Consider the following 196,036-nt stretch of genomic DNA (forward strand, 5'->3'; position numbering starts at 1 on the left):
CCGCCTAAACATCAATTCCCAGACGAGGCCCAAGCTCCGCTAATTTACGCAGCTAGGTGTGCCAAATGTTCTGACGACGGACACAGCTCAAACATTTACCACGAGATAGCCAATGTTCTGGAGAAAGCCTCGGGACGCTTCCCCTATCCATATCAGGTCGTCAAACTGTATCCGGTCCTGCCCGGGTGGTCGGCGCTGTGTCCAGGTGCTTGCACTAAGGGTGCCGGCGGTTGTTTCCAAGCGACTTCTCAACGCCCGGGCAGGGCTATCCATTGAGCAGCGGAGTCTTCGGCGATACAGTCAGGGCATCTGCCGACAGGACAACTATGCGCGTCGACCTCGATCATCTTCCCGAAGTACAACAAGCAGAACTTGCACGCGTCCGCGAGACGTTGATGACCGAATTCTCGCGGGCGATTTCCGGCGCGACCCAGCCGTGGAAGCGCAATGGGCGTATCCTCAAGATCATCTTGTTCGGCAGCTATGCACGCGACGACTGGGTCGATGAGCCGGACAATGGGTATCAGTCGGATTTCGATTTGCTGATCATCGTCAATCACGAAAGCCTGACCGACATCGCCGACTATTGGTACATCGCCGAGGACAAAATACTGCATGACCCGACGGTCGGTCGCCCGGTCAATATAATCGTACACACGCTGCAGGAGGTTAATCAGGCGCTCGAACGCGGTGAGTATTTTTGGGTCGATATCGTCCGCGACGGAATAGTGGTTTATGAACTGCCGAACCACGCCCTGACTGCGCCCCAGCCACTAGCACCAACCGATGCGTATGAGATGGCGAAACGGTATTTTGACGAAAAAATTGTTTCGTTGGGCGAATGGATCGAACTGGCTGAAATGGCTTTTAGCAAAGGGGCATCGGGCTCATGGCAAAACAAAGCTGCCTTCAATTTTCATCAGGCTACGGAAACGGCCTACGCATGCTTTCTATTGGTCCGCACACTCTACTTCCCCCGCTCGCACAATATTAAATTCCTGCGTTCTCTGGCGGAGGACAAGGAGCCCCGGCTGATCGAGGCGTGGTCGCGTGGATCGAGGGCTGACCGCAGACGGTTCGAGCTTTTGAAACGCGCCTATGTCGAAGCACGTTATTCGGCGAGTTACGAAATAGGTGCCGAGGATCTTGAGGCTATCTCCGCATCGGTGAGACAGCTTCGTGAAATCGTCGAAGCGGTCTGCCGCGATCACCTCGACCTGCTGCGGCGCGACGCCCAACATTGAGTCGGCGGTGGACAATCCGCCAAAGCCCAACGGAGCGCAGCATCGCTCACGCCGTCGTTCCCGTTAACCGCTCCTGCGCTCGCTCTGACTGAAAGGCGAAACAGCAGTTATCACTCAACTGGCGCGAGAGACCTTTTATTCGCTGCACTTCAATTTGTAGCAACCGCTCCGCAGTTTACTTCACTTTTTATCTGAATTGATTGTCACAGCTTGAACTATGGCAAAGTCGGTATAGTCTAGCGACGCGCCGCAATTAGGGCGGCGCCGAGGCGTGAGAACCTCGCTTGGGACAAGTCACCGGTTGCTTTCTGCGGCCGGGTGGTCGGCGTGCATGTCCAGGTCGTGCGCGGCTAAAGGCGTCGGCGCGTGTTTTCCCAAGCACGTTCTCATCACCCGGCTTTTTAAAGGCCGAGCCTCGCCTGCGGAGGCCGGTCGATGGATAAAGCTGCAATTTTTGATGATCGGGAGGGACGGCGTTGCCGTCCAAACCTGACATGCGGATGAACCCGGCCGAGACCAAGCGTCTTGACGCGCCGGAAGCGGACGCCAGTGGCAAGGAGGCTCGGCAGAAGCCGGATGCGGCAACGCTTTATGCCACCGAAGCGCCGCGCCTACATCGTTTTTTCCGGCGACGCACCGCCTGCCCCGACGAAGCGCAGGACCTCGTACAGGAGACCTTCACCCGAGTAATTGGACATGACGTACCAACAACGCTCCGTAATCCCAGCGGTTATCTGACCCGCATCGCCCAGAATCTTTTGCGTGACCGGGCAAAAGTCGCGCGGCGGCGTTCAGCCGATCTACACTTCTCCTACGAAGGCGACCTTCCCTCCGGCACCGACCCGGTTCATCTGCTCGAGGTGCGGAACATGCTTGACTGGCTCGAGGCCGCCATGCTGGAGCTTCCTGTCACCACACGGGAGGTTTTCATGGCGCACCGCCTCGAGGGGCTTACCTATGCCGAGATCGCCGGCCGCAGCGGCCTAACCATCAAGCAGGTCGAGAAGGCGATCGCCCGTGCCCTGGTCGTACTCGACCGCGCACTGGGCCCGCGCTGATGCCACCGCAACAGCCGAAATCTGGGCCGGGCGATGACGTGCGCCTGGCGGCCGCAGAATGGTTTGCGCGCATGCGAGGGCCCGATGCGGAACGTCATCGCGCCGAATTCGAGACCTGGTACCGCGCCCATTCCGCTCATGCAGCCGCCTATGACCGAATGGGACTGCGCTGGGATCAAAGCGGACTTGTCGGCCACACCCCATCAGGCCGGGCGCGACAAGGCTTGCCCGAAGCGCCACAGCGGCGCTTTCCGGTCCGTGCACTCGCTCTCGTGGCCTCGGCCGCCGCGATCATAGTCGTCGTTACATTGCTTCTTTCAGCGCGCGGCAACGTCCCCATGCAAGACCCTGGCCCCCAAGTTACAAACAACAACACGTCGGTCGAAACTCCCAGAGGGGATATCCGACGCATGAGGCTTCCCGATGGCTCGGTCGTCACGCTTGATAGCGACAGCCGCATTGTCGTCGCCTTCACATCTGGCGAACGGCGCCTTCGCCTAGTTGCCGGGCGCGCCCGGTTTGAAGTCGCGCATGAGGCCGACCGGCCTTTTATCGTCGCAGTGGGTGGCGGCGAGGTTGTTGCGACCGGCACCCGGTTCGACGTCTCGGTGATCGGGGGCAAGCCAAGCGTACGGCTGATCGAAGGATCGATCGAGGTTAGAAGACCAGCAACCTCGGCAGCGGCCGATACAGGGGCTTCCATGGTCCGGTTAAAGCCGGGACAGATGGCGCTGGTCGATACTCCTGCACCGGCCGAGCTTGCCCCGACGGCGGGTGAGCGCTGGGTGTCGGGAACACTCAGCTTCGAGAATGCACCCCTTGCGGACGTGCTCGCCGAAGCCAATCGTTACGCTACCCGCCAGGTTCGGCTCGGTGATCCCTCGCTCGGTTCGCTGCGCTTTACCGGCGGCTTTCGTGCCGGCAATCCCGACCAGCTGGCCAAGGCGCTGGCCTCCGGCTTTGAACTGCGTATTGACCGGGGCCCGGACGGCGATCTGGTGCTTGCCAGGCCCTAAGGCACAACGGCTCTCCAAAAAAAAAATTCGCGCACTCCGGGGGAAAGCCGCGCCGCTGTCGTCAGACACCCCAAGCGATCCGCATGGTGCGGGCGCTGGGGAGACAGCAGCATGGGACGTGGCGGATATCAACTGGTTCAGATGGGCGTTTCGGCGGTCGCGTTGTGCATGGCGATGCCAGCCTGCGCACAGAGCAGCGAGCAGCAACACTATAACCTGCCCGCGCAGGATCTTTCGCGCTCGGTGCGCGCCGTCGTCGATCAGTCGGGCGCGACGATCGTTGCGCCAGCCGATCTGCTTGCGGGCCTGCGCGCACCCGCACTGCGCGGTGAGTTCACGCCTGAACAGGCGCTGGTTCGGCTGATCTCAGGGACGTCCCTGCGGATCGAACACGTCGGAAATGCCCTTGTGCTTCAGCGTGACCCGGCTGACGTCGGTCAGGACACGGCGGCATCCAATGCCGCTGACAATGAAATTCTCGTCACCGGAACGCGCATTCGCGGGCGCGCACCGGCGGGCGCTGCCGTCACCACGATCGATCGCAGCGATATCGAGCAGAGCGGCTATGCGACAACCCAAGAAATCCTGCAGGCGCTTCCACAGAATTTCGGCGGCGGCCCGAATGAGACCACCATCGAGACCAATCGCGGCAATGCCTCGCTCAATCAGAATTATGGGTCCGGGGTCAATCTCCGCGGTCTCGGCACCGGCTCAACGCTTGTCCTGCTCAATGGAGAACGCCCTCCCATGGCGGGTTTCGCAGGCGTCTTTACCGATCTATCGATGATTCCCACGATCGCTATCCAGCGCATCGAAGTCCTGCCTGACGGCGCCTCGGCGCTATACGGATCCGATGCGGTAGCGGGCGTTGTCAACATCATTCCGCGAAGTCAGTTCGAAGGGATTGAGACCACCGCGCGCTACGGACTTGCCGATGGCTTTGATGAAATTCAGGCAGGTGCCATCGGCGGCAAGCGCTGGGACACTGGCAGTATCGTACTTGCCTATGATTACTACCGGCGCAGCCGCCTCGCGGTCGCAGACCGACCCTATATCAGCGAAGATTTGCGCCGCTTCGGCGGCGGCGATTATCGGGCCAACTATGCCAATCCGGGCACGATCGTTGCCGGCGGCCAGACCTTTGCAATTCCGGCGGGGCAGGATGGTAGCAATCTCTCGGCCTCCGATCTCGTGGCGGGAACGCAAAACGTACAGGACCAATGGCTTGGCGCAGACGCGCTGCCGTTTCAGGAGCGTCATGCGCTGTTCGCCGCCGCGCGCCAGGAACTCATGCCAGGCGTGGAATTTTATGCGCAGGCATTATTCGGCAGCCGGCGATTTGACAGGCATCTGCGTGCCTCAAGCAATAATGCACTACGCACCGTACCGATTACCAACCCATTCTATGTCGACCCGGTTGGCACGAACCTGCCGATCCAGGTGCGCTACAATTTCGTAGAGGATCTCGGACCAGAATCGCTTCGCGGAAAGTCGGAAGCGCTCGGCGCCAGTTCGGGGCTTCGGCTCGATGTAGGACAATGGTCGTTTGATGCGCATGCGACCTATGGCACGCAACGCGAAAACTCGGTGTTCTATAATCGGGTCAATACGGCGCGCCTCGCCGCGGCCCTCGCGGACACGGATCCTGCGACAGCCTATAACCTGCTTGGAGACGGAGCGAACACCGACCCGGCAACGATTGAATCGATCCGAGGCAGCACCAGCGACAGCGGGCGCTACACCATGCTATCGGGACTTGCGCGCGCCGATGGCCCTCTATTCCAGCTGCCAGGCGGCGATGCCCGGCTCGCGCTGGGAGGCGAATATCGGTACGAACGATTTCGGGACAGACCCGCAATCAGCGATACAACGACGCTGACCCCCGTCGAACTTGCACCGACGCCGATGCCTGATCCGCGGAGGGTCACCGCCGGCTATGCCGAGCTTCTGCTGCCGCTGGCGGCTCCGGAACTCGGCCTTGCGGGATTACACCGGCTCGATCTGTCGGCGGCGGTTCGTTACGAGCACTACAGCGACTTCGGCGATACGACCAATCCCAAACTGGGGCTTTCCTGGCAGCCCTTTGAAAGCCTGACATTGCGCGGAACCTGGGGCACCTCGTTTCGGGCGCCGACCTTCAATGACCTGCGCCCCGATCTTGCAACACCGCTCCAGTTCGCAATCGGTCTCACTGACCCGGCATCCGACACCGGGCTGACCTATGCTCTGATCCTGCGGGGGACGGTGCCCGATCTGGGTCCGGAACGCGCAACCAGCTGGACCGCAGGATTTGATCTGGAACCAGATTTCATGCCCGGCCTGACTGCGCGGTTGACCTATTTCGACATCGATTATCGCGACAGGATCGCGAGCCCCGCTTCCGAAACGCTCAACTTTCTCATCAACCGGGCGACCTATGCCTCGATCATTGATGCGCCCGCAGACCCGGCGATAGTCGCGGCCTATTTCTCGGGACCGGGCTACGTCGCGTTGTACCCGATTACCGCCTCCCAGGTCACGACGATCATCGATTCGCGTACGCAGAACCTCGCAAGCCAGCATCTCAACGGCTTTGATTTCGATCTCGCCTATCAGGGCAAGTTTTACGACGGTGCGTTTGAAGTGGGCGTAGGCGGCAGTTGGCTGATCGGATTCCGCCAGGCGCTGACCGACGACGCACCGGAAGTCGACATTCTGGATACGCTCGGCAACCCTGTCGATCTGCGTCTCCGCGGCCGCGCGAGCTATTCCGGCCCGCAATTCGGCGCGTCACTGTTCGTGAACTATGTCGATGGCTATGAGAACCGTACAGGCGCGGAGCCGCAACAGGTCGATGCCTGGGTCACCGTGGACGCTCGGATCAGCTACCGGCTTGCTGCAGAAAAAGGCCCGCTTGCCGGGACGGCCATTGCCCTGAGCGCGAGCAATCTGTTTGACAATGATCCACCGTTCACGGTCAATAATCTCGGGCTGACGACGATCGGCTACGATCCGGAGAATGCCAGCCCTCAAGGACGGGTCGTCGCGCTACAGGTGACCAAATCATGGTGATGCTGGGAGCCCTTCTTTGGGCAACGGCAAGCCAGTTCGTACCGCCGGCCATGTCCTGCCGCGAGCGATTACAGCCACCAAACGGTGTAGAGACGCCCACGCCACGCGCAGTGACGGCGGACGACATCATCGAATTGCGCGACTTCGGGGATCCCTGGCAGAATCCGTCGATGGACAGCCCTTTCGCGCTTTCGCCGGACGGGCGCCACATTGCCATTGCGCTGCGCCGCGCCAACGTCGCGGGTAATGACTATTGCTATGGCATCATGCTTATTTCGCTCGAAGATGACACATGGCAGCTCCTCGACGCAGGCGGCGAACCGATAATCATGAGCAGCGATTATTTCGGACGAGCCGACAAAGTAAACGGGACCGTGACCAGTCCGCCGCTTGCCTGGTCGCCCGATGGCAAGTGGATCGCCTATTTGCGGCGCGATCATGGAAGCACCCAAGTCTGGCGGGTGGGGGTGCAGGAAAAGTCAGCGCAACAGGTTACGCATGCGGCAGTCGATGTCCGTCGCTTCGCCTGGTCATCCGACGGTACTGCCATCCGCTTCACGACCCGTCCCGGCATATTGGACGCGGAAGCCGCCATCATGGCGGAAGGCCGAAGCGGCTATCTCTTTGATGATCGCTTCTGGCCGCTAAGCGCGGACCGACCTCTTCCGCGGGAAACTGTGCCGTATGTCGAGCAAACCATCGACCTCGCAACGGGAGTGGTGAGCAAGGCTCAGCCTTCGTCCACGCGCCCTGCGGGCAAGGACAATGCCATTGCCCGGCCCGGCGATCCGGACACGCTGGCCTGGCTCGAGCCCGAAGAGACAACGGCATTTCTGACTTCCAAACGCCTCCACGCCAGTTTGCAAGGGCGCGAGGAGGTCTGTTCGGCAGCGGTCTGCACCGATGTTGCCGGTTTTTGGTGGGACCGCGACGGCAGTATTCTTTTCCTTCATGACGAAAATTATGCCGGTGGCGGGCGGGTGACCCTCTACCGATGGAAACCCGGCCAATCGCCGCCAGTGCGGTTATGGCAGACCGATGCGCTCCTGATCGGCTGCGCACTTCTCCAGTCTTCACTGGTTTGCGCCGAGGAAGCTGCCGACCAGCCACGGAGGCTCGTGCGGGTTGCAGTCAGCGACGGCATGATAACCCCGGTATTTGATCCAAATCCCGAATGGACCACCATCCGCACCGGGCGGGTCGAAATGCTCAATGTCAAATCGGCTGACGGCGCGCCCGGCTTCGCCCGTCTCGTCCTGCCGCCCGGGCATCGGACCGACGAACGCCATCCGCTGGTCATCGTTCAATACACCAGCCGTGGATTTCTGCGTGGCGGGACGGGCGATGAATATCCGATACATTTGCTTGCAGAACGCGGCTATGCCGTGCTGAGCTTCCATAAGCCGCCGCAACCGGGGACGGAGCCGCCCTCACCCGATCTCGATAGCTTCGTGCGCCGCAACCTTGCCGGGCTTGCCGAGCGGCGCCGCAATTTCACCGCGCTGGAAGCCGCGATCGATGCCGCCATTTCGCGCGGCGTAATCGATCCCGAGCGCATCGCGATCACTGGCCTAAGCGACGGCGCAAGTACGGTTGCATATGCGCTCCTCCACAGCCAGCGATATGCAGCGGCGATCCTCAGCACCTGCTGTGATGAACCGAGTTTCACCCAGTATCTGTCGGGGCCCGCTTATGCGGCAGTCACCGAGAAATGGGGATATCCGGGCTATGGTGAGGTAGGCTTCTGGCCCGACTATTCGCTGGCGCAAGACGCGGCGAAAGCTGAACCCCCGCCCATCCTCATTCAGGCTTCCGATGAAGAATATCGCATGGCGTTACAGACTGTAGCAGCGCTTCGCGCCGCGCGGCGACCGGTCGACATGTATGTCTTTCCCGACGAAATGCATGTGAAATGGCAGCCCGAACATCGCGCGGCGATCTATGCAAGGGGTATCGACTGGCTCGACTACTGGTTGCGCGGCAAAATGGATGACGACCCTGCCAAGAAAGAACAGTATCGCCGCTGGCATGCGCTTGCGGCCAGCGGTAGCGGCCGCAGCCCGGTTTCAGCTCGACCATGAGCGCGCCCAGGCTTCAGCATCGACAAGACCGAGAATGCGGCCCGCGCCACGCCCCGAGACCGGCGATGCCGGAGCAAGTTGCTGCTCGATCGCCTTGCAATCGACCAGCCTGTATTGGGCCAGCAAACCGCCGAGCAGCATCGTGCGGACCTGATCTCTGCGCAATTCGAGGATACGTGAAATCATTCCCACAAAGCTTCCCTTGCTTTGCCGCTCAAGAATGTCGCCGGGGAGATGATCCGCGAAGGCGGCCCGGGCAACCGCGCGATTTTGGCCGCCCGCGCACCACTGCCAGCTTGGAATCGACAGGCAGGTTTCGATGACGGGTTGCGAGAGCAGAGGTGCGATGAGCGGTGCATATGCGAGCCGTGTATGTCCTTCAAGGTAATTTTGAATGCGCAGGATTGCAGCCACATGCGCGCGGCTTCCCGGCGCGGCTTGTTCGCAAGCCGCAAGCCAAGGATGCGCAGGCGGCCGACACGCTCCTGCAACCACCTCATTGGCGAGAAAGTCGGGGGTCCAGTGCCACTCCTCCCCTGCCGACCGCCGAAACCCCCGCCGTACGGTTTTGGCGAGAACCTCCCACCGTCCAACCTCGCAAACCTGTGCGACATCCGCCGCGGTTCGCCAGCTTCCCGCGATGTCGCACGTTCGCAGGCGGTCGCGTACCGGTGCAATCGAGGACAAGAAGCAAAAGACATTGTCGCCGCCATTGCCGGTAAAAAAGACATCGGCTCCGATGCGCCTTGCAGCCTCGTGGCTCAGACGATCGGTTTCCTGAATGAAGCTCCTCGCAAGGGGGCGTGGCAGATGTGCTGCAGCCGACACGTCGAGCCGCACCGCGCTTGCATCCGGACGCACCTTGTCGAGCGATGCGCCCAGATGATCGGCGACACAGCGCGCATAGTCAGTTTCGTCGAGGTCCGCGCCCGACGCCTGGTAACTGAGGCAACGAAACTGGCTACCGGCCGTCGCAAGTCCTGCAGCAACGATGCTCGAATCCAGCCCTCCGGACAGTTCGAGTAGCGGTCGTTCGAATTGCTGCGCCCATGCCTGGATCGTCGCGAGAATAGTGTCGCGAAGCTTTTGCGATGCGTCGTCAAACGCGTCGATTTTTGCCGCAATATACCGCGCAGGTGTCCATATCGTCCTGACGCTCAAGCCCTCGGCGCCTATCGTGGCCATCGTCCCGGGCAACAATTCGCGAACGGCACTCAGACACGTGTGCTCGGGGCGCGATTCTCGATAGAGCAACAGACTGCCGAGAGCGTGCCAATCGATTGCGAAGCTCCACCCAGTGATCTGTGAAAGCAGTCTAGCATCGGGCGCAAAGCCCCAGCCATCTTCAAGCGGCGTGAAATAGCAGGGATTAGGACCGGATACGCCGCGAAGGACGGAGCAACCCTCCGGAGCCTGCGCGAAGCCAATATAGCCTCCCCAGACATTGGCAGGAAGTTCATCCACGGCTGCGATCCGGGCGGCGGCGGTCCTGCCGTCTTCAAAGGAGCGGGTAAAGATTTCACCGAGGATGACGCCAGACATTTCCGCAAGGAAGGTCACCTGGACATCTGGGTCTGCAATTACCGTAAGCCAGGGCAACTGATACACGCATGTCATTCCCACTTCCGCACCGGCGGCGATCGCCCTGTCGATCGCCGAAGGCGGGGCGCCGATCAATGCGACGTAGCGGCGGGACATTGTGCAAGGATCGGGGTGTATCGGACGACATGATCGAGCACGTCATTGAGAAGCGTCGCACCCGTCTGGACCCAGCAATGTGCGCCGAACGGCTGCGCAGTGACCCCGAAAACGAGTGTCGTCGCGTGACCATACCGAGCGAGAAAGGTCTTCAATGCCAGAGAGTCGGGCAGGCACGATATCTGATGCTTGGGAAACCAGTTACGAACGCGCCCAAATTCAAGCGCCAAATCATTGACGGACAATCGCCGCAGCGCCCGATCTCCAATGTCATCGCCAAATGATAATGTCGCTTCGGCAACGAGTTGCTGTAACGGCCGGGTTCGGACGCGGCGACGCATACGCATCAACAGCGAGGCCGCTTCACAGTTCCGCGACCATCGCGATCCGCCCGTCGGGTTCAGCTGGGTGGCAACCTTGGTGGGAGCTGCGAATGTGCAAGGCAGCACAGAAGGCATTTGATCCAGTTGTGCAGACACCACCAGATTATGGCGAACAAGGACATCGGGCATCGCAAGCGCGGGGTCACGCTGCTCTGACCATCGGCAGAACGCCTTGTTCACGCCGCGGGGGAGCGCAAAATAGCGATCACGCGACAGGTCCAGAAAGATGGCCTGGCCCTCGACCCAACAGAAGCTGACATGATCAGCGAGACGCCACATGAAATAGCCTTACGCAAAGGCTGGCGCGCCATAGGGCGCGCCAGCGATATCGGGTTCGTCAATCTTCGCCGATGCCGGCGACGCGCTGCAGGCCGCCAATATCGAACGGATCGAGACCATCACCCTGCGTCTCGACGCTTGCGACGCCGAGATCGACCAGTTCGTCGTGAAGTTCATGCGTGTCCATGATCATCTCCTTTGTTCCACCGCGATCAGTCGCGGCAGTCCAAGTGTCCGGACCTCGCCTCCAAATCCCAAGTTTATATGGCGCGTATTTGAAGGAAGTTCAGGGGCAATATCTCAGCCATTCGCGCGATAGCGCAGGCGCAGAAGGTCGGGCACCGCAGCAATTCGCCGCCGATGATAGCGCCCGAGCAGCACCCGGCGGTTTTCGGCCTGCGCCAAGGCGGCGAGTTCTTCATCGCAATCACCGAACCAGATTTCTTCACCGATCCGCACCGCATGCAACCGGTCGTTGAGCGCAGTAACAGCAGCGAGTTGTTCGCAATTCCCTGACAGCCGCGCCATTCCAGCAAAGAGCGCTTCGGCGCGCTCGGCGACCGTACTCGTCGGAGTCTCCTCACTTTGCGGCACCGGCAGATCGACAAGACGCGGGGCGGCGAGCAGCAGTTGCAGGTTCCAGGCATAAAGATCGCGAAGGTCAGGTTCAGTAAGCAAGGGCACCTGGAAGCCCTCGCCCGCTGCATCAACCATGCGCTCGCCGGTGAGCCGGTAGAGCGCATCGCGTACCGGGGTGATGCTGGCAGCGAGCTCGTCGGCAAGCGCGGCGGGATCGAGACGGGCGCCGGGTGATCTGCGGCCTTCCCGCAGCATCTGCTTCAGGCCTCCATAGACCCGATCGAACACCGGCGCCGCATTCATCACAAAGCGCTCAGCCCCCGCCGTTTGCGCGACCGAGGCTGCGGCGGAACGCGCCGACCATTTCCGCCTGGTCGGGCCGTAACGCGTCGACCGCGCCGATCCTGTCGGGAAGGCCCTCGCCCAGCAGAACCGAAGGGCACAGGCCTTCCCAATTGCCGAGATTGGGGCGATGCTGGCGATAACCCACCAGCGCAGCGAGCTCGGGCGGGAAGCGCCGTGCGACGTCAGGTGGATAGGCGAGCCACTGATTTTCATAGGGCTTGAGCCACCCGAGGGCATAAGAGACGATCATCCCCCGGCGGATCGCTTCGCTGCTATTGCCGCCGGCACCGTGCAAGGTCGATCCCAGAAAGATCAGGGCCGAGCCTGGCACCATCTCGACAGTGACGCTCATATCCGGTTCGCTGGGATCAAGTGCGCGTGCGCCATGACTGCCCGGATAGACGAGCGTCGCGCCATTCTCCTGCGTATAGGGCGTGAATGGCCACATTACATTGAGCAGATATTCCGTCTCGCCCTTCACCCCTTCCCACATATCCTGGTCACGATGCGGCATTTGCTGCGGGGCGCCGGGGTGAATTTCTATGGCCTGGGTAAGGTTGAGCTGGATCGTATCGCACCACGCACCAAGCGCACGTTCGACAAGCTCGATGATGAGCGGATGCTGGACGAACGCGGCGGCGTGCTCCGAGCGTGTCAGCAACCGGCCAAAGCGTTTGGTATGCTCGCCGTAAAAGTCCCCGCGACAGAAATCGGTCTCCTCGAATTGCGGCGCGAGATCGGCGTCGAGCGCCGCCACCTGCGCGGGCGGGACGAGATCGGGCACGGCGCAATAGCCGTGCAATAGGAGCTGCACCTCCCAGTGATCGGCGGGGGAGAGCGGGAGTTGCATCTGCGTTGCCATAGTCCTCACCCTCAGGCTGCGTGGCGGATAGTGTGCGGCGTGGCAACCGGCTCCGCAACAAGCCCGGCACTGGCGAGCAGCATCGGCGTTTCATGAGTGATCGCGATCCGCAGCGCCCCGAGAAGGCTCGCGCCTTTCTCGCGCGGCAATCCGAGCGGTTCGCAGTCCCAGCCAAAGGCAAGTATCTGCTGCAGCCATGCGATCTCGGCGACGCCGGTATAGGCCTCGACGCCACTTGCCAGCGCATGATTGGTCAGTGCGCAGACCAGTGTGTCGCGGACCCGGCGGCGCTGGCGGGCATTCTGGCGTGGGTCCAGGGCAAAACGGGTGATCTCCCGGGTCGTCGGCCCTTTTGGCACCGCGTCCTCGCAAAGATCGGGAAAAAGCGTATCGAGGATATGCGGGCGCTCGGTTTCAAGCAGCCGTGCCGACCCGAGATGCTTGCCGCACTCATCGGAGAGGATGAGATATATAGCGCGCGGATCATCGAACTGATCGATTTCGTAGCGCCCGGCGAGCACCGGGACGTCCCAGCCGAGCATGTCGACGAAGATACGCTTGCGCGCCTCGAACATTGCAGCGAGAAGGCCGTCGGGCACACCCTGCGTGCCATTAAGGGTCGTCAAATACATGATGGTCGCTCCCGTCTGATGGACGGGTGACCCTCACCCCGGCGGTGATTTTCGCCTATCCCCAGTTCTGGGGATAGTGCGTTCTAGCGTCGGAAGATGTCGCTGAAAGAAATCAGTCCGTCGAACAAGGCGCGCACTGCCAGCACAGAACGCTTAGGCACGTCGTAGCGTTCACGCGCCTGTTTGAGATGCTGAGTGACCGTTTCCTGGCTCAGGCCCAGAATCCGTGCAATCTCCCAGTCGGTCTTGCCGCGCGCCATCCACAGGACGCAGTCGCGTTGGCGTTCAGTAAGTGTCGGCGTGTGGACATCGAAATTTCTCGAGCCGTTGATCCGGCGCGCCGCTTCAAACGCGAAGGCGCCGGCCAATTGCGCCAGCGGCAAATTGTCGACCGGCATGGATCGCCCGGGTGCCACTGCGAATGAGCAGGATCCGGTTGCTTCTCCCGGGACATGGGCAGGGACCGTGAAACCGTCGCCAATCCCGCTTGTGCGCGCATGTTCGAGTACAGTGAGGTCGGTTTTGGTGAGGCGGATGAGATCGGGCACCCGCTGCCAGGTGAAACCGATACTCGTTGCCTGGCTGGCGCGATGCACGGGATCGCTCACTCCCAGACGCCGCGCGTCGAACCAGGCGACCCAGTCGTCCGGATAGTTATGGAGCCGCATCCCCGCTTGTTCCGCTGACGCAAAGTCGACATGATGCGTCAGCGCGAAGTAATCGAAATCCATGCTGGTTGAAATACAGGCCAGCGCTTGCACGAGATCGGCGTTCGTCGACGCCTGTTTTGCCAGGCCGAAAAACTCCCTGGCTATTCCCAATCCGCTCATCGTCCGCATCGATCGAGGGGGCGTTTCCCAATTCGCCGGATCCCGCAAATCGCCTTTTATGGGCCGGGCGGCCTCGGTCTCATGTCGCGCCCCCGAACCTGCTGTACCGCCTCCTTCCGGGCATCCCGTTTCAACCGCTCTCCAATCGACGGGAAAGCGCCGCGCTCCCATGCAGCTTGTGCTTGTGGCATCCTATTGGAGATGCCGAACAACTATTTGGCTTCAGCCCATTCCAAAATGCAAATTTTTGAGAATTACTCGCGGCAATTTTTCAACTCCCATGATTGCTGCTCCGTGTTCGGATCCGTGGAACATCGCCAGTAGGGGCCGCTCTTCATGCCGAAGTTCGGACCGCGCGCATGAGCACATCGTTCCAGTCGTCCCCGGCTCGCTCTGGCCGCCGGGTAATAATCCGCCGACCTTCGCAGGCATACGCCTCGCGAGCTCGCACTTCGGCAAGGCGCCCGCCCGCATCATTGTCGACAAAGAGATACAGCTGCCGCACCGATTCCGGGATTGTGGCCAGGCCGAAGCGTTCATTGCCAAGCGTTGCCCAGCAGGGAATGTTAAACAGCTGCATCGCTGAGAGAGTCGTTTCGTTTCCTTCTGCGAGGCCGAGGCGTCCTCCATCCGGACTTGCGAAACGAACTGCACCAGAACCGGGGCTGCCCAGCGCGCGTTTGGGCTGGGCAAATGATGCCAGGCGGTGCTTGCCAATATCGATGAAGGACCGGTGCAGCGCCATTATACCGGCATCATTGCGGACAGCCGCCACCATCGCGGGCAGAAAGCGGACAGCATCCTTTGGCCCCAATGGCATGCGTGGATGGAAGCGCAGCTCTGGCGACGATATGCTGATACCTCTGGACGCGAGATAGTCCTCCGCGGGGCTCCCGGCCAGGGAAGATGCCTCGAGCCAAAGCCTGAGAGCATTGCGATTGGCGACCTCCCGTCGTGGCTCGGCCACGATCGGATCACCTGTGCCATCGAACAGATCCGCAATCCGTATCCCAACCGCGGCCATGGCTTCGATAACCGCCTCGTTCGTGCAGCCGGCAAAGCAATGGACAAGGATGGCCCGTTTGCCGAGCGTGATGCTGAGCGAAGGAGTACGATCGGCATGCGCCGGGCAGCAGCACATGCCACGCGACCGAGACCATCTGCCACCCAGTTGTTCGACGATGTTGCGGGCGCTGGTTTCCAGTCGTGCGCCTTGGACTTTGGGTGACCGGTCTTGTTGCACGGGGGCATCTCCATCGTAACATGCCTTCACCCGCGCAGCCTCCGCTCTGCGTCGCTTGGGATTCAATTTTCCTACAATGATCGTTCTATATATGTTCCATATCGATTCGGCTATTGAGGAAATCGGTCAATGACACGGAAATGGGCAGTGGCCGCTGCAGCAGCGACCGGAATTGGGCTCACCGTGACTGCTCACGCGCAGGAACAGCAGTCCTCTGACGGGCTTGCCGCGATGGAACGCACAACCGCCGGGTTCCGCGTCACGGAAGGGTCAGCCGGCTTTCTGCTTGTCGAGCATGACATTTGGCCCACGCAGCCAGCGACCGCAGCAGAGATGCCGGTTGCCGACACAGTACCAACCGATTTGCTCTATAGACAACGACACCGCCAAGGCAGCACGCCGTCCGGCTTCCGCCGCGCAAGCTACCTCCCCCATGTTCACGCTGCAGAGGCCCGATACGCACTGCCACGCGGTCTTCTCGATGCGCTTGTTTGGACAGAGTCCCGCTACAATCCATTGGCCGTCAGCAAAGCGGGCGCTGCCGGGCTAGGACAATTGATGCCCGGGACGGCGCGCGACCTTGGTGTATCCAACCGCTTCGATCCAGTTGCCAACGTCTTCGGCGCGGCTAAATACCTTCGACAGATGCTCGACAAGTTTGGCGTAGTTCCGCTAGCGCTCGCCGCTTACAATGCAGGTCCGGGCGCCGTTGATCGCGCGGGTGGCATTCCGCGCAATGGCGAGACGCCAGCCTATGTGCGCGAAGTGCTGCGCCAATGGCGCTTTTGAACAAGGGGGTAGTAGTGAGCGCCGGTCGAATACGCATCTCGGGAACGCTGAGCCGCGGGAAGCGCGGAATGATCCTGACAACAACAGACGATGCCTGGATCATCGAATGCGACGAGATCAAGGACGACCTTATCGGCGCTAACGTCACCGTTGAGGGCGTTGTCGCAGGCATGAACCGTATCCATGCAGACTGGATTGGCGAAGAATCGCGGTCATCCTGATTCAAACAGTTGTGTCTTAGCGAATGGGAAGGGTCGCTCCATTCCCAATGCCAGTACGAAACTTGCATGGCTCCCCGCGTAAATGAGACTTCAAACGAAACTTCCGCGGGTCAGTGCCGATCGTCACCGGAAGCCCGATCCGAACGATCGATCCACTTCCGATAAGGGTAGGACCGGCTATCTTGAAGGATATTCCAATAGCTTCTGCGGCGATGGAAAAATGCCGAATATCATTCGCGCCCATTCGTCGGCTATCTCTCGCCGACGGTCGAGAAATGCCGCTCGATTGTAAACGCCTTCGGAGTCCGAAACGCCTTCGGGTAAATGCGCCAGCATGAGATCGATCACCAGTCGATCACTCGGAGTACCGTTTCGTTCGGCCCATTCGTTCATAATTGTTGAGAATGATGCTCGCCAGCCATGCGGGACATGCCTGCCCTGGTATCCACAGCGATTGTAGAAATAGCTCAAGGTATTCTCGCTCATTGGAATGCGGGCATTCCTGTTGCTGGGAAAGACCAGTGGTCCACGGCCGGTAAGCTGCTTTACGGCTCGCAGGACCGCGACCGCCTCAGGCGCTAGCGGCACAAGATGTTCGAAAGTATCTTCTCGTTTCAGCTCACTCGTAAGCTTCATATGACCGGGAGGAATTCGCCAGATCGCAGAGGTGGAGGGTTCTGAGCCTTCCCAATCGATGCCCTCCAGTTCGGTCCACGACATCGACCGCACGGCCCCAAGACGCTGGGCCGTCATCGCAACAAATCTCGAAGCAAGCTTGGTGAGCGGTGAGGCAAATTCGATCTCCGTTTTACGGATCATATCCTGCAAGCCTTCCACGCTGAGAATGGCGGGGCGCTTGCGGCTACGCGGTACCGGCTTGAGGGCTTTTCCAACGACGGCTGCTGGATCTCTGCCTGATCGACCCTCGGCAATTGCGTGCACAAAGACGGCAGACATCCTCTGCCGGACGCGATGGGCGGTCTCAATTGCGCCACGACGCTCAATTTTTCGAAGCACCGAAAGAACCACCGGCTCATCGATTTCTGTCACTGGCAGCGCACCGATCCACGGGAATATTTCCTTCTCGAGGCTAGTGATCACATCCCTCGCATGGACGGCAGACCAACGCTCCTCCTGCAGAGCAAACCAGTCCCTGGCCACAATCTCGAAAGTATTTGTTTTAGCCAAAGTCCGAGCAATGGCAGCCTTCTTGGCTTCGATGCCGGGATCTTTCCCATCTGCCAACAGCCTGCGCGCCTCTAGCTTACGCTCGCGAGCCTCCTGCAAGGAAAGTTCGGGATAGGTCCCCAAAATGAGCCTACGCTCCTTTCCCGCAAACCGATATTTCAACCGCCAACTGCGACGACCGGATTTAGCGACAAATAGGTACAGCCCCTCGAAATCAGCGAGTTTGTAATCCTTCTCTTTCGCCTTCGCCTTCCGCACTGCAAGTTCGCTGAGCATCTGTGCCCCCAATTTTGCAATTCGATGCCCCCAAATGTGCCCCCAAATGTGGCGGATCCCTATGGAAAAATCGAAACAAATAGAGAACACAAACTAGCCGAAAATGGCCAAAAATCAAGGAAAACCGTGGGTTTCCGGACGCTTGAGGAAGGGTGACTGGCGGAGAGGGTGGGATTCGAACCCACGGTACGGTTGCCCGTACACTGCATTTCGAGTGCAGCGCATTCGACCTCTCTGCCACCTCTCCGCATCCGAGGTTCGTGCATCGCCTTTCGGCAACGGGTCGAACGAAGGCGGGCGGTTAACCGATGCGCCGCCCTTTGCCAAGAGGGCATTCGCAATTTATTCGCGTTTTCCTACATGCGCGAAATGGCGCTCGCTTGTTTCGATCCCGCCATGCGCCTATATTGGCGGCATGAGCATCAATTTCGGTTCCAATGAGATCGACACGGACGCGGGCAGGAAACGCTCCACGTTCTATTCCCCGCAGGCCGGACGGGCGGTCAGCGCCCCTGCGGTGACGAGCGCGCGATTCGCCATCGGCGACGTCGTCCGCCACCGCAAGCACGATTTCCGCGGCGTTATCTTCGATATCGACCCCGTCTTCGCCAATAGCGAGGAGTGGTACGAATCCATTCCCAAGGAACTGCGCCCGCGGCGCGAACAACCCTATTACCACCTGTTCGCGGAAAACGACGAAAGCAGCTATGTCGCCTATGTCAGTCAGCAGAACCTGACCGAGGACGGCATTTCAGGGCCGGTCGATCACCCCTCGATCGAGATGATCTTCGGCGAATTCACCGACGGCCGCTACCCGCTGCACCGCTCGCTCAGCCATTGATCGGTCAGCTGCGGATCTTCCATCCCGACCGCAGCACCGCATAGACGATGAGCGCGAGCACGAGGTTGAGCACGCCGAGCCCGATGGCCCCGTGAAGGACCGCCATGTTCGTATCGCCGATGTCGCTGCGCCCCAGAAAGCCGAAGCGAAAGCCTGAAATCACGTAGAAGAACGGGTTCAGCCGGCTGATCGACTGAAAGAACGGGGCGAGATTGTCGATGACATAGAACGTGCCCGACAGCAGCGCGAGCGGTGCCACCACGAAATTCGTGACCGCCGCGTTATGGTCGAACTTTTCCGCCCAGATCGACGTCAGCATGCCGAGGAACGCCAGCATCGCGGTTCCCATCAAACCGAACCACACGATCGCCCACGGGTGCGGCGCGGCAAGGTCGACACCGGGATAGAGCGCCATCGCGAGCGCCACGGCCAGCCCGACCAGCACGCCGCGCGTTATCGCCGCGCCGACGATGGCGATCATCAGCTCCGCATTGGACAAGGGCGGCATGAGATAGTCGATGATCGTGCCCTGTATCTTCCCGCCAAGCAGGCTGAAGCTGGAATTGGCGAAGGCATTCTGCATCATGCCCATCACGATGAGGCCAGGCGCGACGAAAGTGGCGAAATTCACGCCGAGGATTTCGCGCCCCGACCGGCCCAGCGCGACCGAGAAGATGACGAGGAACAGGAGCGTCGTGATCGCCGGCGCCCAGATTGTCTGCGTCTGCACCTTGAAGAAACGGCGGACCTCTTTCATATAGAGCGTCCACAGCCCGAGTCCGTTGACACGGCCGATAACAGGCTCACCCGGCGCGCGAAAGCGCGAGACATGTTGCTTTATCGGGGCGGGCGTGATTTTCGGATCGTTCATACAGTCGGTGCGGTTACCGGTATGCGAAAGGGATGGCAAGCAGCCCCGCCGCCTTCCACGCCGCGTCCGCACCCTGTCGGGCGAAAAGTTTTTGAACGGAGTATCCATGAGCTGGACCGAGGAACGCATCGCCACGCTGACAAAGCTGTGGGAGGGCGGATCGACCGCATCGCAGATCGCAGAGGAACTGGGCGGTGTGAGCCGCAACGCGGTCATTGGCAAAGCGCATCGGCTGGGCCTGAAATCGCGGCCTTCGCCCGTGAAATCCGGCGAAAAGGCGAAGCCCAAACCGGCCAAGCCGAAGAAGGAGACCGCAACGCCCGAACCCGCGGCACCGGCCGCGCAACCGGTCGCGGCGAAACCTGCGCCGGAACCCGCGCCCGCCCCGGCACCCGCGGAACGCCCCGTCCGCGCGGAGGCCGCGCCCGCCCCGGCCCCGACCCCCGCCCCGGCCCCCGCAGCGAGCGAGGACGACGACGCACCCGCGCAGAAAAGCAGCCCGCGCATCGTGTCGGTCGGCCCCGGCGGCTTCCTGCGTCAGGGTCCGGGCGATCAGCAGCCGCCGATTCCCCCCGCGCCGCCGCGCCGGCTCGTCCCTGCAAAGCCCAGCCCGGAAATTGCGGACAAGACAAGCCTTCTCGACCTTAGCGAGCGGATCTGCCGCTGGCCCATGGGACATCCGGGCGAACCGGATTTCCATTTCTGCGGCGAGGCGGTCAATCCCGGCTTCCCCTATTGTGTCGAACATTGCGGCCGCGCGTATCAGGCGCAATTGCCGCGCGGTTCGCGCCGTCCCCCGCCGCCGCTGCCGTTCGGCGGTCCGCGCGTGCGTTGAAATCCCGCTGAATTCGTGAAAGAGGGCGTCCGGGCCGACCGGGCGCCTTTTTTTATGGCGGGTCTTTTTATCGCCCATGACCAGTCGCCATGCTGGCCTTTGCGGGTTTCGTCGCTATCTGACGGGCATGGACGAAACCCTCTATCTTGCCGCGGCGCTGATCGTTCCGCTCATCATCGCCATCGTCTTTCACGAGGTGTCGCACGGCTTCGTCGCGCGCATGCTGGGCGATCATACGGCGGAACAGATGGGGCGCCTCACGCTCAATCCCGTTCGCCATGTCGATCCGGTCGGTACGCTGCTGGTGCCGGGCGTGCTGGCATTGTTGTCGATGCCGGTGTTCGGATGGGCAAAGCCCGTTCCGGTGGCAAAGAACCGCCTGCGCAATCCGCGCATCGGCATGATGCTCGTCGCGATCGCCGGGCCGGGGAGCAATTTCCTGCTGGCCGCTATCGGTGCGGTGCTGCTGGGCACGGTTGTGGCGGGGGCCGGGCCGGATGCGGGGGGCATCGCCGGTTTTGGCCTGACGTCGCTTTATTATTTCATCGCCATCAACATTTTCCTCGCGCTGTTCAATCTTCTGCCCATCCCGCCCTTCGACGGGTCGCATATCGTGGAAGGGCTGCTCCCGCGCCGGGCGATCCCGGCCTATGAGCGGCTGCGTCCGGCAGGTTTTGCGCTGGTGCTGATCCTGTTGCTCGTGGTGCCCTATGTATTCCCGGGGCTTGGCATCGTGGAAAATGTCATCCTGCCGCCGGTGCAATGGCTGCTTGCCAAATATATCGGCATCGCGGACCTCGTCGCCGGGGTCCGCGCGTGACGAACGGGTGGATCATCCTCGACAAGCCGCTCGCACTCGGATCGACGCAGGCGGTTTCGGCGGTGAAGCGCAATTTGCGCGAGGCGGGGCTGGGCAAGGTAAAGGTGGGCCATGGCGGCACGCTCGACCCGCTGGCGACCGGTGTCCTGCCGATCGCATTGGGCGAGGCGACGAAGCTTGCAGGCCGGATGCTCGACGCGACGAAGGAATATGCCTTTACCGTGCAGTTCGGGCGCGAGACCGACACGCTCGACACAGAAGGCGCGGTGATTGCCGAAAGTGACCGGCGCCCGCCGTTCGCTGCGATCGCGGCCGTGCTCGACCATTTCACCGGTGCGATCGATCAGGTCCCGCCGGCCTATTCCGCGCTCAAGATCGATGGTCGGCGCGCCTATGACCGTGCGCGCGCGGGGGAGGACGTGGCGATGGCGTCGCGCCGCGTCACGATCCACACGCTCACCTTCGCGTCGGAGCGGCGGGACGATGGTATCGCGGGCACATTCGCGACGGCGGGCGGAAGGCCCGACCCCTACGACCCTGCCGCCCCGCTCGAACTCGCCGAATCGGTGACGTTGCTGGCAAAAGTGTCGAAGGGTACCTATATACGGTCCCTGGCGCGCGATATTGCGCGGGCGCTGGGCACTTATGGCCATGTGACGATGCTGCGCCGCACGCGCGCAGGGCCGTTCGCCGAGGCGCAGGCGATTTCGCTGGACATGCTGAACGAAATCGGCAAGGGCGCGCCACTTGAACGCATTCTCCTGCCGGTAGAGGCGGGGCTGGACGACATCCCGGCCCTCTCCCTTTCCCCGGACGCGGCAGGGGCGGTCCGACAGGGTCGCAAATTGTCCGGGCTTGCCGAACCCGACGGAACCTACTGGGCGAAATCGGGCGAAACGCCGGTCGCCCTCATCGAGGTCGCGGATGGCGAGGCAAGGGTCCTTCGGGGCTTCAACCTTTAACAGGATGTCGCGGAGTAAGACTATGTCGGTTACCGCCGAAGAAAAACAGCAGATCATCCAGGACCACGCCCGCCACGAAGGCGACACGGGCAGCCCGGAAGTGCAGGTCGCCATCCTGACCCAGCGCATCCGCAACCTGACCGGTCACTTCGACGCGAACCACAAGGATAACCATTCGCGTCGCGGCCTGCTGGTCATGGTCAACAAGCGTCGTAGCCTGCTCGCCTATCTGAAAAAGATCGATGTCGAGCGGTATAACGACCTGATCAAGAAACTGGGCCTGCGCAAGTAAGCCGAGAGTTACGGGAAAGCGGCCTCATCAAACGGGCCGCTTTTTCGCTTATGGGGATCGGGCCATGCCGCGACCCCGGATCAATGGGCAAGGCGAACGCAATCCGGCGTCGCCGCCCGAAAACAGGGGCCGATTTGCCCCGCACCGGACCGGGACGGTTATTCCCGCACAAGCAAACCCCGCCCGTGCAATCTGGCCGGCGGGATTGAGGAAAATACATGTTCGACACGAAAACCGTATCGATCGAGTGGGGCGGCAAGACGCTGACACTCGAAACCGGGCGCATCGCCCGACAGGCCGATGGCGCCGTTCTGGCGACCTATGGCGAAACCGTGGTGCTGTGCGCCGTCACCGCCGCGCGCAATGTGAAGGAGGGGCAGGATTTCTTCCCCCTCACCGTTCACTACCAGGAAAAATTCTCGTCCGCCGGGCGCATTCCCGGCGGCTTCTTCAAGCGGGAACGCGGCGCGACCGAAAAGGAAACGCTGACCAGCCGTTTGATCGACCGTCCGATCCGTCCGCTCTTCCCCGAAGGGTTCTATAACGAGATCAACGTCATCGCGCAGGTCATGTCCTATGATGGCGAGACCGAACCCGATGTCGTGGCGATGATCGCCGCGTCCGCCGCGCTGACCATTTCGGGCGTGCCCTTCATGGGTCCGATCGGCGCATGCCGCGTCGGTTATGAGGACGGCGAATACACGCTGAACCCGTCACAGGCGCATGCCGCCGACACCGCGCTCGACCTGATCGTGGCGGCGACCGGCAATGCCGTGATGATGGTCGAATCCGAAGCCAAGGAGCTTTCGGAAGAAATCATGCTGGGCGGCGTGATGTTCGCCCATGATGAGTGCAAGAAGGTCGTCAACGCGATCATCGATCTTGCCGAACAGGCCGCGAAGGATCCGTGGGAACTCGCGCCTGTCGAGGACAAGAGCGCCACGCTCGACGAGCTGCGCGCGCTCATCGGCGACGATCTCGCCGCGGCCTATCGCCTGACCGACAAGCAGGAGCGGCAGAACGCCGTGAACGCCGCCCGGACCAAGGCGCGCGAGCATTACGAAAATCAGGAAGCGGCCGACCCGGCGGAATATCTGGGCAAGCTCAAGCTGGTCAAGAAGCTGGAAAGCGACATCGTGCGCAAGGCCATCCTGAAGGACGGCACCCGCATCGACGGCCGCACCACCACGCAGGTCCGCCCGATCGAGGCGATCGTCGGCCTGCTCCCCCGCACCCACGGTTCGTCGTTGTTCACGCGCGGCGAGACGCAGGCGATCTGCACCACGACCCTTGGCACCAAGGAATCGGAGCAGATGATCGACGGGCTCGAGGGTCTGACCTATTCGAACTTCATGCTGCACTACAACTTCCCGCCCTATTCGGTCGGCGAAGTGGGTCGGTTCGGGGCGCCCAGCCGCCGCGACATCGGCCATGGCAAGCTCGCGTGGCGCGCGCTGCGTGCGGTGCTGCCGACGAAGGACGATTTCCCCTACACGATCCGCGTTCTGTCCGACATCACCGAGTCCAATGGCTCGTCCTCGATGGCGACGGTATGCGGCGGCTGTCTGTCCATGATGGACGCCGGCGTGCCGGTGACCCGCCCGGTTTCGGGCATCGCCATGGGTCTCATCCTCGAAGGCGAGGAGTTCACTGTTCTGTCCGACATTCTGGGTGACGAAGATCACCTCGGCGACATGGACTTCAAGGTGGCCGGGACCGAACAGGGCATCACCTCGCTCCAGATGGACATCAAGGTCGCGGGCATCACGCGCGAGATCATGACCCAGGCGCTGAGCCAGGCGAAGGAAGGCCGCGCGCATATCCTCGGCGAAATGACCAAGGCGCTGGGCTCCGCCCGCACCGAGATTTCGCAGCACGCGCCGCGCATCGAAACGATCCAGATCGACAAGTCGAAGATCCGCGATGTCATCGGGACCGGCGGCAAGGTGATCCGCGAAATCGTCGCCGAAACCGGCGCGAAGGTGGACATCGACGATGAGGGCCTGATCAAGATCAGCAGCTCCGACAACAGCCAGATCGAGGCCGCGAAGAAGTGGATCGAGGGCATCGTCGAGGAAGCCGAAGTCGGCAAGATCTACACCGGCAAGGTCGTCAACATCGTAGATTTCGGCGCGTTCGTGAACTTCATGGGTGGCAAGGACGGGCTCGTCCACGTGTCCGAAATGAAGAACGAGCGCGTGGAAAAGCCGACCGACGTCGTGTCCGAAGGGCAGGAAGTGAAGGTCAAGGTGCTCGAGATCGATCAGCGCGGCAAGGTGCGCCTGTCGATGCGCGTCGTTGACCAGGAAACCGGTGAAGAGCTTGAAGATACTCGCCCGCCGCGCGAACCGCGTAGCGACCGCGGCGAGCGTTCCGATCGCGGCGGTGATCGCCGTCCGCGCCGTGATGGCGACCGGGGTGGCCGTGGCGGCCGCGGTCCGCGCCGTGAGGGCGGCAATCGTGGCGGCCCGGTGGACAAGGGCGAAGGCCCCGATCACATGCCGGCGTTCCTTAAGGACGACGATTGATCCGACCGCCGCAAGGCATCGGACACGAAACGGGCCGCGAGGGGAAACCTTCGCGGCCCTTTCTTTGTGCCGCTGCAGGTGCCATGCGCGCGGCGCACGAAAAGCGGCGAGGCGCATTACAGCCGCCCCGGCAAACGATCCCGGTGATGTGAGGAGGAGACTGGTGGAGCCGAGGGGAATCGAACCCCTGACCTCGTCATTGCGAACGACGCGCTCTCCCAACTGAGCTACGGCCCCGTTCCAGTCATATCCGCCGGATTGTGTTCATCCGGCGGACGCGGCGCTGTTACCGCATGATGCGGCTGAGGCAAAGGGGGAATTTTTCAAAAACCGCCCTTTGCCCGCCTGTCATCGATTATTGCCCGGTGGTGGTTACTGGGGTGGTTGCGCCCGGAGCAACCGGCGCTTCCTGAGCCGGGGGGGCCGGCACGATCTGCGGTTGCAGAACGGGCGGAATGGCATTGACCGGGTCGGTCACGACCGTCGCTCCGGGCGCGGGCACGCCAGCGTTGGACGGCGCGGGATCGACGGGATTGCCATTCGCATCGACGGCAACCGGTGCAATGCTGGGCGCGGGCGCGAAACTGCGCGGCGTGTAGGGGTAAGGCTCCCCATAGGTGGCGAGATATTGGGCCTCCCACGCGGCGGCGTCTTCCTTGTAGGCTTCGTACCGCTCGAAAAAGGCGAGAAACGGTTCTTCCAGGCGAAGCAGCAGACCCGGGGCCGCCTCGCTCAGCCCGCCCTTCGGCATCGAGGCCAGCTCTTCGCTCACCGCAAGAGCGATCGGGCAGAACTCGTCCTCCATCGCAGGAAGGGCGAAATAATTATAGACCTGCGTCATGTAGGCGTCCTGCGGATCGCGGAACGATGGGCCGTATTTCTGGCGAAATTCGCTATCCACCGTGCGCCCTGCGGCGGCGAGATCGCGCGTGTGCGTGCCGAGAAACGCGCCATAGCGCTCCGCCATCGGTTCATAGATCACGCCGTCGCAATTGAGCGCCGCCACGTTATAGGCGGAACGCAGGTTCCAGACCGCCTGCGCCGGGGTCACCCATGTGTTGACCGTCTGACGCACGCCGGTCGGATCGGTGCGCGGAACCTGAAGCCCTTCGTGGGCGCGGTTCGGCGCAAGCGGCCGCGCGGGAAATGCTTCCGGCTCAGGCGGCGGCGGCGGGGGCGGTGCCGGTTCGGGCGTGGAGGAACACGCCGCGATCGCGGTCATGCTGGCCAGGGCGGCCAGTCGAAAAATCGTGGAAATGCGTCCCGCCATACTATGCGACCCTCTCTCAATCCGGGGAGAAATACTGACCTTCGATCTGACCGATGGGCGATGACCGCAGCGTGAAGCGCCTCAGGCCTTCGAACAGGCTTCGGCCATGAAACAGATCGTGTCCGAACCCCTTATGCGCCAAGGCGGGGCCGCTCGTAAATGGCGAATGTCCAACAAAATGCCCGGCCGGATCGGGTCCGGCCGGGCACATCATGATATTGCCATTTCATCATCCGACCCGCCCGCGCGGACCGGTTGCGAAGGAGCAGGCGCGATCAGTCGCGCTGCCCCATGAACATCAGCAGGAACTGGAACATGTTGATGAAATCGAGGTACAGCGAAAGCGCACCAAGGATCACCGCCTTGCCCATGAAATCCGTTCCGGCGAGCTGAAAATACTGACGCTTCAGCCGCTGCGTATCGTAGGCGGTGAGGCCTGCGAAAATAAGCACGCCCAGAAAGCTCACCGCCCACATCAGCGCCGCGCTCTGCAGGAAAATGTTGATCACCGACGCGATCAGCAGGCCGATGACGCCCATGATGAGGAAGCTGCCCATGCCGGACAGGTCCTTCTTCGTGGTGTAGCCGAACAGGCTGAGACCGGCGAACGCGCCCGCCGTCGCAAAGAAGGTCGCCGCGATCGACGCGCCGGTATAGACGGCGAAAATCGTCGACATGGAGGCACCCATGAGCGCCGCGAACGCCCAGAACAGGATTTGCAACGTGCCTTGCGAAAAACGGTTCGCGCCGAACGACATCGCGAAAACGATGGCCAGCGGCGACAGCACGATCAGCCACATCAGCGGCGAGGTCATGATCGCCACGCCAAAGGCGGTGTTGGCCATGACGAATGCGACCACGCCGGTCAGCGCGACGCCCATCGCCATGTAATTGTAGATCGACAGCATGTATTTGCGCAGGCCGGCGTCAAAGCCCTCCCGCGTCTGCATACGCCCGTCGAGGCCCGTGGACGCGCCGAAGCCCGTCCGGGTGGGCTGGGGATCGTTCCAGTTTGCCATTTTATCCTAACTCCTCTGCCAGCCCGCGATAAGGCGGGCCGTTGCATGCAATATCGGCGCGATCGTTCCCGAATTCAAGGGGAACCGCGCCGTGGCGACCTGCCGTTACAATCGGATACGAACGGGAAACAAAGGTTTAACGCAGGCCTCGTTTCGGGCGGTTCAGGCCTCTTTCGCCATCGCGATACTGCGATCGCGCGCGTTGCGCAGCGTATCGGTCATCAATTTCAGCATGCGGTCGTTTTCATCGAGCGTGTCGAGCCCGGCCTGCGTCACACCGCCGGGCGAGGCCACGCGCCGCGCCAGTTCGCCCGGTGAATGCTCGCTGTTCGCGGCAAGCGCGGCGGACCCTTCGACGGTGGCGAGCGCCAGCCGGTCCGCCTGTTCGCGCGGCAAGCCGAGCGCGCTCGCCGCTTTGGCCAGCGAATCGATAAAGCGGTAGACAAAGCCCGGCCCCGACCCTGCGAGCGCGGTGACGAGATCGAACAGGCTTTCATCCGGCAGCCATTCGCCCTGCCCCAATGGCGCGGCGAGCGCATCGACCATGGCGCGCTGTTCGTCGCCGACATCCTTGCCCACGAGCGCGATCGGCGATTTGCCGAGCGCCGCCGACAGGTTCGGCATCACGCGCACGATACCGCCGGCACGCGGGAATTTCGATTGCAACGTATCGAGCTGCGTGCCCGCGAGGATCGACAATACGACCGTCTCGCCCCCGATCAGCGGTTCGATTTCGGGCGCATTGTCGTTCAGCATCTGCGGCTTGATGCCCAGCATCACCGCATCGAACGTCTCGCCCTTGGGAAGTTCCTTGAGCAGGCGCACGCCGTCGGGCGCATCCTCGCGATAGGGATCCGCGATGGTGAAGATTGACGGATCCACCCCCCCTGCGAGCCAGCCGTCCAGCATGGCGCCCGCCATGTTGCCGCAACCGATCAACAGCATTGAGCCGGGTGTCTTCGTCGTCATCACATTCATAATCTCAAGCTTCTCCTGCGGCATCGACGAGCGCGGATTGCAAGGCCGCCTGCGCATCGCGATCGCCCCATAAAACGAATTGAAACGCCGGATAGAACCGGTCGCATTCCTCGACGGCCACCTCCACGGCGGTCTGCGCCTGTGACAGGCTAAGTAGGCCATCATCGCCCAGCATCAACCCGTGGCGGTAAAGCAGCACCGATCCGTTGGACCAGATATCGAAATGACCCAGCCACAATTGTTCGTTCACCAGGGTCATCAATTCGAACATGGTGACGCGCTTTTCCTGCGGAACGCGCGTTTCGGGCAGGCACAGCAATTGCAGCACGTTATCCTCGTGCCGCCATATCGCGCGCAGCTGATACTTGGCCCAGGCGCCCTGCACCTCGCCGCTGATCTCGTCCTCACCGATGAGTTCGTAGGGCCAGCTGCGCGCCTCGAAGAGCGACATCAGCATGTCGACGGGGGCCAGCTCCTCTTGGGTGCTCATCATCTTGCGTCCTGTCGTCATCGTCGCTCCCGCCGCATGGATCGCCCGCCCCGCGCCTCTTGCGTTGGGGGCCATCATGCTGGTGCCCTGTCGCACCCCCGCTTGCCAATCCGCGCCCCGTTCCGCACCGGGCATAACCGCAGACAGCTGTGCAGACCATGTGGAAAACGACGCTCCCTGTATCGGGATGGGTCGCATCGTCATTCGCTTCTGCTGCGGCGGGTGCGGCGCCGCGATGCCTTCGCCCCGGAGGAGCGGGTTTGCGGATCGGCGGCGATCGCGTCCATGCGCGGGAAACGCCCGAAAGTGGCCGCGGCGACCTGCTGTGCATTGCTCAGCTTGGGCATGACGCGCATATAGGGTGAAATCTGCGCCGCGAGTTCGGGCGGCAAGACCGTGCCGAGCAGTTCGACCGCCTCACGCTCGTTCCCGCTGATGGCGAGCATGAAGGCCCGCGTGCGCCAGCCCGAAAGATCCTGCCGTTCGAGCAGCGGGCGCAGCACGGCGTCGCCGGCGGCAAAATCGCCGCCCACGGCAAGGCTGAGCGCGTGCCGCCGGATCAGCTCGTCCGCGACGTAATTGTTGGACGGAACGTCGCGCTGCTGCAAAAATTGCGCGGCAATCCGGTAGTAATACTGCGCAGAGGGCTGATCCCCGATGAGATCGTAGGCAAGCGCGCGATCCGCGGAGAGATCCGCGACGGGCGCGCCATTGGCCTCGGCCTTGGCGAACTGGTCGAGCGCGGCTTGCGGTTCGCCACGCAACGCGAGGATCGCCGCGCGCACCGATGCGATGACAGGATCGGTCGGTGCGTGCTTCTCGGCTTCCTCGACATAGGTCAGCGCCGCCTCCGGATCGCCCAGCCGCACCGCCGCCACCGCCGCGTGGCGCAGCGCATCCAGATTATCAGGATCGCGCAGGAGCACCCCGCGCGCATCCTTCAACGCGATCTGATCCGGGCCGGGAAGCGGTTGCACCACCGGCACGGCGGCGGCCGGCACCACCGCGACACCGGCGCCCGCCCCCACCATAAGAATGGCGGCCAGGATCGGACGCAGGCGGCGCGCCATACCGGCGGAGCGGAGACGCAGGATCTTAGCGATTGTTACGACCGAGGAAACGCGGGATGTTGAGTGCGCCATCGTCATCGTCGTCATCGTCGAAATCGACACGGCGGTTGTCGCGGCGCGGCGTTTCGCGGCTCTCGTCACGGCGGTCGTCCCGTCCGCGCGACAGATTGGCCATGCGCTCGAACAAGGTACTGCCGCCGCCCGAACTGCGCGGGGCCGGGGCCGGACGCGCGGGTGTGGGTGCTGGCGCCGCATCCTCGGGCGGGGTCAGACGGTCGGAAACCGGCGCGGGCGGCGGCGCGGGGCGGGGCGCCGGCTCCGCCTCCATCCCGCCGAGCTGCAGCTCGTCATCCGCATGCGCGGGCGGCGCGATATCGGCCTGCTGATCGAGATTGAGTTCGAGCGGTTCGTCGTGCGCATACTCGGCAAAAGCGTCCTCGGCGCCGGGCGCTTTCAACGCGTGATCGTGGGCCGGATCGGGAATCCCGGTGCCGCCATCCTGCGCCATAGCGGGAGCTTCGGCAACGGGTGCGGGCGGCGCTGCGGGTGCCGATGCCGGTGCGGGCGTCGGCGACGAGCCGGGATGGACCGGCGCGCGACCCGAACCCATGGAGAAACCCTTGACCGCGGGCGATTCCTGGCGATCGGCGCTTTGATCGATGCCGGTTGCGACGACCGACACGCGGATCTTGCCCTCCAGATCGGGATTGAAGGCCGAACCCCAGATGATGTTCGCATCCGGATCGACGAGATCGCGGATATGGTTGGCGGCCTCGTCGACCTCCATCAGGCGCATGTCCTCGCCGCCGATGATCGACACGATGACGCCCTTTGCACCCTGCATCGACACCCCGTCGAGCAGCGGGTTCGCGATGGCCTTTTCCGCGGCTTCGAGCGCGCGATTATCACCCTCGCCCTCGCCCGTGCCCATCATCGCCTTGCCCATCTCGCCCATGACGGACCGCACGTCGGCAAAGTCGAGATTGATGAGGCCCGGCATCACCATGAGATCGGTGATCGACCGGACGCCTTGCTGCAATACCTCGTCGGCGAGGAGGAAGGCTTCCTTGAACGTGGTGTCGGGGCTGGCGACCAGGAACAGGTTCTGGTTCGGAATGACGATCAGCGTGTCGACGTGCTTCTGCAATTCCTCGATGCCCGCATCGGCAGCGCGCATGCGGCGATTGCCCTCGAACATGAACGGCTTCGTGACCACGCCCACGGTGAGCACGCCCTTCTCGCGCGCGGCTTTCGCGATGACCGGCGCGGCGCCCGTGCCGGTACCGCCGCCCATGCCCGCGGCGATGAAGCACATGTGCACGCCTTCCAGCATGCGGTCGATCTCCTCGATCGTCTCCTCCGCCGCGGCGCGGCCGACCTCGGGCCGTGCGCCCGCGCCCAGCCCTTGCGTGATTTCGGGGCCGAGCTGGATCCGATCCTCCGCGATGGAGGAATTGAGCGCCTGCGCGTCGGTATTCACGACGACGAAATCGACGCCTTCGATCTCCGAACGGATCATGTTGGCGATGGCGTTGTTGCCGGCGCCGCCGACGCCGATCACGGTGATGCGGGGGCGAAGCTCCTCAACCGCCGGCGGACCGATATTGATGCTCATGAAATTCTCCGGGACGAAAACCGTCGTCAGCGTTCAAAACTTAAGGCTGGCAAAATTATGGCGGGGTTTTGGCACAGAACAATTCATCGGGGCAAAGGGATAATGCAGATTTCCACACCCCCAAAGGCGGAGAGCCCAGCTTTGTCGCGCGCCTGCACCGCCCCGTCGCGAAGGCATCCGCATCGCTGCCGTCCGTCCCCTCAGAAATACTCGCGCACCGCACGCATCATCCGCGCAAGCAGGTTGCGCCCGCCGCCCCCGGCCCCATCGCCGACAGACCCGTGCGCGCGTATATCCACAGGATCGTCCGCCGCATGCAGCACAAGCCCGGCAAGGCTCGCAAATCCGGGAGTCGCATGGGCCTCGGGCAGGCCGGTCATCGCAGGGGCGCGGCCCGTGCGCACGGGTTTTGCCAAGGCCTGTTGCACGTAATCGGCAAGCCCGGCCAGTTCCGCGCCCCCGCCGGTCAGCACGATCTGCCGCCCGTTGCTGCCGCGTCCTGCGACAAAGCCCAGCGATTTGAGCGCCTTGGACACATCGTCGGTCCATCGAGCGAGCTGTCCTGTAATGACCGAGATCAGTTCGGCGCGGGGGATCATCTCCCCCTGTCCGCTGCTGTCCGCCGAAAGCGGTATCATCTCGCGATTGTCGGTCGGGCTGGCGATGGCCGAACCATAGACGCATTTCAGCCGCTCTGCCTGCGCGCGGCGGATACCGAAGGCCGACGCGATGGCATCGGTAATGTCGCCCGAACCATAGGGGAGCACGTCCATGCCGACGAGCATGCCGCCCGCGTGAACGGAAATATGCGTGACCTCCGCCCCCATGTCGATGACCGCGACGCCGAGGTCGCGCTCCTCCTCGGTGAGGCAGGCGTGCCCACTGGCGACCGCGGCGCCGACGACGCCCGCAACCTCCAGATGCGCGCTCTGCACCGCCTCCATCAAATTGCGCAGCGGGCCGGTTTCCGCCTCCATCACATGAATCGCGACCGATAACGTATCGGCGTGAAGCCCGCGCGGATTGGCCACCCCCTGCGCCTGGTCGAGCACGTAGAACGCCGGTTGCGCGTGGAGCACGGCGCGCTGTTCACCGGCGTCGGGAATGATCTGATCGCGCGCATCGATCAGCAGGTAATCGATGTCGTCCTGCTCGATCCGGCGTCCGCCGATCTCGATATCGACCTCGCGAATGGCGCTGGTGAGGCCGGCATTGGCACATCCGATCCACACCGCGTCGACCTGCACGTCGGCGGCGCGTTCGGCGCGCTCGATCGCGTCGCGCACCGCATGGGTCGCCGCGTCCATGTCGGTGACATAGCCGCGCCGGATCCCGTCGGCGGCGCGGTGGCCGGAGCCCAGCACGATCATCTCGCCATCGCCGGTCAGCCCCGCGATCATGGCGGAGATGCGGAAACTGCCGATATTGATGGCGGCGAAGATCTTCTCGATACGCGGTGCGGGCACGGCGGGTTCAGCCTCCGTCCGCGTCGCGCGCGCGCTCTGCGGCAAGCTCGGCCTGCGCCTTCGCCCGGCCCGGCACGCGCATGTAGGTGCGGTCGGGCGCGCGCATGTCGAACACCGCGACCTGCCCGCCGAGCAGGCGATTGGTGCCGTCGTCGCGCGCAAAGGTGACGAGCGCATCGCGCGCCTCCTCGTCCCCCTCGGGCAGGGCGAGCACCTGTCCTGTCGCGAAGGTCAGGTTCCAGCGCCGGTTGCCGATCCATTCCGCCCCGCGCACCTGCGGCTTGAGCGCGGGCGCGATGTCGAGCAATTGGGCAAGGTCGACGGCCCGGTCCTCCGCCCCCTCGCCCGACAGGACCAGCATCTTCTCCGCCTTGCCGCGCGGCACCGGTTCGAGCCTGTGGCCGGCGGGATCGATCAGCACGAATTCCTCGCCCTGACGCAGCACGGCATGCGGTTTGCGTTCGACCACGTCGATCACCAGCGCATCGGGCAATTGCCGCGATACGCGCGCATCCTGCACCCAGGGCAGCGCGACCAGATCGGCTCGCAGGCTGTCGAGATCGAGCAGCGGCATCGGCACGTTGCGCGCGGCGAGCGCCTTGGCATAGATCGCCTGTTCGTCCATGCGGTTCACGCCGCGCACCTCGATCCGGTGGACGGCGAAACCGGCGCTGTCGGCGGCCTCGGCCACGCGGGTGCGGATCATGTCCGGCACGCCGAGCAGGACGGCAAGACCCCATGCCGCAACGGCAAGCGCCGCCGCGATCAGGATCTGAAAGAATTTCTGCAAGCCCCGCTCGGATATGGGAAGCACGCGCATGATCGCGTCGGCCACCCCGCCGCTGCGCGCCTTTGCCGTGTTGACGGCCTTGCGCTTGCCCTTGGCGGCGGCGGCGCGGCGCACGCCCTTCCCGCCGCGGCGGATGGTGGTGCTCATGCGCCTGCCTCCACCGGCTCGCCCGCGAAACGGCCCACGCGGCGAATTTCCCAGTCCAGCGTCACGCCCGAATGCGCCTTCACCCGGCGGCGCACCTCCTCGCCCAGCATCTCGATGTCGCGGCTCGTCGCCTCGCCCGTGTTGATGAGGAAATTGGTGTGCTTCTCGCTCACCTGCGCATCGCCGATGGTGAGTCCGCGACACACCGCCGCATCGACGAGCTGCCACGCCTTGTGCCCGTCTGGATTCTTGAACGTGGACCCGCCTGTTTTCGTGCGCAGCGGCTGACTGTTTTCGCGCGCCTCGGCAATGCGGTCCATCTCGTCGCCAATCGCATCGGGGTCGCCCGGCGTGCCGCGAAAGGTCGCGGCGGTGACGATCGCACCATCGGGCAGATCGGAATGGCGATAGCGATAGCCCATGTCGTCCGGACCATATATGCGGCGTGTCCCATCGCGCAGCACGACATCGCATTCGACGAAAATATCGGCGACCTCGCGCCCATACGCCCCGCCGTTCATTCGCACGAACCCGCCGACCGTGCCGGGAATACCGCGCAGGAACTCCATCCCCGCAATGCCCGCATCGCGCGCGCTGCTCGCCGCCAGAATGCCGCTCGTCCCGCCGCCCATGCGCAAGGTGGTGGGGTCGCGCGCCTCCACCTCGGCAAATACCTTGCCCAGCCGCACGACGACGCCGTCCACACCCCCATCGCGCACGATCATGTTGGAGCCGAGGCCAATGCCCATCACCGGCACCCATTCGGGGAGCGTGCCGAGGAATTCGCACAGATCGTCAACATCGGCCGGCTCGAACAGCAATTCGGCGGGACCGCCGGTCTTGAACCAGGTATATTTGGCGAGCGGTGCCATCGCGCGCAATTTCCCACGCGGCGTATCGATAACGAACGCCCCGCCATTCAGCCGGATCCGCAAACGCCCCCCATCGTCGAGCAGTTCCGCCATCACGCGCCCCTTTTCGCCGCGACCGCATCGGCCAGCCCCGCGGCCCAGCGCGTGATGTCCCCTGCGCCAAGGCACACGACCATGTCGCCCGGTTCGACGATGTCGGCGAGCGTTCCGGCAAGCGTTTCGGCATCCTCGACCACCGCGGTCTGCCGATGGCCCCGATCCTTCAGCCCGGTGACAAGCGCATCGGCATCGACGCCGTCGATCGGTTCCTCGCTCGCGGCGTAGACCGGCGTGACATAGACGATGTCGGCGTCGTTGAAGGCACTCTGAAACTCCTCCATATGGTCGCGAAGGCGCGTGTAGCGATGCGGCTGCGCGACCGCGATGACGCGGCCCGTCGCCCCTTCGCGCGCGGCGGACAGAACGGCGCGGATTTCCACCGGGTGGTGGCCGTAATCGTCGATCACAATCGCCGGTTCGCCATCCGTGACGATCTCGCCCACCTTGGTAAAGCGTCGCTTGACCCCGCCGAACCGGGCGAACCCGTCGCGCACCGTTTCGAACGGGCATTGCATTTCGACGGCGACGGCAATCGCGGCCAGTGCGTTCTGCACATTGTGGCGGCCGGGCATGGGCAGTTCGATTCCCTCGATCCGTTCGGCGCTGCCGTCGCGGTGGCGGATGGCGACGTCGAAACGATTGCCGCCGGGCACCGGGGTCACGTTCTCCCCGCGAATGTCGGCCTGCGCGCTGAAGCCATAGGTGACGACGCGGCGATCGCGGATCTTGGGCAGGATCGCCTGCACCTCCGCATGGTCGAGGCACAGCACCGCGGCGCCGTAGAACGGCACGTTCTCGATGAATTCGACGAAGGCGTTTTTCACATTGTCGAAGCTGCCGTAATGGTCGAGATGTTCGGGGTCGATATTGGTGACCACCGCGATCGTCCCGTCGAGGCGGAGGAAGCTGCCGTCGCTTTCATCGGCCTCCACCACCATCCATTCGCTGGTCCCGACGCGCGCGTTGGAGCCGTAGCTGTTGATGATGCCGCCGTTGATGACGGTAGGATCGACGCCCCCTGCGTCGAGCAGCGCGGCGACCATGGATGTCGTCGTCGTCTTCCCATGCGTGCCGGCGACCGCGACGGTGCGTTTCAATCGCATCAGCTCGGCCAGCATTTCGGCGCGCCTCACCACCGGGATCCGGTTTTCGAGCGCGGCGACAACCTCCGGATTGTCACGCCGGATCGCCGTGGAGGTGACGAGCACGGCGGCGCCCGCGACATTTTCCGCCTTCTGCCCGATCATCACCGGAATGCCTTTTTGACGCAAACCTTCGATCACGTGCCCTTCGGAAATATCCGAACCCTGCACGGCATAGCCGAGATTATGCATGACCTCGGCAATGCCGGACATGCCGATGCCGCCGATCCCTGCAAAATGGATGGTGCCGATCTCGGTGCCGACGCCCTTCATGCGCGCATCCCCCGCATTTCGCCTCGCGCGTCGGGCTGTTGCATGCGGATCACGTCCATGAGCGGTGCGCCGCCGAACCCTTCGACCAGATCGGCAAGGTCTTTTGCCGCGTCGGGGCGCCCGCAATTCCACATCGCATGGGCGGCGCTGGCAAGCGTTTCCGGCGTGCGGGCAAGGTCGGCGACCTGCCTCGCGAGTTCCGCGGGCGTGAATTGCGGTTGCCGGATCGACCGCGCACCGCCGGCCGCCACGATGTCGCGCACATTGGCGGCCTGGTGATCGTCGGTCGCGATGGGCAGCGGCACGAGAATCGCGGGGCGCCCCACCGCCGTCAGCTCCGCAATCGTCGATGCGCCCGCGCGCCCGATGAACAGATGCGCATCGGCGAGCCTTTGTGCCATATCCTCGAAATAGGTGCCGAGTTGTGCCGTGATCCCATGCGCGGCATAGGCCTCGCGCACCGCCTCCATATCCTCGGGCCGGCATTGCTGCGTCACGTGAAGTCTGCGGCGCAGGTCATCCGGCAATTGGGCCAGCCCGTCCGGCACCACTTGCGACAATACGCGCGCGCCCTGGCTCCCCCCGGTGACGAGGATGCGCAAAGCCCCGTCCTCGCCATATGCGGGAAAGGGTTGACTGCGCAGGTCCAGCACGGGCCCGCGCACCGGATTGCCGACAAGCTCGGCCCGCGCGCCGGTGCCTGTGGGCATGCGGTCGACCCGTTCATACGCGGTCGCGACGATGTCGGCATTGCGGGCCAGGAACCGGTTCACCCGGCCCAGCACCGCGTTCTGTTCATGGATGATCGACGGGATGCGGGCCGATTGCGCGGCCAGCAGTGCGGGCAATGCGGGATAGCCGCCAAAGCCGACGACCGCCGACGGTTCGAATTCGCGGAACAGGCGCAGCGCCATCTTTCGCCCCGACAGGATCGCGCCAATCCCCTTTATCTTGGCGAGGATGCCGCCATCCATCCGCCCGGCGGGCAGGACATGGGCCTTCATCGCATGCGGCATGCCGGGGATGGCCGCGCCGCGTTCGTCGGTGACGAGCGCCACCCGGTGTCCCCGCCCGATGAGTTCAGTGCCGAGCGCGAACGCGGGGATGAGATGCCCGCCGGTTCCCCCCGCGGCCAGCACGTAATGGCGCGAAGCCTTGGTCATGTCCTGCGCCTTCCTTGCAACGCGTTGAAACCGTCGCGCCCCAGATACGGATTGCGGCGCGTCACCGCCAGCAGCAGACCGATGCTGAGGCACAGGGCGATCATCGACGAACCGCCATAGCTGATCAATGGGAGCGTCATGCCTTTCGACGGGAAAAGCTGAAGATTGACGGCGATATTGATGAACGCCTGCCCGCCGAGCAAGGCCGCAAGCCCCGTCCCGCCAAGCACCGCGAACAGATCGTCCTCATCGCGAAGCCGCCACAACACCCGCACCACCAGCGCACAGAACAGCAGCGAAATCCCGGCCACGGCCACAAGGCCGAACTCCTCCCCGATCACGGACAGGATATAATCGGTATGCGCCTCGGGCAGGGAATTCTTGCGCTCCCCCATCCACAACCCGTGCCCGAACCATCCGCCCGACAGCATGGTCTTGTTGGCGAGATCGACCTGGCTGAATGCCTCCCCCCCTTCGAGAAAGGCATCGATGCGGTGCCGCGCATTGTCGTAGAACATGTAGGCGAGCGCGACGATCGAACCGATCGCCCCGACGGCAAGCCCGATATGCCGCCACGGCATGCCCGCACACAGCACCAGCACGAACCACACCCCGCACAGCAGCATGGCCGCCCCGAAATCGGGTTGCAGCATCAACAATCCGACTGAAAGCATCAGCAACGCCCCCGACGCCGCGATCACCGGAAGGCCGGGGTCGCGCACCTTCCACGACAGGATCCAGGCGAGTGCGAGGGCGAAGGCCGGCTTGTAGAATTCGCTCGGCTGAAACGAGGCACCGACATTGATCCAGCGGCGCGCGCCGTTCACCTCCGCCCCGACGAACGGCACCAGCACCAGCAGCCCGAGCATCCCCGCCGCCAGCACGATGGCGAAACGGCGGGCAAGGTCGCGCGGCATCATCGAGGTCGCCGCCATCACCCCCGCGCCAAGCACGAGCCAGCGCACGTGCGGCCAGAAGAAATAGAGATCGGGCAATGTCTTGCGCGCGGTCGAAAGCCGCTCTGCGCTGGCGGCGGAACCGGCCGCGACCGCGATGATGCCCGCGATCATCAGCGCGGCGACGATGCCGAGCAGCACGCGATCGATCTCCCGCCACCAGATGGCGAGTTCACGGCGGCGCCCGCGCCGGTAACGGTTCGACTTGCGCGCGATATGGACGCCGCGCGTCTCGCCCGCAAAATGGCCGCCTTCGAAATGAGGGGTCACGTTCATTGCTGTTGCCTCGCCTCCTCGATCGAGCGCACGTTTTGAATGAAGCATTCGCCGCGCTTTTCGTAATCGCGAAACTGGTCGAAACTGGCGCAGGCGGGCGACAGAAGCACGACATCGCCAGACGTGGCCGCGGCGGCGGCGGCATGGACCGCCTGGCCCAGCATCTCGGCCCGGGTGACGGTCACATCGGGCGACAGAAGACCAGCAAACATCTCGCCCGCCTCGCCGATGGTATAGGCCGCGGCCACGTGATGCAGCCAGCCCGCGCATTCCTCCAGCGCGTCTCCCTTCGCCAGCCCGCCCATGATCCAGTGGATGCGGGGCCGCCCCTCCCGCGGGGCAAAGGCGGCAAGCGCCGGCGCGGCGGATGCGGGGTTCGTCGCCTTGCTGTCGTTGATGAACACGACGCCGCCGATTTCGGCGACCCGCTGCATCCGGTGGGGCAATCCCGTAAAGCTGGCCAGAGCGCGGGCGATGTCCGCATCGTTCAGCCCGCATGCCCGCGCCGCGGCGGTCGCGGCCGCGACATTGGCCCGGTTGTGCGGCCCCTGCAGCGCGGGCCAGTCCGACTGCTGCGACGGGATCGCGACATCCTCGATCACGGTCGGTGCACGCCCGGCGAGTGCCTGCGCGACCTGCGGTATGGCGCGAAGCGACCGCGCATCGACGATTCCCGTGCCCTTGCCGCCCTGCATCTCGAACAGCCGGGCCTTTGCCGCGGCATAGCCTGCGAAACCGTCGTCGTACCGGTCGAGATGATCGGGCGTCAGGTTGAGCAGCAAGGCGCAATCGCACGCCAGCGAATGCGTGAGGTCGATCTGATAGCTCGACAATTCGAGCACATAGACCCCGCCTGCGGGCAGCGCCTCGGTCGCGAGGATGGGAATGCCGATGTTCCCGCCCATGCGCGCGGCGACCCCCGCGGTGTCGAGCATATGCTGCACCAGCGCGGTGGTCGTCGATTTGCCATTGGTGCCGGTGATGCCCACCACGGTGTGCGGCGGGATCGCTGCACGGTTCTGCGCGAAAAGTTCGATATCGCCAATGAGCGGCACGCCTGCCGCCCGCGCGATTTCGGCGATGGGATGGCGGTTGAGCGGGACGCCCGGCGACACCACGATCCCGTCGAACCCGGCAAGCGCGTCCACGTCCATCTCGCCCAGTTCGACGCGACCCTCGCTCGCCGCCATGGTCGCGTCGCGCGCATCCGCGTCCCGGTCCCACGCCCGCACATGCGCCCCTGCATTCAGCAAGGTGCGCACCGCCGCCTGCCCGCTGCGCGCAAGGCCGAGCACGCCATAGCGTCGCCCGGCGAAAACCTGCGGCGACAGGATCGAGGCGGCGCCCCCGCTCACCGCAGTTTCAACGTCGCGAGCCCGATCACGGCCAGCACGATGGCCACGATCCAGAAGCGGATGACGACGGTGGATTCGGCCCATCCCTTCTGTTCGTAATGATGGTGGATCGGCGCCATCTTGAAAACGCGCTTGCCCGTCCGCTTGAACCAGAACACCTGAATGATGACCGATGCGGCCTCCAGCACGAAAAGCCCGCCCACGATGCCGAGCACGACCTCGTGATGCGTGCCCACCGCGATGGTGCCCAGCGCCCCGCCGAGCGCGAGCGAACCGGTATCGCCCATGAACACGGCGGCAGGCGGCGCATTGAACCACAGGAACGCAAGCCCTCCGCCGATGATCGCGGCACATAGAATGGCAAGCTCGCCCGCCCCCTCGACAAAGGGAATGCCCAGATAGGCGGCAAAATCGGTCCGCCCGACAAGATAGGCGATGATCGCGAACGTGCCCGCCGCGATGATCACCGGCATCGTGGCCAGACCGTCGAGCCCATCGGTCAGGTTCACCGCATTGCCCGCACCCACGATGACGAAGGCGGCGAACAGGTAATAGAGCGGCCCCAGCGGAATACCGAACGTCACGAAGGGCAGATAAAGGCTGGTATCGCGCACGATCAGCCACGCAGCCACCCCGGCAATGGCGAATTCACCGGCGAGCCGCACTTTCCCGGATACGCCGGCATGGCTGGACTTTCGCACCTTGTCCCAATCGTCGAGGAACCCGATCAGGCCAAAACCCACGGTCACCGCGATGCAAGCCCATACCAGGAACGAGCGCAAATCCATCCACAGCAGCATGGAGACGGTGACGCTGATCAACACGAGCAGCCCGCCCATCGTCGGCGTGCCCCGCTTGGCCAGATGCGTCTGCGGCCCGTCGAGGCGGATCGGCTGCCCCTTGCCCTGGCTCAGCCGGAGCATGTTGATGAAGCGCGGCCCCATCACCAGCCCGATGACGAGCGCCGTCAGCAGGCAGGCCCCGGCGCGGAATGTCTGATACCGGACAAGATTGGCCAGCCCTTCGAAATTCAGCCACTCGGCAATCAGAAAAAGCATCGAAATTCCCTTGGCGTACCGGCGAACCGGATCGGCGCGATTGCAATGTCCAAAAGGCCGGCGCATGCGACCTGCGATAATGCCATGGGCGATTGGATGCCGCTTGTGAAGAAGCGTGTTGCCCGGTTTCCCCGACGCGGCGCCGCATACGCAAATCGGGGCGGGATCGAAATGGCCCGCCGTGCCATGGTTCAGTCCGCCCCGACCCCCGAAGTGATCTTTTCGCAAGTCCGGCTCGCAAACGCATCGTCGGCGAGCGTCATCGCCGCCGCGCCCAATGATGCGCCCGCCGCACGCATCGCGCCGATGACGGCCATCGTGGCACCGGCATCAGCACCGTCGGCAATGGTATAGCACAGCGGACGGCCATGGATCTCAACGGAGACCAGCGTGCCGCCGAACGGTCCGTCCACCTGGTCGAGCAGGCGGATATCGGCGCTTGCCCGCAGGCCATATGCGGTGACGGCCGCGCCCGCATCCATCGCCGCCGCACGCCAGCGCGCGAAATCGGGATGGTCGGCGGGAAGGATCGCGGCGCCGCCCGCCTCGACCGAAGCGGCGACACGGCGGCCCGCCTCGCGGCCCGCGTCAGGCCCCAAGATGACCAGATGGGGGCGCAGCGGTTCGGGCGCCGTGACGCCGTCGATCCCAAAAAGCGCATGGCTGCGATCCGCCGCAAGCCGGGACAGCGCGAGGTCGAGCCCCTGTCCCGTATCGGCGGTCCAGCTTGTCCCCCTGCTGGCAAGCTTGAGCGCGCGGCCCAGCACGTCGGCCACCGTGTCGCCGGAAAAGCCGAGGATCGCCATGATCGTGCCACGCGCCCGGTTGCGCGATGCGCGGGCGAGCAGGGACAATGCCTCCCCCGTTTCATCGACGAGTATATGTGGGCCGGCAAGCGAAGTCGTGGTGACGATACCGGCGGCGCCATTCGCACGGGCAGCCTGCGCATCCGTGTCGCCACGCGCGAAATAAAGCGTGCCCTGCTTCACATCCTCCGCAGTGATGGCGACATCGCTTGCGGCGAAATCGCCCGACAACTGCCCGCCGACCGAACTTGCCACCGCCTGCGCGCGCCAGAGCGGCTTGTCCGCAAGGCCGTGCGTTTCCGCAATGATCCGCGCGCGGGTTGCCGAGGGGACGGGGCGTATGCTGACCTTGGATGCACCACTCATGCTGCGCACTCCCTTGCTACGGTTACGTCGTCGAACGGTTCGATGCGCTGTGCATCGCCGCGCCCGTGGATCTGCCCCTGCTCATGCCCCTTTCCGGCGATGAGGACGATGTCGCCCCGACCGGCTTCGGCAATGGCGGCGGCAATCGCCTCGCGCCTGCCCGCGACTTCGCGCAAGGTACCTTCGTCGGCCCCGGCAAGGATCGCGGCGCGGATCGCGGCCGGGTCTTCGCCGCGTGGATTGTCGTCGGTGACGATGGCGATGTCGCTGCCCCGCGCCGCAACCGCGCCCATCGGTCCGCGCTTTCCGGTATCGCGGTCGCCGCCCGCGCCGAACACCGTGATAAGCCGACCCGACACATGCGGGCGAAGCGCGGCAATCGCAGCCTCCAGCGCGTCCGGCGTGTGGGCGTAATCGACATAAACCGGCGCGCCGGCCCGGCTGATCGCCGCGCGTTCGAGCCGTCCGCGCACCGGTTGCAACCGGCCCATCGCGTCGAACACCTGTACCGCATCCGGCCCGTCTTTCCCGCCCGTCACGATAGCCAGCCCTGCGGCACACAGCGCATTCGCAGCCTGATAGGCACCGATCAGAGGCAACCGAACCGTGCGTTCGCGCCCGTCGTGACGGAGGGCAAGCTCCTGCCCAAGCTCCGTCGGTGTGCGCGACAGAAGCCGGATCCCCACGCCCCCGTCGCCGCCATCGCCATTTTCGCCCACCGCGAACAGCTTCAAACCGCGCCGTCGCACCCGTTCGGCGACCGCGGCGCTCTTGCCATCGTCCATCCACACGACCGCCGCGCCGCCATCGTCGACGACCTCGTCGACAAGGCGCATCTTCGCCGCGAAATATGCGTCCATGTCCGCGTGGTAGTCGAGATGGTCGCGCGACAGATTGGTGAAGGCGCAGGCCGCCACCGGCAGGCCTTCGTTGCGATATTGGGAAAGGCCGTGGCTCGACGCCTCATACGCCACATGGGTGACCCCTTCGCGAGCAAGGCCGGTCATGTTCGACAGAAATGTCGCGATGTCCGGCGTGGTCAGGCCGGTGGACACCGATTCGTCCGGCGTCGTCACGCCCAGCGTGCCGATCGACGCCGCGGAAAAACCGCACATGCGCCAGATCTGCCGCGTCATTTCCACCGTCGATGTCTTGCCATTCGTACCGGTCACGGCGACGACGGTTCTGGGCGTGGGGCGGAAAAATCCCGCCGCGATCCGGGCAAAGGCGCGGCGTGGTTCCGCATCGGCGATGTGGATCGCGCCGTCGACATGCGCCTCGGGCCGGGCGACGATGGCGACCGCACCGGCCGCGATCGCCTGCGGGATGAAATCCTCGCCATTGGCGCTGCTTCCCCGAAACGCGCCGAACACGCTGCCTTTGGCGACCTTGCGATTATCGATGGCAAAGCCGGTGACTTCCGCATCGTCCGCGACCAGTTCGTATCCCGCACGTTCGAGTAGCGTGTTCAACCGCATCAATGCGCTCCCCCTACCAGCGGCATCAGGTCGGACAGGTCGATGTCGCGATTTTCATCCGGATACACGCCGAGCATCGGCCCGATCCGCGGGACCAGCCGACCAACGGCAGGCGCCGCGTTCCATGCCGCCGTCCGCTGATACGACGTGGCGGGCGTGCCCTTCGGCTCGTCGAACATCGTGATCACGACATAGCGCGGATTGTCCATCGGAAAGGCGGAGGCGAACGTCGTCACCAGCGTCGTGCGGGCATAGCCGCCATCGGTCGGTTTTTCCGCGCTGCCCGTCTTCCCGCCGAGACGGAAGCCCGGCGCCTCCGCCTTGCGGCCGGTGCCGTCCACCACGATCATGCGCAGCATCTGCCGCATGCGGGCGCTCGTCGCTTCCTTGAACACGCGGCGGCCCTTCGGCGCTTCGCCGGGGCCGAGCTTGCGAAGGGTCGCCGGGCGCCAGATGCCGCCGTTCACCATCGCAGCATAGGCGCTGGCAAGGTGGAGCGGCGTCACTGCGATACCGTGGCCATAGGCGACCGTCATCGTGGTGAGACGCGGCCATTCGCCGCTGCGCCAGATCGGAAAGCCCCGCGCGGGCAGTTCGATCCGGGGCCGCTCGTTAAAGCCGAGCAGCTCCATCTTTGCCTTCATGCGCTTCGACCCCAGCTCGTCCGCGATCTGCGCCGTGACGATGTTGGAGGAATGCATCAAGGCTTCGGGTACGTTGAGGCTCGCGCCGAGCGAGTGGCTGTCGCGAATGGTGAACCGCCCGACACGAAGCCCGCGCCCCGCCGGGTAACGCCGCGCCAGATTGGTGACCGTGCCGGCATCGATCGCGGCGGCAACGGCGAGCGGCTTGAACGTGGAGCCCAGTTCGTAGACCTGGTTCGTGACCCGGTTGAACATCAGCTTCATCCCCTCCTCGTCGATCTTGTTCGGATCGAAGGAGGGAAGCGAGGCGAGCGCGATCACCTCGCCTGTATCAACGTCGAGCACGATCCCCGCCGCGCCCAGCGCCTGCGCCTCGCCAATGCCGCGCATGAGCTCATCCTCGAGCGCGGCCTGCACCCGCGCGTCGATCGACAGCGGCACCGGCGTGCCGCGCGTCGCCGGATCGGACAGCTGCGCGTCATACACCTGCTCCATGCCCACGCGTCCCTTCCCGTCGGACGCGACATAGCCGAGAACATGCGCGGCAAGATTGCCTTCGGGGTAATAGCGGCTGGGTTCCGCGGGCTGGTTGAGCGCCGGCTCGCCGATGGCAAACACCTTCGTCGCTTCTGCGGGCAGGATACGGCGGCGCAGATATTGCCCCTTGCCCGATGCGAGCCGCCGGGTCAGGTCGGCCTCGTCCATGTCGGGGAAGATCGCGACCAGCTTCTTCGCAACCTCGGCGGCGGGCCGGGTCAGCGGCGGGCCACCCTCCATCGCCCTGGGATTGAACCAGAGCGCATAGGATTGAAAATCGCGCGCCAGCGGGACGCCGTTGCGGTCGGTGATCTGCCCCCTGTCGGGGAGCAACGCATCGCCGGCGCGCACCGGCACGCCGTCGCTTTCAAAAAAGCCCAGCACCGCGACGCGCAGCAACAGCACGGCGGTGAACATGGCGAAGAAGAACGCGATCCACGCCATGCGTTGCCGCGCCTGGCGCAGCGCGGCCGTGCGAAGGTTGCCCCGGCTCGCCGGCGGGGGCGCGGCATGGGTTTCGCCATGCGCGCCGCGGACGCGTGCGCCGCCCGAAAATTCCCGCGATGGTTCGAAATTCGCCCCGTAGCCGAGCGGCGCCGTGGCCATCAATCGGCTCCTTCCGCCTTGGCCAGAACGGCATCGAGGTCGAAGCGTTCGGCAAAATTGCTCGGGGTCGCGGCCTTGCCTGCCGGAATGGCGGGCAGGGTCGACGGCTCGACACGCATTGGCTTCGGCCCTGTCGCGGTGCTGCGCGCATTGTCCCGCGCGACCAGTTGCCGCATCATGCCGATGGGCGCGGCGGCATTGTCGGCGGAGGCCACGCGCACGGGCGCCTCGCCAGCCGGGGCTGCCTCTTGCGGCTTATCCCCGGCATCGGCCATGCGCATCGGCGCAGGGGCCGCGACATCGACCGGCTTGCCCAGCATGGTGAGTTCCTGCCGCGTTTCGAAGAACTGATCCGCCTTGGGCGCGACATAGCCGAATTCGACCTCGTTCCAGCGGACGAGTTGCTGCTGCCGCGCGCGGGTCTGAAACTCGGTCTCGAGCACGATCAGCTCCTGCTTCGTCTGCAGGATCTGTCGCTCGGTCGCGGCGATGTCGCTCTTCACGCCCTTCACCTGCAGCATCAGGGCAAAGCACAAGGCCAGCGCCACCAGCACCGCGGCGCTCCACATCATGGCCTGCGTGCGATTGCGGCTGATCATGGGGCCGGTCATGCGGTGTTCCTCTGCGATGCGGGGCGGGCGGGGGCGGCGGTGCGGGTGGCGGCGCGAAGCACGGCGGAACGCGCGCGGGGGTTGCGCGACAGCTCCGCATCGCCCGGACGGACGGGTTTGGCAGGCCTTGCAAAAACGGCGCTGGCCACGTGGTCCGTCGCGGGCATGTGGCGCGACGGCGCTGCGCCCGTATTGGACGCATCGCGCAGGAAATGCTTCACGATGCGGTCTTCAAGGCTGTGGAAACTGACCACGGCGAGCCGCCCGCCTTCGCGCAGCAAATCCTCCGCCGCGCAAAGACCGGCGCGCAATTCGTCGAGTTCGGCATTCACATGGATGCGAATCGCCTGAAAACTGCGGGTGGCGGGGTCCTTCGGGGCGTTGGCGCGGCGATCGTTGCGATTGAAGCCGAGCGCCTTGCGCACGATATCGGCCAGCGCGCCCGTCGTTTCCAATGGGCGCGCCGCGACGATGGCCCGCGCGACACGGCGCGACTGCCGCTCCTCACCATATTGATACAGCACGTCGGCGATCGCGCCTTCTTCCGCGCCGTTAACGAAATCGGCGGCGCTTTCCCCCTCCCGCGACATGCGCATGTCGAGCGGGCCGTCCGCGGAAAAGGCAAAGCCGCGCTCCGCCTGGTCGAGCTGCATGGAGGATACGCCGATATCCATCACCACGCCATCGACCTGGCGCACGCCGGCCTCGCGCATGGCATCGGCCATTTCGGAAAAGCGGCGCGGATGAAGGACGAGCCTCGGCGTATCGCCCGATGTTTCCGGCCAGTCGCGCGCGGCGGCGATGGCGGTCGGATCGCGGTCGAAGGCATGGACGGTCGCCCCCGCCGCGAGCAAGGCACGGGTATAGCCGCCCGCCCCGAAGGTTGCGTCGATCACCACCGCATTTTCGAGCGGTTGCAGCGCTTCGATCACCTCGTTCAGCAGCACGGGGACGTGCGGCGCGTCATGATTTGCAGCAGCGCTCACTTGCGCCCCCGCTTCGGCTTGGCCGCCTCGTTGCGCAGCGATTCGCACGCCGCCTTAGCCGCGGTCCAGTCGTCGCCCATCTCGAACAGGCGCACAGGGTTCCACAAGGTGAAGAACGCGCCGCCACCTTGAAAGAACAGCTCGCCTTCGATCCGGGCGAGGTCGATCAGATGGTCCGGCATGATGAAGCGGCCCGATTCGTCGAACGGAATTTCCAGAAAGCCGTAAAGCTGCGCCGAACGTGTATCGCGGTCGAATTCGCGGTCCATGCGCAGCGCCCGCTCCTCTTCACGGTCGAGCTGTATCTCAAGCTCATCCATGCGCGAGAGGCCGAATCCGGTCAGGCAGTCCCACCGCTCATGCTTGGCAAGGCACAGGATGCGCGAATCATCAGACGATTCGCGCACCACCTTGCGGAACGCAGGAGGCAGCACGAATCGGTTCTTCTCGCCGCGTAGCGAGAAGCCCTGCCCCCTGTAGCTGTGCGGCCGTGCCGGCACGTAGCGTCCCCAAAATTACAAACGCGTTTCTCCTTCCGGTGCCGTGCGTGAGCATGGCCCGGTACGCCCCCTTTCGGCGCGGGAAATGATCGTTCCAGTGAATGGAATCGCTATTAACCCAAAGGGGGTGGGGATGAAAGGGGAATTCGCGGGAAACTACGCCCAAAATGAGCTTTACGTGCGTTCCCGGACCGCGTTTACCGTCCGCTAACTATGCGAATCCGCAAGGAAACGTCAATCGACACGGCTCGTCCCGTGCAATCCCCATCGTTTTGCGGTCATGTCGGCCATCCGTCCCGCGCGATCCCCGATCGGGAGGACGCGGAGCTGTCAGAGCGGCGCTTCGAGCGTCTTCAGCATCGCGCGCAAAGCGGTTTTCGCGCTCTCCACCGGGGTGTCGCCGTCCTGCAGGAGCGCCGCATCGGCAATCGCCAGGACCGTGCCGTCCCCGATCCGGCATCGCGCGATCAGCCCGCCCGCCTGCGTCTCGCAATGCGAATCGTGCCCCTTGCCAGTCAGCCGGAAATGGCCGGCTTGCGAGATGGGCAGCGGCATGGGCGTCGGTGCCATGCGCCAGCCCTCGCCCTGCGCCTCGTCATAGGCGAGTTCGAGGCCCCAACGCGCCAGGATCGGCGAGAGCATCGCCATCGCCTCCGGCCTGCGGCGATCGCCCAGCCCGTATTCCGAATGCGCCTCCAGCATCGGATCGGCGAGCAGCACGAGCCGTCCGCCGCCGCGCACCCAGCTGTCGAGCGCGACATTCTCATCGCCCGCCAATGCGCGCGGCTGCGCCATGAATAGGCGCTGCACACCGCCATTCGCCGGGTTGCCCAACTGGGTCAGCCGGTCGACAGGCTGCAACGCATATTCGCGCGCAATCACCGCTTTTGCCCAATGGTCCCGCGTTTTCCCGTCGAGCAGCGCGTCGATGTCCCCCTCGGCCCAGAATATCGGCAGGCTGGTGAACAAGGCGAGCGCGGGCCTGTGGGCCGTGCGTGTCTTGGCGTCGCTGTCCGAAACGGGCGTCGCGTCGGCGGTGTCCGCACCGCCCCCGCCCTCACCAGCGCCTGCACCTACGCCCGTGTTGCACCCGCATAGCGCGAATGCGGCGAAAAGGGCGGCAATCCTGCGCATCCTATTGCGCGGGGCCGCCGCCATCGCGATTGCCATTGCCTGCGGGCTGCGTTGGCGGGGCGGTCTGTGTCGGGGGGAGCTCGGCGGCGGGAAGATCGCGCACGCTGCCCGCCTCGCCCTCTGCGGGCAATTCGGGGACGACGCCGATATCGACCAGCGGGTCGCTGCGGTTGGCTTTGGCCTCCGCGCCTTCCTGCGCCGCGATCTGGGGGTCCTCGGCCTCGCGCGCCTGCTCCATGATGGTGCTGGCCAGCGCGACGAGGAGCAGCATCGCGCCGATGCCCGTGATGCCGAGCTGTATGCGCTGGCTCGCCTGGGCGCGGGCGCCGCGCAGGGCAGCGGAATCGCGCTCGGCCTTCCTGGCGGACGCTTCGCGCCGGGCAAACCCGCGGGTCAGCGCCATGACCGTGCCCCCCTCACCCGTTCAGCCAGGGAAAGACGGGAAGCCCCTTTGCCCGCAACCATTCGGGATTGTAGAGGCTGGAGAGATAGCGGAAGCCCGTATCGCACAGGATCGTCGCCACACGCGCCGGCCGGCCAAGATCGCGCGTCAGATCCTGCCCCAGACGAATCGCCCCCGCCACATTGATGCCCGACGAAAGACCAAGACACAGCCCCTCCTCCTTGAGCAGGCGGCGCACCCAATCCAGGCCTTCCTCGTCCGAAATGCGATATTGCGTGTCGATCGGCGCCCCTTCGAGATTGGCGGTGATGCGCCCCTGCCCGATCCCTTCTGCGACGGAGCTGCCCTCTGCCTTCAATTCGCCATTCGCGTAGTAATTGTAGAGTGCGGCCCCGTGCGGGTCGGACAATGCGATGCGCACGTCCTCGCTGCGTTCCTTCAACCCCATGCCGACCCCGGCAATGGTGCCGCCTGTACCCGCCGCGCAGGTGAACCCGTCGACGCGCTCCTCCATCTGGTCCCAGATTTCGGGTGCCGTGCTGTCGATATGGGCCTTGCGATTGGCGGTATTGTCGAACTGATTGGCCCAGATCGCGCCGTCTGTCTCCTCGGCGAGGCGGCGGGAGGTGTGCACGAAATGGCCCGGATTGGAAAAGGGCGCGGCCGGGACCAGCACCAGTTCCGCGCCCAGCGCCCGCAACGTGTCCATCTTTTCGCGCGATTGCGTTTCGGGCATGACGATGATGGTGCGATACCCGCGCGCATTGGCGACAAGCGCCATGCCGATCCCGGTGTTCCCGGCCGTACCCTCCACAATGGTGCCACCGGGTTTCAGCGCGCCACGCTCCTCCGCATCATGCACGATCCACAGCGCGGCGCGATCCTTCACCGACGCGCCGGGATTCTCGAACTCGCACTTGCCGAAAATGTCGCATCCGGCGGCCTCGCTCGGCCCGGCGAGCCGGACGAGCCGGGTGTTGCCGATAAGCGATAATGTATCAGGGATTGTCTGCATCTTCGCCAAGGTAGGAGGCGCATGGCCAAAGGGCAACGATAAAGCGGCGCTCAATCGCGGGCCGCGCGCACCGCCGCGCCCGCCGCAAAGGGCGCGATCGCAACCAGCACCAGGCTGACCGCACCGGTGAGTGCGATGCCGCCCTCGCCCCCACTCGACAGGCTGCCCGCGCCGAAGATCAGCAGCGGTATCGCCAGCGGTACGATCAGCAGCCCCGAAAGCGCCGCCCCCCCGCGCAGCCCCGCCGTGATCCCCGCCACCATCACACCCAGTGCCGCCAGCCCCGGCGTCCCCGCGAGCAGACCCAGCATGACGATCCGCACCTGCCCCCCCGTCAATCCCAGCAGCGCCGACGCGGGCAAGGCCGCCATCATCAACGGCACGGCAAAAGTCAGCCAGTGCGCACCGATGCGCGCCGTCATGATCCATTCCTCGCTCAACCCGCGAAGCGCCCATTGATCGAAGAACCCGGCATCGAGGTCCGGCTCCACCAGACGGTCGAGCGGAAGGATCGCCGCCAGCAACGCCGCGACCCACACGATCCCCCCGCCGCTGCGCGCGAGCAGGGCCGCATCCGGCCCCACCGCAAAGGGATAGAGCATGGCGACGGCGAGGAAGAACAGCACCGGCAATCCCGCCCCGCCCCGCCGCCCACCGGTCAGTAGCATGGCGATGTCGCGGCGAAACACCCGGGCCCATAGCGCCGTCACGCGGCGTAATCCGGTATCGACAGGCGCGCCATGCCAGGCAGTCGGATCGGCTGGTGCGACGCGACGAGCGCGATGCCGCCCGCCCCGCAATGTTCCGCGATGAGCGCCTCCACCATGTCGGTCGATGCGGCGTCCAGCCCGTTGAGCGGTTCGTCTAGCATCCAGATCGCCGCGCCGCGTCCCGCCATACGCGCGAGCGCGGCCCGCCGCCGCTGTCCGGTGGAGAGATAGCGCACCGGCACGTCGAGCAGGCCGCCGATCCCGACCCGCTTTGCGATGCGCGCCGCGGCATCGGCATGCAGCCCGTCGCACCGCGCCCAGAAATCGAGCGCCCGGCCCAGCGGCAGATGCGTGTCGAGCGCCAGGCGTTCATCGAGCAGGGCAATATCGCCGCTCCGCTCCACAGTGCCGGCGAAGGGCCGCGACAATCCCGCCAGTATCCGGATGAGGCTGGACTTGCCCACGCCGTTCGGCCCTGCCAGATGGAGCGCATCGCCGTGCCTCAACCGCAAGGACAGCCGTGCGAACAAAAGCCGTTCGCCGCGGCGGCATGCAAGATCCCGCGCACCCAGCGCGGCATTCGCAAATGCCGTGGGAGCCGAAGGGGCGGGCGGAACGGAAAGGGCGGCGGCCATCGCGCCGGTCTATGAGATGAAGGGCCGCGTGCCAAGCCAGGGGAATGAAACGAGTATGGTCGACAGGCTGACGAAAGAGGAAATCGGTGCAATGCTGGCGCAGGCGCCGGAATGGACGCTGCGCGAAGATGGCGGCGCGATCGAACGGCGCTTCGTCTTCGACGATTTCGTGGCGGCGTTCGGGTTCATGACGCGCGTTGCCATGCTCGCGGAAAAGGCGGATCATCATCCTGAATGGAGCAATGTCTACAACCGGGTGGACATCACGCTCACCACCCATGACGCGGACGGATTGTCGGCGCGCGATGCGGACATGGCGCGGGCGATCGACGCCGCGTTATAGCGCCGGATTCTGGTAATAATGCCAGGTGAAGATCGCCATCGCGCCGCGATGCGGTCGCCATTTTTCGGCAAGCGCGCGGGTTTCGCGTTCGTCGGGACGTTCCGAAAGCCCGGCAATGCGCCCCGCGCCCACCTGCACGGCGAGATCGCCGGCAGGCCAGATGTCGGGCCGTCCCTCGGCAAAAAGCAGGTAGATTTCCGCCGACCAGCGGCCGATCCCCTTGACCTGCGTGAGAGCGGCAATCGCCTCCTCGTCATCGGCCGGCAGAGCGTGCAGGTCGAGTGCGCCATCCGCGATCAACGCGCACAGTGACCGGGCATAACCCTGTTTCTGCCGCGACAGACCGCAGGCGCGCAACGCGTCGAAGTCCGCCGCCAGCACGGCGCGCGGCGGAATATCCTCGCCCAGGTGCGCGACCAGCCTGCCCCACACCGCATCCGCCGCCGCGACCGAAACCTGTTGCCCCACGATGGTGCGCAGCAAGGTGCGGTATCCGCGCTCGCGAATGCGTTCCTGTGGGTAGCCGACCGCCTTCAGCGCGGCCGCCACCTGCGGATCGCGGGCGGCGATGGCGTCCAGCCCCGCGGCGATTTGCGCATTCGTCAGACCCATCGCCGTTCCCCCGCCATGCTGCACCCGACCAAAAGCAGGCTTGCCAAATCCCGCGTAACCCGATAGCAGCCCGCCCCGGACAGGCAAGCGATGTCCCGCGCATCGCCGCCGAAACATAGGGACAGACTATGCCGCAACTGATTGTCGTCAATCGCGAAGGCGAGGAAAAGCCGGTCGAAGCGCAGGACGGGCTGACCGTGATGGAAGCGATCCGCGACAATGGTTTCGATGAATTGCTGGCGCTTTGCGGGGGCTGCTGCTCCTGCGCGACATGCCACGTCTATGTCGATCCCGCGTTCGGCGACAAAATGCCGAAGATTTCGGCTGACGAGGACGATCTCCTCGACAGCTCCGACCATCGTAAAGAGAATTCGCGACTTTCCTGTCAGATCCCGATGTCGGGCGATCTGGACGGTATGAAGGTTCAAATCGCCCCGGAGGATTGAGGCCGCGCGCCACGATCGTTCCGGTCGGCGCGAAGCCGGTTGGAGAGGAAACGCCCCGGTTCCCGCCAAGAGGAGCCGGGGCGTTTATTTTATGCCAGGCATTTCGCGACAGTCGCGCGCGCTCACACCTCGTAGGGAGGCGCGTGGCGCTCCTTCGGGCTGAGCGTGAAGATTTCGCAGCCGTCCTCGGTAATGCCGATGGAATGTTCGAACTGCGCCGACAACGAACGGTCGCGCGTCACCGCCGTCCATCCATCGTCGAGGAGCTTTACCCCGGCCTTGCCCAGATTGATCATCGGCTCGATGGTGAAGAACATGCCCGGCTTTAGTTCAGGGCCGGTCCCCGCGCGACCGGCATGGACGACTTCGGGCGCATCGTGGAACAACCGTCCGAGCCCGTGCCCGCAAAATTCGCGCACCACGCCGTAGCGGTGGTTTTCGGCATGCGTTTGGATGGCGGACGCAATATCGCCGAGCCTCGCGCCGGGGCGGGCCTGCTCGATCCCGATCATCAGGCATTCATACGTCACGTCGACCAGCCGCCGCGCCTTTAACGGCACATCGCCGACAAGATACATGCGCGAGCTATCGCCGTGCCACCCGTTGAGCAGCGGCGTCACGTCGATATTGACGATGTCGCCATCCTTCAGCGTCTTTTCCGACGGAATGCCGTGGCACACCACGTGATTGATCGAGATGCAGCAGCTGTGCCGGTATCCGCGATAGCCCGCCGTTGCCGGAACCGCCCCGGCGTCGAGCGTCATCGATCGCACCGCATCGTCGAGTGCGCCCGTCGTGATGCCGGGACGCACCATTTCGGCCATCGCATCGAGGATTTCGGCCGCCAGCCTTCCCGCCTTGCGCATGCCGGCAAAACCGGCCTCGCCATGCAGCTTGATGGTGCCGTCGCGCGGCAGGATGTCGGTGTCGTCTACGATCTGATACTGTGTCATGCGCCCCCATGTAGCGGCGCGCGGGCCGGATTGCGAGTGGTCAAACGCCGGGCCGGTCGACGCTTACCCCTCCGGCGCTGTGGCAAAGGCGTCGCGATATTCGGGGCGTAGCGCGGCGATCACCGCCTCTGTCACCGGAATGGTGACATCGTAGCTGCCCTCCGCATGCGAGCCGGCGACCGACGATCCGATGAGAAAGCCGAGCCGGTCGATACGGCGCCCGTCGCTCGACCCCAGGATCATCGCGGCATCGGCTACGGGGTCGATGCATTCATTCTCCCACCCGCCCTGCGTGCCCATGTCGCCGCGCCTTTCAGCCCGCGCACGGTCGAGCGCGTCGCACATCGGCCCGCGCACCGCATCGCCAAGCGCGGCGGTACCCGAAAACATCGTGCCGGGCTGAAGCACCAGGTTCTTCTCCCGGTCGAGCACCAGCGCATCGAAGGTCTGCATCCCGTGCGCGCCCCCTTCGTAAGCATAGGTCTCCGCCGACAGCGAGACGAAGCGCGGCGTTTGCGTCACAACGCTCCATTTTTTGTCAAAACCGAAGGGGCGGAAGGGATAGCCCGATGCCAGCGCCTCCCGCCGCGCGGCGCTGGCGCTTGTCGCGATCTCGTTGCGCAGGCGCTGCCGCTCTGCGGTGAGCGCGTCCTTCAACGGGCCGGTTCCCGCAGCGGCAGGCCAGCTATAGGCGAATTGGAAATCGTCGGTGCTTTCATCCACCGCCTCGGCCCGGCCCGGTTCCGCCGGAGTGACGGCCTCGGCGGCGACCGTTGCCGCGTCCTCGCTTGGCCGCGATGCCGCAGGCTCCGCCGCGCCATTGTCGGAGCATCCCGCCAGCACGGGCAGGAACAGGGCGGTGGCAAGAGCCGTTCGAAACATACAGATTTCCCTCGCTAGCGGATGGCAGCGCCGTCTATCGCGGCGACAACCAAGGATATGGATACGATGAACCGAACCGAAAAGAGCCCCGCCCTTATCGAGGCCGACCGCGGCCAGGACGCGATCGCGCTCCACCTCGTCAACAAGGACGGGTTCGACGCATGGCGGAACGCACTCTGCGCGCCGCAACGCGCGGCGCTCGCGGCGCAGAAATTCGAGGGCAAGGGGTATGAAACCGCAATTCTGCCCGATGGGGACGGCTGGTTCGCGGTGGGCGGCGTCGCCAATCCGGCCAATTTGTCGAGCTGGTGTCTGGCAAAACTTGCCGAGGTGCTGCCCGCCGGCACCTACCGCCTTGCCAGAGGGGACGCCGGGCCCGCGCTGTTCGGGTGGCAGACCGCGCAATATCGGTATGACCGGTATAAAAAGAACGCCGAGGCCGAAGGCCCGCGCATCCTCCTCACACAACAAGCCGCCGCCATCGATGCCGCCATCGCGGAGGCCGAGGCCGCGAATCTGGTGCGCGACCTCGTCAATACTCCGGCAGAGGACATGGGCCCCGAAGCGCTGGAGGCCGAGGCCGAGCGCATCGCCAAGGCATACGGAGCGACGATATCGGTGACGCGCGGCGACACGCTCGAACGCGAATATCCGATGGTTCACGCCGTGGGCCGCGCCGCCGCCCGCGGGTTCGCGCCGCGCATGATCGAAATCGAATGGGGCGATGAAAATGCGCCGCGGCTCGCCATCGTGGGCAAGGGCGTGTGCTTCGATTCCGGCGGGCTCGACATCAAGGGGGCGAGCGGCATGGCGCTGATGAAGAAAGACATGGGCGGTTCGGCCCATGCCTTGGCGCTGGCGCAGCTGATCATGGCGCGGGGGCTGAACGTGCGTCTGCATTGCCTCGTCCCGGCGGTGGAGAACGCGATTGCCGGCAACGCATTCCGGCCTGGCGACGTCCTGACATCGCGGGCGGGAAAGACCGTGGAAATCACCAATACCGATGCCGAAGGGCGTCTGATCCTCGGCGATGCGCTGACGCGGGCGAGCGAGACGAAGCCTGAACTCATCATCGATTTCGCCACGCTGACCGGCGCGGCGCGCGTGGCGCTTGGCCCCGACCTCCCGGCGCTGATGGCGCGGCGCGACGCGACCGCCGATGCATTGCTCACCGCGGGTAAGGCGCATGACGACGAATGCTGGCGCCTGCCGCTTCCCGAAACCTATCGCGACATGTTGAAAAGCGACATCGCCGACATGGCCAATTCGGCCAGCGGCGGGTTCGCCGGCGCGATCACGGCGGGGCTGTTCCTCGATGCATTCGTCGCCGACGATCTCGACTGGGCGCATTTCGACACGTTCGCCTGGCGCCCGGCCGCAAAACCGGGACGGCCCAAGGGGGGCGCCGCGCTCGGCCTCAGGGCGGCATGGCACATGGTGCAGGCCCGTTTCGGCGGCAATTGAACGGGGCCGGCGGGGCGGAAACTTGCCTCTCCCGGCACGGCGGTCTAAGCGGCGCGTTCGCGAAAGACTTTCACTCGATCAGAAAAACGCCGCCCTTGCCCGATCCAGCTACCCTGTCCATTTCCAAAGAGCCGCAGCCGCGCAGTTTCAACCTGTCCGGCCCGCGGGAGCGTGACGACGTGCCCCTTCCCGCGCGCGGCGATCTTGCGCATATCGATCTGGCCGGCAGGATCTTCGTGCCGCATTACGCGGTGCCGATGACGCATGTCGCGACGCGGGCCGTAACGATCACGGCCTCGCCGCAGGCCGGGGCCGGTCCGGTCGGGTCGCTTACAGAAGGGGACAGGTTCGACGTGCTCGATTTTTCGGGTGGATACGCCTGGGGCAGCACGCGGGGCGGAACGGCAGGCTACGTCGCGTCCGATGCGCTGGTGGCCGAGGCATGAGCGTGCGCGTCTTCATCGATGGGGCGGCCTGGACGACCGGGCTTGAGATCGCCGAACGGCTGACCGGGCGTAGCGGGATCGAGATGATCGCCCTGCCCGACGACCGGCGCAAGGACGATGCCGCGCGGGCAGAGGCGCTGAATGACTGCGACATCGCCATTCTGTGCCTTCCCGACGATGCCGCACGCGAATCGGTCGCCATGATCCGCAACGATACCACTCGCGTGATCGACGCATCGACCGCGCATCGCGTCGCGGATGGGTGGACCTATGGTTTTGCGGAACTGGTCGGACACGCCGCCATCGCGGGGGCGCGTTTCGTGTCCAATCCAGGCTGCTATCCGACCGGGTTCCTGGCTCTTGTCGCGCCATTGGTGGCGGGCGGACTGCTGCCGGCGGATTTCCCCTTCGTGTGTCATGCCGTGTCCGGATATTCGGGCGGCGGCAAGGCGATGATCGCCGATTACCGCAATGGCGAAAACCCGCCTGCGTTTCGCGGCTATGCCTTGCACGGCGGGCACAAGCATCTGCCCGAAATGCAGAAACATGCGGGGCTGACCCACGCGCCGGTGTTCGCGCCGGCGGTCGTGCCCACGATGCGCGGCATGGTGGTGGAGGTACCGATCCCCGCCGCCGCCATGGCGGTTACGGCCGATGCGGATGCGATGCGCGCCGCCCTGCGCGAACGCTACGCCGGTTCGCCGATTGTCACCGTCACGCTTGAGGACAAGGACCGCGCCGCGCTGCTGCTCGATGGTGAGGGCGGCGCGCATGACGGGATCGTGCTGCACGTGTTCGCAAGCGCGGACGGCACCCAGATCCGGCTGGCCGCGACGCTCGACAATCTGGGCAAGGGGGCGAGCGGTGCCGCGCTTCAGAACCTCAATATCATGGCCGGGTTCGATGAGGCGACGGGGCTGAACCTCGCCGAATAGTGCCTGTGTGACAGGCACCGCCCAATATTTAAGCACAAGCTGCACGATTAGGCATCATTGCGCGGTTTGACGCGCAAGTTTATTTTGCAAATCTCGTCAAAAAGCGCTCCTTTCGCGGCTCCGCCCCCTTTCGTTCGGGTTGTCCATCGCCTAGGGTTCCGCCCTAGTCGGACGGCGAATCTTCCCGTCGCCCCGACGCGGCATTCCGGCATTCCCGCCCTTGCCGCATCGTGCGGGAAGCGCATTTGCGGGAGCCTTGAAAGCGCTGTGAAAAAGATCGAGGCAATCATCAAGCCGTTCAAGCTCGACGAGGTGAAGGAAGCCCTTCACGAGGTCGGCGTCACCGGGATCACCGTCACCGAGGCCAAGGGCTTCGGGCGGCAGAAGGGGCATACGGAGCTGTATCGCGGCGCCGAATATGTCGTCGATTTCCTGCCCAAGGTGAAGCTTGAGGTGATCGTTGCCGCCGATCTTGCCGAACGCGTGGTCGAGGCGATCGCCGGCGCGGCACAGACCGGACGCATCGGCGATGGCAAGATCTTCGTATCCCCGATCGAATCGGCGATCCGCATCCGCACCGGCGAACGCGACGCCGACGCGGTCTGAATTCGCGCAGCGACCGCGCGGCACGCGCGCGGAATGTCGAAATTCTCACGATAAATCCCCGGCCCGCCCGGGTCCCAAGACGAAAGGTATGAACATGGCTTCTGCAAGCGACATCCTGAAACGGATCAAGGACGAAGAGATCGAGTGGGTCGATCTGCGTTTCACCGACCCCAAGGGCAAGTGGCAGCATCTTCAGATGCTGGCCGGGCCGCTGGGTGAGGACGAGCTGGAACAGGGTCTGATGTTCGACGGCTCCTCGATCGAGGGGTGGAAGACGATCAACGAATCGGACATGATCCTGAAGCCCGATCTCGACGCGGCCTATATCGATCCGTTCTCCGCGACCCCGATGCTCGTCCTGTTCTGCGACATCGTCGAACCCTCGACCGGTGAGTTGTATGGCCGCGACCCCCGCTCCACCGCCAAGCGGGCCGAGGAATTCCTGAAGACCACCGGGCTTGGCGACACCGTCTATGTCGGGCCGGAACCGGAATTCTTCATGTTCGACGACGTGAAGTTCTATGACGGTTACGATGGCTCGGGCTATCGCATCGACGACATCGAACTGCCGACCAATTCGAACCGCGATTACGAAGGCGGCAACCTCGCCCACCGTCCCCGCGCCAAGGGTGGCTATTTCCCCGTCGCGCCGGTCGACAGCGCCATGGACATCCGCGCCGAGATGGTCACGACGATGGTCGAAATGGGCCTGCCCATGGACAAGCATCACCACGAGGTCGCCTCCGCGCAGCACGAGCTGGGCATCACCTTCGGCACGCTGACGCAGACGGCCGACCGGGTGCAGATCTACAAATATGTCGTCCACATGGTGGCGCAGGCCTATGGCAAGACCGCGACCTTCATGCCCAAGCCGATCAAGGCCGACAACGGGTCGGGCATGCACACCCACATGTCGATCTGGGACAATGGCAAGCCGACCTTTGCCGGCAACGGCTATGCCGGCCTTTCGGACAATTGCCTTTACTACATCGGCGGCGTGATCAAGCATGCCAAGGCATTGAACGCCTTCACCAACCCCACCACCAACAGCTACAAGCGTCTGGTGCCCGGGTTCGAGGCGCCGGTGCTCCTCGCCTATTCCGCGCGCAACCGGTCGGCATCGTGCCGCATTCCGTATGGCGCGGGCGAAAAGGCGAAGCGCGTCGAATTCCGCTTCCCCGATCCGCTGGCCAATCCCTATCTCTCGTTCGCGGCGCTGTTGATGGCCGGCATCGACGGGATCAAGAACAAGATCCACCCCGGCGACGCGATGGACAAGAATCTCTACGACCTGCCCCCGGCGGAGCTGGCCGAGGTGCCGACCGTATGCGGTTCGCTGCGAGAGGCGCTGACCGCGCTCGAGGCTGATCATGAGTTCCTGCTCGAGGGCGGAGTGTTCACCAAGGAGCAGATCGACGCCTATGCCGAATTGAAATGGGCCGACGTGCTGCGTTTCGAAACCACGCCCAGCGCGGTCGAATTCGACATGTACTACAGCGCCTGATTCCCTCGGGACGTTAGTTTGTGAAGGGCGTCCGTCCGTGGGTCGGGCGCCCTTTTTCGTGGCATGCTTATCGGACAGGGACGATGCCGCAGCGCACGCCCCTATGGAACCGTGCGCCTTTGCAATGTGTTATGCCTGCAAAGGAGATTAACAATGCGCAAGTTCTTGATCGGCGTTGCCGTGCTTGCCTTATCCGCCCCGGTCGCCCACGCGCAGCCCGGAAACGGCCAAGGCAACGGACAAGCGAAAGGCCAGGCGGCCGCCAATGACGCAAACGGCAAAGGCAATGCCAATGCACGCGGCAATAATGGAGCCGGCAACCGCGGCAATGGTGGCGGAAAGCCGGACAAACAAGCCTCTGCCGGTCCTCGTAATCCCGGCAACGGGAATGGCAACGGCAACGCCCGTCACACCAACGACGTCCAACCGCGCGGCAATTCCGCCCGATCCCTTAATGGCAATGGCAATGGCAACGGCGCCGGGAATGGCAACCGTCCAGTAATGCAGCGCCACAACGGCAACGGCCGGCAGGATCGCGACATTCGCGCCATTCGCGATGATTATTATTCCACCAGCGATTACCGCGATAGTCCCGTCGGCGACATCTTCTACGACCGGCGCTCACCCGATTATCGGCCCGTCGACGGCTGCCCGCCCGGCCTTGCAAAGAAGAACAACGGGTGCATGCCGCCCGGCCTCGCGCGGAAGGCCGAGCGCCGGTATGACCGTGCCGACTGGTGGGATTTGCCCAACATGACCGACGGGCGGTATCGGTATTACGACGGCAATCTGGTTCGGATCGGCGACGGCGGCAGGATCAGCGGCTATTACCCGTTGCTCGCCGGTGCGCTTTCGCCGGGACAGCGTTGGCCGAACTGGTTCCGGCAGGATCCGCTCCCATCCTATTATCAATCCTATTACGACCTCGGCAAGGCGCAGAGCTATCGCTACGCCGACAATACGATCTACCGGATCGATCCTGCGACGCAGGCCATCACCACGGTCGCGGCGCTGCTCACCGGCAATGACATTCGCGTGGGACAGCCGATGCCGTCGGGCTACGATGTCTATAACGTGCCATATAACTACCGCGACCGTTACCGCGACGGGCCGGACGCGCGTTATCGATACAGCGACGGCTATGTCTACCGGATCGATCCGACGACGCAGCTCGTCCAGGCCGTGATCGAGCTTCTGTGATGGGCGGGGAAGGAAAACCGATGAACCAGATTTTGCGCAACCTGTCCGCGGCGCTGTTGCTTGTCGCGCCGCTGGCCGCATGCGGTTCGGACGAGGCCGAAGATGCGGCGAGTGAAGCGACCGATGCGCGCAACGAATCGCTGGCCGCGGCGCTTGCCGATGCGGACGGACTTTCTCGGTTGAGCGGTGCGCTCAATGAAACGGCGATGGCCACCATCTTCGACGGAACGGCGAGCTACACGATCCTCGCGCCCAGTGATGCTGCCTTCGACAAGGCTGCCCCCTCCGGCGGTGGGGGTGAGAATGCGGATGCCGTGCTGGCCGCGGTGCTGCGCGAACATGTCCTGCCGGGTGCGTTCACCGTGCCCGATATCGCCCGCGCGCTCGAAAACAACGGCAGCGTCGAAATGCAGAACATGGCCGGGACCATGCTGACCTTCGCAAAGGATGGCGATGCGATCCGCGTCACGGACGAGGATGGCGGCACCGCTCTCGTCACAGGGGGCGCGATCATCGCCAATAATGGCGTCGCGATCCCGGTCGATGCGATGCTGAAAACCCAGTAACGCCGGTGCCGGGTGCGGGGCGCATGCTCGGCACCCGCATGGCGGGTCAGTAATCCCGGCTGACCTCGGCCCCGACCGAATTATACCCGATGGACGACACGCTGGCGAGCAGGGAAAGCCAGCTCGTCACCCGGTATTCGAGCGCGCTCGCGCTATAGCCGCGCCCGTCGGTAATCAGCTCGACATAGAGATTACGCCCCAGATACTCGCCCGCCGCGACGCTGGTGCCCCGGCCCAGCGCCTCATCAGCGCCGACGATGCGAAGCCGGTCGAGACCGATCGCGCTGCGCAAGCGGTTGATCGGGTCGAGACCGCTCCCGCCCCCTTGGAGCGCAGCGACCGCGGAGCCGAGCTGTAACGCCTCCGCCGCGGAGATATTGGCAATGGAATCGCCGAACAGCAGGCGGGACAGCACCTCTTCCTCCGGCAGGGCCGGCACGGAGGAAAAGGCGATCTGCGGCGCGAGCGCGGAACCGCTGATCGCGATGCGGGCGTCGATATCCTCCACATCGGCGACGGCGAGCACGTTCAACTGCGGATCGGGCGGATTTTCGCCGGTAAACTGAATACGGCCACGTTCGAGTTCGAAACGCTGGCCCGAAAACTGATACCCGCCGCGAACGAGCTCCGCCTCGCCATAAAGGCGCGGTGCCGCGATGGTGCCGCGAATGCGGACATCGGCCTCCCACTCGCTGTCGAGGCCGAGGCCGGTCACGGCGAAACGATCGTCGGCACGCACGTCGATGAGATAGCGCCACGGCCCCATGCGCGACCGCGCCGCCTGCTGATCCGCGGGGAGGTTGATTTCCCGCGTCGCCACGTTCGGCAGGCTTTGCGCCGCCGATGCACGTCCCAATTGCCATCGCCCGCGATCCACGCGAAGCCGCCCGGCGATCGTGCCGCGATTGTCGCGGGCAAGGATGCGCATCGGCCCCGTTACCACGGCGCTGATTTCATCCCGGCGGAGCAATTGCGCTTGCTGTGCGGCGATGCGGATATCCAAGCCGACACCGCGCTGCGCAATATTGGACAGGTCGATGGTGCCGCTGCCCGAAACCGTGCCGCCATTCCCCGCGCGCCCGGAAAACCGCCCGATCCGCAGGATGGAGCCATCGAAATTGCCGCGCAGGTCAATGGCGTCGATGTCGGTCCCCGTAAGCGCGCTCTGCATGCGGAGGTCGTCGCTGCGGATGGTGCCGCGCAATTGCGGATCGTCGAGCGTGCCGCGCATGTTGGCGGCGATGCGCACCTCGCCGGTAAGGTCGAACAGTTCCACCGCGACCAGACGCCAGATCGCATCGGCCGGCCCGCGATAACGTGCCTGCCCCGAAAGGCGCCCGGCGCGCAGCCGGTCGACCACCGCGCCGCTCGCCGGGAGGTCGTCGATACGCGCCTGCAGCCGTCCGCTGCGATTGCCGTTCTCGCGGATGACCGCGCGCGTTTCGAACCGGCCCGCCGACAATTCCGCCACCACCGCCAGATCGACCGGCCGCGAGGTCAGCACCAGCCCCGACCGGGTCAGATCGTCGAACAGCAGGCGCGCCCGCCCGGTCGGCGCCTCGCCCGGCATGTCGCGGTAGGTGACGACGCCCGACGCCGTTCCGCCCAGGCCGAGATCGCTGATCAAGAGATCGCCGACCGACATCGGCATGTCCGCGAGTTTCAGCGTGATGGCGTTCACCCCGCCAAGCTGCCCCTCGGCCTGGAGCCGTCCGCCGGCGAAATCGATCTGGCTACGCTGCAATTCCCATTGCGTGCCGCCCGGCCCATCCCGGCGGAGCAGGACGGCGCGGCGCGGCATGGAAATGTCCCGCCCGGCATAGCGCCCGCGTGCGCCGACCGCGATCCTTTCGCGCGACACGTCGCCCGCCACGCGCAGGGCAAAGCGGCTGCCCCGCCGCCCGGCAATGCGGGCCCGGAAATCACCCGCCCCGTTGCGCAACCGCCCCTCCGCCGCGAGCCGTCCGATAAAGATGTCGCCGCGCGAAATCCCCTGCGCATTGATGGCGGCGTCGAGCGTCGCATCATCGCCCATCGTTCCGTCGATCCGGATATTCGCTGTGCGCACCTCGATCGGGACTACCCCTGCGAACCGCGCATTGCGCAGACGCAGGGCGGCATCGACCCCCTGCTCCCCCTGCCCCGCCGCATCCGGGGACAGGGCGAGCGTTCCCGAAACACCGCCCCCGGACACCGCAAGCTCACCGGCGACACCGCCCGGCAACAGGCGCAACTGACCGGTGACGCCGGTATCGCTGATGGTGAGGCGCTGCACAGCGATAGCCGTCCCGCCGCCCGGCAGTGCGAGCACGTCGAGCACGCCATCGAACATGCCGAGAAGCGATTGCCCCTCCGTCTCGATCCGGAATCCGTCCTCGCTCGGGTTCACGGCCACGCGCACATCGCGTAGGCCCGCCGGGGCGTAGGGGGAGGCAAAGACGAGCACCGCGCTCGGCCCGCTGCCGACGATGCTGCTCTCGATCTCGAACGCGCCGAACCGGATGTGACGGCCCGTGCCGGACAAAGTCACCGTTCCGTCGAGCGCGCGCCTGCCGGTCAGCGAAAGATCGACATCGCGTGCGTCGATGCGCGCCGTGCGGATCAGGATCGGTTGCCCGGCGGCAAGCTCCAACCGCCCGGAAAAGCGAACCGGCGGCCCCGCGATATTGCGCAGCGCAGCGTTCGTGATCCGGGCCATCCGCCCGTTGAGCGCGGCATTCAGCGTCCATTTTCGCGGACCGCCAAGTGTGGCCGCGATGTCGCCGCGAACGTTCACTGTGCCCAGATTGGCGAACGGAACGCCATCTGCCGCGACTGGCCCGGACAATGCGTAGAGCCCCCGCCGCATATCCCCGCGTAGCGCGAGCCGCGCATCGATCCCCGGCCCGGCGAGGCGCAATGCCTCCGCCGTGAGCTGCCCGTCGGAATGCACCAGCGTCCCTGTGAGCACCGCACCGCGAAGCTGCCGGTCGAGCGGCACGACCCCCGTTGCAATTCCCCCCGCCATCAACCGGAGGGGCACGGTCAGGCGCCCGTTTTCCAGCATGCCCGTACCCCGTGCCCGCACCCGCGACAGCCGCAGCGCGCCCAACGTCACGCGATCCGCCGCCGCCTCGTACCCGACCGCAGACCCGCGAAACGCCCCGTCGAAGGCGAGCCGCGCCGTCATCCCCCGGAGGCGCAGATCACCGCCAAGCAGCGCCGGATCGCGCAAACGCAGCCGCGCGACCAACCCGTCGAAACGGTTTTCGGCGAGGTCGACCGCCCCGCGGACATCGCCGCGAAGGCCGCGCCCCTTGAACCGGGCGGCGCCATCGACGATGCTGTTGCGCAAGGTTCCTTCGGCGCGCAATGAAACGGCCTCGCCCGCCGCGCGGGCGGGCAGGCCGGTGAGCAGGTCGCCGGGATAGATCCGCCCCAGCGCGCCATATCGCCCCGCCCGGTTGGACAGGCGAAAGGCCGCGAACGTGTCTCCACCGCGCCGGATGAGCAGACGCCCGTCCCACCGCCGCCAATCGCCATCTCCCGTGACCACGGCACGCAGATCCTCGCGCGCGCCGACCATGCCCGCGAGCAGACCGCCAGCCGGTGCGCGATAGTCGATTTCGAGGTCGAAGCGATTGTCCGCCTCCGCCATGTCCAGCCGTGCGGCCAACCGGTCCGCACCGCCCAGTGCGCTGTCGATGGCGATCCTCGCCCGCCCGTCCGTGATCCGGGCCTGGCCGAGCAGGTTGACGCGCCGCGCCTCCCCCGCGATTTGCGGGCCGACGGTCAATGCATCGAATTTTAGCCTGTCGATGCGGATGTCGAAATTCGGCACTATCGGCGCATCCGGGTCGCCGGGGTTGAGTGCGGGCATCCGCATCAGCTCGCCGCGACGGAAGATCAGACGCCGCACATCAAGGCCGTTCGTGAACCATGCGAACGGCTTCCATGCCAGCTCCACCTCCGGCACGCGGGCGAACACGCCCTCCGGGTCGGAAAAGCGCACATCGCGCAGGATCGCCTCATCAAGGACGGAACCCTCGATCCGCCCGACCTCGATACGAAGCCCGGACGCGGGCGCATAGCGCGAGAGCGAGTCGACGATGAAGCGATGGCCGATCGGGCTGTCGATCACGGCGAAAAACGCCGCAACGGCCACGAACATCAATGCGACGCCCGCCGTTATCCGGATGCGCCAGTACCGGGCCCAGTTCCGCCGGGACTTTTCGGGCACCGCCTCCTCGACCACAACATTATCCTGCGTGCCGGTCAAAACGCCTGACCCAGCGAGACATAGACCGCCACCGGGCCATCGCCTGGACGCGGATTGATCGGCGTGGCGAGATCGACCCGCAACGGGCCGAAATTCGTGTGATACCGTATGCCGACGCCCGCGCCGAATTGCAGGTCCGAAAATCGCGGTGTGGTGGTGGTATCGACCGCGCCCGCGTCGATGAACGGAACCACGGAAAGGGCACCGTCGAACAGCCCGGTGCGCACCCGTGCCTCCAGCGCGAATTCGGTCAGCGATCGGCCCCCCGTCGGATCGCCGATCGTATCCTTCGGGCCGATCTGTTGATAGCCGTAGCCGCGCACCGACCCGCCGCCGCCCGCGTAAAGCCGGCGCGAGGGCGCGATGTCGGACAGCCCCAGCCCCGTGATCGTGCCGAAACGCACCCGCCCCGCCCCGGTGATGCGGTCGGTGAGGGGCTGATAAAAACTGCCGTCGAGGATCGCGCGGGCGTACACCCCTTGCGAGCCTGTCGAATTGTTGCGGCTGAATTCCGGGGACAGCAGCAGCGATGCGCGCCATCCTCGCCGCGGGTCGAGCAGGTCGTCGCTTTCATCGAAACCGATCCGCCCCGGTGCCGCGACCACGAAATAGGTTTCGCGCGGGCCGAGATTGCCATCAAGCGCGCCCTCGCGCTCCTGCGACGCGACGAGTTCGAGCCCCGCCGCCCAGACAAAGCGTTTCTGAAAGATCAGCGTCGAAAGCCGTTCGTAACGGGCGATGGCCGAAATTGTCCGGGCCTCGTAAGCGTCGCGGTCGATCGTGTTGGCAAAAAGGTCGAGCGTGAGGACACGGTCGCGCCCTGTAAAATTGTTGCGCCGGAACGTTGCGCCGATGAGCTGTTCCTGCGTGCCCGCGATTCCGCGCAGGCGCAGCATGCCTTCGGGCGGGAAGAAATTGCGGTGCTCCCAACTCGCCGCGAGCCGGAAACCCTGCCCCGTGCCGTACCCGATGGCACCGGCAATCGTGCGCAGCGGGGCGGGCGTGATGTCGACATCGATCGCGACCGTGCCCGGCTCCCCGTCGGTGGGCGGCACGACGGCGCGCGGGCGCACGGTCAAGGTGGAGGCGAGCCCTGTTTGCAGGATCGCCTCGCGCAGATCCTCCACATCGCTGCCGCGGTAGGTATCGCCGGACTCGAACCGGGCGATTTGCGCCAGGTGCCGGCCCGAAAGGAAATCGGGATCCGTGCTCGTGACCGTGCCGAACCGGTATCTGCCGCCCGGCGCGACCGGCATCGACAGCGTTCCGCCATCCACCGCGTGGTCGATGGTGAGCTGCGGCTCCGCGACCTCGGCAAAGGGGTAGCCGTTCTGCGCCAGCGCATATTGAAGGTCGATCCGTTCGAACGTGATCGCGTCGAGATCGATGGGATCGCCCACCTCCACCGCAAAGCTGCGGCGCAGCATCGCACAGTCCGTCCCGGTCGCGCCGAGCGAACCAAGATCGATCGCCGTCAGCCGGTAACGCGGCCCCGGCTCCAGTACGAAGCGGAACCGCGCATAGGACCCGTCATCCACCGGCGAAGGCGCGTCGGTCGCATCGGTACCCTGCGCGGGCTCTTTCCCCGCCCCCGGCCCCCGTCCGGCGAGTTCGCGCCGGATATCGGCGTCGTAGAACCCGTAGACGGTGAGCAGCCGGGCCAGCACATCCTGATCCGCGCGTGCACGGTTGACCACCTGCGCCAGCGTATCGTCATCGTCGGCAAGCGACTCCAGCGTCGACAGAGCGAGGAATCGGGTGGTAAAATTCTCGAACTGGCCGAACCGCGCAAAGGTTTCTGGATAGGCAAGCGTGATCCGGTCGGACAGGGCCGTGCCTATCAAATCGCTTTCCCGCCCGGCGAAATCGCTTTCCATGTCGGCGCTGCGCAGGTCGGCGGCGATTTCCGGGCCGGACGGGTCGAGCCATTCGGCAAGCGCCGGATCGGGCGCGACCGGTTCGATATCGATGGCGAGCCGTTCGTCATCCGGCCAGGCGAGCGTGTAGCCGGTCTCGTCGATGGGGGTATCGGCGGCGTCTTCGCTGACGCTGCCCGGATCGGCACCCGTCGCCCACCCCTCGGCATCGGCGATCGCGCCATCGGGGATCAGCGCCTCCAGCTCCGGGTCGGCCTCTTGCGCCCGCGCGCCGGAGGGAACCCAAACGGCTGAGGCGCAAAGCATCGCCGCCCCGCAAAGCAGGGCAACGCGGCGGGATTCAGCCCTTGGCCGCCGCGTATTGCCGCTGACCGCCGGGCATGCCGTCCTTGTTCCCGCCATGCGTGCCGTCACCGCCGCGCCGTGGCGCGGAAGCCTCGGCAATGAGAGCGCTCTGACGATCGGCATCGAAACGTTCCCACCCCTCACGGCCCAGCCGTTCGAGGGGCCGGTAGCGGACCTTGTATTGCATGCGCGGCGAACCCTCGATCCAATAGCCCAGATAGACATAGGGAAGATCGGATTGGCCTGCGCGCCGGATATGATCGAGAATGATATAATTGCCAAGTCCGGTCCGCGTGGGATGGTGCGGGTCGTAGAATGAATAGATCATGGACAGGCCATCGTCCTGACGGTCGGTCAGGCAGGCCCCGACCAGACGGCCCGGCTTTCCATCCTCGCCCGGCTCGCGATATTCGATGACATAGCTTGTCACGGGCGTCTGTTCCACCATGTCGGCGTAATCCATCTCGTCCATGGCGGACATGCCGCCATCGGGATGGCGCACGGATAGGTATTTTTGCAACAGATCGTATTGCTCGACAGTGGACCATGGCCGGGTCGCCGTCGCGATCAGGTCGCCATTCGCCTTCATCGTGCGTTTCTGCGTGCCCGACGCGCGAAATTCGCTCGCCACGACGCGCACTGAAACACAGGCCGAACAGCTTGCGCAATTGGGGCGATAGGCGACGTTCTGGCTGCGGCGGAACCCGATCCGGCCAAGGGCATCGTTCAACGCTTCGGCATCCGGGCCGTCGATCTCAGTGAAGACCTTTCTTTCCTGACGGTCCGGCAGATAGGGACACGGCGCCGGGGCGGTCACGAAGAAACGGGGGAATTTCACCGGCGCAGTCATGATGCGATCACCTGGCCCTTTCGCTCTTTGACGGTCCAAAACAGACGCACCATGGCCGCATGCCGATGCTGCATCTGCGTAAATGGCAAAGCGCCACTGAACGTTAAAGTCCATTAACTACGTTTGAACGTAGCAAAACCGACCTCTCCCGCAATGGCACAGGTCGAAAATTGTTGTGAAAGGCATGGAACGCCGACGCGGCACCATGCCCGCCCCGCCAGTTTCAGGCGAGTTCCACCTCGCTCACCACGTAACCTTCACCCTGAAGCTGGGAGACGAGCGCGTCGATCTGCGCGCGGTCGCGGGCCTCGCACTCGATATCGGTGATCAGCCCCTTGGCAGGAAGGGTGGTGAAGATGCGCTGATGATAGATCTCGATGATGTTCACGCTGTGCGCGTCGAACGCCCGCATGACCTTGAACAACGCGCCCGGCCTGTCCTGCAGCGTGAGACGCAGTCGCGCCAGCCGCCCGGACCGCGCCAGATCGCGCAGCAACACATTGGCGAGCAGCCGGGTGTCGATGTTCCCGCCGCACAGGACGATCCCGATATTGCGTCCGCGGAACAGTTCGGGATTGGCGCGCACCGCGGCGAGACCGGCGGCGCCGGCGCCTTCGACCACCGTCTTCTCGATCTGCAGCAGAAGCGCGGTCGCGGATTCGAGCTGCGGCTCGTCGACAAGCACGATATCGTCGACATTGCGGGCGACCACCTTGGACGTCATCTTGCCCGGGTCGCGCACCGCGATTCCTTCGGCCAGCGTGTCGCCGCCGCATGCCATGCTCCTGCCCTTCACCTTCGCATACATGGAGGGGTAGAGCGCCGCCTGCACGCCGTAGATGGCGATGTCGGGTTTTACCTCCCGCGCGAGGGTGGACATGCCGGAAATCAGCCCGCCGCCGCCGATCGGCACGCATAGCGTATCGATTTCCGGCGCATCCTCCAGCATTTCTAGCGCGACCGTCCCCTGCCCCGCGGCCACGCGCGGATCGTCGAACGGGTGAACGAAGGTCAGCCCCATATCCTGTTCGATCTGCCGCGCATGGGCATAGGCCTCGTCATAGGTTTCCCCTTCGAGCACGACCTTGCCGCCCACGGCCTCGGTCTGCATCACCTTTACCGTGGGGGTCGTGCGCGGCATGACGATGGTGACCGGCACGCCGAGCCGCGTCCCGTGATAGCTCAACCCCTGCGCATGGTTGCCGGCCGATGCGGCGATGACGCCGCGCGACCGGGCATCGTCCTCCATCAGCAGCAAGGCGTTGAGCGCGCCGCGTTCCTTGTAGGCGGCGGTGAACTGCTGATTCTCGAACTTGAGCCAGATATTGGCCCCGGTAATGTCGGAGAGCGTCTTGCTGTGCATCGTCGGCGTGCGCACGATCTGCCCGCTGATGCGGGCGGCGGCGGCCCGGACATCCGCGGCGGTAAACGGAGCCTGATCGGCGGCGGTCGTACCGCTTTGTTTCGATGCGTTCTGAAGATCTGCCATGGCGCCCGGCCCTATCGGATATGGCGCGCCGTGCAAATGGCGTTTAAGGCTCTCGCCCATGAAGTCTGTCTTTACCCCCGTCCGCCCCGTGCTCTGCGCCTTCACCGCCCTCGCCATGACCGGCTTTCCCGCCCATGCCGATACGCTGGTCGACAATGTGGCGGGCATGCGTTTCGAACGCGACGGCACCGTCGAACGCTTTGCCGCGCTGCTGATCGACGATGACGGGCGCGTGGCGCGGCTTTACCGCGAAGGCGAACGGCTCCCGCGCGAGGTCGATTACCGCCTCGATGGAGAGGGGCGCGTGCTGATGCCGTCCTTCGTCGATGCGCATCTGCATGTCGCCGGGCTGGGTCTTGCGACGCTGACGCTCGATCTGTCGGACACGAACAGCCTGGCCGAGGCGCAGCAGCGCATCGCCGCCTATGCCGCCGACAATCCCGACCGGGCATGGATCATCGGGCGCGGCTGGAATCAGGAACGCTGGGGCCTCGGCCGCTTTCCCACCGCCGCCGACCTCGACGCGGCGGTGGCCGACCGGCCAGTATGGCTCGAACGGGTGGACGGCCATGCGGGATGGGCGAACACGGCGGCGATGCGAGCCGCGGGCGTCGATGCCGATACGCCCGACCCCGATGGCGGGCGCATCGAACGCATCGCCGGCGGCAAGATGCCCGCCGGCGTGTTCGTCGACGGGGCAAGCGCGCTCATCGACAAGGCCCGCCCCTCAATCCGGCCGGAGGATCGCGACCGCGCCCTGCAAAATGCGCAGGACCTGCTCATCGCGCGGGGCATCACCGCCGTTGCCGACATGGGCACGACGATGCAGGACTGGCACACCTACCGCCGGGCGGGCGATCTTGGCCGGCTGCGCATCCGCATCATGTCCTATGCCCATGGAGTGGAGGATATGGAGGCGATCGCCGGGCCCGGCCCCTCGCCCTGGCTTTACCGCGACCGGCTGCACATGGGCGGGGTGAAACTTTACCTCGACGGGGCGCTGGGATCGCGCGGGGCGTGGCTCAGCCAGCCCTATGTCGATGCGCCGAAGCAGACCGGTCTGCCGCTGCTCACCGGCACGCAATTGCGCAATCTGATGAGCCGGGCCGCGATGGACGATTTCCAGGTTGCGGTGCACGCGATCGGCGATGCTGCCAACGCAGAGGTGCTCGACGCGATTGCGGAACTCGACGATACATATACCGGGGAACGGCGCTGGCGCATCGAACATGCGCAGATCGTCGCACCGGCCGACATTCGGCGCTTTGCCGCACTGGGCGCGGTGGCGAGCATGCAGCCGCAGCATCAAACCTCGGACCGGTTGATGGCGGAGGCGCGGCTGGGGCCGGACCGGCTCGACGGTGCCTATGCCTGGGCCTCGATGGAAAGGGCGGGCGTGCCGGTGGCCTTCGGTTCGGACGCCCCTGTTGAAACGCCGGACGTGTTCGCCGGGCTGGCCGCCGCGATTTCGCGCACCGACGCCGATGGTCAGCCGGTCGGCGGCTGGTATCCCGATGAGACGCTTATGCCGGCGCAGGCGCTTGCCGCCTATACCGCGACGGCGGCGTGGGCCGGGCGGGCCGAGGGGCGCTTCGGCACGTTGGAAAAGGGCGAGTGGGCCGATTTCATCCTGCTGGATCAAGATCCGCTCACCGCCGCGCCCGAACGGCTGCGCGCGATGACGGTGATGGAAACGTGGATCGCGGGACAGCGGGTCTATACCGCCGATCGCGACTGACCGCCGCGAAAAGGGGCGCGGCCCGTGCGCTTCAGGCTTCCTTCTCGACCTCGGCTGCGGCGGGGGTTTCGGCTTCGGTCACGCGTTTGCGCTCGCTCCACCGCATGATCAGCAGCGAGCTTTCGAACAGGAGATAGAGCGGCAGGGCGAGGACAAGCTGCGAGCCGGGATCGGGCGGCGTCACGACCGCCGCCAGCGTCACGATCCCGACGATGACATAGCGCCGCGCCTTCGCCAGCTGCGCCCGCGTCACCAGCCCCGCACGGTTCAGCAGCAGCAGCAGCACCGGCAGCAGGAAACAGATCCCGAACGCCAGAATGAACTGCATCACCAGCGACAGATAGTCCCCCGTGCCGGGCAGGGCCTCCATCCGCATGCCGCCGGTTTCGCCCGAAAAGCCGATGAACCAGCGGAACGCGGTCGGCATGACCACGAAATAGGCAAGCGACGCCCCCGCAATGAACAGGATCGGCGTCGCGAAAAGAAACGGCAGAAACGCCCGCTTTTCCCGCGCATAAAGCCCCGGCGCGACAAAGGCCCATAGCTGATTCGCGATGATCGGGAAGGACAGGCAGAACGCCGCGAACAAGGCGACCTTCAATTCGACGAAGAACGCCTCGTAAAGCTGTGTATAGATGAGCCGGCCCTCGCCCGCCGGGAATGCCTGCGTCAATGGGCGAACGAGCCAGCCGAAAATCGTGTCGGCAAAGGGCAGGCAAATGGCAAAGGCGATGCCCAGCGCCAGAAGACACCGGATCAGCCGGTTGCGCAATTCGATGAGATGGTCGAGCAGCGGCTGCTCGCTCTCATCAATGTCGGGAATGCGATAGACCATGGGTTCAGCCCCGCGCCGCGGGCGTGTTCGCATCATCGGATGCGGTGCCTGCTGCTGCGGGCGGCGGCGGGGGCAGTGGCGGCGTTGGGGCGGCGGGCGGGTTGAGCGGCTCCATCTGCGGGCCCGCGTCGCCGTCCGCGGGGGCGGACCTGCTCACGCCGGTGGTGGCCGGCAGCGGCGTTTCGGAGCCCGGATCGCGCGCGGCTTCGGGGTGGCGCGCCATGATCTCGGCGTTGCGGCGTTTCCACTCGTCCTCCATGTCGGACAGTTCCGCATCGCGGACCATGGCGTCGATCCCGGCGCGGAAATGGCCGGTCACCTTGCGCATCTTCCCGATCCAGCGGCCTGCGGTCCGCATGGCGAGCGGCATGTCCTTCGGCCCGATGACGAACACGGCCGCGCCGATGATGATCAGCAGTTCGAAAGCACCGATGTCGAACATGGCAGGATCAGCCGTCGTCTCGCCGTATCACGCCTTGGGTTCGGATGCGTTCGGATCGGCCGGGGCTGAAACCGGGGTCGATTCGCCCGGCGCGGGGACCGGCGTCGCGGTCGGGGCCGGCGTGACGGGCGGCGCCGGGGTGGGCGCGGCCTCACTGCGCTGCTCGATCCGTGCGGCGTCCTTGCGATCTTCCTCGTTCATGCCTTGCTTGAAGCTTTTGATGCCCTTGCCGAAATCGCCCATCATTTCCGATATGCGCCCCCGCCCGAACAGGACGAGGATCAGGACAGCGACGATCAGCAATTGCCAGGGACCGACATTCACGATGCATTCTCCACAACGGGTTTCATGGCCGTGATCTAGGCGCTTTCGCCGTCATTATCCAGTGCTGCCGTGCCTGCGTCTGCATCGGTTCGCCCGATATCGTCGCCGTTGCCAGCGTCGTCCCGTCCCGCCGCGCGTTCGCCCATCGCCCGCTCCATCGCTTCTTCCACCGGGTCGAGCAAGCCTGCAGCGCGCAATTCGGCAAGGCCCGGCAGGTCGCGGCGGCTTTGCAGGCCGAAATGGGTGAGGAACGCGGGCGTGGTTGCGTAGATCACCGGGCGGCCCGGCACCTCGCGCCGTCCGGCCGCCCGGATCCAGCCGGCCTCCATCAACACGTCGAGCGTGCCCTTTGCCGTCTGTACGCCGCGAATCGATTCGATTTCCGCCCGGCTGACCGGCTCGTGATAGGCGACGATGGCAAGGCATTCGGTCGCCGCGCGCGACAGCCGGCGCACCTCCTCGCGCTAGCGGCGTAGCAGCGAGGCAAGGTCGGCGGCGGTCTGAAAGTGCCAGTGCTGTCCGCGCCGCACCAGCTCGATCCCGCGCCCCTTGTAATGCGCCTCCAATTCGCGCAGCGCTTGCGTCACATCCTCGCCGCCCAGATGCTCGGCTATGTCCGGCGCGCTCATCGGCTCCGTCGCGGCGAACAGCGTCGCCTCCACCCCGCGCACGAGATCGGGCGGCGCCACGCCTATCGCTCGGCGCGGCGCAGGCTGAGGGGGCCGAACGCCCTGTCCTGACGCAAGTCGGCCTTGCCTTGTTTTGCAAGTTCGAGCGCGGCGGCAAAGCTGCTCGCCAACGCGGAGCGGCGCAATTGCGGATCGGCATGCGGGGGCAAGAATTGGCGCAGTTCCATCCAGTCGATCGCAACGCCCAGCATCGCCGACACCCGCGACAGCGCGCTTTCCAGTGTCATGACCGCGCGGTCCTTCACCATGTGGACGACGGGCGCGGTGCGGGCCTTCACCTGCCCATAGGCGTGGACGATGTCGAACCATTCGCATTGCCACGCCTTGCGCTTCCCCACGCGCAACCCCTCTGGCGCGCCGCGCAGGAAATTGTCCCGGCCCAACCGGTCGCGCGCCATGAGCCGCGCCGCCGCCTCCCGCATCGCGGCGAGCCGCTGCAACCGCAGTTGCAGCCGCAAGGCAAGCTCCTCGGGGCTCGGATCCTCCTGCTCCGCCTTGGGCAGCAGCAACGCGGATTTCAGATAGGCCAGCCATGCCGCCATCACGAGATAATCCGCCGCCAGTTCCAGCTTCAGCGCGCCCGCCGTATCGATATATTCCAGATATTGATCGGTCAGTTCCAGGATGGAGATCGTGCGCAGATCGACCTTCTGCCGCCGCGCAAGATCGAGCAGCAGGTCGAGCGGCCCCTCCCAATTGTCGAGCTCGATATAAAGCCGCGCCGCATCCTCCGCATCGGCGGGCGCCTGCGCGTCCCATCCCTCCTCGGTGAAAAGAGGGGCTGGGGACGGGGTGTCGCTCACGCCGCCATGCCGGCCGCGCGCAGCAATGCATCGCGTTTCGCGATCGCGGCGGCGCGCTCCTCCGCGCGGTCGAACGGCGTGGCGACGCGGGTGGGCCCCATCGCGGCGGACAACCGCTCGCGTGCTCGCTCCGTCATCGGCGGCAGGGCATCGGCAATACCCGCCATGTCGTCCATCCGGGCCCAGCAATTGAGCACGACATCGCACCCGGCCGCGATCGCGGCGGCGGACCGTTCGGGGATGCTGCCCGAAAGCGCTTCCATATCGATATCATCCGATAGCAGCAGCCCGTCGAAACCGATGCGGCGCCGGATGATATTTTCGATCACGGTCGGCGATTGCGTCGCGGGGCGGTCCGCGTCCCATGCGGTGAACACGATATGCGCCGTCATGCCGACCGCCGCATCGCGGAGCGCGCGAAATGGGTGGATATCGCGTTCCAGCGCATCGTCGTCCACCGTCACGGTGGGCAATTGCTTGTGGCTGTCGGCGGTGGCGCGCCCATGGCCGGGAATGTGTTTCACGATGCCCTGCACCCCTGCGTCGAGCAATCCGCCCAGCACCGCCCGGCCAAGCGAGGCAACCCGCATCGGATCGCGGCCCAGCATGCGGTCGCCGATGACGTCGTGCGTGTCGGCCGTGCCGACGTCGAGCAGCGGCAGCGCATCGCAGGAAATCCCCGCCTCTGCGAGGTCCAGCCCGATGGCGAGAGCATTCGCGCGCGCCGCCTCCATCGCGGACATCGGCGCGACATCATAAAGCCTGTCGAACAAGGCCCCCGCGGGATAGTCAGGCCAGACCGGCGGCTTCAACCGGACGACGCGGCCACCTTCCTGATCGATGGTGATGAAAAGATCGTCGCGCCCGTGCAGGCTGCGCAGCGCGTCGGTCAACGCGCGGATCTGCGCCGGGCTTTCGCAGTTGCGCCCGAACAGGATATAGCCGGCGGGGTCCGCCTCGCGCAGGAAATCGTGTTCGTCATCGGTAAGCGCGAGGCCGGAAAGGGCAAAGATTGCAGGCGTCATCCGACCGAAATCGCGCAATCGCCGCACTTTCGCAAGGTCGGACATGCGGGCGCCGGGGAAAACCGGAACGCGCGGCGCCTATTTCACCTGGCACTCGATCCCGTTGCGGCGCAGATCGCGGCACAGCGCATGGGCCGGCCCGCGCGCAGGGGCAAGCGCCTGAAGCCTGTAGACCGTGCCGATATCGGCGCGCCCTTCGACGATGCGGTGGCCATGCGCGCGAAGCGGTTCATAACGTGCAATCAATCGCTGCCAACCGTCCCGCGCGTCGTCCTCGGTCGAAAAGGCGCCGATCTGCACCGCGACGCCGGATGGTGCGCCGGTCGATACCGATGTGTCGCCCGCAACCGGTGCCGTTTTCCCGCGCGCCAGCGTGCCACGCTGCTCCACCCCTTCGCCGACGAGATAGGCGGTGTCGCCCGTCCCGCGAAAGCGCATTCCGCCCGGATCGTCGGGGCGGATCTTGTACGGCGTATCGGGTGCGGCGATGATCGAACCGTCCGCTTGCGGAGGGGTTGCCATGCGGTCGGACGCGAACCAGATGATCAGCGCGAGCACGAGGAGGACCGCGGCCAGCACCCCCGCAAACCTGCGGACACGGGGCCAGTCCACCCCCTCGTCCCGATCGTCGCCTGCGGGTTCCAGCCACGGCAGATGCGTGTCCGGCTCTTCGAATGCCAGCCGCCCGTCGTCCGCCCGGTCCTTCGCCGCCATGGCCGCCCCCTCGCCGGTTAAAGTTCCTCGGCCGCCTCGACACCCAGAATGGCGAGCCCGTTGCGGATCACCTGCGCGATGCGTTCGGCAAGATACAGCCGCGCAGACGTAAGATCGGCATTGTCGGCGACGATGAACCGCTTGTCTATCCGGTCATTGCCAAGGTTCCAGTACGCGTGCAGCGATCCCGCCAGCTCGGTAAGGAAGAACGCGATACGGTGCGGTTCGCGCGCACGGCCCGCCGCCTCCACCATGCGGGGGAACTGCGCGGCATGGCGGATGAGCGCCTGCTCCTCCTCGCCCAGCAGGTCGAGATGCGCGTCCGATGGCGCCATGCCGGCCTCCGCCCCCTTGCGCAGGGTGGAGCAGATGCGCGCATGGGCATATTGGACGTAGAATACGGGATTGTCCTTCGACGCCTCGACCACCTTGGCGAAGTCGAAATCCATCTGCGCCTCGGGCTTGCGGGTGAGCATGGTGAAGCGCACCACATCCTTGCCCACTTCCTTCGCGACCTCGGCCAGGGTGACGAAATTGCCCGAACGCTTGGACATTTTCACCGGTTCGCCATTGCGCAACAGCTGCACCATCTGCACCAGCTTCACGTCGAAGGGCTTGGGCGTGCCGCCTTCCGCACCGGTGAGCGCGGCGACCGCGGCCTTGATCCGCTTTACCGTGCCGGCATGGTCCGCACCCCATATGTCGATCAGCGCGTCGACGCCTTGCGATTTCTGGAAATGATAGGCGAGGTCGGCGCCGAAATAGGTCCATGCGCCGTTCGACTTTTTAATCGGGCGGTCCTGATCGTCGCCGAATTGGGTGGAGCGGAACAGCGGCAGTTCGACAGGCTCCCAATCGTCGGGGGTCTTGCCCTTGGGCGCTTCCAATACGCCGTCGTAGACGAGGCCTTTTTCGCGCAGGAATTTCTCTGCTGCTTCGGGCTTTCCGGCGGCCTGCAATTCGGCCTCGGACGAAAACAGGTCGTGATGAATGCCGAGCAGCGCCAGATCCTCGCGAATCATGGTGAGCATCGCGGCGACGGCCTCTTTCCGGAACAGCGGCAGCCATTCCGCTTCGTCCGCGCCGACAAACGCATCGCCATGCGCGCGGGCGAGCGCCTCGCCCACCGGAACGAGGTAGTCGCCGGGATACAGCCCTTCGGGAATGGCGCCGATCTCTTCGCCCAGCGCCTCGCGGTAACGCAGGTGCACACTCTTCGCCAGGACATCGACCTGCCCGCCCGCATCGTTGACGTAATATTCGCGGATAACGGCAAACCCTGCGAATTCGAGCAGCGCGGCCAGCGCATCGCCGACCACCGCGCCCCGGCAATGGCCCATGTGCATCGGCCCGGTCGGATTGGCCGAGACATATTCGATGTTCACCGTCTGTCCGGCGCCGATGTCGGACCGGCCGTAATCGTCGGCCAATGCCGCGATCGCGCGCAATTCGTCGAGCCAGGCAGCATCGCCGAGCCGCATGTTGATGAAGCCGGGGCCGGCGATGCTTGCCTCCTCCACGGCGGGATGCGCGGTCAGTTCGGCCACTATTTCCTCGGCCAGCGCGCGCGGATTGGTCTTGGCCGGCTTGGCCAGCACCATCGCCGCATTGGTCGCCAGATCGCCGTGGGAGGGATCGCGCGGGGGTTCCACCGCGACATTCGCGCGGGAAAGATCGGCCGGCAGCGTGCCCGCCTCCACCAGTCGGTCGAGCGCTCTATCCACCGCATCGGACATGACGGCGTGGAGCGTGGCGGTATGGGTATCGTTCGGTGTCATGCCCGCGCGGTTAGCGTCTTATCGCCGCGGGGGGAAGCCGGTGATGCGCGAAATGCGGGTACCGCCCGGATCCGGTTCAGCGCGTGGCGTTGTAGGCGAGCTGCTGCGGCGTAAGCTGAAACCCGACGAGCATTTCGAAGGTGGCGCGCGCGACGGCGGCCTTCACCTCCGGATCGGCGAGCGGGTCGAGCGCGGCATCCTCGTCGCCGGCCTTGCGGCGCCGGGTGATGCGGTCGCGCACATCCTCGGGAAGGGTGGCGGCGGCAGCGTCGACGAAGGCACCGGCCCGCGCGCTCGCCTGCGCCCGGTCCTGTCCGGCGGCGAAATCGATCGTCACCTCGCCCACGCGTTTCGTCAGCACCGCGGTCCCGCCGCGCACGACGGTAACGAAATAGGGGAGCGTGACCTGCCGCGCCTGCGCGGTGTCGCTGCGCCGGGCATACACGTCGAACGCCACCTCGGAATAGATGCGCGCACCGCTGTCGTCGCAGGTCACGCGCAGGTTCGTCATCGCCGCCGTCACGTCGAGCGAGGCCGCCGTCATCGCCTGCGGATCGCGGAAGGTGGTGATATCGCCCGTGTAATCGGGGATGCCGACGGCCGGACAGCGCGAGCGGACCGCATTCACACCCACGCCCTGGTCCACGACCAGCTCGCCCTCGGTGCTGCACCCCGCCAGAAGGGCGGCTGTGCCCAGCATCGCGGCGATGCGGGCAATGCGGTTACGGTATGTCATGCGGCAAAACCCTTATCTGTTCCATGCGCGCCTGTTGATGCACGCCCGTTCATTCGTGATCGCACGGTTCCCGCGCGTGCGTGGGTTCGCTCCCACGATGCCCGCGCCGGATGTTTCCCCGTCGCCCTTAACGGCCATGCGGGGCAAGGGCAATCGACACCGCGCCCCTGCTCCTGCGCGCAGGTTTGTTTACCGCCGATTTACGGTGCGCGTCGTCTCGCCGCGTTTCGCCCATGGCGCCGCTTTGCACCGGTCAAGAATAACGCGCGCCCTGGTCGCTTTACGAAACGGGGGGCGCGGCGCTATGCATGGGCGCGATGACCCAGCCCAGCACCCTTGCGCCCGAGCGCGCCGCCGACGACCGCCTCCCGCTCAAGCTGCTCATCGCGGCGCCGCGCGGGTTTTGCGCCGGGGTGGACCGCGCCATCGAAATCGTCGAACGCGCACTCGCCCGCTATGGCGCGCCGGTCTATGTCCGCCACGAAATCGTCCACAATGCGTTCGTCGTCGACACGCTGCGTGAAAAAGGCGCGGTGTTCGTGGAGGAGCTGGACGAGGTGCCGGACGGCGTGCCGGTCGTCTTTTCCGCCCATGGCGTGCCCAAGGCCGTTCCCGCCGATGCGGAGGATCGCGGTCTCGACTATCTCGACGCGACCTGCCCGCTCGTCAGCAAGGTGCACCGCCAGGCCGAACGGCAGGTGGAGGCGGGGCGCCACATCCTGTTCATCGGCCACCGCGGCCATCCCGAGGTGATCGGCACCTTCGGCCAGGTTCCGACAGGCTGCATGACTCTCGTCGAAACGGTCGAGGACGTGGCGTCGCTGTCCTTCGACGACAACGCGCCCCTCGCCTTTCTCACGCAGACGACATTGTCGGTCGACGACACCAACGCCATCGTGGAGGCTTTGCGCGCCCGTTTCCCCCAGATCGTCGGGCCCAAGGCCGAGGACATCTGCTATGCCACGTCCAACCGGCAGGCGGCGGTAAAGGCGATCGCGGCCAAGGTGGATCTGATGCTCGTCATCGGCGCGACCAATTCGTCGAATTCGGTGCGCCTTGCCGAGGTCGCCGAGCGCATGGGCACCGATTCCCGCCTGATTCAGCGCGGGGCCGACATCGACCCGGCCTGGCTGGAGGGCGTCGGCACGGTCGGTCTCACCGCCGGGGCGAGCGCGCCCGAAGTGCTCGTGCGCGAGGTTATCGACCGCCTCAACGCATTGCGCGACGTGGAAGAAGAGGTCGTCACCACGGCGGAGGAGCGCATCACGTTCAAGCTTCCGCGACAGCTCGTGGACTGAACCCGTGGCGGTCTATACCCGCATCGGGGCGGAGGACATGGATGCGCTGATCCGCGCGTTCGGGGTCGGCACGCTGCTTTCGGCCAAGGGCATTGCCGAGGGCGTGTCGAACAGCAACTGGCTGATCGAGACGGATGGCGGCGGCGCAGGGGCGGGCAATCGCCGCTTCATCCTCACCATGTACGAGGCGCGGACGGACGCGTCCGACCTGCCGTTCTTCCTCGGCCTGCTCGACCATCTGGCGGCGGCGGGATGTCCGGTGCCGCGCACGATCCACGATGGCGAAGGTGCGTCGTTTCGCATGTTCCCGGCCCGGATGCGCGATGGCTCCATCGTTGAAAAGGCCATCGCGCTCATCGAGTTCCTTCCCGGCGTGTCCGCCGACAATCCGACCCCGGCGCAGGCCCGCTCGGTCGGAAAGGCGCTCGCCGGCGTGCATCTCGCCGCGCGCGATTTCGCGATGCGCCGGGAAAACGGCATGGGCCCCGCCGCGTGGCTGCATTTCACGGCCGAGTGCGAGGGCCGCTGGGACGAGATCGATCCCGCTCTTGCCGCCGTGCCCGATCTTGCGCGCGACATCGCGGACCGCTGGCCCGGCGATTTGCCGCAATCGGTCATCCATGCCGATCTGTTTCCCGATAACGTGCTGCTCACCGGGGATGCGGTGTCGGGGCTGATTGATTTCTATTTCGCGTGCGACGGGGCGATGGCCTACGACCTTGCGGTCACACACGCGGCATGGTGTTTTTCCGCCGACGGGCGCGACTATGATGCGGCGCTGGGTGCGGCCCTGCTTGCCGGCTACGAAACGGTGCGCACGCTCGGTGAGGACGAGCGCGCCGCGCTTCCGCTTCTGGCGCAGGGGGCGGCGCTGCGCTTCGTTTTGACGCGCGCCTATGACTGGCTCCATACGCCCGCCGATGCGCTGGTGACGAAGAAGGATCCGGTCGCCTTTCTCAATCGGCTGCAATTCTATGCCCGCCACAACGACACGGTGTTCGCAGCATGAGCGACGTCGAAATCTTCACCGATGGCGCGTGCAAGGGCAATCCCGGCCCCGGCGGCTGGGGCGCGATCCTGCGCAAGGGCGATGTGGAAAAGGAAATGTCGGGCGGCGAGGCCGACACCACCAACAATCGCATGGAGATGACCGCCGCGATCCGCGCTCTGTCCGCACTCAAACGTTCGTGCCGCGTCGATCTTTATACCGATAGCAAATATCTGATCGACGGGATCACCAAATGGGTCTTCGGCTGGCAGAAGAAGGGGTGGAAGACCGCGGCGAAGAAACCCGTGCTGAACGAGGATCTGTGGCGCGAACTGCTCGACGCGGCGCGCCCGCACACGATCGAATGGCACTGGGTCAAGGGGCACGCCGGCCATCCGGAGAACGAACGCGCCGACACGCTCGCCAGCGATGCGGCGGATGCGATCGCCCGCCGCTAGGCGTCAGGCGTCAGGCGTCAGGCGAAGCGCGCGGGATCGTAGGACGAAGGGTCGAGCGGTTCATCCACGTCCTGACCAAGCAGCAGCGCGGCGGCGAGCGCCGACCCGGCGGGCGCGGTCTGTATCACGAAACCACCCTGCCCCGCGCACCAGAAGAACCCCTCTACGACAGGATCCCAGCCATAGACCGGCAGGCGATCCGGCGCGAAGCTGCGCAGCCCGGCCCAGCGCCGCTCGACATGTTCGGCGCGCCAGTCGACCACCTCTTCCAGCCGCGCGATGGCGGTGGCGACGTCGATCTCCTCCGGCGCGGCATCGCACGGCACGGACGGCGTTTCGTCGTGCGGGGATAGCCAGATGCGCCCGTTCTCCGGCTTGAAATAGAACCGTTCGTCGATGTCGAGCACCAGCGGGAGGGTCGCCGGTACAGGCGGATCGGTCCGCACCTGCGCAACCGTGCGGCGCAGCGGCGCGATGTTCAAAGGCCGCGCCCCGGCCATATGCGCGACCCCGTCGGCCCATGCGCCGGCCGCATTGACCAGCACGCCCGCCCGAATGGTCGCGCCATCCGCAAGCTCCAGATGCCAGTCACCCCGCTCCCGCCGGGCGGCGGAAAGCCGCGCCCTGCTGCGCAGGCCCGCCCCGTCCCGCCGTGCGAGTGCGAGGAAATGCGCGTGCAGCGCGGCCACGTCGATGTCGCAGCAATCCGGCTCCCACGACGCGGCGGTCCAGCCCTCGCGAATGCCGGGTACGCGCGCCTCGATCTCCTCGCGGTTCAGCATCGCGACATCGACACCAAGCGTGGCGAAACGCGCGACGAACGCGGCGATGCGGCCCCGGTCCCCTTCCCGCGCGAGGGTCAGCGCACCGCGCGGGGCAAGGAACCCGTGGCGCCGCAGATACGGCCCCGATGCGATGGTGAGCGGCGTGATTTGCGGCCCGCCATAGCTTTCGGCCCAGAACGCCGCCGAACGCCCCGTCGCGTGATAGCCCGGCTCGTCCTCCGCCTCGATCATCATCACGCTGCGATGCGGCGCGAGCCGCGCGGCAAGCGATGCACCGGCCATACCCGCGCCCACGATGACGATGTCGAACCGTTCGGTCATGATATGCGGGGTGCCGCCTCGTCCAGAAAATCGTCGATCGCGCCCAATGCACGATCGCGGATCGCATCGGTTTCGCGCAGGATTTCATGCGCGCAATCCGGGCCGAACTCAACCAGTCGGGAATCGGGGATCATGCGATTGGCCCGGCGAATCGCATCGGCCGACACCAACCGGTCGGCCCCCGTCGCGACGAACATGACGGACACTTCGACACTCCGCAACACCGTGTCCCGCGCGAGCCAGCGCATGGAGCTTATCGCCCCCGCGATCCAGCCCCAGCTCCCCGGCCCCATGGCAAGCTCCGGGCGTTCGCTGCGCCACCATACCTCGTCGGCGTAGCGGCTTTCGTCATGGGTGAGAAGGTCGATCCGGTCCTGCGGCAATTCGCCGGGCTTCTCGCTCCACCGCCAGGCCGGCGTGGTCGCGCCGCGAGCCCACCGCATCCCCCGCGCCGCCGCATCGGCGACGAAGGCGGGCATCTGTTTCCCGGCAAGGCCCAGCATCGGCGCGACCAGCACCGCCGCATCGGGTGCGATCCGCCCCTCCGCCACGGCGCGAAGGGCGAGATGCCCGCCCATGGAATGCCCCACGACGACATGCGGGCCGACACCATCAGCGGCCCATTGCGTCCAGAAATCGGCGAGATCGTCGACCCACATGCCGAAATGATTCACATGGCCCGTCACGCCGTCGTCGCCCAGCCGGCCCGAACCTGCCTGGCCGCGCCAATCCACCGCCGTCACGCGCCACCCCGTCCCATGCCAGCCGGCGAGAGTTTCAAGGTATTTTTCGTAGCAATCGCCCCGCCCCGCAAGGAACAACAGCGACCCGCGCGTGGCGCTATCGGCCGCGTGATCGAAGTCGATGCGGCGCAGGCGAAACCCATCGGGCGCGGTCCAGCGCGTTTCGCGCGCTTGGGCCGGAATATGTCGGCGGACCGGGTCGGGAGAGGGCATCATCTGGCTTCGGCCATCTTTTCGGGCTTGGTTACTATTTGGTAAGCCATGCCGCCTAAACCGGGCCTCGCAATGGTTAAGACGGGGTTTGGGACATGGACGACGGGCTGGTCACTTACGCGGCGGTCGCCGCCTTGGCAATCGCGGTGCTTTATGCCGCATTTACCGATTACCGGTATCGAAAGATCAAGAACACGCTCTGTCTTGCCATCGTGGTCATGGCGCCGCTGTTCTGGATCGGGAACGGGCTGTCGCTCTGGCCGGGGGTGGCGGCGCAACTGATCATGGCGGTGGCCGCGTTCCTGGTGGGGGCGGTGCTGTTCCGGCTGGGCCAGGTGGGCGGGGGCGATGTCAAGCTGCTCGCGGCGATCGCGCTGTGCTTGGAGCCGCGCTGGTATCTTGCGCTCATCGTTTTCACGGCGCTCGCGAACGGGATCCTAACGCTTGTGGTGTGGCATCGTCATCGGCGGGCCCGGCGCAAGGGCGCGAGCACGGGCCGCATGCAGGTACCCTATGCCATTTCGGTGGCCGCCGCGATGATGGCGGTGATCGCGGTCCGCTATGGCGCCGCGCTGGGCGACCTTGGCAATGCAACGCTCGGGTCTTGACCCGATCTTAACCATTTGAGGCGATTTTTACATCGACAGACAGGCGCGGGCGGGATTCGCGGGACCTGCGCATAAAGAGGGCTGATGGGCCATGGACAGGAAAAAGCTGATATTGCTCGCGGTGGCATTGGTGGTGGCGGTGGGCACCGCGCTCATGGCGCGCAGCCTGTTCGCCGGCGGTACCGCGCCGCAGGTGCAGGCCGCGCAGGTTCCGGAAGGGCCGCGCGTGCTGGTCGCGCAACGCGCCCTGCCCGTGGGCACGATCATCACCGCCGACGCTCTCCAATTCAAGCAGTGGCCCTCCGAAATGGTGCAGGACGCCTATTACATCGATGGCGAGGCGGATCTCGACAAGCTGCTCGGCACGGTCGTGCGCTATCCGGTGACCGCCGGGCAACCTGTCACGCATGGTGCGCTGGTCATGCCGGGCGACCGCGGCTTTCTCGCGGCGGCACTCGGCCCCGGGATGCGCGCGGTCACCGTGCCGGTTTCGGTGAAGACCGGGGTCGGCGGGTTCGTCTTTCCCGGCGACCGGATCGATCTCGTGCTGACGCAGCAGGTCACGGGCGACGGTCCGCCGCTGAAGGTCGCGGAAACGATCCTGCGTAACCTGCGCGTTCTCGCCACGGATCAATCGACGACGACACGGACGGTGGAGGGAAAGACCGTGGTGCAGGGTTTCCGGACCGTCACGCTCGAGGTGACGCCCCGCATCGCGGAGCAGATCGCGGTCGCGCAGACGATCGGCGAACTGTCGCTCTCGCTGCGTTCGCTCGCCGATAATCAGGGCGAGCTCGACCGCGCGATCGCATCGGGCGAGGTGGTCGTGCCCGACGATGCGACGCCGCAGCAGGAGGAGGCAATCCTGCGCACCGCGATGAACCGCCCGCAGGCCGGCCGCTCCACCGTTCAGACCGGCGCCGACGTGTCCCGCTTTCAACGCCGCACCGTTCCGCCCCGGCAAGGCAATTCGGGCAGCAGCGCCCCTGCCCGCCGGATCGACGCCGACGAGGACCGGAGCCGCAATTCGTCCAGCGGCGCACAGACCGCGCAGTCGGGCTATCAGGGGCCGATCGTTCGCATCAGCCGCGGGACCGATACCGTCGCCGTTCCGGTCGGCCAGTGATCGCGCAGGAAGGTAAGAACGGGATCATGATCAGCCAGACACTATCGAAGACAGCGTTCGCAAAACGCCTGTTCGCAGGGGTTGCGTTGGCCGCGAGCGCGCTCGCCCCGATGGGACCGGGTATGGACGGCGCGGGCGGCATCGCGCGGGCACAAAGCGTGACCGCACCTGCGGGCGAGATCGTCCTGTCCATCGGACGGGGACAGCTGGTGAATGTCGCGGGGCAGATGACGGATATCTTCATCGCCAATGACGCGATCGCGGATGTAAAGGTGAAATCCCGCAACCAGCTCTACGTCTTCGGCAAGGCGGGCGGGGAAACCACGGTCTATGCCTCCAACGCGGCGGGCGATATCGTGTGGTCCGCCAATGTGCGCGTCGGGTCCAATATCGACAGTATCGACCAGATGCTCGGCATGGCCATGCCCGAGGCGCGGATCGCGACGGCCACCATGAACAATACCGTCCTGCTCACAGGGACGGTCGCATCGCCCGGCGATGCGGCGGAGGCGGAACGCCTCGTCTCGGCCTTCGTCGGCGATGGCGTAAACGTCATCAGCCGTCTGAAAACCGCGACGCCCTTGCAGGTCAGCCTGCACGTCCGCTTTGCCGAGGTGAGCCGTTCGCTGGTGCGCGAGATGGCATCCAATCTCGTCACCCGGGACATGACCGGCGGGTTTCAGTTCGGGGTTCAGCGCGGCAGCAACAATGCCGGCCGGACGATAACCGACGTCATCAGCTCGGGCCGTTTTCCCTTGGTCGACGCATCGGCCATGTATAATCTTCCCGAAGGTTCGATCAGCCTGCCGTTCGATCCCAGGACCGGGCAATTTGTCGTGAACGGCACGCGGTTCACTTCGCCCGGCAATCAATCGGAGCAGACCGCGCTCAACCTTGCGGGCAAGCTGCTCGGCATCGATGTCAATCTGGGCCTCGACCTTGCGGAACGCGTCGGTTTGATCACCACGTTGTCGCAACCGAACCTGACCGCGCTTTCGGGCGAGACGGCGACGTTCCTTGCCGGCGGCGAATATCCCATCCCGATCAGCCAGGGGCTCGGCGCGACGAGCGTGCAATATCGCGAATACGGGGTCAGCCTGTCCTATTCGCCGACCGTGCTTGCCAACGGGCGCATCTCCATTCGCGTGCGGCCCGAAGTGTCCGAACTCTCCTCCCAGGGGGCCATCACCATCGAAGGGTTCCAGATTCCGGCGCTCACCACCCGGCGGGCGGAAACGACGGTGGAACTGGGCTCCGGCCAAAGCTTCATGATCGCAGGCTTGCTGTCCAACAATTCGCGTCAGACATTGGAAAAGACGCCGGGTGCCGGCGATCTGCCGATCATCGGCAGCCTGTTCCGGTCCACCGATTTCCGCCGCGGGGAAACCGAACTGGTCATCGTCGTCACGCCCTATCTGGTCGAGCCGGTCGATGCGAAGGACATCGTCCTGCCCACCGACGGCTATCGCGCACCCGACGAGTTGCAGCGCATTCTCGGCAATATGCAGACCGACGGCGTTACGGGCGGCGCGACGGGAAGCGGGCGTCCCATGCCGCGCGGCGAAACCGGCCCCGCCCTGCGCGCCGATGGCGGCGCGGTGGCGCCGTCTTCCGGCCCGACCGCGACCGAAACGGGCGTTCCTGCCCCCGGCTTTTCTTTCTGAAGGGTGATTGACGCATGATGCCCATGACCACGCCCCGCCACCCCGTCCGTCGCCCACATGGCCTGGCCTTACTCCCGCTGTGCATCGCGCTTGTCGGCGGGCTTTCCGGCTGTATCGGCGGGTTGCCGGACAATCGCTCGCTCTATTCCGTGAAACAGCCCGTGGTCACGGCGCGGACCGATATGCTCGACGTGCGGACGATAGCCTATGGCCTGCCCCGGTCGGAACAGATCCGGCTCGACGAATGGCTCGAAGCGATGGATTTCGGCTATGGGGACAGGGTCTCGGTCGACGGAGCCATTGGCGACGATGCCATCGCCCAGATCGCGGCATTGGTCGAACGGCGGGGAATGATGCTGTCGTCAAACCCACCCGTCACGCAAGGCAGGCTGCCGCCGGGGATCGTGCGTGTCGTGCTGACCCGGTCCACCGCCGCGGTGCCGGATTGCCCGGACTGGTCCGCCAATTCCGATGCGAATCCCTATAACGCGACCTATCCCAATTTCGGCTGTGCGATAAACGGCAACATGGCCGCGATGATCGCCGATCCTCAGGATCTGCTGCGCGGGCAACGGGCCGGCGGCGGCACCGATATCATGACCGCGGCCAAGCCGATCGAGAGCTATCGCGAACAGCCCCCCAGCGCGCAACGCGGGCTGATCGGCGCGCAAACCGGCAGCCAGGGAGGAAACCAGCCATGAGAGCGTCCGCATCCGGCAACACGTCCGATCGCGACAGCTTTGCCGCCTATGTCTGCGATCAGCCCACGATGGACATCGTGCGCGCCGTCATTTCCGATCTCGACATTCCCGAGGACAACGTCAACCTCGGCGGTCTGCGCAACGCGGTGCAATCGCTTTCGGTAAGCGCGAGCCCGACGATCCTTCTCGTCGACCTGTCCGAATGCGCCGATGCGCTGTCCGACATCAACGCCCTTGCCGAGGTTTGCGAGCCCGGCACGATGGTCGTCGCGATCGGTCAGGTGAACGATGTCCGCCTCTATCGCGAACTGATCGCCAGCGGGATCCAGGATTACCTGCTCAAACCACTTTCGGCGCAGATGCTGCGCGAGGCAATGGTGTCCGCACTCGCCGTGTTCAACGCGCCCCGCAATTCCGGGGCGAACGGCGGCGGATCGGAACGCACCCATGTCAGCACGGCGGTGGTCGGCACACGCGGCGGCGTCGGCGCGACCACCATTGCAAGTTCCCTTGCCTGGTTCTTTTCCGACGAGCGGAAACTGCCGACCGCATTGCTCGACCTCGACGTTCATTTCGGGACCGGCGCGCTCGTCATGGATCTCGAACCGGGTCGCGGCCTGACCGATGCGATGGACAATCCGAGCCGGATCGACGGCCTGTTCATCGAACGCGCGATGGTACGCGCCAACGAAAGCCTCTCGGTCCTTTCCGCAGAGGCGGCGATCGGTACGCCGCTGATGACGGATGGGAGCGCCTTTGTCCGGTTGAGCGAGGAATTCCGGCACGCCTTCGACATGACCGTCATCGATTTGCCGCGCAACATGCTCATCAATTTCCCGCACGTGCTGGCCGAAACGAACGCATTCGTGCTCGTCACGGAGCTGACGCTGGCATCCGCGCGCGATGCGATCCGTATCCTGTCCTGGGTCACCTCGAACGCGCAGCATGTGACGCCGATCATCGTGTGCAACAAGATGCCCGCCGGCCAGACCGAAATCACGCGAAAGGATTTCGAAGCCTCGATCGAACGAAAGATCGACATCGTCATCGCCGAAGACCACAAGGCCGCCGTCAACGCGGCAAAGCAGGGCGAAACCTTTATCGAGGCCAATCGCCACAGCAAGGCGGGCGCTGCGATCGCCGATCTGGCGAACCGCATCCATGCCATGTCGGGCGATGAAGCCCCCGTGAACGCAAAGGCGGAAAAGAGCGCCGTGAAGGGCATGTTCGACCTTCGCGCCCTTCTGGGCACGAAGCAGAAGGCGTGATGCGGCGCGCAGGGGACAAGCGATGGGATTGATGCAGACGCTGATGTTTGCGGGTGCGATGCTCGCGCTGTTGCTGCTCGGCTATTACGGCATCTACGATAACTTTCGCTCGCGCAGTCAGACCAAACGGCTGGACAAGATCCGCGCGCGCCATGCGCTCAATGAAAGTGCCAAGGTCGAGGCGCAACTCAAGAAAGCCGTCGCCGCGCGCAAGCCGCGCCGCCGCACAGGGGGCGCCGATTCCCGGCTCGACGCGCTCGCGCTTCGGCTGGAGCGGACAGGCGACAAATGGTCGGTTTCGCAATATCTCTACATTTCGGCCGGGCTGACCGTCGTGGTCGCGGCGCTGACCCTGTTGAAGACAGGGGCCGTATTCCTCTCGCTGTTCGCCGGGCTCGCGTTCGGGCTGGGGCTGCCGCACTGGATCGTGGGCTTCATGATCAAGCGCCGACTGGATCAGTTCAACACCCGCTTTCCCGATGCGATCGAACTGCTCGTTCGCGGCCTTCGCTCCGGTCTGCCGGTCACCGAAACCATGGGTGTCGTCGCACATGAGGTGCCCGGCCCCGTCGGCGCCGAATTTCGCGGCGTGGTCGATGGCGTAAAGGTGGGCCGCACGCTCGACGATGCGCTGCAGCAGACTGCAAACCGGCTCAACATCCCCGAATTTCAGTTTTTCTGCATCAGCCTCGCGATTCAGCGCGAGACGGGCGGCAACCTGGCCGAAACGCTGTCCAACCTTGCCGAAGTGCTGCGCAAGCGCGCGCAGATGAAGCTGAAGATCAGGGCGATGAGTTCGGAATCGAAGGCTTCTGCCTATATCGTCGGTTCGCTGCCGTTCATCGTCTTCACGCTCGTCTATCTTCTGAACCCCAACTATCTGGGCGGATTTTTCGTCGACGACCGGCTCATCGTCGCGGGCATCGCCGGTGCCGTGTGGATGAGCATCGGCGCCTTCATCATGTACAAAATGGTCAGTTTCGAGATTTGAGGGGGGAGCCGGCATGACGAATCAGGGCGATGGCCCCACCCTTCTCGGCTTCGACGTGATCACGGTCGGCACGCTGCTGGTGGCGGTCGCGACCTTTGCCGTGATGCTTGCGATCTATGCCGCCGTGACCGTGCGCGACCCGATGGCGAAGCGGGTCAAGTCGTTGAACGCAAGACGCAACGAATTGAAGGCCGGCCTGACCGTAACGGCCAACCGGCGGCGCAGCGTGCGGCACAACACGGACAATACGGACAAGGTGCGCCGAATTCTCGCCAAGCTGCGCATGTTGCAGGATACGCAGATCAGCGAGATCGAGCAGAAGCTGATGCAGGCCGGCATCCGGCGCAAGGATCTGGCCTATGTCGTGGTCGCCTTCCGGGTGATTGCCCCTGTCGTTCTCGGCCTGCTCGCCGCCTCCATCGTCTACTGGTCCGACACCTTCCCCGAATGGGGCAGCTTCAAGCGGTTCATGTTCTTCGCCGCCGCGCTTGGCATCGGTTACAAGGCGCCGGACATCTATCTCAAGAACAGCATCACGAAGCGCACCGACGCCATACGCAAGGGCCTTCCCGACGCGCTCGACCTGCTCGTCATCTGTGCCGAGGCCGGGTTGACCGTCGATTCCGCGTTTGGCCGCGTAGCGGGCGAGCTGGGGCGCGCCTATCCGGAGCTTGCGGACGAATTCTCGCTCACCTCGATCGAATTGTCGTTCCTGGCCGAGCGGCGCCAGGCGTTCGAAAACCTCGCCTATCGCGTCGATCTCGAGGCGATCCGCGGCGTCACCACCACCATGGTCCAGACAGAGCGTTACGGCACGCCCCTCGCCTCTGCGCTGCGCGTGCTTTCGGCGGAATTTCGCAATGAACGGATGATGCGGGCGGAGGAAAAGGCCGCGCGACTGCCGGCCATCATGACCGTGCCGCTGATCCTGTTCATCCTGCCGGTGCTGTTCATCGTCATTCTCGGCCCGGCGGCCTGTTCCATCTCGGACGCGATGCTCTAACCGCGCGCCGGGCCCGGCGTCAGCGCGTCAACCGCGGTTTGCGCCGATCTCGCATGCGCGGTCGAACAGCTTGCCCAATGTGCGCAGGAGCATCTCGCGCTCGCTGTTCGAAAGCACATCAAGCAGCGACTCCTCCATCTCCAGCGCGAGCGGCATCACCGCGTCGAAGATTTCAGTCCCCTCTTTTGTCAGTTCAAGGAGATGGGACCGCCCGTCGTTCGCATTCGGACTGCGCTTGATGAGCGCGCGGTCGCACAGCACCTTGCACGCCCGATTGACCGCGACCTTGTCCATGAAGGTCGCCTCGACCAGATCCCGCTGCGTCAACGCGCCCGCATCGCCGAGGATCGCCATGACCCGCCATTCCGATACCCTGAGCCCGAAGCGGCGGCGATATTCGCGCGCGATATTGTCGCTGACCATGTTGGACGTGACGGACAGGCGATAGGGCACAAAGTCGGCAAGGCGGGATGAAAGCTGTTTCATAGCGCGTCTCTATCGCGCAATCGCCGCTTCGCCAAGCTTCGCGTCGCCATGGACCTTAGGATATTACGCCAAACCTGGCCGGGCGCGCACTTTAATATCCATAGCACACCCCCCGATGCCGCATGTCTTTCATGCCCACTGCGGCGCTTCATCGAGCGAGCTTGCGCCCAAAAAGCCGTTTGGGACGCTGCATGACAATTCCACTGCGCCGGTCGTTCCGCCTCGACGGTTGGCATTCGCTACGGTGGCACGGCGAAGGCGAAAAAAGCATACTGTTGCCGGATAACAACACGAAGCGTCTAATCGTTAAAATTGTGACTTAATTAAATTGCAAAAAAAAGACGGTGGGAGGAGCTTCTGAACACTCCTTTAACGGCGCGAGCCGAGGGGGCGGATTCCTTGGGGGCATCCGGTGTATGACATTAGAGGGACTGAACACATGAAAGCTTGGACTTTCCGCAAGCAGGCGCTCGCCACCGGTTCGGCGCTGCGCGCGATTGCGCTGATCGGCGCCGGGACAGCGTCGATGGGCGTGGCCACCGCGCCCGTTTTTGCACAGGATTTCACCCGCGGCTCGATCACGGGCACCGTCGTCGACGAGGCCGGCAATGCCGTTCAGGGCGCCAATGTCACGCTGACGTCGAACGAACAGGGGTTCAACAACACCGCGGTCACCGATGCCGACGGTTCGTTCCGGATCAACGGCCTGCCGACCGGTTCCTACTCGATCACCGTCACGTCGCAGGGGGCCGTCGTGGTGCGCGATACCGGCGTGCGCGTCATCGCGGGCCAGAACAGCGCCTATCGCTATATCGCGGGTGAAAGCACGCTGGGCGAGGAAGTCGCAGGCGGCGAAGGTATCGTCGTCGTCGGCCGCCGTATTCAGGTGAACGATTTCGCCGCGACGCAAACCGGCGTCACCCTCGATGTCGAGGATCTTGCGCAGACGGTTCCCGTGGGCCGCGATCAGACCTCTCTCATCCTGCTGGCGCCGGGCACGACGCCGGGCGACGAAGGTTTCGGCAATCTGGCCTCGATCAATGGCGCGACCGTTGCCGAAAACCAGTATTACATCAACGGCCTCAACGTCACCGACTTCCGTAACCTGCTCGGCAGCTCGATCGTTCCGTTCGAGTTCTACCGCACCACCGACGTCAAGACCGGCGGCTATCAGGCGGAATATGGCCGTGCGCTGGGCGGCGTGATTTCCTCGATCACGAAATCCGGCTCCAACGAATTCGCCGGCGGCGCCGTGGTCGTCTATGAACCGCAGGGCCTGCGCAGCCAGGCGCCCAACACCTTTGTCGATGCGGATTCCGATCCCGAGACCGAAGGCGACATCATCGGCAATCTGAACGAGCGTGACTATGATCAGTCGCTCGACGGGAACTTCTACCTGTCGGGTCCGATCATCAAGGATCGCCTGTTCTTCTACGGCCTTTACAACGCGCGCTATCGCGAAAATGCCGACACGTCATTCTCGGGCGCGCGCACGACGACGATCCGCGACGACAGCCCGTTCTTCGGCGGCAAGCTCGACTTCGTGATCGCCGACGGCCACCGTCTCGAAGGCACCTATTTCCGCGACAAGGTGACGCGCGACGTCATCTATACCGGCTTCGACACCGAAAACCTGGTCGATGGCGAGGTGCAGGGCGGCCTGAGGCAGGAATTCGGCGGCAACAATTTCATCGGCACCTACACGGGTCAATTTACCGATTGGCTGTCGATTTCCGGCTCCTATGGTCAGTACAACGACAATACGACCCAGGTTGCCAGCCCGAACAACGCCTATATTCTGAGCCGCATCGGCTCCACGCGGGTCGTTGGAGGCACGACCCAGAGTCGTTACGAGGATGAAAGCAAGCGCGAATTCTACCGCGCGGATGCCGACATCTATGTCGACTTCCTTGGTGAGCACCACATCCGCGGCGGTTTCGATCTTGAAAAGCTGTCGGCTGGCGAGAACACGACCTATAACGGTTCGGGCTATCGCTATGACGTGCGGTCAAACCTCGCGATCCGCTGGTACTACCTGAACGAGGGCGGGTTCAACACCGATCAGCGCGCCTTCTATCTTCAGGATTCGTGGTCGCTGCTCGACAATCGCGTCAATCTGCAGCTCGGCGTTCGCAACGACAGCTTCAAGAACTACGGCGTGACGGGTGAGAAGTTCTACGATTCGGGCGATCTGTGGGCACCGCGTCTGGGCGCATCGTTCGACGTGTTCGGTGACGGCGCGACCAAGCTGAACGTGTTCTATGGTCAGTATTACCTGCCGATCGCCACGAACACCAACATCCGTCTCGGCGGGGCCGAGACCTACTATCAGCAGGTCGATCTCTACGGCACCTCTGAGGATCTGAACGGCGATGGCATCCCCGATCAGTATACGCTCGACGAAAATGGCGATATCGTCGGTTTCGACGCGAACCTCGGCGGGGTCGTCTGTCCCGATGGCACGCCGAATGCGGGCGAAGTGTGTAACAACGTCTATAGCGATGGCACCGCCGGAGCGACCGACACGCTGGTGTCGCAGACCCTGAAGCCGAGCCGGACCGACGAATATATCATCGGCCTGGAACACCGGATCGGCGATTGGCGCGCGTCCATCAACTACACCCGTCGCCGGCTGGCCTCGACACTGGAAGACGCCGCCATCGATGCTGCGGTCAATTCCTATTGCGCCGACAACGGGATCGCGGGCTGCGAAGATGTCTTCACCGGCTACCATCAGTACGTCCTGCTCAATCCGGGTGAAGACGTGACCGTGCGTCTCGACGGCGACTGCTCCATCGAGGGGCAGTGCGATGTCGTGACGCTCGATGCGGCCTCGCTCGGCTATCCCGAAGCGGTGCGCGATTACGACGCGGTGCAGTTCGAACTGGAGAAGGCGTATAACGGTCTCTACGGTTTCCGGTTCAACTACACCTACATGGACCTTCGCGGGAACTTCGAAGGTGCGGTGAAGTCGGACAACAATCAGACCGACGCCGGCCTGACGCAGGATTTCGACCAGCCGGGCTTCCTCGAAGGTGCGACGGGTCCCCTTGCCAATGGCCGCAAGCACACCTTCAAGTTCTACGGCAATGTCAGCCCGACCGAATGGCTCGACCTTGGCGCGAACATGACCGTGTCCAGTCCGCGCAAGTTCAGCTGTATCGGCAACTACTTCGATTCTGCCAATTTCGCGGCGGGTTACGGTGCGGCATCCTACTATTGTACCCAGGATGGCGTCGGCGGCACGCCGATCGAAAATTCGGGTGGCACCACGTCCTATCTCGTCCCGCGCGGTACGGCGTTCGAATCCGAATGGAGCAAGAATGTCGACCTCAGCGTCACGTTCAAGCCGTTTGCCAGCAACCGGAATATTCAGTTCCAGACCGCGGTCTTCAACGTGTTCAACTGGAAGCAGGAGCAGGATTACAACGAATTCGGCGATTACGATCTCGACTATACGCCGAACAGCAATCCGAACTTTGGCCGCGTGACCGCCTATCAGGCGCCGCGTGCGGTCCGGTTCACCTTGTTCATGCGTTTCGGAGGCGACGCGCGATAAGCGTTGCCGTCAAGGCGCCGGACACCGGACAATGATAAAGGGGCGGCTTCGGCTGCCCCTTTTTATTGACCCTGCCTTGCGCACCGGCCCATCATCCCCGCCCGACATGGACCATGCCCGATGCCCTCCCCCGATGTAAGAACCGCCGCCGCCGCGTTTCAGGCCGCGAATCGCGCCGATGACCGCCCGGCGCTGCTCGGCGCGGCGCGCGTGCTGGTGGAACAGCGCGCACCGATCGGGCCCCAATGGAATTTCGCCGCGCAGGCGATCATGCGCTGCGGCGATCTCGCTCTTGCCCTGCGCGCACTCGACCTGTGGCAGGATCAGCAGGCTCCGCCCCATGCCGCCGCGTATGAGAAGGCGGTTCTCCTCGCGCAATCGGGCCGCGAGGACGACGCGCTCGCCATTGTCGGGCAGCTTCCCGAAACATATCCCTCGCTCGTTGCCAATGCGTATCTAAGCGGATCGCTCGCCGCCAATCTGGGACGTCGTGAGGAGGCAGAGCGGCAGTATCGCCGTGCCGTCGCCGCTTTGCCTGCATCCGGCCGGTCATGGGTCGGGCTGGCGCAGCTCGACCGGCTCACCCCTTCGGACCAGGCCGTCATCCGCGCAACGCTGGATGCCCCCGATGCCAGCGGGATCGAGACCGTCGACCGTGCGGGCCTGCACCATGCGCTCGCCATCGCCGCCGATCGGGAGCAGGACCACGCGCATGCCTTCGAACATTTCGAAGCGGCAACGCGCATTCAGGCCGAGCTATACCGCTACATGTCGCGGGAGGACGAAGGTTCCGCGCGGACCGCAAGAATGTGGCACGAAGCGGATATTGCCCGCCACGCGATTACCGGCCCCGCCCCGGAACGGCAGCCGATTTTCGTGACCGGTCTCGCGCGAAGCGGCACCACGCTGGTTCAACAATTGCTTGCCGCGCATTCGGGAGTAGATGGCGGCCGGGAGCTTGGCCTGACCATGCCGGTCGAGGCGATGACGGGCGGGTTCGCGCCTCGGCATTTCGACCGTTATCGCGCCGGCGGCGGCACGATGGAATCGTTGCGCGCCACCTATCTTCGCTTTGCGGGGCAGCGCATTCCCGGCGCCGGGCGCTTCGTCGACAAGACGCTGAACGCCAGCCGGGCGATCGGTCCGCTCGCGGCGATGTTTCCCGACGCGCCTTTCGTCTGGTTGCGCCGCGATCCGCTCTACAATGCGTGGTCCATCTATCGCGCGTGGTTTTCGAACAACGTGCTGTCCGGATGGTCGCTTGCCGATATTGCGCACCACATGATGGTGGAAGATCGCATGCACGCCCATTGGAGCGAGGTTCTGGGCGACCGGATGCTGACCGTGCCATATGCCGATCTTGTCGAACATCCTGAGGACTGGACCCGCCGGATCACAGGCTTCTGCGGACTGGAGTTCGAGGCTGAGCAGATGGACTTTCACCGCCGCGCCGGTGCAGTCAGCACGGCCAGCGCCCTGCAGGTGCGCGAACCCGTCAATCGCAAGGGTATCGGGTCGTCGGCGCCCTATCGCCGTTGGCTGGAACCCTTCATGCGCGTGTATCGCGCCGCACCCGTCGATGCGCCGGCGGACCCCGCGACGCTTGTGGCCGGTTTGAAGGACGCTCTCGCGCGGCAGGATATCCTAGACATCAACCACGCGGCCAAGGGCCTGATCGCGGCGAAGGCCCCGATGGGCAATTCCTGGCGCGCCATCGCGCAGGCCTTATTGCGCAATGGCGAGAAGACCGCCGCGCGCGAGGCGATGCGCCTGCTGGAGGACAATGGCGGCAATACGCGCGCCTTGCGGATCGAACGGGCCGCATTCGTCGCCCGTTCCGGATTGCCGGAGGAGGCGCGGCGGCTTCTATCCAAGGGGGCCGGCGATGCGCAGGACGCATCGGCCTCGCTGCAATTTCTCAAAGGATCGATCGCGACGAATCTGGGCGAGGCCGAGGAGGCCGCCGAACATTTCCGCCGCGCGGCACGGATGCAGCCTGCCTCGGGGCAATGCTGGCTCGGCCTCGCGATGACGGGCGCCGCCGACGATGCCGACCATCGGGCGATGGAGGATGCGTCCGCCGCGCTTGCCCAAGCCCCGCCCACCGAACGCTCGGCATGGTACTATGCGCTCGGTCACATGCGCCATCTTGGCGGTGCGCATGACGAGGCATTCGATGCTTTTGAAAAGGGTGCGGGTCTTATGGTGCCCCTGCGCCCGTTCGATGGTGAGGCCGATCGCGCCGATGCCCGTGCGGCGGTGGATGGCTGGGCCGAGGCAATCGGCAAGACACGCGGGGCGGATCGGCGCGCACCGGTGCGCGACCCCGTTTTCGTGACGGGAATGCCGCGCTCCGGCTCGACGCTGGTGGAGCAGATTCTTGCCGCCCATTCCGCGGTCGCCGGCGGGGGCGAGCTCGGGCTGCTGCGCCTGCTTGAACAACGGATCGGGGGCAAGTCGCATGGTGCTTTCGCCCGCTGGGAACGCGATGGCGGGCGGGCCGACGATCTCGTTGCGCATTACGATCATCTTCTGAACGAAAGCGTCACCGGGCAAGGGCGCGTCATCGACAAGACCCTGTCGACCTCACGCCATCTCGGCCTCGTCGCGGCATTGTTCCCCGGCGCGCCGGTCGTGTGGGTGCGGCGCGATCCGCTCGACAATGCGTGGTCGGCCTATCGCACATGGTTCGTCGAGGGGGTCGCGTGGAGCTGGAACCAGGACGATATCGCGGCCCATATGGCGTGCGAGGATGCGCTCTACGATCATTGGCAAGCCGTTCTGGGCGAAAGGATGCTCAGCATGCGATACGAGGCGCTGGTCGACGATCCCGGCACGCAGATCGGCCGCATTCTCGATCATTGCGGGCTTGCGCGAGAGGCAGCCTGCTTTGCCCCGCACGAAACCAGACGCAGCGTCATCACCGCCAGCGCGATGCAGGTGCGCGCGCCCATCAATCGCCGCGGCATCGGAGTCGCCGAACCCTATCGCGGCCGTCTCGCGCCGTTCGAGGCGCGGCGGATGCAGAATAAAGCTCCCTTGTGATTTTTTGCGAAACTTTTTCAGTTTTCGCATCGTCTCCTATACCGAGGCCACGCACCTGTTCCACAAATGCCACAGTTTTTGCCAAAAGGTTTCCGCAGATACCAATAAGGTTTTGCATAACCCATGCGAGTTTGAGAGTGGCGCGGCCCTGAAAGTTTTGCCCGTCCGGTGCGATCGAACCACAGCGGTTTCGATCGGCATCCCGCCGTCGCCACCGCGCGACAACGGATCGGCCGGGTGATCAGCAAAGGGAATGGATTCCATGAAAGCCTCTTTTCGTAACAAGCGCATGCTCGCCGCCAGCTCGGCCCTGCGTGCGGTTGCCCTGATCGGCGCCGGCAGCGCCGCTGCCCTGTCCGTCCCCGCCTTCGCGCAGGCAGGCGACACCGACGGCGCCGTGACCGAGGAACAGGTCAGCGCCCCGATCGTCGTGACCGGTTCGCGCATCCGCCGCGCCAACCGCGACACGATCGAGCCCGCTATCGTCGTCGATTCGCAGCAGATCGAGGAACGCGGCCAGACCAGCGTCGGCGAAGCACTCGAGGATCTCCCCTCCTTCGGTCCGCCGGCGAACAATCCCGTCGGCGGCCAGGGCGGCAGCTTCGGTTCGGGTCAGACCTTCATCAACTTCTTCGGCCTCGGATCGCAGCGTACGCTGACGCTGCTCAACAGCCGCCGCTATGTCAGCTCGAACACCGCGTCGATCTTCGGCCCGGTCGCGGCCGGCTCGCAGGTTGACCTCAACACCATTCCCACGCTGATGGTTGACCGGCTTGAGACGATCGCGGTCGGCGGCGCGCCGATCTACGGCGCCGATGCCATCGCCGGCACCGTGAACGTCATCCTCAAGGACCGCTTCGAAGGTGTTCGCCTTGACGCGCAGATGGGCATTGCCGAAGAGGGCGACGCCCGCGAATACCGCCTCGGCGCGCTCACGGGCACCAGCTTTGGCGGCGGGCGCGGCAACATTGTTGCGGCCTTCGAATATAACCGCACCAACGGCCTGACCTATCGCGATCGTGACCGGACCGCGCGCGGCCTGTTCTATGCGGGTCCGACCGATCCCGATTCGCCTTTCGATAACGTGTTGATCGAAGATCGTCGCATTCCTGCACTTAGCGAATTCGGCGCTCCGAGCTTTGCTGATTCCGCGCCCGGATTTGGCGGCGAAATCACCGACACTTCCGGCAACGTACTCGTCTTCAATGCTAATGGCGATCTCATTCCCCTTGATTTTGGTACGCCTTACCGCGGGATCAACTCTTCGGGCGGCAACGGCTTCAGCCTGGTGGACGTGTCGAACCTGCGTTCGCCGGTCGAACGTTACCTCGGTGCGATCCAGGGCAGCTATGAGCTGACCGACAACGTCACCGCGTTCTTCGAAGGGCAGTACGCCAATTCGAAGGGCACCGAACTGCGTGCGCAGCCGGTTTACAACACCGCCCTGTTCGATGCCGGCGGCGCGCCCGACGGCAATCTGATCATCCCGATCGACAATCCGTTCCTGTCGGACGAGGCGCGCGCCACCATCGCCGCACAGCTTCCCGAAGGTCAGGATTTCTTCTACCTCGGCCGCGCCAATACCGACCTCATTTCCGGTCGCGGTTCGTCTACGGTGGAAGTGTACCGCTTTGCCGGCGGCCTGCGCGGCGATTTCACGCTGGGCGAACGCGACCTGAACTGGGAAGTGTCCGGCCTGTACGGTCGTTCGAAGACCGACGGCCGCAGTCGCGAGCTGGTGCAGCAGAACTTCGAAAACGCGCTCGCCGGCTGCCCCGCCGGTGGCGCATCCGCGCCCGTGGACACGGTCAGCGCGACCTGCGTGCCGTTCAACCCGTTCGGCAACCAGAATTCGCAGGCCGTGGCGGATTACATCACGACCATCGCGAACCCCGTCGCCCTGAACGAACAGTACGACTTCATCGCCACGGTCGGCGGCGACCTGTTCAACATCTGGAGCGGTCCAGTCGCGTTCTCGCTCGGTTACGAGCACCGCGACGAATCCTCGGATTTCGATCCGGGCGAATTCTTCTTCGGTCAGGTGAACCCCGATGATCCGGACGGCCCTCGCACGCAGTTCGGCCGTTCGATCCCGATCGATGCCGTGTCCGGCTCGTACAACACGGACGAGGTGTTCGGCGAGGTGCTCGTGCCGCTCGTCACCCCGGCGATGGAAGTGCCGTTCGCCAATCTGATCGAGGTGAAGGGTGCGGCGCGTTACGTCGACAATTCGCTGACGGGCGGTGATCTCACCTGGACCGCAGGCGGCCGCTGGCAGCCGGTGCGCGACATCACGTTCCGCGGCAATTTCACCCGTTCGATCCGCTCGCCCGCGATTACCGAGCTGTTCAACCCGACCAGCGCGATCTTCACGACCGCAGACGATCCGTGCGATGCGCGCTTCATCAATGCGGGTCCGAACCCGACCCAGCGTGCGGCCAATTGCGCAGCGGCGGGGCTTCCGGCGAACTTCACCTCCAATATCGTCGATTTCACGACGCGCGGTTCGCTTTCGGGCAACACTGATCTGGAGAATGAAAAGGCGGACAGCTGGACGGTCGGCTTCGTGTTCACCCCGACCTTCGCCCGCGGGCTCACGCTCTCGGCGGACTGGGTGGACATCTCGCTCGAAGGCGCGATTCAGAGCGTCGATGCCGAGCAGACGCTCGAGGCATGCTATGATGCAACGAGCTTCCCGTCGGATGCTTGCGGCCGGATCGACCGCGACGCCGCCGGTCAGGTGGAATTCGTGCGCACGGGCTATCTCAACGTCGCAAGCTACGACTACAAGGGTCTGGTGAGCGAAGTGCGCTGGGTGCAGCCGACCCCGTTCCTCGGCGCGGACAGCCGGGTCACGGTGCGCGGTTCGTACCAGTATATCGATCAGCTCGAAACGCGGGTCGGTTCCGGCGATCTGGAAACGCTGCGTGGCGGTATCGGCTATTCGAAGCATCAGGGCACGCTGGGCCTGAGCTACGACAACGATGCGTTCGGCATCTTCGGTCAGGGCCGTTACATCGGCGAGGCTGTCGTCGATCCCGACGCCGCGCCCGAAACCTACGAATTCTACGAACGTGACGATGTCATCTTCGTGGATGCCGGCATAAGCTTCAAGGCTGGCGACGATCTGGTGCTGCGTCTGATCGGAGAGAACATCTTCGACACCAGCGCGCCGTTCCCCGCGCCCGCCGGCGGTGGTCTCGTGACCTATTTCGACGGGATCATGGGCCGCTATTTCAAGGTGGCTGCAACCTTCGGCTTCTGATCCTTCGAAAGCCTGCACATAAGGAAACGGGCCCGGCCAAAAGCCGGGCCCGTTTTCGTATGGCTCGCGTTTTATCAGGCGACGTGCATCTGCAATTCGCCGTCGCCCTCGTCGATATGGACGGTCGATCCATCGGCGATTTCCCCACGCAGCAGGCGATCGGCGAGCGGATCCTGCACATGGCGCTGCACCGCGCGTTTCAACGGGCGCGCGCCATAGACCGGATCGTAACCGACCCGCCCGAGCCAGCGTTTCGCCGCATCGGTGAGGTCGAGCGTGATCTTGCGATCCTTCAGCAATCTCTGAACCCGGCCCACCTGAATATCGACGATCGGTGCCATGTGCTCCTCGCCCAGGCGGTGGAACAGGATGATCTCGTCCAGCCGGTTCAGGAATTCGGGCCGGAAATGTCCGCGCACCACGTCCATGACCTGCGGCTCGACATCGGCCACGGTCTGGCCGTCCTCCATGTTGGCCAGATACTGGCTACCGAGGTTGGAGGTCAGGATGATCAGCGTATTGCTGAAATCAACCTGCCGCCCCTGCCCATCGGTCAGCCGCCCGTCGTCCAGCACCTGCAGCAGCACGTTGAATACATCCGCGTGCGCCTTTTCCACTTCGTCGAACAGCACGACCTGATACGGGCGGCGTCGTACCGCCTCGGTCAGCACCCCGCCCTCGTCATAGCCGACATAGCCCGGCGGCGCCCCGATCAGGCGGGACACGGCGTGCTTCTCCATGAATTCGCTCATGTCGATGCGCACCATCGCATTGTCGTCGTCGAACAAAAACCCGGCGAGCGCCTTGGTCAATTCGGTCTTGCCGACGCCGGTCGGGCCCAAGAACAGGAAGCTGCCCAATGGCCGGTTCGGATCCTGAAGCCCGGCACGGGCGCGCCGCACCGCCTTCGACACCGCCTCGACCGCCTGGCTCTGCCCGATGACCCGCTTGCCCAGCGCGCCTTCCATATCGAGCAGCTTTTCCCGCTCGCCTTCCATCATGCGGTCGACGGGCACACCGGTCCACCGGCTGACCACGGCGGCGATGTCGTCCTCTGTCACCACCTCGCGCAGCATGGCGTTTTGCGATTGCGCCTTTGCCTCCGCCAATTGCCGGTCGAGTTCGGGAATCCGTCCGTAGGACAGTTCCCCCGCCTTTGCGAGATCGCCCGCCCGCTGCGCCTGTTCGAGCTCGATACGCGCGGCGTCGAGCTGTTCCTTGATGCGGCCCTCGGCGGCGATCTTGTCGCGCTCGTTCTGCCAGCGGGTGGTCAGTTCGCTCGACTGCTGCTCCAGATTGGCAAGTTCCTCGCGCAGGGTTTTCAGCCGGTCCTGCGACGCGGCATCGGTTTCGCGCTGGAGCGCCTGCTCCTCGATCTTGAGCTGGATGATGCGGCGGTCGAGATTCTCGATCTCCTCGGGCTTGCTCTCGACCTCCATGCGGATGCGGCTCGCCGCCTCGTCCATCAGGTCGATCGCCTTGTCGGGCAGAAACCGGTCGGAAATATAGCGGTTCGACAAGGTTGCCGCCGCCACCAGTGCATTATCGGAAATAGTGACGCCGTGGTGCAGCTCGTATTTTTCCTTGAGCCCGCGCAGGATCGACACCGTATCCTCCACCGTCGGTTCGTCGACGAACACGGGTTGGAACCGGCGCTGGAGCGCGGCGTCCTTCTCGACATATTTCTGATATTCGTCGAGCGTCGTCGCGCCGATGCAATGCAGCTCACCGCGGGCGAGCGCGGGTTTCAAGAGATTGCCCGCATCCATCGCCCCTTCCGACTTGCCCGCCCCGATCAGCGTGTGCATCTCGTCGATGAAGAGGATGATATGGCCCTGCGCGCCCTTCACCTCGTCCAGCACGGCCTTCAACCGCTCCTCGAACTCGCCGCGATATTTCGCGCCCGCAATCAGGCTGCCCATGTCGAGCGACATCAGCGTGCGGTCCTTCAGGCTGTCGGGCACGTCGCCATTCGCGATGCGCAGGGCCAGCCCTTCGGCAATGGCGGTCTTGCCCGTGCCGGGTTCGCCGATCAGGACGGGGTTGTTCTTCGTCCGGCGGGCGAGGATCTGCACCGTGCGGCGGATTTCCTCGTCGCGGCCGATCACGGGGTCGAGCTTGCCATCGCGCGCCGCCTCGGTCAGGTCGCGGGCATATTTCTTCAACGCGTCGTAACTTTCCTCCGCGCTCGCGCTGTCGGCGGTGCGGCCGCCGGTCGCCTCCTGTATCGCGGCTTCGAGCGCCTGTGCATCGACATTCGCGGATTTCAGCGCCTGCCCCGCCGCATTCGATTGCGACAGCGCGAGCGCCTGCAACACGCGCTGCACCGGGACGAAGCTGTCGCCGGCCTTCTGCGCGAGCTGCTCCGCCTGATCGAGGACGCGAACCGCATCATTGTCGAGCCCCGGCGTCGCCTGCGCCCCGCTTCCCGACACGGCGGCGATCTTGGCCAGCGCCGCATCGGCCTGCGCCTCGGCCTGCTTTGCATTGCCGCCAGCGCGCTGAATCAATTGCGCGGCCATGCCCTCGTTATCCTCGAGCAGAGCCTTGAGGATATGCGCGGGCGAAATCCGCTGATGATTGTTACGAATGGCAACGGTTTGCGCCGCCTGCAGAAAGCCTTTGGCGCGATCGGTAAATTTTTCCAGATTCATCACAAAATCCTTGTCGTTACGGACAGGAGATAGTGTTGCAATTATACAACACAAGAGTCTTGCCGGGGCCAGTAGCAGATTCTATCGCGAACCACCGATTTCAAGGGTGCGTGCATACCGCGAGCGGACCGATCTGCTCGGGCGGCATGGCGTTCTAAGGCTGGCGTTTCCGGTTGAAACTGATACCGAATGGATGCGCGCGCGCCGCCTGGCGCCACGATTGATTGAGGGGGATTTTTCCATGCGTATCATCACCGCCTGCCTTGCCGCCGTATCCTCGCTCGCGCTGTCGGCCTGCGCCGCGCAGAATGCCCGCGTGCCCATGGCGGGCAACGCCCCGCCCGCAGAGGTGGCCCGCGCGATGGCGGAACCGGCCGCGCTCGACGCGCTGATCGCCGAGGTCGACATTCCCTATGACCGGTTCACGCTCGACAACGGGTTGACCGTGCTGGTGCATGAGGATCGCAAGGCGCCCTTGGTTGCCGTTTCGATCTGGTATGGCGTGGGATCGAAGCATGAACCCGAGGGCAAGACCGGCTTTGCCCATCTGTTCGAGCACCTGATGTTCAACGGGTCGGAAAATGCGCCCGGTGATTTCTTTCAACCGTTGCAGGATGCCGGCGCGACCGACTTCAACGGCACGACCTGGTTCGACCGCACCAACTATTTCGAAACCGTGCCGACCGGCGCGCTCGACCGTGCGCTGATGCTCGAAAGCGACCGGATGGGATATCTGCTCGGCGCGGTGACGCAGGAAAAGCTCGATAACCAGATCGGCGTGGTTCAGAACGAAAAACGCCAGGGTGACAATCAGCCCTATGGCATGGTCGAATATCTGGAACTGGAAACGCTGTATCCCGAAGGGCACCCCTATGCCCATTCGACGATCGGTTCGATGGAGGATCTCTCCTCCGCGACGCTCGACGATGTAAAGGACTGGTTCCGCGATCATTACGGGCCGAACAATGCGGTGCTGGTGCTGTCGGGCGATATCGACACCGCGACGGCGCGGGCGAAGGTGTCGAAATGGTTCGGCGCCATCCCCGCCGGCCCGGCCATCGCGCCGGTCGCCGCCCCGGTGCCGACGCTGCCCGCCGATGTCGAACGCACGCTCAAGGATCAGGTCGCGACGACGCGCGTGTATCGCATCTGGGCGACGCCGGGGCTCGACAATCCCGATTACCTGCCGCTCGACGCCGCCGCAGCCGTGCTCGGCGGGCTGGCGAGTTCGCGGCTCGACAACACGCTCGTCCGGGATGAGGAGATCGCCGTCCGCGTCGTCGCCAGCAACAGCGCCTTTGCCCAGGGCGGGCAGTTCACCGTCTATGCCGATGTGAAGGACGGCGTCGATCCGCAAGTGGTCGCCGACGCGCTCGACCGGGAAATCGCCCGCATGATCGCGCAGGGGCCGACCGAAGACGAATTGCTGCGGGCCAAGACCACCTATGCCGCGTCGCAGATTCGCGGCCTCGACAATCTCGGCGGGTTTGCGGGCAAGGCACCGACGCTCGCACAAAGCCTCCTCTATCAAGGCTCGCCCGACGCCTATAAACAAGAGTTGCAGCGCGCCGCCGACCTGACCCCGGCGCAGGTTCGCACCGCGGCGCAGACATGGCTGTCCCGCCCCGTCTTCCGCCTTACGGTGGAGCCGGGTGAGCGCAGCGAGGACGGCGCGACGCCCGGAAGCTACCGTACCGGAACCGACGGCGCGCTTCGCGGACCGGCCTTTTTCATGCAGCCGGGCAGCGATCCTGCCGCCGCCATGACCCGGTCGGAGGCGGACCGCACGCAATTGCCGGAGATCGCGCAGCTTGCCGCGCTCGATTTCCCGGAGATTCAGCGCGCCACATTGTCGAACGGGATCGAGGTCTATTTCGCGCATCGTGACGCGATCCCGACCGTGTCGATCCGGCTCGCCTTCGATGCGGGCTATGCCGCCGATCCGCGCGATGCGCTGGGCACGCAATCGCTGATGCTGTCGTTGATGGACGAAGGCACGCGCACGCTCGACGCAGAGCAGCTGGCCATTGCGAAGGAACGGCTCGGCGCCTCGATCGGTTCGGGCGCGAGCCTCGATGAAACCTATTTTCAGCTTGATGCCCTTGCGCCCAATCTCCTGCCCTCGCTCGAACTGTTGTCGGATTATGTGCGCAACCCCGCCTTTGCCGAGGACGATCTCAACCGGGTGCGTGCGCAGCAATTGAACCGGCTCGACAATGAGCTGACCTCGCCCGGCTCCATTGCGCAACGGGCCCTGTTCCCCCTGCTTTACGGGCCGAACCACCCCTATGGCATCCCGCCGTCCGGGCTCGGGGATCGCACCGCGGTGGAGGCGGTTTCGCGCGCGCAAATCGCGGGTTTCCACGACACATGGCTGCGCCCCGACCTTGCTAAGATCTTCGTGGTGGGCGACAGCTCGCTGCGCGAGATCACCCGGCTGCTGGAGGCAAGCTTCGGCGATTGGCAGGCCCCGGCGACGCCTGCGCCGACGAAGGATTTCAACGTCGATGTCCCGGCGCAGCAATCGCGTATCGTTTTGATCGACCGGCCCAATTCGCCGCAATCGATCGTGCTGGGCGCGCGCGTGCTGGACCAGAAGGGCACCGACGATCTCGTGCCGCTGGGCAGCGCCAATTACGTGTTCGGCGGCAATTTCCTCTCACGCATCAACATGAACCTGCGCGAGACGAAGGGATGGTCCTATGGCGTGCGGAGCATCGTGTCCCGGCCCGTCGATCGCTCCTCTTTCATGATCTACGCCCCGGTGCAGGCGGACCGGACGGGCGATTCCATCGCGGAATTGCGCCGCGACCTCTCCGCCTTCACGGCCGACAAGGGCGTGAGTGCGTCCGAGCTCAGCGCCCTGGTCAACTCCAACATTCGCGAATTGCCCGGATCGTTCGAGACGCAGGGCGACGTGCTGGGCGGCATCACGAGCATCGTGCGCAACGGGTGGAGCGACGATTATTACGAAACCCTGGCCGACCGTTATCGCGGTCTGACCGCGGCGCAACTCGATGCCGAGGCCCGCTCCGCCTTTCGCGGCGACGATCTCGTCTTCGTGGTGGTGGGCGATGCGGATGTCGTGGAGCCGCAGCTGGAATCGCTCGGTCTTCCGGTGGAGGTCCGCACGCCGGCGGGCGAGTGAGCCGGGGGACAGGCACAAGGAAAGGGCGCCGGAAATCGCTTCCGGCGCCCTTTTTCATGGTTCGCGGTATCGCGGGTGGGTTAGCCCAGCTTCTGTTTCAGAATGTCGTTCACGACCTGCGGGTTGGCCTTGCCCTGCATCGCCTTCATCGTCTGACCGACGAAGAAGCCGAAGAGCCGGTCCTTGCCGCCGCGATAGGCTTCGACCTTGTCCGGATTATCGGCGAGCACCTTGTCCACCGCCGCCTCGATCGCGCCGGTGTCGCTTTCCTGCTTCAACCCCTCGCGCTCGACGATTTCGCGTGCCCCATCGCCGGTTTCCAGCATGATTTCGAGCACCTGCTTCGCAATCGAGCCGGAAATCGTGCCATCCCCGATGAGCGCGAGAAGCTCGCCACCTTTTTCCGGCGTGACCGGGCTGTCGGACAGATCCTTGCCCAGCTTGTTGAGCGCACCGAACAATTCGCTCATCAGCCAGTTCGACGCCTGCTTTGCCACATCGGCTTGTGCCTTGCCCTGCTGCTCCGCCGCGGTGGCAAGCAGCTTTTCGAACCAGCGCGCAGTTTCGACCTCGGCCGTCAGCACCGCGGCATTATAGGGCGGCACGCCCAGCTCGTTCTCGTACCGCAGACGCTTCGCATCGGGCAGTTCGGGCAGGCTTTCGCGGCACGCGGCGAGAAACGCGTCGTCCAGTTCCAGCGGCAATAGGTCCGGATCGGGGAAGTAGCGATAATCGTGCGCGTCTTCCTTGCTGCGCATCGAACGCGTCGTGCCGGTATCGGGATCGAACAGGCGGGTTTCCTGCACGACCTTTCCGCCATCCTCGATCAGCTCGACCTGCCGGTTGGCCTCGTATTCGATCGTGGCCATGACGAAACGGACAGAATTGACGTTCTTCGTCTCGGTCCGGGTGCCGAATTCCTCGCCCGCACGGCGCACCGACACGTTCACGTCGGCACGCATGGAGCCTTCCTCCATATTGCCGTCGCACGAACCGACATAGCGCAGGATCGTGCGCAGCTTGCGGACATAGGCACCGGCTTCCGCGGGCGAGCGCATGTCGGGCTTCGACACGATCTCCATCAACGCGACGCCGCTCCGGTTGAGGTCGACATAGGACATCGTGGGATGCTGATCATGCATCAGCTTGCCCGCGTCCTGCTCGACATGGATGCGCTCCACCCCGATGCGCTTGGTGGAGTTTCCGGGGTCTTTTTCATCGAGCACGATGTCAAGATGACCCTCCCCCACGAGCGGGTGGTAAAGCTGGCTGATCTGGTAGCCTTGCGGCAGATCGGCGTAAAAGTAATTCTTCCGGTCGAAACGCGACCATGCATTGATCTGCGCATCGATGGCCATGCCGGTCCGCACCGCCTGCCGGATGCATTCGCGGTTCGGCACCGGCAACATGCCCGGCATCGCCGCATCGACGAGGCTGACCTGCGTGTTCGGCTCCGCGCCGAACGCCGTCGCCGCGCCGGAAAACAGCTTCGCCTTCGACGTCACCTGCGCGTGAACCTCAAGGCCGATGACGACCTCCCACTCACCCGTGGCGCCGTGAATCGTATAGGTGCTCATGCTTTCCACCATGTGTCGGGCCTGGCCGTGAAACCGGCACGCTGTTCGATGGCGAGCCCGGCATTCAAAACGCCCTGCTCGTCAAACCCCTTGCCAATGATCTGTAGACCCAGCGGCAGACCGTCGCGGTTCAACCCGGCCGGCACCGACATTGCGGGCAATCCGGCGAGCGAGGCGGGCACGGCGAACACGTCGTTGAGATACATCGAAAGCGGGTCCGAAACCTTGTCGCCAAGCGGAAACGCCGCCGAAGGGCACGTTGGCGCAAGGATCACGTCGCAGCTTTCCCAAGCCTTCGCGAAATCGTCGGCGATCAGCTGCCGCACCTTCTGCGCCTGCGTGTAATAGGCGTCGTAGAATCCGGCGCTCAGCACATAGGTGCCGATCATGATGCGGCGTTTCACTTCCTTGCCGAAACCGGCGGCGCGGGTCGCGGCATACATGTCCTGCAAGCCCGCCCCTTCGGGCAGGTCGCGCAATCCGTAACGCACTCCGTCATAACGCGCGAGATTCGACGACGCCTCCGCCGGCGCGATGATGTAATAGGCCGGCAGCGCATATTTCGTGTGCGGCAGCGAGATGTCCACGATCGTCGCGCCCGCATCCTTGAGCCACGCGATCCCGTCGTCCCAGCTTTTCGCGACGTCGGCGTCCATGCCGTCCATCCGGTATTCGCGGGGAATGCCGACGCGCTTGCCCGAAAGGTCGGGGTTCAGCCCTGCCTCCCATTCCGGGACCGGCGCGTCGAGGCTGGTCGAATCCTTGGGGTCGAACCCTGCCATCGCCTCCAGCATGATGGCGCAGTCGCGGGTGTCGCGCGCCATCGGTCCGGCCTGATCCAGGCTGGAGGCGAAGGCCACCACGCCCCAGCGCGAGCAGCGCCCATAGGTCGGCTTGATCCCGGTGATGCCGGTAAAGGCCGCGGGCTGGCGGATGGAGCCGCCGGTGTCGGTGCCGGTCGCCGCGGGGCACAGCCGGGCGGCGACCGCCGCACTCGACCCGCCGGACGAACCACCCGGCGCGAGCGGTGCATCGCTGTCCTTGGCGCGCCAGGGATTGACGACATTGCCAAATGCGCTCGTCTCGTTCGACGAACCCATCGCGAACTGATCGAGATTCAGCTTGCCGAGCATGCCCGCGCCCGCGTCCCACAGCTTTGCAGACACGGTGGATTCGTATTGCGGCACGAACCCTTCGAGGATGTGGCTTGCCGCCGTCGTCTGCGTACCGTCGGTGGCGAACAGGTCCTTCATCCCGATGGGTACGCCGCCCATCTTGCCGATATCCTGCCCCTTGGCCCGGCGCGCATCGACATTGCGCGCCGCGTCGAGCGCGCTGTCCGGCGTGGTCACGATGAAGGCGTTGAGATCGGACGCGGCGGCGACGGCGGCGTTGAATGCCTCGGCCACCTCGACCGCGGTGAAATCGCCATTGGCGATGCCGTCGCGAATCTGCGCAACGCCCATTTCGGTATGTTCGGTCATTATTCGATCACCTTAGGCACGCCGAAAAACCCGTGTTCGGGGGCCGGCGCATTGGCGAGCACCTTGTCGCGCACGCCGCCGCCCGTCTTGGGATCGGCATTCACGTCATCCTCGCGCAGGCGCAACGCATTGGGCACGACCGTGGCCATCGGCTCCACGCCGGTGACATCGACCTCGCCCAGCTGTTCGACCCAGCCGAGGATGTTGTTGAGTTCGGGGACCATGGCCTCGACTTCCGCATCGCTCATGGCGATGCGGGCGAGGCTGGCGATCTTGGTGACCGTTGCTTTATCGACTGACATGACACGCGCGTTAGCCAGACAGCCGCCGCTTGCCAAGCGGCTGTGTGGCCTGCGGCGTGTAAAAAATTACTCCGCCGGGGCAGGCTGCTGCGGCAAGGGCGCGGGAAGCGGTGCGGCCCCGCCGGGACCGCCCGGGCCGCCAAGACCCATGGCGCGAAGCTGCTCCTGCATCGCCTGAATTTCGGCCTGGCTGCGGAATTCGAGCAATTCGACGGTGAATTCGAGATCGCTGCCCGGCGGGATCACGCCGCCGCCAGCCCCTTCGTCGCCATAGGCGAGATCGGCGGGGATATTGACGACATAACGTCCGCCGGTCTGCATCCGGGTCAGCGCGTCGGCAAAGCCGGGCACGACGCCGCCAACCGGCATCGCGGCCTGCTCGCCGCTGTCGAAGACAGTCCCGTCGGGCAGGCGACCTTCGTAATTCACGAGCACGATATCGTCCATCGACGGGCTCGGCCCCTCGCCCGCGGCAAGGGTATCGACCGTCACGCCTTCATAGCGCGAGGCCCATGCCACGCCGGCGGCGAGCAGGACGGCAATCGCGATGCCGATCCAGAGCTTGGTGAGGATGCCCTTGCCGATGGGCTGCAACGGTACGCGGGTGACTTCGGCCATGATCTTCCCCATTCTTGAACGACGGTCGGTTTTGCGAAAGCCCCGCCATGGCGGGCAGCAAAAAGGGCGCCGGAAATATCTGGCGCCCTGATGGCTCATGCAGGCGGCGGCGACAAGAGGCTTTGTGCCGTGCCGCCCGCCCTCATGCAAAGGCTATGGCTTAACGCACGCCATCGCGTTCGGCGCGCTTGCGCTCGAGCTTGCGGGCGCGGCGCACGGCGGCGGCCTTTTCGCGAGCGCGCTTCTCGCTCGGCTTTTCGTAGTGGCGGCGCAATTTCATTTCGCGATACACGCCTTCCCGCTGAAGCTTCTTCTTCAGCGCACGAAGGGCCTGGTCGACATTGTTATCGCGAACCATGATTTGCATATTCTGAAACTACCTCACATCTGTTGTCAGTTCGGCCAATGATGCCACCGCCGGTAGGGCCGGCCCGCACGCACCTTGACTCGATGAAAAACGAATCACATTGCCAGAAAAGCCCGAATTCAACGAAAAACCGGCCATAGCTGGCGGCGCCGCTACCACCCGCAATGCGGAAAAGCAAGCGCCGGAACCGGTATGATATACCACGTATCGCGCGATCGCGCAAATCCGGGCCGGCCCGGACGGCGAGCAGCAGAAACGCCGCTTTTTTCCGCAAAGTTCGCAGGGGAGCGGCGAGACGCCCCTTTCGCATTGGCGCGGCAACGCGTAAGGCGCTCATGATAATGAACCAGACCACCATGAACCACCCATCGCCTCTCTTCGCATCGTTTCTCGTCGCCGCAGGCGGTGGGACCGGGGCCGTGCTGCGCTATCAGATCGGCCGCGCGATCACCGCGCTTTTCCCAGGGGCGAGCGGAAGCTTCCCCTGGCCGACGCTGGCCGCCAACGTGCTCGGCAGCCTTGCCATGGGCGTGTTGATCGGGTGGCTCGCGCGGGGCGGGGGCGCAATTGACAGCGAGCCGTGGCGTCTGCTCCTCGGCGTGGGACTGCTCGGCGGTTTTACCACGTTTTCCTCGTTCAGCCTCGAACTCGTCATGCTGTGGGAACGCGGTGCGGCGCTCGCGGCGGTGACCTATGCAATGGTGTCGGTGATCGCCGGGTTCGCGGGATTGTTCGTCGGGCTTTCGATCATGCGGGTGGCTGCATGAGCGCACCCCACGATCCGAACGCCAAGGGCGATCCCGGCCAGAAGGGCGATCCCCGCGACAATAGCGACACTGTCCGGCAATTCGTGGTCAGCCGCGACGACGCGGGCATCCGGCTCGACCGCTGGTTCAAGCGCAACCTGCCGCAGATCGGCTTTGCCACCATCTCGCGCTGGGCGCGGACGGGGCAGGTTCGGGTCGATGGCGGGCGGGTCAAACCTGACGACAGGCTCGAACCCGGACAGCAGATCCGCGTACCGCCGGGCGGCGAATCGACCGCCGGTGCCCCGCGCGAACGGCGCCCGCTGACCGAAGAGCAGCTGGACCAGGCGGACGCGATGCTGCTCCACCGCGATCGCGCGGCCATCGTGCTGAACAAGCCGCCCGGCCTCGCGACGCAAGGCGGCACGGGCACGCATCAACATGTCGACGGCCTGCTCGACGCCTATACGCAGGGGGGTGTCAAGGCACCGCGGCCCCGGCTCGTCCACCGGCTCGACAAGGATACGTCGGGCGTTCTTCTGATCGCCGCAACACCGGGTAGCGCCGCGTTCTTTTCAAAACGGTTCTCGGGCCGCTCGGCCAAGAAGATCTACTGGGCGCTGGTGGTCGGCGTGCCGAAGGTGCCGCACGGGGTGATCGACCTCGCGCTTGCCAAGCAACCGGGCACCGGCGGCGAAAAGATGATGCCGGACGAAGGCGGACAACCCGCCAAGACCCGCTATCGCGTGGTCGAACGTGCCGGCAATCGCGCGGCCTGGCTGGAGCTGGAGCCGCTGACCGGCCGCACGCATCAGCTTCGCGTCCATCTCGCCGCGATCGGACACCCCATCGTGGGCGATGGCAAATATGGCGCGCAGGACGCCTTTTTGACCGGATCGATCAGCCGCAAGATGCATCTCCATGCCCGGCGCCTGATCATCGACCATCCCGACGGCGTGGCGCTCGACGTGACGGCACCGCTGCCCGAACATTTCGCCGCCAGCATGGAGCAGCTCGGCTTCGATCCCGCGTTGAGCGATGCGGAGCCGGAAACCGGCCCGCCCCCGCCGCCCCGCGAAATCCTCAAGCAGCAGGCACGCCGCCACGCCAAACAGGTGCGCAAGGACAAGCGCGGCGAACGGCGCGGACGCGCCGGCGTAAAGAGCAGTTCGGGCGGCAAGCCCAAGTCCCGCCCCGGCAAGACGGCCGCCCCCACCCGCCCCGGCGCGAAACGCAGCGGCCCCCCACAGGGCCGCAAGCCGGGCGGAAAGCCGAGGAAGCCATGAACCGGCTGGCGATTTTCGATTGCGACGGCACGCTCGTCGATGGGCAGGCGAACGTCTGTGATGCGATGGAGGAAGCCTTTGCCGCCTCCGGCTTGCAGGCGCCCGACCGGCTCGCGATCCGCCGCGCCGTCGGCTTGTCGCTGCCGCAGGCCATGGCGCACCTCCTTCCCGAAGGCGATGCGGTGCAACACGAAATGCTGGCCGAACGCTACCGGCTGGCCTTTCGCACCCATCGCGAGCGCGGGCTGGTGGACGAACCGCTTTACGATGGCATGGCGATGTTGCTGCGCCATCTGCACGCGGCGGGCTGGACGCTGGCGGTTGCCACGGGAAAATCGGATCGCGGTCTGGCCCATTGTCTGGCCCATCATGGCATCACCGATCTTTTCGAAAGCCTGCAGACCGCCGACCGGCATCCGTCAAAGCCGCATCCATCGATGATCGACCGCATTCTGGGCGATACCGGCATGGGCGCGGATCAGGCCATCATGATCGGGGATACCAGCTTCGACATGCTGATGGCCGATGCCGCCGGCGTTCGCGGGATCGGGGTCGCATGGGGTTATCATGCGCCGGATGAATTGATGGCGGCGGGCGCCGATGCGGTGGCGAACGACATGGACGACCTTCAAAAACTGCTGGGCGCGGCGTGAGCGATCCTGCGGCGCGGCGGTTCTTCGTGATACAGGCGGTGCGGGTGGCCGGGGTCATCATGGCCATCTGGGGATTGTCGGCCAGCTATGGCCGGGCGCCCTGGCTCGGCGACGCGCCCGCGTGGGTGGGTGCGATGGTGCTGGCGGCGGGGACGGCGGTGGCGCTCATCGGGCCGCGGCTGCTCGCGCGCAAATGGCGGAGTGGTTCGTGAAGCGATTTTATAGCGATGTGCATGTCGACGCGCTCGAGGGCGGATGGCAGCTGCGGCTCGACACGCGGGCGCTCAAAACCGCAGGCGGCGCGCCGCAGATCGTGCCGAGCCGCGACCTTGCCGATGCGCTGGCCGATGAATGGCGCGCGCAGGGTGACGAGATCGACCCGACCCGCTTTCCACTGCGCGACATGGCGGATTATGCGATCGACCGTGTCGCGCCCGACCGGCCGGCGACCATCGGCAAGCTGCTCAGCTATGCCGAAACCGATACGCTGTGCTATCGCGCGGACGAGGGCGACGCCCTGCGCACGCGGCAGGACGAGGCGTGGGAGCCATTGCTGTTAGATGCCGAGCGACGGTATGGCGTGCGGTTCGAGAGGATCGGCGGTATCATCCACCGTCGGCAGCCGGACGCGACCATGGCGCGCCTTCGCGAGGAGCTTTCGCAATTCGGGCCGTTCGTGCTGACCGGCCTGCTCAATCTTGCCGGGCTCGCCTGCTCGCTCACCGTAGCGATGGCAGCGCTTGGCGAGGATGCCGATGATGGTGCCGATGCCGACGCGCTTTGGGCGATCGCCAATCTGGAGGAGGATTGGCAGGCGGTGCAGTGGGGCTGGGATTCAGAGGCGCTGGAAAACCGGAACCGCCGTTTTGCCGCATTTGCGCTGGCGCTGACATTCGCACGCCTGTCGCGCCGCGGCTGAGCGGGCGCTCCGGCGGTGTGCCGGATGCCTGTCCGCGGTAATTACTGCGCCATCCAGTTCGCGATTTCCATCGCCACATTATTGGCGGCCTGGTTCAGGGCGGGGGCGACCGCGGCGGCCTCGGGCGCGATGCCGGGCACCGAACTTGAAAACCGCCGGGAGACGACCTCGCGCCCTTCCTCGATCCGGATGGCGTCATAGGTGACGGTAACGCTGCTGTCTCGTGCGTCATAGCCCATTTCGATCAGCCGGCCGTGAAGCCGGATGCGCGGTTCGGCGCCGGGCTCGATCCCTTCGAATACCAGCCGGCCGGTCTGCGCCCGCAATGTCTCGGCAAGGAGATGCTGCATCAGCCGCGTGGGCCTATCCACCAGGAACGCGTTTTCAAGATAGGCGATGCCCGTGTCGTCAATCCGCACCGGCACCCGTTTCGCATTCAGCCTGTCCTCGGTTTCCGCCTCCATGACGGCGATGGCGGTGCGCGCTTCGCCGGTGCTGTTCGTGCCCGCCGGGGCCACCGCCTGCGACGTGAGGCCGATGAGCTGTTCGGGCGCATCGCCGCCGCCGATGCTGACGCAGGCCGGCAGAAGGCCGAACAGGGCCAGCGGGGCGGCGATACGGGTGATACGCATGGGAGGCATCCTCAATTGTCGGGTTCGTATGTGGGCAGCTTCTGCCCGCCGATCAGTCCGGTCGCACCCTGATCGTCAAGCTTTTCGGTAATCGTGCGCAGCGAGCGTGTCGTCGTGCGCAATTCGCGGATCGCGGCCTCCGCCTCCGGCAGCGTGCCGGTCCTGATCTGCTGTGCCGCGGGCCGGATATCGGCGAGCGTCGCCTCCAGCTCCTCCATCGCGCCGTTCGCGGTGCGAAGCGTCACGCGCAATTCGTCCGCGATCGATCCGCCTTCCTGATTGATGACCTTGTCGGTGGAGGCGGCGACCTTTTCGAACTGGGCCAGCGTCATGTTCGCCTGGCGCAAAGTGGCCTGCAATTCGGCCATGGTCTGATCGATCCGCGGGCTCGTATCGGCGAGCGTGTCGGTCAGCCGCTCGGTATTTTGAAGAATGCCGGTCAGCGCCTGCTGATTGTCGTCCGACAATGTCATCGTCAACCGTTCGGTCAGGGTCGAGAGGCGTTCGAGCAGAAGCGGCGCATTCGACAGGATCTCGCCAAGTCCGCCGCGACGGGTCGGTATGACGGGCACGCCTTCGGGTCCGATCTCGGTAATCGGCGGGGCACCGCGAACCGCGCCCTCCATCTGAATCGTGGAAACGCCGGTAAAACTGCCCTGCATCGTGGCCGTGGTGCCCTGAAGAATGGGGACGCTTTCGTCGATCTCGATCCGCACGCGCACGAATTCGGGATCCTTGTCCCAAAGCCTGATTTCCCGCACCTGACCCACCGGCACGCCGGAATAGGCCACCTGCGATCCACGGGCGAGGCCGCTGACCGATTGGCTGAAGAAGATGTCGTATTCCTGCTGCGCCCCCTCGTTCAACCGGGCGAGCCAGACGATGAACCCGGCCAGAAGGGCCAGCAGGATGAGCGTGACCGCCCCGACCCAGATATGATTTGCGCGCGTTTCCATCGCGATGTCCTATGCCTTGTCCATGGTCGGGTTGTCCACTTGCGCGTGGTCGTCGCCCCCGGCGCGTTCCTGCGTTTCCTCGCGCAGGTCGGTAGCCTGTGCGGCGCGTCCGCGCGGACCGTTGAAATATTCCTGAATCCATGGGTGATTGGTTTCGAGCAATTCGGGAATCGTGCCGACCGCCGTCACCTTTTTATCCGCCAGCACCGCGACGCGGTCGCAAATGGCGTAAAGCGTGTCGAGATCGTGGGTGATGAGAAACACGGTCAGGCCGAGCGTATCGGTCAATTCCCGCGTCAATGTGTCGAATGCCGCCGCCCCGATCGGGTCCAGCCCCGCCGTCGGCTCATCCAGAAACAGGAGTTCGGGATCGAGCGCGAGCGCACGCGCGAGCCCGGCGCGTTTCTTCATGCCGCCCGACAATTCGGACGGGAATTTGCTCGTCGCTTCCTCCGGAAGACCGGACAGCCGCACCTTGTAGCGGGCGATTTCGTGGCGCAGTTCCGGGGTCAGCTCGGGAAAGAACTGACGCAGCGGCACCTCCACGTTTTCGGCCACGGTCAGGGTCGAGAACAGGGCGCCGCCCTGAAACAATACGCCCCAGCGTGAGCGGATATTGATGTCGGCGTCGTCCGAAGCCTCCGTGATGGAGCGTCCCAGCACCTCGATCGAGCCTTCGTTGGGCACCTGCAACCCGATGATGGAGCGCATGAGCACCGATTTGCCCGTGCCCGATCCGCCGACCACGCCGATAATTTCGCCGCGCCGGACATTGAGGTCGAGCCCTTCGTGCACCGTTTGCGAACCGAACCGGTTGACCAGCCCCTTCACCACGATGGGATATTCGCCGGTGAACGTGGGCGGGACATATTCCGCCTCGTTCATGGCGCGCTTCATCAGCTTTCTGGCCCGTGCGCTGCTCATCGCGTCAATCCCAACCCAGATTGCTGAAAAACACGGCGAAGAACGCGTCGAGCACGATGACCATGAAAATGCCCTGCACCACCGCGACGGTCGTGCGCAGGCCGACATCCTCGGCGTTGCCCTTCACCTGCATGCCCTGATAACAACCCGCGATGCCGATGATCAGGCCAAAGACCGGCGCCTTGATCAGGCTGATGTAAAGGTCGGTGATCGGCACCACCTCGCGCACGCGCAAAAGAAACGTCCAGAACGGAATGTCGAGCGCGAAATTCGCAATGAACGCGCCGCCGATGATCGCCAATACCGACGAATAGAACCCCAGGATCGGCATCAAGAACACAACCGCCAGAATGCGCGGCATCACCAGCCGCTCCATCGGTGAGACACCGATGGTCCGCATCGCGTCCACTTCCTCGGTCAGGCGCATCGTGCCGATCTGCGCGGCAAAGGCGCTCCCCGAACGGCCCGCCACCATGATCGCGGTCATCAACACGCCCAGCTCGCGCAGCGACAGCCGCCCGGTCAGGTTGATGGTGTAGATTTCGGCGCCGAACTGCTGCAACTGCACCGCACCCTGCTGCGCGATGACGATCCCGATGAGAAAGCTCATCAAGCCGACGATGGGCAATGCGGCGACGCCGACCACCTCGAACTGCCGGACCATGGCGGTAAAGGGGAACCGGCGCGGATGGCGCATCAGCGTGAAAGACGCAGACACCACCGCGCCAAAGAAACCGACGACGCCCTTGATCCCGCTGCCGAAATTGTCGACCGCCTCCCCGACGGCGGCGGGCACGCGTTCGACGGGGCCGGGCCGCGGCGGGGCGATCGCCGCATCGCTCCTCGCGTCCTGCACAGCGGAAATCAGCCGTTCGGCCTTTTCGCTCGTGCCGCGCAGTTCGGCATCAAAATGCCCCGCGGCACGCGACACGGTCCAGGCGCCGACGGTATCGATTTCGGTGATATCGGCAATGTCGATGATATCGAGCGGTTCGTCGATTTCGCGCAGCCGATGATCGAGCGGCCCCACCGACGACACCGTCAGCGGCCCACTGATTTTCAATGTGCGGCCACCCTCCGCATCGATCGTATCGAAATCTGCCCATTCGCGCATAGCCATGCTCATGGGCGAAATCACCGCCCGCGACAAGCGTTTCGTAAAGGCGTCGCGCATGGTCGGTCCGTTTCCGGACTTTGCCCGGGCCATAGTTCCACCCCGCCGATCAGTCGCGGCGCGACGCGGGCGCCGCGCGTTGCGCTATCCCCTTGCCCCCCTCGCCCGCCGCTGGCAAAGCGCGGGCCATGACGACGCACGAAACCGACACGCCCGCCTCCGCCGACCAGGCCGATACCGGCGCCCTGCCCAAGACGTTCGACCCCGCCGGCATCGAGGCGCGCTGGTATGCGCATTGGGAAGACACCGGCCTGTTCCGGCCCGAGCGCCCGGATGCGAAGCCCTTCACCATCGTCAACCCGCCGCCCAATGTGACGGGATCGCTGCATATCGGCCACGCGCTCGACAATACGTTGCAGGATATCATGGTCCGTTACGAACGGCTGCGCGGCAAGGATGCGCTCTGGGTCGTGGGCACCGACCATGCAGGCATCGCGACGCAGATGCTGGTGGAGCGCAAGCTCGAAGCGGCGGGCGACAAGCGCACCAACCATTCGCGGGAGGATTTCATCGCGAAGGTATGGAAGTGGAAGGAAGAAAGCGGCGGTACCATCACCGGGCAATTGCGGCGGCTGGGCTGTTCCATGGACTGGAGCCGGGAGCAGTTCACGATGGACCCGCATTTCACGCAAGCGGTGCTCAAGGTGTTCGTCGACCTGCACGAACGCGGGCTGATCTACCGCGACAAGCGGCTGGTGAACTGGGATCCGAAGCTCAAGACCGCGATCTCCGATCTCGAGGTCGAGACGAAGGATGTGGCGGGCGGCTTCTGGCACTTCCGCTATCCGCTGGCCGATGGCGCGGTGCTCGCCGACGGGCGCGATTATATCGAGGTGGCGACGACCCGCCCCGAAACCATGCTCGCCGACATGGCCGTCGCGGTGCACCCGGACGACGACCGCTATGCCAGCGTGGTGGGCAAGGAAATCGTTCTGCCGATCACCGGGCGGCGCATTCCCATCGTCGCCGACGAACATGCCGACCCGCAGCTGGGCAGCGGCGCGGTCAAGATCACGCCGGGCCACGATTTCAACGATTTCGAGGTCGGCAAGCGCGCTGGCTTCAAACCCGCCGACATGCTCAACATGCTCGATGGCGAGGGCAATGTGGTGCAGACCGCCGACGGACGCGTGCCCAAGGAATTCATCGGCCTGCACCGGTTCCGCCGCGACGGCACCGACGGCGCACGCGAAGCGGTGGTGCAGCGGATGAAGGCCGACGGTTTCCTCATTCCCCGTGTCACGAAGGACGCCGACGGCACCGCGGTTGAGCACGATGCCGAACCGCGCACCATCGCCACCCCCTATGGCGACCGCGGCGGCGTGGTGATCGAGCCCTGGCTGACCGATCAATGGTATGTCGATGCCGCGACGCTTGCCAAACCCGCGATCGAGGCGGTGCGTTCGGGCGCGATCGAAATCGTGCCGAAGACATGGGAAAAGACGTATTTCAACTGGATGGAGAACATTCAGCCGTGGTGCGTGTCGCGCCAGCTGTGGTGGGGGCACCGGATCCCGGCGTGGTATGACGCCGATGGCACGCCCTATGTCGCCATGACCGAGGAGGACGCGCAGGCGAAGGCGGGCGCGGGCACGGTGCTGACCCGCGACAATGACGTGCTCGACACCTGGTTCTCCTCCGCCCTGTGGCCGTTCGCGACGCTGGGCTGGCCGGAGAAGACCGAGCTTCTCGCCAAGCATTACCCCAATGATCTGCTGATTTCCGGCTTCGACATATTGTTCTTCTGGGACGCGCGCATGGCGATGCAGGGGATCGAATTCATGGGCGAAGCCCCGTGGAAACGGCTTTATCTCCATGGCCTCGTCCGGGCCGCGGATGGCGCGAAAATGTCGAAGTCGAAGGGCAATGTCGTCGATCCGCTCGGCCTGATCGAGCAGTATGGCGCCGATGCGCTGCGTTTCTTCATGGCGGCGATGGAAAGCCAGGGCCGCGACGTAAAGATGGATGAAAAGCGCGTCGAGGGGTATCGCAATTTCGCGACGAAGCTCTGGAACGCGACGCGATTCTGCCAGGCGAACGGCATTGGCGCATCGCAAACCATCGCCGCGCCGCCCGCGAGCAGCGCGGTCAATCGCTGGATCACCGGCGCCGTCGTCGCGGTGCAGGGCGAACTGGACCGGGCGCTGGCCGATCTGCGCTTCGATGCGGCGGCCAATGCGATCTACCATTTCGTGTGGGACGATTTCTGCGACTGGTATGTGGAGCTGATCAAGCCGGCGCCGGGCGGCGAGATGGATGCCGAAACCCGCGCCGTCGCGGGCTGGGTGCTCGACCAGATTTTCGTGATGCTGCACCCGTTCATGCCCTTCATCACCGAGGAACTGTGGCATGCGCAGGGGAAACGCCCCTATGAATTGATCGTGGCGCAATGGCCCCGCCCCGATGCCGCCGTCGATGCCGACGCGAAGGCCGAGGTCGAATGGCTGATCGCTCTTGTGAGCAATCTGCGCGCGGCGAAGAACGAGCTTGGCATCGCGCCGGGCGCCCGGCTCGACGCCTATCTGGCCGAGCCGTCCGCCGCCGGTCGCCGCGCGATCGAGCGCAACGCCGCCGCGATCGAACGTGTCGCGCGCCTGTCGTCGGTGCAATTCGCGCCCGCGCCCTCCGGCCCGGCGATGCAGGTCGGCGCGGGTGAGGATGTATTCGTCATCCCCCTCGAAGGGGTGATCGACATCGCGGCGGAACGCGCGCGCCTCGAAAAGGCGAAAACCAGTGCGCAGAAGGAAGCCGACAGCCTTGCCAAACGGCTCGACAATCCGAAATTCGTTGAAAAGGCGAAGCCCGAAGCGGTCGAAAAGGCCCGCGCCGATCACGCCCACCACGTGGCGGAGGCGGAGCGGCTCGACGCGGCGCTGGCGCGACTGGGATAAGGCCGGGCGCATGATGATACGCATATGCTGACGCTCGCCACCGTCACGCCGGGCGAACCCGAAATCTTCGCCTCGTTACAGGGCGAAGGCCCGTCGACCGGGCGGCCCAGCGTGTTCGCGCGATTGTCGCGGTGCAATCTCGCCTGCGTATGGTGCGACACGGCCTATACCTGGCATTTCACCGGGGACGAACGCCCGCATCGCGGGGGCGAGACATATGCGCGGCCCGCCAATCAGCTTGCCATGGCGGAGGCCGAGGTCGCGCGCCGCGTGCTGGGTGCCGGCGCGGACCGGCTTGTTCTCACAGGGGGCGAACCCTTGCTGCAAGGGGCGGCGCTGGCCCGCATGGTGGGCCTTGTGAAAGAATCGCGGCCCGATTTCCATGTCGAGGTCGAAACGAACGGTACCGTTGCCGCGCCCGCCGCGCTCGACCCGCTTATCGATCAATATAACGTCAGCCCGAAACTCGCGCATAGCGGCAATCCGGCGAGCCTCGCGCTGCTGCCCGACCGGATCGCGGCCTATGCCGCAGACGCGCGTGCCTTCTTCAAATTCGTTGTCGCGAACGAGGCCGACGCCCGCACCGTATTGAGCCTGCGCGACGAATTCGGCATGGCTTCGGACCGCCTCTTCCTCATGCCCGAAGGGACGGACAGCGCGACCTTGCGCGAACGGATGCAATGGCTGGCACCGTTTTGCCAGCGGCACGGCCTTCGCCTGTCGGACAGGCTCCACATTCACCTCTACGGCGATACGCGCGGGACCTGAACGCGCTCGCGCCTCCTATCTCGATTGCGCGCGCCAGCGTTCCACGATGCGCTCCACCGCCTCGCATTCGCCGCCGGTCTCGTTCCACAATTCGGCAAAGCTGGGATCGTCGGAGGCGGGGCGCTTTTCCTCCTCCAGATCGTCGAAGGTCACCCGCATCGGAATGGCCGTGCCTTCGCCGCACACGATGCATTCGCGATTGCGCAGAGCCGGTATCGCGGCAAGGAAACCACGCGCGCCTTCCGGCATGGCGGCTTTCACGAAATCCTGATCCCGCTCGTTATTGAGGCGCATCGACAATATGGTCCCGCATTGCGAGAGCACCCCTTCGGCAAGGTCGGAGGGACGCTGCGTAATGAGGCCGAGCGAGATGCCGTATTTGCGCCCTTCCTTCGCAATCCGCGAAAGAATGCGCCCGACCGACGACCCGTCCGCATTGCGTTCGTTCGGCACATATCGGTGTGCCTCCTCGCATACCAGGAGGATCGGCCGCGTCTTTTCATCGCGCCCCCAGATGGCGAAATCGAACACCAGCCGCGACAGCACGGCCACCACCGTGCTGGTGATTTCGGACGGAACGCCCGATACGTCGATGATCGAAATGGGTTTGCCCGCGCCCGGCATGCGGAAAATCCGTTGCAGGAACCCCGCCATCGTATCGGCGACCAGCATGCCGGAAAACATGAACTGATACCGCGGATCGGTCTTGATCTCGTCGATCTTGCTTTTCACCCGCATGAAGGGCGCGGTATTGGTCGCCTTGTCGAGCTTGCCCATTTCGGCGCTTATCGCCCCCGTAAGGTCGGACAGGAGGTAGGGGATCGGCGCGTCCACCGTCAGCTTGCCGATCTTTTCGGCGAGCCTGTTCTTCGACCGCGCGTGCAGCAGGCATTTGGCGAGGATGTCCATGTCCGCCTGCCGGTCCGGACCTTCATTGGTGATGAAAACCTCGCAATGTTCCTCGAAATTCATGAGCCAGTACGGCATGCGCAGGTTCGTCACGTCGAGAATTTCGCCATTGCCCGCAAAGGCGGCGGAATATTCGCCGTGCGGGTCGATCATCACGACATGGCCTTCCGGCGCCATCTGGCAAATGCGGTGGAGGATGAGCGCCGCACTCGTCGATTTGCCGGTGCCGGTGGAGCCGAGCAGCGCGAAATGCTTGCCCAGCATCGCGTCGACATACAGGCCCGCGCGGATATTGCGGGTGGGAAACACCTTGCCGATCTGAATATTGGGGCGCCCGTCGCTGGCGTAAATCTGCTCCAGATCGGAGTTGGTCGCGGGGTATACCTCTGCGCCGGGGACGGGATACTGGCTGATGCCGCGGCGAAAACCGCGGATCCGGTTGGTGACCCGTTCGTGCTGCCCCTCCCCCAGAAAGTCGATCTCGGCGATGATCCGGCCCGTCGCCATGTCCTGTTTCTGTGTGCGGACATTGGCCAGAAGCCAGTTCGACCCGGCCCGCACCTTGATCTGGCTCCCGACGAGGCCGGCAAGCTGTACGGTCGGGTCCTCGTCGCCGGCACAGGCCTTCAACGCCTCCGGGTCTAGCAGGGCGCGCGACGAATCGCCGGCGATGTCGCACACCGTGCCGATCGGCCGGGACGCCGCGCCGGATGGCGACACGGCGGCATCCGGCGCGGTGGCGGCGGGATCGGCGACGAATTGCGAAACCATGTCGTTCATTGGACGATACCATTCTCGATAGACTGAAACCTTCGTCCACGAGTGCTATCGCCGCAGGGTTAACGCCCCCTAAACGCCGGGCGGATCGCGGCGCGTCACGCCATCGCGAACAATCGTCCGGCGCCCCACCCCATCAGGACCGACAACACCACGGCCGTCAGGCCATAGAGAAACGCCTGCCGGATGGAGAACAGCTCGATCCCGCGTTCGAAGCCGCGTTTGACCACCGTGACCTCGCTCGTGGCGGAGGCGACGACGCGGCCATCGGAAATGGCGAAGGTTTCGGCGGTATATTCGCCGGTGATCACGCTCGACGGAAGGGGGATGCGCGCCTGGTACAGGACATCCCCGCTGATCGTGACGCCATCGTCGTCCTGCCGGTAAAGGCCGGAGGCGACGCGCTTTTCCACGAGGCCGGCGGCAAAGCGGACCTGTTCCTCGGGATCGATCGTGCCGATGGGCGACAATTGCAGCCAGCGCAGCCCGAGCTCGTAAATGGCCGCGGTGCGTTCATCGACGATGGCATCGATCGGCCGCGACGACGCCAGCGCATAAAACGACGGAGCCGAGCGCAGATTGGTGCTGTCGGCATTGATCCACATGCCCAGACGCTTCTGCTTTTCGCGCAGGGTGATCGATTGCAGCGGACCTTTAAGCACGACGACGATGTCATATTGCCGGTCCGGATCGGGACGCGTCCCGTCGGGTTCGAGAATCGCCCCGTAAAGGAGCAGGTCCGCCCCGGTGAAACCCTGTCGCACGACGATCTCATGCTGCGATATTTCCGGCACCAGGATCGGGTCGCGCGCCCCGGTCGCGGCCACAAGAATGAAAAGCCCCGCAACAATGCGCCAAAGCCGCCTCACAACGGTTCCACCGTATAGATTTCGGAGGGCCGGAACGTCAGTCCCACCGCCATGCCGAGCGCCACGGCAAGCACCAGGACCGCGAGCACCAGCCGCAGGATTTCGGGCCGCGCATTGGACGCGAACCGCGCCCCCACCTGCGCCCCCGTCACCGAGCCGAGCAGCAGCAGCGCGGCCAGCACGATATCGACCGCCCGCGTGGTAAGCGCGTGCATCATCGTCGTCGCCATCGTCACGAACAGGATCTGAAACAGCGAGGTGCCGACCACGACCTGCGCACTCATCCCCAGCACGTAGAGCATAGCGGGCACGAGCAGAAACCCACCGCCGATCCCCATCAGCATGGTGAGAATCCCCACCCCCGTGCCGAGCAGGAGCGGCGCCAGCGGGGAGATATAAAGACCGGAGCGATAGAACCGCCACCGCAGCGGCAGTGTCGCGACGAGCGGATGGTGCCGCCGTTTCGTTGCCGGTTTGGCAAAGCGGGAAAGATGGCGCGAAAACACCTGCGGCACCGATTCGCGCGCCATCACGATGCCGATACTGCCGAGCACGACGACATAGAGGATGTTGATCACGACATCGATCTGACCCAGCGCGGAAAGCAGGTTGAACAGCACGGCGCCGATGGCGGTGCCGATGACGCCGCCCGCCACCATCACGCCGCCGATCTGAAAATCGATACCGCCGCGCCGCGCATGGGCAAAGGCGCCGGATACGCTGGCCCCGGTCACCTGGCTCGCGGCGGAGGCGGCGGCCACGGTCGGCGGCACGCCGTAAAAGATCAGCAGCGGTGTGGTCAGGAATCCGCCGCCCACGCCGAACACGCCCGAAAGCAGCCCGGTCAGACCGCCCAGAAGGACGATGACCAGACCGTTTACCGAAAGATTCGCAATCGGGAGATAGACATCCATCGCCGGCCGCCGGAATTGCCGCCAACGAATGGGCGGCTATGGCGGCTTATGCACAAATGCTGCGCCTGTGTCTGCACCCGGCGGGCTGTTTTTGCCGGTTAATTTGCTGCGGTTGCGCAATCGTGGCGATCAGAACCCCGCCGACAGCGTAAGCACGGGGCCGGAGCCCGGCTCCGCATCGCCCGCCACCCTTTGCCGCCAGTCGACCGCGATGCGGGCAAAGCCTGGCCCGACGGGAACGACCGCGGCAATCGTCGGCCCGATATCGACGCGCGCCGCGCCGCTCTGCGCGCCGGCCCATGCCCCGGCGCCAGTGCGCACGGAACCGGACCCAAGCTGCATGATTTCCCGCGACAGGCGGACCTGCCCGTCGGCGAAGGCCGTCGCATCGCGCCCACCGACATAGCCCGCCTGCGCATAGCTGTCCGCCTCGATACCGAGGGGGAGCGACACGGGCGGCGGGCCGGCAACGGCGACGATGGCGGGCCGCGCCCGCGTGTCGTTTGCAAATTGCCCGATCCGCGCCTCGGCCAGTATTTCGACCGGCACAGGCGATAGCGGCCTTACCCCGATGCCGAGGGCAAGCTCGTCCTGACGCGGGCCGTCGAGGGCGGTCGTGACGCGGGCATGGGCGCGCGGGGCACGTCCGCCCGACGAACCGAGGCGATAGCGCACGATTGCGCCGGCCTGGCTCCCGCCATAGGATGACGCCCCGATCCCCGCCGCCGCGACCCCGCTCTCCCGCAGCAGCACCCACCCATCCGCGGACCAGCGCGATGCCCACAGCCTCGCCGGCCCGGTCGCCGGACCGCCGGGGACGCCCGCTGCCCCGTCGCGATCGCGCCGTATCGGCGTCGTTACGGGTTGCGGGGGCGGGCCTGCGGATGGGGCGCCGTTCGCACGCGCATCCTTCGGTAAAGTATCCTTGCGACCGCTGGCGGATGGTGCGACGGCACGCGGGATCGCGGTGCCATGCGCGAACCGGGGCACTTTAGACAGGCCCGATGCCATGGGGAACGGCGGACCTGCCCCCCGACGGAGCGTATAGGGAGGGTCGCCGCCGACGCCATGGGACAGACCATAAGTGCGATCGAGCACCATGGTTTCGTCCGCAGGCCCGCCCCCCGCGCCGTTGGAACCGGGCCCGTGCCCCTGCGACTTGCGGTCCCCTCCGACGGCACCGATTGGGACAGCGGTGGAAGCAGCAGGTCGCGTCCCGGCCCGGCGGCGCGAAACACCATCCAAGCCCCCGCGATCGCGACCAGAGCGAACAGGGGCGCACCGCGGCGGCGCCTCACGTCGCATGCTCGGCGGGGTGGAAATCGTGCTCGGTCTTTTCCCAGCGTGTCGGCTCGCCGCGCAGCGAACGCGTATAGCGCACGAGGGCGAGCCGCGCCGCGATGATCGCGATCATATTCGCAACCGGAATGCGAACCACCGCGGCGAACCCTTCTTCCCAGCCATATTCACGCGTGACGACCGCCGCCCGCACCAATGCGCGCCACGCAAAGGCAGCCGTGGTGATGACGAGCATCCAGCCGACCACGCCCGGCAATTCGCGCACGTCGTACCATCCCAGCCATTGCGCCGCGCCCAGCACGCCTGTCAGCACGAAGGCGAGATAGGCCGCAGCCAGCACGATCGCGACGAGCGGACCGCGCCGGTCGCGCATTCGCATCCACAATTCGAACGGATGCGATGCCCAGCCCAGCGTATCCCACCCGTCAAATGCGATGCCCTGCAACCAGCGCGCCTTTTGCCGCACCGCCGCGTCCAACCGGTGCGGAAATGGCGAACGCGTCGCGATGAGCGTGCCGTCGGCGGCGCGCACGCGGATGAAACGACCGCCCTTTCCCCCATCGTCCACGTTCGAATTCGCGCGCGCCGGACGGGCGCGCGGCGCACGGCCGATCTTCATGCCAAGCTCGTAATCCTCGGTCAGCGCATCGGGTGTGAAGGGGGCGGTGCGGCCATCGCGCTCCATCGTGCGGGCGAGCGCCGCGCGGGAAAAGGCGCAGCCCACGCCCGCCGCCGGGATGCCCGCCCCCAGCCGGTCCCGCACGATCATTTCGCGCAGATGCGCCTCTGTAAACTCGTCAGTATAGTGGCCGGCGATCCACGTGCTGCGCGATTGGGGCTCGGGCCGTACGGGCAATTGCACGAAATCGGCATTGTCGAGCGCCTCGTCCATCAGCGACAGCGCGTCGGGATGGACCATGTCCTCCGCATCCTGAAGCAGGATGGCGCGGTACTGCCGGACAGAGGCGATTTCATCGCGCACCATCGCGTGCCAGATCGCGTTGAGGCAATCGCCCTTCGTCGTGGGTCCGTCATGCCCGACGACGACCGGACGGACGCGCCGGTCGGCCTTGGCGATCGGGGCAATCGCGCGCGCCGTCGCCGGATCGTTGGGATAGCATCCCACGTAAACGCGCAAATCGCGATGGGGCCAGGTGCGCAGGCAATGCGACAACATCGTGCCGATGACCCGCGCCTCCCGCCAGGCCGGGACGTATAGCGCGATCGGCTGCGAAAGTTCGGTTCGAAGGGGTGCGTCGAGGACAGGCGTGCGCGCCTTTCCAGACAGGTGCAGGCCCGCCCACACCCCGTCCACCAGCAATTCGTCGAGCGCGCCGACACAGAACCAGAAACCGGCAAACAGCAGCAATTCGAGCCGGATCGCATCGACCCCGGCAAAGAATGCAGCCACCCACCCCGTTTCTGCGACCCACATCCCTTATCCCCCCGCGCCCCAGAGGCGCTCGGTGCAACTTTGCTTACAAAGCCGCCCGGTGTCTTGCAAGGCCCGCCAATTTCGGGAAAAGGGGGCGGCATGAACGCTTTCTTCGCATCCACAGCATCGAGTCCGGTCGTTTTCGGCCCTTGTCGCCCTATCCGCGCAAGGCAGGATGCAGGCGCATGGTAACCACCACGAAAGAGGTGCTGAACCGCACGCTCAAGCGCTTTTTCGACAGTGAGGCGTCATCGGGCATCCTGCTGATCGTTGTGGCGATCCTGGCGATGCTGGTGGCCAATTCGCCGCTTGCCCACGGCTATCACGACCTGTTCCACGGCACGCTTGCCTGGACGCCGATCCCCAAGCTCGACACGCTGCACATGTGGATCAACGATGCGTTGATGGTCATCTTCTTCTTCGTCGTCGGGCTGGAGATCAAGCGCGAGGTCGCCAATGGCGCGCTGTCCAATCCCGAGGCGCGGCGCCTTCCGGTGATTGCCGCGTTTGCCGGGATGGCGGCGCCCGCCGCCGTGTTCCTCCTCGTGATCGGGAGCGCCGGGGAAACCGGGCTGACCAATGGATGGGCGATTCCGGCCGCGACCGACATCGCCTTTGCCATGGGGGTCATGGGCCTGCTCGGCAACCGGGTGCCGTCCTCGCTGCGGCTGTTCCTGCTTACCGTGGCGATCGTGGACGACATCGGCGCGGTCGCGATCATCGCGCTGTTCTACACCGCGAATATCAAGCTTTTGTGGATCATCCTCTCCATGCTCGTGCTGGGCGTGATGATCGCGTGCAACAGGTTCCGGATCGACCGGTCCTGGGCCTATGCCATCCTCGCGATCATGCTGTGGTACTGTGTGCTGAACTCCGGCGTGCATGCGACGATTGCGGGCGTCCTTGCCGCGTTCACGATTCCCATGCGCCTCGACGCGAAGGGGGACAGCCCGCTGCTGCGCTTCGAACATGCGTTGTTGCCGTGGAACGCGTTTCTGGTGGTGCCGCTGTTCGGGTTTGCCAATGCGGGGGTGGAGCTGGCCGGTGTCGGGCTGGCGGGTGCGCTGGCCCCCCTGCCGCTCGGCATCGCGGCGGGGCTCATCATCGGCAAGCAGGTCGGAATTTTCAGCGCGGTCACCATCGCGGACTGGCTCGGCCTCGCGAAACGTCCGAAAGGCGCCTCGATGATGCAGCTGTGGGGGACGGCGGTGCTGTGCGGGATCGGCTTTACCATGAGCCTGTTCATCGCCGCCCTTGCCTTCCCGCGCTATCCCATACTTGTGGAGGAGGCCAAGATCGGCGTCCTTTCGGGTTCGCTCATCTCCGCCCTGCTGGGGTTTGCGCTGCTGCGTTTTGCGCCCGGCCCGCGCGGCGATATGGATGAAGAGCAGGAGACGCAGGCCGCCTGAAGTTGTCCCGACACGCATGAAAAAAGGGGCGCCGGTGTCGATCCGGCGCCCCTTTTTTGTGAAAGGCAGAAGCGCGTGCGCGCTTACCAGCTTCCGGTGTTTTCCATGCTCGCCCACGGTTCCTGCGGCGGCAGACGACCGTCCTGCAACAATTCCACCGAAATGCCGTCGGGCGTGCGTACGAAGGCCATGTGCCCGTCGCGCGGAGGACGGTTGATGGTGTGCCCCGCCGCAGCAAGCCTTTCGCAGGTGTCGTAGATATTCTCGACCCGATAGGCGAGATGGCCGAAATTGCGCCCGCCGGTATAGACCTCCGGCGCGCTGCCATCGTCTGCGGGCCAGTTCCAGGTCAGCTCGACCTCGGCGACACCCTCTTCGCCCGGCGCGGCGAGGAAGACGAGAGTGAAGCGGCCATTTTGCGATTCCTGTCGCCGCACCTCGTGCACGCCGATCAGTTCGAAGAACGCAAGCGTCGCGTCAATATCGGTGACGCGGATCATCGTGTGGAGAAATTTGGTCATGAAGCCCCTCGTTCGGACGCGGTGATGACAGCGCCGGCTCCGTGAAGCAGGCGGTGCCGCTGCCGCCCCCTTGGCATTTGCCGCGGCGCAGCGCGAGGGTTTTTCGAAATCGAGAAAATGGCGACGACCGGTTCGGGGCGGCCCGCATCTGCGAACCGCCCCGAAGTCCGGATGCCGCGATCAGAACCCGGCCGAAACGCCGAACACGATCTGACTATCGGCGATGGAACCGCCGTTCTTGGTATTCTGGAAATTCGGCAGGAGATAGGCCGATTCCGCACGGCTGATGTCGGTGTCGACATAGGTCACGCTGAGCGTGAGCGGGCCGAGCGCATAGCCCGCACCGAGCGACCAGTCGAGATAGGTGCCGGTCGGCGCGATGCTGGTGCCGTTGGGGCCAAGGCCGGGGTTACCGTCCGAATAGCCGAGGTGCGCGCTGAGCGAGATCGGCGAGTTGGGAAGGCCGGTCGACAGATCGCCCCAGATGTAAAGATTGTCTTCCTTCTGCCCGTTGCTGAACGGCGTGGCGGACACATTGGCCAGCGCCTCCTGCTTGGGCGCGTAGGCGACACCGACGAGCACGTCCGCCGGGCCGAGCCCGTAGCCCAGCTTCACCTACGGTTCCGCGAAATCGGTCGTGTCCGAGCCGCCGGGATACATGTACCAGGTCAGGCCGACATCGACAGACGCGTTCTGAAGCTCGAAGACATAGCCGCCATAAAGGTCGAGTTCCATGTTGGACCCGCCGAACGTACCCCACCCTGCGAGATTGGACGCCCATGTCCCTGCATACACCCCCGATTCGTGGGAAACGGAGATACCTCCCTGAAGCGCCATTTCCTCGTCTGTCTGCGAAACGCCGCGGAAGCGGTAATCGGATACCAGCGCCACATCGGCGGAAACCTCGAACGGCCCAAGCGGGGCGACATCCTGCGCATGGGCGGTGCCGGCCATCATGGTCCCGACAACAAGAGCGGCGCCCAGGGCGCGGCGGGTGAAAGCGGTCATAGCGATTTAATCCCTTTATTTATCCAAGACCCTCTTCCTCCTGGATGCTCGCGCCACAGCCTCTATTCATTGCGGACCGGTGTGCACTTGCGCAATAAAACTGCATAATAATGCCGCATTGCACAAGCGTTAACTCGCTCTTCATCGCGGAGTGATCATAAGGTGTGGGTTTTATGCAACTCCACATCGGTTCCAGCATTGTGGATCGGCTTGGACCGGGCGGGCTTTTGGCGTAGCGCATCCGCATTCGCGCAACACACAGAGAGACATGTTTCGAAAACTGGGCAATCTCATGGGGCGAAGGCATGATGACGCGGCCGCCCCCTCCGTTCCCGAGGGCCGGCGCGCCTACGCGATCGGTGACATCCACGGCCGGCTGGACCTGTTCGATGCGTTGATGGCGAAGATACGCGCCGACGATGCGGCCCGCCCCCCCGCGGATACGACGATCATCCTGCTCGGCGACCTGATCGACCGCGGGCCGGACAGCGCCGGCGTGGTCGAACGCGCCCGCGAATTGTCGCAAACAGGCGACGTGCGCGCGATCATCGGCAATCATGAGGAGATGTTTCTTCGCGCGCTGGGCGATCCCGATGCGCTGCGTCATTTCCTGAAAGTGGGGGGCAAGGAAACGATCCTGTCCTATCCGGTCCCGAACGCAGCGTATCGCGATGCGACGCTGGATGAATTATGCGCTCTACTCGCGCAATACGTGCCGGAGGCGCATGTCGAATATCTGCGCGCGATGGAGACGCATGTCGTTATCGGCGATTACCTGTTCGTACATGCCGGCATCAAGCCTGGTGTGGATATCGCGGAGCAGAGTGCGCGCGACCTGCGCTGGATCCGCGAACCGTTTCTGTCGCATCCCGGCCCGCACAGCCATTGCATCGTGCACGGCCACACCATTCGGGAGGAGGTGGAAATCCTGCCCTCCCCGAAACGTCCGCACCGGATCGGAATCGATACCGGCGCCTTTTCGTCCGGGCGGTTGACGGCCATCGGCCTCGATGGGCGGGAGCGGTGGTTCATCGAGGCTGCGCTGCCGTGATGCCTCGCACGCGCCCAAATGTGATGCCGGGGGGCCTGTAAGCCGGGTTCTGTATCGCACACCCGTTTCCGCCCTGCCCTTTACGGGCGGCGGCGGACGCGGCGCACGATGGCAGCCATTCGTCTAGACGCCATGTCGCCACGGCGTTCCAGCAACCAACCCGGGCGATCACGGTCCGAAACGGACCTGCCTGTAGCACGAAGCCTTCGGCGCGCCGCCCCTATTCGGTCTTGCTCCGGATGGGGTTTACCATGCCGCGAACCGTTGCCGGCCGCGCGGTGCGCTCTTGCCGCACCCTTTCACCCTTGCCTGTGTCCGTTGCCGGACCATCGGCGGTCTGCTCTCTGTGGCACTGTCCCTGAGCTTCGGCGCGATGCGCAATGCACCATGCCTCGCCCGGCGGGCGTTACCCGCCATCCTCGTTTCGTGGAGCCCGGACTTTCCTCGGCACATCGCGGTTGCCCGTGATGCGACGCGGCTGCCCGGCCCCCCGGCACGCCCCTATCTAGCGTTTCCGCGGTCGCGGTCCAGCAATAATGCGAAAAGCAGCGCGCGCACCTGTCCGTCGATGACGCCATCGATGCGTTCGGGGCGAAAGCGTCGCTGAAACGCGCGGACGGCGGCGGGGCCGTCGGTGATGTCGTAACCGAACCGTTCGAGCGCGAGATAGAACGCCCCGTCATTGTCGAACGGATCGCCCAGCTTTACCGCCGGACGCGGCAATGCGAGGCGCAATTTCGCCAGCCGCTCCCAATCGAACAGCTCGCCGGGGTCTTCCTTGCGTTCCGGTGCGACATCGGAATGGCCCACGATATTCGCGCGCGGCACGTCATGGCGCTCGATAATGCCGGACAGCAGCAGGATCAGCGCCTGCATCTGATCTTCGGTGAAAGGGACGTAGCCGTGGGTATGGCCCGGATTGTCGAGTTCGATGCCGATGCTGGCCGAATTGACGTCGGTATGGCCGCGCCAGTACGACTTGCCCGCATGCCACGCCCGCTTCGTTTCGGGGACGAGCCGGATGACCTCGCCCGCGCGGGTGATGCAGTAATGCGCGCTGACGGCCGCATCGGGGTTGCACATCTTGTCGATGGCATTCTCGACATCTGGCATGTCGGTGTAATGGATGACCACCATGCTGACCGGCAGGGTGCGATCGTTGAAATTGGGGGAGAGAATCTCGCGATGCACGATTTCGCCGGGACGCGGACCACGCGGAAGCGGCCCTGTTTCGCGCGGGCGGTCAGTCATGGGGGATGACCGCGCCGAGGATCAACGAGCCTTCGGTGATGACGTGTTGCACCGCACCGCCATTGTCGGCGGCGACCAGCCGGACAAGCTCAGCCGCCGCGGTATGCGCGGACAGATCCTGTGCCGCGACCTTTCCGTCGAGCGCCTGGCCCAGTTCTGTATCGAACACGACCCGCTGCCCTTCGGCGCGCAGGGCGATTTCATGCGCTTCGGCCGTTTCCTCCGCCGCGACGGAAAGGGTCCCGCCGCGAGGCATGGCCTCGATCCCCATCATGGCGAGATTGAGCAGCACCTTGGCCGCCGCCTTGGGCAGGGTCGGCACGGCCACGGCCCAATCCACCGTCACGTCGCGCGCCTCGCCCGCCAGGGTCTCGACCAGTTCCTGAAGATCACGGCTCGGCAATTGCGAATCAAAACCGCCCGCGACTCCGAAAGCGAGCCGGAAAAAACGCAGCTTTGCCGACGCGCGCCTTGCCCCTTGCGAGAGCAGCGTCACGCATTGCTCGCGCATGGACGGATCGTTCTCATCCTCGAGCAGTTCGACGCCATTGATCATCCCGCCCACCGGCGAGAGCAGATCATGGCAAAGGCGGGAACACAGCAGGCTGGCCAGATGGGTGCAATCTGCGGTCAAGTCACGGTCGGCCATGGGCGGGAACCTTGTCGGAGCGAATGGATGGCGGGCACGGCGCTTGCAACGCATCCATGCCCGCGCCGAAAACGGAAGGGCCGTGCCATAGCGGCACATCGCGCAACAGGAAAGGCCCGCAAGCCGTTCGTCTGCAAAACGCAGACGGCCGGATCGGGCTCACTCCACCCGGCCGACCCGCATTTCCGGTTTCAGCCGCAGGGCCTCGGCAAGATTGGAAAGATCCTTCGCCGTCCCCTCCCCATAAAGCGGCAATAGGCGGCGGTTCAGCGTGAGGACGAGCGTGCCATCCTCGATCGAAAGGTCCGACGCGACGAGCGATCCGATCGACGCCCCGCCGAGCCGTTGACACAGCCGCACAGCGAGGCCCCAGATGCGCCCTTCGCGCAATTGCTTCTCGCTTGCCATGGCGGCGACATCATCGGGCACCGGTTCGGCGCGAATGGCGGCCAGCAATGCCGCGGCCAGCATGGCGCGTTCGGCCGGCAGGATCGCCATCCATCGTTTGCGAAGCGCCCAGTCGAGCACGTGCTGCCGCCTCAGATTGGGTTCGATATCCCGGCTCGCCAGGGTCAGCAGGATCGCGGCGAGATGCAGGCTTTCCCCGGCATAGCCGCCATCCTTGCGCACCGCCGCGCTCCACCCCGCGATCATCGTCGCCAGCCGGGGCGAACCGCCCCTCTCAGCGGTAAAGGCAGCGACATCGGTGACCAGAGGATCGCCGCTACGCGTTTCGGGGCCGAGCCTGCGGAACAACAGGCCTTCGCGAAGACCCCATGCACAGATGCGGATCGTGTCCGGCTTCAATTCGCGGCACAACACCGCCAGCAACGCCGCCGTATCGGGCAAGGTTTCGCGGCGGGAGGAGGAGATGCGGCCCGTATCGCTCAACGCCTTGACGCTGCTGTCCGCCAGCGTCCGGGCGAGCGAGAGCGCCTCGTCCGCCTCGATGATATAGCCGTGCGCATCTTCGAGCGGGCTCGACGCGCGGATCATCGCATATTGGCCGAACGCGCGGAACGATCCACCGACGAGATAGAGCGTCCGCCCCTTCAACTTCGCCAGCCCGGATTCCTTCAGCATCCTGGCGATTTTCGTGCCGAATTTCGCATCGCCCTTCTCGCGAAGCGGCGGCAGGCGCAGCGTGCCGAGCGGCAGGCTGATCCCCTCCTGCGGCGCCGCGCCATCGACGGGCACGAGTTCGAGGCTTCCCCCGCCCAGATCGGCGACCATACCCCGCGCACCCGGAAATGCGCCCAGCACCCCCTGCGCCGCGGCCTCGGCCTCTTCCTCCCCGCTCAGCAGGCGGGGCGCGAAGCCCAGCGTGCGCACCGCATTCAGGAATTCCTGCCCGTTCTCCGCATCGCGAACGGCGGCGGTCGCAACGACCTCCACGTCGGCGACCTCCATCTCCTCGACCAGAAGCGCAAAGCGGGCGAGCGCGGCAAGGGCCTGCTCGGCCGCGGCATCGGCGATGCGCCCACTCGTCGCAAGATCGCGGCCGAGGCGCGCGGTCACCTTTTCATTGTGCAGCGGGCGCGGCACGCGCAGCGGCCCGTCATAGATGACGAGGCGCACCGTGTTCGACCCGATGTCGACGATGGCCCGACGCGGCCCGTTGCGGCTCCACCCCGAACGAAGGCTGCTCCTGCGCGTCATCGCGCGGTTTCCGTGGTTCGGGATCGGCCCCGCCCGGCCCGTGTTGCGGCACTTGTCATGGCTGTATCCCCTTGCGCAGGGAGAGACGCGGCACGTCCTCGCCTGCGCCCAAAGCGTCGCCCCTGCCCGAAAGCGACGGATTTATCATGAAATACTGGTGAAGGTTGAACGGGCGCGCACCCCTGTCAACGCGTTCGTACCGCCCGTCCGGCAACAAACGCCAGCTGCGTTCGGTATCGAGAAGATTTGCCAGGATCACCTGTTCCAGAACCTGATCGTGCACTGTCCGGTTCCGCAAGGGGACGAGCACCTCGACCCGGCGGTCGAGGTTGCGGCTCATCCCGTCGGCGGAGGAGATGAACACGCGCGCCCGGCCATTCGGCAGCGTCGCGCCATTGCCGAAGACATAGATGCGGCTGTGTTCCAGAAACCGCCCGATGACCGATTTGACCGTGATGTTTTCCGACAATCCCGGCACGTCGGGCCGCAGGCAACAGATGCCCCGCACCACGAGCGCGATGCGCACGCCCGCATTGCTCGCGGCGTAGAACCGCACAATGAGGTCGGGATCGGTCAGCGAATTCATCTTGCACCAGATGACCGCCGGGCGTCCCTTGCGCGCATTGGCGATTTCATGGTCGATGCATTCATAGAGCCGTTCGCGCAGCCCGGTCGGCGAAAAATGGAGAAGTTCGGTCCGGCGCGGCTCGACATAGCCGGTGATGAAATTGAACAGCTTCGCCGCATCGCGCCCCGCCTTCGGATCGGCGGTGAAGAAGCTGAGATCGGTGTAGATCTTCGCCGTGACCGGGTGGTAATTGCCCGTCCCGAAATGGCAGTATGTGCGGTAACCCTCGCCCTCGCGCCGGACGACCATCGACACCTTGGCGTGGGTTTTCCAATCCACGAAACCGTAGATCACCTGCACCCCTGCGCGTTCCAGCTCGTTCGCCCAGAGCAGGTTCTGCTCCTCGTCGAAGCGCGCCTTCAGTTCGACGACGGCGGTCACCGTCTTGCCCGCCTCCGCCGCCGCGATCAGCGCGTTGATCACCGGGGACTGATTCCCGGCCCGGTACAGCGTCTGCTTGATCGCGACGACATCGGGGTCGCGCGCGGCCTGACGCAGGAAATCGATCACCACCTCGAAACTTTCGTAGGGGTGGTGGATGATGATGTCCTTTTCCCGGATCGCGGCAAAGCAATCGCCATCATGTTCGAGTACGCGCTCTGGATAGCGCGGGCTGTACGCCTCGAACTTCAGGTCGGGACGGTCCTCGCCCACGATGTCGGACAGCTGATCGATGCCGATCAACCCGTCGGTTTTCTTGACGATGGCATTGTCGAGCCCGAGCTGCTCACGAAGCAATATTTCGGCCTCGGCATCGAAATCCTCCTCGATCTCCAGCTGGATCACGTCGCCGCGCCGGCGCCGTTGAATCGCGGTGCGGAAATGGCGGACCAGATCCTCTGCATCCTCCTCGATTTCCAGATCGCTGTCGCGCAGCACGCGGAACAACCCGTTGCCTTCCACGCGAAAGCCCGGAAACATGAGCGCGGCATGGCGGCACAACATCTGCTCGATACTGATATATTGCGCGTGTTCCCCCGGTACGCGGATGAACCGCGGCACCGATTGCGGGATCAGCACCATCTCGATCACCGGCATGCCGTCGGACACCCGCGTCAGCTTGAACAGCAGGCCCATGCCGCGATTGGTGACGAAGGGGAACGGGTGGGCGGGGTCGATCGCCTGCGGGGTGATGACGGGCTGAATATGTTCGATGAAGAAGGTCTTGAGCCAGCGGGCGATGTCCGGCTTGCATCGTTCGTGCGCGATGACCGCGATGCCGGCATCGGACAGTTCGCCCTGAAGATCGTGCCAGATCGCCTGCTGATCGGTGTTGAGGATGTCGAGCTGTTCGTGGATCGCGCGCAATTGTTGCGACGGGGTCAGTCCGTCGATCGAGGGTTCCTCGATGCCGCGGCGCACCTGGCCCGCGAGGCCTGCGACACGCACCATGATGAATTCGTCGAGATTGCTTCCCGAAATGGACAGGAACCGCAACCGTTCGAGCAACGGGTAATCGCGATTGCAAGCCTCGTCGAGAACGCGGCGATTGAAGGCCAGCCAGCTCAGCTCACGATTGAAGAACAAGGGTTGCGGATCGTCGCTCATCGTACGCCATGCACTATCATGCGCGCTGCATGCGGCCAACCTATGACAGAATTATGAAGCGCCGTTTTTGCCGCGTCCGCAAACGCGTGCCGCGACGGTTCAGGCCGCCTGTCCGGTGCGTATGTCCTGCTTCATTCCGGCCCGCATCGGGACAAGTGCGCTCTCGAACTGATCCGTCGCCGCATCCCAGCTGAAACCGCGCGCATAGCGGGCGCAGGCCGCCCGATCCCGGTCAAGCGCCGCCGCGATGGCCGCGTCGAGGTCGTCTCCCGTCTTTGCCACCGTGTCGCACAACACGTCGCGCGGGCCCGGCACGTCGAATGCCGCGACCGGAACGCCGCAGGCCAGCGCCTCGATCATGACGAGCCCGAACGTGTCGGTGAGGCTGGGGAACACGAAGCAATCCGCCGCGCGATAGGCCGCGGCAAGCGCCGGGCCGCCTTTCGTGCCGAGAAAGCGCGCCTCGGGATAGCGGTTTTGCAACGCAGGCCGCGCAGGCCCGTCGCCGACAACGAATTTCGTGCCGGGATGGGACGCGGCCAGGAACGCCTCCAGGTTCTTTTCCACCGCGACGCGGCCGGTATAGAGGAGGCGCGGGCCGGGCGCGGCCATCATGTCCGGATGGCGCGGTCCGTCCGGCCCGAACTGTTCAAGGTCCACGCCGCGCCCCCATCGCACGACGGGTTCGATACCGCGCTGCATAAGATCTTGCGAAAGGCTCTGCGTGGCGGCCATGGTCGCATGCGACGGCGCGTGAAACCGGCGGACGAAACCCCAGAAGGCCGCGGCCGGCAACCCTGTTCGCCGCGCCAGATAATCGGGAAATTGCGTATGGAACGCGGTGGTGAAGGCAAACCTGCGCCGCATCGCCCACCGCCGCGCCGCATGGCCGAGCGGCCCTTCGGTCGAAAGATGCAGCATGTCGGGCGCGAAATCCGCGATCCGCGCGCCCACGCGACGCTCCCCCGCGATGGCGAGCCGGATTTCGGGGTAGGACGGGCATGGCACCGACCGGAACCCGTCCGGCCCGATGACCGTCACCACATGGCCCCGCCGGCGCAGATGGTCGCATGTCGTCTGAAGGCTGCGTACCACGCCGTTGACCTGCGGATGCCAGGCATCGGATACCATGCAGATCCGCATCACGCCGCCATGTCGGCCGCGCCGCGTGCCGCGATCTCGCTCGGCCAGTGGAGGATTTCCATGCGCCCATCGAAATGCTCGACCAGGGCGGTACAGCTTTCGACCCAGTCGCCGTCGTTGTAATAGGCGATGCCGTCGAACTCGCGTTCCTCCGCGGTGTGGATATGGCCGCATACCACGCCATCGACGTTGCGCTTGCGCGCGGCGGTGGCGACCGTTTCCTCGAACCGGGAGATGAAGGCGACGGCGTCCTTCACCCTGTGTTTCGCATGGGCGGACAGCGACCAGTAGGGCAGGTCGAACATCCGCCGCACCGCGTTCACCGCGATATTCGCCCGTAAAAGCAGGGTGTAGGCCGCATCGCCGGCAAAGGCGAGCCAGCGCCCGCCCATCACCACCGCGTCGAACTCGTCGCCGTGAAGGACGAGCAACCGGCGCCCGTCGGCGGTGGTATGCACCGCGCTGCGCCGGATTTCGACGCTGCCGAAGTCCAGCCCTGAAAACTGCCGGAACATCTCGTCATGGTTGCCAGGGATATAGACGACCTTCGTGCCGCGCTTGGCCCGTTTCATCACCCGGCGCACGATCGCGTTGTGCCCCTCGGGCCAGTAGAATTTCTTCTTCATGCGCCATCCGTCGATGATGTCCCCGACGAGATAGAGATGGTCGCTGTCGCAATGATCGAGGAAATCGATGAGGAGCCGGTGATTGCACCCGCGTGTGCCGAGGTGCACGTCGGAGATCCAGATCGAGCGGTACCGCCGGCGGGGTGTGCCCGATGGGCCGAAACGCTTGTCCTGCTTCGACAAGGTCTTCATCGCGGGGCCGTCCGGGTTCCCGCGTGCCGTGCCTGCTCCGATTTTCGCGATGATCGCCATGTGTCCCCCACATCCCTTTTCCGCCGACGGGCGCAAGGATGCAGGGACCGCATGACCGTTTCGGGGCAGTATGACCCGCAGGTTGCGCATTGCCTTGCCGCAACCCGTATGTCCTTCAAAAAACACGCTAGATTTCTTCGCAAAAACCCTCGGGACTGTCGCGCCAGCATCGCACGCCCCCTTGCGCCGCAATGGCCCAGAGCCGCCCGTCGCCCGATGCCATGGCCCGGTCGGTGGCCGACGGCATGGCCGGCCCCGCGGGGTGGGAGTGATAATAGCCGAGCACATCCGGCCCGCCGTTCCGCGAGGCGCGATGCGCGTCGACCAACGTTTGCGGATCGATTTCGAAATGGCGGGCGGGATCGGGCGCGACATTGCGGGCGGGACGCGCCGTGTCGATGCGCCCGTCATGGCCGAGCAGAAGGCCGCAACACTCGTGCGGATGCGCCTTTTCCGCCTCGTTCAAAATGGCGGCCGCGACCGCTCTTGGCAAGCATGGTTCCATCACCCATCTTCCATAGCATGGGGGGCGAAAATCTCATCACCGGCGTGATTGGCGGGGCGGCGGGCCACGCGCGTCTGGACAAGGCGCTTGCACAGGCGACCGAATTGTCGCGCGAGCGTGTGAAGGCACTGATCGCCGAGGGCTGCGTCATGGTCGATGGCCGGATGGCCTCCTCCGCATCGGCGAAGGTCGGCGACGGCACATCGTTCACCATCGCCGTCCCGTGCGCCATCGCGGCCGAGGCCGAGGCGCAGGCGATCCCCCTCACCATCGCGTATGAGGATGAACATCTGATCGTGGTGGACAAGCCGGCGGGCATGGTCGTGCACCCCGCTGCGGGCAATGCGGATGGTACGTTGGTGAATGCGCTGCTGCATCATTGCGCGGGGCAATTGTCGGGCATCGGCGGGGTGGCGCGGCCCGGCATCGTCCATAGCATCGACAATGATACGTCCGGGCTTCTGGTGGCGGCGAAATCGGATGTCGCGCACGAATGGTTGGCCCGGCAATTCGCCGATCATTCGATCGAACGGGCCTATTTCGCCGTGGTGAAAGGGCGTCCGATGCCGCCATCGGGCACTGTGCGCGGCCTGATCGGGCGTAGCGGGAGCGACCGCAAGAAAATGGCCGTCCTGCCCGGCGATGCGGGCCGCGGCAAACACGCGGTGACGCATTATCGCACGGTGCGGATGCTGGACCGGTCCGCGCTCATCGAATGCAGGCTCGAAACCGGGCGCACGCACCAGATCCGCGTTCACATGTCGTCCATCGGTCACATGCTAATCGGGGATCCGGTCTATGGGCGTTCCGATTCGAGGCTTCGGCCGATTCTTCAGCGGATATCGTTTCACCGGCAGGCTTTGCATGCCGCGGTGCTGGGCTTCACCCACCCCGTCACGCACGACGAGGTGCGCTGCACAAGCGACCTGCCGCGCGATATGGCGGAACTTATCGAAGAACTTGGTGGTTGATATTAAGAAATTCAACGGGCCAAACGACGGAAATTCGCCTAAGACCATCTTGTAGCCGTCGACATGCAAGGTGCCCAGAAGGGGCCTGCGACCGGGGGCTGACGAATAGAAAGGTTTGAAGGAAAGTGGCAATTACGAAAACACCCAGCGTCCCGGCCCTTGGCGGCGAGCAGAGCCTCAACCGCTATTTGTCGGAGATCAAGAAATTCCCCGTGCTCAAGCCGGAGCAGGAATACATGCTTGCGGTCCGCTATAAGGAGCATGAGGACAGGGAGGCCGCGGCACAGCTCGTCACCTCCCACCTCAGGCTCGTGGCGAAGATCGCGATGGGCTATCGCGGATATGGTCTGCCGGTGTCCGACCTCATTTCCGAAGGCAATGTCGGCCTGATGCAGGGCGTCAAGAAGTTCGAGCCCGACCGCGGGTTCCGCCTCGCCACCTATGCGATGTGGTGGATCAAGGCGTCGATCCAGGAATATATCCTGCGCTCGTGGAGCCTTGTCAAAATGGGCACCACCGCGGCACAGAAGAAGCTGTTCTTCAACCTGCGCCGGATGAAGAAGAACCTGGAGGCGTTCGAGGATACCGACCTGCATCCCGACGATGTGAAGACCATCGCCAACGATCTCGGCGTGCCGGAGCAGGAGGTGGTCAACATGAACCGCCGCATGCTGATGGGCGGCGACAGCTCGCTCAACGTATCCATGCGCGGCGACGAGGAAGGCGCCAGCCAGTGGCAGGACTGGCTCACCGACGATCGCCCGCTTCAGGACGAAACCGTCGCCGATGCCGAGGAAAAATCGGTGCGCCACGAAATGCTGGTCGATGCGATGGACGTGCTCAACGAGCGGGAGAAGCATATCCTGACCGAGCGTCGCCTGACCGAGAACCCGCAAACGCTTGAGGAGCTGTCGCAGGTTTACGACGTGAGCCGCGAACGCATCCGTCAGATCGAGGTCCGCGCGTTCGAAAAGGTGCAGAAGGCGATGCAGAGGATCGCCGGCGAAAGGCTCGTCCCCGCCGCCGCCTGAACCCGCTACCGATAAGGAGGCCCGTGCAGCGATGTGCGGGCCTTTTTCGATTTCGCGCTACAGAAGCGGGCGTTCTTCGGGGCGCAAGGTCAACACCTCGACCCCGTCCGCCGTCACCGCGACGGTATGCTCAAACTGCGCGGAAAGCTTGCCGTCGCCGGTCACGACGGTCCATCCATCATCCCGCGTTGCGACCTTTCGCGTGCCTTGGTTGACCATCGGTTCGATGGTGAAGGTCATCCCCTCGACGAGCCGCTGCCCCGTGCCGCGGCGCCCGAAGGCGAGCACCTGCGGCTCCTCGTGCATTTCGCGCCCGATGCCGTGCCCGCAATATTCCCGCACGATGGTGCAGCCGTTCCGTTTCGCATGACGTTCGATCGCATGGCCCACATCGCCAAGCCGCGCGCCAGGCCGCACCTGCGCAATGCCTTGCCACATCGCCTCCTGCGCGATGCGGACGATCCGCCGCGCCGCGGGCGCGACATCCCCGACCATGTAGGTCTTGCTCGAATCGGCGATGAAGCCATTTTTTTCGAGCGTGATGTCGAGATTGATGATGTCGCCGTTCTTCACGAATTCGGTCGCGCTTGGCACGCCATGGCACACGACGTCGTTTATCGAGCAGTTGAGGACATAGGCAAAGCCATATTGCCCCTTGCTCGCCGGGCGCGAATCCAGATCGTCGGTGATGAACCGTTCCACCAGATCGTTGATCTGCATCGTGGACTGCCCGGCGAGATCCACGGTATCGAGCATTTCGAAGACCGATGCGAGAAGCCGCCCCGATATCCGCATCAGGGCGATTTCTTCCGGTGTCTTCACCATCTCAGGCGGCCAGATCCGGAATGTCGACATCCGCCGCGGCAAGTTGCGACCGGATGATCTGATTAAACGAAAGCTCGGGATTGGCCTCGGCGAGCATACCAATCTTCATCCAGTATTCCGCCTGCGCATTGATGGAGCGGCACATGACGGCGCTCGCCCGGCGGGCATCCTCATGCAGATCCTCGGCGATTTTCACAATGCCCATGCGGATTGTCCTTGTTCGATATGGTTCGTATACGATCCATATAGCGTATGCGCCGTGCCTGGCAAGTTTTGCGGCGCTTGCGTGTGCTCGTCCGCGAGCGGGATTGCCCGATGCGAACGCCGCGGATAGCGTGATGCGCATGGCACGATCCTCATCCAGCATTTTCGCCCGCCTGTTCGGCTTCGTCTTTCGCCTTGCGCTGGTTTTCGTGGTGCTGTCGCTGATATGGGTCGGTGCCTATGCGCTCGTGCCCGTTCCGGTGACGGCCACCATGCTGATGGATGACAACGGGATTACAAAGGACTGGACCCCGCTATCCGAAATCGACCGCAACATGGTCCGCGCGGTCATCGGCGCGGAAGATGGCAAGTTCTGCTCTCACGACGGGTTCGATGCAGAAGCGATCGCGAACGCCATGGCCCGCAACGCGCAGGGCGGGCGTATTCGCGGCGGCTCCACGATCAGCCAGCAAACGGCGAAGAACGCGTTCCTGTGGCAGGACGGCGGCTATTTCCGCAAGGGTCTGGAGGCCTGGTTCACCTTTTTGATCGAAACGATCTGGGGCAAGCGGCGGATCATGGAGGTCTATCTCAATATCGCGGAGACGGGCATCGGCACCTATGGCGTCGAGGCAGGGGCGATCCGCTACTTCAATCATGGCGCCGACCGGCTCTCGGCGGACGAAGCCGCGCGCATGGCCGCCGCCCTCCCCTTGCCCAAGGAACGCTCGGTGGTGAACCCTTCGGGCTTTACCCGCCGTTACGGCAACACCATCCGCGCCCGCATCGGGCAGGTGGAGCGCGATCGCCTCGACGCCTGCGTTTACAACTGACGCCCCACCTACGCACGGCGCGCACGAAAAAGCGCGGGAGGATTGCTCCTCCCGCGCTTCTATCGTGTGTGCTGTCGCGGCTTAGTAGCCGATGATCAGCGAAAGGCTGGCCGCGCGCGGCGCACCGATCTGGGCAAAGCCGAAATCGTTGAGCGAGCCGCCGAAGAAGCCGACGTAATATTCGTCGAACAGGTTCGTCACGTTCAGCTGTACCGCCACGTCGCCCCCGGTGGGGAATTCGGCGATGTTCAGACGCGCGTCGAGATCGACGATCGTGTAGGCCGGGACTTCATCCTCGTTCGTGTCGTTGATGAAGCGGGGGCCGGTCCGCTTGCCCTGCACACCGAGTTCGAGCGGGCCGAGAGCAACCTGACCACGCGCACCGAAGCTGTATTCCGGCGTACCCGATTCGCGATTGCCCGCGGTCGGTATGATGCCGTCGTTGGGGCCGAGCACGTTGTCCTGAATTTCGGAGTCGTTGTACGAACCGAACAGATAGATCAGCGTGTTGCTCGTCGGGCGATAGGCGATGGAGCCATCGACACCATACTTGTCGACTTCGCCGAGGTTGCGGAACACGGTCGCACCTTCGCCGTCGCGCGCTTCGGGATCGAAGGCGGATGCGAGACGGTTCTTGTACTTGGTATACCAGCCGGCGATCTGCGCCTGGATACGACCGCGCTGGAAGCGCAGGCCGGCATCGAAGCTGTCCGTGGTTTCGGGAACCGGCGGCCGCGCATCGACGATGTAGAGCGAGTCGTAGAGCGGGTCGGTGCCCGGGACCGAAAGACCCTTGGCATAGTTGGCAAAGACCGAGGCATCGTCGGTGACCGCGAAGGTCAGGCCGACATTCGGCAGCAGCTTGTCATATTTGTACGTACGCGACAGCGGACCGACGTAGTCGGGATTGACCGCCTCGTACTGCGACAGATCCTGACCCGGCGTGGGGCAATCGACATAGCCATCTTCGCTCGTGGTGTAGCAGTTCTGGTTCAGCTCACGCTCGAAGAACGGCGCGCGCAGACCCAGCACGGTCGTCAGGCGATCGTCGATGAACCGGCCGCGATATTCGCCCGAAATCTGGTGCAGGATCGCATAGGACAGACGGTCACGCTTGTTCACCTCGTTGCCGTTCACGTCGAGCAGCGGGTTGTCGATCGCGAAGACGTCGCTGATCTCACCGTTCTTGAGCATGTCGGTGATCTGGCCGGTCTGACGGTGACGGGCGCGATCCCAGGTGTAGGCGACGCGGAAACGATGCGACGGCGCCAGATCGTAGATGAGGTTCGCGATCACGCCATAGCGATTGGTGCGGGTCTGGCTCGGATCGTTGCCGGCGATGCGGTCGAGCGTGTCGCCGTCGCCATTGAGGTCACGGCCGAAATAGTACCCGCCGTTGAACGCGCCCGTCAGCGGCGTCGTGGTGCCCTCGGGCGTGAAGAAACCTTCGCGCAGATCGTCGGGGCCGCCACCATTGGCTTTCACGTATTGATAGCTCGGATCGAAGGTGAAGGTCAGGCTGTCGGCAAGGGTGAAACGCGACGAGCCGCGGATATTGCCCGTGTCGGACGGGTTGTAGCGGCGGTAGAACGGCGCGCCGCAACCGTTGCGGTCGTCGTAACGCTCCGAAACGCCGAACTGGCCGCCCTGGCCCAGCACCTGCCCGTCGGGAACGGCGCAGGGGAACGGTGCCTCGTCGTCCTTGGCGTAGATGTTGAAGCGGTCCGCCTTGGTGTAGGTACCGTCATAGAAGCCGAGCAGGTCTTCCAGATCTTCCGACCCGGCAAAATTGTTGCGGTTCTGGTTCCAGTGGCCTGCGACCGAGATGAAGTCGCCATTGTTGCCGATATCCTGGAAGATACGGCCGTTGAACTGCGTCTTCTCGACTTCGCTATACGGGTTGTAGGGCACGCCATAGGAGGTGAAGCTGCCCGAAACAAACGCGCGCAGACCGCCGCCGGTGATGTCGCCGGTATCGACCATCGCGAACCCGCGCATGTAGAGCGAATTCTGAAAATCGTTCTCTGCAAAGACATCGCCCACCGACAGGGTGGTGACGATGCCGGGCTCCATGCCGGGGATGCGCGTGCGGATGTTGACCGTGCCGCCCGTGGCCGATGCGGTCGGGCTGTCGACGTCGGTGACGCCCAGGTTCACGTTCACCTCTTCCAGCACTTCGGGGTCGACCTGCTGATTGGTGTAGAGCGCGTAATTGCCCGAATCGTTCAGCGGCAGGCCGTCCAGCGTCTGCGAAACGCGATCGGCGCCGAAGCCGCGAATGGTGAAGCCGCCGCCCGACGAACCCCAGGGATCGTTGTTCTGGAAGCTGACGCCCGGAACCAGGTTGATGATGTCATTGACCGTCTGGCCAGGGCGCTGGCGGCGGATGATTTCCTGGTTGAGGACCTGCTTCGCCTTGGGCGTGTCAGGAATTTCGACACCGCCGACGCTGCGGTCGCGGGCGCCGGTGACGACGATGACGTCTTCTTCGCTGAAGTCGATCGAACCGGTCGACTGTGCATGTGCGGAAAGCGGCAACATGATCGCCACGACGGCGCTGCTGCCAAGGAGGAAGTTCTTCATTGCAGATGTCCCCTGATACGGTGGTGACTACGAATCCCGATAAAGCGAAAGTGACAGGGCGATCCCGTTGCGGCGATTCGCCCCCTCTATCCGCTTTCGGCGCCCCCTTAACGCCTCCTACGTGACAATCGAGTGACAAAACATGCGTCATTTGGGAACCGGTAATAAGGTTTCAAAAATAACCTCAGGAAGGGCCGCAGGAACCGCATTGCGCGAACCGCACTGGCAAGAATATGGCGGCGTTCGGGAACGGCGGAAAGATTTTCGCTGCACTGCGGCAAATCTGCAACGCTTTGGCAAACGGGATCGGCGCCTTGCGGAGCGGTTCGCATCTGCGGCTTTTGCGCTATAGAGCGAGGCATGGGTATCGGACACGATCATTCGCACGGGCACGGACATTCGCACGCGCCAAAGGATTACGGGCGCGCGTTCGCCATCGGGGTGATCCTCAATGTCGGCTTCGTCGCGATTGAGGGGTTGGCGGGGCTGATCTACGGTTCGATGGCGCTTATGGCGGATGCCGGTCATAATCTTTCCGACGTTCTCAGCCTGCTCATCGCATGGGGGGCGAGCATTCTTTCCCGGCGGCCGCCCTCGGCGCGGTTCACTTTTGGATTGAAAAGCAGTTCGATCCTCGCCGCCATCGCGAATGCGGCGCTCCTGCTGATCGCATTGGGTGCGATCGCCATCGAAACATTGCGCCGGCTGTTCGATCCCGCCCCGGTCGAACCGGGTCCGATCATGGTCGTCGCCGGGATCGGCATCGTCATCAACACGGCCACCGCCTTGCTGTTCATGGCCGGTCGGAAAGGCGATCTCAACATTCGCGGCGCCTATCTGCACATGGTGGCGGATGCGGCGGTGTCGGCGGGGGTGGTCGTTGCGGGCCTGCTGATCTGGTTCACCGGTCTTGCGTGGATCGATCCCGTGACCAGCCTTGTGATCGTGGGGATCATCGCCGTGGGCACGTGGAGGCTGCTTAAGGACAGCGTGAAGATGGGCCTGCTCGCCGTGCCGGACAGCGTCGACGAAGGCGCGGTGTTGCAAGCGCTCTCCCGCCTACCCGGCGTGGTCGCCGTCCACGACCTTCACATCTGGCCGATGAGCACGACGGAAACCGCGCTCACCGCGCATCTGGTGATGCCGGGCGGGCATCCGGGCGATGCGTTCCTGCACGATGTCGCCCATAGGCTGGAACATGACCACGGCGTGCATCACACGACCTTGCAGGTCGAGCTCAATCCCGAGGCCGGCTGCGCGCTCGCCGATGGCGCGGTCGTGTAGGGCCAACGCAAAAGGGCCGGAGGTTTCCCCCCGGCCCCTCGCTATCGCATGGGAATGGCGCGTATTTACGCGGCTTCTTCCTTCGATTTGTGGACCTGCACCGGCTCCTTGCGGCCCTCGACGACATCCTTGTCGACGACCACCTCGGCCACGCCTTCGAGCGTCGGCAGGTCGAACATCGTGTCGAGCAGCATGGCCTCCACGATGGAGCGCAGGCCGCGCGCGCCGGTCTTGCGCTTGATGCCCTTCTGCGCGATCGCCTCGAGCGCGTCGTCGGTGAAGGTCAATTCGACATTCTCGAGCGCGAAGAGCTTCTGATACTGCTTGATCAAAGCGTTCTTCGGCTCCTTCAGAATCTTGACCAGCGCATCGACGTCGAGATCTTCAAGCGTGGCAATGACCGGAAGGCGACCCACAAATTCGGGAATGAGCCCGAATTTCAGCAGATCCTCCGGTTCCGCCTTCGACAGAAGCTCGCCGACCTTTTTCTTCTCCGGGTCGGCGACATGCGCGCCAAAGCCGATCGAACGCTTCGCCATGCGATCCGAAATCAGCTTTTCGAGGCCCGCAAACGCGCCGCCGCAAATGAACAGGATATTCGTCGTATCCACCTGCAGGAATTCCTGCTGCGGATGCTTGCGCCCACCCTGTGGCGGAACGGAAGCGGTCGTCCCCTCCATGAGCTTGAGCAAGGCCTGCTGCACGCCCTCACCCGAAACGTCGCGCGTGATGCTGGGGTTCTCGGCCTTGCGCGTGATCTTGTCGATCTCGTCGATATAGACGATGCCGTGCTGCGCCTTCTCGACGTTGTAGTCGCTCGCCTGCAGCAGTTTGAGGATGATATTCTCGACATCCTCGCCGACATAGCCCGCCTCGGTGAGCGTGGTCGCATCGGCCATGGTGAAGGGCACGTCGAACGTGCGCGCCAGCGTCTGCGCCAGCAGCGTCTTGCCCGAACCGGTCGGCCCGACGAGCAGTATGTTCGATTTCGCCAGCTCGACATCGTCGTTCTTGCCGCCATGCTTCAACCGCTTGTAGTGATTGTGCACGGCAACCGACAGGACGCGCTTTGCCCGGTCCTGCCCGATGACGTAATCGTTCAGGGTCGCGAAAATCTCGGCCGGGGGCGGCACGCCGCCGTCCTTCTTGCCGGCAATGCCCGCCTTGGTTTCCTCGCGGATGATGTCGTTGCACAATTCGACGCATTCATCGCAGATGAACACGGTCGGTCCGGCGATCAGCTTGCGCACCTCATGCTGCGACTTTCCACAGAAGCTGCAGTAAAGCGTGCTCTTGCTGTCCGTTCCGCTCACTTTGGTCATAAGTTATCCTGTATCGCCCGAATCCGGGCGGGGTCATAAAATCTACGCCTGCGCCTGCGATAATCAAGGTCGCTGTCTGCCCTGCGCATCATCATGTGCATAACGCACTTCGTCTGACGCGCAGGTTAAGAACGGATGATTGGCCTGCAATTATCGTCGCGCGGCGTTTTTTCGCGATCAACTCGGCTTGGTCTCGGCGCTGGTGCCTTCGGCGTCGGTGCGCGACACGAATACCTTGTCGACGATGCCGAATTCCTTCGCCTCGTCCGCTTCGAGGAACGTGTCGCGGTCCATTGCCTTCTCGATCTCGTCGAGCGGGCGGCCCGTATATTGCGCGTAGAGATCGTTCATCCGGCGGCGAATGCGCAGGATCTCGCGCGCCTGAATCTCGATATCGGAAGCCATGCCGCGCGCGCCGCCCGACGGCTGATGCACCATGATCCGCGCATTGGGGAGCGCGATACGCATGCCCGGCTCACCCGATGCGAGCAGGAAGCTGCCCATGGACGCGGCCTGACCGATGCACACCGTGCTTACGCGCGGCTTGATATACTGCATCGTGTCGTGGATCGCCATGCCGGCGGTGACGACGCCGCCGGGCGAATTGATATACATCGAGATGTCCTTCGTGGAATCCTCCGATTCCAGGAACAACAGCTGCGCCACGATGAGCGAGGCCATGTTGTCCTCGACCTGTCCGGTAACGAACACGATCCGTTCGCGAAGCAGGCGGGAAAAGATGTCGAAACTGCGTTCGCCGCGGCTGGTCGATTCGACGACGACAGGCACCAGTGCGCCGGTTTCCGGGTCGATCCGCATGTTTCCGATCATGTCCGTCATGTATTCCTCTGATTTTCCGGTGAAGCGCCTATGTCGGCGCTTGAGCCGCCATGTTCAACCCCCCTGATGCGGGGACGGCGGGCGGCACCATCCCGCATAGCCGGCGATTGACGGATGCGCCGCCGACGTGGATCAATGCCGGTGATGAAAACCTCTTGCCTTGCCGGGCTTGCCGCCCCTCTCGCCCTCCTGTCCGCATGCGCCGCCCCGATGACGGGGGACGAGCCACCCGCCATGCACCACCGTGCCGCACCCGACGGCGGCGGCGCGGCGGCGGCGCGCCATTATGTCGACCGTATCGCGCGGCTCGACGATGCGGGGCCGATGCTCAATGCGGTCATCGCCTATGACCGCGACGCGGATGCGAAGGCGGATGCACTGCTTGGCACGCCGCTCGCCGGCCGCACCGTGCTGGTAAAGGATAATATCGAAACGCGCGAATGGCCCACCACCGCCGGAAGCGAGGCATTGCGCACGAATGAGACCGGCCGCGATGCCCCTCTCATCGCCAATCTGCGCGCGGCGGGCGGGATCGTGCTGGGCAAGACCAACCTCTCCGAATGGGCCAATATCCGCAGCACGAATTCCACCAGCGGGTGGAGCGCCATCGGCGGGCTGACCAAAAACCCGCATGCGACCGACCGCAACAGCTGCGGCTCGTCCTCCGGCAGCGGCGCGGCCGTGGCGGCGGGCCTCGCATGGGCGGCGATCGGCACCGAAACCGACGGGTCGATCACCTGCCCGGCGAGCGTGAACGGCGTCGTCGGGTTCAAACCCACCGTCGGCATGGTCAGCCGCACCCATGTCGTCCCGATCAGCCATTCGCAGGATACCGCCGGCCCCATGGCCCGTTCCGTCGCCGATGCTGCGATGCTGTTCACCGCGATCGCCGGTCCGGACCCGGCGGATCCCGCCACCGCGGAGGCCGCGAACCACCGCACCGACTTTGGCGCCGGGCTCGACGCATCCTCGCTGCGCGGCGTGCGGATCGGCGTATTGACCGATCAGGTCGGCGACATTCCCGGCGTCACCGCATTGTTCGAACAGGCAAAAGCCGATCTTGAATCCGCAGGCGCCGTGCTGGTCCCCATTGCCTATACGCCCGACCCGAAGATGTACGAGGATGAGTTCGCCGTCCTGCTCTACGAATTGCGGGAGGATCTGGGCGCCTATCTTGCCGGATCGCCCGCCGATATTCCGGTTCGAACGCTGGACGATGTGGTCGCGTTCAACATCGCCCACGCGGAGAAGGAAATGCGATGGTTCGGTCAGGACATCTTCGTGATGGCGCAGGATGCCGACGATCCCGCCGCCTATGCAAAGGCCCGTGCGAATGCGTTGCGCCTTGCCAAAGACGAGGGGATCGATGCGCTGATGCAGCAGCACGACGCGCGTGTCCTCATCGCGCCGACGACCGGTCCCGCTTGGCCGAGCGACCTTGTCTATGGCGACAATTACCCCGGCGGCGTGGGCGCCGGCAGCCTGGCGGCGATCGCCGGAACGCCGCATCTGACCGTGCCGATGGGCGCGGTAGAGGGGCTCCCCGTGGGACTGTCGTTCATGGGCGGAAAATGGACAGACCGCGAGGTGCTCGCCATCGGCGCCGCTTACGAACGGGTCCGCACCGCGCCTTTGGCGGTTCCGCATTTCGCACCCTGGCGCAAATAGAAAGGCGCGGCGCCCGGGGGGAAAGATCGCCCGCCGGAACGCCGCGCCTTTGTCGGCCAGGTTCGTGTGAACATGGCCCGGCAACGGTCGAACACGCGATGTGGCCCCTTTTATTCAGGTCGCGAATTCAACCGTCACCGTTTCGATACCACCCTGTTTCCATGCCGGAAAAAGGATCGTGAAGCGGTTTTCCTGATCCGACCGGGCCGTCACGCGCCGGTGCGAATCTATTTGATGGCCCATAGCGCGACGGCGCCGCTCGTAAAGCCCGCTCGGACTTTTTGCGCGGACCGCTGTGGTAAAAACGCCGCTATCCGTTCCGCGCCAACGCGGGACCGACGTGGCCGGGCAACAAAAAAGGGGCCGCCGGATATCCGACGACCCCCTTTCAATCCGCAGGCTAGACTGGCGCCCGGGTTCAGGCGTCGTCGTCGGCGCCAGCGTCCTTCTTGGCGGCGGGCTTTTTCGCGGCCGCTTTCTTGGCCGGGGCCTTCTTCTTCGGCGCCGCCTTTTCCGCGTCGTCGTCGGTGCCAGCGTCCTTCTTGGCCGGAGCCTTCTTCGTCGCGGCCTTCTTGGCAGGGGCCTTCTTCACCGCGTCGGCATCGCCATCTTCGGCCGCTTCGTCGTCGCCGGTCTTGGCGGCAGGCTTCTTCTTGGCCGGGGCCTTCTTCTTGGCGGCAGGTTTTGCCTCTTCGCCGTCCTCGGCTTCGATCGCGGCCTGCAATTCCTCGCGCGTGACTTCGCGCTCGGTCACCTCGGCCTTGTCGAAGAGGAAATCGACGACCTTGTCCTCATACAAAGGTGCGCGCAACTGGGCGGCGGCCATCGGCTCCTGCTGAATATACTGCATGAAACGCTGGCGATCCTCGGGGCGGTACTGCTGCGCCGCCTGCTGGATCAGCATGTTCATTTCCTGGCCGCTGACCTCGACATTGTTGGCCTGGCCGATTTCGGACAGCAGCAGGCCGAGGCGGACGCGGCGCTCGGCGATCTTGCGGTAATCGTCCTTCTCGCCCTCGATTTCCTTCATCGCGGCCTCGGGATCGTCCTCGCGCGCGGCTTCCTGCTGAAGCTGCGCCCAGATCTGCTGAAACTCGGCGTCGACCATGCTGGGCGGGACGGCGAAATCATGCCCTTCGGCGAGCTGGTCGAGCAGCGCGCGCTTCATCTGCGTGCGGGTCATGCCATCGGTTTCCTGCTGCAGCTGACCGCGCAGCAGTTCCTTGAGCTTGTCCAGCCCTTCGAGGCCGAGCGACTTTGCGAAATCCTCGTCGATCTTCGTCTCGGTCGGGGTCTTCACCTCCTTGACCGTCACGTCGAAGGTGGTTTCCTTGCCCTTCAGGTTCTCGGCCGGATAATCTTCGGGGAAGGTCACGGTGATGGTCTTTTCCTCACCGGCCTTCGCCCCGATCAGCTGCTCCTCGAAGCCGGGAATGAACTGACCCGACCCGATTTCCAGGGCGTGATCCTCGCCCTTGCCGCCTTCGAACGGTTCACCATCGAGCTTGCCGACGAAATCGATGATGACCTGGTCGCCCTCGGCGGCTTTCTTGGTCTTGGCGGCGGACTTGAAGCTCTTCTGCTGCCCGGCGATCCGCTCGAGCGCCTCGTCCATCTGCGCGTCCTCGACCGGCACGACCAGCTTTTCCAGTTTCAGCCCGTCGAGCGACGGCACCTCGACCTGCGGCAGGACCTCAAGCTCGATCGAGACCTCGGCATCCTTGCCCTGCTCGTAATCCTCGCCAAGGGACACGCTCGGCTGCATCGCGGGGCGCAGCTTGTTCTCGGCCACGACCTTGTCCACGCTTTCGCGCACGACAGTGTTGAGCGCGTCGGCGTGGAGCGCATCGCCATGCATCTTGCGGACCAGATTGGCGGGCACCTTGCCGGGGCGGAAACCGGGCATCTTCACCTGCGGCGCGATCCGTTTCACCTCGGCATCGACGCGGCCTGCGATCTCGTCCGCGGGGATGGTGACGGTGTATGCGCGGGCCAGGCCCTCGTTCTTGGTTTCGCTAATCTGCATCGTGCTCTCTTTCGAACAGGTCTTGTAAAGCCGCGAGAAACAGCGGGTGCGAAGCGGCGCTAGGACCTGGTGCGGGCGAAGGGACTCGAACCCCCACATCTTGCGATACCAGGACCTAAACCTGGCGCGTCTACCAATTCCGCCACGCCCGCAGCACACCTCGCTGCCCTACGGCAGGAAATTCGGCTGTGCGCCTCTATCGAAGCCATGAACAAAGAGCAAGCACGACGGCGCAATTGCATGCGCCGCGCCGGGGCAAGGGTGCGACAAGCCGGCGGAACGTGCTTGGGCGGCCGTGCGTTCCATCAAACATGGCTACACGACCCGACATTCCCGCACCCGACCGCATCGAACCGGCGGCACCGCCCGAAACCCCGGCGACGCCCGATCCGTCGGAAACCCCGTTCCGCGAACCGGACGAGGTGACCCCGCCCGTGCCCGATCGCGACAATCCGGGGACGCAGCCGCTCGAAACGCCGCTGCCGCCGGACTGATAGGCGGCGCGTCGCGAACTAGGCTGCAAGGAACGCGCGAAGGGCCGCGAACCATCCGCCCGGCGGCGGCGCGGTATCGGCGGCGCGCATGGTGGCGGGACATTCGAGGCAGCGTGCCTCGATCCCCGCCTCGCCCATCAACCTTTCCCCATCGCGCAGCATGTTGGCGATCATCGCATTGCGCGCCGCCGCGACATGCGCGAACAGGTCGGCCCGGCGCGCGGACGCGGCGCTGTCCTCGTCCGGCCCGGCCATCGAGGCGAAGATCGCGGTGAGCGGATCGGGCTCCGGGTCGAGGAAATCGTAGTGCCAGGCCCCTTCGTCGAGCCCGGCCTTCGCCGCGGCGAAAGCAGCCGCATCGTCAAGCCCGCCGAACCTGTCCACGAGGCCAAGCTGACGCGCGGTGCCGCCAGCCCAGACGCGCCCCTCGGCAATCGGGGCCAGCCGGGCGAGCGGCATGTTCCGCGATTTCGCCACCAGCGAAAGGAAACGCGAATAGGTGCCCTCGACCTGTGCCTGCATCACCTGTTCAAGCTCCGGCGTGAAACCGCCCAGAACGTCGGGCTGTCCCGACAGCGGCGTGGTCTGCACCCCATCCGCGTTGACGCCAATTTCGCCGAGCGTGCGTTCGAAACTGGGCAGCACGGCAAAGACGCCGATGGAGCCGGTGATCGTGGACGGTTCGGCAAATATCGCGTCCGCCGGGGTGGAGATCCAGTAGCCGCCGCTCGCCGCGACATTGGCCATCGACACGACCACGGGGATGCCGCGTGCCTTGTGGCGCAGGATCGCCTGCCGGATCTCCTCGGACGCCAGCACCGACCCGCCCGGCGAATCGACCCGCACGACGAGCGCGGCAAGATCATTGTTCAACGCATCGTCAAGCTGCTCGGCAATGCGCGTGCCCCCGGCGGAACCGGGTCCGGCCTCGCCATCGACGATCTCGCCCGCCACGGTGATGACGCCAATCGCGCCGCCGCCCGTGGGAAGCGGATTGTTGTCGAGCCAGGTCCGATACCCGCTATGCGCGAAACTGCCGGGTGCCTCGTCGGTATCGTCGGCCCCGACCATTTCGGCGATATGCGCGCCGAACGCCGCCCGCGTGCCCAGCCTGTCGACCATGCCCGACGCCAGCGCCGCGCGCGCAGGATCGCCGCCCGCCGCACGGATCAGCGCCGCCGGCTCGCTCACCACCGCGTCGATCTGCGCCTTGGGTCGGGCGCGGGTCACGCCTTCGCGATAATTGGTCCAGATCGTGTCGTAGAGCGCGCGCGCCGCCTCCGCCGCGGGTTCGGACTGCTGATTGAGGACATAGGGTTCGACCGCGCTTTTATACGTGCCCACGCGATAGACATGGACATTGACGTTCAGCCGGTCGAGCAGGTCCGCATAATAGAGATTGGTACCCCCCGGCCCCGCGACGAGCGCCCCGCCGAGCGGGTCGAGCCAGATTTCGCTCGCATGGGCGGCGAGCTGATACGAATCGTCGGCATAGAGGATCGCATGGGTCAGCACCGGCTTGCCGGCGGCGCGCACCTTGTCCATCGCCTCGCCAATGCGTTCCATGTGGACCGCCCCGCCGCCGAGGAAATAATCGAGGTCGAGCACGACCGCCTTGATCCGGTCGTCATCGGCCGCCCCCTCGATCGCGCGCACGACGTCCAGTGCGCGATGCTCGCGTGTCGGCGCGCTGTTCGAAAGGAGCAGCGAGACAGGGTCGATGATCTGCGGTTCCTCGACCACCACCCCGTCGAGCGTCACGAGCAGCGCGCCTTCCTTCACCGCCGCGACGGTAGGCGTATAGCTGAGCGCGGCATAAAGCAGGCCGAAGAAGATGAGCAGGAGCAACAGCACCAACCCGTCCTTTATCGCCACCAGCAGTTTCCAGACCTTGCGCGCGAATGCCATGCGAATTGCCTTGATTGTCGTGTCAGTTGTTCCGGACCGTCTCTAGGCGCGGCGATCCGATGCCGCAAACGGGAAAAGCGCGTTGGCGCCCGCCACCGCTTGCGCGGCCCATCGTGCCCGGTTAAGCACCGCCCGCGATGAGCGACGCCCCCTCCCCCGATCGAGACAGCCTTGCCCGTAACGGCGACGATGCGCCGCACCCGGTATCGGGCCATCGCTATCCCCGCGGAGGCGCGGCCTTTCCGCACAAGGATCTTGTCGGCATATCCTCGCTCGCCCCGTGGCAGATCCTCTATCTGCTGGACGAGGCGGAGCAATATGTCGCCCTCAACCGGCAGCGGCAGAAGCATGTCGATACGCTGGCCGGGCTGACCATCATCAACGCCTTTTTCGAAAACAGCACGCGCACGCTTCTCTCGTTCGAGATCGCGGGCAAGCGGCTGGGCGCCGATGTCGTCAATATGCATGCCGCGACGAGCAGCGTGAAGAAAGGCGAGACGCTGATCGACACGGCGACCACGCTCAACGCGATGCGCGCCGATGCCATCGTGATCCGCCATGCAAGCTCGGGCGCGGTGCAGCTCATCGCCGACAAGGTGGCGTGCCCCGTGCTGAACGCTGGCGACGGGCGGCACGAACACCCGACGCAGGCGCTGCTCGATGCACTCACCATGCGTGGGTGGATGCGCGGGCGGGGACAGGCGGAGTTTACAGGGCTCAAGGTCGCGATCTGCGGCGATATATTGCACAGCCGGGTCGCGCGCTCGAACATGTTGCTGCTCTCGGCGCTGGGCGCGGATATCCGGGTCTGCGCGCCGCCCGCGCTGATGCCGCACGCGGTGGAACGGATGCGCGTCACCCCCTTTACCGATTTCGACGCGGCGATCGATGGCGTCGACGTGGTCATGATGCTCCGCCTGCAACAGGAACGCATGGCCGGGCCGTTCATCCCGTCGGAACGCGAATATCGCCATCTCTTCGGCCTGACCCGCGAACGGCTGCGCCGCGCGGCGCCCCATGCGCTCATCATGCACCCCGGCCCGATGAACCGCGGCGTGGAGATCGACAGCGACGTTGCCGACATGGCCGAACGCTCCGCCATCACGACGCAGGTGGAGATGGGCGTGGCGATCCGCATGGCCTGTCTCGACGTGCTGACCCGCCGGACGCGCGGCATCGCCGGTTGGGAGGATGCGGCATGAAGCCTGCGCAGCCGCTCCATATCGCCAATGGCCGCATTTTGACGGGCAACGGCCCGCCGCGCGACGGCGCCATCCGGTGCGAGGGCGACCGCATCGTTTCCGTTGGCGATGTCTCATCGTGCGGGGGCGACCGGATCGTCGATGCAAAGGGCCGCATCGTCATGCCGGGGCTCGTCGACCTCGGCGTGTTCGAGATCGACAAGCCCGCCTTTCATTTTGGCGGCATCACCCGTGCCGCGGTCATGCCCGACCAATCGCCGCCGCTCGATTATCCGGCCCGCGTCCGTTTCGCGGCCAGCTATGGCAAGCCGGACCTGTGGGTCCATCCGATTGCGGCCGCGACCCGCGCGCTGGCGGGCGCAGAGCTGGCCGAAATGGCATTGATGAAGGAAGCGGGCGCGCGCGCCGTCGCGACCGGGCGCCGCTGGATCCAGGATAGCGGCGTGATGCTGCGCGTGCTGCAATATGCCGCGATGCTCGACCTTCCCGTGATCGCCCATGCCGAGGATGCCGCCCTTGCCGGTGACGCGGTGGCGACTGCGGGGGAGATGGCGACCCGGCTCGGCCTGTCCAGCGCGCCGAGCGAGGCCGAAACGCTCGCTATCGCGCGCGATCTGGCACTGGCGGAGATGAGCGGTGCGCATCTGCATTTGCGGCAGGTGACGACGGCGGGCGGATTGACGCTCGTGCGGGAGGCGAAGCGGCGCGGGCTCCGCGTGACTTGCGGCGTGACCCCGGCGCATTTCATGCTGTCCGACATCGCGATTGCCGATTTCCGCACCTTTGCCCGGCTGTCGCCCCCGCTCCGCACCGAGGATGACCGGCAGGCGGTGCGCGCCGCGCTCGCCGACGGGACGATCGATGTCGTCGCATCGGGCCACGATCCGCGCGGGCCGGAGGACAAGCGCCTCCCCTTTGGCGATGCGGCGCCGGGAATGGCGGGGGCGGAAACGCTGCTGCCGCTGACGCTGGCGCTGGTGCGCGATGGCGTGATCGACATGAACCGGGCGTGCGAATTGCTGTGCCGCAATCCTGCGCGGATCCTGAACGCGGATGCAGGGATGCTCGTGCCGGGTTACGAGGCCGACATTGCCATCATCGATGCCGATCGGCCGTGGATCGTCGATTCCGATCGCATGGCGGCGCAGGCGGGCAATACGCCGTTCGACAAGCAACCGGTGCAGGGCCGTGCCATCGCCCTGTTCAAGGGCGGGATGGACGTGTCGCACTAAGGCTGCGCGGCTTACCCTTCGCGGGCGAGCATGACCGGCGCGTGGACCATGCGCAGAACCGACGTCGTGGTCGACCCGACGATCAACTGACGCAGCGGCGAATGGCCATAGGCGCCCATGACGAGCATCGCGCCCGGCGTATCCTTCACCACCTCGGCGATGACCTGATCCGCCTTCCCCTGCCGGTGCACGGCGGTCACCTCGAACTGCTCGCGCAGGCGTTCAACGCCGAGTGTCAGCACGTCGCGGTGCGTCCGGTCATCCGCGCCGACGATCACGATCGTCACCGGCAGGCCGGCATAGACGGGCGACTGACACAGCCGGTTCACGGCATGGCGCGAGGCCTTGCTGCCATCGAATGCAACGATGAGCGAGGTCGGCGGCGCGGCCTCCCGATTGGCGACGAGCACGGGCCGGCTGCTCGCCCGCACGACGCGCTCCACCTTCGATCCCAGATGTTCGCGCGCGAAACCGTGGCTTGCGCCGCGCTTGCCGATGATGACGGTACGGGCATGCTCCTCCCGCTCGATCACGTTTTCGACGATGCCGCCATGTCGGTGAAGCAAGCGCACCGCCGGTGCCCCCGCCTCCATCGCGACATCTTGCGCGGCTTTCAGCAGCGCGCGTCCACGCTCCACCTCAAGCCGGGCGGATTTCTCCTCCAGCTCGGTCAGCTCCTCGAGCAGGTCCCCCTTCACGCCGAGGCCGATCGCCCCCGACAAATCGTGCCGCTGCGTCACCGCGTCCTTGCGCTGTACGACGTGGAGGATCTCCACTGGCAGCTCTAGCCGCCGCGCCGCCCACGCCGCCAGCCGCACGACCGGCGCGGCATAGGGGGAGCTGTCGATACAGGCGAGCACGCATTCGTCCTCGTGGGCGGTGTCCATGTCGGTCATCAATGCGCTCCTGCGGTGGGGACGGCGTCGGGCTTGTCATGGGTGCCGTATTTCTCGATCATGCGGGCGCTTTCGGCATTCAGCCCGACGATGTCCACATGGGTGCCTTCCCGGCGGAAACGGTGCACCACCTTGTCGAGCACGTCGACCCCGGTGATGTCCCAGAAATGCGCGGCCGACACGTCGAGCGTGACGTGGTCCGTCACCTCGCGGAAATCGAAGGACGAAAGGAAGCGGTCCGAACTCGCGAAAAATACCTGCCCCGCGATGCGGTAGCGGCGGTGGCGCGTATCCTCGTCGAACTCGCTCGTCACCTCGAACAGGCGGGTCACCTTGCCGGCAAAGAACAGCCCCGAAAGGATCACGCCCACCAGCACGCCCTGCGCCAGATCGTGCGTCCACACCACGACGATCACGGTGACCAGCATCACCACGCTCGATTGCCAGGGGTTGTAACGCACGTCGCGGATGGAGCGCCAGCTGAACGTGCCGATCGACACCATGATCATCACCGCGACAAGGCTGGGCATCGGGATCTGCGCCACCAGCGGGCCAAGCACGAGGATGAGGAACAATAGCGCCACGCCCGCGGTCAATGTCGACAGGCGCGTGGACCCACCCGATTTCACGTTGATCACCGATTGGCCGATCATCGCGCAACCGCCCATCCCGCCGAAGAACCCGGTGATGAAATTGGCGATGCCCTGCCCGCGCATCTCGCGCCGTTTATCCGACCCGGTATCGGTAAGCTCGTCCACGATTTGCGCCGTGAGCATCGATTCCAGAAGGCCCACCGCCGCCATCGTCGCCGCATAAGGCGCGATGATGAGCAGCGTATCGAACGTGAACGGCACATCCGGCAAGGCAAGAAAAGGCAGGGTTTCGGGCAGGCGCCCCATGTCGCCGACCGTGTTCACCCCAACCCCGCCATAGATCGCAAAGGCGGTAAGCATCACGATCGCCACCAGCGGCGACGGCACCGCGCGGGTCAGCAGGGGAAACAGATAGATGATGGCAAGCCCCGCCGCGACCATCGCATAGGTTTCCCAACCCATGCCGATTAATTGCGGCAATTGCGCCATGAAGATCAGGATCGCGAGCGCGTTGACGAACCCCGTCACCACCGATTTCGACACATATTGCATCAGCAGGTCGAGCCGGAGCAGCCCGGCGACCACCTGTATGATGCCCATCAATATCGTCGCCGCGAAGAGATAGCCGACCCCGTAATCGCGCACCAGCGGCAGCACCACCACCGCCACCGCCGCCGTCGCCGCCGAAATCATGCCGGGACGCCCGCCGGTGAACGCGATGATCACCGCGATGGTGAAACTCGCATACAAACCGACGCGCGGGTCCACCCCGGCGATGATCGAAAAGCCGATCGCCTCCGGTATCAACGCGAGCGCCACCACCAGCCCGGCGAGCAGGTCATTGCGCGGTGAAGACAGCCATTCACGGCGAATGGCATTGAACGAAGGCATGCGAGGAACCTTGATACGGATTGCAGAAAATCGTCTTAGAATGCCGGGCGCCATCGTATGTCCCGCCGACACGCCACGCCTAGCGGTGCGGGACCGGTGCTGCAAGTGCGAAGGGGTCAGTCGGCTGGCGTATCGACAAGGGCTGCGCCATTATCGGTCGGAACGGTCCAGATCGCGACATTGACCATGAGCGCGAAGGCGAGAATCGTCATCAACCCGGCGCGCTTGCGATCGCCGCGGCGCCACGCGACAAACGCGCCGAACACGAACACGGCGGCGGCAAACACCAGAATGGACAGCACGAGGTCGGTCATCGCCCTTTCCTAACGGCTGAGCCTGTCGATGCAATATCGCGCGCTCGCTTGCGGGAACGCTTTGGCGTGTCCGGACGCTTTTGCAGGGTAATGCCCGCCGGCCCTTCCGGCGGCGCGCAAGGAGATAGCGATGAGCATATTCGGCAAGCTGAAAGACGCGATACTCGGCGGCGAGAAAGAGGAAACCCGGCCTGCACCGCAGGCACGGAACAACACAAGCTTCGGCAAGCCGCTCGGCGATAAAGGCGCGGCACCGACGGGCAAGCCCGCGCCCGCCCGCCCCGCTCCTGCCCCGCCTGCGTCGATCGATTCGGTCGATGTCGAACGCCGCCTCGATGCGCGGCCGGGTGCGGACACGCTGAACTGGCGCACCTCCATCGTCGACCTCATGAAACTCGTCGGCGTCGACGGCAGCTATGACAACCGCAAGGAACTGGCGCAGGAACTCGGCCGGAGCGATTATTCGGGATCGGCGGAGGACAATATCTGGCTGCACAAGGCGACCATGCGGCAGATCGCACAGAACGGCGGGCGCGTGCCTGCCTCGATGACGGACTGAGCCTTCCGAACAGAAACGAAAACGCCCCCGGATGCGCATCGGCAACCGGGGGCGTTTCGCATCACGATATTCGCGGATTACGCGACGCTGGGCGCGGCCTTGCGGACGCCTTCATCGACATGCGCCTCGAACTCGGCGAAATTGTCGACGAACAGCTGCACCAGCTTCTGTGCGGTGCGGTCGTATTCTTCCTTGTCGTCCCAGGTCGAGCGCGGGTCGAGGATCGCGCTGTCGACGCCGTTCACCGCGACGGGCACCTCGAAACCGAAATTCGGATCCTTGCGGAATTCCGCTTCGTTGAGCGATCCGTCGAGCGCGGCATTGAGCAGGGCGCGCGTCGCCTTGATCGGCATGCGATTGCCGGTGCCGTACTTGCCGCCGGTCCAGCCTGTATTGACGAGCCAGCACGACACGCCGCCCTTGGCGATGCGTTCCTTCAACAGATTGCCATAGACCGAGGGATGGCGCGGCATGAACGGCGCACCGAAACAGGTGGAGAAGGTCGCTTCCGGCTCCGTCACGCCGATTTCGGTACCGGCCACCTTCGCGGTATAGCCCGACAGGAAGTGGTACATCGCCTGATCCGGGGTGAGCCGCGAAATCGGGGGCAGCACGCCGAACGCATCGGCGGTCAGCATGATGACGTTGGACGGCACCGGCCCCATGTTCTCTTTCGAAGTATTGGGGATCGATTCCAGCGGATAGGCCCCGCGCGTATTTTCGGCGAGCGAGTTGTCGTCGAAATCCAGATTGCCGTTTTCGTCCATCACCACGTTTTCGAGCACGGTGCCGTGCATTTTCGTGGTGGCGAAAATTTCGGGCTCCGCCTCTTCGGACAGGCGGATCATCTTGGCATAGCAGCCGCCCTCGAAATTGAAGACCGCCGTGTCGGACCAGCCATGCTCGTCATCGCCGATCAGCGTACGGCTGGCATCGGCGGACAGGGTCGTCTTGCCCGTGCCGGACAGGCCGAAGAACACCGCCGTCTTGCCATCGGGGCCGATATTGGCCGAACAATGCATTGGCATCACGCCCTTGGGCGGGAGGAGATAGTTGAGGATGCCGAACACGCTCTTCTTCATCTCGCCCGCATATTTGGTCCCGCCGATCAGGATGAGCTTTTCGGTGAGGTTCACGGCGACGACGGTTTCGCTGCGCGTGCCGTGGCGTTCGGGGTCGGCGCGAAAGCTGGGCAGGTCAATGATGGTGTATTCGGGATCGAAGCCGTCAAGCTCGCCCTCCGTCGGGCGGACGAGCAGCGTGCGGATGAAAAGGTTATGCCAGGCCAGCTCGTTCACGACGCGCACGTTGACGCGGTGCTCGGGCTGCGACCCGCCGAACAGATCGGCGACATAGAGGGTGTCCTTGCCCGCCACCGCTTCGAGGAAATCGGCCTTGAGCGCGGCGAAATGGTCGGGGGTCATGGGGACGTTGGTCTTGCCCCACCAGATCGTGTCCTCGGTCGTGTCGTCGCGGACGATGAACTTGTCCTTGGCCGAACGGCCCGTGTGCTTTCCGGTCTCCACGACGAGCGGACCGCTGGCGGCCAGCTTGCCCTCATCGTTCTTCAGCGCGTGCTCGACGAGATCGTCGGTACCGAGATTGGCATGGATCCGAGCGGACGTCTCAAATTTCAATGGGGTGCTCAGCGACACGGGCATTCTCCTGACGGGGCCCTCGTTCGGCAAACCGCAGCGCGCGGGCAGGAGGGCAAATTGCACGGCGGCAGATGAATTCGACCGCAAATCCATCCGGCCTGAAGGGGGATGTAACCGCCCCTTGCGAAATGCGACCCCCGACTGGATTCGCCTAGCGCATAGACGCGGGGGCGCTTGGCGTCAAACGGCGTTTATGCCATCTTAACAATGTTATGCTGTAAACAAATGCGGGCCCGATTGCGCGGTCGCGTCTCCCCCAGAAGAAACGTCTTCGCGCAAAAGATTCCGTCCATTGGCACTTGGCCATACCGGGGCCATATTGCATGGACCGCGAATGGCGTTCAGCCCCCGCGAACCGCAGACCGAGAGCCCTACCGCAATGACGCAGACGATTGCCCTGGTCGATGACGACCGCAACATCCTGACCGGCCTGTCGATCGCTTTGAAGGCCGAGGGGTTCGACACGCGCGTCTATCCCGATGGGTCCGCCGCGCTCGAGGCGTTGCTCGACAATCCGCCCGACCTTGCCGTGTGCGACATCAAGATGCCGCGCATGGACGGGCTGGAACTTCTGCGCCGGCTGCGTGAGCGTTCGTCACTCCCGGTGATCTTCTTGACGTCGAAGACGGGTGAGGAGGACGAGGCGCTCGGCCTGTCGATCGGCGCGGATGATTACATCGCGAAACCCTTTTCGCAGGCCTTGCTCATCGCGCGTATCCGTGCCCTGCTCCGGCGGGAGGAACTCGTCCGCGCGCGCGTCGCCGGGGAGGCGGGCGAAACCGCGGCCGAAACGATGGAGCGCGGGCGGCTCGTGCTCGAACCCGAACGGCACCGGGTGACATGGGACGGGGCGCCGGTGTCGCTGACCGTCACGGAGTTCCTCATCCTGGAGGCGCTGGCGCAGCGGCCCGGCGTGGTGAAGACCCGCGATCAGCTGATGGATGCGGCGTACAAGGACGACGTGTTCGTCGACGATCGCACCATCGACAGCCATATCAAGCGTCTGCGCCGCAAGTTCCGGCAGGTCGACGGCGATTTCAACGGTATCACCACGCTTTACGGCGCAGGCTACAGCTTTGCCGGCGACTGAAACCACCGAAGACCTTGCCGCCCGCCCGGCGGAGGATATTCCCGACCGCCTGTTCTGGACCCGGCGCTTTTCGCTCACCACGCGTATCCTCGCGGTGAACGTGCTGATCGTGGCGCTGCTGGCGGGCGGGCTGTTCTTTCTCGACACCTATCGCAAGCAGCTCATTGCCGAGCGGTTCAAGCTCGCCCGGTCGGAGGTCGAGATTATCGGCAATGCGCTCGCCGAGGCACCGTCGAGCGAGCATGCCGCCCTGCTCGCCCGGATCGGCGCGGAGCAGGAACTGCGCCTGCGCACGTTCGGTGCGCTCGGCCGGCTACAGACCGACAGCTTTGTCGTCGGCCAGCCCAGCTTTACCTTTGCCGAGGACAGCGACGATGCGTTTTCGGCCCGCGTCGCGCAATGGATGGACCGGACGGTCGATTTCCTCGTTGGGGCGCCGCCGGTGCCGCCCTATTATCCGGCGGCCGACCGGCCCGACATGAACAACCCCGCGACCAAGCCGGAATTTCCCGAAATCTTCGTCGCGGAACAAGCCGGATCCGGCACGGTGATGCTGCGCTATGCCCCCGACCGCACGCCGGTCATCACCGCCGCTGCGCCCTATGGGCCGCAGGGGGAAACGCTTTTGTCGGTGCGCAATGCGTCGGACATCACGCAATCGGTGCGCGCCGCGCGGCAGACGCTGCTCGTCCTGCTCGCGCTGTCGATCCTCGCATCGGTGCAATTGTCGCTGTTCCTGGCGCGCACCATCGTGCAGCCGTTGCGCATGCTGGCGCGGGCGGCGGCTCGGGTGAGGCTTGGCCGCGACCGGGAGGTGGTCGTGCCCCGCTTGCCGGAACGCGGGGACGAGATCGGCATGCTGGCGCGCGCGCTGTCCGACATGACGAGCGCGCTTCGCGAGCGCATCGATGCGGGCGAAGCGTTTGCCGCCGATGTCAGCCACGAGCTGAAAAACCCGCTCGCCTCGCTGCGATCCGCGCTGGAGACGATGGAGAATATCGACGATCCGGACCTTCGCGCGCAATTGCTCGACCTCGCGCATCAGGACGTGCGGCGCATCGACCGGCTGATCACCGAAATCGCGGATGCGAGCCGCGTCGATGCGGAATTGAGCCGCGCGACATTCGTGCCGGTCGATCTGTTCGCGCTTGCCGAAGGGGTTCTGGGCGGGCGCACCGCGGCCTCGCGAATTGGCGAGGAGCGGCATCTCAGCTTCGAGGTGGAAAGCGCACCGACCAGCGCCACGATGGTCATGGGCGATCCGGCACGGCTCGAACGGGTGGTCGAAAACCTTGTCGACAATGCGGCGAGCTTTTCCCCGCCCGAAGGCCGGGTCGTCATCCGGTTCGCCGAACGCGCCGATATGGTGGAAATGACGGTGACGGACGACGGCCCCGGCGTCGCCCCTGAAAACCGCGAACGCATTTTCGAGCGGTTCCATTCCGACCGCCCCGGCGACGAACATTTCGGAAAGCACAGCGGCCTCGGCCTCGCCATCGCACGCTCCATCGTGCGGGGGCATGACGGAACCTTGCAGGTGCACGAACGCGACGATGGCGAGAGCGGCGCGGTAATGGCCATCGTCCTGCCCGCGCTGAACCCCGAATGAGCGCGCAGGCCAACAGCCTCGCGCATCAGGCGAGCGTGGTTGCCATAAACGGGCGCGCCGTCATGATCGAGGGCGAACCGGGCATCGGGAAAAGCGCGCTCGCCCATATGCTGATCGACCGGGGGGCGGTGCTCATCGGGGACGATGGCGTGATGCTCGACATGCGCGACGGGCGTTTATGGGCCGCGCCCCATCCCGCCACGCGTGGTCTTTTCGAAATCCGCAATGTCGGAATCGTGACGATGCCGGTCGTATCGGCGCGCGTCGCCCTCGTGCTGATCCTGGCCCGCGATGCGCCGCGCTATGTCGAAAAGGCGGCATGCGTCCTGCGCGGAGGATGTGTGATCCCTGCGCTCACCCTGTTCGCGGATACGCCTGCCCTGCCGCTTCGCGCGGAGGCGGCATTGTCCCTTCATGGCCTTGAATGAGAGTCGAAAAGCGCCCCTTTGTCGGACGGATTAGCGACAAATCCTTGCACGCTGCTTGTGCGAAGTCATAGCTCGTCGGACATGAGCAGCGATTCGCCCGAAAACCCGACCCGATTGCTGATGGTCACCGGCATGCTCGGCGCGGGCAAGACGACCGCATTGCGTGCGCTGGAGGATCTGGGATGGGAACCGGTCGATAATTTCCCGATCCGCATGCTGCCGATATTGATGGAGACGGAACGCGGGCTCGGCCATGCGAGCGAGGACGGTCCGCCGCCGCTTGCGATCGGCTTCGACGCCCGCACGCGGGGTTTCGACCCGCTCTCCATCATCGCCGACGCACGTGCGCTGGCCAGGGAAAAATCGGTCGAGGTGACGAGCCTGTTCCTCGATTGCAGCTCGAACGAGCTTGAGCGGCGCTATAACGAAACGCGGCGCCGTCACCCGCTTGCCAGCGATCGCCCGCTAGCTGCCGGTATAGCGGCGGAGCGTGAGTTGCTCGCCCCGCTCGCAAGTTGGGCCGATGTCGTCGTGACGACCACCGCATTCTCGACACAGGATCTGCAACAAAGCTTGCGCGAATTGTTCGCGCCCAGCGCCCCGCAATCCATGACCGTCACGATCAGCAGCTTCGGCTTTTCCCGCGGCATGCCGCCGATTGCCGACCTGGTGTTCGACATGCGCTTTCTCGACAATCCGCACTGGGTCGATGCGCTTCGCCCGCTCACGGGGCGCGATCCGGCCGTGGCCGATCATATCGCGCGCGATCCGGCATGGGACGATGCGTTCGCCCGCATTCGCGACCTGGTCCTCTCGCTGCTCCCCCGATACGAGGCGCAGGGAAAGAGTTACGTCAATATCGCCTTTGGCTGCACCGGCGGGCGTCATCGCTCGGTATTTACGGCCGAAATGCTCAATACCGCGCTTGCCGACGCGGGCTATGCACCGGTTTTGCTGCACCGCAACCTTGACTCGGGGTGCAACGATCTGGTCGAAGGCGCCGCGAAAAGCTGACGCGGGCCGATATGTGCGGGTCGAGGAATGTTAAGGATGGTGCGTGCATACCCATGCGGTGCTACAAAGGAATGACATGATCGGCCTCATTCTTGTGACTCATGGCGAGCTTGCCCGCGAATTCGTCGCCGCGATGGAACATGTCGTCGGGCCGCAGGCGGATATCGTTCCCGTCTGCATCGGACCGAACGACGACATGGAGATGCGCCGCGACGAAATCCGCAACGCCATCGCCGAGGTCGACAGCGGGCGCGGCGTCATCATCCTTACCGATCTGTTCGGCGGAACGCCGTCGAATCTTGCGATTTCGCTGCTGCGCGCCGGTGAGGTGGAGGTGATCGCCGGAATCAATTTGCCCATGCTGATCCGGCTTGCGGGTGCGCGAAAACAGATGGGCGTGGGCGACGCGGTCGGCGCCGCGCGCGAGGCCGGACGCAATTACATCACCATCGCGTCCGAATTCCTGGGCCAGGACGTATGACAGCCGACGCCGCGACCCTGTCCCGTCGCGTCACCATCGCCAATCAGCGTGGTCTCCACGCGCGGGCCAGCGCGAAATTCGTCGAAATGGTACAGCAATACGCCCCCGAAACGCAGGTCCGGGTTGCCAAGGACGGGAACGAGGCGGCGGGCGGATCGATTCTCGGCCTGATGATGCTGGGTGCCGCGCGCGGTGACGAGATTGAGATCCGCACGCGCGGTGAGCAGGCGGATGATGCGCTCGACGCGCTCTGCACGCTCGTGGACAACCGGTTCGGAGAGGATTGAGCGCGACGCGCCCCATCGCCATGCGTCAGATTACCGGCCTGTCCAACCCCACCGTCAAATATCTGCGCGCGCTTCGCGACAAGAAACATCGGCGGCGCGAGCAGCGGTTCCTTGCCGAAGGGCTGCGCCTGCTTACCGATGCGCGCGAGATGGGGCACCTGCCCGAAACGCTCGCCATGGCGGAGGGACGCGAGCCGCATCCGTTGCTCGACACGCTGATCCGCGATGTCGAGGGCGCGGGCGGCGATGTCATCGCATTGTCCGAAGCGGCGTTGTCGAAGATCACGGGGAAGGACAATCCGCAGGCGGTGTGCGGCGTGTTCGCCGAATTCGACACGGCGCTCGACCATATCGACCGGACGCGCGCGCCGCTCTTCCTCGTGGCGCAGGCGATGCGCGATCCGGGCAACCTCGGCACCATGCTGCGCACGGCCGATGCGGTGGGCGCGGGCGGGCTGATCCTGATCGACGATTGTGCGGATCCCTTTTCGGTGGAATCGGTGCGCGCCAGCATGGGCGCCATTTTCACCGTCCCGCTGGCGATGGCACGCTGGGACGAATTCGTGCCATGGCTGCGCGGCGGGACGGGGCAACTTGTCGCCGCGTCCCTGCGCGACCCGCACGATTATCGCGGCGCCCCCTATGCCGCGCCGTGTTTCGTCATGGTCGGCAACGAATCGCAAGGCCTGCCGCAGGCGTATGAGACGGAATGCGACCTGCGCGTCACCATGCCGATGCTGGGCCGCGCCGACAGCCTCAACGCCGCGATCGCGGGCGCGGTGCTCTCTTACGAAGTGCTCGCGGCGCTGCGCGACTGAACCTGCGGGTTCAACTTTCGGTCGTGACGGCCTCGTCGCTGTCGGCGAAATTGTTGAGCCGGCGGGGGATCGAGTTGATCGGCGGCGCGTCGAGCAGTTCCTTGGCCGAGGTGTCGATCGACAATTCCTCGAACCGTTCGCCGGTCTTGCGCAGATTGGTGTCGAACGAGCCGACCAGCGCGTCGAAATGCTGATTGGTGGATTGCAGCCCCTTGCGCAGGCTCGACAGATGGCGGGCCACGACGGCGAGCCTTTCGTAAAGCTCCTTGCCGAGCTTTGCGATCTCGTTCGCATCGGCCTGCTCGCCCGCCTGTCGCCAGACGGTCGCCACGGTCAGAGCGATCGACATGAAATTAAGCGGCGATGCAAGCACGATCTTGCGCTGTAGCGCGTAGTTCAAAAGATGATTGTCCTGCGTCAACGCGGAATAGAGCACGTGTTCGCCCGGCACGAACATGACCACGAAATCGGCAGAGCCGGTGACGAAATCCTGGTAACGCTTGGCCGAAAGCTCATCGATATGGGTGCGCAATTCGCGCGCATGCGCCTTTAGCAGTTCGAGCCGTTCCTCCTCGCTTTCCGCCTCGTTCGCGCGGGCATAGGTGTTGAAGACATTCTTCACATCAACGACGAGCCTGCGCCCGCCGGGAATGTTGATCACCGCATCGGGGCGCAACTGGCCGCTATCGCCCGCAACGCTCACCTGAAAATTGAAATCCGCCTTGTCATACAGGCCGCAGCTTTCGAGCAGGTTTTCCAGCTGTAGTTCGCCCCAGTCGCCGCGCGCTTTCGTCGCGCCGCGCAGCGTGGTGGTGATACGGTTCGCCCCTTCGAGCACGCGCTCCTGTCCGGCGCGCATCTCGCCGATCACGCCCTTGAGCTGATCGAAACCCGACGCATTGTTCTTCTCGATCTCCTCGACCCGCTTGCGATAGCGTTCCAGCGTCTCGCCCACCGGCGCGACTTTCTTTTCGAGGGCTGCAAGGCTTTCCTTGTTCAGGGCGTCGAGATCGGTCTTCGCCTTCTCGAAAAAACGACCCTGCACCCCGGTGAGCATCTTTTCTCCGATTTCGTTGAACTTGGCCTGTAAACGGTCCTCGGCTTCGACAAGCCGCTTCATCTCGCGCGTGAAATTTTCTTCCCGGTCGGCGAAACGCCGTTCCAACGCCTTTTCGCGTTCGCTCGCCTCGCTTTCATGGCGGGCGAGCGCGTTTTCCGCCGCATTGCGGGCGCGCGCCTGCTCTTCCAGCCTTTCGCGCAAGCCCTGCAACTCGCCGCGCAGGTCGTCCAGTGCCCGCGACCGTTCGCCATGCTCCGACCTGACCCCGGCGAGCTCGGCGCGCGCTTCGCTCAACGCCTGCGCGCTTTCGCCCAGCCGGCGTTCCAGCTCGGCGGCGCGATCCGCACGATCGCTCATCGTCGCAAGCTCGGAAATCGCCCGGCGATAGGCGTCCTCGGTTTCGCGGCTCTTCGTTTCCGCCTCGCCATGGCGGCTGCGCCATTCGGCGACGGGCCGCGACCCGAGAAAATAGCCGAGGGCCAGCCCCGCCAGCGTGGCAAGGATCACGATCAGGGTTGCAAAGGGTTCCATGGGCCGGAACATACTATGAACGCATAGCGCGGCAAGCCCCCGCCTTCGCCGCGTGGAACTTATTCCCCGACTTTTCGCTTCTTTCCATGAAGGAGAACACGCTGATGTCGATTCAAAAGATGATTTCCGAACACCCCGCCGTCGGCGACGATTACAACGACAGCCTCGGCTTCGCGGTGAAACATGCGCTGTATTGCGCGGCGATCTGCAACAGCTGCGCCGATGCGTGCGTGGCGGAGGATGGGGACATGGCGCGCTGCATCCGGCTGTGCAGCGATTGCAGCGATATCTGCACCGCGACCTATCGCGTCGCCAGCCGCCGGACGGACGAAAACCGCGCCATCATCCGCGACATGCTGGCCCTGTGCATCAAGGCCTGCGAAACCTGCGCAGAGCAGTGCGAAAGCCACGACAACGCGCATTGCCGCCGGTGTGCCGAAATGTGCCGCGAATGCGCGCGCGATTGCAAGGCCGCGCTCGACGACCTGCAAAAGGAAGCCGCATAACGAAAAAGGCCGGGGTCATCCCTCCCGGCCTTTCCCGTTTCCGCGATCGCGCGGCAATCAGGCCGCCATGCGCATTTTCTTGAGCTTTTTCAACGCCATCTGCCGTTTCAGCCGCGACAGGTGGTCGATGAACACGATCCCTTCGAGATGGTCCATCTCGTGCTGCAAACAGATGGCCATCAGCCCATCCATCTCCTCCTCGTGGACCGTTCCGTCGAGATCCTGCCACCGGGCGCGGATGTGCGAAGGGCGGTCTACCTCGGCATAGATGTCGGGGAGCGAGAGGCAGCCTTCGGAGTAAGTCTGCAACTCCTCCGACGGGTCGAGGATTTCGGGGTTGATGAACACGCGCGGGTTCTTCTTCACCGGGCGATGATCGTGGCCGCATCCGTGGTCGCCGCAATCCTCCGCCGGCGCATCCTCGTCCGGTTCCTGAAGATCGATGACGAGCACGCGTTTCGGCACGCCGACCTGCACTGCGGCAAGGCCGATGCCAGGGGCGGCATACATGGTTTCGAACATGTCCTCCACCAGCATGCGCAATTCGTCGTCGAACTCTTCGACGGGGGTGGACACCTGCTTGAGCAGCGGATCGGGAACTTCGATGATTTCTCGGATAGCCATATGTGCCATTTAGGGCGCCCCGACCCATACGGCAAGACACGCCGATCTGGAGTAATGGATCAGAGCGGCTTTCGTGCCCGCAACGCCTGCGCCAAAGTGCCTTCGTCAAGATAGTCGAGCTCGCCGCCGACCGGCAGACCATGGGCCAGTTGCGTCACGCGCACGGGCCGCCCCTCCAGCCGCTCGGCAATGTAATGCGCGGTCGTCTGCCCTTCGAGCGTGGCGTTCATGGCGAGCACGACCTCGTCCACCCGCACGCCATCCACACCGTCGCCATCCACGCGGTCGAGCAGCGCCCCGATGGACAGATCCTCCGGTCGCACCCCGTCGAGCGCCGACAATCGCCCGCCCAGCACGTGATAGCGCCCCGGAAACAGCCGCGCCAGGTCCAGCGCCCACAGATCGGCGACATCCTCCACGACGCAGATGCTGGACGCATCGCGGCGCGGATCGGCGCATATGCCGCACGGGTTGCGTGTGTCGACATTGCCGCACACCGTACATTCGACAAGCGTTTCGCGCACCGTGGCAAGGCTGTTCAGCAAATCGACCAGCGCGGTTTCGCGCCGTTTCACCAGCCACAGAACCGCCCGCCGCGCCGAACGCGGGCCCAGCCCCGGCAGCCGGGCGAGCGCGCCGGCCAGTGCCTCGATCTCTTGCGATGCCATGTGGGGGCAGATAGGGATTGCGCCCGGTGATAGGAAGACACAACATGCGCGTCATATTCATGGGCACCCCGCAATTCGCCGTTCCCACGCTGGAGGCGGTGATCGCGGCCGGGCACGAGGTGATCGCCGCCTATTCGCAGCCGCCACGCCGTGCGGGCCGGGGCAAGAAGCTGCAAGCCTCCCCGGTGCAGCAGGCGGCAGAGACGCATGGCATTCCCGTGCACACGCCCGCCTCGCTCCGCGGCGAGGAGGAACGCGCCGGTTTTGCCGCGCTCGATGCCGATGTGGCGGTCGTGGCGGCCTATGGCCTGTTGCTGCCGGTGCCGGTGCTGGAGGCGCCGCGATACGGCTGCCTCAATGTCCATGGTTCGATCCTGCCGCGCTGGCGCGGGGCGGCACCGATACAGCGCGCGATCCTGGCGGGCGATCAGACCACCGGCGTCACCATCATGCAGATGGAAAAGGGGCTGGATACCGGCCCGATGATCGAGAAACGCCGCACGCGGATCGAGCGCAAGACCGCGGGCGAGTTGACCGAGGAAATCGCCCGCATGGGCGCGGAGGCGATGGTCGACGTGCTGGCGAAGCTTCCCCATGTCCGGCGGGAGGCGCAGCCGAGCCTCGGCGTGACGCATGCGGCCAAGATCGACAAGGCGGAGGCCCGGCTCGACTTCACGCAAAGCGCGGAGCAGCTTGGCCGGCAGGTGCGCGCCTTCGCGCCGCGCCCCGGTGCGTTCTTCGAACGGGAAGGCGAACGGTTCCGCGTGCTGGAAGCAGAGGTGATCGGGCGCGAGGGGCCGGCAGCAACCGTCCTCGACGATATGCTGACGATCGCGTGCGGCTATGGCGCGTTGCGGCCCACCGTGGTGCAGCGGGCGGGCAAGCCGGCGATGCGAACCGCCGACATGCTGCGCGGCTATCCCATTCCGGCGGGGTCCGAAATCCGGTGACCCGCTTTGCCCTGACACTGGAATTCGACGGCGGGCCGTTCATGGGCCTGCAACGGCAGAAGCACGGCCCCTCGGTACAGCAGGCGGTGGAGGAGGCGGTGCACGCCATCACGCATCAACATGCCGCGATGCATGCGGCGGGCCGCACCGATGCGGGCGTGCACGCCATCGCCATGCGCGCGCATATCGACGTGGACCATCCGCGCGGGGCGGATCATCTCCGCGACGGGCTGAACGCGAAATTGCGTCCGGCGCCTGTTGCCGTGACCGATTGCGTCGTCGTGCCCGATGACTGGCATGCCCGGTTTTCGTGCACCGGGCGGCGCTATCTCTATCGCATTGCCAACCGGCGCGCGCCGCTGACGCTGGATCTTGGCCGGGCGTGGCAGATGGGCATGCCGCTCGAGGCAAAGGCGATGCATGACGCCGCGCAGGTGCTGATCGGGCATCACGATTTCACCACGTTTCGCTCCACCGCGTGCCAGGCGAAGAGCCCGATGCGCACGCTCGACCGCCTCGATGTGGAGCGGGTGGGCACGGAAATCCACATCCACGCCGCCGCGCGCAGCTTCCTGCATCATCAGGTGCGCTCGATGGTGGGGTGTCTGGTCCGGGTGGGCGCGGGGCGGTGGACGCGAGACGATCTGGCCGATGCGCTGGCCGCGCGCGACCGGCAGAGGCTGGCGATGAATGCCCCGCCGCAGGGGCTCTATTTCGTGGAGGCGACCTACGACGCGGGGTGAGCCGCCGCGCCGCTATTCTTCGCGCCCTGCCCCTCGCGCACCAACACCCAATAGGCCGCACCCGCCGCGATCGCCCCGCCCAGCACATTGGCCGCAAGCTCGGCGGTATAGACCGCATCCGCGCCCCACGATGATTGCAATATCCACGCCACCGGCACCATGATCGCCAGCACGCGAAGGAGCGATTGCAACAGCGCCAGCCCCGCATGGTCCACCGCGTTCAACGCCCCGTTCGACGCGATCAACAGGCCATAGCCGCCATACCCCCACACACCGATCTCGATATAATCGGTAAGCGCCGCGATCACCGCAGGATCGTCGGTGAAAAGCTGCGCCAGCGCATCGCGCGCGAGGAACAGCGCCAGCCCGACCGCCGTGCCATAGGCAACGCAGAAGCCCGCCGCCAGCATCGCGGCATGGCGCACCCTGTCACGGCACCCCGCGCCCCAGTTCTGCCCCACGATGGCCCCGATCGCCCCCGACAGGCCGAGTAGCGGCACCACGGCAAAGCTTTGCAGCCGCCCCGCCGCGCCGAACCCGGCAACGGCCGCCTGCCCCTCCGCGGCGAGGAACCCGGTCAGCACCGAAAGCCCGATGGGGTTGATCGAATTGGAAAAGGCCGCCGGTCCCGTCACCCGCGCCAGTGCCAGCGCATCGCCCACGCCCGCGTGGCGCAGCGCGGTCGCCCACAATCCGACCCTGCTCCGCGCGAGCAGGACGAGCCCCATCGCCATCGCGCTCGCAAATCCGCCGATGCTGGCATAGGCGGCGCCCGCGATGCCGAACCCCGCCATGCCGAACGCGCCATTGATGAGCACGGGATCGAGCAGCCAGTTCACCACCGCGAAGGTGATCAATATCGCCATCGAGTGCCGCGCCAGCCCCTGCCCGCGCAGTGCGCCATTCGCGCCCATCATCAGCAATTGCAGCGGATAGAACATCGCATAGGGCCGCATATACGCATCGATCAGCGGGAGCAGCGTCTCCTGCGCCTGCATCAGCGCGAACAACGGCACGCGCCGGATGAACAACGCCGCCGCCAGCACGAGCCCCAGCCCCGCCGCCACGCCGATGCCCATCGCGGTCAACCCGCGTGCATGGTCCAGATGCCCCTTGCCCAATGCGCGGCTGACGACCGAGCTGATCCCCGCCATGACGCCGACGCCGAGGCTGGACAGCGCGGTCGTGACGGGAAAGATGAACGCCACCGCCGCCAGCGCATCGGCGCCGAGCTGCCCGATGAAATACGCATCGATGATACCGACCGACATGATCGCCGCCACCCCCACAATCAGCGGCGCGGTCTGCGTGACCATGTGGCGCGGGATCGACCCCGCGATGAGCCGCGCCTTGTCGGTCTGGCGCGAAGTCGGGGATGCGGAATTGTCGGTGGGTTCAGGCATGGCAGGCCCTTAACCCGGAATGCGGCGGTTGTATGCCCTTCTCGCCATCTTGTTCGCGGGGCGGTCCGCCGCGCGCGTTCGGGTCATGCTCTGGCAAAACGGCGCGGGAGCCCCCATGACCATACCCAAACATTAGAAACACAAAGGAGCGAGCCGCATGAGCGCGACCACAGCACGGCATATCTATTCGAAACTCGACGCCGACGGGACATTGACGGTCGGCATCGCGAAGCAGAATCTGCCCGAACCAACGGGATCGCGTGTTCTGATCGAGGTGGAGGCAACCCCGGTCAATCCGTCCGACCTCGGCCTTCTGTTCGGGTCCGCCGATCTTGAAAATGCGCAATTCGATGATGGCACGATCACCGCGCAAATGCCCGCCCCCGCCCTGCGCGCGATGCAGGGCCGCGTCGGCGAGGCCATGCCCGTCGGGATCGAAGGGGCGGGCCGCGTGGTGGCCGCAGGCGATGACGAAGCGGCGCAAAAGCTGATGGGGCGGCGCGTTGCCTGCGCGCCGGGCGGCATGTATGCGACGCACCGCATCGTGGAGGCGCGCGACTGCATGACGCTTCCCGACGATGTATCGGCGGAGCTGGGTGCTGCATCCTTCGTCAATCCGATGACGGCGCTCGGCTTTACCGAAACGCTGCGCGCAGAAGGCGGCAAGGGCATCGTCCATACCGCGGCTGCGTCCAACCTGGGCCAGATGCTCGTGAAGATCTGCGCCGAGGATGACATTCCTCTGGTCAATATCGTGCGGTCGGACGAACAGGTGAAAATCCTGCGCGACATCGGCGCGAAGCATGTCGTGAACAGCAGCGATGACGATTTCTTCGCCCGGCTGAAGGACGCGATCGGCGAAACGGGCGCGATGACCGCCTTCGATGCGATCGGCGGCGGGCGCATGGCTTCCACCATCCTGACCGCGATGGAACAGGTCGCCTCGGCAAACGACAAATACAGCCGTTATGGCAGCAGCGTGATGAAGCGGGTGCATGTCTATGGCGCGCTGGACCTGTCGCCGATCGAACTGACGCGCAGCTTCGGCTTTGTGTGGACCGTTTCGGGCTGGCTCCTCATGCCGTTTCTGACGCAGGCCGGGCGCGACACGGTGGAGCGGATGCGCGCCCGTGTGCGGGACAATCTGACCGGCATGTTCGCAAGCCAGTATTCAGCGCGCGGCGATCTGTCCGCCATGCTGCGCCGTGAAAACGCGCTGTCCTACAATGCGAAGAAGACGGGCGAGAAATTCCTCGTCACGCCGAACGGGTAAGCGGCGTTCACTTCGCGCCCGGCACAGCGCGGATCATGAATTGTCGCCAGATTCGCGCCGGTGCGTCGCCGCCCGAAATCCGGCTGCGGTCGGCGGCGTCCGCATCGGCATAGACCCACACGCCCGCCACGATCCCCCCGGCCCAGCCGACGAAGACCGCATTGCGGTTTTCCTGGCTGGTGCCGGTTTTGCCGAAATTGGGAATGGGAAGCCGGGCGGCCTGCCCCGTGCCGCGGTTCACCGTTTCGCGCAGCATCTCGATCATCTCGGCATGGACGCGGGGGTCGAGCCGGTAGCGTCCGCCGTGGTCCTCCGGCTCCCCGCGGGCGGGCTGCACCGCATAGGGGTGCACCGGATATTCGCCGCGCGCGACGCCCGCATAAGCGGCGGTAAGCTGCAACAAGGATACATCCGCAGTCCCCAGCGGCAGCGACGTATCGGCCGGGTCCATCGCCGCGTCGATGCCGAAATCCTGCGCCAGCGAGACGACCGCATCGCCGCCGATCTGATTATAGAGCCGCGTCGCGACCACGTTGCTGGAATGGACGAACGCATCTTCGAGGGTGATCTCGCCGCGGTAGGCATTGCCCGCATTGCGCGGCCCGCCGGGAATTTCGGTATCGCTCACCATCATGCCGGGACTCATGCCTTGCTGTAACGCGGCGAGCCAGACGAAAAGCTTGAACGTGGACCCCGGCTGCCGCCCGGCCAGCGCGTGGTTGAATTGATTCGCGTTGTAATCCTTGCTCCCCACCATGGCGAGGACCGCGCCGTCGGGCCGCATCGCGACGAGCGCGACCTCCGCATTGCCGACATCGACCGAACGCACCGCCGCCTCCGCCGCGCGCTGCACCTCGACATCGAGCGTGGTGGCGATGATCGGCGCATCGGCGCCATACCCTTCCGCCACGGCGAGCCGGCGAATCCAGTTGGTGAAATGGGCATAGCGCGGCGGTTCGCGGTTGGATTGCAGGCGCAGCCGCGCATCGGGCATGGCGCGGGCCTCCTCTTGCGTAAGATAGCCTGCATCGACCATCGCGATCTTCACCACGTCGGCGCGGGCGCGGGCGGCGGCGGCGTGGACGCTGGGGGCAAGGCTGCTCGGCGCCTTGGGCAGGCCGGCGAGCAGGATCGCCTCTTGCGGGGCGAGATTTTCCGGCGCCTTCCCGAAATAGCGCATGGACGCCGCGCGCAGACCATAGGACCGGTCGCCGAAATAGATCTTCGAGAGATAGCGTTCGAGGATCTCCTCCTTCGTCAGCCACAGTTCGAGCCAGAGCGCCGTCGGGACCTCCAGCAATTTGCGCCCCATGGTGCGGTCGTGGCTGTAATAGGTGACCTTGGCGAGCTGCATCGTGATGGTGGAGCCGCCCTGCATCGACCCGCCGCCCAGATTATGGACGAAGGCCCGCGCCACCCCGCGCGGATCCACGCCCCAGTGGGAAAAGAACCGACGATCCTCGATCGCGAGGAAGGGCTGTATCACGTGGGCGGGCAGCATCTCCGCCTCGACAGGGGCAAGCACCACGTCGCCGCCGCGCGCGATCGGCTGACCGTCCTGCGCGACGAGGACGAAGGGATCGCCATGCGGGTCGAGCGTTTGCGACACAGGCTTCGTCGCGGCAAGCCACACGATCGTGAGGCCGAGCAGCACGACGAACGCCACCGCCCCCCATTTAAGCAGCCGCGCGGTAAGCGTGAAGGGCAGCAGCAGGCACCCGGCGATACATCCGCGGCGGCGCGGTTCGTCGGGCGGGGCGGGGTAATATTCGTCGGTATAAGCGTCGTCGTGTGGATCGCGTTCGTCCCAGTCGTGCCCGAACCCGTCGTGCCCGAAACCGTATCCCTGCGACTCTTCGAGATAGCCCGGCTTGTCCGGTGCGGGCGCGAGATCGCGGCGCGAACGGCGCCACCAGCCGCCCCGGCGCGGGGTTCCGAAATCATCCGCCATGATGCACCAACCTGCCGGAAGGCGCGCCCGGCCGCATCCGGCCGAAGGACATTATCCGGCGCGCGACACGACGCTTTCGGGAAGGTCGGTGCCAAAGACGCGCTGATAATATTCGGCGACCAGCATGCGCTCGGTCTCGTCGCATTTGTTCAGGAAGGACAGGCGGAAGGCAAATCCGACATCGTTGAAGATGCGTGTGTTTTCCGCCCAGCTGATGACCGTGCGCGGCGATGCCACGGTGGAGATGTCGCCGTTGATGAACCCTTCGCGGGTCAGGTCGGCGACCTGCACCATCTTGCGCACCAGATCGGCCTCTGTCGTCGGGACCTGCGCGCGCACGATGTTCACTTCCGTCGCCTCGGGCAGGTAATTCAACCCGACCACGATGTTCCAGCGGTCCATCTGCCCCTGATTGATGGCCTGCGTGCCGTGGTAAAGGCCGCTGGTATCGCCGAGGCCGACCGTGTTGGCGGTCGCGAACAGGCGGAAATACGGGTCGGGGCGAATGACGCGGTTCTGATCGAGCAGGGTCAGCTTGCCGCTGGTTTCCAGGACGCGTTGAATGACGAACATCACGTCGGGGCGGCCCGCGTCATATTCGTCGAACACGAGCGCGGTCGGCGTCTGCAGCGCCCAGGGCAGCAGCCCTTCGCGAAACTCGGTCACCTGCAACCCATCGCGCAGCACGATCGCATCGCGCCCGACAAGGTCGATCCGGCTGATATGCGCATCGAGGTTGATGCGCACGCATGGCCAGTTGAGCCGCGCGGCGACCTGCTCGATATGGGTCGATTTGCCGGTGCCGTGATATCCCTGCACCATGACGCGCCGGTTGTGCGCGAACCCGGCCAGGATCGCGAGCGTGGTGTCGGGATCGAACACGTAATTGGGATCGGTATCGGGCACGCGTTCGTCCGCGCGGCTGAAGGCCGGGACCTTCATGTCGATGTCGATCCCGAAGGTTTCGCGCACGTCCACCTGAGTGTCGGGCGCGGCCAGTGCGGTTTCGTGGCTGTTCGTGTTCTGGGTAATGTCGTTCATGGCGCCATCGCGGTTAAACATGTGCCGCGGGCGGGGCAACAGGCAATCGGCGATAGCGCCGGTTTTGCATCACCCGAACCGGCCCGCGCGGCGAAGATGCTGATACGCGACGACGACCTGTTGCAGGCGGTTTTCATGGCTGCGGTCGCCGCCGTTGCGGTCGGGATGGTATCGCCGGACGAGTTCAGAATAGCGGCTTCGCAATTTCTGCCGGTCGGCATCGACGCCGAGGCCCAGCACGTCGAGCGCACGGGCATCCTCGCCCGAAACGCCGGCGCGGCGGGCGCGGTCCTCCTTCCGCCATTCGCGTTCGCGATCGGATCGACGGGCACGGGCGCGCGCCGAGATCGCCTCCAGCGGATCGTCGAAATCGGCCCAGCGCGGCGCACCGTCGATGCCCGCCGTCGGCGAATAGGCCCGCGAATCGCGCCAGCCGGACACGGGCGATTGCGCGTCGAGGATTTCCTCCGCGCTCATCCCCTCGAAAAAATCGTAGCCCGCATTGAACTGCCGCACATGGTCGAGACAGAACCAGCGCCAATCCCCCGGCCCGTCGAAACCGGGGCCGCGCGCGCCCGGCGCACGAAATTCGCCTGCCTCCTCGCATCCGGGGGCGTGGCAGATCGTGCCGGGATTTTCGTAGCGTCCATGGAACCGGTCTCGTGACATCGCCATTGAAATGATACGCCCGCCCCGAAATGTGAACCCCCCGATTTGAAAGCGCCCCCGACATGACCCAGCCCGATTCCCCGCCGACCCCTCTCGAAACCGAGATTCGCGAATTGCTCACCGCCGCGTTCGCGCCCGCCCGGCTGGAGGTGAACAACGACAGCGCGTCCCATCGCGGCCACGCGGGCGATGACGGCAGCGGCGAATCGCATTTCTCGGTCTATATCGAGGCCGACGCATTCAAGGACCGCTCCCGGCTCGAACGGCAGCGCATGGTCAATCGCGCATTGGGCGACATTCCGGGAGAGCGCGTCCATGCCCTCGCGATCAAGGCCGAAGCGCCGGGGATCGTCCCATGAGCTACGCACTGTGGTACTGGCCCGGCCTTCCCGGACGCGGCGAGTTCGTGCGGCTCGTCATGGAGGGGGCGGACATCGCCTATACCGAACCGGCCCGCGCGCCCGGTCTTTCCAACGATGACGGCATGACGAAAGTGGCCGAACATCTGGCCGCGATGGAAAACCGCCCGGCCTTTGCCGTGCCTTTGCTCGAACTGGAAAGCGAATCGATCGCGCAGACGCCGAACATCCTCGCCTTCCTGACCGAGATGCACGACATCGGCACGAAGGACGCGGCGGCCCGGCGATACATGAATCAGCTGCAACTCGACATCGCCGACATGACCGAGGAAGTGCACGGCGTGCACCATCCCATCGCCACCTCGCTCTATTACGACGATCAGAAGGACGCGGCGATACAGGCGGCCGACGATTTCCGCGAAAACCGCATTCCCAAATATTGCGACCATTTCGAAGCCGCGGCACGGGCGAGCGGGGGCGAATGGGCGGTTGGAGAGACATGGAGCGCACTCGACGCGTCGCTCGCCTATCTCCTCGACGGGCTGCACTGGATGTTTCCGAAACGCATGGCCGCCCTTGCCGAAGATTACCCCCGGCTGCACGCCATTCGCGACGGCTTCTTTGCCTTGCCGCGCATCGCCGATTACCGGAAAAGCGACCGGTGCCAGCCTTTCGGCAAAGAGGGTATCTTTCGCAACTACCCCGAACTGGACGCTGCATGACCGACCCCATTCTCAAGACCGTCACCCCCATAAGCCACGATCTCGGCGCGTTCACCGTGCATCGCGCGGTGCCGCAAGAGGCATGCCGGTCGGTCGGCCCCTTCGTCTTCGTCGACGAATTCGGGCCCAGCACGCTCGACATCGGGACCGGCATGGATGTCCGGCCGCACCCGCATATCGGCCTGTCGACCGTGACCTATCTTCTCGAAGGGGCGATCGAGCATCGCGATTCGCTCGGCAGTCGTCAGGTCATCACGCCCGGCGCGGTCAATCTGATGACGGCGGGGCGGGGTATCGTGCATTCCGAACGGTCGCCGGCGGACGAACGCGCCGCCGGCCCGCGCCTGTTCGGGACGCAGACATGGCTCGCGCTTCCCGATGGCAAGGAAAACATCGATCCGGCGTTCGAATCCATCGCGTCCAAGGATCTCCCCATCGTTTCCGATGGCGGATCGCAGGCGCGGATCATCATGGGCACGCTGTGGGGCAAAACCGCGCCGACCACCTGCCACACCGAAACGATCAACGCGGATATCGAGCTCGCCCCCGATGGCAGCATGCCAATCGGGACGGAGGTCGCGGAGCGTGCGATCTTGCTGCTCGCCGGCGATGCGAGCATCGATGGCGTCGCGCTCGACCCGCTCAAGCTCATCGTGTTGCGGCCCGGTGCGGCGGCGGTGCTGTCGTCGCGCGAAGGGGGACGGGTCTTCCTCCTGGGCGGCGAACCTGTGGGCAAGCGATATGTGTGGTGGAATTTCGTGCACAGCAGCCGCGACCGTATCGAACAGGCAAAGGAGGACTGGCGCGACGGCAAGTTTCCGCGCGTGCCCGGTGACGAGGCGGAATACATCCCCTTGCCCGACCGGCCAAAGACTGTCAGCTATCCCTGAAAGAAAACAGGGTATGGGACAGATCGATGAAAACGGTGCATCTGGATAACGGAATAGAATTGCAGGTTCGCGACGAAGGGCCGCGCGATGCGCCCGCGCTGATCTTCCTGCACGGCTTTCCCGAATCGCATCGCACCTGGCGGCATCAGATCCCGCATCTCTCGCGCCGATTTCGCTGCATCGCACCGGATCAGCGCGGATACCGCCATTCGTCGAAACCCGGCGGGCCGGAGCATTACCGGGCACATCTGCTGGTGGGGGACGTATTCGCGCTGGCCGATGCGCTCGACATCGCGCAATTCACGGTGGTCGGGCACGATTGGGGCGGCGCGATCGCATGGGCCGTGGCCATGGCGGGGCAGCCGACGAAAGAGCAGGGCGCGGCGGGACCGCATGCGGGCCGCGTCACCCGCGCGATCATCGCCAATGCCCCGCACCCCGCCGTGATGCAGCCGCTTTTATACACGGACCGCGAACAGCGCGCCGCCTCCCAATATATCCGCGTGTTCCGCGATACGGATAATGACGCGCTGATCCGGCAGGGGGGGTTGCTCCCGCTGCTGGCGAAAGCATTTCCGAACCGGGAGGCCGCGCCGCGCCCGGACGCCGAGGAGCAGGCCGCTCTGATCGAGGACTGGTCCGATCCGGAGCGCGCGTTCGGCATGATCAACTGGTATCGCGCATCGGCGATCGACGTGCCGCCGATGGATGCGCCCTTTGCCATTCCCGACGATGCGACGGCGATTTCCACACCGCGGATCACGATCCCGACGCTCGTGGTCTGGGGGATGGAGGACCATGCCATCCGCCCCGCCAATCTGGACCAGCTTCCCGATCATGTCGACGACCTCACCATCGAGCGTATTGGCGATGCGGGCCATTTCGTCATCTGGGAACGGCCGGAGGCGGTGAACGCGGCGATGGACAGGTTTCTCGGCACGGGCGAACGGTAACGCCCATTGCCAGTGAAGGCTGCGACGCCTAAGTCGCGGCTGTCATGACAAAGCCGCTCACCTTCGCCATTCCCAAGGGCCGCATCCTCGACGAAGCCTTGCCGTTGATGGCCCGCGCCGGGATCGTTCCCGAACCGGGCTTCCACGACAAGGCCAATCGCGCGCTGAGCTTTGCGTGCGAGGATCCCTCGATCCGGCTCATCCGCGTGCGGGCCTTCGACGTCGCCACCTTCGTCGCGCATGGCGCCGCGCAGGCCGGGATCGTCGGCTCCGACGTGATCGAGGAGTTCGATTACTCCGACCTCTACGCCCCCGTCGATCTCGACATCGGCCATTGCCATCTGGCCATAGCGGAGCCGGTGGACGGAGCGGAAGAAGACGGCCGCAGCGCCAGCCACATCCGCGTCGCGACCAAATATCCCAACATCACCCGCCGCTGGTTCGAGGCGAAGGGCGTGCAGGCCGAATGCGTGAAGCTGAACGGTGCGATGGAGCTTGCGCCCTCGCTCGGCCTTGCCAGCCGCATCGTCGATCTCGTCTCGACGGGCCGCACGTTGAAACAGAACGGGCTTGTCGAAACGGCGAAAATCCTGCCCGTGTCGGCCCGGCTCATCGTCAATCGCGCTGCGCTCAAAACCGATAGCGCCCGTCTCGGCCCCATGATCGAGGCGTTTCGCGCGCTGGCCGAACAGAACCCTGGTCACGAGGCGGCGGGCCTGCCGGCGGGCGCGGCGTAATGCGCAGACTGGATGCTTCGGACGCGGATTTCGACGCCGCCTTCGCCGCCATCGTCGCCGACCGGCGCGAGGAGGACGCGGGCGTCGGGCGCGATGTCGCCGCGATCCTGGCGCGGGTGAAAGAAAAGGGCGATGACGCGCTCATCGCCTATACCGACAAATTCGATTCCCACACGCTGGCCGGCGATGGCGACACGGGATGGACCATCGGGGCGGAGGAATGCCGCGCGGCCTATGACGGGCTGACCCCGGCGCTGCGCGATGCGCTGGAAACCGCGGCGGCGCGCATTCGCGCCTATCACGCGGCGCAATTGCCACAGGATCGCGATTATCGCGACGATGCGGGGGTACGGCTCGGCGCGAAATGGCGGGCGGTGGATGCCGCCGGGCTTTACGTGCCGGGCGGGCGCGCGGCCTACCCGTCCTCGCTGCTGATGAATGCGATTCCGGCTAAGGTGGCGGGTGTCGGACGGCTCGCCGTCGCGACGCCGACGCCCGGTGGCGCGGTCAATCCGCTGGTGCTGGCCGCCGCCCATGTCGCCGGGGTCGACGAAATCTGGCGCATCGGCGGGGCACAGGCGATCGCGGCGCTCGCCTATGGCACCGGGCGGATCGCGCCGGTGGATGTCATCACCGGCCCCGGGAATGCGTGGGTCGCGGAAGCGAAGCGGCAATTGTTCGGCGTGGTGGGCATCGACATGGTGGCGGGCCCGTCGGAAATCCTCGTGATCGCGGATGCGGACAACGACCCGGCGCACATGGCCGCCGATCTGTTGAGCCAGGCCGAGCACGATCCGGTCGCGCAATCCATCCTGATCACCGACGACGCCGGTTTCGCGTCTGAGGTCGCAAACGCGGTGGAGGATGAGCTGTCCCGCCTGCCCGACGCGGGCGTCGCGCGGCAAAGCTGGACCGATCACGGCGTCATCATCACCGCGCCGATGGCACGCGCCGCCGAGCTTGCGAATGCGCTGGCCGCCGAACATGTGGAGCTGGCCGTGGCTTCGCCCGAACCGCTGCTCGACGCAATCCGGCACGCAGGATCGGTCTTCATCGGTCGTAATGCACCCGAAGCGGTTGGCGATTATGTCGCGGGTCCGAACCACGTCCTGCCCACCGGGCGGCGCGCCCGGTTCGCGAGCGGGCTCTCCGTGCTCGATTTCATGAAGCGGACGAGTTTCATCGAACTCGACCGCGCGGCGCTTTGCGCGATCGGCCCCGCCGCCGTCGCGCTGGCCGAGGCGGAAGGGCTGCACGCCCATGCCCGGTCGGTCGCCATCCGCCTCGAAGGAGAGAATTGATGAGCATTTCGCTGCACCACGCGCTTGTCCCCCAGTGGATCCAGATGATCGACGGGCTGGAGCGCGTGCTCACCAAGGCGGACAGCCATTGCGGCGAGGCGGAATGCAGCGAGCAGGAACTGGTTCAGCGCAAACTCGCGCCAGACATGCTGGATTTCGCGTATCAGGTGAAGTCGGTGCGCACCCATTCCATCGGCGCGGTCGAAGGTGTGCGGGCCGGGGTGTTCAGCCCTGACATGTCCGACAGCCCGCGCGATTTTGCCGCCATGCGCACGATGCTGTCGCAGACGCGCCATGCGATAAGCGCGCTCGACCCGGCGGAATTCGAAGGTTTCATCGGCAAGCCTGTGGAATTTCGTTTTCGCGATTTCGTCATGCCGTTCGACGGGGAGGAATTTCTCCTCTCCTTCTCGCAACCCAATTTCTATTTCCATGTGACGACGGCCTACGCGATCCTGCGTCAGGCCGGTGTCGCGGTCGGCAAGTTCGACTATCTGGGATCGGTCCGGAAGAAAGTTTCATGACTCAAAAAGCCCGTTCGCAATCGCGCTCCGCCGCGAGGCTCGCCGCGGTGCAGGCCTTGTATCAGCACGATATGGAAAAGACGCCGGTCACGCGTCTTCTCGACGAATTTCATCAGCACCGGCTCGGCCGCGAGATCGAGGAGGCGCAATATGCCGATGCCGAGGTCGCGTTTTTCGACGATCTGGTAAAGGGCGTCGACGCCCGCCGCGACGAGATCGACACCCGCATTACCGAGCGGCTGGCGGCGGGGTGGTCGCTGACCCGGCTCGATCGCACCATGCTGCAGATCCTGCGCTGCGGCACGTATGAGCTGATGGCCCGCGCCGATGTGCCGAGAGCCAGCGCAATCAGCGAATATGTCGATGTCGCCCATGCCTTTTTCGAAGCGCGCGAGGCAAAGTTCGTGAACGGCCTGCTCGATGCCATCGCGAAGGACGTGCGGTCCTGAAACCCGCGCCGTGACCGACACCGGTGACGATAGCGGCGAGGCCCGGTTTATCGCGGCCATGCGCGCTCTCGCCGATGGGCCCGGCGCGCGCGCGCTTGCCGACGATGCCGCGATTCTCGACGCGCATGGCCCGCTTGTCGTGACGCATGACATGATGGTGGAGGAGGTGCACTGGCTGCCTTCGCAGGATCCCGCCGATGTCGCGTGGAAGCTCGTCGCCTCGAACCTGTCCGACCTTGCGGCGAAGGGGGCGCGTCCGGTGGCGCTGATCCTGGGCTACATGCTGGGCGATGGTGCGTGGGACGCAGCGTTCGCGGCTGGCCTTGGCGAAGTGCTTGCCGCCCATCCGGCGCCGCTGCTCGGCGGCGATACGGTGGCAGGCCCCTCCCCTCACTCCACGCGCACGCTCGGCCTGACGGCCATCGGCGCGCCTGTCCGCAACCCTCCGCCAGCAAGGGCCGACGCACGGGTCGGCGACCGCGTCTGGGTCACAGGCGTGCTCGGCGCGGCGCTCGCCGGGTTCGAGGCGTTGCAGCGCGGCACCGACGATCCCGCCCTGACCGCCGCGTTCCGGCGGCCCGAACCGCTGCTGGCGGCAGGGGCGGCGCTCGCCCCCGGCGTGCATGCGATGATGGACGTGTCCGATGGCCTGCTCATCGATGCGCGCCGCATGGCAGAGGCAAGCCGGACCACGATCGCGATCGACAGCAAGGCGGTGCCCGTTCACCCCGCCCTCGCGAACCGGCGGGACGAGGCCATGCGATGGGGCGACGATTACCAATTGCTGTTCACCATGCCTGGCGGCGTTGTTCCGCCGGTCGATGCCCGCTGCATCGGCGCGGTGCTTGCAGCGGGACGCGATCCGTTGCTGATCGATGATGCGCCGCCCGATGGATCGATCCCGCTCGGTTACGCGCATGGCGGAGATAAAGCTTCGCGCGATTGAGCGGCGGCACATGGGCGATTGACCCGGATCACGCCCGGCGGCAGAGAATGGGTGATGACCGAACCGCTCAATCCGCTCGACGATGATATCACGCCCGAAGAAAGCGTCGCGGGCCTGATCGCGCTGCTCTCCCCGGAACAGGTCGGTGAGGACCGTTTCGTCGGCCCCCGCAAGCCAGGCGGACGCGGACGCATATTTGGTGGGCAGGTCATCGGCCAGGCGATTGCCGCCGCCCAGATGACAGCCCCCGAAGGACGCAGCGCCCATTCGCTCCACGCCTATTTCCTGCGCGGCGGGGACGAGGACCATCCTATCGACTTCATGGTTGAGCGCGACTTCGACGGGGGGAGCTTTTCAAACCGCCGGGTCATCGCCGCACAGAAAGGTCAGCCGATCCTGAACCTCACGGCGAGTTTTCAGGCACCGGAGCGCGGGCTTGAGCATCAGTTCCCGATGCCGGACGTGGAAATGCCCGAAGATTTGCCGGATGAAGCCGCGCTGGTTCGCAAGCTGATCGGACCCGAACGCGGAACCATCGCCTTGTTTCACAAAAGTCGCGGGTTCGAGGCGCGCGTGCCGCCGATGCGCTTTTCCGAAAATGCCGGTCCGAAAGATGGCTATATCTGGTTGCGCACGCTTGCGCCCCTCCCCGACGACCCGACGATCCATCGCAACGTGCTCGCGCTCTATAGCGATTACGGCCTGCTCTCGGCCGCGTTGCTGCCCCACGACATTGTCTTCAACGATCAGGATATCAAGGCGGCGAGCCTCGATCATGCGATATGGTTCCATGGCGATGCGCGGATGGATGATTGGGTTCTCTACAGCTTCGATTCGCCGTGGGCGGCGAATGCGCGCGGGTTCACGCGGGGCGCGTTCTATACCCGCGATGGCCGGCTGATCGCCTCCACCGCGCAGGAAGGGCTGATCCGCCGGAAATCCGGCGGCAGCGCCTAACCGCGCCGCGCCATCATTGCGCGCTCGCCATACGCGTGGGCCGCAGCGGTTGGCCGAGCCGTTCGCGCGCTATGGGCAGGCAGCCATGGCCGCCGGCCTTCACCACGCGGCACATGATGGCCGCTTCCCGCGCATCGAAACCGGCGGCGCCCACCCTGTAATAGGTGCGGCCCGCCACGCGCGCCGTACCGATGGCCGGCATGACACCGCGCAAATTATCATAGCGCGACTGGAACACCGCCCATCCGGCACGGGCGTCGGCGATGGTGAGGAACGAACCGAGCTGCGCGACATGGCTTCCCCCCGCCCCGGCCTTCGGCAGGGTGGCACGGGTAGGAACGGGACTTGCGGGCTGCGGCGCGGGTTCGACCGCGATTCTCGGCAGGGCGGAAAGCCCGACCGGTGCAATTACGGCCCGCATTGGCGCGGTTGCGGTAACCGGCGGCTCGATATGCGGCAGATCCGTCGCACGGGTGTTAAGGGCGATACCGCTCGGCACCGGCTCCCGCGGGGACGCCGGCGCCTGCTGTTGTTTGAGCGCGAGTTGGATCGGTTGGCCGCGGTCGTCCTCGGCAAGGTGCGTGTTCAAAAGCCCGGCAATCCGCTGCGCCGAAAGATCGGGGCGCGCCGTCATCGCCCATCGGGTGATGCGCTGATCAAGCCTGTCGGCCGGCACATCCTGCGCCGCCATGATCCGCGCATCGCGCCAGCGCCCGTCGAGTGCAAAGGCATAGGCGAGGTTCTGCCGCGCGCGCACGCTGCTATCCCCATCGCGAATCGCATCGGTCAGGATCTGCACCCCGCGCGCCGTTTCCCCCGCGAGCGCGAGCGCAAGGCCCCGCTCGCTCGCCGGAATGGCCGTGCCCTGCGCTTCGATCGTGGCGATGGCAATGCGCGGGTATCCCGTTCCGATCTGCGCCAGGGCCAGCATCAATGCCGTGCGTGCCGACCCGTCGCCAAGGGTGACCGCATCGCCCAATGCCTCCCGCGCAGATACCAACCGCCCGGCGTCGAGATACGCACGCCCCAGCATCGCGCGCGTCGCCGCATCGTCCGGCCGGGTCAGCACCGCCCTCTCCGCAATGGCGATCGCCGTGTCGCTCTGCCCCCGGGCAAGGGCCGAGGCAACCTGGCTTTCTGGGCCTTGCGAGGCGGAGTGGAACGACGAACACCCCATGAGCATGGCGGAGGTCAGCACCGCGAGGCCAAGCTTTCGCGCGCCGTTTCGTGTGCGGGCGAACGGGTCGAACATGACTGCATCCTCGTGAAGGCGGGTGACGGACTTGCCGCAGTTTCGCGACCTATCGCTAATATTGGGTTAAGAGCTTTGAAAATCCGCGCGTAGCATGCAGTGCGGGCCTTATGGCAGACACATCCGCTTCGCCGCGTCCCGCCCGTTTGGGGGCCGTGCCGCCCGATTCGCCGTCCCCCGGCTCGGATCGGATCGATGCGCTCGATCTCGCACGCGGGATTGCCGTGCTGGGCATCGTCGTCATCAATGTGGAAGGGTTTTCCGGGCCGTTCGCGGCGGTCGGCAATCCCGATTGGAGCGGACATGCGCGCATCGCGGATTTCGTCAGCTTTTCAGTCGCCGCCCTTTTTTTCGAAGGGAAGATGCGCGGCCTTTTCACGCTACTGTTCGGCGCGGGACTCGTTTTTTTCGCGGCGCGTCGTTCGCCCTGCGGGGATGCAGGGGACGGGGCGGCGATGGCGCCGCAATTGCGGCGGCTTGGCTGGCTCGCCGTGTTCGGATACCTGCATTATCTGGTGCTGTGGCGCGGGGACATATTGTTCCTCTACGCGGTGGCGGGGGTTTGTGCGCTGGCGTTCATGCGGCTGTCGGCGTTGCGGCTCATCGTGGCGGGGCTGCTCAGCACGCTGATCTTCGGCGCCTATTGTACGTGGGCGGTCGGCCCGACCATGATTGCCATCGACGCGGCGGCCCACGGCCATGCCAGCGCCGAACAGATCGCCTCGCTGTCCGATTATACCGATCGGCTTCTGATCGAAAGCGCCGCCGATCTCGCACTGTTTTCCAGCGGCATGGCGGCGCAGATCGGGCATCGCCTTGCGAACGATCCGTTCTATCCGTTGTTGTCGCTCAAAATCTCGGTGTTCGAGACATTTCCCCTCATGCTGCTCGGCATGGGGCTGGCGAAAGGGGGGTTCTTTACAGGGGCGGTTTCGCGCTCCGAACTGGCGCGCATCGGGATGGCGGGATGCCTGCTCGGACTGGTATGGGCGGCATTGTCGCTGGGCTGGCTTTTTCATGTCGGATTTGCACGCGGTGCGACACCGTGGCTGTTCTATTATACCGGCCTTCCCGGGCGCATGGCCATGGCGCTCGGCTATCTTGCCCTCGTCGTGCGCTATGCGCCGGGGTGGATGAATACGGCGCTGGGCAGGCGGTTTGCTGCGGCGGGGCGCATGGCCTTTACCAATTACATCGCGACCACTCTCGTCATGACATTCGTCTTTCACGGATGGGGGCTTAGCCTGATCGATCACGGCTTCGGCCATGCGGAGCTTATGTTGTTCGCCGCCGCGATGGGGCTGGCGATGCTGGCATGGTCGGCGCCTTGGGTGCGGCGATTCGGGTCCGGACCGCTCGAACATGCGTGGCGCAGGCTGGCATTGATCGGAGCGTCGCGGAGCAAACGCGACTGATTATCAATAGTGCTTGCTCTTGCAAGAGACTCGCATTACCATCCTTTTCGAACAATACGGAAAGGTCTTCGCTCCGATGATTGTCTGCATCTGTAATGCCATCCGCGAAAGTCAGATTCGCAGTGCCGCCCGCAATTGCCCCGGCGATGCGGAGGCGGTCTATCGCTCGCTCGGCTGTGCGCCGCAGTGCCGCCAATGCCTCGACGATGCGACCGACATCCTTGATGCGGAGCGTTGCGCCGCCTGATCCCGATGTATGCGCGCGATTGCGGCGCCGCATCGAAAAAAATTGCCCGATACGGCTTGCGCCACAGGGCGGCGGGCGTCATCACGCTGGCTTGCCCGATGCAACAAAGGACGCGCCATGAAGGGTGACACCAAGGTCATCGAATATCTGAACAAGGCCTTGTTCAACGAACTGACCGCCATCAACCAGTACTGGTTGCATTACCGCATGTTCGACCATTGGGGCATGGCGAAACTGGCGGAATACGAACGCCACGAATCCATTGACGAGATGAAGCATGCCGACTGGCTTGCCGACCGCATCTTCATGCTCGACGGACTGCCCAATTTTCAGAATATCGGCCGGCTGAAGGTCGGCGAGACGGTCGAGGAAATCCTGAAGGCCGACCTCGCCATGGAAGAGGAAGCCATCCCTCTCCTGCGCGAAGCGATCGAGCATTGCGAAAAGGTCAGCGATTTCGTCAGCCGCGAATTGCTTGTCCGCATCCTTGAAAACGAGGAAGAGCATGTCGACCACCTCGAAACGCAGTTCGAGATGATCGCGCGCATGGGCCTGCAAAACTATGTGCAGCTGCAATCCGCGCCCATCGGCAGCGAGAAGGACAGCGGCAATTTTTCGGGTCGCGATCTCGGTTGATACCGTATGTTGCGCTGGCGGGGCCGAATGCGGCACCCGCCAGCCGCGGCATCATGCCGGCGTCATTCCTTCGTGTGATAGGGGTTCTTAGGGCTGCGCAGCGTGAGCCGCACCGGCACCGATCCGAAGCCCAGCTCCCGCCGCAATCCATTCACGAGATAGCGCCGATAGCTTTCGGGAAGCTGATCGAGCCGCGTCCCGAACAGCACGAAGCCCGGCGGGCGCGTGCGAACCTGCGTGATATAGCGCAGCTTGATCCGCCTACCACCGGGCGCAGGCGGGGGATTTTGCGCCAAAGCATCGTCGAACCAGCGGTTGAGCGCCGCGGTCGGCACGCGCCGGTTCCAGATGTCGCGCAATTCGTGCGCGGCGGACAGCATGGCATCCGTCCCCTTCCCCGTGCGGGCCGACACCGCGATCAATGGAATGCCGCGCGCCTGCGCCAACCCCTCGTCGAGCGCGGCGCGGATGCCGTTGAACAGGCCCGACGGGTCCTCCGCAATGTCCCATTTGTTGATCGCCACCATCAAGGCGCGGCCTTCTTCGATCACATGGCTCGCAATCTTGAGATCCTGATGCTCCAGCCCCTGTGTCGCGTCGAGCAGCAGCACGACCACCTCGGCGAAATCGACCGCGTGTTTCGCATCGGCGACCGCCATGCGCTCCAGCTTTTCGGTCACGCGCGCACGCTTGCGCATGCCGGCCGTGTCGATCAACTTGATCGGCTTGGTCTCGCCCGATTTCGGATCCTGCCATTGCCAGTCGACCGCGATCGAATCGCGCGTGATCCCGGCCTCCGGCCCGGTCAGCAGGCGATCTTCCTGCAACAAGCGATTGATGAGCGTGGATTTGCCCGCGTTGGGGCGCCCGACGATGGCGAGCTGCAACGGGCCGAGCGGCCTGTCCTCCCCCTCGTCCAGCGGCGGCGCCTCTTCGGGTTGCAACGGCTCGAGATGGGGCAGCAGAACCTCGAACAGATCGGCGACGCCCTCGCCATGTTCGGCGGACAAGGCGACCGGATCGCCAAGGCCGAGCGAATAGGCATCGAAGATCCCCGAATCGCCGGCCTTGCCCTCGGCCTTGTTGGCAACCACCACCACCGGCACATCCGCGCCGCGCAGCCAGCGGGCGATTTCCTCGTCCAGCGGCGTGAGGCCGGCGCGCGAATCGAATACGAACAGCGCCAGGGTCGCGCCCTCAAGCGCCGCCTCCGTCTGCTTGCGCATGCGGCCGGGAAGCGAATGGGGATCATCATCCTCCCACCCGGCGGTGTCGACGATGGTGAATTTCAGGCCGAGGAGCTCCGCCTCGCCAAATCGCCGGTCGCGGGTCACGCCGGGCTGATCGTCGACCAGCGCGAGTTTTTTCCCCACGAGACGATTGAAAAGGGTGGATTTGCCCACATTGGGGCGGCCGATGATGACGACTTCGGGAAGCATGGGCGTCAGTTGGCCCGCCTGCGCCGCAAGCGCAAGCAAATTGCGGATTCACATACGATTGCCCGGCCTGCGGGGCTTAGCCCTTTTTCGCGACCGGGGCGTCGTCGCCGAGATCCTCGTACCACGCCTCGACCGGGCCGTTCAGCTTGATGGTCAGCGGGTTGCCCTTGCGGTCCATCGTCTTGCCGGCCTGCACCCGGACCCAGCCTTCGGAGATGCAATATTCCTCGATATCGCGACGCTGCGTACCCTTGAACCGAATCGCGATCCCGCGACGCAGGCGGTCCGCGTCGAAAAACTCACTGCGGGGATTGATCGCCACGTGATCGGGCGGCAGTTTTTCCGCGTTGGCGTTGGCTTCGGGGGCTTCGGTTCCGGGCGTGCTGTTGTCATCGGTCATGCAGCGCGCATGTAATCGCGCAGCGGTGCTTGTCAACGAAATGCGCTTTTCACCGACATGGCTTGTCAATCGCGATCTGGTCTGGCAAAGGCGCGCGACACGTTGACGGCACCGTCGGACAATATCCGACCCGAAGCCGCGACGGGCGCGTAGCTCAGTGGTAGAGCACACCCTTCACACGGGTGGGGTCGCAAGTTCAATCCTTGCCGCGCCCACCATCTTTTCAATGACTTAGAAGAGATGGCTGGGGTTTCCATGAAAAAAACATGAAAAACTTGGGTGGACATCCGCGAACATCGGCGGGGACCTCGGCGCGATGAGTCTTCAAGCAATCGCCAACTCGCTCGCCCTGCATAGCCGAAGCGAACCACAGGGTTACCGCATTTTCACGATTGGCTGACATACATGCCCTGTCAAACTCGAGAGAAAGCATGTCAGCCCATCAACCAGTCCTTCCGGCCAAGGCCATCAAGCTCGTTGAATCCAGAAATCTCGAAAAAGCTGATGATTTGTTAGCCGATTTCGCCGCGGCCGGTCTGATCAAAACCTATGCTCTCGTGCGCGAAATAAGACCCGCTGGGGGTCCGGCCAAGGTATTGCGCGATGCTCAGATTCCGACGCAAGATTGGGAAAGGATTGTAGCATCAAAAAAAATTCATGCCGCCCTAAACGGTGGAACAGTTCGGCTAGAAGGATCGCCTCTACAAGGAGGTATGCCGTCAGTCCTCATAACCGGAATCAGCTTTTCCGAAGCGGCGCTCGTCAAGGTTCTCGATAGGTATTGCGTGGGTTTACCTGCCAGTGCCTCAGAGCAATCTAGCGGCTGCGATGCGCACGCTATGACGAAAAGCATCGCTCCATGCATCGAAGCTTCCGAAGCAAAGAAGGAAGACGTGCAGCCGATCAGGTCCGGCGATCTTGTTCGCCGTCAGCACCAATGGCACAGATTTACGGTTGTAGATTAAGGAGGATTTGGGTCTCGTCGTAGTGACGAAGGAACG

Annotated in this window: 179 protein-coding genes, 4 tRNA genes, 1 other RNA gene and 2 pseudogenes; 81 read left to right on the forward strand and 105 right to left on the reverse strand. The window is 64.8% G+C overall.

The window, feature by feature from the left end; genetic code table 11:
* The first annotated feature begins 326 nt into the window (after positions 1 to 326).
* The 5 genes from K4G67_RS00005 (at position 327) to K4G67_RS00025 (ending at position 8,450) form a co-directional block, all read left to right on the forward strand.
* The gene (locus tag K4G67_RS00005; RefSeq protein ID WP_239804374.1) at positions 327 to 1,244 is read left to right on the forward strand and encodes a HEPN domain-containing protein; all 918 of its coding nucleotides are present in this window, start codon (positions 327 to 329) and stop codon (positions 1,242 to 1,244) included.
* 494 nt (positions 1,245 to 1,738) lie between these two features.
* Positions 1,739 to 2,302, forward strand: coding sequence for an RNA polymerase sigma factor (locus tag K4G67_RS00010; protein ID WP_239804375.1), 564 nt, complete (start codon positions 1,739 to 1,741; stop codon positions 2,300 to 2,302).
* Positions 2,302 to 3,318 (forward strand): FecR family protein, encoded by a 1,017-nt coding sequence (locus K4G67_RS00015; protein ID WP_420829961.1) that lies wholly within the window; start codon positions 2,302 to 2,304, stop codon positions 3,316 to 3,318. Before K4G67_RS00010 ends, K4G67_RS00015 begins: the two co-directional genes overlap by 1 nt.
* A 141-nt stretch (positions 3,319 to 3,459) precedes the next feature.
* Positions 3,460 to 6,369 carry a TonB-dependent receptor gene (locus K4G67_RS00020; protein ID WP_239804377.1) on the forward strand — a complete coding sequence of 970 codons (2,910 nt, stop codon included), beginning with the start codon at positions 3,460 to 3,462 and terminating at the stop codon, positions 6,367 to 6,369.
* Positions 6,363 to 8,450, forward strand: a complete 2,088-nt coding sequence (locus tag K4G67_RS00025) for an Atxe2 family lasso peptide isopeptidase (protein WP_239804378.1) — start codon at positions 6,363 to 6,365, stop codon at positions 8,448 to 8,450. Before K4G67_RS00020 ends, K4G67_RS00025 begins: the two co-directional genes overlap by 7 nt.
* On the opposite strand, the gene K4G67_RS00030 is transcribed toward K4G67_RS00025, so the two are convergent.
* The 8 genes from K4G67_RS00030 to K4G67_RS00065 form a co-directional block, all read right to left on the reverse strand.
* Positions 8,436 to 10,148: an asparagine synthase-related protein gene (locus K4G67_RS00030; RefSeq protein WP_239804379.1), complete on the reverse strand. Its 1,713-nt coding sequence runs from the start codon at positions 10,146 to 10,148 to the stop codon at positions 8,436 to 8,438. The genes K4G67_RS00025 and K4G67_RS00030 overlap by 15 nt on opposite strands.
* Complete coding sequence (locus K4G67_RS00035; RefSeq protein ID WP_239804380.1) at positions 10,124 to 10,810, reverse strand: lasso peptide biosynthesis B2 protein; 687 nt, start codon at positions 10,808 to 10,810, stop codon at positions 10,124 to 10,126. Before K4G67_RS00035 ends, K4G67_RS00030 begins: the two co-directional genes overlap by 25 nt.
* A gap of 58 nt (positions 10,811 to 10,868) precedes the next feature.
* Positions 10,869 to 10,997 carry a benenodin family lasso peptide gene (locus K4G67_RS00040; RefSeq protein ID WP_230291558.1) on the reverse strand — a complete coding sequence of 43 codons (129 nt, stop codon included), beginning with the start codon at positions 10,995 to 10,997 and terminating at the stop codon, positions 10,869 to 10,871.
* Between the two features lie 113 nt (positions 10,998 to 11,110).
* Entirely contained in the window at positions 11,111 to 11,692 is a 582-nt protein-coding gene (locus K4G67_RS00045; RefSeq protein ID WP_239804381.1) for a GntR family transcriptional regulator, read from the reverse strand.
* A 10-nt stretch (positions 11,693 to 11,702) separates the two neighbouring features.
* Positions 11,703 to 12,596 carry a phytanoyl-CoA dioxygenase family protein gene (locus K4G67_RS00050; RefSeq protein WP_420829962.1) on the reverse strand — a complete coding sequence of 298 codons (894 nt, stop codon included), beginning with the start codon at positions 12,594 to 12,596 and terminating at the stop codon, positions 11,703 to 11,705.
* Between the two features lie 11 nt (positions 12,597 to 12,607).
* Complete coding sequence (locus tag K4G67_RS00055; RefSeq protein ID WP_239804382.1) at positions 12,608 to 13,228, reverse strand: acyl-homoserine-lactone synthase; 621 nt, start codon at positions 13,226 to 13,228, stop codon at positions 12,608 to 12,610.
* A gap of 83 nt (positions 13,229 to 13,311) precedes the next feature.
* Positions 13,312 to 14,058 carry a LuxR family transcriptional regulator gene (locus tag K4G67_RS00060; RefSeq protein ID WP_239804383.1) on the reverse strand — a complete coding sequence of 249 codons (747 nt, stop codon included), beginning with the start codon at positions 14,056 to 14,058 and terminating at the stop codon, positions 13,312 to 13,314.
* 334 nt (positions 14,059 to 14,392) lie between these two features.
* Positions 14,393 to 15,301, reverse strand: a complete 909-nt coding sequence (locus K4G67_RS00065; RefSeq protein ID WP_239804384.1) for a DUF7146 domain-containing protein — start codon at positions 15,299 to 15,301, stop codon at positions 14,393 to 14,395.
* Between the two features lie 129 nt (positions 15,302 to 15,430).
* Here K4G67_RS00065 and K4G67_RS00070 point away from each other — a divergent pair, with 129 nt between their 5' ends.
* Together K4G67_RS00070 and K4G67_RS00075 are read left to right on the forward strand one after the other, a co-directional pair.
* The gene (locus K4G67_RS00070; RefSeq protein WP_239804385.1) at positions 15,431 to 16,090 is read left to right on the forward strand and encodes a lytic transglycosylase domain-containing protein; all 660 of its coding nucleotides are present in this window, start codon (positions 15,431 to 15,433) and stop codon (positions 16,088 to 16,090) included.
* On the forward strand, positions 16,078 to 16,311 hold the full coding sequence (locus K4G67_RS00075; protein ID WP_275588684.1) for a DUF5818 domain-containing protein: 234 nt from the start codon (positions 16,078 to 16,080) through the stop codon (positions 16,309 to 16,311). Before K4G67_RS00070 ends, K4G67_RS00075 begins: the two co-directional genes overlap by 13 nt.
* A gap of 177 nt (positions 16,312 to 16,488) precedes the next feature.
* Here K4G67_RS00075 and K4G67_RS00080 read toward each other — a convergent pair whose 3' ends face one another.
* Together K4G67_RS00080 and K4G67_RS00085 are read right to left on the reverse strand one after the other, a co-directional pair.
* Positions 16,489 to 17,775, reverse strand: coding sequence for a tyrosine-type recombinase/integrase (locus K4G67_RS00080; protein WP_239804387.1), 1,287 nt, complete (start codon positions 17,773 to 17,775; stop codon positions 16,489 to 16,491).
* A gap of 157 nt (positions 17,776 to 17,932) precedes the next feature.
* A tRNA-Ser gene (locus tag K4G67_RS00085) sits at positions 17,933 to 18,022 on the reverse strand.
* Between the two features lie 168 nt (positions 18,023 to 18,190).
* On the opposite strand from K4G67_RS00085, the gene hspQ reads away from it, so the two are divergent.
* The gene (hspQ, locus tag K4G67_RS00090) at positions 18,191 to 18,616 is read left to right on the forward strand and encodes a heat shock protein HspQ (RefSeq protein ID WP_239804388.1); all 426 of its coding nucleotides are present in this window, start codon (positions 18,191 to 18,193) and stop codon (positions 18,614 to 18,616) included.
* A gap of 4 nt (positions 18,617 to 18,620) precedes the next feature.
* Here the strand turns inward: hspQ and K4G67_RS00095 are convergent, their stop codons facing one another.
* Positions 18,621 to 19,487: an ABC transporter permease gene (locus K4G67_RS00095; protein ID WP_239804389.1), complete on the reverse strand. Its 867-nt coding sequence runs from the start codon at positions 19,485 to 19,487 to the stop codon at positions 18,621 to 18,623.
* A 106-nt stretch (positions 19,488 to 19,593) separates the two neighbouring features.
* Here K4G67_RS00095 and K4G67_RS00100 point away from each other — a divergent pair, with 106 nt between their 5' ends.
* The 5 genes from K4G67_RS00100 (at position 19,594) to pnp (ending at position 24,924) form a co-directional block, all read left to right on the forward strand.
* Positions 19,594 to 20,322, forward strand: coding sequence for a GcrA family cell cycle regulator (locus K4G67_RS00100; protein ID WP_239804390.1), 729 nt, complete (start codon positions 19,594 to 19,596; stop codon positions 20,320 to 20,322).
* A 76-nt stretch (positions 20,323 to 20,398) separates the two neighbouring features.
* On the forward strand, positions 20,399 to 21,142 hold the full coding sequence (locus K4G67_RS00105; protein ID WP_239804391.1) for a site-2 protease family protein: 744 nt from the start codon (positions 20,399 to 20,401) through the stop codon (positions 21,140 to 21,142).
* A complete protein-coding gene (gene truB, locus K4G67_RS00110; protein ID WP_420829963.1) occupies positions 21,085 to 22,104 on the forward strand; it encodes a tRNA pseudouridine(55) synthase TruB in 1,020 nt (339 codons plus the stop codon). Before K4G67_RS00105 ends, truB begins: the two co-directional genes overlap by 58 nt.
* Before the next feature lie 22 nt (positions 22,105 to 22,126).
* The gene (rpsO, locus tag K4G67_RS00115; RefSeq protein WP_239804393.1) at positions 22,127 to 22,396 is read left to right on the forward strand and encodes a 30S ribosomal protein S15; all 270 of its coding nucleotides are present in this window, start codon (positions 22,127 to 22,129) and stop codon (positions 22,394 to 22,396) included.
* 218 nt (positions 22,397 to 22,614) lie between these two features.
* Positions 22,615 to 24,924 carry a polyribonucleotide nucleotidyltransferase gene (gene pnp, locus K4G67_RS00120; protein ID WP_239804394.1) on the forward strand — a complete coding sequence of 770 codons (2,310 nt, stop codon included), beginning with the start codon at positions 22,615 to 22,617 and terminating at the stop codon, positions 24,922 to 24,924.
* Between the two features lie 161 nt (positions 24,925 to 25,085).
* Here the strand turns inward: pnp and K4G67_RS00125 are convergent.
* The 27 genes from K4G67_RS00125 to ccmA all read right to left on the reverse strand — a co-directional run bounded on the left by K4G67_RS00125 (position 25,086) and on the right by ccmA (position 51,394).
* Positions 25,086 to 25,161 (reverse strand) — tRNA-Ala (locus K4G67_RS00125).
* 118 nt (positions 25,162 to 25,279) lie between these two features.
* Complete coding sequence (locus K4G67_RS00130; protein WP_239804395.1) at positions 25,280 to 26,146, reverse strand: hypothetical protein; 867 nt, start codon at positions 26,144 to 26,146, stop codon at positions 25,280 to 25,282.
* Between the two features lie 64 nt (positions 26,147 to 26,210).
* Entirely contained in the window at positions 26,211 to 26,408 is a 198-nt protein-coding gene (locus K4G67_RS00135) for a hypothetical protein (RefSeq protein ID WP_239804396.1), read from the reverse strand.
* Positions 26,409 to 26,469: 61 nt separating this feature from the next.
* Entirely contained in the window at positions 26,470 to 27,213 is a 744-nt protein-coding gene (locus K4G67_RS00140; RefSeq protein ID WP_239804397.1) for a Bax inhibitor-1/YccA family protein, read from the reverse strand.
* Between the two features lie 162 nt (positions 27,214 to 27,375).
* The gene (locus tag K4G67_RS00145; RefSeq protein WP_239804398.1) at positions 27,376 to 28,182 is read right to left on the reverse strand and encodes a pyrroline-5-carboxylate reductase family protein; all 807 of its coding nucleotides are present in this window, start codon (positions 28,180 to 28,182) and stop codon (positions 27,376 to 27,378) included.
* Positions 28,183 to 28,195: 13 nt separating this feature from the next.
* Positions 28,196 to 28,702 carry a type III secretion system chaperone family protein gene (locus K4G67_RS00150; protein ID WP_239804534.1) on the reverse strand — a complete coding sequence of 169 codons (507 nt, stop codon included), beginning with the start codon at positions 28,700 to 28,702 and terminating at the stop codon, positions 28,196 to 28,198.
* Positions 28,703 to 28,881: 179 nt separating this feature from the next.
* Positions 28,882 to 29,751, reverse strand: coding sequence for a tetratricopeptide repeat protein (locus tag K4G67_RS00155; RefSeq protein ID WP_239804399.1), 870 nt, complete (start codon positions 29,749 to 29,751; stop codon positions 28,882 to 28,884).
* A 25-nt stretch (positions 29,752 to 29,776) separates the two neighbouring features.
* A complete protein-coding gene (gene ftsZ, locus K4G67_RS00160) occupies positions 29,777 to 31,366 on the reverse strand; it encodes a cell division protein FtsZ (RefSeq protein WP_239804400.1) in 1,590 nt (529 codons plus the stop codon).
* 200 nt (positions 31,367 to 31,566) lie between these two features.
* The gene (ftsA, locus tag K4G67_RS00165) at positions 31,567 to 32,832 is read right to left on the reverse strand and encodes a cell division protein FtsA (protein ID WP_239804401.1); all 1,266 of its coding nucleotides are present in this window, start codon (positions 32,830 to 32,832) and stop codon (positions 31,567 to 31,569) included.
* A 7-nt stretch (positions 32,833 to 32,839) separates the two neighbouring features.
* Entirely contained in the window at positions 32,840 to 33,769 is a 930-nt protein-coding gene (locus K4G67_RS00170; RefSeq protein WP_239804402.1) for a cell division protein FtsQ/DivIB, read from the reverse strand.
* The gene (gene murB / locus K4G67_RS00175; RefSeq protein ID WP_275588686.1) at positions 33,766 to 34,734 is read right to left on the reverse strand and encodes a UDP-N-acetylmuramate dehydrogenase; all 969 of its coding nucleotides are present in this window, start codon (positions 34,732 to 34,734) and stop codon (positions 33,766 to 33,768) included. Before murB ends, K4G67_RS00170 begins: the two co-directional genes overlap by 4 nt.
* Positions 34,734 to 36,155 carry a UDP-N-acetylmuramate--L-alanine ligase gene (gene murC / locus K4G67_RS00180; protein ID WP_239804403.1) on the reverse strand — a complete coding sequence of 474 codons (1,422 nt, stop codon included), beginning with the start codon at positions 36,153 to 36,155 and terminating at the stop codon, positions 34,734 to 34,736. The genes murB and murC overlap by 1 nt, the downstream gene beginning before the upstream one ends.
* Positions 36,152 to 37,318, reverse strand: coding sequence for an undecaprenyldiphospho-muramoylpentapeptide beta-N-acetylglucosaminyltransferase (gene murG / locus K4G67_RS00185; protein WP_239804404.1), 1,167 nt, complete (start codon positions 37,316 to 37,318; stop codon positions 36,152 to 36,154). The genes murC and murG overlap by 4 nt, the downstream gene beginning before the upstream one ends.
* The gene (locus K4G67_RS00190; protein WP_239804405.1) at positions 37,315 to 38,550 is read right to left on the reverse strand and encodes an FtsW/RodA/SpoVE family cell cycle protein; all 1,236 of its coding nucleotides are present in this window, start codon (positions 38,548 to 38,550) and stop codon (positions 37,315 to 37,317) included. The genes murG and K4G67_RS00190 overlap by 4 nt, the downstream gene beginning before the upstream one ends.
* Entirely contained in the window at positions 38,547 to 39,884 is a 1,338-nt protein-coding gene (gene murD, locus K4G67_RS00195; protein ID WP_239804536.1) for a UDP-N-acetylmuramoyl-L-alanine--D-glutamate ligase, read from the reverse strand. The genes K4G67_RS00190 and murD overlap by 4 nt, the downstream gene beginning before the upstream one ends.
* 17 nt (positions 39,885 to 39,901) lie before the next feature.
* A complete protein-coding gene (gene mraY, locus K4G67_RS00200) occupies positions 39,902 to 40,963 on the reverse strand; it encodes a phospho-N-acetylmuramoyl-pentapeptide-transferase (protein ID WP_239804406.1) in 1,062 nt (353 codons plus the stop codon).
* A 191-nt stretch (positions 40,964 to 41,154) separates the two neighbouring features.
* Positions 41,155 to 42,135, reverse strand: coding sequence for a hypothetical protein (locus tag K4G67_RS00205; protein ID WP_239804407.1), 981 nt, complete (start codon positions 42,133 to 42,135; stop codon positions 41,155 to 41,157).
* Entirely contained in the window at positions 42,132 to 43,613 is a 1,482-nt protein-coding gene (locus K4G67_RS00210) for a UDP-N-acetylmuramoyl-L-alanyl-D-glutamate--2,6-diaminopimelate ligase (protein WP_239804408.1), read from the reverse strand. Before K4G67_RS00210 ends, K4G67_RS00205 begins: the two co-directional genes overlap by 4 nt.
* Positions 43,613 to 45,400, reverse strand: coding sequence for a peptidoglycan D,D-transpeptidase FtsI family protein (locus K4G67_RS00215; protein ID WP_476695953.1), 1,788 nt, complete (start codon positions 45,398 to 45,400; stop codon positions 43,613 to 43,615). Before K4G67_RS00215 ends, K4G67_RS00210 begins: the two co-directional genes overlap by 1 nt.
* Entirely contained in the window at positions 45,400 to 46,011 is a 612-nt protein-coding gene (locus K4G67_RS00220) for a hypothetical protein (protein WP_239804409.1), read from the reverse strand. The genes K4G67_RS00215 and K4G67_RS00220 overlap by 1 nt, the downstream gene beginning before the upstream one ends.
* Positions 46,008 to 46,997: a 16S rRNA (cytosine(1402)-N(4))-methyltransferase RsmH gene (gene rsmH / locus K4G67_RS00225; RefSeq protein ID WP_239804410.1), complete on the reverse strand. Its 990-nt coding sequence runs from the start codon at positions 46,995 to 46,997 to the stop codon at positions 46,008 to 46,010. Before rsmH ends, K4G67_RS00220 begins: the two co-directional genes overlap by 4 nt.
* The gene (locus tag K4G67_RS00230; protein WP_239804411.1) at positions 46,994 to 47,497 is read right to left on the reverse strand and encodes a division/cell wall cluster transcriptional repressor MraZ; all 504 of its coding nucleotides are present in this window, start codon (positions 47,495 to 47,497) and stop codon (positions 46,994 to 46,996) included. Before K4G67_RS00230 ends, rsmH begins: the two co-directional genes overlap by 4 nt.
* A gap of 330 nt (positions 47,498 to 47,827) precedes the next feature.
* The gene (locus K4G67_RS00235) at positions 47,828 to 48,631 is read right to left on the reverse strand and encodes an ABC transporter (RefSeq protein WP_239804412.1); all 804 of its coding nucleotides are present in this window, start codon (positions 48,629 to 48,631) and stop codon (positions 47,828 to 47,830) included.
* A 1-nt stretch (position 48,632) separates the two neighbouring features.
* Positions 48,633 to 49,034 (reverse strand): hypothetical protein, encoded by a 402-nt coding sequence (locus tag K4G67_RS00240; protein WP_239804413.1) that lies wholly within the window; start codon positions 49,032 to 49,034, stop codon positions 48,633 to 48,635.
* Positions 49,035 to 49,047: 13 nt separating this feature from the next.
* Positions 49,048 to 50,049, reverse strand: a complete 1,002-nt coding sequence (locus K4G67_RS00245; RefSeq protein ID WP_239804414.1) for a cysteine synthase A — start codon at positions 50,047 to 50,049, stop codon at positions 49,048 to 49,050.
* A gap of 50 nt (positions 50,050 to 50,099) precedes the next feature.
* Entirely contained in the window at positions 50,100 to 50,717 is a 618-nt protein-coding gene (locus K4G67_RS00250; protein ID WP_420829968.1) for a heme exporter protein CcmB, read from the reverse strand.
* Between the two features lie 38 nt (positions 50,718 to 50,755).
* Complete coding sequence (ccmA, locus tag K4G67_RS00255) at positions 50,756 to 51,394, reverse strand: heme ABC exporter ATP-binding protein CcmA (protein ID WP_239804416.1); 639 nt, start codon at positions 51,392 to 51,394, stop codon at positions 50,756 to 50,758.
* Between the two features lie 55 nt (positions 51,395 to 51,449).
* Here ccmA and K4G67_RS00260 point away from each other — a divergent pair, with 55 nt between their 5' ends.
* Positions 51,450 to 51,737 carry a 4a-hydroxytetrahydrobiopterin dehydratase gene (locus K4G67_RS00260; protein ID WP_239804417.1) on the forward strand — a complete coding sequence of 96 codons (288 nt, stop codon included), beginning with the start codon at positions 51,450 to 51,452 and terminating at the stop codon, positions 51,735 to 51,737.
* On the opposite strand, the gene K4G67_RS00265 is transcribed toward K4G67_RS00260, so the two are convergent.
* Entirely contained in the window at positions 51,732 to 52,349 is a 618-nt protein-coding gene (locus tag K4G67_RS00265) for a DNA-3-methyladenine glycosylase family protein (RefSeq protein WP_239804418.1), read from the reverse strand. The two genes, K4G67_RS00260 and K4G67_RS00265, sit on opposite strands and share 6 nt — an antisense overlap.
* 128 nt (positions 52,350 to 52,477) lie before the next feature.
* Between K4G67_RS00265 and K4G67_RS00270 the strand changes: the two genes are divergently transcribed.
* On the forward strand, positions 52,478 to 52,795 hold the full coding sequence (locus K4G67_RS00270) for a 2Fe-2S iron-sulfur cluster-binding protein (protein ID WP_239804419.1): 318 nt from the start codon (positions 52,478 to 52,480) through the stop codon (positions 52,793 to 52,795).
* Positions 52,796 to 52,917: 122 nt separating this feature from the next.
* Here K4G67_RS00270 and map (K4G67_RS00275) read toward each other — a convergent pair whose 3' ends face one another.
* On the reverse strand, positions 52,918 to 53,748 hold the full coding sequence (gene map, locus K4G67_RS00275; protein WP_239804420.1) for a type I methionyl aminopeptidase: 831 nt from the start codon (positions 53,746 to 53,748) through the stop codon (positions 52,918 to 52,920).
* A gap of 63 nt (positions 53,749 to 53,811) precedes the next feature.
* The gene (locus K4G67_RS00280) at positions 53,812 to 54,630 is read right to left on the reverse strand and encodes a DUF4163 domain-containing protein (RefSeq protein ID WP_239804421.1); all 819 of its coding nucleotides are present in this window, start codon (positions 54,628 to 54,630) and stop codon (positions 53,812 to 53,814) included.
* Positions 54,631 to 54,696: 66 nt separating this feature from the next.
* Here K4G67_RS00280 and K4G67_RS00285 point away from each other — a divergent pair, with 66 nt between their 5' ends.
* From K4G67_RS00285 to glnA, 5 genes are all read left to right on the forward strand, one after another.
* Positions 54,697 to 56,094: a leucyl aminopeptidase family protein gene (locus tag K4G67_RS00285; RefSeq protein ID WP_239804422.1), complete on the forward strand. Its 1,398-nt coding sequence runs from the start codon at positions 54,697 to 54,699 to the stop codon at positions 56,092 to 56,094.
* A 95-nt stretch (positions 56,095 to 56,189) separates the two neighbouring features.
* A complete protein-coding gene (locus K4G67_RS00290; protein WP_239804423.1) occupies positions 56,190 to 56,540 on the forward strand; it encodes an SH3 domain-containing protein in 351 nt (116 codons plus the stop codon).
* Positions 56,537 to 57,475: an N-acetyl-gamma-glutamyl-phosphate reductase gene (argC, locus tag K4G67_RS00295; protein ID WP_239804424.1), complete on the forward strand. Its 939-nt coding sequence runs from the start codon at positions 56,537 to 56,539 to the stop codon at positions 57,473 to 57,475. The genes K4G67_RS00290 and argC overlap by 4 nt, the downstream gene beginning before the upstream one ends.
* Before the next feature lie 267 nt (positions 57,476 to 57,742).
* The gene (locus tag K4G67_RS00300; protein WP_239804425.1) at positions 57,743 to 58,081 is read left to right on the forward strand and encodes a P-II family nitrogen regulator; all 339 of its coding nucleotides are present in this window, start codon (positions 57,743 to 57,745) and stop codon (positions 58,079 to 58,081) included.
* Positions 58,082 to 58,175: 94 nt separating this feature from the next.
* Positions 58,176 to 59,585 (forward strand): type I glutamate--ammonia ligase, encoded by a 1,410-nt coding sequence (gene glnA, locus K4G67_RS00305; RefSeq protein ID WP_239804426.1) that lies wholly within the window; start codon positions 58,176 to 58,178, stop codon positions 59,583 to 59,585.
* Between the two features lie 189 nt (positions 59,586 to 59,774).
* Here the strand turns inward: glnA and K4G67_RS00310 are convergent, their stop codons facing one another.
* Entirely contained in the window at positions 59,775 to 60,098 is a 324-nt protein-coding gene (locus tag K4G67_RS00310; RefSeq protein ID WP_239804427.1) for a hypothetical protein, read from the reverse strand.
* Here K4G67_RS00310 and K4G67_RS00315 point away from each other — a divergent pair.
* Positions 60,087 to 60,785, forward strand: a complete 699-nt coding sequence (locus tag K4G67_RS00315; RefSeq protein ID WP_239804428.1) for a hypothetical protein — start codon at positions 60,087 to 60,089, stop codon at positions 60,783 to 60,785. The two genes, K4G67_RS00310 and K4G67_RS00315, sit on opposite strands and share 12 nt — an antisense overlap.
* Before the next feature lie 20 nt (positions 60,786 to 60,805).
* Positions 60,806 to 61,351 (forward strand): fasciclin domain-containing protein, encoded by a 546-nt coding sequence (locus K4G67_RS00320; protein WP_239804429.1) that lies wholly within the window; start codon positions 60,806 to 60,808, stop codon positions 61,349 to 61,351.
* A 46-nt stretch (positions 61,352 to 61,397) separates the two neighbouring features.
* On the opposite strand, the gene K4G67_RS00325 is transcribed toward K4G67_RS00320, so the two are convergent.
* From K4G67_RS00325 to K4G67_RS00340, 4 genes are all read right to left on the reverse strand, one after another.
* Positions 61,398 to 65,609, reverse strand: a complete 4,212-nt coding sequence (locus K4G67_RS00325; protein ID WP_239804430.1) for a translocation/assembly module TamB domain-containing protein — start codon at positions 65,607 to 65,609, stop codon at positions 61,398 to 61,400.
* A complete protein-coding gene (locus K4G67_RS00330; protein WP_239804431.1) occupies positions 65,606 to 67,792 on the reverse strand; it encodes an autotransporter assembly complex protein TamA in 2,187 nt (728 codons plus the stop codon). The genes K4G67_RS00325 and K4G67_RS00330 overlap by 4 nt, the downstream gene beginning before the upstream one ends.
* 34 nt (positions 67,793 to 67,826) lie before the next feature.
* Positions 67,827 to 68,681: an arginyltransferase gene (locus K4G67_RS00335; RefSeq protein ID WP_239804432.1), complete on the reverse strand. Its 855-nt coding sequence runs from the start codon at positions 68,679 to 68,681 to the stop codon at positions 67,827 to 67,829.
* Between the two features lie 223 nt (positions 68,682 to 68,904).
* A complete protein-coding gene (locus K4G67_RS00340; protein ID WP_239804433.1) occupies positions 68,905 to 70,170 on the reverse strand; it encodes a threonine ammonia-lyase in 1,266 nt (421 codons plus the stop codon).
* A 58-nt stretch (positions 70,171 to 70,228) separates the two neighbouring features.
* On the opposite strand from K4G67_RS00340, the gene K4G67_RS00345 reads away from it, so the two are divergent.
* A complete protein-coding gene (locus tag K4G67_RS00345; protein ID WP_239804434.1) occupies positions 70,229 to 71,908 on the forward strand; it encodes an amidohydrolase in 1,680 nt (559 codons plus the stop codon).
* A gap of 31 nt (positions 71,909 to 71,939) precedes the next feature.
* Here K4G67_RS00345 and tatC read toward each other — a convergent pair whose 3' ends face one another.
* The 9 genes and pseudogenes from tatC to K4G67_RS00390 all read right to left on the reverse strand — a co-directional run bounded on the left by tatC (position 71,940) and on the right by K4G67_RS00390 (position 79,254).
* On the reverse strand, positions 71,940 to 72,743 hold the full coding sequence (tatC, locus tag K4G67_RS00350; RefSeq protein WP_239804435.1) for a twin-arginine translocase subunit TatC: 804 nt from the start codon (positions 72,741 to 72,743) through the stop codon (positions 71,940 to 71,942).
* Between the two features lie 4 nt (positions 72,744 to 72,747).
* Positions 72,748 to 73,185 carry a Sec-independent protein translocase subunit TatA/TatB gene (locus tag K4G67_RS00355; RefSeq protein WP_239804436.1) on the reverse strand — a complete coding sequence of 146 codons (438 nt, stop codon included), beginning with the start codon at positions 73,183 to 73,185 and terminating at the stop codon, positions 72,748 to 72,750.
* A gap of 27 nt (positions 73,186 to 73,212) precedes the next feature.
* Positions 73,213 to 73,509 carry a twin-arginine translocase TatA/TatE family subunit gene (tatA, locus tag K4G67_RS00360; RefSeq protein ID WP_420829965.1) on the reverse strand — a complete coding sequence of 99 codons (297 nt, stop codon included), beginning with the start codon at positions 73,507 to 73,509 and terminating at the stop codon, positions 73,213 to 73,215.
* 35 nt (positions 73,510 to 73,544) lie between these two features.
* Positions 73,545 to 74,138: pseudogene (gene scpB / locus K4G67_RS00365) on the reverse strand (SMC-Scp complex subunit ScpB).
* Positions 74,139 to 74,200: 62 nt separating this feature from the next.
* Positions 74,201 to 75,001 (reverse strand): segregation and condensation protein A, encoded by an 801-nt coding sequence (locus tag K4G67_RS00370; RefSeq protein ID WP_239804437.1) that lies wholly within the window; start codon positions 74,999 to 75,001, stop codon positions 74,201 to 74,203.
* The gene (nagZ, locus tag K4G67_RS00375) at positions 74,998 to 76,026 is read right to left on the reverse strand and encodes a beta-N-acetylhexosaminidase (protein ID WP_239804539.1); all 1,029 of its coding nucleotides are present in this window, start codon (positions 76,024 to 76,026) and stop codon (positions 74,998 to 75,000) included. The genes K4G67_RS00370 and nagZ overlap by 4 nt, the downstream gene beginning before the upstream one ends.
* A gap of 78 nt (positions 76,027 to 76,104) precedes the next feature.
* Entirely contained in the window at positions 76,105 to 76,740 is a 636-nt protein-coding gene (locus tag K4G67_RS00380) for an SPOR domain-containing protein (protein ID WP_239804438.1), read from the reverse strand.
* 17 nt (positions 76,741 to 76,757) lie between these two features.
* A complete protein-coding gene (gene argS, locus K4G67_RS00385) occupies positions 76,758 to 78,518 on the reverse strand; it encodes an arginine--tRNA ligase (RefSeq protein WP_239804439.1) in 1,761 nt (586 codons plus the stop codon).
* A gap of 76 nt (positions 78,519 to 78,594) precedes the next feature.
* Entirely contained in the window at positions 78,595 to 79,254 is a 660-nt protein-coding gene (locus K4G67_RS00390) for a hypothetical protein (protein WP_239804440.1), read from the reverse strand.
* 317 nt (positions 79,255 to 79,571) lie between these two features.
* Here K4G67_RS00390 and ispH point away from each other — a divergent pair, with 317 nt between their 5' ends.
* From ispH to rnhA, 3 genes are read left to right on the forward strand one after another with little or no spacing between them, the layout of a single operon-like run.
* Complete coding sequence (ispH, locus tag K4G67_RS00395; protein ID WP_239804441.1) at positions 79,572 to 80,552, forward strand: 4-hydroxy-3-methylbut-2-enyl diphosphate reductase; 981 nt, start codon at positions 79,572 to 79,574, stop codon at positions 80,550 to 80,552.
* Between the two features lie 4 nt (positions 80,553 to 80,556).
* Complete coding sequence (thrB, locus tag K4G67_RS00400) at positions 80,557 to 81,561, forward strand: homoserine kinase (protein WP_239804442.1); 1,005 nt, start codon at positions 80,557 to 80,559, stop codon at positions 81,559 to 81,561.
* Complete coding sequence (gene rnhA / locus K4G67_RS00405) at positions 81,558 to 81,998, forward strand: ribonuclease HI (RefSeq protein WP_239804443.1); 441 nt, start codon at positions 81,558 to 81,560, stop codon at positions 81,996 to 81,998. Before thrB ends, rnhA begins: the two co-directional genes overlap by 4 nt.
* Positions 81,999 to 82,015: 17 nt before the next feature.
* Here the strand turns inward: rnhA and K4G67_RS00410 are convergent, their stop codons facing one another.
* Positions 82,016 to 83,104 carry an NAD(P)/FAD-dependent oxidoreductase gene (locus K4G67_RS00410; RefSeq protein ID WP_239804444.1) on the reverse strand — a complete coding sequence of 363 codons (1,089 nt, stop codon included), beginning with the start codon at positions 83,102 to 83,104 and terminating at the stop codon, positions 82,016 to 82,018.
* Positions 83,101 to 84,063, reverse strand: a complete 963-nt coding sequence (locus K4G67_RS00415) for an alpha/beta fold hydrolase (RefSeq protein ID WP_239804445.1) — start codon at positions 84,061 to 84,063, stop codon at positions 83,101 to 83,103. Before K4G67_RS00415 ends, K4G67_RS00410 begins: the two co-directional genes overlap by 4 nt.
* A gap of 92 nt (positions 84,064 to 84,155) precedes the next feature.
* On the opposite strand from K4G67_RS00415, the gene K4G67_RS00420 reads away from it, so the two are divergent.
* The 7 genes from K4G67_RS00420 to K4G67_RS00450 all read left to right on the forward strand — a co-directional run bounded on the left by K4G67_RS00420 (position 84,156) and on the right by K4G67_RS00450 (position 91,421).
* Positions 84,156 to 84,668 (forward strand): A24 family peptidase, encoded by a 513-nt coding sequence (locus tag K4G67_RS00420; RefSeq protein ID WP_239804446.1) that lies wholly within the window; start codon positions 84,156 to 84,158, stop codon positions 84,666 to 84,668.
* 91 nt (positions 84,669 to 84,759) lie between these two features.
* Positions 84,760 to 85,794 carry a Flp pilus assembly protein CpaB gene (gene cpaB, locus K4G67_RS00425; protein ID WP_239804447.1) on the forward strand — a complete coding sequence of 345 codons (1,035 nt, stop codon included), beginning with the start codon at positions 84,760 to 84,762 and terminating at the stop codon, positions 85,792 to 85,794.
* A 26-nt stretch (positions 85,795 to 85,820) separates the two neighbouring features.
* Positions 85,821 to 87,458 carry a type II and III secretion system protein family protein gene (locus K4G67_RS00430; protein ID WP_420829966.1) on the forward strand — a complete coding sequence of 546 codons (1,638 nt, stop codon included), beginning with the start codon at positions 85,821 to 85,823 and terminating at the stop codon, positions 87,456 to 87,458.
* 23 nt (positions 87,459 to 87,481) lie between these two features.
* Entirely contained in the window at positions 87,482 to 88,159 is a 678-nt protein-coding gene (locus K4G67_RS00435) for a CpaD family pilus assembly protein (RefSeq protein WP_239804448.1), read from the forward strand.
* Positions 88,156 to 89,427 carry a CpaE/TadZ family protein gene (locus tag K4G67_RS00440; RefSeq protein ID WP_239804449.1) on the forward strand — a complete coding sequence of 424 codons (1,272 nt, stop codon included), beginning with the start codon at positions 88,156 to 88,158 and terminating at the stop codon, positions 89,425 to 89,427. The genes K4G67_RS00435 and K4G67_RS00440 overlap by 4 nt, the downstream gene beginning before the upstream one ends.
* Positions 89,428 to 89,449: 22 nt before the next feature.
* On the forward strand, positions 89,450 to 90,418 hold the full coding sequence (locus K4G67_RS00445; RefSeq protein WP_239804450.1) for a type II secretion system F family protein: 969 nt from the start codon (positions 89,450 to 89,452) through the stop codon (positions 90,416 to 90,418).
* A gap of 13 nt (positions 90,419 to 90,431) precedes the next feature.
* Positions 90,432 to 91,421, forward strand: coding sequence for a type II secretion system F family protein (locus K4G67_RS00450; protein ID WP_239804451.1), 990 nt, complete (start codon positions 90,432 to 90,434; stop codon positions 91,419 to 91,421).
* A gap of 27 nt (positions 91,422 to 91,448) precedes the next feature.
* Here the strand turns inward: K4G67_RS00450 and K4G67_RS00455 are convergent, their stop codons facing one another.
* The gene (locus tag K4G67_RS00455) at positions 91,449 to 91,907 is read right to left on the reverse strand and encodes a MarR family winged helix-turn-helix transcriptional regulator (protein WP_239804452.1); all 459 of its coding nucleotides are present in this window, start codon (positions 91,905 to 91,907) and stop codon (positions 91,449 to 91,451) included.
* A gap of 439 nt (positions 91,908 to 92,346) precedes the next feature.
* Here K4G67_RS00455 and K4G67_RS00460 point away from each other — a divergent pair, with 439 nt between their 5' ends.
* The 3 genes from K4G67_RS00460 (at position 92,347) to K4G67_RS00470 (ending at position 101,776) form a co-directional block, all read left to right on the forward strand.
* The gene (locus tag K4G67_RS00460) at positions 92,347 to 95,466 is read left to right on the forward strand and encodes a TonB-dependent receptor (protein WP_239804453.1); all 3,120 of its coding nucleotides are present in this window, start codon (positions 92,347 to 92,349) and stop codon (positions 95,464 to 95,466) included.
* A gap of 120 nt (positions 95,467 to 95,586) precedes the next feature.
* Positions 95,587 to 98,511 (forward strand): sulfotransferase, encoded by a 2,925-nt coding sequence (locus tag K4G67_RS00465; RefSeq protein WP_239804454.1) that lies wholly within the window; start codon positions 95,587 to 95,589, stop codon positions 98,509 to 98,511.
* Between the two features lie 262 nt (positions 98,512 to 98,773).
* A complete protein-coding gene (locus K4G67_RS00470; RefSeq protein WP_239804455.1) occupies positions 98,774 to 101,776 on the forward strand; it encodes a TonB-dependent receptor domain-containing protein in 3,003 nt (1,000 codons plus the stop codon).
* Positions 101,777 to 101,850: 74 nt separating this feature from the next.
* Here the strand turns inward: K4G67_RS00470 and clpB are convergent, their stop codons facing one another.
* Positions 101,851 to 104,430, reverse strand: a complete 2,580-nt coding sequence (gene clpB, locus K4G67_RS00475; protein WP_239804456.1) for an ATP-dependent chaperone ClpB — start codon at positions 104,428 to 104,430, stop codon at positions 101,851 to 101,853.
* Between the two features lie 241 nt (positions 104,431 to 104,671).
* Between clpB and K4G67_RS00480 the strand changes: the two genes are divergently transcribed.
* A complete protein-coding gene (locus K4G67_RS00480; RefSeq protein WP_239804457.1) occupies positions 104,672 to 107,578 on the forward strand; it encodes a M16 family metallopeptidase in 2,907 nt (968 codons plus the stop codon).
* 80 nt (positions 107,579 to 107,658) lie between these two features.
* Here K4G67_RS00480 and gatB read toward each other — a convergent pair whose 3' ends face one another.
* The 5 genes from gatB to rpsU form a co-directional block, all read right to left on the reverse strand.
* A complete protein-coding gene (gene gatB / locus K4G67_RS00485) occupies positions 107,659 to 109,155 on the reverse strand; it encodes an Asp-tRNA(Asn)/Glu-tRNA(Gln) amidotransferase subunit GatB (RefSeq protein ID WP_239804458.1) in 1,497 nt (498 codons plus the stop codon).
* Positions 109,152 to 110,639, reverse strand: a complete 1,488-nt coding sequence (gene gatA, locus K4G67_RS00490; protein WP_239804459.1) for an Asp-tRNA(Asn)/Glu-tRNA(Gln) amidotransferase subunit GatA — start codon at positions 110,637 to 110,639, stop codon at positions 109,152 to 109,154. Before gatA ends, gatB begins: the two co-directional genes overlap by 4 nt.
* Positions 110,639 to 110,941 carry an Asp-tRNA(Asn)/Glu-tRNA(Gln) amidotransferase subunit GatC gene (gene gatC, locus K4G67_RS00495; protein WP_239804460.1) on the reverse strand — a complete coding sequence of 101 codons (303 nt, stop codon included), beginning with the start codon at positions 110,939 to 110,941 and terminating at the stop codon, positions 110,639 to 110,641. Before gatC ends, gatA begins: the two co-directional genes overlap by 1 nt.
* Before the next feature lie 66 nt (positions 110,942 to 111,007).
* Positions 111,008 to 111,571, reverse strand: a complete 564-nt coding sequence (locus K4G67_RS00500; protein WP_239804461.1) for an FKBP-type peptidyl-prolyl cis-trans isomerase — start codon at positions 111,569 to 111,571, stop codon at positions 111,008 to 111,010.
* A gap of 148 nt (positions 111,572 to 111,719) precedes the next feature.
* The gene (rpsU, locus tag K4G67_RS00505; RefSeq protein ID WP_179408292.1) at positions 111,720 to 111,926 is read right to left on the reverse strand and encodes a 30S ribosomal protein S21; all 207 of its coding nucleotides are present in this window, start codon (positions 111,924 to 111,926) and stop codon (positions 111,720 to 111,722) included.
* A gap of 341 nt (positions 111,927 to 112,267) precedes the next feature.
* Here rpsU and crcB point away from each other — a divergent pair, with 341 nt between their 5' ends.
* From crcB to K4G67_RS00530, 5 genes are read left to right on the forward strand one after another with little or no spacing between them, the layout of a single operon-like run.
* Entirely contained in the window at positions 112,268 to 112,693 is a 426-nt protein-coding gene (crcB, locus tag K4G67_RS00510; protein ID WP_239804462.1) for a fluoride efflux transporter CrcB, read from the forward strand.
* A complete protein-coding gene (locus tag K4G67_RS00515) occupies positions 112,690 to 113,958 on the forward strand; it encodes an RluA family pseudouridine synthase (protein ID WP_239804463.1) in 1,269 nt (422 codons plus the stop codon). The genes crcB and K4G67_RS00515 overlap by 4 nt, the downstream gene beginning before the upstream one ends.
* The gene (locus tag K4G67_RS00520) at positions 113,955 to 114,611 is read left to right on the forward strand and encodes an HAD-IA family hydrolase (protein ID WP_239804464.1); all 657 of its coding nucleotides are present in this window, start codon (positions 113,955 to 113,957) and stop codon (positions 114,609 to 114,611) included. Before K4G67_RS00515 ends, K4G67_RS00520 begins: the two co-directional genes overlap by 4 nt.
* On the forward strand, positions 114,608 to 114,823 hold the full coding sequence (locus K4G67_RS00525; protein WP_239804465.1) for a hypothetical protein: 216 nt from the start codon (positions 114,608 to 114,610) through the stop codon (positions 114,821 to 114,823). Before K4G67_RS00520 ends, K4G67_RS00525 begins: the two co-directional genes overlap by 4 nt.
* Complete coding sequence (locus K4G67_RS00530) at positions 114,820 to 115,530, forward strand: ATP12 family chaperone protein (protein WP_239804466.1); 711 nt, start codon at positions 114,820 to 114,822, stop codon at positions 115,528 to 115,530. The genes K4G67_RS00525 and K4G67_RS00530 overlap by 4 nt, the downstream gene beginning before the upstream one ends.
* Positions 115,531 to 115,571: 41 nt before the next feature.
* On the opposite strand, the gene K4G67_RS00535 is transcribed toward K4G67_RS00530, so the two are convergent.
* The 4 genes from K4G67_RS00535 to K4G67_RS00550 are packed head-to-tail and all read right to left on the reverse strand — an operon-like array spanning position 115,572 to position 119,156.
* Complete coding sequence (locus K4G67_RS00535; protein ID WP_239804467.1) at positions 115,572 to 116,162, reverse strand: ABC-type transport auxiliary lipoprotein family protein; 591 nt, start codon at positions 116,160 to 116,162, stop codon at positions 115,572 to 115,574.
* Positions 116,163 to 116,173: 11 nt separating this feature from the next.
* Positions 116,174 to 117,118, reverse strand: coding sequence for an MlaD family protein (locus tag K4G67_RS00540; protein WP_239804468.1), 945 nt, complete (start codon positions 117,116 to 117,118; stop codon positions 116,174 to 116,176).
* A gap of 9 nt (positions 117,119 to 117,127) precedes the next feature.
* Entirely contained in the window at positions 117,128 to 118,003 is an 876-nt protein-coding gene (locus K4G67_RS00545; RefSeq protein ID WP_239804541.1) for an ABC transporter ATP-binding protein, read from the reverse strand.
* A 43-nt stretch (positions 118,004 to 118,046) separates the two neighbouring features.
* Positions 118,047 to 119,156, reverse strand: coding sequence for an ABC transporter permease (locus K4G67_RS00550; RefSeq protein WP_239804542.1), 1,110 nt, complete (start codon positions 119,154 to 119,156; stop codon positions 118,047 to 118,049).
* Between the two features lie 188 nt (positions 119,157 to 119,344).
* On the opposite strand from K4G67_RS00550, the gene K4G67_RS00555 reads away from it, so the two are divergent.
* Together K4G67_RS00555 and K4G67_RS00560 are read left to right on the forward strand one after the other, a co-directional pair.
* Positions 119,345 to 122,107, forward strand: coding sequence for a valine--tRNA ligase (locus K4G67_RS00555; RefSeq protein WP_239804469.1), 2,763 nt, complete (start codon positions 119,345 to 119,347; stop codon positions 122,105 to 122,107).
* Between the two features lie 24 nt (positions 122,108 to 122,131).
* Positions 122,132 to 122,875 (forward strand): 7-carboxy-7-deazaguanine synthase QueE, encoded by a 744-nt coding sequence (locus tag K4G67_RS00560; RefSeq protein ID WP_239804470.1) that lies wholly within the window; start codon positions 122,132 to 122,134, stop codon positions 122,873 to 122,875.
* Positions 122,876 to 122,890: 15 nt separating this feature from the next.
* Here the strand turns inward: K4G67_RS00560 and K4G67_RS00565 are convergent, their stop codons facing one another.
* From K4G67_RS00565 to K4G67_RS00585, 5 genes are all read right to left on the reverse strand, one after another.
* Positions 122,891 to 124,564, reverse strand: coding sequence for an ATP-binding protein (locus K4G67_RS00565; RefSeq protein ID WP_239804471.1), 1,674 nt, complete (start codon positions 124,562 to 124,564; stop codon positions 122,891 to 122,893).
* A gap of 95 nt (positions 124,565 to 124,659) precedes the next feature.
* Positions 124,660 to 125,430 carry a TIGR02186 family protein gene (locus K4G67_RS00570; RefSeq protein ID WP_239804472.1) on the reverse strand — a complete coding sequence of 257 codons (771 nt, stop codon included), beginning with the start codon at positions 125,428 to 125,430 and terminating at the stop codon, positions 124,660 to 124,662.
* Complete coding sequence (locus K4G67_RS00575; protein WP_239804473.1) at positions 125,427 to 126,344, reverse strand: sulfite exporter TauE/SafE family protein; 918 nt, start codon at positions 126,342 to 126,344, stop codon at positions 125,427 to 125,429. The genes K4G67_RS00570 and K4G67_RS00575 overlap by 4 nt, the downstream gene beginning before the upstream one ends.
* 129 nt (positions 126,345 to 126,473) lie before the next feature.
* Positions 126,474 to 127,445: a hypothetical protein gene (locus tag K4G67_RS00580; RefSeq protein ID WP_239804474.1), complete on the reverse strand. Its 972-nt coding sequence runs from the start codon at positions 127,443 to 127,445 to the stop codon at positions 126,474 to 126,476.
* A gap of 193 nt (positions 127,446 to 127,638) precedes the next feature.
* Positions 127,639 to 129,078 (reverse strand): glycosyl transferase family protein, encoded by a 1,440-nt coding sequence (locus K4G67_RS00585; protein ID WP_239804475.1) that lies wholly within the window; start codon positions 129,076 to 129,078, stop codon positions 127,639 to 127,641.
* Positions 129,079 to 129,263: 185 nt separating this feature from the next.
* Between K4G67_RS00585 and nhaA the strand changes: the two genes are divergently transcribed.
* A complete protein-coding gene (gene nhaA / locus K4G67_RS00590; protein WP_239804476.1) occupies positions 129,264 to 130,487 on the forward strand; it encodes a Na+/H+ antiporter NhaA in 1,224 nt (407 codons plus the stop codon).
* Positions 130,488 to 130,570: 83 nt separating this feature from the next.
* Here nhaA and K4G67_RS00595 read toward each other — a convergent pair whose 3' ends face one another.
* Both K4G67_RS00595 and K4G67_RS00600 read right to left on the reverse strand, forming a co-directional pair.
* Complete coding sequence (locus K4G67_RS00595; RefSeq protein ID WP_239804477.1) at positions 130,571 to 131,008, reverse strand: VOC family protein; 438 nt, start codon at positions 131,006 to 131,008, stop codon at positions 130,571 to 130,573.
* Between the two features lie 180 nt (positions 131,009 to 131,188).
* A pseudogene (locus tag K4G67_RS00600) lies at positions 131,189 to 131,965 on the reverse strand (TorF family putative porin).
* A 319-nt stretch (positions 131,966 to 132,284) separates the two neighbouring features.
* On the opposite strand from K4G67_RS00600, the gene K4G67_RS00605 reads away from it, so the two are divergent.
* Positions 132,285 to 133,067, forward strand: a complete 783-nt coding sequence (locus K4G67_RS00605; RefSeq protein WP_239804478.1) for a metallophosphoesterase family protein — start codon at positions 132,285 to 132,287, stop codon at positions 133,065 to 133,067.
* A gap of 22 nt (positions 133,068 to 133,089) precedes the next feature.
* Here K4G67_RS00605 and rnpB read toward each other — a convergent pair.
* The 8 genes from rnpB to K4G67_RS00645 all read right to left on the reverse strand — a co-directional run bounded on the left by rnpB (position 133,090) and on the right by K4G67_RS00645 (position 141,328).
* An RNA gene (gene rnpB, locus K4G67_RS00610) (RNase P RNA component class A) lies at positions 133,090 to 133,561 on the reverse strand.
* Between the two features lie 7 nt (positions 133,562 to 133,568).
* A complete protein-coding gene (locus tag K4G67_RS00615; protein WP_420829969.1) occupies positions 133,569 to 134,204 on the reverse strand; it encodes an N-acetylmuramoyl-L-alanine amidase in 636 nt (211 codons plus the stop codon).
* 106 nt (positions 134,205 to 134,310) lie between these two features.
* Positions 134,311 to 134,967: a histidine phosphotransferase family protein gene (locus K4G67_RS00620; RefSeq protein ID WP_239804480.1), complete on the reverse strand. Its 657-nt coding sequence runs from the start codon at positions 134,965 to 134,967 to the stop codon at positions 134,311 to 134,313.
* A 159-nt stretch (positions 134,968 to 135,126) separates the two neighbouring features.
* Positions 135,127 to 136,626, reverse strand: a complete 1,500-nt coding sequence (locus tag K4G67_RS00625) for a Ppx/GppA phosphatase family protein (RefSeq protein WP_239804481.1) — start codon at positions 136,624 to 136,626, stop codon at positions 135,127 to 135,129.
* Between the two features lie 55 nt (positions 136,627 to 136,681).
* Positions 136,682 to 138,802, reverse strand: coding sequence for an RNA degradosome polyphosphate kinase (locus K4G67_RS00630; RefSeq protein ID WP_239804482.1), 2,121 nt, complete (start codon positions 138,800 to 138,802; stop codon positions 136,682 to 136,684).
* Between the two features lie 99 nt (positions 138,803 to 138,901).
* The gene (locus K4G67_RS00635; protein ID WP_239804483.1) at positions 138,902 to 139,945 is read right to left on the reverse strand and encodes a glycosyltransferase family 4 protein; all 1,044 of its coding nucleotides are present in this window, start codon (positions 139,943 to 139,945) and stop codon (positions 138,902 to 138,904) included.
* Entirely contained in the window at positions 139,945 to 140,763 is an 819-nt protein-coding gene (locus K4G67_RS00640; RefSeq protein ID WP_239804543.1) for a UDP-2,3-diacylglucosamine diphosphatase, read from the reverse strand. Before K4G67_RS00640 ends, K4G67_RS00635 begins: the two co-directional genes overlap by 1 nt.
* 187 nt (positions 140,764 to 140,950) lie before the next feature.
* Positions 140,951 to 141,328, reverse strand: a complete 378-nt coding sequence (locus K4G67_RS00645) for a M67 family metallopeptidase (RefSeq protein WP_239804484.1) — start codon at positions 141,326 to 141,328, stop codon at positions 140,951 to 140,953.
* 17 nt (positions 141,329 to 141,345) lie between these two features.
* On the opposite strand from K4G67_RS00645, the gene K4G67_RS00650 reads away from it, so the two are divergent.
* Together K4G67_RS00650 and rpoH are read left to right on the forward strand one after the other, a co-directional pair.
* Positions 141,346 to 142,299 carry an RluA family pseudouridine synthase gene (locus tag K4G67_RS00650; RefSeq protein ID WP_239804485.1) on the forward strand — a complete coding sequence of 318 codons (954 nt, stop codon included), beginning with the start codon at positions 141,346 to 141,348 and terminating at the stop codon, positions 142,297 to 142,299.
* 131 nt (positions 142,300 to 142,430) lie between these two features.
* Positions 142,431 to 143,330, forward strand: coding sequence for an RNA polymerase sigma factor RpoH (rpoH, locus tag K4G67_RS00655; protein ID WP_420829970.1), 900 nt, complete (start codon positions 142,431 to 142,433; stop codon positions 143,328 to 143,330).
* A 57-nt stretch (positions 143,331 to 143,387) separates the two neighbouring features.
* Here the strand turns inward: rpoH and map (K4G67_RS00660) are convergent, their stop codons facing one another.
* The gene (gene map / locus K4G67_RS00660; RefSeq protein WP_239804487.1) at positions 143,388 to 144,155 is read right to left on the reverse strand and encodes a type I methionyl aminopeptidase; all 768 of its coding nucleotides are present in this window, start codon (positions 144,153 to 144,155) and stop codon (positions 143,388 to 143,390) included.
* Between the two features lies 1 nt (position 144,156).
* On the reverse strand, positions 144,157 to 144,360 hold the full coding sequence (locus K4G67_RS00665) for a ParD-like family protein (RefSeq protein ID WP_239804488.1): 204 nt from the start codon (positions 144,358 to 144,360) through the stop codon (positions 144,157 to 144,159).
* 139 nt (positions 144,361 to 144,499) lie between these two features.
* Between K4G67_RS00665 and mtgA the strand changes: the two genes are divergently transcribed.
* Positions 144,500 to 145,192, forward strand: coding sequence for a monofunctional biosynthetic peptidoglycan transglycosylase (mtgA, locus tag K4G67_RS00670; protein ID WP_239804489.1), 693 nt, complete (start codon positions 144,500 to 144,502; stop codon positions 145,190 to 145,192).
* 81 nt (positions 145,193 to 145,273) lie between these two features.
* Here mtgA and K4G67_RS00675 read toward each other — a convergent pair whose 3' ends face one another.
* Positions 145,274 to 147,775 carry a TonB-dependent receptor gene (locus K4G67_RS00675; protein ID WP_239804490.1) on the reverse strand — a complete coding sequence of 834 codons (2,502 nt, stop codon included), beginning with the start codon at positions 147,773 to 147,775 and terminating at the stop codon, positions 145,274 to 145,276.
* Between the two features lie 360 nt (positions 147,776 to 148,135).
* On the opposite strand from K4G67_RS00675, the gene K4G67_RS00680 reads away from it, so the two are divergent.
* Positions 148,136 to 149,059, forward strand: coding sequence for a cation diffusion facilitator family transporter (locus K4G67_RS00680; RefSeq protein ID WP_239804491.1), 924 nt, complete (start codon positions 148,136 to 148,138; stop codon positions 149,057 to 149,059).
* 65 nt (positions 149,060 to 149,124) lie between these two features.
* Here K4G67_RS00680 and clpX read toward each other — a convergent pair whose 3' ends face one another.
* Together clpX and clpP are read right to left on the reverse strand one after the other, a co-directional pair.
* Positions 149,125 to 150,381 (reverse strand): ATP-dependent Clp protease ATP-binding subunit ClpX, encoded by a 1,257-nt coding sequence (gene clpX / locus K4G67_RS00685; RefSeq protein ID WP_202086032.1) that lies wholly within the window; start codon positions 150,379 to 150,381, stop codon positions 149,125 to 149,127.
* A gap of 177 nt (positions 150,382 to 150,558) precedes the next feature.
* Positions 150,559 to 151,221, reverse strand: coding sequence for an ATP-dependent Clp endopeptidase proteolytic subunit ClpP (gene clpP, locus K4G67_RS00690; RefSeq protein ID WP_275588689.1), 663 nt, complete (start codon positions 151,219 to 151,221; stop codon positions 150,559 to 150,561).
* A gap of 144 nt (positions 151,222 to 151,365) precedes the next feature.
* On the opposite strand from clpP, the gene K4G67_RS00695 reads away from it, so the two are divergent.
* Positions 151,366 to 152,889 carry an amidase gene (locus tag K4G67_RS00695; RefSeq protein ID WP_420829967.1) on the forward strand — a complete coding sequence of 508 codons (1,524 nt, stop codon included), beginning with the start codon at positions 151,366 to 151,368 and terminating at the stop codon, positions 152,887 to 152,889.
* Positions 152,890 to 153,307: 418 nt separating this feature from the next.
* Here the strand turns inward: K4G67_RS00695 and tig are convergent, their stop codons facing one another.
* Both tig and K4G67_RS00705 read right to left on the reverse strand, forming a co-directional pair.
* Positions 153,308 to 154,915 (reverse strand): trigger factor, encoded by a 1,608-nt coding sequence (gene tig, locus K4G67_RS00700; RefSeq protein ID WP_239804492.1) that lies wholly within the window; start codon positions 154,913 to 154,915, stop codon positions 153,308 to 153,310.
* A gap of 67 nt (positions 154,916 to 154,982) precedes the next feature.
* A tRNA-Leu gene (locus K4G67_RS00705) sits at positions 154,983 to 155,067 on the reverse strand.
* 159 nt (positions 155,068 to 155,226) lie between these two features.
* Here K4G67_RS00705 and K4G67_RS00710 point away from each other — a divergent pair.
* A complete protein-coding gene (locus tag K4G67_RS00710; RefSeq protein ID WP_239804493.1) occupies positions 155,227 to 155,409 on the forward strand; it encodes a hypothetical protein in 183 nt (60 codons plus the stop codon).
* Positions 155,410 to 155,427: 18 nt separating this feature from the next.
* Here the strand turns inward: K4G67_RS00710 and sppA are convergent, their stop codons facing one another.
* On the reverse strand, positions 155,428 to 157,317 hold the full coding sequence (gene sppA / locus K4G67_RS00715; RefSeq protein ID WP_239804494.1) for a signal peptide peptidase SppA: 1,890 nt from the start codon (positions 157,315 to 157,317) through the stop codon (positions 155,428 to 155,430).
* A gap of 137 nt (positions 157,318 to 157,454) precedes the next feature.
* Between sppA and K4G67_RS00720 the strand changes: the two genes are divergently transcribed.
* Together K4G67_RS00720 and K4G67_RS00725 are read left to right on the forward strand one after the other, a co-directional pair.
* On the forward strand, positions 157,455 to 158,519 hold the full coding sequence (locus K4G67_RS00720) for an aspartate carbamoyltransferase catalytic subunit (RefSeq protein ID WP_239804495.1): 1,065 nt from the start codon (positions 157,455 to 157,457) through the stop codon (positions 158,517 to 158,519).
* Entirely contained in the window at positions 158,516 to 159,751 is a 1,236-nt protein-coding gene (locus tag K4G67_RS00725) for a dihydroorotase (RefSeq protein ID WP_239804496.1), read from the forward strand. Before K4G67_RS00720 ends, K4G67_RS00725 begins: the two co-directional genes overlap by 4 nt.
* Positions 159,752 to 159,762: 11 nt before the next feature.
* Here K4G67_RS00725 and K4G67_RS00730 read toward each other — a convergent pair whose 3' ends face one another.
* The 3 genes from K4G67_RS00730 to K4G67_RS00740 all read right to left on the reverse strand — a co-directional run bounded on the left by K4G67_RS00730 (position 159,763) and on the right by K4G67_RS00740 (position 162,445).
* A complete protein-coding gene (locus K4G67_RS00730; protein ID WP_239804497.1) occupies positions 159,763 to 160,647 on the reverse strand; it encodes a universal stress protein in 885 nt (294 codons plus the stop codon).
* A complete protein-coding gene (locus tag K4G67_RS00735; RefSeq protein ID WP_239804498.1) occupies positions 160,647 to 162,131 on the reverse strand; it encodes a SulP family inorganic anion transporter in 1,485 nt (494 codons plus the stop codon). The genes K4G67_RS00730 and K4G67_RS00735 overlap by 1 nt, the downstream gene beginning before the upstream one ends.
* 116 nt (positions 162,132 to 162,247) lie before the next feature.
* Entirely contained in the window at positions 162,248 to 162,445 is a 198-nt protein-coding gene (locus K4G67_RS00740; RefSeq protein ID WP_239804499.1) for a hypothetical protein, read from the reverse strand.
* Positions 162,446 to 162,575: 130 nt separating this feature from the next.
* Between K4G67_RS00740 and K4G67_RS00745 the strand changes: the two genes are divergently transcribed.
* Complete coding sequence (locus K4G67_RS00745; protein ID WP_239804500.1) at positions 162,576 to 163,004, forward strand: DUF3597 domain-containing protein; 429 nt, start codon at positions 162,576 to 162,578, stop codon at positions 163,002 to 163,004.
* Positions 163,005 to 163,081: 77 nt separating this feature from the next.
* Here K4G67_RS00745 and K4G67_RS00750 read toward each other — a convergent pair whose 3' ends face one another.
* Positions 163,082 to 164,665, reverse strand: coding sequence for a phosphoenolpyruvate carboxykinase (locus tag K4G67_RS00750; RefSeq protein WP_239804501.1), 1,584 nt, complete (start codon positions 164,663 to 164,665; stop codon positions 163,082 to 163,084).
* A gap of 376 nt (positions 164,666 to 165,041) precedes the next feature.
* Here K4G67_RS00750 and K4G67_RS00755 point away from each other — a divergent pair, with 376 nt between their 5' ends.
* The 7 genes from K4G67_RS00755 (at position 165,042) to K4G67_RS00785 (ending at position 170,389) form a co-directional block, all read left to right on the forward strand.
* The gene (locus tag K4G67_RS00755; protein WP_202086054.1) at positions 165,042 to 165,752 is read left to right on the forward strand and encodes a response regulator transcription factor; all 711 of its coding nucleotides are present in this window, start codon (positions 165,042 to 165,044) and stop codon (positions 165,750 to 165,752) included.
* Positions 165,739 to 167,361 carry an ATP-binding protein gene (locus tag K4G67_RS00760; RefSeq protein ID WP_239804502.1) on the forward strand — a complete coding sequence of 541 codons (1,623 nt, stop codon included), beginning with the start codon at positions 165,739 to 165,741 and terminating at the stop codon, positions 167,359 to 167,361. The genes K4G67_RS00755 and K4G67_RS00760 overlap by 14 nt, the downstream gene beginning before the upstream one ends.
* On the forward strand, positions 167,358 to 167,789 hold the full coding sequence (locus tag K4G67_RS00765; RefSeq protein WP_239804503.1) for an HPr kinase/phosphorylase: 432 nt from the start codon (positions 167,358 to 167,360) through the stop codon (positions 167,787 to 167,789). Before K4G67_RS00760 ends, K4G67_RS00765 begins: the two co-directional genes overlap by 4 nt.
* An 81-nt stretch (positions 167,790 to 167,870) precedes the next feature.
* On the forward strand, positions 167,871 to 168,803 hold the full coding sequence (rapZ, locus tag K4G67_RS00770) for an RNase adapter RapZ (RefSeq protein WP_239804504.1): 933 nt from the start codon (positions 167,871 to 167,873) through the stop codon (positions 168,801 to 168,803).
* 76 nt (positions 168,804 to 168,879) lie between these two features.
* The gene (locus tag K4G67_RS00775; protein ID WP_239804505.1) at positions 168,880 to 169,284 is read left to right on the forward strand and encodes a PTS sugar transporter subunit IIA; all 405 of its coding nucleotides are present in this window, start codon (positions 168,880 to 168,882) and stop codon (positions 169,282 to 169,284) included.
* A complete protein-coding gene (locus K4G67_RS00780) occupies positions 169,281 to 169,571 on the forward strand; it encodes an HPr family phosphocarrier protein (RefSeq protein WP_239804506.1) in 291 nt (96 codons plus the stop codon). Before K4G67_RS00775 ends, K4G67_RS00780 begins: the two co-directional genes overlap by 4 nt.
* A gap of 20 nt (positions 169,572 to 169,591) precedes the next feature.
* Positions 169,592 to 170,389, forward strand: a complete 798-nt coding sequence (locus tag K4G67_RS00785; protein WP_239804546.1) for a TrmH family RNA methyltransferase — start codon at positions 169,592 to 169,594, stop codon at positions 170,387 to 170,389.
* 10 nt (positions 170,390 to 170,399) lie between these two features.
* Here K4G67_RS00785 and K4G67_RS00790 read toward each other — a convergent pair whose 3' ends face one another.
* The gene (locus tag K4G67_RS00790; RefSeq protein WP_239804507.1) at positions 170,400 to 171,980 is read right to left on the reverse strand and encodes a DNA recombination protein RmuC; all 1,581 of its coding nucleotides are present in this window, start codon (positions 171,978 to 171,980) and stop codon (positions 170,400 to 170,402) included.
* Positions 171,981 to 172,084: 104 nt separating this feature from the next.
* On the opposite strand from K4G67_RS00790, the gene K4G67_RS00795 reads away from it, so the two are divergent.
* Positions 172,085 to 172,486, forward strand: coding sequence for a four-helix bundle copper-binding protein (locus K4G67_RS00795; protein WP_239804508.1), 402 nt, complete (start codon positions 172,085 to 172,087; stop codon positions 172,484 to 172,486).
* Positions 172,487 to 172,543: 57 nt separating this feature from the next.
* Here the strand turns inward: K4G67_RS00795 and K4G67_RS00800 are convergent, their stop codons facing one another.
* Positions 172,544 to 173,110: a peptide deformylase gene (locus K4G67_RS00800; protein ID WP_239804509.1), complete on the reverse strand. Its 567-nt coding sequence runs from the start codon at positions 173,108 to 173,110 to the stop codon at positions 172,544 to 172,546.
* A gap of 59 nt (positions 173,111 to 173,169) precedes the next feature.
* On the reverse strand, positions 173,170 to 173,778 hold the full coding sequence (gene recR, locus K4G67_RS00805; RefSeq protein ID WP_239804510.1) for a recombination mediator RecR: 609 nt from the start codon (positions 173,776 to 173,778) through the stop codon (positions 173,170 to 173,172).
* A 44-nt stretch (positions 173,779 to 173,822) separates the two neighbouring features.
* Between recR and fmt the strand changes: the two genes are divergently transcribed.
* Both fmt and truA read left to right on the forward strand, forming a co-directional pair.
* On the forward strand, positions 173,823 to 174,728 hold the full coding sequence (fmt, locus tag K4G67_RS00810) for a methionyl-tRNA formyltransferase (RefSeq protein WP_239804511.1): 906 nt from the start codon (positions 173,823 to 173,825) through the stop codon (positions 174,726 to 174,728).
* Entirely contained in the window at positions 174,725 to 175,471 is a 747-nt protein-coding gene (gene truA, locus K4G67_RS00815) for a tRNA pseudouridine(38-40) synthase TruA (RefSeq protein WP_239804512.1), read from the forward strand. The genes fmt and truA overlap by 4 nt, the downstream gene beginning before the upstream one ends.
* On the opposite strand, the gene K4G67_RS00820 is transcribed toward truA, so the two are convergent.
* Complete coding sequence (locus K4G67_RS00820) at positions 175,456 to 176,874, reverse strand: MATE family efflux transporter (protein WP_239804513.1); 1,419 nt, start codon at positions 176,872 to 176,874, stop codon at positions 175,456 to 175,458. The two genes, truA and K4G67_RS00820, sit on opposite strands and share 16 nt — an antisense overlap.
* Before the next feature lie 157 nt (positions 176,875 to 177,031).
* Here K4G67_RS00820 and K4G67_RS00825 point away from each other — a divergent pair, with 157 nt between their 5' ends.
* Positions 177,032 to 178,147, forward strand: coding sequence for a zinc-binding dehydrogenase (locus K4G67_RS00825; RefSeq protein WP_239804514.1), 1,116 nt, complete (start codon positions 177,032 to 177,034; stop codon positions 178,145 to 178,147).
* Between the two features lie 7 nt (positions 178,148 to 178,154).
* On the opposite strand, the gene K4G67_RS00830 is transcribed toward K4G67_RS00825, so the two are convergent.
* The 3 genes from K4G67_RS00830 to K4G67_RS00840 all read right to left on the reverse strand — a co-directional run bounded on the left by K4G67_RS00830 (position 178,155) and on the right by K4G67_RS00840 (position 181,808).
* On the reverse strand, positions 178,155 to 180,098 hold the full coding sequence (locus tag K4G67_RS00830; RefSeq protein WP_239804515.1) for a transglycosylase domain-containing protein: 1,944 nt from the start codon (positions 180,096 to 180,098) through the stop codon (positions 178,155 to 178,157).
* 51 nt (positions 180,099 to 180,149) lie between these two features.
* Positions 180,150 to 181,139: a cobaltochelatase subunit CobS gene (cobS, locus tag K4G67_RS00835; RefSeq protein WP_239804516.1), complete on the reverse strand. Its 990-nt coding sequence runs from the start codon at positions 181,137 to 181,139 to the stop codon at positions 180,150 to 180,152.
* Between the two features lie 69 nt (positions 181,140 to 181,208).
* On the reverse strand, positions 181,209 to 181,808 hold the full coding sequence (locus tag K4G67_RS00840) for a J domain-containing protein (protein WP_239804517.1): 600 nt from the start codon (positions 181,806 to 181,808) through the stop codon (positions 181,209 to 181,211).
* 62 nt (positions 181,809 to 181,870) lie between these two features.
* On the opposite strand from K4G67_RS00840, the gene K4G67_RS00845 reads away from it, so the two are divergent.
* From K4G67_RS00845 to K4G67_RS00890, 10 genes are read left to right on the forward strand one after another with little or no spacing between them, the layout of a single operon-like run.
* Positions 181,871 to 182,167 carry a BolA family protein gene (locus K4G67_RS00845; protein WP_239804518.1) on the forward strand — a complete coding sequence of 99 codons (297 nt, stop codon included), beginning with the start codon at positions 181,871 to 181,873 and terminating at the stop codon, positions 182,165 to 182,167.
* Positions 182,164 to 182,889: a glutathione S-transferase gene (locus K4G67_RS00850; RefSeq protein ID WP_239804519.1), complete on the forward strand. Its 726-nt coding sequence runs from the start codon at positions 182,164 to 182,166 to the stop codon at positions 182,887 to 182,889. The genes K4G67_RS00845 and K4G67_RS00850 overlap by 4 nt, the downstream gene beginning before the upstream one ends.
* Positions 182,886 to 183,779: a pirin family protein gene (locus tag K4G67_RS00855; RefSeq protein ID WP_239804520.1), complete on the forward strand. Its 894-nt coding sequence runs from the start codon at positions 182,886 to 182,888 to the stop codon at positions 183,777 to 183,779. The genes K4G67_RS00850 and K4G67_RS00855 overlap by 4 nt, the downstream gene beginning before the upstream one ends.
* A 26-nt stretch (positions 183,780 to 183,805) precedes the next feature.
* Positions 183,806 to 184,732: an alpha/beta fold hydrolase gene (locus K4G67_RS00860; protein ID WP_239804521.1), complete on the forward strand. Its 927-nt coding sequence runs from the start codon at positions 183,806 to 183,808 to the stop codon at positions 184,730 to 184,732.
* Positions 184,733 to 184,776: 44 nt separating this feature from the next.
* On the forward strand, positions 184,777 to 185,469 hold the full coding sequence (hisG, locus tag K4G67_RS00865) for an ATP phosphoribosyltransferase (protein ID WP_239804522.1): 693 nt from the start codon (positions 184,777 to 184,779) through the stop codon (positions 185,467 to 185,469).
* A complete protein-coding gene (gene hisD, locus K4G67_RS00870; protein WP_239804523.1) occupies positions 185,469 to 186,770 on the forward strand; it encodes a histidinol dehydrogenase in 1,302 nt (433 codons plus the stop codon). The genes hisG and hisD overlap by 1 nt, the downstream gene beginning before the upstream one ends.
* Entirely contained in the window at positions 186,770 to 187,294 is a 525-nt protein-coding gene (locus tag K4G67_RS00875; RefSeq protein WP_239804524.1) for a DUF1993 domain-containing protein, read from the forward strand. Before hisD ends, K4G67_RS00875 begins: the two co-directional genes overlap by 1 nt.
* Positions 187,291 to 187,743: a transcription antitermination factor NusB gene (nusB, locus tag K4G67_RS00880; RefSeq protein ID WP_239804525.1), complete on the forward strand. Its 453-nt coding sequence runs from the start codon at positions 187,291 to 187,293 to the stop codon at positions 187,741 to 187,743. The genes K4G67_RS00875 and nusB overlap by 4 nt, the downstream gene beginning before the upstream one ends.
* A gap of 58 nt (positions 187,744 to 187,801) precedes the next feature.
* Complete coding sequence (gene thiL, locus K4G67_RS00885; RefSeq protein WP_239804547.1) at positions 187,802 to 188,689, forward strand: thiamine-phosphate kinase; 888 nt, start codon at positions 187,802 to 187,804, stop codon at positions 188,687 to 188,689.
* 54 nt (positions 188,690 to 188,743) lie between these two features.
* Entirely contained in the window at positions 188,744 to 189,646 is a 903-nt protein-coding gene (locus K4G67_RS00890; protein ID WP_239804526.1) for an acyl-CoA thioesterase, read from the forward strand.
* A gap of 13 nt (positions 189,647 to 189,659) precedes the next feature.
* Here K4G67_RS00890 and K4G67_RS00895 read toward each other — a convergent pair whose 3' ends face one another.
* On the reverse strand, positions 189,660 to 190,898 hold the full coding sequence (locus K4G67_RS00895; RefSeq protein WP_239804527.1) for an SPOR domain-containing protein: 1,239 nt from the start codon (positions 190,896 to 190,898) through the stop codon (positions 189,660 to 189,662).
* 110 nt (positions 190,899 to 191,008) lie between these two features.
* On the opposite strand from K4G67_RS00895, the gene K4G67_RS00900 reads away from it, so the two are divergent.
* The 3 genes from K4G67_RS00900 (at position 191,009) to bfr (ending at position 193,196) form a co-directional block, all read left to right on the forward strand.
* Positions 191,009 to 192,313: a DUF418 domain-containing protein gene (locus tag K4G67_RS00900; RefSeq protein WP_239804528.1), complete on the forward strand. Its 1,305-nt coding sequence runs from the start codon at positions 191,009 to 191,011 to the stop codon at positions 192,311 to 192,313.
* 76 nt (positions 192,314 to 192,389) lie between these two features.
* The gene (locus K4G67_RS00905; RefSeq protein WP_239804529.1) at positions 192,390 to 192,560 is read left to right on the forward strand and encodes a (2Fe-2S)-binding protein; all 171 of its coding nucleotides are present in this window, start codon (positions 192,390 to 192,392) and stop codon (positions 192,558 to 192,560) included.
* A gap of 117 nt (positions 192,561 to 192,677) precedes the next feature.
* On the forward strand, positions 192,678 to 193,196 hold the full coding sequence (bfr, locus tag K4G67_RS00910; RefSeq protein WP_202086097.1) for a bacterioferritin: 519 nt from the start codon (positions 192,678 to 192,680) through the stop codon (positions 193,194 to 193,196).
* Positions 193,197 to 193,258: 62 nt separating this feature from the next.
* On the opposite strand, the gene der is transcribed toward bfr, so the two are convergent.
* Both der and K4G67_RS00920 read right to left on the reverse strand, forming a co-directional pair.
* Positions 193,259 to 194,635 (reverse strand): ribosome biogenesis GTPase Der, encoded by a 1,377-nt coding sequence (der, locus tag K4G67_RS00915; RefSeq protein ID WP_239804530.1) that lies wholly within the window; start codon positions 194,633 to 194,635, stop codon positions 193,259 to 193,261.
* A gap of 76 nt (positions 194,636 to 194,711) precedes the next feature.
* Positions 194,712 to 195,035 carry a DUF3297 family protein gene (locus tag K4G67_RS00920; protein WP_239804531.1) on the reverse strand — a complete coding sequence of 108 codons (324 nt, stop codon included), beginning with the start codon at positions 195,033 to 195,035 and terminating at the stop codon, positions 194,712 to 194,714.
* Between the two features lie 143 nt (positions 195,036 to 195,178).
* On the opposite strand from K4G67_RS00920, the gene K4G67_RS00925 reads away from it, so the two are divergent.
* Both K4G67_RS00925 and K4G67_RS00930 read left to right on the forward strand, forming a co-directional pair.
* Positions 195,179 to 195,253 (forward strand) — tRNA-Val (locus K4G67_RS00925).
* Positions 195,254 to 195,466: 213 nt separating this feature from the next.
* Entirely contained in the window at positions 195,467 to 196,000 is a 534-nt protein-coding gene (locus K4G67_RS00930) for a hypothetical protein (RefSeq protein WP_239804532.1), read from the forward strand.
* Positions 196,001 to 196,036: the final 36 nt, after the last annotated feature.

This window comes from Croceicoccus hydrothermalis, from assembly GCF_022378335.1.
Taxonomy (GTDB): domain Bacteria; phylum Pseudomonadota; class Alphaproteobacteria; order Sphingomonadales; family Sphingomonadaceae; genus Croceicoccus; species Croceicoccus hydrothermalis.

Coding starts and splice junctions, on each gene's coding strand:
- K4G67_RS00070 (WP_239804385.1), top strand. CDS start 15,431: ATGACACGGAAATGGGCAGTGGCCGCTGCAGCAGCGACCGGAATTGGG.
- mtgA (WP_239804489.1), top strand. CDS start 144,500: ATGGCACGATCCTCATCCAGCATTTTCGCCCGCCTGTTCGGCTTCGTC.
- K4G67_RS00785 (WP_239804546.1), top strand. CDS start 169,592: ATGCGTCAGATTACCGGCCTGTCCAACCCCACCGTCAAATATCTGCGC.
- K4G67_RS00800 (WP_239804509.1), bottom strand. CDS start 173,110: ATGGCTATCCGAGAAATCATCGAAGTTCCCGATCCGCTGCTCAAGCAG.
- K4G67_RS00460 (WP_239804453.1), top strand. CDS start 92,347: ATGAAAGCTTGGACTTTCCGCAAGCAGGCGCTCGCCACCGGTTCGGCG.
- K4G67_RS00235 (WP_239804412.1), bottom strand. CDS start 48,631: ATGCGCAGGATTGCCGCCCTTTTCGCCGCATTCGCGCTATGCGGGTGC.
- K4G67_RS00620 (WP_239804480.1), bottom strand. CDS start 134,967: ATGGCCGACCGTGACTTGACCGCAGATTGCACCCATCTGGCCAGCCTG.
- K4G67_RS00540 (WP_239804468.1), bottom strand. CDS start 117,118: ATGGAAACGCGCGCAAATCATATCTGGGTCGGGGCGGTCACGCTCATC.
- tig (WP_239804492.1), bottom strand. CDS start 154,915: ATGCAGATTAGCGAAACCAAGAACGAGGGCCTGGCCCGCGCATACACC.
- K4G67_RS00335 (WP_239804432.1), bottom strand. CDS start 68,681: ATGACTGCGCCGGTGAAATTCCCCCGTTTCTTCGTGACCGCCCCGGCG.
- clpP (WP_275588689.1), bottom strand. CDS start 151,221: ATGACGGACATGATCGGAAACATGCGGATCGACCCGGAAACCGGCGCA.
- K4G67_RS00045 (WP_239804381.1), bottom strand. CDS start 11,692: ATGAATGCGGCGCCGGTGTTCGATCGGGTCTATGGAGGCCTGAAGCAG.
- K4G67_RS00455 (WP_239804452.1), bottom strand. CDS start 91,907: ATGAAACAGCTTTCATCCCGCCTTGCCGACTTTGTGCCCTATCGCCTG.
- K4G67_RS00390 (WP_239804440.1), bottom strand. CDS start 79,254: ATGACATACCGTAACCGCATTGCCCGCATCGCCGCGATGCTGGGCACA.
- der (WP_239804530.1), bottom strand. CDS start 194,635: ATGCTTCCCGAAGTCGTCATCATCGGCCGCCCCAATGTGGGCAAATCC.
- gatC (WP_239804460.1), bottom strand. CDS start 110,941: ATGTCAGTCGATAAAGCAACGGTCACCAAGATCGCCAGCCTCGCCCGC.
- K4G67_RS00625 (WP_239804481.1), bottom strand. CDS start 136,626: ATGACGCGCAGGAGCAGCCTTCGTTCGGGGTGGAGCCGCAACGGGCCG.
- pnp (WP_239804394.1), top strand. CDS start 22,615: ATGTTCGACACGAAAACCGTATCGATCGAGTGGGGCGGCAAGACGCTG.
- K4G67_RS00315 (WP_239804428.1), top strand. CDS start 60,087: ATGCAGCGCCACAACGGCAACGGCCGGCAGGATCGCGACATTCGCGCC.
- K4G67_RS00140 (WP_239804397.1), bottom strand. CDS start 27,213: ATGGCAAACTGGAACGATCCCCAGCCCACCCGGACGGGCTTCGGCGCG.
- K4G67_RS00430 (WP_420829966.1), top strand. CDS start 85,821: ATGATCAGCCAGACACTATCGAAGACAGCGTTCGCAAAACGCCTGTTC.
- hspQ (WP_239804388.1), top strand. CDS start 18,191: ATGAGCATCAATTTCGGTTCCAATGAGATCGACACGGACGCGGGCAGG.
- K4G67_RS00585 (WP_239804475.1), bottom strand. CDS start 129,078: ATGTGGGTCGCAGAAACGGGGTGGGTGGCTGCATTCTTTGCCGGGGTC.
- bfr (WP_202086097.1), top strand. CDS start 192,678: ATGAAGGGTGACACCAAGGTCATCGAATATCTGAACAAGGCCTTGTTC.
- rpsO (WP_239804393.1), top strand. CDS start 22,127: ATGTCGGTTACCGCCGAAGAAAAACAGCAGATCATCCAGGACCACGCC.
- K4G67_RS00630 (WP_239804482.1), bottom strand. CDS start 138,802: ATGAGCGACGATCCGCAACCCTTGTTCTTCAATCGTGAGCTGAGCTGG.
- K4G67_RS00240 (WP_239804413.1), bottom strand. CDS start 49,034: ATGGCGCTGACCCGCGGGTTTGCCCGGCGCGAAGCGTCCGCCAGGAAG.
- K4G67_RS00745 (WP_239804500.1), top strand. CDS start 162,576: ATGAGCATATTCGGCAAGCTGAAAGACGCGATACTCGGCGGCGAGAAA.
- K4G67_RS00030 (WP_239804379.1), bottom strand. CDS start 10,148: ATGTCCCGCCGCTACGTCGCATTGATCGGCGCCCCGCCTTCGGCGATC.
- nhaA (WP_239804476.1), top strand. CDS start 129,264: ATGGTAACCACCACGAAAGAGGTGCTGAACCGCACGCTCAAGCGCTTT.
- K4G67_RS00265 (WP_239804418.1), bottom strand. CDS start 52,349: ATGGGTCTGACGAATGCGCAAATCGCCGCGGGGCTGGACGCCATCGCC.
- K4G67_RS00205 (WP_239804407.1), bottom strand. CDS start 42,135: ATGAGTGGTGCATCCAAGGTCAGCATACGCCCCGTCCCCTCGGCAACC.
- K4G67_RS00420 (WP_239804446.1), top strand. CDS start 84,156: ATGGACGACGGGCTGGTCACTTACGCGGCGGTCGCCGCCTTGGCAATC.
- K4G67_RS00755 (WP_202086054.1), top strand. CDS start 165,042: ATGACGCAGACGATTGCCCTGGTCGATGACGACCGCAACATCCTGACC.
- K4G67_RS00320 (WP_239804429.1), top strand. CDS start 60,806: ATGAACCAGATTTTGCGCAACCTGTCCGCGGCGCTGTTGCTTGTCGCG.
- K4G67_RS00415 (WP_239804445.1), bottom strand. CDS start 84,063: ATGATGCCCTCTCCCGACCCGGTCCGCCGACATATTCCGGCCCAAGCG.
- K4G67_RS00640 (WP_239804543.1), bottom strand. CDS start 140,763: ATGAAGACCTTGTCGAAGCAGGACAAGCGTTTCGGCCCATCGGGCACA.
- K4G67_RS00150 (WP_239804534.1), bottom strand. CDS start 28,702: ATGACGACAGGACGCAAGATGATGAGCACCCAAGAGGAGCTGGCCCCC.
- K4G67_RS00555 (WP_239804469.1), top strand. CDS start 119,345: ATGACGACGCACGAAACCGACACGCCCGCCTCCGCCGACCAGGCCGAT.
- argC (WP_239804424.1), top strand. CDS start 56,537: ATGAGCGTGCGCGTCTTCATCGATGGGGCGGCCTGGACGACCGGGCTT.
- thiL (WP_239804547.1), top strand. CDS start 187,802: ATGCGCGCTCTCGCCGATGGGCCCGGCGCGCGCGCGCTTGCCGACGAT.
- hisG (WP_239804522.1), top strand. CDS start 184,777: ATGACAAAGCCGCTCACCTTCGCCATTCCCAAGGGCCGCATCCTCGAC.
- K4G67_RS00155 (WP_239804399.1), bottom strand. CDS start 29,751: ATGGCGCGCCGCCTGCGTCCGATCCTGGCCGCCATTCTTATGGTGGGG.
- K4G67_RS00545 (WP_239804541.1), bottom strand. CDS start 118,003: ATGAACGAGGCGGAATATGTCCCGCCCACGTTCACCGGCGAATATCCC.
- K4G67_RS00695 (WP_420829967.1), top strand. CDS start 151,366: ATGAAAACCTCTTGCCTTGCCGGGCTTGCCGCCCCTCTCGCCCTCCTG.
- K4G67_RS00765 (WP_239804503.1), top strand. CDS start 167,358: ATGAGCGCGCAGGCCAACAGCCTCGCGCATCAGGCGAGCGTGGTTGCC.
- K4G67_RS00850 (WP_239804519.1), top strand. CDS start 182,164: ATGAGCTACGCACTGTGGTACTGGCCCGGCCTTCCCGGACGCGGCGAG.
- nagZ (WP_239804539.1), bottom strand. CDS start 76,026: ATGACGCCTGCAATCTTTGCCCTTTCCGGCCTCGCGCTTACCGATGAC.
- glnA (WP_239804426.1), top strand. CDS start 58,176: ATGGCTTCTGCAAGCGACATCCTGAAACGGATCAAGGACGAAGAGATC.
- K4G67_RS00740 (WP_239804499.1), bottom strand. CDS start 162,445: ATGACCGACCTCGTGCTGTCCATTCTGGTGTTTGCCGCCGCCGTGTTC.
- K4G67_RS00215 (WP_476695953.1), bottom strand. CDS start 45,400: ATGGCCACGGCGCCGCTCGGCTACGGGGCGAATTTCGAACCATCGCGG.
- K4G67_RS00055 (WP_239804382.1), bottom strand. CDS start 13,228: ATGTATTTGACGACCCTTAATGGCACGCAGGGTGTGCCCGACGGCCTT.
- map (WP_239804420.1), bottom strand. CDS start 53,748: ATGACACAGTATCAGATCGTAGACGACACCGACATCCTGCCGCGCGAC.
- K4G67_RS00830 (WP_239804515.1), bottom strand. CDS start 180,098: ATGGCGGATGATTTCGGAACCCCGCGCCGGGGCGGCTGGTGGCGCCGT.
- murB (WP_275588686.1), bottom strand. CDS start 34,734: ATGGCGGAACTGCTCGACGATGGGGGGCGTTTGCGGATCCGGCTGAAT.
- clpX (WP_202086032.1), bottom strand. CDS start 150,381: ATGACCAAAGTGAGCGGAACGGACAGCAAGAGCACGCTTTACTGCAGC.
- K4G67_RS00750 (WP_239804501.1), bottom strand. CDS start 164,665: ATGCCCGTGTCGCTGAGCACCCCATTGAAATTTGAGACGTCCGCTCGG.
- K4G67_RS00595 (WP_239804477.1), bottom strand. CDS start 131,008: ATGACCAAATTTCTCCACACGATGATCCGCGTCACCGATATTGACGCG.
- K4G67_RS00905 (WP_239804529.1), top strand. CDS start 192,390: ATGATTGTCTGCATCTGTAATGCCATCCGCGAAAGTCAGATTCGCAGT.
- rnhA (WP_239804443.1), top strand. CDS start 81,558: ATGAGCGACGTCGAAATCTTCACCGATGGCGCGTGCAAGGGCAATCCC.
- K4G67_RS00435 (WP_239804448.1), top strand. CDS start 87,482: ATGACCACGCCCCGCCACCCCGTCCGTCGCCCACATGGCCTGGCCTTA.
- K4G67_RS00680 (WP_239804491.1), top strand. CDS start 148,136: ATGGGTATCGGACACGATCATTCGCACGGGCACGGACATTCGCACGCG.
- K4G67_RS00895 (WP_239804527.1), bottom strand. CDS start 190,898: ATGTTCGACCCGTTCGCCCGCACACGAAACGGCGCGCGAAAGCTTGGC.
- K4G67_RS00105 (WP_239804391.1), top strand. CDS start 20,399: ATGACCAGTCGCCATGCTGGCCTTTGCGGGTTTCGTCGCTATCTGACG.
- K4G67_RS00250 (WP_420829968.1), bottom strand. CDS start 50,717: ATGCTACTGACCGGTGGGCGGCGGGGCGGGGCGGGATTGCCGGTGCTG.
- mraY (WP_239804406.1), bottom strand. CDS start 40,963: ATGCTTTTTCTGATTGCCGAGTGGCTGAATTTCGAAGGGCTGGCCAAT.
- K4G67_RS00730 (WP_239804497.1), bottom strand. CDS start 160,647: ATGACCGACATGGACACCGCCCACGAGGACGAATGCGTGCTCGCCTGT.
- K4G67_RS00025 (WP_239804378.1), top strand. CDS start 6,363: ATGGTGATGCTGGGAGCCCTTCTTTGGGCAACGGCAAGCCAGTTCGTA.
- K4G67_RS00635 (WP_239804483.1), bottom strand. CDS start 139,945: ATGCGGATCTGCATGGTATCCGATGCCTGGCATCCGCAGGTCAACGGC.
- K4G67_RS00380 (WP_239804438.1), bottom strand. CDS start 76,740: ATGGCGGCGAAGGACCGGGCGGACGACGGGCGGCTGGCATTCGAAGAG.
- K4G67_RS00285 (WP_239804422.1), top strand. CDS start 54,697: ATGAACCGAACCGAAAAGAGCCCCGCCCTTATCGAGGCCGACCGCGGC.
- K4G67_RS00615 (WP_420829969.1), bottom strand. CDS start 134,204: ATGGTGGTCATCCATTACACCGACATGCCAGATGTCGAGAATGCCATC.
- K4G67_RS00340 (WP_239804433.1), bottom strand. CDS start 70,170: ATGGCAGATCTTCAGAACGCATCGAAACAAAGCGGTACGACCGCCGCC.
- rpsU (WP_179408292.1), bottom strand. CDS start 111,926: ATGCAAATCATGGTTCGCGATAACAATGTCGACCAGGCCCTTCGTGCG.
- nusB (WP_239804525.1), top strand. CDS start 187,291: ATGACTCAAAAAGCCCGTTCGCAATCGCGCTCCGCCGCGAGGCTCGCC.
- K4G67_RS00550 (WP_239804542.1), bottom strand. CDS start 119,156: ATGCGCGAATGGGCAGATTTCGATACGATCGATGCGGAGGGTGGCCGC.
- K4G67_RS00020 (WP_239804377.1), top strand. CDS start 3,460: ATGGGCGTTTCGGCGGTCGCGTTGTGCATGGCGATGCCAGCCTGCGCA.
- hisD (WP_239804523.1), top strand. CDS start 185,469: ATGCGCAGACTGGATGCTTCGGACGCGGATTTCGACGCCGCCTTCGCC.
- K4G67_RS00075 (WP_275588684.1), top strand. CDS start 16,078: ATGGCGCTTTTGAACAAGGGGGTAGTAGTGAGCGCCGGTCGAATACGC.
- K4G67_RS00190 (WP_239804405.1), bottom strand. CDS start 38,550: ATGAACGTGACCCCTCATTTCGAAGGCGGCCATTTTGCGGGCGAGACG.
- K4G67_RS00500 (WP_239804461.1), bottom strand. CDS start 111,571: ATGGGGAAGATCATGGCCGAAGTCACCCGCGTACCGTTGCAGCCCATC.
- K4G67_RS00465 (WP_239804454.1), top strand. CDS start 95,587: ATGCCCTCCCCCGATGTAAGAACCGCCGCCGCCGCGTTTCAGGCCGCG.
- K4G67_RS00080 (WP_239804387.1), bottom strand. CDS start 17,775: ATGCTCAGCGAACTTGCAGTGCGGAAGGCGAAGGCGAAAGAGAAGGAT.
- K4G67_RS00450 (WP_239804451.1), top strand. CDS start 90,432: ATGACGAATCAGGGCGATGGCCCCACCCTTCTCGGCTTCGACGTGATC.
- K4G67_RS00825 (WP_239804514.1), top strand. CDS start 177,032: ATGAGCGCGACCACAGCACGGCATATCTATTCGAAACTCGACGCCGAC.
- K4G67_RS00130 (WP_239804395.1), bottom strand. CDS start 26,146: ATGACCGCGATCGCGGCGTGTTCCTCCACGCCCGAACCGGCACCGCCC.
- K4G67_RS00220 (WP_239804409.1), bottom strand. CDS start 46,011: ATGACCGGCCCCATGATCAGCCGCAATCGCACGCAGGCCATGATGTGG.
- K4G67_RS00900 (WP_239804528.1), top strand. CDS start 191,009: ATGGCAGACACATCCGCTTCGCCGCGTCCCGCCCGTTTGGGGGCCGTG.
- gatB (WP_239804458.1), bottom strand. CDS start 109,155: ATGAGCACCTATACGATTCACGGCGCCACGGGTGAGTGGGAGGTCGTC.
- fmt (WP_239804511.1), top strand. CDS start 173,823: ATGCGCGTCATATTCATGGGCACCCCGCAATTCGCCGTTCCCACGCTG.
- K4G67_RS00520 (WP_239804464.1), top strand. CDS start 113,955: ATGAACCGGCTGGCGATTTTCGATTGCGACGGCACGCTCGTCGATGGG.
- K4G67_RS00480 (WP_239804457.1), top strand. CDS start 104,672: ATGCGTATCATCACCGCCTGCCTTGCCGCCGTATCCTCGCTCGCGCTG.
- K4G67_RS00440 (WP_239804449.1), top strand. CDS start 88,156: ATGAGAGCGTCCGCATCCGGCAACACGTCCGATCGCGACAGCTTTGCC.
- K4G67_RS00260 (WP_239804417.1), top strand. CDS start 51,450: ATGGTCGACAGGCTGACGAAAGAGGAAATCGGTGCAATGCTGGCGCAG.
- ccmA (WP_239804416.1), bottom strand. CDS start 51,394: ATGGCCGCCGCCCTTTCCGTTCCGCCCGCCCCTTCGGCTCCCACGGCA.
- K4G67_RS00035 (WP_239804380.1), bottom strand. CDS start 10,810: ATGTGGCGTCTCGCTGATCATGTCAGCTTCTGTTGGGTCGAGGGCCAG.
- K4G67_RS00515 (WP_239804463.1), top strand. CDS start 112,690: ATGAGCGCACCCCACGATCCGAACGCCAAGGGCGATCCCGGCCAGAAG.
- K4G67_RS00890 (WP_239804526.1), top strand. CDS start 188,744: ATGACCGAACCGCTCAATCCGCTCGACGATGATATCACGCCCGAAGAA.
- K4G67_RS00675 (WP_239804490.1), bottom strand. CDS start 147,775: ATGAAGAACTTCCTCCTTGGCAGCAGCGCCGTCGTGGCGATCATGTTG.
- K4G67_RS00445 (WP_239804450.1), top strand. CDS start 89,450: ATGGGATTGATGCAGACGCTGATGTTTGCGGGTGCGATGCTCGCGCTG.
- rapZ (WP_239804504.1), top strand. CDS start 167,871: ATGAGCAGCGATTCGCCCGAAAACCCGACCCGATTGCTGATGGTCACC.
- K4G67_RS00780 (WP_239804506.1), top strand. CDS start 169,281: ATGACAGCCGACGCCGCGACCCTGTCCCGTCGCGTCACCATCGCCAAT.
- K4G67_RS00145 (WP_239804398.1), bottom strand. CDS start 28,182: ATGACGACGAAGACACCCGGCTCAATGCTGTTGATCGGTTGCGGCAAC.
- K4G67_RS00060 (WP_239804383.1), bottom strand. CDS start 14,058: ATGAGCGGATTGGGAATAGCCAGGGAGTTTTTCGGCCTGGCAAAACAG.
- murC (WP_239804403.1), bottom strand. CDS start 36,155: ATGAAGGGCGTCGGCACCGAGATCGGCACCATCCATTTTGCAGGGATC.
- K4G67_RS00355 (WP_239804436.1), bottom strand. CDS start 73,185: ATGTTCGACATCGGTGCTTTCGAACTGCTGATCATCATCGGCGCGGCC.
- clpB (WP_239804456.1), bottom strand. CDS start 104,430: ATGAATCTGGAAAAATTTACCGATCGCGCCAAAGGCTTTCTGCAGGCG.
- cpaB (WP_239804447.1), top strand. CDS start 84,760: ATGGACAGGAAAAAGCTGATATTGCTCGCGGTGGCATTGGTGGTGGCG.
- map (WP_239804487.1), bottom strand. CDS start 144,155: ATGGTGAAGACACCGGAAGAAATCGCCCTGATGCGGATATCGGGGCGG.
- K4G67_RS00840 (WP_239804517.1), bottom strand. CDS start 181,808: ATGTCACGAGACCGGTTCCATGGACGCTACGAAAATCCCGGCACGATC.
- K4G67_RS00270 (WP_239804419.1), top strand. CDS start 52,478: ATGCCGCAACTGATTGTCGTCAATCGCGAAGGCGAGGAAAAGCCGGTC.
- K4G67_RS00845 (WP_239804518.1), top strand. CDS start 181,871: ATGACCCAGCCCGATTCCCCGCCGACCCCTCTCGAAACCGAGATTCGC.
- K4G67_RS00720 (WP_239804495.1), top strand. CDS start 157,455: ATGAGCGACGCCCCCTCCCCCGATCGAGACAGCCTTGCCCGTAACGGC.
- tatC (WP_239804435.1), bottom strand. CDS start 72,743: ATGGTCTATCGCATTCCCGACATTGATGAGAGCGAGCAGCCGCTGCTC.
- K4G67_RS00010 (WP_239804375.1), top strand. CDS start 1,739: ATGCGGATGAACCCGGCCGAGACCAAGCGTCTTGACGCGCCGGAAGCG.
- K4G67_RS00245 (WP_239804414.1), bottom strand. CDS start 50,049: ATGCAGACAATCCCTGATACATTATCGCTTATCGGCAACACCCGGCTC.
- ftsZ (WP_239804400.1), bottom strand. CDS start 31,366: ATGAGCATCAATATCGGTCCGCCGGCGGTTGAGGAGCTTCGCCCCCGC.
- K4G67_RS00095 (WP_239804389.1), bottom strand. CDS start 19,487: ATGAACGATCCGAAAATCACGCCCGCCCCGATAAAGCAACATGTCTCG.
- K4G67_RS00820 (WP_239804513.1), bottom strand. CDS start 176,874: ATGCCTGAACCCACCGACAATTCCGCATCCCCGACTTCGCGCCAGACC.
- K4G67_RS00210 (WP_239804408.1), bottom strand. CDS start 43,613: ATGCGGTTGAACACGCTACTCGAACGTGCGGGATACGAACTGGTCGCG.
- K4G67_RS00410 (WP_239804444.1), bottom strand. CDS start 83,104: ATGACCGAACGGTTCGACATCGTCATCGTGGGCGCGGGTATGGCCGGT.
- K4G67_RS00330 (WP_239804431.1), bottom strand. CDS start 67,792: ATGCTTTGCGCCTCAGCCGTTTGGGTTCCCTCCGGCGCGCGGGCGCAA.
- K4G67_RS00050 (WP_420829962.1), bottom strand. CDS start 12,596: ATGGCAACGCAGATGCAACTCCCGCTCTCCCCCGCCGATCACTGGGAG.
- K4G67_RS00725 (WP_239804496.1), top strand. CDS start 158,516: ATGAAGCCTGCGCAGCCGCTCCATATCGCCAATGGCCGCATTTTGACG.
- K4G67_RS00135 (WP_239804396.1), bottom strand. CDS start 26,408: ATGATGTGCCCGGCCGGACCCGATCCGGCCGGGCATTTTGTTGGACAT.
- crcB (WP_239804462.1), top strand. CDS start 112,268: ATGAACCAGACCACCATGAACCACCCATCGCCTCTCTTCGCATCGTTT.
- K4G67_RS00560 (WP_239804470.1), top strand. CDS start 122,132: ATGCTGACGCTCGCCACCGTCACGCCGGGCGAACCCGAAATCTTCGCC.
- K4G67_RS00575 (WP_239804473.1), bottom strand. CDS start 126,344: ATGGATGTCTATCTCCCGATTGCGAATCTTTCGGTAAACGGTCTGGTC.
- K4G67_RS00735 (WP_239804498.1), bottom strand. CDS start 162,131: ATGCCTTCGTTCAATGCCATTCGCCGTGAATGGCTGTCTTCACCGCGC.
- K4G67_RS00005 (WP_239804374.1), top strand. CDS start 327: ATGCGCGTCGACCTCGATCATCTTCCCGAAGTACAACAAGCAGAACTT.
- K4G67_RS00645 (WP_239804484.1), bottom strand. CDS start 141,328: ATGGAACCATGCTTGCCAAGAGCGGTCGCGGCCGCCATTTTGAACGAG.
- K4G67_RS00710 (WP_239804493.1), top strand. CDS start 155,227: ATGGCTACACGACCCGACATTCCCGCACCCGACCGCATCGAACCGGCG.
- K4G67_RS00100 (WP_239804390.1), top strand. CDS start 19,594: ATGAGCTGGACCGAGGAACGCATCGCCACGCTGACAAAGCTGTGGGAG.
- murG (WP_239804404.1), bottom strand. CDS start 37,318: ATGACCAAGGCTTCGCGCCATTACGTGCTGGCCGCGGGGGGAACCGGC.
- K4G67_RS00470 (WP_239804455.1), top strand. CDS start 98,774: ATGAAAGCCTCTTTTCGTAACAAGCGCATGCTCGCCGCCAGCTCGGCC.
- K4G67_RS00015 (WP_420829961.1), top strand. CDS start 2,302: ATGCCACCGCAACAGCCGAAATCTGGGCCGGGCGATGACGTGCGCCTG.
- K4G67_RS00790 (WP_239804507.1), bottom strand. CDS start 171,980: ATGGAACCCTTTGCAACCCTGATCGTGATCCTTGCCACGCTGGCGGGG.
- recR (WP_239804510.1), bottom strand. CDS start 173,778: ATGGCATCGCAAGAGATCGAGGCACTGGCCGGCGCGCTCGCCCGGCTG.
- K4G67_RS00580 (WP_239804474.1), bottom strand. CDS start 127,445: ATGGTGCTCGATCGCACTTATGGTCTGTCCCATGGCGTCGGCGGCGAC.
- K4G67_RS00795 (WP_239804508.1), top strand. CDS start 172,085: ATGTCGATTCAAAAGATGATTTCCGAACACCCCGCCGTCGGCGACGAT.
- K4G67_RS00650 (WP_239804485.1), top strand. CDS start 141,346: ATGGGGGGCGAAAATCTCATCACCGGCGTGATTGGCGGGGCGGCGGGC.
- gatA (WP_239804459.1), bottom strand. CDS start 110,639: ATGACCGAACATACCGAAATGGGCGTTGCGCAGATTCGCGACGGCATC.
- K4G67_RS00855 (WP_239804520.1), top strand. CDS start 182,886: ATGACCGACCCCATTCTCAAGACCGTCACCCCCATAAGCCACGATCTC.
- K4G67_RS00535 (WP_239804467.1), bottom strand. CDS start 116,162: ATGCGTATCACCCGTATCGCCGCCCCGCTGGCCCTGTTCGGCCTTCTG.
- K4G67_RS00920 (WP_239804531.1), bottom strand. CDS start 195,035: ATGACCGATGACAACAGCACGCCCGGAACCGAAGCCCCCGAAGCCAAC.
- cobS (WP_239804516.1), bottom strand. CDS start 181,139: ATGAACGACATTACCCAGAACACGAACAGCCACGAAACCGCACTGGCC.
- K4G67_RS00775 (WP_239804505.1), top strand. CDS start 168,880: ATGATCGGCCTCATTCTTGTGACTCATGGCGAGCTTGCCCGCGAATTC.
- K4G67_RS00565 (WP_239804471.1), bottom strand. CDS start 124,564: ATGAACGACATGGTTTCGCAATTCGTCGCCGATCCCGCCGCCACCGCG.
- ispH (WP_239804441.1), top strand. CDS start 79,572: ATGACCCAGCCCAGCACCCTTGCGCCCGAGCGCGCCGCCGACGACCGC.
- sppA (WP_239804494.1), bottom strand. CDS start 157,317: ATGGCATTCGCGCGCAAGGTCTGGAAACTGCTGGTGGCGATAAAGGAC.
- K4G67_RS00170 (WP_239804402.1), bottom strand. CDS start 33,769: ATGAGCACCACCATCCGCCGCGGCGGGAAGGGCGTGCGCCGCGCCGCC.
- argS (WP_239804439.1), bottom strand. CDS start 78,518: ATGACACCGAACGATACCCATACCGCCACGCTCCACGCCGTCATGTCC.
- truB (WP_420829963.1), top strand. CDS start 21,085: ATGGCTGCTTGCCAAATATATCGGCATCGCGGACCTCGTCGCCGGGGT.
- K4G67_RS00280 (WP_239804421.1), bottom strand. CDS start 54,630: ATGTTTCGAACGGCTCTTGCCACCGCCCTGTTCCTGCCCGTGCTGGCG.
- K4G67_RS00930 (WP_239804532.1), top strand. CDS start 195,467: ATGTCAGCCCATCAACCAGTCCTTCCGGCCAAGGCCATCAAGCTCGTT.
- K4G67_RS00665 (WP_239804488.1), bottom strand. CDS start 144,360: ATGGGCATTGTGAAAATCGCCGAGGATCTGCATGAGGATGCCCGCCGG.
- K4G67_RS00345 (WP_239804434.1), top strand. CDS start 70,229: ATGAAGTCTGTCTTTACCCCCGTCCGCCCCGTGCTCTGCGCCTTCACC.
- K4G67_RS00040 (WP_230291558.1), bottom strand. CDS start 10,997: ATGGACACGCATGAACTTCACGACGAACTGGTCGATCTCGGCGTCGCA.
- K4G67_RS00875 (WP_239804524.1), top strand. CDS start 186,770: ATGAGCATTTCGCTGCACCACGCGCTTGTCCCCCAGTGGATCCAGATG.
- K4G67_RS00860 (WP_239804521.1), top strand. CDS start 183,806: ATGAAAACGGTGCATCTGGATAACGGAATAGAATTGCAGGTTCGCGAC.
- K4G67_RS00605 (WP_239804478.1), top strand. CDS start 132,285: ATGTTTCGAAAACTGGGCAATCTCATGGGGCGAAGGCATGATGACGCG.